Genomic DNA, 230,686 nt, shown 5'->3' with positions numbered 1-230,686 from the left:
TGAAACCGCTATGGCTATGGCTTTAGTTGAAAATTTGCAGCGTGAAGATCTCAATGCCATGGATCAAGCACGTGCGATGCATCGATTGACGAACGAGTTTTCTTTAACACATCAGCAGGTTGCAGACCTCTTGTGTAAATCCAGGACTGCAGTCAGTAATTACCTGCGATTATTGGCCCTATCAACTGGCGTTAAAAAACTTTTAGAGCATGGTGACCTCGATATGGGGCATGCACGCGCCTTATTGATGTTAGATGAAGAGCAGCAAAATCAAGTAGCGCAATTGATTGTTGCAAAAAATTTATCGGTACGTGAAACCGAAAAGTTGGTTGAACGCATTAAATCAGGAAAATTAAAGGACCAGCAAGCTGATCTGGGCCATTCTCATATGTACCACGAGCAGTTAAACCATCTGTCACAACATTTGCAAACTTCAATTAAGCTAAAACCAGGAAAAGCAGGCAAAGGCTCGTTAGTCATTCACTATGACAATGAACATTTTTTGCAAATGATCATTGATCAATTGGGTCGTACGCAGCAATAATTTTCCTCAAATCCATTCAATAACCTAGCCCTCCTAGGTTATTGCAATCTCCGTAAATCGGTGTGGCGTAGCCGGCCAGATTCTCCCGATCAACAGCAAGGGTAACAACCACATAAAGTACTCAGTCATAGCCTATCAGTAGCACCCTATCAATAGAGTGCGCTCGGTAGTTTCGTGATTATGTGTTCAAATTTTAAAAAAGCACTTTATATTAAGCTACACTTATAGATATAAGCTGGTTATATTGCCAGGAGTCTGCAATGTTAATAGAGCCAGTTCAACCTGTTTATGTTCTAATGAAAATTGGCGAAGATGAATTTGTAGGTCAGCTACTGAGTTTGTCTGAAGAAAAATTAGAACTCAAATGTGATGAGTATATTGAAAAAGATAATGAGATTTCCTTTTATGCAAAGCACTTTCGTGGCCAAGCAATTATTGAGGAAATCAAATTTGCTCACTCATTTTTTACCTATCAATTAACGATTCAAGAAATTCAATTCCAGCCTGGTTTGTTGATCAATACTCGTTTATGAACGAATGAGCCTGAATTTCTCTTCTACATGAATGTTCGAGACGTGACGCAGGTACCCCCCCTTTTTTTATACAAAAGAGTTTTCGATAATCAATATTAAGAGTAATTAATCAGTTGTTCTCAATTCGTGTCATTCCCGCACCGGCGGGAATCCATCCATCAAATTAATTCCTTACTTCATTTGCAGTATGGATTCCCGCCTGCGCGGGAATGACACTAAAGAGAAAGAATATGCTCATTTAAAAGACGATAAATTGCGCAAAAAAAGTGACGCCCCCTCAGGGCCAAGTCCGAATTTGCTAAGTTTTAATCTGCTACATTTTAAATTCCGACGGTAAAAAACTTTCTTTGTTTTCATCGTAAACTGCCTTCAATTTATTTATAAATTCATCCTTGGCAGCACGAGCTTCCTCAATACCACGAGCTACTTCAGCGCTAGTAAAAAATGCAATTTGATAACGCTGCTGAAGTTCCTTTTTCGTGTTAGGAACTTGAGGAGCAATAACTACTTTCTTTCCATTGGCAAATTTAATTGAAGAAGCGTTCTGCTCGTTCTCGGCCAATATAGTAACTAAGTCATGTAAGTTATTTATTTTTTTATCATTGACTTCAACGACTCGATGACTTTCACATAAAGCACCGCGACTTAAAGCAAAATTCTCATATCCATCCGTATCTTCAGAGGCAAAAATGTGATGTAACACAACAATTTCATATTGTTCGTCATCTAATGTAGATGCTGTGAAATCATTAAACATGGGAGGCATATTAGAATAGTCGGTAATCGTCCTTTGTCCGGTAGCATAATTCGATTTATAAGTATCCATTAATGCCTGGGTGCATTTTACAAATACAAAGCCTCCATTTTTTCCAGACGGCTGAATGTGATACTTAAGTGGTTTACCGTCCTTAATCCCTAATATATTACGCCCCAATTGCTCATTTAATCTAATCTCAACCTTCAGTGTTTCGAGCTCACTGTCGCTATTTTTTCTTTGAATCAGAAACTCCATATTATCCATGTATTTTTTTCTTTGGATTAAATAAAGAAATGATATGGGATAGCCTAATTCTGCTACTTCCACATGCCCATTCGCCAGGATTGGATGACCATCGATTTCGAGAATAACATCTCCTTCTTGCAATTTATTAAATGCACAAGAATTTTTGGATACCTTTGTTACGTAAATTCCTGTCAGTTCCTCCTCTACAGTGCTAGGCTTCATGCCTACTTGATGTCGTAATGCAGAGTTTTTTAATGATTGCCATTGGAAGGAAACTTGTGGTACTGTGACGTAATCAATGCATTTTGCGTCCTTAAGCTTTCCAAATTTCTTATAATTTTCAATTACTTGTACCACCGTGCATGCAGGAATAAAATAACCTACGTTACTTAAGGACGCGTTTCCTTGGGTTACAATACCAACACAGACCTCCTTATCGTTAACTTGTACTGTAATTGGCCCCCCACTATTCCCTGGATTAATTGGAGCACTCGTCTGAACGGTGATACCGGGCAGATTGGAATAAGCAATCTGCGAAATTTCAGTTCTGGAAATATGGCCTTTGGTAAAAGAAAGTCCTTTACCTCCAGCGGGATAGCCATAAGCATTAACTTCGGTAGATGAGGCTTGAAATTTAGTGTCTACTTCTAAAGGCTCCACTTTTTTTAATATTAAACTAGCTCCTTCCTCAGTATTCGCTTTGAGAATAGCGACATCCATAACTGGGTCTACCCAAACAGCACTGACAGGAATTTCATGAGAGCCCTGATTAAATTTCGCTTTTAAAAAATGAGCATTCGCTACCGCATGAGCATTAGTAACCAGATAAACAGTTCCTTTATGTTTTAATACTGAAACAGTGGCACTTGATTTTGAGGGAGCGCCAGTTGACCAGGCCGTTGTGTAGTTAACGGATTGCTTTTCTGCTTCGAGTTTGAGTGTTGAGTTAGTTAACATAATTACCTTACAAAATATTGAAAGGCAACGATTGTTTATTTAAATCACATAAAAATCAATATATATGCAAACTATTTAATTAATGAGATTTGCTTATGATGCAAAATTGCACCAATAAGCCCGACATTCCCCCATCAGAAAGAGCTTATGACCTGAAAAAATTGCATCATGAAACATCCCTCATATAGTTCGATTTATTTGGGTTATTTATATTATGAAGAAAATCGGCTGCAATAGAGCTCCATGCAAGCAATATGCCTCAAAAAAGAACAAAAAATCATGGACTTCAACCTTAGCGCAACATAGTTGATCAGGGTATATCAATTGGAACTATAAAGTGCATGAAGATAATCCTTCGAAAAGGCTTTGTTCGCTTAAAGAAGTAAAAATTAGCTGCTGATATTGTTACTATCTTACCCAATGGGAAAGTAAAGCTCATGGAAGTACTGTGTTCCTATTAAAGTCGGAGAATTACCTTATTAATTTGAGTACATATGAAGAGGGGCACGAAAATAATGTTAAAGTACCAGCAGCGGAGATCGATGATGCCATATTAAGGATTGCCTATGCTTTCTTGCGCGAGGTTGCAATCGTCCCTTGAAAATACAGCGCAAGCAGCCTCAAGAAAAACAATGGATGGGATGTAAAATACGATACAACAGGGTAGAACACAAGACGCTTTCTATCGGTAGATACCAGGTAAAAGAACCCCTTGCTAATAATCCATAATAACACTATGTTCGGTGACCGCTCAATTTCGTTCACAAGGATAGAGCATGTGGGTTAAACTATAAATTGACAAAGCCTAGTCTTTTTATAAGTAGTTCATTTTTTGAAATTGTCGCCAATACATTTTTCAAAGAGAATGCATGAACATAGTTGATGGTGTTTTATTAGCAGTTTTTGATGAAGACATACAGCGCGATGGAACGATCATTTTGCCTAAGGGACTGACCTCGATTGGCAAAATGGCATTCAAAGGATGCACGCGCTTAACCAACGTCATTCTACCCAAGAGCCTAAAATCGATTGATACAGCGGCATTTGCTGACTGCACGAGTTTAATCGCCGTCACCTTCCCAAAAGGATTAATCTCGATGGGTATCTGTGCATTTTCTAACTGCACGAGTTTGACAACCATCACCCTACCAGAGGGACTAAGCTCGATCAATCAAAATGCATTTGACAGCTGCACGAGCTTAGTCACCGTGAACCTGCCAGCGGGACTAACTTCGATTGAGGAAATGGCATTTTGTGACTGCACCAGCTTAACTACCATCACCTTGCCAGCGGGGCTAACTTCGCTTGCTGAAATGGCATTTAATGGCTGCAGCAGCTTAACCGCAATCACCCTGCCCGCAGAGCTGACTTCGATTGGTGAAGGGGCATTTGAAGAATGCGAAAACATACAGCAGATTGTCGTTAATACGGGCAATCCGGAAGTATATGAACGAATTAAAGCCTTACTCCCCGCTAATTTACAAGAAAAAGTGCTTGATTTTAGCTATTTAAATCCTATAAGACGTATTAAACGCAATTGCTTAGACCGATTAATTAACCGACCTGAAACCAATTATCTCTATCATTTACTTGAGCTGGATAGTGCTTGCGAGTCCCTTTTAAGCACTTTCCCTGCAGAACTAATAGCTGAAATTACGCACTATACACAAAGCCATAACTCGTACTATGCAGCAGCTCAAAAAGAATTAAACGCCTTATCTATTCCAACTTCCTTGACTAAAGAAAATTTACAAGACTATGGCCTCGGATGTGATGCAATCGCGCATAAGTACCTCCAAAAAGCGATGGAGCGTGCAGTCGGTAGTAAAGAAAAAGCTAGGGAGCCTCAGGTACCAGGCTTCTTTGCACGAGGTAAGCCGTATGCTCCCGTATCGAACGATGACGAGGATATGTGTTGTGTGATTAGATAATATAAGTCAGGCTGTATGTCATTACTTCTGAAGTTTGTTTTAAGATGAACTGTGTATGATGCTCTTAGTTCACGAACTGATTTCTCTTATGAACATCAACGGAGGTTGGGCCGAAGGTCAAGGCCCAACCTGGCAAATTTATAACCAATAGACAAAAACAAACAAGAACAACCAGACCACGTCGACAAAGTGCCAATACCAGGCAACACCTTCGAATCCAAAATGACGCTCTGGTGTAAAATGGCCTAACTTGCAACGAACCGCGATGACTATCAGCATAATAGTACCTAAGGTTACGTGCAGACCGTGAAATCCTGTAAGCATAAAAAAGGTCGTTCCATAAATACCAGCAGAAAGCGTTAAATTCATCTTGGTATAGGCTTCATGATATTCATAGCTTTGCAATACCAAAAACAGAATACCTAGCGCTATGGTCAAAACCATTCCAATAAGTACTTGCTTGTGCTTTTCTAATTTTAAGGCCCAATGTGCCCAAGTGATAGTAACCCCTGAGGTTAATAAAATAAGCGTGTTTACAGCGGCTAATCCCCAGGCTCCCATTGCCTCCTCAGCACCCGCATAAACTTTATTATTGGGGTTATCTAATAGAGGCCAAGTGGAATTAAAATCAGGCCATAAGGTAAAATGAGTGATCGGATGTACATCGCCCCCTAACAGTGGAACAACCCAAAATCGGGTATAAAACAAGGCGCCAAAAAAGGCTCCGAAGAAACACACTTCAGAAAAAATAAACCAGCACATGCCCCAACGAAATGAGCGATCAACCTGTTGATCATAGACGCCTTTTGAGTTCTCATAGATTACTTGGCCAAACCAACCAAATAGCATAAAAATCATAATTCCCATGCCAATACTGAATATGTAAGGGCCATACCAATCGTGATGAAGCCAAGATGCCGCACCTACAAGCAGAGTAGTCAGCCCACATGATGCAACCAAAGGCCAATGGCTTGGCTTAGGGACATAATAAGTACCATGTGCTCCCATTATATTTTTATCTCCTGTATCAATAATCTGTTCTAAATGCGCTCTCAATAGATGGTGTGATTAAATCGCATGAACTGTATCAGACCTCACACAACCCAAAGTGCATTAAGCCTTATCGGTTACATCGAATAAAGTATAAGACAATGTAACCGTATTCACTTTTTCGGGTAAATCAGCATCTAAATGAAATAGTAAAGGCATATCCATAGCCTCATGTCCATTTAACGTTTGCCGAGTAAAGCAAAAACATTCTGTTTTTTTCAGATATTTCGCAGCAATGCCAGGGGTAACGCTCGGTATCGCTTGAACGGTCATCTGATGGTCCGTTTTATTTTCTGCATAAAAGGCAAGTTTGGCTATTTCGCCAGGATGTACCTTAATCTTTCGAGTTTTGGGATAAAATGCCCAAGGGACACCACTATTGTTGGTAGCGACAAACTCAACCGTTATTTCTCTTTTTTTATCAATTTTAGCTTTAGTTATATCATAAGCGACTGCCTCGGGATTTGTTTTACCATTAATACCCAGTGACTTACATAAACTGTTGTAAATGGGTACTAATGCAAAGCCAAAGGCAAACATACCTAGCACAAGGCCGGATAAAATTAAAATTAACTTTTGATGGCCTTTTTGTTTTTTCATACAGCGAACCTATAAATCCAACTTCGGTGGAGTTGTAAACGTGTGATACGGGGGTGGAGAAGGCAAGGTCCACTCTAAACCATATGCACCCTCCCACGCCCTGCCAGCTGCAATGTCTTTTTTAGTACCTTTCTTTCTCACAGTAGCAATCACATTATATAAAAAGAGCAGTTGGGTAAAACCAAAGATAAATGCTCCAATTGAAGAGATCATATTAAAATTGGTGAACTGTAACGCATAGTCGGGGATCCTTCGTGGCATACCAGCCAGTCCTAAGAAGTGCATGGGGAAAAATGCTACATTCACTGAAATAACAGATAACCAGAAATGCCATTTGCCTATGCATTCGTTGTACATGTGGCCAGTCCATTTGGGCAACCAATAGTAAGTAGCAGAAAATAAGGCAAAAATTACACCCGGAACCAGGACATAATGGAAATGTGCTACCACGAAATAACTATCTTGATACTGGAAGTCTGCAGGTACCAATGCCAACATCAGACCAGTAAATCCGCCTATAGTAAATAAAAAGACGAACGCTAACGCAAACAACATTGGGGTTTCAAAGGTCATGGAACCTCTGAACATCGTACTGACCCAGTTAAATACTTTAATCCCTGTGGGTACCGCAATAAGCATCGTGGTGTACATGAAGAATAATTCCGCACCCAAGGGTATCCCGGATGTGAACATATGGTGCGCCCAAACAATAAATGACAAGATAGCAATACTGACAGTCGCATACACCATAAAATAATAGCCGAACAATGGCTTACGGCTAAAGGTAGGAATTACTTCGGATATAACCCCAAAAGCGGGTAATACAAGAACATATACTTCGGGATGTCCAAAAAACCAAAATACGTGTTGGAACAGTATGGGATCACCACCACCTGCTGCATTAAAGAAGCTGGTACCAAAATGACGGTCCGCTAACATCATCGTTACCGCGCCAGCCAAAACAGGCATAATTGCAATCAATAAAAAGGCAGTGATTAACCAAGTCCATACGAACATCGGCATTTTCATCAAAGTCATGCCTGGTGCCCGTAAATTGAGTATGGTCGCAATAATATTTATAGAACCCATAATGGACGAAATACCCATCATATGGATTGAAAAAATCATAAAATCGGTACTTGGTGGGGCGTATTTGGTAGATAGAGGTGCATACATCGTCCACCCAAAGTTAGGACCGCCTCCAGCGTGAAACGTTGTGGACAGCAATAAGGTAAACGCAAAAGGTAAAATCCAGAAACTCCAGTTATTTAAACGGGGCAAAGCCATATCTGGAGCACCGATCATCATTGGGATTTGCCAGTTCGCCATTCCAGTAAAGGCGGGCATGACCACCCCAAATAACATGATTAACCCATGAAGTGTTGTCATTTGGTTAAAGAAATTAGGGTCAACAAAGCGATGGCCTGGCTGGAATAATTCTGCACGAATAAGCAACGCCATGCCGCCAGCTATAAAGAAGCTTATCATTGCAAGCCACAAGTACAGCGTACCAATGTCTTTGTGGTTTGTAGTAAACAACCAGCGTTTTATAAATCCTAAGACGCCCTTGCCTTGTTCAGGACCATGATCGTCATGTTTTTCATCGTGTGCTAATGTATAACTACTCATTGCAGACCTCCAGCTTGAACTTTATTAACCATGGTTGGTTGTTGATTAGCTTTTTGACGTTGTGCCGCAACTTCTGCAGCTTGAACAACATCATTAGTGTTATTCTCCCAGGCATTTCGCTCATACGTCACAATAGCAGCAATTTCCTCATCGTTCAGTTGATCTTTATATGGCTGCATCGCTGAACCAGGAACACCGTTAAGGATTGTATCTATATGTCGTGAAATAGGACCGCCTATTGCTATAGAGCTGCCTCTAAGTGCAGGATACATCGGTGGAATACCCCTGCCATCAGGTCTATGGCATGGAGAACAAAACTGTTCGTATTTTTGCTTTCCAAGAGTGAGTAAATCATCTCGGGTCATTGCTTTTTGTGCTGCTGCAGTTGCTTCTTCTTTGTTGTACTGGTCTTGTGATTTTGTTTGAGCAGCAACCCATTTATCAAAATCCTCCTGGCTTACCGCTTCAACAACGATAGGCATAAACCCATGGTTGACACCGCAGAGTTCAGCACATTGGCCTCTGTATGTTCCTGGTTTTTGTATTGTTGCCCATGCTTCGTACATGAACCCGGGTATCGCATCGCGTTTAATGCCTAGTTCAGGAACCCACCATGAATGAACGACATCATTTGAAGTAACTAAAAAGCGAATTTTTTTATTCACTGGCAAAACCATGGGTTTGTCTACTTCTAATAAATACCACTCGCTCTTTTTTTCTTTGTTTTGAATTTGTGCAAAAGGCGTCGATAAGGTACTAAAAAAACTTATTCCTTGATCAAGATACTCATACTGCCATCGCCATTGGTAACCCACTATTTTTACCGTTATTTCTGATTGTCTTGTATCGTCCATACGGATTAACACACGAGTGGCTGGAATCGCAAGTCCAACAAGAATTAAGAAAGGAATAATTGACCAGACAATTTCTAATCGGGGGTTATCATGAAATGATGCGGCCTTATATCCTTTAGATTTCCTATGGTGGATCATGGAATAGATCATCACGCCGAATACCACAACCCCGATGACGGCACAAACTGCCATACAGACCATATGTAAGTAGTACACGTCCCTACTGACAGGCGTTACCCCTTCATGCATATTTACCTGCCAGAAATCCGCAGCTGCGAATATGGGTTGGCTGGCAACCCAGGCACCAAGCATTGTTAATAATCTACAGATCTTTAACCTGTTTAACATCCCCGTTCCTCGTCTTGTCAATAAGCTAGGCTACCTAGCTTCAATTTAGTTTTTATACATTTCAATTAATCCCCCACTTGCGTGGGGGATAGTGCAATCAGTACTACACTACCACAATGAGTAGTTTCCTTCGGTTTTAGATTTACTAACCATATACTTAATTGCCTCAATTACTTCATTGGTAGTGCATTGCTTACAGCCGCCGTTTTTTGGATGGCCTTTGCCATTGACAGTATTTTCTATCAACACATCCATATTTTTTGCGATCAGGGGTTTCCATGCCTCTTTATCACCAATTTTAGGCGCACCATTTTTTCCTTCATTATGGCAAGCCGCACAATTTTCGTTATAAACGGCTTCTCCACTTGCAGGATATTTTTCTGCACCACCTGACTTGAGATTTTCTAACTCCGTACGAGTTAATGACTCATTCAGTAGGTAGTCAACCGCTGAAATGATGTCGTTATCAGAACAAGTGACACAGGCCCCTTTGTACGGCATTGAGTTAAAACCATTGATGGCATGGTGATACAGCCCTGTTAATCCACTTGTTTTTAATCGCGCATACCAACCTGCTGCGTTACCAATTAAAGGTGCACCCATTACACCATCTTGGTGACAAATAACACAGGCCGTGTAATAAACCTGTTTTCCACGATCGAGCGAAGGAGGTTCATGAGAAGGTGGTAGACCTAAAGGCTCTTCACTGGTTACCGTTTTCAGATAGGTAGCAATAGCCATCCTATCTGCATCAGTTAAGTACATCAAACTATTATGATTTACTTCTGCCATAGGTCCAGCTACTGGACCAGCATTATTTATCAACTTATTGTACTTGAACACATCGGTAACTTGTTCATGAGTTGCAGTCTCTAATCCATACTTGGTGATATTGGGTGCCCAATAGCCATTGATAAATCCACCGGTCAAATAATATCTGTTCTTCGGTGCGCCAAATGGATTTAAAGGGGTATGGCACATACTGCAATGTCCTAGGCCATCTACAATATATTTTCCACGATTCCATTCAGGAGAGCGGCCTTTTTCATATTGAAAGCCATGACCTTCAGGGAAGAAGAATAGCAAGTTCCATCCCCACAGCGTAAACCGAGATCCCGGAACATTAAATGGGAAAGGTAATGATTTGTTCGGTAAATTAACTGGAGGCAAGCTCATAAAATAGGCATACAGAGCACGCGCATCCTCATCCGTTATTTTAGAAAAATAAATATAAGGGAATACAGGGAAGTAGTTTCTCCCTTGAGGATCCCGACCTTCTTTGAGGGCGCGAATAAAGTCTTTCTCTGTCCAGTTACCAATCCCAGTTTCTTTATCTGGAGTGATATTAGGGCTATAAAAAGTCCCGAATGGAGTTTCTATAGGCAATCCACCGGCATAGGCAGGTGTCCCTGCTTTTACATTGGTATGACAGGAAATACAATCACCTATCTTTGATAAATACTCCCCGCGCTCAATTAGACTTTGTTGCTCGCCAGTAGCTGGAGCCGTAGGTGGATAAACAGGATAATATCCATCATGAATTTGTAATTTCTGTTGAGCCGGTGCAGCATTTTCTGCATGTAATAATTGCCCCGCCATGCCAAGTACGGCCAAAGTTGCAGTGACAATTAGCTTTCTTAGTAACAAAGAGCCCACGCCCCCTCCTATTTGTTCTTATTTTGTACGCTTCTCTTGCGGAGATAGAGTAATCGACGCATTTTATACTCCACAACGCATAAGTTGCAATGTTATAATTGCTATCTTTGATTATTTTTCTATTGTGATTATGTTTGTTTATCTTGATGGTTTGCTTTTAGGCCTATCTTTAATTATTGCCCTCGGGCCGCAAAACGTCTTTTTGATTAAACAAGGCGCACAAAAGAATCATGCGGTACTTTCCGCTGTCATCTGTTTTATCTGTGATCTCATCTTAATTTGTTCTAGTATTGCGGGCTTGCATCAATTGTTACTTGTTCGTCCTGTTCTACAAATTTGGATGATGCTGTTAGGTACTTTATTTCTCCTTTTTTATTCCGCAAAAGCATTAGCGAATGCATTTTCAAAATCAGCAAAAAATACAGAGAATACCTATCAACCACGCACCAAGACCCAAATTATTCTCCTGGCTTTAGGATTTAGCATACTAAACCCCCATGCTATTATTGATTCACTGGTCATTATCGGTGGCGGCAGCAGCGGGTATCCCAATCAAGAACATATTTTTTTATTTGGCGTCCTCACCTCAAGCTTTCTTTGGTTCAGTTCATTAACATTTACCGCGCGATATTTTTCTGACGTTTTAACTAAAGCCCATGTGTGGAAAGGAATTGAGTTACTGAGTGGTGTATTAATGGCCTTGATAGGGATTAAGCTCGGTACCGATTGTTTGGGCTTAATTTCAGAGATGATTGGAAAATCGATTTCGTAGAAAGGGCCAATCAGTGTGTCGCCAATTGACCCAGTGGAATGACACATAGCAAGTCCAACCTCGCAGCGTGAATATCTCATAACCATTTATTCATGTCAACAGAGCGCTTGAAGCACCAGTCAGGTAGGTCAATCAACAGTTCTTTAGTCATGCACCTCTCTGAGCGACGATTCTGGTCTGCAGGGTAGGCAAATTCGTGCTCGCATCCGCAAAGTAATTAACTCTTGCGTAAGGTTTGCAAAGAGTTCTATTGTTGTTCTAACTCAGTTCCGTTAAACTCAAGCTTTCATAAAATATGAGCAATACATGTTTTACGGCGATACCATCCAAGAGACAAGGCAACTATTTTTTTCCAGTTGGGAAAAATACCAACATAAAAAATTGTTGTCCCCTTTAGAAAATGAGATTGTCCAAGTGATATTAGCCCATCCTGAATATCACAAGATGTTAGAGAATCAAGATAAATTTCAACAACAATCTTATTTTCCTGAATCAGGAGAGCCCAATCCATTTCTGCACATGGGACTTCATCTGGCAATTAGGGAGCAAATAGCTACCGATCGCCCAAGCGGTATTCACCTTATCTATAAGAATTTAGTCAAAAAATATAATGATTCTTTGGTCGTTGAGCATTTGATGATGGAACAATTGGCCGAATGCTTATGGCTTTCACAAAAAAATAATCTCCCCCCCGATGAAACGCATTACTTACACGCGTTAGCGGACCTTTGAATTAGTTCTCTCTGCACCCCTTATCCCGAGTGGGACTACGAAGATCTCTCGGGGTAAAGAACGGTATTAAAAAAGGTTCAACGGTGGCACTGATGAGGTTTGATTGTAACAAATGAACCCTCTCCCTAACCCTCTCCCGCAAACGGGAGAGGGGACTCATCACCAGAGACTGCTAAATCATCTTGTTGTTCCACCTGATACTCAAGAATATCTCCAGGCTGGCAATTTAGGTAAGCACAAATTGCTTCCAATGTTGCTAAGCGTATCGCTTTAGCTTTGCCATTTTTTAAAATAGACAAATTCGCTTCAGTAATTCCTATTGCCTCCGCCAACTCCTTCAGCCTGCATTTGCGTTTTGCCATCATCACATCCAGATTAACAATAATAGACACGAGCACATTCCTTATATTGTTAATTGGGTTTCAGATTTTAGCTGATGTGCTTCTTGAATAATCCAGGAAGCAACCAAAATGATGAATGCGGTAATTAAGGTGGATAAGTTTGCTGAATTTAAGGTAATACTGGCGATACGTTCTCCTTTAGGATTATTAAAGGTGAGAGCCGCTGTCATTAAGGGTTGATAAAATAACTGCACCAATTCACCTAAAATCATATAAATACTTACCTGTTTAATTAATTTGATATTTTCTTCTTCAAACAAATAGCCTTTTTCAAAAAGCCTGAACAATTTAGCCAGCTTATGGCAGATTAAGACCGTAATTGTCAGCGGCATCCACTCAATCGCTAACAAGACACTCCGATGCAACCAAGAAAAATGCGAAGGATCATAGATTTTTTCTGCAGAAATTAAGGAAGACCAGGCCCCAATACGACACATCCAATCGAATTTAAATAAGATTAAGCAGGTGGTCGTGAGTGGGATAAGCCAGCAAAGACTACGAAAGAGCAGATACAGAATATGGCTGGTGTTTTTTATTTTTTTCATGATAAATACCCATTAATCAAAACAGATCAAATAATAACAAATATTTATTGTTTTACAATAAAAATATATTATTTATTGATATTAATTTTCTTTACAATTGGATGTTTACATGAAGCTCTCCAAGCTGCGCTGGCTGATAACAACTGAGGAGAGCCGGTAGATTTTAATAGTTTTTCGACATAGATGTTCTCTTTTGGTCCCTAATTCTCAAATGAAAAATTAGACACCATAGTCTGCAATTTTTCTTGTAAAAGACTTAGATTTTTGGGTACGACAATCAGCTGAAAGTTATCATTTTGGAAGTTAACAGGAACCTTGCTTGCTTGAATGTACTGTGCATTATTGCGTTTTTCCACCGTAAATCGATTTTCTGGTCTTACATCAAAATCAATACAATCCAATTCATCTAGAAGTGCCAGCACCCGAATTGTATCCGGGGCAATCTGACTTAAAGACCAAAACTTGGAGGTGCGTATGTGTGGAAAAGGTCTTGAATAACTGCCTTCACCGCTAACCACAACTAGATCACGAATGTGTTTATCATTTGGAAAATGCTCTTTAATTAGAGTAAGGGCTTGTCCCAATTGCTGTCCCTCTAGATGAACTTGTCCCTTATTGGTGAAATATTTTTCTAAATGCGCTTTATTAACCGCCTTTATAATGATCGCTATTTGATTCGAATCTTCAGTGGACTTTACTTCATAAATTAATCGGCCTCCGAATTGCACAAAGCCTGAGAGCCTTAATAGAGCATTTTTTCCTTTTGTATCTTCTTTATCGAGAAAAATTCTAAGGTCGATTGGAAATTCAGGACTACTGGACTGAAAATATAGGGAAAATCCGTCATTCGTGTCCAAATCGCAAAATTTATTTAGCATACTCTTAATTTCATAAAAATCTTTTTGGCCTTGAGAAGCTACGTAGTCCATGATAGAAAAGTCATCACCATGATTACTTCTTACACAGTTTACCACCCTGTTAACAGGCTCTTGATGATCGGGCTCTTCGAGTATTTGCAAATCATGAATGGGATAAAAAATTTGAGTACCCTTTTGCACTTGAATGTAGTGACAACGGATATCATGTAATCCACTTCTGATGATGACTGAATTGACTTCAGGAAAACGCATATTTTCTGTAGGGAATTGAAAATTACCTTGAGTTACATTAAGAAATTCAGGATAAGCAACTTTGGTAATAATAAATGTAGATTGTCTCCCCTCGTTAACTTTTTCTTCAAAGTGAATTAAATTGTATTTAAGTTGTAACAAGGTTAAACGTCTTCTTATTTCTGATGTCTTAGGGTCTAAGGTAGGTAAAGGCAGGGTTCTTAAATCAGTTAATGCCCCATCCGCGCTATCGCGACTGGTTGATTCGCCTAACTTAAACCCGCCGTCATTAAAATCCAAAAGCTGATTGACTCGTCTTTGAACAGCACTAATGGTTGAAGTACCCTCTTTGTCATTCATGGAAGTAAGCTCAATAATTGCTTTCATAAATTTTACCTGCCCCTTGTTTTGATTTAAAAAATGAAATTTGGCGAAATAGTATCTAGATTATGTTAAAAATAAAACAATTGAATAAAAAAAACTCCCGCGCTCGCGCAAATTACCTCAGGAAGACGTGGATCATATAAGACTGGGTATCCTCTGCAAAATCGGTTAATATGGAGCATTAAATAACAAATCTGTGTTCTCCATATGGCTGATCAAGAAAAAAAAACTCATTTTGGTTACTCGACTGTCGGTTGGGATGAAAAAGAACAGAAGGTCGCTGAGGTTTTCCATTCCGTAGCCAAAAACTATGATGTGATGAATGACTTAATGTCTTTAGGCATCCATCATCTTTGGAAGCGCTATACTGTAGCCTTAAGCCAAGTACAACCCGGACAGTCTGTCTTAGACTTGGCCGGAGGTAGTGGCGATTTAACGCGATTATTATGTAAAAAGGTTGGTGATTCAGGTCGTGTTGTTCTTGCAGATATTAATTCGGCCATGCTGCATGTAGGAAGAAATCGTTTATTAGACGAAGGCTTATATAAAAATATTGATTATGTACAAGGTAATGCCCAATGCCTGCCTTTTGCTGATAATAGCTTTCATTGTATTACCATGGGTTTTGGCTTGAGAAACGTCACCGATAAAGAAGCAGCTCTTCGCTCGATGTATCGTGTATGCAAACCCGGCGGGAAAATCATGATTCTTGAGTTTTCAACGCCCACCTTTCCCGGATTAAAACCGATTTATGACTGGTATTCGTTTAATATTTTACCTAAAATAGGAGAATTTATTGCGAAGGACAAATCCAGTTATCAATACCTTGCTGAATCGATACGCATGCACCCCAATCAAATCAGACTTAAAGAAATGATTGAACATGCAGGATTTGAAGACTGCCACTATGACAATCTCAGCGGCGGCATAGTGGCTTTGCACATTGCCTATAAATATTGAGTGCATTATGTTAAAAAAATACTCCTTAAAGGCTCTCCAAATGGCCATTAATAAAGCAGCCAAATTGGATGAACAGATGCCAGTCAAGCTAAAAGCGCTTGATAACAAAACTCTTGAGATGATAATAAGCCCTTTAAATGTTAATTTTTTTATACTTTTTAAAGACGGTGAAATCATCTTGCTTGACTGTTATGACAAAGAAGCAGACACCATCATTCACAGTAATCCTTTGGGTTTAATTCGCCTAAGTTTATTACCTGCATCGAAAGCACGATCGTTGTTTAACGATAAAATTCGTATGACTGGAGATACCGAATTAGGGCAACAAGTAAAAAAGCTATTTGATGAGATGGATATTGATTGGGAAGGACACCTGGCTCACTTTACCGGAGATGTGGTGGCACATCAAATTGGTGCTTTTGTACGTAAAGGAATCTCCCTAAAAAAGAAAATTGAGGAATCCATGCGACACAATGTGTCCGAATATGTTCAAGAAGAGTTACGCGTGATTCCCACTAAATATGAATTGGAAGATTTTTTTGCTGAGGTCGATGAGTTATCTTTAAGCGTTGAGCGCCTTCAGGCACATGTCAATCAACTAATAAGCCGCTATGAAATCAATTAAAAAGCTCATTCGTCTTATTCACATTAACTATATTCTGGCTAAAAACGGGCTGGATAATGTAGTGGTGTCATTAAGATTGTTTGCACCCCTGCGCTTCATTGTTTATTTAAATCCTTGGAATTGGTTTCGCAAGGAGCATTTAACCCACGGCGCAGCACTTCGTAAGTCTTTGGAGGAGCTTGGGCCTATTTTCATTAAATTTGGCCAAGCACTCTCTACCCGGCCCGATATTTTACCTCCAGATATCGCCCTTGAACTCAGCAAACTACAGGATAAAGTACCTCCTTTTCCCAGCGAGCAAGCAATGGCCATCATTGAGAAAGCCTATGGCTTGTCCCCCTACGAAGTCTTTGCTGAATTTGATTCCATACCCTTGGCATCCGCTTCAATGGCGCAAGTCCATGCAGCAACTTTAAAAACAGGTGAAGACGTCATTGTCAAAGTACTACGGCCTAATATGCGACGCGTTATTGAGCAAGACTTAAGCATTATGCACACCATCGCCAAATGGGCGGATCGCTATTGGCCTGAAATGAGACGTTTAAAGCCTAAGGAAATTGTGACAGAGTTTGAACATACCTTACTCGATGAACTGGATTTATTAAGAGAGGCTGCGAATGCAGCTCAATTAAGAAGAAACTTCGAGAATTCTCCGATTTTATACATCCCTGAAATCTTTTGGGATTATTCTCGTACCAATGTGATGGTACTGGAGCGAATCCATGGTATCCCCGTTTCAGATATTAATAGTTTACAGGCACATGGAATAGATATAAAGAAACTCGCTGAACGTGGCGTAGAAATTTTCTTTACTCAGGTATTCCGTGACTGTTTTTTTCATGCAGACATGCATCCAGGAAATATTTTTGTCTCCTACAAAAATCCCAAAGACCCCCAATATATCTGCATTGACTTCGGCATCATGGGGACCTTGAATGACAATGACAAGCGCTATTTAGCTGAAAATCTCCTCGCGTTTTTCAATCGAGACTACCGACGGGTGGCCGAACTGCATGTTGAATCAGGTTGGGTCGCTCGTACTACGCGTGTTGAAGAATTCGAAAGTGGGATTCGTACTGTATGCGAACCGATTTTTGAACGGCCTTTAAAAGACATTTCATTTGCACAAGTCGTGTTACGCCTTTTTCAGGTTGCAAGGCGTTTCCAAATGGAAGTACAACCCCAACTGGTTTTATTACAAAAAACATTACTGGCCGTAGAAGGACTTGGACGTCAACTCTATCCGGATTTAGATTTGTGGACCACGGCGAAGCCTTTTCTTGAAAAATGGGTGAGAGACCAAATAGGACCCAAAGCATTCCTCACTCAATTAAAGCATAATCTTCCCTTTTTCGCAGAACAATTACCGAATATGCCAAAACTGCTCTTTGATTTTCTAGAGCTTAAAAAAGAAGAACTAATAATAAACAAAGAGCGCGCCAACGCGCAGCCAGAAAATGAAAAGCCCGCAGTACAATGGAATAGCATGGCAATCGGTGCAGGATTTTCTTTCCTTTTAGTTAGCCTGCTCGACTATTTGCATCTTATCCACCACAAGCAGCTTGCTCCTCTTGCTCTAACTGGAGCCATTTTAACGGGTCTGTTTGTACTCATTAACCGTAACGCGAGGAACTAACATGGGATTAAGTGGCATCAGCCCTCTTTCTTTATTATTAATTCTAGTCATTATCGTTGCTCTTTTTGGCACTTCTAAATTAAAAACCATAGGTACCGATCTCGGTGAAGCAATTCGAAATTTTCGCAAAGCGTTGAATGAAGAACAAACACAGGAGTCGTCAAAGGAGGATAATAAATCCTCATGAGCAGTGGTGAACTTCTTGTCATTTTGATTGTTGCCCTCATTGTCTTTGGCCCGAAAAAGCTTCCGATGCTGGCAACCCATTTAGGCTTATTACTCAGAAAATTTAATCAACTTAAAGTACAAGCGGCCACTTTGTGGCAACAGCAACTTCATGCAGTTCAATTAGAAGAAAATCAACGTAAGGCTAAAGAAGCAGATGAGCAATATAAAAAGGAACAATCGTCCTAAATTCAGGAGCACTGCTAAAGCAAGCCAGGTAACCTAACTGACTTTCTACCTCTTAGCCGCGACAAATTTGTAGTAAAACTCTGATTGAAGTGCACGTCGATACGTCAAATGGGGCTTTGGTTAACACGAATGACAGCATTCCTTCCGATCAGTGAAAATAAGAAGGAATGCTATAAATCTCCGTACGGCAAGTCTGAAATTAGCGTTTTTTAAAACCAAAAATACCAGTTCGAAATACGCCTGTTTTACCTACAGCTGTTGAAGGAACTACAGCCTTTGCGGGAGCGGTCAATGCAGCAGGAGCAGTCTTTCCTACAGCTGCTTTATGCAATACAGTGACTTTTCCACCAACAGCGGTACCTCCACCACCAACAATCCCGCGGAATCCCACAAACCCGTAGCGTTGCATTGCTGCAGGATTAGCTACACTCATTGTTTTTACTGTAGCTGGAGTACCTACTTTAGTTACGGGAGCCACAGATGCTGCCTTAGCCGGACCTGTATTGACGCTAGTAACCGGCGTAGCTGTCGTCCCTCCTGAGCCCACTTGAGTTACACCGGATGAGGTTGCTGTTGCAGAACCTACGCTGGTCACCCCTGTCGATGAAGAGGTTGCAGAACCCACATTAGCCAATCCAGTTGAGGTACTTGTTGCAGCACCCACACCACTGACCCCAGTTGCTGTCGCAGCAGAACCGACACTGCTCACTTTTGCGGGTGCTACTGCAGTAGCTGAAGCTGTTGTTGTTGCTATAGCAGAAGACGCAGCCGTGGTTGCGGCATGAACAGAATAACTTGGTAAAATGAGAGCAAAAGAAAACAGACTTCCAAAGCATGCTTTGAACAATTTAGAATACAACATGATGTTTGATACCCCTGCAAAAAATGAAAACATCAGGTAATTGTTGAAACAAATCACCTATAAAAAGTATAGTCATGAGCAACTACATTTCCATGCAATTGGTCTATATTTACACTATTTTTAGTATTTAAACTCAGACTACGCCTGAGCATTGTCCTTCAAAGTCAAAAACAGTGCTCGGGGATTAGGTTAACGAGAAATCGATGCGCTAAACCGCTAAAAAACATTCCCTCTTATCGATTCCAATAAGAGGGAATATGATGCGCGATTCGGATTGTCATCAAAATGGAATTAACGTTTTTTAAAGCCTAAAAATACCCCTCGTGTAGTCTTGTTTACAGCTGGGGCGGTAGCAGCTGGGACGGCAGCAGCCGGAGCGGCTGTCTTCGCGGTGGAAACCCTACGTAGGGTAGTCAGATTGGTACTGCCAGCTCCTTTTCCCGTAACAATGGTGTTAAATCCAGCCATCTTATAGCGTGCCATTGCAGCACTAGTCACTGCTGAAGAATTAGGACGGGATATGGTCGGGGCAACAGCGAATGCCTTTGCTTGCGCTGCTGTTGTGACAGTAAGTGCATAACAAGGCATAACCAGTGCGAATGAAAGAGTCGTTCCTAAACATGCCTTGGAAAATTTTGAATACAACATGATGAACCTCTGCAACAAATGAAAACATCTTGGGTAAATAACAAATTACCTAATTCAAAGTATAGAGCCCGAGGTGGCATTTTCAAACTCTGAGTTCAGGTTTTACACTATTTTTATCATTTACATCCTCCTATAACTCAATGCTTTGAGATAAGTGCTTTAGTTCTCAAAAAAATGAATATTTTGGCTTTATAAGGGTTTGAACCTCTGTATCAATACTCGTAAGGATGCCTATAATAGATTTAGGGATGCTAAGGGTGGTTGGTTGGACTACACCTTCACCCAGGCTATAAATAATGAAACCTATCTCGAAAAGACGAACTCATGGGCCTGCAAAAAGATTTATCCAAAAACACTGCACTTAAATTCATTATCCTTACGGGGATTGTTAGCCTTTTTGCTGATATGACTTATGAGGGATCACGCAGTATCACCGGACCCTACTTGGCACTATTAGGGGCGAATGCAGCTGCTGTTGGATTTGTCTCAGGCTTTGGAGAGTTATTAGGTTATGTGCTGCGCATGGTTTCAGGCTACCTTACCGATCGCACGCACAAGTATTGGACCATTACCATTCTAGGTTACACCTGTAATTTATTAGCGGTTCCTTTGTTAGCACTCGCCGATCAATGGTGGTTTGCCGCTGTTCTCATTATCACCGAACGCATCGGTAAAGGGATTCGTACACCGGCTCGTGATGCTATGCTCGCCCATGCTGGACAGCAAAAAGGACTGGGATGGGCATTTGGCTTACATGAAGCATTGGATCAAACTGGTGCGATGTTAGGCCCTTTGATTCTTGCTCTAGCTCTTTATTTAAAATTAGAATATCGCTACTGCTTTGCCTTACTTTTAATTCCCGCATTATGTGCCTTAGGTACTTTATGGCTCGCACGATGGCTCTATCCACGTCCTCAAGATTTGGAGGTACATCACGATACACTTGCAGTGACGGGCATGAATAGGAACACCGTTTTTTGGTTGTACTTATCAGGAGCCGCGCTTATTGCGGCAGGCTATGCCGATTTTCCTTTAATCGCTTTTCACTTTCAGAAAACCGGGATTTTATCTCCGCTGTGGATTCCAATTTCTTATGCTATAGCAAAAGGCTTTAATATAGTAAGCGCCCCATTGCTGGGCTCACTTTATGATCGTTATGGTTTTATTATTCTGGTGATTATTTCGTTTTTATCTTGTTTTTTTGCGCCTTTAGTATTTTTTGGCAATTCCAGTCTGGCCTTATCAGGGGTTATTTTATGGAGTATTGGCGTATGTGCGCATGAATCGCTGATGCGTGCGATAGTTGCGGGCATAGTGCCTAAGGAAAAACGGGGTTCTGCTTATGGAGTATTCAATACTGGCTTTGGTGTGTTTTGGTTTTTCGGCAGCGTCATCATGGGCGTACTCTACGATAGTTCCATTTCTGCACTGGTTATCTTCTCCATTGCAATCCAATTGTTGGCATTTCCTATTTTAGGGATTGTGATGGTCAAACTAAAAAAATAAACCACCCTATGTTTGTGCTGCCAATTTTTTTAAAGGTTCTCCTGATAAACGAAACTGCAGTAAATCCGTCCGTGGTTTTGCTCCTATGAACTCAAAGAATTCAATGCCTTTTTTATTCCAAGTAACGGTATGTCCTTCCAACCGGCAACATTCTTTCTCAATTGCCAATTGAGCAAGATGCGACAACAACAATGTACCCAAGCCATAGCTCCGATAAAGTTCATCGACAAACAGATCATCGATATAAAGTATCGGTGCGCCTGCCGAGGCCGAGTAGGTGAAAAAATATAAAGCATAGCCCGCAGGTTTTTTCTTATATTCAGCCAATAAGACATAAAAATACCTATTTCGTCCAAAACCATGCGACGCAATTTTCTCTAAAGTCAACTGAACTTCTTCGGGTTGCTTTCGCTCATGTTCAGCCAATTTTTTTACTAAAACCAGGATTTCTTCTTGATCTTTCTTCTTCGCAATTCGAAAAGTAAATTCCATGTCCTACCCCTCCACAACCCCAAATCTTAACCAAAACGATTTACTGGTTGATGACAATAAGGTGCTTTATGATGTTTGGCATAATAATCCTGATGGTATTCTTCTGCCGGCCAAAATGTTTGTACTGGAAAAAGGCGAGTAGCCACCTGATAACCTCTTTTTTGCAGCATTTGCATTAAAGTTTCCGCTTCTTCCAATTGTTCTTGAGTGTAATAGAATACAGCGCTTTGATATTGCTGACCTATATCAGGACCTTGCCCTGTTTTTTGCGTCGGATCATGTATTTCAAAAAAACGTTTTAAAACCTGGTGGTAGTCGGTTTTCTCTTTATCGTAGATAACCCGTACCGCTTCATAATGTCCTGTATTGCCTTGGCAAACTTGCTCATAGCTCGGTTCTGAAGTAACCCCACCGGTATAGCCCACCTCAACACGAAGAACCCCGGGTATTTGCTTTAAAAAATGATCAACCCCCCAAAAACACCCACCAGCCATGATGGCTTCTTCAGTATCCAATACCTTGCTGTCTGCCACAAAATCAATGGAAGCGGAATTAACACAATGACGCAAATTCTTCTGGGTAAAATATTCACCAGTAAAGACATGTCCTAAATGCGCATCACAGCGTGAGCAGAGTATTTCCATACGTCTGCCATCGCGATCAGGAATCTGTTGTACCGCATGGACAATATTGTCGTCAAAACTTGGCCAACCACACCCAGAGCTGAATTGGCTTGAACCACGAAATAAGGCCAAACCACAGCGTCTGCACAAATAGGTACCGCTAGTCATTACAAAATTGTAAGAACCCGTATGCGGATATTCTGTGGCTTTTTCACAAATTACCCTTTTTGCTAAAGGAGTTAAGCTGGCTGTTTTATCTAAATAAGTGTCCATAGACTTTACCTTTGTTGCCCTTGGCAAATTTTATCGGCTAAATAACCCACTGCCCCTGCATAATAGATAGAATTATTATAGTGCAAAATCATCTTATAATTGGGGAAGGTTAAGAAGGTTGGGCCACCCAATGGCTGAACGATACTGCCTTGCAAATTTTGATAGGGCAAGGGTTTGCCATCTTCTGTACGCACCCCCATCGCATTCCATTCGCTCACTGGTTTGACAATGGTTTTACCTTCTAGGGCCATATCAAATTTACGCGGCAACTTGACTTGGACTGCCCATGGCTCCCCCGTTTGCCATCCATTTTGTTTCATGTAATTTGCAATGGACGCAAATACATCGGGTTTGCTCCTCCAAATATCTTTTCGACCGTCTCCATCATAATCAACAGCGTATTTAACCCAACTCGAGGGTAAAAATTGCGGCTGTCCTGAGGCTCCAGCCCATTCCCCTTTGAAATCAGCCAAGCTGACATGGCCCTCATTCAAAATACGTAAGGCAATAAATAACTCTTTACGGAAAAAATCTTTTCTGTTGGAGTCATAGGCAAGGGTCGCCAAGGCTTTCACTACAGGAAAATTCCCCATATAAGTACCATAGCTGGTTTCCATTCCCCAAAAAGACACGATAAAGCATGGATTTACCCCATATTGCTTCGCAACTGCCTCCAATACAGACTGGTTTCTCTTATATTCCTTACGTCCTATCGCAATTCGATACGCATCAACGCGAGTATTGCGATACTTAATAAAAGTAAGTCGATGTTCTGGCTGCGAACGCAAAAGTCCTTTAATTTGATGGCTTGGCTCGTGGATTCCGGCAAAAGCTTGATCAAACGTCGCTGGCGAAACCCCTTGTTGCAATGCTTCAGCTCTGACACCAGCAACCCAATCGTTCCAATTCTGTTGTGCAAAGGCAACATGATGTACTAGAACACAGGCGATAATCGCAAGTCCCCACTTTTTCATAGCCCTTCCCCCTGATTCTTTTTGATTATCTGACTGCCATCTTAATATTTAAGATAGACCATTTCTCTTAAAACCGTAGCCTGTTCCCTTATTTACAGCCTAGTGAAGCGCATGGGACCTTCTATCACCCACCAAGACTCCAGTACGCTTCACTCAGGCCTTATAGCACTCTGGCTCGCAAAGACAAGCGATTATACCGTGAGTATTACAATGCTTCCATAAATGCCGTTAAATCGGCTTTTTCATCTTGGGTTAACTGTAACTGCACGATTAAGTTAAAAAACTCAACCGTATCGGCCATAGTTAACAAACGGCCATCATGTAAGGAGACTCTTTCCTCTCAAATAGACGCAGCCCCTTCACCGTTTTAGATGGGTTATCAATCAAGTCATAACGCTGTTTTAACCGTTCTTGCAGAGGTTCATTAATCGCTTTTTTTTCACCACTCATGCGTTGCAAAATACTATTAAAAGTCTCGTGAATGACTCCAGTTAAATCACTTGAAGGAACTTGGACATTACTTGCAGATGTTGTTTGTGGCGGCGCAGAATGAGCAAATGAAAAAGAAAAGAAGCTGGATGTTAAGACCATCACAACCATCGATTTGTTTAACATATGCAAGTCCATTTAACCATAAAATGAATTTTTCATCATAAGGTAGTTATAAATTCCATGCAATAGAAAGGTGATTGAACTTCATTAGCTATTCAGGTTACTCACTCCGTAAAGAAACTACGGGCTCCAATTTTGCAGCACGTCGTGCGGGATAAAAGCCAAAGAAAATACCAGTGGCTGCCGAGACCAAAAAACCCGCTAGGGGGGGAAGAAGATAGATTGAAAAATTCCAATCACTAAAATAGGCCAAAATACGTGTAAAAACTAAACCCAAAATCACACCAAGAATCCCTCCCAGCAAAGAAAGCATCACTGATTCCACCAGAAATAAAGCCTGAATCTCGCTATTTTTAGCACCAACTGCCTTACGAATACCAATTTCTTTTTTTCGCTCACTGACTGAAACCAACATGACATTCATTACCCCAATTCCTCCTACTAAAAGAGAAATTCCACCAATTACAGCAAGCAATAAAGTAAAAATATGTCCTTGGTTTTCCATACTGGCAATAATTTGTTTGGCACTGCGTGAAAAAACACTTAGTTTCGGTGCAATGGAACCAATAATTTGTTTTATTTCTTCAATCACCTCATCAATAGGGCTGTCCGGTTTCAACTCCAGAACCACATTATTCACTCTCGCATCTTTACTCACCAGACTAATTCCAGCCAATGGAATAATAGCAGCCTGATTGATGTCTTCATTAAAAAATCCATTTTCCTTCCAAGGCTCAGCCACGCCGATAATTGTGTACAAAGATTGTCCGATGCGTAATTGTTTGCCAATGGGATCATCAAAACTGATTTCCTGGATTTGTCGTGCTAAACCTGCACCAATAACACAGTAATGTTCATAGGACTCAACAAAAGAAACAAAATGACCGGCAGCTAATTTGATGTGCACGATTTTTGCCAAATGTTCATTCGCGCCAATAACAGCTCCTTGCATTTGTTTGCCCTGAAAACTCAGGGGTTGATATGCCGTACTATAGGGGGCCATCTCGACAATATAAGGAATTCGCTCTGGCAATTGTTCCCATTGAGCTACGGAGATGGATTCCATGCTTCCCGATTTTTCAGTCGTTTTAGGATAAACAGCTACTGCCAATAAATCGGTACCTAATGCCTTGAATTGCGCTAACGCTTTTTCGGTAGCAAGTTGGCCACAGCTAATTAAAGCAACCACCGCAGCAGTACCCACTAAAATGCCTAAAACTGCTAAAAAAGAGCGTAACTTAGCGGCGGTCAAATTCACTAAAGCTTGCTGACAATGTCCGGCAAAATTCATGATGCAGTCTCCGTGATCACGAAACCATCCACCAGTGTGATTTTTCGCTGACATAATGCGGCAATCTGCTCATCATGGGTGATCATAATGATACTACGCCCCTGGGCATGCAAACTTAAAAATAAATTCATTACTTCATTACCCGTACGTGAATCAAGAGCCCCTGTAGGTTCATCTGCCAAAATCACTTGTGGCTCGCTTACCAAAGCACGCGCAATAGCGACGCGTTGCTGTTGTCCACCGGATAATTGCGTAGGCCGGTGCTGTGCATACTGCTGCATACCTACCCGCTCAAGAGCCACAAGCACTCTTTCCTTAATTTCAGCAGCACCCACACCTCGATAAATTAACGGCAATGCCACATTTTGCATGGCACTAAATCTTGGTAATAAATTGAATTGTTGGAATACAAAACCAATGTTTTGATTTCGTAACTCGGCTAACTCATCATCGGATAAAGCAGCGACATTACGATTTTTTAATAAATAGGTTCCCGCATCTGCCTTATCGAGAAGTCCCATAATATTCATTAACGTCGATTTACCAGAACCGGAAGCACCTACAATCGCCAATAAATCTCCTTCATTTACGGTAAGCGATACTTCTTTTAAAATCGTGGTGCTGATTCCTTCAAGATGATAGGTTTTAACAATATTAGACAGCTTCATTAATGGTTGTTGATTTTTTTTAAGCGTGCTGGCCTCTGGCGATTTTAATGCTGAACTCACGTGTTTCAGAACGCGCCCCTCTTCGCAATTTATAACGACATCACTCATAAACCACCACTTCGCCGGCCTTTAAACCGCTTTCAACAACCACTAAATCCGCCTGTGCGGCACCGGTCGTAATCACGCGCTTTTCTGTAACATTGGGCTTAGTTTGCACGTGAACTACACTTTGGCCTTTCTCCCGCTTTATTGCAGCAATCGGTACTAGAAGTTGTTTCCCATTATCAACACTAATTTCTATGGATGCGCTCATACCCACTTTGATCCAACGTTGCTGCTCAGCAGTCAGGTTTCTCACCTCAACTACTGCAGTAAAAAAAGGTAAGCCATTGTTCGTGGATGCCTGCGCATTCACTACGACCAGTTGCCCTTTTAATTGATATTTACCAAATGCAACCCCAGTTACTATTGCATCCATGCCTGTTTGAATTTGAGTGATATCAATTTCAGGGACATCAATTTCAATACGGATTCCCGATAAATCACCAATCAAACCAATAACTTGACCTGACTTTACGGTAGAGCCAACAGTAACGCGTGCACTTTTATCCTCACCGGCTTTCGGTGGGTACAGGAGTATTCCATCACCAGACGCTTTTAAACGAATCAGATTGTGATTCGCAGCCAAAATGGTTTTTATCTTATCGAAATCAGCCAAACTTAAAGCAGATAAATTTTTTGGACTGTTTTCATCTAATTTTTCCAACATTTCAGTCAGCTTTCGTGTGGATTGCATTAAAGTAACCCGGCCAGTATCTACATTTGATTTTTCACTCATGTAATTATTTTTGGATAATAGACCTGAATCCCATAAGTCCTGAGTCCCAACAAATTTAGCCTTTGCGATGGTATAACTGTCTTTGGCTTTTAAATATTCCGTTAACGTCTCGTTAAATTGTCTTTGTAACTCCGTTGAATTAAGCGTCAAAATCATATCGCCTTTTTTAACCAATTGCCCATAATGAAAATTCATGCTTTCAACCACGGCTTCGATTGGACTGGCAATGGTATTTTCATGCAACGGTTGCACCGTTCCCGTAAAATGTAGGGTCTTATGCAGGGTTTGTTCTTCAACTTTATAGCGGTGTAATGCAACCGTTTTTTTCTTTTCGTGATGACCACATGCGGATAGAAGAAGCCCACTTAATAATAAAATGATTAATTTTGATTTGTATAACCTATTCATCCACCATACCTTAATTCTATGCGCCAATGCTCCAACGTTGTTCCCAAAGTCCTTTGCAGATTTGATATCTGATTGAGATAGGCCATCTTTGCATTAATTAATCCAGACTGTGCTTGGATCAGCTGATTCTGTGTGTTATTCACATCCAATGCACTCGATATCCCCGCTTGCTGTTTTTTCTTCTCCAAGGCATAAGACTGCTCTGCCAATTTCACTTGTTTGAGTGCTAATTGATAACGTTTTGCCAAACTTCTTATATTGTTAATGGTATTGGTTATATTCGTTATTAATGCTCGTTTAGTAGCCAGTAAATTTAAGCGGTCTTTTTCCAAACGTACTTTAGCGTTTATCAGTTGGCTGCGACGACCGATATCATGTAAAGGAACAGTTAGGGTCAAACGCGCTGCTTCGGTGATGTTGTTTCCATTGTAAATACCATTCAATCCACCATTAACGCCAGTGACATCATTCACCACGCCACTTTGCACGTTTCCTGACACATCCAATTGCCATAATTGTTGATTTTTAGCCACCTTATAGGCTCGCTCATCAGCCCGCAATGTCATTTTTTGTGCTAAATAAATGGTATTATGATTTAATGCCTGATCGATGGATTGCTGTAAATTGGGAACTGAGAGTTTATCTAAAGCAACATCGCTGGGAACCGAGATATGCATTTCGGGATCAAGGCCTATAGTCTGCAAAAGATCCTGTGCAGCGGTTTGAAAATCATTTTCAGCCTGTTCTACCATTAAACTTAACGATTCGATTTGGTAGGACTGCTGAATATTGCCTGTTGGTTCTAATTGACCCGCCTTGATTTTTTTTTCATTAATTTCATAAGATTTTTTAGCTTCTTTTAACTGCAATCGTTGATTCTGTAAATTATTACCACTCAAAATCAGCATTCGATAGGCCACAATGACTTGTGTGACTTGATCCGCAACTGACTGTTGTAAGTTTAATTTGTTTAACCACTCATTGTCCTCGGCATCTAAAAGCGCTGCTTCATTTACCGATTTCCCAAAACCACGCAATAAAGGCTGGGTTAAAGAAAAATTCAATACCGGATTGTAATTGTTATTTTCATTGACGTTATTATTGATCGATAAATTGGCTTCTGTGCCGAGTTTCGTTTTCAAATTGAACTCGGGACTGGCTAATAGCGTATGGGTCGTATCCGTACCCACACCATTGAACCTGCTTTTTTGCAGTACTCCAGAGGCACCTAAAGCATATTGCAGTTCAAACTGATTGTGCGCTAAACGTAATTGATAGCGTTGTACGATACGGTCTAACTCAGCATTTTGGATGTTGGGATTGTAGCGTAAGGCCAATAAAATCGCCTCTCTTAGACTCAGCTGATGAACTTTTTTATTTCGGGCTGCTGGTGAAGTGGGTAACTCTATCCAGTTGTGTAACATAAATTCAGGATTTTTGATTGCTGTTTGTAATCGTTCCTCTGCTTGTTTTACTTGTAAATCGTCACTTACTGGAATGGACCAAACATTAAATCCGAAGAGGGAGCAGAGTACCAAAGAGATAACAGCCACCCATGGCGTACGGGTCGCCCCCATTGCCATTAAGTTTAAGAATTTTCCTTCGCCCCATGGGGAGAAGGTACCCATTAAGGCAGGTGAGGGTATTGATTTTAGCCAGCCAACCCTCTCGCCTACCCCCCTCACACGAGCGAGAGAGAACACTCTTAACATAATGGCAAAGAAGGCTGAAGAGAAGAAGCTCAACGAGTTTCGTAACATCATTTATTATTCCAGACTGCGAATCGTTGCATATCCTGCAAACGTAATGCAGTTAATTGGCCACCCCAAAGACATCCTGTATCTATTGCATGAATTTTGGGATTGGGACATTTCCCCATTAAAGCAGCCCAATGTCCAAAAACGATATCTACATCAATTTCTTTTCGATGCGGTACCTCATACCAAGGATAAAGATTTGCGGGTGCTTGAGCAATAGTTCCTTTATAACCCAGCTCGAGCCGTCCTTGTGCATCGCAAAAGCGCATACGCGTAAAATAATTAGTAATCACCCGCAGTCTATCGCTCCCCTTGAGCTCATCTGACCATATATCGGGTTGGTTTCCGTACATATTCGATAAAAAATCACGATAAGATTCACCGGCCAGGCGTTCTTCGAGCTCCTTGGCAAGCTGCATGGCCTGCGGCAAGTCCCACAAAGGACAAATACCCGCATGACACATCATCACCCCAAGCTCTGGCGAATAATATAAAATGGATTGTTTTCTTAACCAATGCCCTAGGCTTTCACCATCAGCAGCATGCATTACCTCCTGCAAGGTATCATCGTGCCCTTTCCATGGCCTACCCCCAAAGAGGGAGGCTAACAAGTGTAAATCATGATTGCCGAGAGTCACGCGGGGCGTAACCGGTAGGGAGCTGACGAAACGTAACACCGCCAAAGATTCAGGACCACGATTTACTAAATCACCAACAAACCACAGCCGATCCCTTTTGTCATCAAAATCAATGTGCTCCAATAACCGTTGCAATGGTTCATAACAACCCTGCACATCCCCAATTGCATAATCAGACACCGTTTTTGGCTCCCGGCTTAAGGCCAAGTCCTTCATTTTCAACGGCTTGCCATTTTCCTGCCGCGTCTAATTTTTGCAATGATTGGGTCAAACCAGTGCTTTGTTGCTGAGTAAACTGACTACCGAATTGTGCTTTATGAATCAATTCTGTTGCAGACATAGACTCTACTTTGCCTGTACTCATTTGCACAACCTTGACGGATTGCGGTAAAGCGAGAGCATACTTAGAAAATACAACCCCCGTTTCCATTTGATTTTTTGTTTCAAAGCGGCTAAGAACCCCACCATCAGCAGCACGATGATGTAAGCCTAAAGATAAAAATCCATTTTGAACCGCTTGCCAGTTTTTATATTCAGGGTGTTCGCGAACGAATAGTTGAAACATTTCTGCACACATCAACATCCCGCCGGGAACCATAAATAATGGGGCTTTGTTAACCATAATTCGGCCACTATCTAAGGCTTTTATCATCCATTGGATAAACTCCATACCCACGGTCTGTTCTTTTTCTAATAAGGTTTCGGGTTGTCCACCAGAGAAAGTACCTGCACGGTATCGACCACCAGTATGAGCAGTACCTCTCACCATAAATTCAAGTAAATAACGCTGGATAGCAATCGCTTCTGCTCGAATTAAGATGGCACCTAAAGTACCGGCAGAACGTTCATCTTCATTTAATAAGGCAAGCCACACTGCAAGAACTTCGGGATTAGACGCTAACCAGGCAAATCCACTCGCAGGCATTAATGTTCTTGCCAACAATAAATTGAGGCGACGTCGAAATTCAATTTCGGGCTCTTTTTCAAATTCGTAAAAGTAATAAACCCCTGTACTGGTCATATTTTCAAGCAGAGGGTTCCATTCTTTTAAAAATTGTCCATTGGCATCATAAAAACTCACACGATAATCAACAAATAACTTGCCTATCCCTTGCAGAATTGCTGCTGAAAACAGTGCATATTGCCAAAGTTTTTGCTCTTCGGAGAGTTGATCAGGCTGCTCCTGTACCATGAACTCCTGAAAGAGGCTCAATGCCGCTTCCGTGCGATTCAGCGCATGATCCACAAGCCCACCTTGTTGTGAATAATAACTATTTGTCGTTTCAGGTAAATTTTGACAATAGTGAACGAGGTTAGTAATCAAGATGCCGCATAAACTGTCATATCGCGCCGTTTCGAGACCCGATAACATTCTCATTCGCTTAAGTAGTGTCTGCCTCTTATCTTCTGACAAAATAAGGTTTGCATTAACAATGCGTGTTAAATCTTTTAAAGATTTACCTTGTGAGGACAAGGAACCTTTACGCTGACGTTGACGATGAAACAAGGCCATCTCCATAATAATTTAATAACTCCAAGATTGAAAAATTAGGTCCATGATGATTAATTTTACACTAATTGGAAATAAATTTCGCTAGTTGAACATATTCCTGAATAGAAATCTGTTCTGGTCTTTTATTTCCATCAATGCCCAAAGTACTCAATTGCTCAACCGTTATAATTCCCTTTAAATTGTTATTTAGTGTTTTTCGGCGCATGGCAAAAGCGCTCGCCACCAATCGCTCCAGCTGCGCCACAGCAACTTGTTCAAAAGGAGAAACACGATGGGGTATAAGGCGGACCACCGCTGAATCGACTTTGGGTTGTGGATCAAATGCTTCTGGGGGTACATCAAACAAATGTTCCACCGCACAATGATACTGCAACATCACCGTTAATCGGCCATAGGCCTTACTGCCCGGTTGTGCTGCCATACGGTCTACAACTTCCTTTTGCAACATAAAATGCATATCTTCTATGTATGAAGCAAAACCTAACAAATGAATTAGTAGTGGAGTTGAAATATTATAGGGTAAATTACCCACCACACGTAATTGAGCGCCAAATTGGCTGTAGTCTAGGGTTAACGCATCTGCAGCAACCAAATGTAATTTCCCCTGCGCAATAGGAAGCTCTGCCAGATATTTTTGTAAATCCGTATCAATTTCGACAGCGGTTAAATGATTTAAACGACGCAACAATGGCTCAGTCAACGCACCCAAGCCTGGACCAATTTCCAGTATATTATCTTCCTCTTGCGGATTGATTGCGCGTACAATATCATCAATAATGTGTCGGTTTTGTAGAAAATTCTGGCCAAACCGCTTACGTGGGCTATGCCTCACCTTAGTTCATCCTATAAATAAAAAACCAATTATAACGTGCATCCTCAATAAAAAGTAGCCTAAAACAAACGAAGTAGAATGCTGGTTTTCCATGACCAGCGCGCAATCGACTTTAAAATCCAAGCCTGAAACTTAGATGACCAAATTAACTCAATAAAGCCGTCCAAAATGAGCCTTTTGGGGTTACTTGGGTATAGCCTAAACTTCACAATTTGGTGTAAAATTCGCCCACTATGAACAAGGCTGGGATCTTTATGGCTTATAGAAAAATGTTAAAATCCAAAATTCATCGTGCTTGTGTCACCGAAGCCGATTTGGACTATGAGGGAAGCATTACTATTTCACCAGAGCTTCTTAAAGCGGCAAACATATTGCCTTATGAGGCAGTTAATGTATGGAATATCACTGCAGGTACTCGATTTGAGACTTATGCGATTACCGGTAAACCTGGCTCGACTGAAATTTGCGTTAATGGAGCAGCAGCACATTTAGTCACTCCGGGGGATTTAATCATTATTGCCTCGTTTACCCAAGTATTGGAAGAGGACTGTGCCAACCTGGTTCCAACTGTAGTTTTTGTTGATCAATTTAATCGTTTAAGAGAAATAAGACCTGAAAAAATTGGCGTGAAAAGCAAAGAGCTTGCGGAAGTTTAAAACGACCTCTTTCTCATGGTAGGGAATATTGCCTTCTTCCCGTCATCTCGGGCAGAGCCAGGGATCTCCTCATGGAGATAAGCAGCTACAGCATTGAAATCCCTTGTTGCACTCAAGATGACGGAATACAGGAAGGAAGTCTCCGAAGGATGGCTGAGGGCATTGATTGGGATCGATGAACCCTCACTTTGGCCCTATTCCACACCAGGATGAGGGGATTCCTTTCACCTTGATGAGAGTGATAAGGTAATGATTCTAACTTAGGCGTAAACAATACTCATGCTCAATCATCTTTTAGAACTGCGCCGTCGTGGATTACAGACCCTGATTTGTTTTGGCGGATTATTTTTTATATTCTTTTTTTGGGCGAATGATTTGTTCCAGGCGCTGGTTAGCCCACTACTGCACTCGCTTTCTGCACAAGAAGGCTTAATTGCCACCCAAGTAACCTCTCCAGTATTTACTCCGTTGAAACTGGCTGCGGATGCGGCACTATTACTGAGTGCTCCCATTGCCTTATTTCAATTTTGGCGGTTTATCAGTCCCGGCCTGTATCCAAGAGAACAAACTACACTGCGCATCGCCTTAAGCTTCAGCCTCTTGCTGTTTCTTGCTGGAGTTTTATTCTGTTTTTATCTGGTGCTGCCATTTATGTTCCATTTTTTTGCCCATGCACTGCCGAAAGGGGTGCGTTACATGCCCGATATGAGTTACGCATTGGATTTTATAACTCGAATGCTCATGACCTTTGGATTTTGCTTTCAAGTGCCGTTAATTTGTTTCGTTTTAGTGCGTTTAAACCTCATTGAGGTAGTGACGCTAAAAAAAATCAGACCTTACGTCATTGTTGGCGCTTTTATTGTAGGGATGTTACTGACTCCCCCCGATGTTTTCTCTCAAATCATGCTCGCGGTTCCACTTTGTCTGCTCTACGAAACCGGGATTATACTGGCCATTTATTTCATTTAAAGCTGTTTTGCATTTATTTTAAACAAATATAGTGCTCACTTAATGACCATGCAATGATTTTGTTTTATAATTCGTGCCCATATTTTAATCATTTAGATGTGAGCGCAAAATGATAGAGAAACTCCAATTAGTCCACCAGTATCAAGAGAAACAAAAGCTAATCGTTGCACAAAAAGAAGAAATTGCCCGGTTGCAACAGAGAAAGTCAGAGATTGAAATACGGATTGAAAAATATAATAAAGATAATCAAACTATCATAACAAAAACGATCCCTGACACTTTAGAAGTCGTACAGATACAGGCAAGCGCTTCAGAGCATCTCGATACCCTAAATAAGGAAGATGTTTTAAAACATCTTCAGGGACAATTTCATATTATCGAGGAGGCCGTAACGAAATATCAAGAAATAGCACATCCGGATAAGACACAGAAATTATTAAATTTTTTGCAAGCCGTGCAAAATCACCTTAATTTAGGTTTTAACGCTTATGATTCTAGCGAACTTGCAAGACTTGCCAATGGATCAGGTCTTCCTAGCCGTAAAAACCCTGCAAATACCGGTTTTAACCTAATGCTGGAAATTTTAGGAGAGGATCCATCGCATTATTTTTTAACTTGGAAAAGTACCGATTATAAAAAATTATCCACTATTGTTCCCCAAAAAATTGAAGCACAAGAATTTGCTCACAACGAAGATAATCGTTATCTAGAATCACTCTCAAATACCTCAAAAACATTGGAACAGCTCAAAAGTAAATTAACTTCCAACTTCGAGGAGCGCGATAAATTAGCCGCTGAAGTCTCTGAGCTGTCTTTGCAAATCACTAAAATAGACACCGTTACCATCAGGGAACTCGAAGAGCAAGCAACAGTACTTGATCAGAAAATTAAAGAAATAGAACAAAATGAAGAGCAGGACAGACAACGAGCCCGAGAGCAACAACAGGAACTAGAACGACAACAACGACTGCAGCAAGAAGAGTTAGTCCGCCAAGAAGAGTTAAAACAACCACGTGTGATTCTTGCCACTGAATTTAAAAGAATGCTTGAAAACTATAAACAGGAGCGTAACCAGAATAAGTATTATCGTGCTAAAGATTATTTTGACGCAACTGATAAGGAGTTTCGCGAACAATTCATAGACGAGTTAGTTAACGAAAATACTGGGTTATTCAAAACCTACGTGGACACCGGAAACAGTGACGCGTTGCTGAAGAAAATTATGACTCAAATTGATGAGTTTCCTGGAGTCAAATTGCAAGCGACGCTGAGTCGAATTGCAGTGAAGCTCATGGATGCAGATGCGAAACCTGAAGCAGTAGACAACCGTTCTACCCAAGTACGCCAAGCGCTTTCCGCTTTGAAAAGGAAAAAAGGTAAAGAGGAACAATATGCCCTAAAAATGCTAGATTTATATGGAAAAATTACAGATATAGAGCGTTATGCAAGAACCTTGCCCGAGCCTCAAAACGGAATAATAGCACGACTTGCTGCTGATCTTACTCAAGATGTGGATCAATTTGTTTATCAAAATAAAGCGGGGCTCCCTAATAAAGTGGCCTACCAACAATTTGAAATGAAGGTTAAAGCACGGTTACACAGCCAAGATGATGTGATGAGTGGACACAGACCATGGTATTTCATTGCCGGCAATTTGTTATTCAGCCTGGCTACATTAGCCAAATTGGTTTGTTCAAAAGTTCTGACTGGAAGAGCAACGCTCTTCTTTGACAAAACGGCAGCTCAAAAAGAAATTGAAGCTCCGGTTGATGAAGCCTTGGAAGATATCCGAACGCTATTTGAGATTTAATTATAATTAGAGTAATCTGCCAGCTTAAATATCATCCCCGCGCAAAGCGGGGATCTATTTTTAAGCAACACAAAGCCCTTTCGGAAATGGAGAACCCCCTCCTCGCAATGAAACCCAAGTTAGAGTACACCGTCATCGATTCCCTGAAACCCACAACGACTATAATAGAAATAAGCATTTTAAATTTGTATTATGCAGCCTAATGTTTTCATTACGATAAAATAAATATGCCTAATGAATCGAGATTGACACAACACCTACACACACAAGCATTATTACGACAAAATGCCGCCTCTCGTTTTCAAAAAATAAATCAACAATACGATGAAGTGGATCCTGGATTAAAAGAAGAATTAAAAAATATAGTCCTTAAAAAGCTCAGTGAAACTAAAAAATTAGCCCTCATATTAGTCGACATTCAAAATGACTTCGTGCTACACGATTTTGCCTTATATGCCCCCGGTGGCGAACATACTTTGTTTCGTAATATGGCATTACTTGATGCAGTTAGTGAACTCATTATCGGTTATCCCAAACTGGGCCATCATCTTGAGATTATTACCACTCAAGATGCACATGTGTTCCAACGGACTCTCGACAACATCGATGCACAAATCATGTTGCAAAGTTATGGGATAGTGCATACGCAAAAAACACTAAGCATCGAACACAATGAATTGCTGCCATTTAATCCGCATAAAGGGCAATATGGACTCCATTGCCTTAATGGCACCATCGGTGCAGCGATTTCTCAGCCCATAGAAGAACGACTAGAAAATCTGAAAGAAAATATCCCGATTTATCGCTTCGCTAAAATCAATTTTTCTGCACCTGTTGCGGGCATGAAACTTAAGGAAGAAGTTGAATTAAGTGATCCTCAATTTTTGAATACGGGGAACCCGATTTATGATGAGTGCGCTTTGTCATTTCTGCAGTTTTTTCACAATCAAGCATACAGCGAGCTCATGCTTACCGGCATATGCGGAAATATTTGTGTACAACAAGCTGCTGAAGGCTTGGCAGCGGCTGGAGAAAAAGTATGCATCCTCGATCCCTGCGTTCACTATCTGATTATTCCAGGCATCAACTCATATGATGAAGTGTGGACAGCGGTTCAGCACGCGTATGCAGAACAAGGCATCCTGACTATTGAATTGCCTCATTTTCGCTCGAATCCAGAGTGATAACGATTAGAAAATGAAGCAAATAAGAACAAATTAAGACCCAAACAAACAATTTGCCGACAAAAAACCAGAAACCCAACAATTTGCTTTTTGATTCATCAGCCATCAATTTTGAGTCTTTATTTTTTCTTTGCCTTTTCTTTACCCTTCAAGCTTATTTCATTTCGTCCGATATATTATTCAAAATGCACAACAAAGAGGCTTAGATGGACAAAATTGCACAATTCAATATTGGAGATTTAGTCATTCATAAACACAGCCGCTACAGAGCGATTGTTGTCGATGTGGACCCCTTATTTCAGGCTTCGGGTCGTTATAATCCACAAGCACATAAACGCGAATTTGCTACGCGCAATCCGTGGTATCGCTTGTTGGTTGATGACAGCAGCCAAATCACTTATGTGGAGGAATGCATGTTGATCGCAGATACCAGCCGAGTGCCTATTAACAATCCGCATATTGGATTTTATTTAAAAGAAAATGGAGGACATTACAGTAATGCACATCCCCCACATTAGATGCTCTTTGCAGCCCTGATTAGCGTAGCGTAATCGGGAAGATCTGGCTCAATTCCCCGGGGAGGGCTTGCGCCTGCCCCAGGCTACTTTTTATGTATTTCTTAAAATTAAAACTAACAGCGCAATAAAACCAATCAATCCAAGCGCCAAAACCCCCATAGTAAAAAAACTTTTATTTAAATTTTCTTTGCTAAATTGTTCAGGGCTTCCTTTTATCGCGCGGTACAGAATAAAAATAATCAATCCGGCACCAATAAGACCTAGGATTTGGTATAAAGTCTCCATAAAATGCTTCCTTATTTTGCTTCAAAACTAAATGCATCTGAGAATAAATGAGCAGGTGAAACCCCGCTATTGACCAATGCATCACGTGTACTGTACACCATATCAAAAGGTCCGCTAATCACTATTTGCCATTTACGAAGATCTTGTGGATGCTTGGCCAGTACTAAGGAGGCTAGAGGCACGCCGTTATCTTCTGATACCGAAGAAAAATAGTTAAAGCGACTCACATGAGCTTGCCAAGCCATTACTTTTTCATCCATGTATAAATCATTTTGCAAACGAGCGCCCCAAAATAACTCAAAAGGCCGAGTATCTGAAGTCGATAATAACTGCTCGATCATCGCTTTTACCGGCGCAAATCCAGTTCCACCCGCGATAAATACTATAGGACGGTTTGGATACAAATGCTCAATGGAACAGGTACCAAAAGGCAAGCGAAGAGTCACCGCCCCCGATTCTTTGATATGGGCAAATAAACGCTGATTGTAGGGATTATCCAAGCTATGTCGAATATGCAGTTCATATTTATGCGATCCTAATGGCGCATTGGCAATAGAATAGCTAAAAGCTTCTTCATTAAAAAGAATTTGTAAATATTGTCCCGCTTGATAATCCACGTAAGTCTCTGGAGTTAAAACCAAGCGCATAATACTGTCTGTCAATGGTGAAATATCTTCTACGAGTGCTTTAATTGTTTTTTCCTTCATCGGTCCAACCCCAAAGACGACCAATAACCATCGACCTTTTTTATGATCTCTTCATCCATCACTATGGGCTCCCCCCATTCTCTTTGAGTTTCTCCAGGCCATTTACTTGTTGCATCCATGCCAATTTTTGAGCCTAAACCTGAAATAGGTGAAGCAAAATCCAGGTAATCAATGGGAGTATTTTCGATCATTACGGTATCTCGTGCAGGATCCATACGGGTCGTCATCGCCCAGATCACATCCTGCCAATTACGCGCATCGATATCATCATCACAGACGATTACAAATTTGGTATACATAAATTGTCTTAAGAATGACCATACCGCCATCATTATTCGCTTCGCATGCCCAGGATATTGCTTCTTGATAGTCACTACGGCTAAACGATAGGAGCATCCTTCAGGCGGCAAATAGAAATCAACAATCTCTGGGAACTGTTTCTGTAACAAGGGAATAAATACTTCATTTAATGCAACGCCTAAAATAGCAGGCTCATCAGGTGGCCGGCCAGTATAAGTACTGTGGTAAATGGGGGAGTCTCTATGGGTTATGCGCTCCACAGTAAACACTGGGAAAGATTGTACTTCATTATAGTAACCGGTGTGATCGCCATAAGGCCCTTCTGGCGCCTCAATCCCAGGCTCTAAATAACCTTCCAGGATAATTTCCGCACTCGCAGGGACATGCAGCTCATTTCCAATGCACTGCGTCAAACGAGTGCGTTGGCCACGTAATAATCCCGCAAAAGCATATTCCGATAAAGTATCAGGAACAGGGGTTACGGCTGCGAGTATTGTTGCAGGATCAGCACCAAGCGTCACTGCAATTGGAAAACGTTCTCCAGGATAAGCTTTTTGCCATGCCTGGTAATCCAGTGCACCTCCTCGATGGGACAACCAACGCATGATCAATTGATTTTTACTCAACAGCTGTTGCCGGTATATCCCCATATTTTCACGCGTTTGATGTGGTCCTTTGGTGGTTACAAGCCCCCAAGTGATTAATGGAGCAGCATCTTTAGGCCAACAGGTTTGAATAGGTAATGAAGTCAGATCGACCTCATCTTTTTCCCAAACATGGTTTTGACATTCGGCACCACTCACATATTTTGGTGCCATATTTAATGCCTGTTTTAACAAAGGGAGCTTATTAAACGCGTCCTTAAATCCTTTAGGCGGATCAGGCTCCTTTAAGGCAGCCAGTAATTTGCCAACTTCCCGCAACGCACTGATACTGTCTTCACCCATTCCCATCGCCACACGCTCAACCGTGCCAAATAAATTAGTTAAAACAGGCATGTTATGGTTTGACGTATTAGTAAAGAGAAGAGCAGGGCCGCCAGAGCGAAGTACTCGATCACTGACTGCCGTCATTTCAAGATAGGGTGATACAGGATAGGTGATGCGTTTTAATAAATCACGTGATTCAAGTTGTGTAATAAAATCTCTTAAATCAGAGTATTTCATTCATAATCCCCTAGTAACCTCGCTGCCATTTCAAGAAATTTCTCCTCTCCCTTTAGGGAGAAGGTGCCCGTCAGGGCGGATGAGGGTATTGTTTAATCGCCCTCACCCCTACCCCTTTCCACGAGTGGGAGAGGGTATTTCTTCTTGACTTATGGCAGATAGTCCTGAAAGGAGCTTAACAATTCCCGGGTTTAGGCGCTTTGGGCCCTCCCCCAGGTTGCATTTTTTATAAGTACTACTCTTGGCGTTTCATTGCATCAAAAAATTCAGCATTGGTTTTATGATTCTTCATACGCTCAAGCAAGAACTCAATCGCATCACATTCATCCATAGACTGCAGAATTTTGCGCAATATCCAAGTGCGCTGTAGATCTTCTGGGCTTAATAACAGATCTTCACGGCGTGTACCTGAACGGTTAATATTAATCGCAGGGAAAACACGACGTTCAGCAATATTACGACTCAAGTGGATCTCCATATTACCGGTTCCCTTGAATTCTTCGTAAATCACTTCATCCATTTTAGAACCTGTGTCTACCAGAGCTGTAGCAATAATAGTCAGACTACCACCTTCTTCAATGTTACGTGCGGCACCATATAAACGCTTAGGTCTTTGCAACGCATTGGCATCAACACCCCCAGTAAGTACTTTACCAGATGAAGGAATCACCGTATTGTACGCTCGCGCCAGACGAGTAATTGAGTCAAGCAAAATAACCACATCACGCTTGTGTTCCACCAGGCGCTTGGCTTTTTCAATAACCATTTCGGCAACTTGAACGTGGCGGTTCGCAGGCTCATCAAACGTACTCGCAACCACTTCTCCCTTAACAGAACGTTGCATTTCAGTTACTTCTTCAGGGCGCTCATCAATCAATAACACGATGAGGTAACATTCAGGATAGTTCTTTTCTATAGAACGTGCGATGTTTTGCAGCATTAGTGTTTTACCTGCTTTGGGTGGGGAAACAATCAAACCACGTTGTCCTCGACCAAAAGGAGCACACAAGTCAACAACTCGCGCCGTCAAATCTTCGGTACTGCCGTTTCCTTGCTCCATGACCAAGCGCTCGGTAGCAAAGAGAGGAGTAAGGTTTTCAAATAAAATTTTTCGTTTGGCACTATCAGGTGAATCGTAATTGATTTCATCAACTTTCAACAAAGCAAAATAACGCTCGCTATCTTTGGGAGGACGAATTTTACCTGAAATCGTATCACCAGAACGTAAACCAAAACGTCTGATTTGGCTGGGAGATACATAAATATCATCAGGGCCTGCCAAATAGGAGCCATCGGCAGAACGCAAGAAACCAAAACCATCAGTCAGGACTTCTAAAACACCATCACCGTGGATGTCTTCACCTTTTAAGGCGTGGGCCTTAAGAATGGCAAAAATAATTTCTTGTTTGCGCATACGGGAAGGATTCTCGACACCAATCTCTTGTGCGATGTTAAAGAGATCGGCAATAGGCAATTGCTTAAGTTCACTAAGATTCATACTTCTCACTTGATTGGTTGATTAATTTCGAATTGGATATCCGGGAAAAATATTATTCAAGAATAGCAGCTAAGGATTCTGCTGCCTATGTGATATATTTAAATTATATCACATATTGCAACAGGCTATCACAGCTTTACTCAAAGATACAACATTTTTTATATAGAAAAATAAAAAATTAAACGTGGCTCTCAACAAAAGCACTTAATTGAGATTTTGAAAGCAAACCCATTTTAACAGCTTCAACCTGACCGTTTTTAAATAAAATCAATGTTGGAATACTCATCACACCAAACTTTGCCGGTGTTTGTGGGTGTTCATCGATATTAATCTTGGCAAAAGTTACTTGCTCACCATGAGTAGCAGCCACTTCTTCCAATATTGGGGTCAATGCACGACATGGACCACACCATTCAGCCCAAAAATCAACTAAAACAGGCTTATTAGCATGGATTACATCCTGTTCAAAACTTGCATCTGATATTGTTTTAATAAGATCACTCATGAGTCAACCTCTGTTGTTTAAAATAAGTTAATCGCCAAACTCACTCTGCATCAAGGAATATATTGATATTGGTAGCATTATGCTTTTAGATTTTCGCATTGAGAGAGACTGACTACAAGTACTATTATAGATCACCGCCTATCGCTTGCAACAGACTTAAGGCAGTAAGCGCCGCGGTTTCTGTGCGTAAAATTCTTGGCCCCAGAGATAAAGGTTGAAATCCATGCTGACACGCCAATTGAACCTCGTGGTCACTTAATCCCCCTTCCGGGCCAATAAGCAAGGCAATCGCAGCAGATCCAATCATATAATCTCGCCATTTTTTATTCTCACCGGGGTGCAAGATCAATTTCAATCCAACTTGAACCTCACGGACATAATGTTCTAAAGTGATGGGGGCATTTACTGCAGGAACTTGATTCCTTCCTGATTGTTCACACGCGGCAATGACTATCGCCTGCCATTGATGGAGTTTTTTTGCCATTCGCTCCTTATCTAATTTGACGACACAACGCTCCGTAATAAGAGGAGTAATACTGGTCACACCGAGTTCGACTGCTTTTTGCATGACGAACTCCATGCGCTCCCCCTTGGAAATTGCTTGAGCCAAATGGATAGCCAATGGGGATTCACGACTCACCTCATTTACCGAACCAATGACTACCGTGACTTGTTTTTTTTTCACAGCAACTATAGTTGCGTCAAATTCGCGATCATCACCAGAAAATAAAGTGATCTTTTCACCAACCTGCATACGCAAAACAACCCCAACGTGTTGACTGGCTTCGGGAGATAATTCTAAATGTTGGCCTGTATGGTAGTTTCCAGATTGATAAATACGTACTGCTCTCATGTGCTGGTGGTTCTCTTATGTAGCCTGGAGGCTTTGTAAGTCCGAATTAGCGCAGGGTAATCTGGGTTTGTATGCAAATATCCCAGATTTTTCTGCCTCTGGTTCCCGGGTTACGGCTACGTCTAACCCAGGCTACGTGTCGGTAATCATGCCAACACTATAACAAAAATTACTTATTTTTGCCCTATGTGTTAGAATTTTTTATTTCACTAGGGTCTAAGGAAATTAAAAACCATGAGCAAAACACGCATAGAATCTGATAGCATGGGTGAAATCGCTGTCCCTGCCGACAAATATTGGGGTGCACAGACTGAACGATCATTACATCACTTTAATATCGGCAAGGACATTATGCCGCGTGAGGTCACTCACGCTTTTGGTATCTTAAAAAAAGCCGCCGCATTGACCAATTTGGACTTAGGCAAGTTACCTAAAGATAAAGCAGATTTAATTATTAAGGCTGCCGATGAGGTGAGTAAGGGAATGCTGGATGAGCATTTTCCTTTGCATGTATGGCAAACGGGCAGTGGCACGCAATCCAATATGAATGCCAATGAGGTCATTTCAAATCGTGCAATTGAACTGGCTGGTGGAACCATGGGTAGTAAATCGCCTATTCATCCTAATGATCATGTGAATATGTCTCAATCTTCCAATGATACATTCCCGACAGCGATGCACATTGCCGCAGCCATTGCTTTTAATAAGAAATTAATTCCCGCAGTGAAAAGTTTGCGTGATGCCTTGGCGGTTAAAATGGCAGCATTCAAAGATATCGTTAAAATTGGCCGAACCCATTTACAAGATGCCGTGCCAATCACTTTAGGGCAGGAGTTTTCTGGTTATGTTGCCCAGCTGGATGCGTGCCTGCAACGTCTTGAAGGGGCATTGCCTGAACTTTACGAATTAGCTGCAGGGGGAACCGCTGTAGGAACTGGTTTAAATACACATCCACAATTTGCCGCAAAAGTTGCCAAACACATTGCCGAGATAACCCAATTGCCTTTTGTTACCGCAGAGAATAAATTTGCTGCGCTCGCCTCACACGAAGCATTAGTTAATGCCCACAGTGCCATGAAAACACTGGCTTGTGCTTTAATGAAAATTGCAAATGACATTCGTTGGTTAGCTTCTGGCCCACGTTGTGGTATTGGGGAATTGATCATTCCAGAAAATGAACCTGGTTCTTCAATCATGCCTGGAAAAGTGAATCCTACCCAATGTGAAGCCATGACTATGGTTTGCGCGCAAGTGCTGGGAAATGACGCAACAGTGGGTATCGCGGACAGCCAAGGTAATTTTGAACTGAATGTATTTAAACCGGTGATCATCTTTAACGTACTGCATTCCCTTAATTTGTTAGCCGATACCTGTCATTCATTTCAAGAATTTTGTGCCGAAGGAATCGAGGCCAATCATCAGGTGATCGACTATTATCTGCATCACTCTTTGATGCTCGTCACGGCACTGAATCAACACATAGGCTATGATAAAGCCGCAAAAATCGCTAAAACAGCACACCAAGACAATTCCTCCTTGCAAGAAGCAGCAGTGAAACTTGGAATTTTAACTGCAGAGCGTTTCGCGGAATTAGTAAGACCCGAAGAAATGATTGCTCCGCAGTAATTCATTAGGGGCTGTTGACCGCACATAAATTCCATCTCATTTTAGCCAAGAGATTCGAATTGTCAGCAGCACCTAGAAAAATCACTTGAAAATCGATGCCAATCTGTTGCATAGTTTGCCCCCCTGTTAATTTGAAGGGGTGATCTCTTTGAAAAAGGGAGAATCTGCGTCATTCAATTAACTTATCTGAAGTAGAAATGGACTTTGCTTTCAAAAATAATGTAAGGATGAAACTAATAAAAACTTATAGGAAAATAAGGTTCAAGTATGAAACATAAAAGAGAAATCCCTGTGGCTCAAAAATTTGCAACAATTAATGCGGATCACAAAAATGCACGAACAACTCATCAGTTAAGCGACAAGGCGTGCAAGAAAAAAGTGAGCTTCTTTGGAGATCGAGCTTCCCGGCAAGCGGTACGAGATGAAATGATTAAAGATGGTCTGGAATTAATGCAAATTCAGACAGAAATGGCTGAAGAACGCCAAGCAAGAGAAGATGAAATAAACAGCACTGTTCCTTTTAGTCAGTTTAGAATGTAAGAGCTGGGCCGTCAGGCCCAACTTATGCAAGCGACTTAAAATCGATATTTCAAACCAACTAAGGTATCATAAAAATTATTGATTTCGCCTGTCGGAAACTCCCAGCGTTGATATCCAATCTGTAAATCAACAACCAGACGGTGTGCTAATATGGGAAATTCATAAAGCAGATTTGCAAAATCATTCTTTAGCACAATAAAATTAACCGTCGTCAAATTGGCCAAGTCAGGGCTATGGCCTATACCCACAGTTAAAGAAACGGAATGATCCTCCGTGCCAAAAAAACGTTTAATCACTCCAGTCATTAACACTGATTTCACATTGGTTTGCGGGACAAAATAGTATGGAGTCACGCTCAACAAATAATTACCTACCGCATAATTTAATCCTGCAATGTAAGTCATAAAAAAAGTAGGTGCGATGTTCGAATAAATTGCGCCACCCGTAAACTGGAGAGAACTCGTCAAACTAATGTTTGCCTGTCCTCCATAGGAGTAATCAGAAAATAAATTGGGTTGATTCGCATAGGTAGCCACCAAATTAAATGAAACATCCCGATTAAGCACCGGTGAAAAATCCAACTCATATTGGGGTGCAGTGAATCCTTGTCGTGCTGCAAAATTAATACGACCACCAAATCGACCGTAGCTCGTATCTCGAGTGTAATACAGTGAAGAATAATCCCAAATTTGATGAAAACCAGTAACGTAGGAGTTATCTGTGGTAAAACCGACTTCATTCACCCCGTAGTCATAACGAGGAATAACTTGCTTTACATCGGATAAATATTGCTTGGAATAGACATTGTTCGGATCTAGGGTGAGAATTTTTTTGTTGGTTGCAATCGCAGGAGCATAGGCGGTAAGGTAAGTCTGGATATCGCTTAATTTCATCAGCAATAAAACGCTGTTTGGATTAAGCCGCAATCCTTGTTTAATAACCCAAAGTGCCGTTAAATCACGCCTCTTAGCTATATAATAATTCGCTAAAAGAAGACGCGCGTCTTCATCACTCGGATTTTTTTTTAGTCGTTCTTGATATAATTTTTTAGCCTCTTCGCTGTCCTCTTGCACTGGAGTTGATGTTGCTGTTGCTAACGCTTTTTTTAAAGGAATTTCTTTCGGATTTGTAGTAGTGCTTTTGTTGATTACTGAAGGAGTAATGATTCCCGTCGGATTCACAGCAAAAATTTGATTAGAGAGTAAAAAAAGGGTTATCCCTAAAGCAGTCGCTATAATTCGATATACTTTTTTCATAGAGTAAAAATCAATCCGTTGAAAGAAACAAACAATAAGTAAGCTAACATCTCGATTAATAGGATTGCAAGGTTTTAAAGGGAATAAACCAGATGGTTACGTCATAACCCGGGTTAGGCAGACGCCATAACCCGGAGACAATCATTATTGCTGGATTACCGGAATTTGTGGGGCAGCATTTCGCTTAGGTCCTGGGGTTGCTTTTTGAGTAGGATCTTTTGAAGCATAAGTTTTTTGGGCTTTGGCCTTATTCCCTGCTGTTTGTTTGCTCTGGGCATTCATTTGCTCATAGTATTGAGCATTGTTATTAGCATGTTCTGAACGTTGCATATCCATGCATGCACACAAGCCTAGAGACAAAGCAATACCAAAACACCACTTAAGTGATTTTAAATTAAACATATTCAGCTCCCTGCTTTGTTAGTTTTAGAAAACTTAATATAAATCAAAAACTTTAAAATCACCACCCAAATCATACAAGAATTTTTTTTTTTGCTTAAAACCCATATAATCAAAAGCAAATTACTCTCCAATAAAGGACTAATATGATTTATCCGAATATTCTTGCCACCATAGGAAAAACTCCCATAGTAAAAATTAATCGTCTTGGCCGTGCGCTTGATTGTGAGTTGTATGCAAAGTGTGAGTTTTTTAATCCTGGTGGTTCTGTTAAGGATCGTATCGGCTATGAAATGATTGTTAATGCAGAGCGAGATGGGCATATTAAGCCAGGTGATACACTGATTGAACCTACCTCAGGGAATACAGGAATAGGTATTGCCCTCGCAGGTGCGGTATTAGGTTACAAAGTCATTATTACTATGCCTGAGAAAATGAGTCAGGAAAAGCAATCCGTTCTTGAGCTCCTGGGAGCCACGATCTACCGTACTCCAACAGAAGCAGCCTATAATGATCCGGAAAGTCATATTTCTTTAGCTAAACGACTGAAAGCGCAAATCCCCAATTCCTATATTCTTGATCAATACGCCAATCCGAATAACCCTAATGCGCACTATCATGGTACCGCCCAGGAAATTATTGATGATTTTGGCAAGGACTTACACATGGTTGTTGCCGGAGTAGGAACTGGAGGCACAATTACTGGTCTTGCGAGACGCCTTAAGGAATATAATCCGGAGATTAAAATTATTGGTGTTGATCCCGAGGGCTCTATTCTTGGTGGTGGAACCGAAATTAAATCCTATGCGGTAGAGGGCATAGGCTATGACTTTTTTCCAGATGTTTTAGATAATGATTTAATTGATAAATATATTAAAACAAATGATCTGAATTCATTTCGAACTGCAAGGGATTTAATCCGTGAAGAGGGGTTATTGGTAGGAGGTTCTTCTGGGGCGGCAATGTGGGCCGCACTGCAAGCTGCGAAATCTTTAAGTAGCGGACAAAAATGCTTGGTTATTTTACCTGACTCCATTCGCAATTACATGTCTAAATTTGCCCATGATGAATGGATGAAACAACAGGGATTTTTATAAACATTAACATTTAATGTGGAAATGGGATCTTAATCCCGGATTACAACTGCGTCTAATCCGGGGTTAAGTTACCTAGTCAAGCCAACAGTAGCGCGCTTTTCTAGTTCATCAAATAAAGTATCCGGATCAACTTGCTTTGTGGTAATCCAGTCGGACAAAGCGTTTGCCAATAGCTTGATTGTTTGTTCCTCCCCTTCCTCAGGGGCATCAGCAATAAGCGGCTTTCTTTTGGACTGCTCCAAAGCGGCCACGGATACGGTATTTTTCGTTTGAGGTAAATACTTGATATAAAGTTCTCTCAATCGCTTGTGTAACTGTTCATGGGTTAATTCTTCATCTCGAGCCGTGCTAAAAATGGCGGTCCGATAGTTATCATAAGAGTGCAACAACTGTTTATTGTCCTCTTCGATTAGGTGAATTATGTCACGCAGAGTCTCCCCCTGCTCCTTTGTATTCTCAACAGGCTCTGGCGGATTAACCGCTAATTGACGAACATAGGCGTACTCTTTCTCATGACCTTTCCTTACAGCTGGGAAATACTGTTCCTGCTTTCCTTCCCCTTGAACTTGAATCACTAAATTCATTTTATGCATTATGCTTCTCCATCATATACTTCTTTTTTTCTCAGTTCCTTTCCGAGTTCTTTAAAAGATAAGGTAATACTAATCCCCAGTGTCTGAGCAAGGGCATTTAAAGCACTTGCTGGTAATTGTACTGTGGGATCACGCAAATAACTTTTGGGAGTTTCCGCACTTAATCCATCAAACACCTCTCGATACATCAAAGGATGTGTATAAAGCTCGTCCACTGCCAATTGCCGCAAAACATAAGCCATACACTCTACTAATTCTGACTTACGAGAACTATTGAGTAACATCCCCATCCGTTCCGGAAGTGTTAAATAAGGTTGGTTGTTAATGTATTTGGGAAAGTGTAGATAAAAACGCTCCAAAATTTTTTTTAAGGTAGCATCATTACCTCTTTGGGAAGTACTTTGTAACGAATCGATCATCGCCACCGCAACAGCATGAAATTGTTCGGTACCCACGTTGATAAAATTGTATTCTGCACGTGGCTTTGGCTCATGATGCACATAAGCTTTGGTACTAAAAAAACCCGCCATAATACTCTCCCACCCCTCAATATATTTTCATTCTAATGAATCAAAATTAAGGAAATATTAACTTACAAAACTCATGAACATAAATTTAAAATGGTGCTCACTTTTATAAAACAAAATTATAGTAATAAAATTATACTTAACAATATAATTCTATACTAGATGCTGTAATTTTACTCGATTAGACAATAATAAGACAGTGATTAATGTTTTTTATACTTTGCGTTTTTATGAAATTTCGGCAAACTACCTAAAGGAAAGTTCCGTACATCCTTGATAATCTTTTTCTATCAAAGCGGCGTACTTCCATAGGAAATGCATTAGAAAACGAAATAAACCAGGTGTATTAACAATGCCTAATTTGGAATGGCACCTAATTCAAGGATTATTTTGAACCACTGGATACCCTATTTTTTTTGCTTACTTCTCGTACTTTTTACCCTGCTCATTCACGTGCGGCTCCGAAGAAGGCAATTCCATGTAATTCGCTGGCAAAAATCATTAAATTTACAAAGACACGCCCAAGTGTTTCATCAACTCTACACCAATGTCAATGGGTTCATGCTCTCACAGAATGCACGTCAAACAAACGATGCAATGGAATATGCCTACGGAGAAATCGAATTTTCATCGTTCATCGCTCTCTTATCCCTAACTAGGCCCGATGAAAATACGGTATTCTATGATTTAGGCTCAGGAACAGGTAAAGCAGTACTGGCCTGTAGTATGGTCTTCCCTGTATGCAAAAGCGTAGGGATTGAATTGTTTCCCGAACTCTATTCTGTAGCATGCAAACAAGCCGAGCAATTAGCACACATAGCCAATTATGCAATACAGGCCAAAAAAATTAAATTTATTTTAGGTGATTTTCTTGAAGTGAATTTAAACGAGGCAACGCTTGTCTTTATCAATTCTACTGCTTTTTTTGGGCCTCTATGGGAAAAGCTCTGCGCTAAGCTTGATCATTTATCGCATCTTAAAACGATCATTACCACCAGCAAGGCATTATCCTCTACCCATTTTACGTTGACAAAACGTACTAAAGTTGAAATGAGTTGGGGGGTTGTTTTTGCCTACATTCACTCTAGAAAAACTACCGCGACTAACTGTCTTGAAAATATTGAATAATTTTTTTCCCGGTCTATACTAATAAAACAAGGGACAATTGTCAGCACCTAATCTGTATTGGTAGCAGACTTTGAAACACGCGACAACACGAGGTGGGTATGATCAAATCGGAACTCATTGAACAAATCGCTGCTCGAATGACGCATCTTACTGAAAAGCAAGTTGCTGATGGTATCAATAAGATATTGGAATTAATGAGTGAGGCACTCATTAAAAACCAAAGAATAGAAATTCGGGGTTTTGGCAGCTTTTCTCTCCATTATAGACCTCCACGCAATGCCCATAATCCCAAAACGGGTGAAAAAGTTGTGACTAAAGCGAAATACAGTCCTCACTTTAAACCAGGAAAAGAATTACGTGAGCGCGTTGATGCCTCACGCGATAAATATAAATTACCTGATGAAGAATAGGTGAATTTGATTCTTGCTCGCTATGGCCTCCAGGTATAGCCCCGGGGAAGGACGCAGACCTTACCCGGGTTTTGCGGGGCGACACCAAACATCATCATCCTGAGGCGTTTAGGATGAGCGATCTCCTGATTTCAGCATCTGGTCATCCTACTCATGTTCCATACTGGAGATCCTGACTATCCTCAGAATAGCGTATCCTTAAGTCCGAGGTAGAGTAACGCCCGTTTGTCCTTGGTATTTGCCGCCACGATCGCGATATGAAACAGCACACACTTCTGTGGCCTCCAAAAATAACATTTGTGCTACGCCTTCATGAGCATAAATCTTGGCAGGCAAGGTAGTAGTATTTGAAAATTCCAAAGTGACGTGTCCCTCCCATTCCGGCTCTAAAGGCGTCACGTTAACGATAATTCCACAACGTGCATACGTTGATTTGCCCAGGCAAATGGTCAAGACATTACGGGGAATTCGAAAATACTCAACCGTCCTCGCCAATGCGAACGAGTTAGGCGGAATGATGCATACATCCGATTGCACATCCACAAAACTGTTTTCATCAAACGCTTTAGGATCCACAATAGCAGAATTAATATTAGTAAAAATTTTAAATTCATTAGCACAACGAACATCGTATCCATAGCTGGACACACCGTAGGAAATAATTCTTCCATTTTCATTTTCACGCACTTGTCCGGGCTGAAATGGAGATATCATTCCATGCTCAAGCGCCATTTTTTCTATCCATCTATCTGATTTGATCGACACAGTAAAAACCTCTTAAATGCTTCAAAATGAGTGTTCTATCATAAAAGCAGAATAAACGAAAGATTGTATTTATATTGCCCCAAAAGATTCATGACTTTCTATTAAATACTTTCTCTTCAATAAAATCGTTTATACTTGATATATAAGTTAAATAATTACTAGATACCAATGGATGAAGAAACCCCTAGTTATAGCCATGCGGCCAGGCAAATTGGCTTCGTAATGAGACATCATTACCTCGATCTCTCAGAAATTAAATTAATTAAAAAACTGATTCAAGACAGTTATAACACTTTCGGTCAATTACATCATAATAAAGTATTTTTGAACTTAGGTTTATGGGACAAACAAATCCATGACGAATATAAAGAACTAAATTTTGATTTTTCTAAAATATCTGAGGTACAAGATATTTATTCACAACTGCTTCTTTATACCCTGATTAGGCCATTAATAAAAGCTCAATTTTTTAATAAAAGATTGCTTGAGATAGGGAGTGGTAATGGTCTTGGTCTTAAAGCAAGTTCTCAATTATTAAAAACTAACTATGCATTAGGTGTCGATTTGGTTAACCGATTGGTAATCAATTCCAATCGACATTTTTATGAGCAAGATAAAGTGAACTATATTCAGTCCGATGCGGAAAATCTGCCTTTAGGAAATGAATGCTTTGATATTGTTACCAATCTTGAAAGCTCTCATCTTTATCCTCGAATTGACGACTTTTTTTCGGAAGTTGAACGCGTCTTGTCTTTAGGTGGTTTTTTTTGTTATGCAGATCATTATTTTAAAATTAAAGATCAATCCAACAAATTAGAACAATTTATTAAAAACAGCGGCAAATTAAAAATAATTCAAAAAACCAATATTACCAAGCAAGTACAGGCGTCTCTTTATCAACGTTTAATTGTCAATGAAGAAGGATTTTATAGGCAAGCCTTGTCTATTGTTGGGGATGACATGGGCAAATTTATGGCCGAACTGCCAACTATTGCTGCGGTCTGTGGATTAATATTTCTTCCATGGTGGAAAATCAGATTTAAAAACCCTGCGCTTAACTACGTTGCAAAATACGCCCGCAAAGAAAAATTCTGGGGTAAAAAGTATTATTTTTATTATCTTATTCAAAAGGTTAAGCGATGAAAATAAAAAAAATACAAGAAGTTGAGTACGAATATGGTCATGAAGAATACATTAAGCATCTCATTTATCGCTCAAAAGAACCCATTTTAATAAAAATAAAAAATTTTACCGACAAGTTTTCTATAGATTATTTTGAAAACCTTCTTGAAGGTATAATAACCTATGATACTTATGAAAATGATAGTTGGAAATCTTATAATAGCGGCGATTATACTACGGTCATGTCCGAAATTAAAAAGAATATGCCGTATCGAATTTTTGGCCAGACTTTTCCGATGCACTCTAAAGCGATAGAACGACATGTACCTCTTTGGCAAAAAATTCCACTTCGGCCAAGATATTTCAATAAGAAGCTAAAAGTTGTTTATTTTTTTGGCGGCAGAGGGGCACATACTGAAATACACTTTGATAGGGAGCATTGTTGTAATCTCCATCTATGCTTAAGTGGCAAAAAACAAGTGTTATTATTCACTCAAGATCAAAGCCACTTTATTTATAAACTTCCTTACGTTGGTGACAGTTTGTTGGAATTTGGCCAGCCATGGGATTTATTATCGAAACAATTTCCTCGATTAAACCAGGCAGAAGGGTATAACATCACGCTCGAACGAGGAGATATGCTGTTTATGCCTAAAAATTGTTGGCATTACACGACCTATCTTGAGGCCTCCGCTGCGGCCACCTATATTTTTTACCCTCGAAAATTCTTTCAGTTTTACGGATATTTTACGGGTTACTTTTTTATGGGGTACAAATCACCGAATGGTTTTAGAATTTGCGATTGGCCATTATTTGAAAAATTTAGTCGCCGTTATGCCCTAGCAGAAGGGAAAAAAAAGTCTTTATTTAAAATAATTGAAATACTCTCATACATAATTCTGCTCCCAACAATCAGTATTCTGACTCTGATTGCCTTTAAATTAAAACCGCGACGAGTTTATTAACCTCCCCAAAAAATATACTGCATTCGAGGCATGTAAGGTGGTTGCCGGGTGAAGCGCCGCTAAACTCAGGCATGACTTTGCGATCACCCAGGCTATAGTCCTAATTTAAGTTATGGTTTTCTTGATGCCATATTGGACAAAATATCACCCAGCTCCATCGGCATTGGGAACACAATTGTTGAGTTGTTATTGCCTGCTATAGCGGCTAATGTCTGCAAATAACGTAACTGCATCGCTTGTGGTTGCTGTGCCAATACTTGTGACGCTTCTAATAATTTTGCGGAGGCTTGCAACTCTCCTTCGGCATGAATCACTTTAGCACGTCGCTCACGTTCTGCTTCCGCCTGTCTGGCAATTGCGCGGACCATACTTTCATCCAAATCAACGCGCTTAATTTCGACATTAGACACCTTAATACCCCAGTTGTCTGTTTGGGCATCCAATATTTTTTGGACGTCACTATTTAATTGCTCACGCTCGGAAAGCATTTCATCCAGTTCATGTTGCCCCAGTACGGACCGGAGTGTCGTTTGTGCCAATTGACTGGTTGCTTCATAATAATTTTCTACCTGGATAATTGCATTTTCTGGTGCCACTACCCGAAAGTATAAGACGGCGTTAACCCTGACAGAAACGTTATCTTTCGATATAACGTCTTGGCTCGGAACATCCATGACAATGGTCCGTAAGTCAACTCGTACTACTTGTTGGATTACCGGAATAATAAGGACTAAACCAGGTCCTTTAACGCGCCAAAAGCGGCCTAGCATAAACACGACACCTCGTTCATATTCTCTAAATACTTTGACCGCTGATATTAAAAGCAGCAGGATCAGCACTAAGACTACCGTTAAAAAAGGTCCCATTTTTACCCTCCTTGATTCGCTGCATCTTCTTCGATTTCCAATACAAGACCCGAAGTTGCAATGACTTTTATTGATTGGTTGCTAGCAATAAATTTTTTTGAACGAACGCTCCAAATTTCTCCATGAATTATTGCTTGTCCTTCCAGATTAATGTCGCCAAGTGTGCGTCCCTTAGCTCCTATTAATACGCCTAAACCATGTTTTACACTTTGCCGTCTGGCTTTTATTGCCATACCGAGCAAAATCACAAAAAGCAGGATATTCACTAACACCATAGCCGCTATTGCAGACCAAGCGATGTGGTACCACGCATTATTGGTATCCAGTAACATGATAGAACCGATAATAAATGCAATTGTCCCGCCGCCGCCTAAAGATCCGTACGCCGGAATGAATGCCTCCGCGATGATAAACCCTACTCCTAATACCATAAGAAAAAAACCCGCATAATTTATCGGTAATAGTTGGAATGCATAAAGTGCAATACACATTGATATCACACCAATTACGCCGGGTAATAAATGTCCTGGATTAACCAATTCAAAAAAAATACCATATATCCCCAGTAACAACAGCAAATATGCCACAGTCGGATCAGTAATGATCGATAAAAATCGGGTACGCCAATCAGGCTCAATTCGCTGAATCTGTGGGTTGCTGGTATTGAGCTTGATGGTTTGATTGTTTTGCATTACTGATACACCATTTAACTGGGTCAGTAAGTCTTGTTCATTCGTTGCAATGAAGTTAATGACCCCTTCTTTTAACGCTTCAGTAGCGGTTAATGTCTCTGCATTCTTAACTGCGTTTTGGGCAAAGTCTGGATTTCTCCCTCTAAGTTGCGCCAATGAGCGTATTGTTGCCACGGCATCATTAGTCATTTTTTTATCCATGGTTGTTTGCTTATTGGACGTCTCACTGCTAAAACCAGTTGCGTCTATATTGACTGGGCTTGCTGCTCCCAATTGTGTTCCTGGTGCCATAGCGGCCAAAGTGCTGGCATAAAGCAAATAGGTTCCTGCACTCGCCGCACGCGCACCATTTGGACTCACATAAGTTACAATGGGAATCTTGGATGATAAAAATTTTTGAATTATCGACCGCATTGCTTCATCAAGCCCGCCGGGAGTATCAAGGGTGATCAGGATTAAATCTGCTTGTTGTGCTGTATCAATAGTACGCACCACATAGTCTACAGTAGCCGGGCCAATTGGCCCTTTAATATTGAGTTCAATCACTTTAGATGCGTACGCAGAGGAATAGATGAATAAAATAGCTAACACAGTGAGCTGGAATATGAAGGTCATGATACCAGAGGCTGCGCGTCTGGACCTTGGCATGTTGTACGATTTACACATGCTCCTTTCCTTTATGAAATATCCCGTATATGATAAAAGATAGCACAGTTTGTGCTCTCTATTGCGGCATGCCTTGCACGCAACACGACTATCCTAAGATTGCTTGTGATGAAATATCGTAGCCTGTATGAGTAGGTTGGGCTTTGGTCCAAAATCCTTTAACGCAATTCGCTAAAGACTTTTTGTTGGGCCAAGGCCCAACCTACAGTACTGCTTACCCTTTTTAGGTGGATAGATTTTTAGAAATAAACTCCAATCTGAGCCGAAACAGTATCCGCCGTGCCACCTGTGCCAAGTGTAGGTGCATTTACAAGTCCTGGAGGTGCTGCACCATTAGCAAATTGATTTTTCCCATAATCTATTTCATGTCGGTATTCGATGCTTTCTACAGTATCTTTCCAAATAGAAATATTAAATACTCCGATAAAACGTTGTTCCGGGAGATTTAAAGCCAGTGCGTCTTTAGTCCATTGATAACCAACCCCTATGGAAGAAGGTCTGTGAAAAGCTCTAAATGTCATATCAATTTCAGTTTGTAATGCCTGCGGTTGCGCACCACGACCATTAAAGCTTAAATCTTGGGCCCTGAATGCTTCGACTGCACCAACCCATTCAGCTGCAAAGTTAAAGCGGTCAAATGCTAAGTTACCGTACACATCAACTGCTTGGGTTTTACGTACTGCTTCATTTCCATTAAGCAAGGAACCAAAACCACCGAAAGTTCCTGGGTTGGCGGCGGTATTTTGCATTCCGGCTGCATCATTAATCGAACTGATGTAGCTTGCGCCCACCTCACCATGAATTTCGTTAAATGCATAGGAATATCCCGCATTCACCCCACCTACACCTGCCCTTCCAGTCGTGGTGTCGCTTCGATAGATGTAAGTCGCAACAAATGGCCCTGTATCTTCTTGTGATTTATAACCGAGGATAAAAGGTCTTGTTTTCGTGCGTGCCATATCCAAAGTTAATGGAGAGCTGATCATCGAGCTGGAATAACGCCCAAAAGGAACATACAACTGCCCTGCAGTAAAATAGAAGGGAGTTCTATCCAGATTACCAATATTCACAAAGCCCATATTTAAGTTAAATGCAGAGTTATTAATTCTTGGGCCAACCTCAGGGGGACTAGCATCATAGGCTATCGCAATATAAGCCTCAACATTTTGGTTTAATGCAGCCGCAACATCCAGCTCACTTGATCCTAGAGTTAAATCAACATTAGTACCTCCAACATAATTACTGTTGATCATGCCTACAGGTTCGGCTTTACCACTAAGCGCAATGATTGGTCTTTCAGGGATTGGATATCCCATGTTTTGATAAGCCCTATATAATCTTCGACGTTGTTGCATCAAGCGAATGTCGCGGTTGATACTCGAAATATTTACAATATAGTCAGAGCCATCAAACGCAGGTCTATCCCCTAAATAGGGTGATGCGACTACGGGCGTTCCTGCAATGTAGGTGACAACACGATTGTCCGCGACTAAGGCTGTTGGGTAAAATCCTATTGATTCTGGATGCTCTACGGGAGTATGCACTGATAAGGTTGATGAATGATATTTTATCATTTGATCTTGATGAGCATTATGATGCTCATGTTTCTTTCCATGCTTTTTAGGAGAAGCAGGTTCTTGTTTCTTTGCCTTTTTATTCGTAGGAGTTGAATGGGTCCGTTTATTTGAAACAAGTTCCTTTTGTAAGGCATTTAATTGAGTTTGAAGTTGTTCTGCTTGTTTTTGCAAACGAGCAATTTGACGCTGCAACTGTTGATCATGTTCCGCATAGAGTGGCGATGACAAACAGACTAGAGCCAATAGGATTTTTTTATACTGCATGCGGTACTCCTGTTCATTATTTTTACTTCCACATCGGATAGGGCAGAAAATTATATCTTGGGAAACAAGGAGTGGCTAGCTTATTTTTCACAAATTTGCCTAAATTTTGCAACTCAATGATTTGTATAAAAAAAACCCATAGCGTATGTATGGGTTTCAATTAGATGATTGTCTTAAATTAGGGAATTGTCGCTATTTTAGGCATTACCAATTAACTTTAGACCAAAATAGGGACCAAAAACGCCATAATCCACTGGACGAACAGGACCAAATAAATTGGGGAATAATTGATCTTGCAGTACGTTAAAGTAATTGACTACCTGATAGCCCGCTTGAATGTTTGCCATCCCTATTGGTGTATTATGTGCATAATTCACCCCAAGTTTGGCTTCTAGGCTTGGAACAACACCCTTTTTACGGAAAAATACTTGTTCTACAATAGCCTCAGTCGGTGAGACGACAAAACCAGCATGATACTTATTGGTTCCAATGAGAATAGATCCTGCACCGTTTGCGGTTAGGCTAAGTGAGTTGGTAATGTAATAGGCGTAATCAATTCCAACAACTGGTCCGATACCTTTGTAATCACTATTGTCAAATTTGGTAAATGGATTACTTCCAATAAAGGGAATTTCCTCGGTTATGTAGTAGTTTTTAGATGTTGATTCAATATTCGCATATTGTAACCCCCCGTAGAACCGCATCTTGTCTCGCATACTGAGATCGGTGTACTGCCCCATAACTACGTTAACTTGGTCTATTCTATTACGACTAATTAATTCAAAAGGAGCCGGAATTTCCGGTAGGCCTATTGCAGGAATAGTAAGAACACCTAAAAATTCTGTTGGATCAATGGATGTACTAAAATGCATCCAGTTAATGGTTATATCATTTCCGGTATTAAAATGATAAGAGCCTTCTAAACGATAGCCCCAATTCCAATCATTTTTTATTTCTTTATTTAGAGGCAATGCACCAAATTCTATGGCTTTGGCAGGACCATAAATTGATCTTAGATAAAGCGCTTGTGCACCAAAGTCCCAGAGATTTGTAATACATGGAACGGTAACATTACTTGGGGTGCATGCTGGACCCATGCTACCTGCAGTAGCTACGCTTGCTACCAATCCTAACATAGATATAGTTGCTTTCTTAAACATGAATACTCCATTAGAAAAAAAAAGCCCATCATTAATGACGGGCTTTTATAAGATCTTAATCAATTAAGAAATTAAACATTTCCTACATACTTCAGACCGAAGTAAGGACCAGCAGCACCGAAGTCAGTTGCAGTAACTGGCAATACAGTTGCATTCAATGCATGGAAGTAGTTAAACCACATGTAACCAGCATCCAGAGTTAAATCACCTTGTGCCATTGCATAAGTGTAGTTAGCACCTAATTTAGCTTCTAATTCTGGAACGATTGCAGTTCTGCTTCCGCTAACATCGAAATCAGCTACCAAAAGACCAGTTGCTGGATCGAATGTATCAAGATCAAATCCATGCTTTGCTGTACCGACTAATATTGCAGTAGCTGCTTTAGCATAAATACCGAAGCCGTTACCGAATACGTAGTTCATGTCAATACCAGTACGTGGACCAAAACCGTTGTATTGAGTGCTACCTTCTAGGCCTACATCAACACCTAATTCTTCTTCATTAACTTCAGGAGCTTCAAAGGCAAATTGGTGCATGCTTCTCTTGATGCTAGCGAATTGGAAACCACCATGGAAACGGATTTTCTTGTTCGCGCTGAAGTCAACGAATTGACCCATTTCACCGTTTACTGCATCCCATCTGTTCTTGTGGCCATAACCAACTAATAAATCTGGGTCAAACTCCGGATTAAACTCGTGGTTATTCCAGCCAGTGTCTAAATGATACCAGGTTAAAGTAATGTCATTACCAGTATTAAAGTGGTAAGAACCTTCAATTTGGAAACCCCAGTCCCATTGTGCAGACAAATCAGTGTCAAGAGAAACACCATTTGGGGTAACATCTAAATCTAAGGAAATGTTGTTATCAGTCATTACTTGTAAAACAAGAGCTTGTCCACCGATATCCCATGCACTGCTTGGGCAAGGAACAGTAACATTACCTGGGGTGCAAACTGGGCCCATGGTACCAGCGAATACTGCACTGCTACCTAAAGCAAGAACAGCTAACGCTGTTTTTTTCAAATTTAACATGCTTATCTCCACTTTTTATTATTATTTCCGTTCGTTACCAATTTTAATATTGAGCAACGGTACGCATATTCGCTCTATACCGAGAGCGTACCTTGCTCAATTATCCAACCGGACTTTCATAAAGTCAACAGTATTGATTAAATTTATTAAAATGATAGCGAATTAAATGTTTCCTATATACTTCAGACCGAAATAAGGACCTGCAGCGCCAAAATCAGTAGCAGTTACAGGCAGAACGGTTGCATTTAACGCATGAAAGTAGTTAAACCACATGTAACCCGCGTCAAGAATCAGGTCGCCTTGTGCCATCGCATAGTCATAGCTAGCACCTAACTTGGCTTCTAATTCTGGAACAATTGCAGTTCTGCTTCCACTAACATCGAAATCAGCTGCTAAAAGGCCAGTTGCGGGGTCGAACACATCAAGGTCAAATCCGTGCTTCGATGTACCGACTAATATTGCAGTAGCTGCTTTAGCATAAATACCAAAGCCGTTACCGAATACGTAGTTCATGTCGATACCGGTGCGTGGACCGAAACCGTTGTATTGAGTGCTACCTTCTAGGCCTACATCAACACCTAATTCTTCTTCATTAACTTCAGGAGCTTCAAAGGCAAATTGGTGCATGCTTCTCTTGATGCTAGCGAATTGGAAACCACCATGGAAACGGATTTTCTTGTTCGCGCTGAAGTCAACGAATTGACCCATTTCACCGTTTACTGCATCCCATCTGTTCTTGTGGCCATAACCAACTAATAAATCTGGGTCAAACTCCGGATTAAACTCGTGGTTATTCCAGCCAGTGTCTAAATGATACCAGGTTAAAGTAATGTCATTACCAGTATTAAAGTGGTAAGAACCTTCAATTTGGAAACCCCAGTCCCATTGTGCAGACAAATCAGTGTCAAGAGAAACACCATTTGGGGTAACATCTAAATCTAAGGAAATGTTGTTATCAGTCATTACTTGTAAAATAAGAGCTTGTCCACCAACGTCCCATCCAGTACTTGGGCATGGAACTGTAACGTTACCTGGGGTACAAACTGGCCCCATGGTACCAGCAAATAGTGAACTGCTGCCCAAAGCTAATATAGCTAAAGTTGTTTTCTTTAAACTTAACATGCTTATGTCTCCGCATAAATTATTATTGTTTCCTATTTCTATTGATAACTCTCTACTAGGAGTTGTCATTAGCATGCCTTCGTCGCTTCAGGTCGATGCATGCAACAGTGTGAGTATTAGCAGTGGAATGAAATAAGTCAAGAAATTTACTAAAAAAAATTAATATTTTTCAATGAGATATGTCTTTTTTGTTCATTGGATATTTTTTTTGAGCAGCATGGTAATTCTTTAAATCGTCATGCTGATTGTAATCAGCTGTAGCGATGACCGGTAAAGGTTGCACAAAAAGTCAAATGCTAAGGATAGTAATATAGAGAATAAATTATAACTTGCAACCATTATTTTAATTAAATGACGTATAAATGGTTTAAACATAATTTTTCACATCTATTTTTTGATGAGCGTGATCTCAACTCTTCGGTTTGCTGCCCGGCCTGCATCCGTATCATTTCTAGCGATAGGATAAAGCTCACCAACCCAAGTCACATGGAGCTTTTCTTTAGGAACACCAAGCTGTAATAGATACTTTTTAACGACCCGTGCCCTGTCTTCGGATATTGCATTGTTATAACCCTTACGCCCATTCGCATCAGCATAACCCACTACTCTTATTTGTTGGATTTGTGGGTCTGCATCCACATATCGGGCAATCCGGCGCAATTGATTTTTATAGGCATCCGTTAACTCTCTATCATCTTCGTTATAATGAAAGACACTTTCTCTTATTTGTTGGTAATCAAACGGCAATAGATTGCCAATACATTCTTGATAACGGGAATAAGGTTTCTGAAACCCAATAGGGGATAAGGCAATTGTGGTGCTCATTCCTGTTTCTGCACGGTAAATGAAATTGGGTTCATAACCTTTTAATAAAAAGGTCAGTAACTTTAACGTTGAGTCCCGTCGTAGATAAATACCGTATTCGCCCGGTTTAACCGTTAATTGCCCTGCTAAAGCGGTCGGTCCAGCCGGTTTCCACATAGGTGATTTTATAATCAGTTTAGCGGGTAAATATCGCTGGACTTCATCCCAAGTTCGTAGAATGAAATGGGGGGATTTTGTAGCATATTGTTCAAAATACGCGATCCCATAATTTGGAATAGTAAGAGATAGGCCACATCGAAGTGGATTACGGCTTACTCGCCATCCCTTTGCCCCTAAGGGATTTGCAAAATGAACTTGTGTCATGGGGTATGCCGTACTTATTGTAAGCATGGCGCTCAACGCAACACATGTTAGAAATTGTCCTTTGTGATCCACAAATGCCATCTTTTATTCATTCCTGCCACTCATTTCATGTTATCCTTAGTTATCGGCAAGAACGCAGGAATCTTTACTATGCAAACATTAATAATTAATCGTCCTGATGATTGGCATGTCCATCTTAGAGATCATGAGATGCTACAACATACTGTGGCAGATAGTGCACAACACTTTGCTCGTGCGTTAATTATGCCGAATCTTAAACCGGCTCTCACTACATTATCTTCCATTGACGCCTATAGAAATCGAATTCTCACTGCCATTCCTAAAGGCACAAATTTTGAACCTTATATGACTTTTTATCTCAATGACTCTGTGAGCGCTGACGAATTGCAGCAAGCAGCTCATATTCCTTATATTCTCGGTGCCAAACTTTATCCAGCCGGAGCAACCACTAATTCTGAAGCAGGTGCAAAATCTCTTAAAGATCTTTATCCCCTTTTTGAAACCTTACAAAATAGCAATTTGGTGCTGCAAATTCATGGGGAAGTAACTCACAGCGATATTTTTGAACGCGAGTCTCTATTCATTGATGAGTATTTAAAACTCATAGTGAATAATTTTCCCAGGTTACGTATTGTTTTTGAGCATATATCGACCCAAGCTGCTGTCGAATTTGTGACTGAAGCCCCAGCAACTGTTGCCGCGACGATTACGCCGCACCACTTATTATACAATCGCAATAAATTGCTCGTTGGCGGAGTCAGACCGCATTATTACTGCTTGCCTATTTTGAAACATGAACAGGATCAAAAAGCGTTACAGAAGGCCGCATGCAGTGGTAATCCAAAGTTTTTTGCCGGCACAGACAGTGCCCCACACAGTGTCAGTGCGAAGGAAACTGCTTGTGGCTGTGCAGGAATTTATTCGGCCCCATTCGCAGTTGCTTTGTATGCACAGGTGTTTGAGGAGCTGAACCAGTTAAAACAACTCAACAACTTTCTCAGTCGTTTCGGTGCCGAATTCTATCAATTACCCCCTAATCAGCAGACTATTGAATTGGTTAAATCGCCACACACGATACCTAACCATCTGCCTTTCGGCTCAAGTCAAGTTGTCCCAATTGCTGCGGGTGAAACCATACCATGGAGTATACATGAACCCGTACGATAGTTTGCCTTGCCTTAATCTAAAAGAACGATTTCGTGGATTTTTACCGGTAGTCGTTGACGTAGAAACTGCCGGCGTCGATCCCTATAAAAATGCATTACTCGAAATGTGTATTGTATTCATTTGTATGGATGAACAAGGTCATTTTCACCGTGGAGAAAGTTACTTCGAGCATATTTTGCCGTTTCCAGGTGCTGAATTAGATCAAAAATCTCTGGAATTCAATCAAATTGATCCTTATCAACCCCTGCGTTTTGCTGTTGATGAGAAAATTGCATTAGAAAATTTATTTCAGCCTATTTTTGCTGCACTTAAAAAAACTCAATGCCAACGCGCTGTGTTAGTTGGCCATAATGCTTGGTTTGATTTGTTATTTATAAAGGAAGCAATAAAAAGAACCGGTGTTAAATCGCCATTCCACTCCTTTACTTGCTTTGATACAGCAACCTTAGGCGGATTCATTTATGGACAAACGGTATTAGCCAAAGCTGCTCAGGCAGCAAAAATTCAATTTAATGCTCAAGAAGCACACTCAGCCATTTATGACGCAGAAAAGACGGCTGATTTATTTTGTCATATGGCCAATATGTGGAAAATGATGCAAGAGACTGCAACGACATCGAGCAAAAAATGATTCGATTTGAAGTGTCGAATTTTTCAACCTGGTATTTATTTGAAGAGGGCTCTTCTCCCCAAAAAGAGAAGATGTCCATAAGGACAGATGGGGTACTTGTTGTTCTTGATGCTTTTTCAATTCCCCCCTCTCTCAGAGTGAGAAGAGGAGGTTCTTGATACTCGAATTATAGGTTTTCAGAATGCTCTGCCAAATAAGCAGCCACACCTTCAGTAGATGCCTTCATCCCGGCTTTACCTTTTTGCCAGCCTGCCGGACACACTTCACCATTTTCTTCAAAGTGCTGTACCGCATCAATGATTCTTATAATTTCATCCATATTACGACCGATAGGCAAATCATTAACGATTTGTGAGCGGACTACGCCATTCGTATCAATAATAAATGCGCCGCGGAATGCCACACCTGCAGCAGGATGTTCAACTCCATAAGATTGGCAAATACTATGGGTAATGTCAGCAGCCATAGTAAAGCGAACAGGACCTATGCCTCCCTTATTAATTGGAGTATTTCTGTATGCGTTATGAGTAAAGTGTGAATCAATAGAAACAGCCACCACTTCCACATTACGGCTTTTGAACTCATCGAGTCGATGATCTAAAGCAATCAATTCAGAAGGACATACAAAAGTAAAATCAAGAGGATAAAAAAATACGAGACCGTACTTACCTTTTAAATGCTCGTGTAAATTAAATTTATCCATAATCTCACCGTTAGGCATAACAGCCGCTACGGTAAAATCAGGGGCTTTTCGTCCCACTAATACACTCATTCTATGATCTCCGTCATTTTAGTTATTATTTATGGTATTCACTCATTCATTATGCCGCAATTGCATCACGCAACATGGTTTCTAATTCACCTTGTTGGAACAGCTCGGCAATAATATCAGAACCACCGATTAACTCTCCCTTCACATAGAGTTGTGGGAAAGTCGGCCAATCAGAATATTGTGGTAATGTTTGGCGAATGTCAGGATTAGCTAGAACATCGACATAGGCAAAATCGACACCACATGACTCAATGCATTGTACCGCACGCGCAGAAAATCCGCATTGTGGCATTTTTGGCGATCCTTTCATATAAAGTAGAATGGCATTTTCTGCTATTTGCTTTTTAATTTTTTCTAAAGTTTCCACTCACACACCTTAAATAATAAAATTAATTACACTCATTATCGCGAAAACCTGTTGGGCCCGCAACCAATAAATTTTTAGCACAATAGATTAACAGATCCTAGGCAAAAAGCCAACTAATGTCCCATTTGATCTAATAATAACCAAAGAAATCCTGATATCAGGTACTCGCTCATGTTCTTTTATAACATCACGCCAGGAGTTACTGTCACCTCACTGCTTTTTTCGTTATTATCGACGATCTTCATTGAATATCATGTCCTTCCTGCTAAACTTACCGGCAAAATAAAATAATAGGAGATTAGGATGACATTTACATTGCCTGAGTTACCATATGCCAAGAATGCGTTAGAACCCCATATTTCCAGTGAAACCCTAGAGTATCATTACGGCAAACATCATCAAGCCTACGTGACCAATTTGAACAAACTTATTCCTGGAACCGAATTTGAATCCATGGACCTGGAAGAGATCATCAAAAAATCAAAAGGCGGAATATTTAATAATGCCGCACAAGTTTGGAATCACACCTTTTATTGGCATTGCCTGAGCCCCAATGGTGGTGGTGAGCCCAAAGGAAAGTTAGCTGAAGCGATCAATAAACATTTTGAATCCTTCAGTAAATTTAAAGAGCAATTCACTCAAACCGCAATCACAACTTTTGGTTCTGGCTGGGCCTGGCTTGTTCAAGATAATACGGGCGCTTTAAAAATAATCAGCACCAGTAATGCAGGCACTCCGATGACTGAAGGTTTAACCGCATTATTGACTTGCGATGTCTGGGAGCATGCTTATTATATTGACTATCGTAATGTGCGTCCGGACTACGTTTCTGCGTTCTGGGCTTTAGTCAATTGGGATTTTGTAGCCGGCAATCTAAAATAAGTTCGTTCTTTTTTACTGAGGGGGTCTTTACCTATACCCAAGCAAAGAAAGTTGTGGCTATAATGGCACCCTCACTATCTCTCTCTTAAATGGGAGAGATCATTTTTGAGTAGTGGACATCCTTCAGTTTTAAGGAAAATATTATGGCTCTAATTACAAGTTACAATCCCATGCCAATCACTTTTACCCATGGAGAAGGCGTTTGGTTGTATGACGAACATGGAAAGAGTTATCTTGATGCCTTAAGCGGGATAGCAGTTTGTGGGTTAGGACACGCCCATCCTGATGTGACAAAAACCATACAGCAACAAGCAGCTAAACTCATTCATACCTCCAATACGTTTCATATCAAACAACAAGAATTACTCGCTGAAAAGCTGACAACCATGACGGGAATGGAGCAAGCTTTTTTTGCTAACTCCGGTGCCGAAGCAAATGAGGCAGCGATTAAATTGACTCGCCTTTTTGGTCATAAAAAAGGCATAGAAACCCCTTCAATTATTGTTATGGAAAGAGCGTTTCATGGTCGCACCATGGCCACTTTAACTGCTTCTGGGAGCCGTAAGGTGCAAGCAGGTTTTGAGCCCTTAGTGCCTGGGTTTATTCGCGCGCCTTTTAATGATTTGGATGCCATTCACACGATTGCCGCAAATAGAGAGGATGTGGTTGCGGTGATGCTTGAACCGATTCAAGGTGAAGGTGGAATTTATGCTGCGGAAGAGAGCTACCTTCGCGCCCTCGCCAAGCTCTGTGATCAACACGACTGGATGCTTATTTTGGATGAAATCCAAACTGGAAATGGCCGTACAGGAAAGCTTTTTACCTACATGCACTACGACATTCAACCTGATGTCCTCACTACTGCCAAAGGTCTAGGTAACGGTGTCCCTATCGGTGCATGTCTGATGAGTAAACGAGCAAAAGACTTATTTAAACCAGGTAATCATGGCTCGACTTTTGGTGGCAATCCTCTGGCTTGTGCTACCGCGTTAACCGTATTGGAAGTTATAGAGCGCGATAAAATTTGTGATAAGGTCGCCAAAAACAGCGCCCTGTTAATGGAACAATTAATCAAAAATCTTGGGGAAAATCCCAGTGTGAAAGGGATTCGCGGTAAAGGCTACATGATAGGCATCGAACTGGACCGACCCGCGATTGACGCTCGTTTACTGGGACTTGCCAATGGCATATTATTTAACGTTACTGCTGATACGGTGGTACGACTTTTACCCCCATTAATCATTAACGAAGCAGAAATAGAGGAATTAGTTAATCGATTAACGCGCACCCTGAATCAATTTCTCAGTAATTAATTGTCCTACTCAGATCCTAAGATCGCGATAAGCGGAGCTCCCATAATCAGAGTTTCCGCTTCTTTTGAACGCTTCGATTAATACACTTCTTGTTTCATGATTTCAAAGAAATCGATTATCGTATCATAAATTTTTCTTAGGGCTTGATTCTTTGCTTTTAAATTCAAACAGGTGTCTTCTTCCATAGCTCCTGCTTGCAACTTGTCACAAATCAAATCAAACATATGAGTATCGATTTTTTCTAACTCTGGAAGTCTTTGGTTTATTTTTTCGAGAAGCATCTCTTTTTTATTTTTTCTTGACTCAAATAACCTTCCCTCCAATCGATTCATTAAATCCAGCAATTCATTTTCTCGACCACTGCACGTAATGCGCATAAACCCGTCATGTTTTGACAAGCCAAAATAAGATAAAGGGGTAATCATCAGGTTATCTTGGAACAACAAATAATAAGCCAATTCCTCATCTGTTTTGACCATCCCGGTTTTCTGCAGAACTCGCGCTGCTTCCTTGGGTAAAGGCAAACCGAACATATCACTAAAATCAGCAAGAACATAAAAAGTAGCTTCTACCTGGTATAAGGGATCGGGCATGGCAGCGCCCATAGCTTTCAAGCGGTCAACGACATAATCGACCTTTTTCTTGTAGAACGTCGCAATGCTCTTTTTTTCCTCAGACCCGAAATGAACCATCGTTTCGGCATAGGCTGCTTGTGCTGAGCGTGGCGCATGAATGAAATAGCTTATGTTTTTATTAAGCATTTCATTCATCAAACTGGATTCAAATACTAAAAGAACTGCCATACGTTCGCCCGCTGCGGAGAGGGCTTTCGTTGCTGACCGTAAAATGATTACCCGTTCTTTCAGATCCGGGGCAATTTTTAAAAAAGAGGGCATTTCTAAAAAGCTCATCTCCGTATAGGCTTCATCAAAAATGATGTACAAATCAGGATAATCGCGCAAAACATCAGCAATTTTTATTAACTCGTCCTCATCAATGATATTTCCTAAAGGATTGGATGGATTGCAAATCAATACAGCTTTGGGCCAGCCATGGTCCATTTCTGCGGCGGTATACGCCTCTTGAATACTCCCCGCCACTGCTTGCGCTGTGAGTTTATATCCAGGCTCATCCATCACATGAATAGGATGTAAACAATGCAACGGATTGTTTGAATAGGCACTATAATACGGGAAAGGGGTAATAATTCGATATCCTGGCACATCCTCAAAATGCGTATTAAAGGTTTCAAATAATACCCGCAGTGCTCCAATTCCACCCACCGTAAATAAAACATTTTCTGCTTTAATTTCTGTCGCGTACCAACGCGACATGATATCAGCCATTAATTTTCGTGGTGCATAGTCTCCGCGAGGATCTCCATAATCAATCGCTATATCTTCATCCACTTCATGAGGCTCTAATCGCCATTTTTTAGTTAAATCATCTAATCGTTGCCAATAGGAAAGATACGAAGCAACAGTCTGTGAGTTAATGGGATAGGTTGGTTTTCCAAGACCGGCAAAGATTAATTTTTTTGTTTCAGATGAACCTTGTGTCTGAATTTCATCTCTTAAAGTATTTGCCCAGAGCGCCAACAGCATCACTTTTTCAATTTTATTAGCACAATGTCCATCAGGAGTTAACATAATGTCACCGAAAATTAAACTTTGCCCATTATAACAGAATACAAATAAAACAGAGCATCAACTTTAAGCACAGCTGAATCAATATGAATTCTATCCATCGCCCATATCGATTTGCGCAAAATCACGGCACCCCGCCCCAATTAACAACAATTAGAAAGTTAGGGAACGATTTATCTATGCTATGCTTAACAATACAAGTTACTTCTATTTCAATTAACTTGATTGACCCAGCTCAAAAATACAGGATAATTCGTGTTTTTTAGAACTGGGTGACCGATAGACGCTAAATTTAAAAATTATTATTAATAATGGAAAAAGATGGCAAAAAAAGAAACCTCCAACTCGACGAATTTAGTAGCCGATTTAGAAAAAACAATCAATACCTTGCAAAAGAAAGTCAATCATTTGGAAGCACAATGTACTCAATTGAAAAAGCTTCTTGATGCCTTGCCTGGCGACATTTATTGGAAAGATTTAAATGGAGTATGGTCGGGAATAAATCAACGTTGTATTGAAAGCCTCCACCATATGAAATTTATCAAGGAGTGCAATGAAAATGAAGTGATTGGTAAAACCGATTATGAGCTATTTAGTAAACAAACGGCTGATCTTTTTCGAGCGAATGATCTGGAAGTAATCGAAAAAAATGTTGAATTGTCCCGAGAAGAAAAAACGATTTTACCCTCTGGCGAAGAAGTCATTTTGCTTTCCACTAAAAGACCTTTGTTAGATAAATCAGGAAAAATTGTTGGCATAGTTGGCAATACCATCGACATCACTTATCTAAAAAAAATCGAAACGGAGCTCATGAAGGCTAAAGACAAGGCAGAAGCAGCGAACCGAGCTAAAGATGAATTCATTCGTCATATGAGTCATGATATTCGTACCCCATTAAGTGGGATTATTGGTATGTCGAGCATTCTGGAGCAAGAGGCTCAAAATACCCAAGAAAAAGAACATGCACGCATGATTAATATCAGTGGAGAGCATCTCTTAGCACTGCTTAACGGAGTACTCGATATTATCGCTGCGGGCAGCCAACAAGAAAATGTAATTCATGAATCGGTATGCAATGTTCATCATCTGATTCGCAGCATCACCGATCTCGAGTTTCCCACCATAACATTGAAAAATTTAAACTTAATAGTGTCGATTGATATCAATACCCCAGAATGGATCGCTACTGATGAGGTAAAGCTTCATCGGATTTTATTAAATCTATTGGGGAATGCGGTTAAATTTACGGAAAAAGGTTTTGTTGAGATTGGTGTCAAGCCAAAGTCGCACAGTCATGGAAAAACATTCCTGGAGTTTTTTGTCAAAGATACCGGACCAGGCATTAAGCCTAAAGATAAAAACAAGATTTTCAAACGCTTTTATCGTGCAACGCCTACCGATCAAGGGATTTACTCAGGTCATGGTGTGGGTTTGCATATAGTGAAACGCTATACTCAATTACTAAAAGGAAAAATACGTGTGGACTCAACCGTCCATACAGGAACTACGTTTACCCTGACCATTCCCGTACATCTTGCGGAAAAACCTGCCAATCAACCTGAACCGCCCCCATCCACCCTCATCATGCAAAAAAATCCTTCAGCAAATGCAGGTCACTCACCTCTTGTATTGCTGATTGAAGATAATGCGATTGCATTAAAAATGTTAGAGAATCTGTTGCAACAATTGGGTATTCGATTTTTATCTGCATCTACAGGGAGCAAAGCGCTGGAGTTATTTCAATCCCATACCTTTGATTGGGTATTAACTGATATTGGTCTGCCTGATACGACGGGGATCCACCTAGCAAAACAATTTCGTGCGCATGAGCAAAGCAATAATCAACCCCCAACCCCGATCATTGGCTTGACCGCCCATGCGGTGTCTGATGTAGAAAATGAGTGTCTGCAAGCAGGGATGAATCGAGTCATTACTAAACCCTTGCGAAGCAACATGGTGGAGGAATTTTTGGCGCGTTACAGCACGATACAAACTAACGAGTTACCGACCACAAAATTGGAATCCATGCTGCCAATTGATGAGTATCCATTATTTGATTTGACACACGGCATAAATAATCTTGGCTCAGAAACGGCACTCAAAAAAATAATGCCTCTATTCATTGAAGAAAATGTCAAAGATTTGATAAAAACGACCCAGGCTTGGGAAAAGCAAGATCTCATTGAAATTCATAAAATTACCCATAAGATAAAAAGCAGTGCCCTTTATTGTGGCACCATCCGCATGCGTCATGCGTGCGAAGCTTTGGAACGACATTTCCAACGCCATCCGCAAACTTACCCTCAAACCCTCTACCAACAATTTCTCCAGGTGCATCAGGAAACCATAACAGCGGTACAAGATTGGATTCAACAATAACCACTTTATCAATGAATTTTAAACCGAGTCATCTGATGTAGCGCTGAGTATTATGCAAGAATTTAAGGTTGCGTTAATACGAAATAATCTATAATTAAATGGGTAACACAAGAGAAGATTATTATGGTTGGCTATTTCCGTCTTAGTAATATTACTTATCCGTTTTTATATAAAAAAGCTAAAGTTGGCATTGAAACCAATGTTTCGCCGTTAGCTCTGACACTAGAACACCGTAATAATGTGATTATTGTACATGACTCAATACCCGTTGAATCACTTAGTACATTTTTTGCATATCTTAAGACACAAGAGGATTTCACTACAAAACATATCTTGTTTGGAGTGGAAGGCCAAGGAGCTACCGAACGCCACATTGTCACCATGCATCTTCCCCCAAATGGAGCACAGCCTAAAGTTTATGACTCCAAATACAGCAATCCTGAGCGTTTTTTTTCGGTTCCTACGCCAAACAATAGTATTGTCAGCATCGTTGGGGCTATATTTCATTCTATAAATCCAGTTGCAGAACGTGGGCAAACAGTGAGCTTAAGCCATTTCGGAATTGACCAATCAGCCACATACTATGGCTTGGGAACGCAATCATTTTTTGATGGCATTACTTGTGGTTATCATACGGGACATCTCATCAAAACTTTAGCCGATTTACTTGAGGATGACCCCGATTTCGATTCAAGTCCTGAAGCACTTTTAGATAAATTAGTCGCTCCGGTAACCACTTCGGCAAAAGAATTGCATGCTCAAGAGGCCCCAATAGTCCCTCAAACCTCCTTTTTCTCCTTTTTGAAAAAGGCCTGGCAGGATACCTTTTTACCTCTTGTCAATGAATATGAACGTAATAACTATCATTTTGGGCACTATTTTATGGGTTGGCCATCACAGGCAAAAGGCTCTAAAATTGCTTATTTTATTACGTTCAAGTTTATTACCAGCCCATTAACTAATTTACTGTCACTTGCACTTGAGTTCCCACTTAATTTGCTCAGTGAAACATGCTCCTTTTTAAAAAACCAGCTCCTCTCTTGGGCGCCAACCAATCCAATCACCCAGGGCATACGCAGTGTTCTGTTGCTTACCGCTATCGGACTACAAGGGCTGTTTAAAGGGGCAAACTATCTGCTTAGAACCATTACCTCGCCGATGGCCAGTTTTAAAGCAGCACATAAAATCCATCCTGCTTTAGGATATCTCAGCGCGTTGGCCTCAGTATGTTTTATTGGCGGAATAATAGCGACTCTCGCCGTATTTGCCCCACCTATCGTCGCAGCCCTTATGCCGGCTATGGGGCCTGGAGCATTATCGATGCTCTCTACTCTCGCCTACCCCTTTGCCCAGTTATTTTCATTAATAGGCGTATCGATTGCCGCGGCTACTGGAGCAACTCTCTCTCTAGCGACAGGAGCCTTGTCTTTAGTTGTCCTACATTCACTCGGTCGCAAAACCATTTATCCTGAGAGGGATCTAGGTGTAACGACCTTTGATGATAGTGATATTCCTGTAACAAGTAATGTAAGTGCCCATATGGGAACAACCGATCCCAGTCCCAATAATAGTCTAGATGATGATGAATTTGTTCCACTAGGAGAGTCTAATTCGAGTGACATGTTAAAAAGCAGTTTCGGAAAACGTATCTCAGAAAAGCCTACCGAGCAACCAAAAATTGTGGCAGGAAGCTCAGACTTCAGGATATGATAGGTTAAAGTCCAAAATTTTTGTAAAAACCATGCTTCCCATGAACACACTTGATACATTAATAGCTGAAGTGGATAATGCACTCCGTACTTTATTTCCTCCAGCACAGAGAATGAGTGCTCGCCCCTCACCCGCAGAACCAATTAACGACACGAAGCTTTCGATACAAGAAAAGAAACACATTGCCGGTCTTATGAGGGTCAATCATGCGGGGGAAGTTTGCGCTCAGGCACTTTATCAAGGCCAGGCTCTTACAGCACAACTAACGCATATAAAACAGCAAATGAACGATGCCGCGGCTGAAGAAACCGATCACTTGGCCTGGTGTGAAAAGCGACTGGTGGAATTGGATTCAAAACCAAGCATCTTAAATCCTTTTTGGTATGGCGGCTCGATGATTTTAGGGGCAGTTGCGGGCTTAGCCGGAGATAAAATCAGCTTAGGTTTTGTTGCAGAAACCGAGCGACAAGTCTCTTCTCATCTTCAACGGCATTTGGATAAATTACCCGAGCACGATAAAAAATCGCATGCGATTCTCAGGCAAATGAAAGAGGATGAAGAACAACATGCAGCAACTGCGTTGAAGGCCGGGGGTATTGAACTTCCCTATCTCGTGAAACAGTTAATGCGTGTTGTTTCTAAATTAATGACTAAAAGCAGTTACTATGTATAATAGTCTGATGAGACGGAGCAAAATCCGCAATTAAGTGGTTGAAATTCTAGAAACTAAACGAGATAGAGCTATGGCGCAAGGAACTATGGGATATGGACTCGGCCATTTTATTCACACTTTTTGTTATCATAATTGCTTATGCCTTTGACTTTATCAATGGCTTCCATGATGCAGCAAATTCCATAGCGACGATTGTTACTACCAAAGTTTTGACCCCTAAACAAGCCGTAATATGGGCTGCTTTTTTCAATTTCATCGCTTTTTTAGTGTTTAATCTGACCGTAGCAAAAACCATCGGTGAGGGACTAATTAATACTGATTACGTCGATGCACATTTTATTTTAGCCGCATTGGTCGGCGCTATCTTTTGGAATCTTGTCACTTGGTATTATGGACTTCCATCAAGCTCAACGCATGCACTCATTGGTGGGCTAGCTGGTGCTGCAATAGCCAAAGGAGGATTTTCATCGCTAAAAATATCCGGATTTGTCAAAGTTGTCGGAGGAATTTTTATTTCGCCGGCGTTTGGATTATGCGTTGCGCTGCTTATGACCTATTTTTTTAATCGATTATTACGTCATAAACAGAAAACTGAACTGAAGCTGTTTAAAGGATTTCAGCTGTGTTCCTCTGCACTACTTAGCTTAACCCATGGGAGTAATGACGGACAAAAAACCATGGGCATCATTTCTATCTTGCTGTTTTCATCAGCATGGATTCAAGGTCCATTTTATGTTCCTTGTTGGGTAGTTATTTCATGCCAGGCAGCCATTAGTCTTGGAACACTAGCAGGAGGATGGCGCATCGTACGGACTATGGGGACCCAAATAACCAAACTGGATACCATGAAGGGCTGTGCTGCTGAAACTGGCGCGGCCGTTTCGCTTTTTATTGCGACACAATGTGGAATTCCCGTCTCCACCACCCATACCGTAACCGGAGCAATTGCTGGAGTAGGTTTAACTAACGGAATCGTTGGCACCCATTGGTCTGTTCTCAAAAGAATTTTCTTTTCCTGGCTTATTACAATTCCTGCAGCAGGAATAATCTCGGCTGCATTGACATTAAGCCACATCTGAGAAGAACTGGTGACTACGCCTCTTTCCTACTTCTGGGAGAGGGGATTTCTTAACTGATGCAACGAGCCGGAATATTCGCCTATTTTTTTCTCAAAGCGCTATGGCTGTAACTAAAGGAAAAATAAATTAGCAAACCAACCACCATCCAAATCACAAAACGGATTAGGGTAATTGAGGGCAAATGAATGATTAAATAAAAACAGGTTGCCATCCCTAAAATAGGCACATAGGGCATCCCGGGAGTCTTGAACGGGCGGTGCATTTCTGGCTTTTTATAGCGTAAAAACAATACCCCGGCACAGACTATAAAAAATGCGAATAACGTACCTACATTCACCAGCTCAGCCAAAATATCCATAGGAATAAAGGCAGCCAGTGATGCCATTAAAACACCACACAATAAAATAATTCGTATGGGAGTATGAGTCGATGGATTGGTTTTGGAAAAAAACTTAGGTAATAAACCATCACGCGTCATTGCTAACATGACGCGTGTTAAACCATAAAATAATACCAACATGACCGTAGTCAATCCTGCTATAGCACCAACACTGATCAGACTGGCTAAGGATTTATAACCTAAAACTAATAAAGCATGACTAATCGGAGATGCAACATTAAGTGTACTGTAGTGCGCAATTCCTGTGAGTAATCCGGAAACGATAATATATAAAATGGTACAAATGAATAATGAACCGATTATTCCTATGGGCAAATCACGCTGGGGGTTGATTGCTTCTTCAGCAGCTGTCGATACCGCGTCAAATCCAATATAGGCAAAAAATATTAATGAGGCACCTTTAATTACGCCCTCCCAGCCAAAAGGTAAAAATGGTGACCAATTGGCCGGGTGGACTTCTCCTGCGGCGATCACAATAAACAGAAGAACCACAAAAAGTTTGATCATGACCATAATATTATTGACTCTGGAGCTTGATTTAACCCCCCAAATTAATAAAGCGGTTAAAGTCGCAATAATCATGCAAGCTAATAAATTAAAGATCCCCCCATCTGCAGGACCATGCAAAAATATTTTGGGGAGATTTATTTTCACCGCCATCAGGAAATCATTTGCATAACTGCTCCAACCGACAGATACTGCGGAAACAGAAATGGCATATTCCAACAACAAGTCCCAACCCACAATCCAGGCCATTAACTCACCAAAACCGGCATAAGCATATCCATAAGCACTGCCACACCCACCTATAGATGCAGCCAGCTCCGCGTAGGATAAAGCTGAAAAGATACAAGCAAACCCAGCCAGTACATAAGAAAAAATAACCGCGGGTCCAGCATCTCTTGCCGCAACAATTCCGGTCAAAATAAAAATACCAGCACCGATAATCGCCCCAATGCCTAAAAGAGTGAGATCAAAAGCTGTTAGACATTGAGTCAGCTGGGATTCCCCCTCCAATGAAGCATTGATCTCTTTTTTACGAAACAAGTCCATGATATGCTCACAATTTTGAAACTCATATTTCTATATAAATAAGCAAGAATGCTGCCAAATCAAAACTAGGAAACCCTGATCAAATTTATATTTGTAGTATAGATCTCGCTTAGGTTTAAATTAAATGAAAAACTTTACCTTACCAATGATCATTATTGGTCTTTTCACCCTGTTTTCTTTTAATACGTACAGTAGTAATTCCTCCATTATGTCTTCTTCATCTGTAACGCAAAAAGAACAAAAAAGCAATAAAGTGGCTTTGACAACCGAAGAGCCCAAAGGGTGTAAATATTGGCTTCCATTATTTAAACCTTTTTGCCATCGGCTACATCAGGTATGGACTGAGGGACATACCGATTTTTATCTTTCTGGTTATGCATGGCATAACCGCTTTACCTATTCAGCCGAACAGATCCGAGAAAAAAAATACAACGAGCTTGCTTGGGGAGGCGGATTTGGCAAAGGATTTTTTGACGAGAAGGGAAACTGGCATGGTCTGTACGCCTTTGCGTTCCTTGACTCTCACCGTAATATAGAACCAACTGCAGGATATGCTTATTTGAAAGTAGCAAATCTGACTAAAGAGTTTAAAGCAGGTTTGGGATTTTCTATTTTAGTTACAGCACGCCCCGATATTCTACACAATATTCCTTTTCCAGGAGCCGTGCCATGGGCTGGGGTATTTTATAAAAAACTGTCCCTAAAAGCCGCCTATGTTCCTGGATCATCAACGAATGGCAATGTTCTTTATATTGTAGGAACATACTCTTTTGATAAATAAAAGAGTTGTGTGTAATCCGTGTTTTGGGTAACCCGCCTTGTCGCAGCATCATCCTTTTTGTGGTACAAAAACTCCAAATGACGATGCGCTATCCGGCTAAGATAGATCTTCATCTTACCAAGAAGTCGAACTGTATTTTTTAAGATAATGTGCTATGTTTTAAGGACTTCCATCAGAAAATTGATAAAATGAAATCCTTTATTGAACAAGCGCAATTTTACGCCGCATATCATCAAAACATTCAGACACGCTACACGCACATGGCCGGAGTTCCGATCATCATCTTGTCGGTAATGATCCTGTTGGGTTTTATAAAAATAATTATGCCGGGGGTTTTTGCTACAAACCTTGCCTGTATCGGTACGGTGATTGCTTTAATTTATTATTTTCGTTTAAATTGGCAATTATCTTTGGCGCTTACGCCAATAATGCTCATCCTGTTATTAATCGCCAATTGGTTTAGCCAAGACGGCCCCACAACATTAGGCGTTTGGTCATTTGTCATTTTTTTTATAGTGGGTTGGGGTTTACAATTTTACGGCCATTATTTGGAGGGCAAGAAACCCGCTTTCATGGATAATTTATGCCAAGCGTTTATTGCTCCTTTATACTTAGTTGCCGAACTCTTTTTTATGGCCGGCCTTATGTCCTCGTTAAAAGCACAAATATACGGTTCTGAAAAAGATACGCTTTAATATGAAGGTTGGAGCCTTGGCCCAACCTAGTCCGTATAAAATTAAAGATATTTTTAGTTTTGACTGTCATCAGAATAGATTGTTTTGCTTTCCAAATGAATCTTACGAAAAAACTGATGAATCAAAGGGGAAAGTATCGTCACCATAATCGCAATAAAAGCCAAACCACTGAATAAGGCGTAACATCCGGCAAAAATCTTTCCAGGAATTGTGACCAAATTGGATGCAGGGCCCATACCCGAAAGAATCATCGAAGCATTCATAAATGAATCAACCCAGGACATCAGCTCCCAATGATGATATCCCAACATCCCTATAAATAGGGCGGCTGCGGTCATCAGCATTCCAAAAAAAGCATTACGCAGCATATGCTGGTATACATTCGCAGGGGTTAGGATATTTTTTTTCTTTTTCCTTTGTTTTTTCATACGTACTCCCTGTACACGAGTCATCCGTTCAAGTCCCGGCAAATTGCGGCATCATTATTTTAAAGCAATAATGAATTTTTTGATTGCGTTTAAAGTCCTGATCTATCGTTTGTGCGCTTATGTCTTGTACTGAATATTTTTCTTTAAGTAAAGGATCCAATTTAAATTGACGGAAGTTAGTAGAAAAATATAGGACACCATCTGGATTTAATAACCGCATGGCGGAGTTTACCAAAGCAACATGATCGCGTTGGATGTCCAAGGTATCCGTCATGCGTTTGGAATTGGAAAAACTGGGGGGATCTAAAAAAATGACATCAAAACGATCGCGAGCGACTTTCAACCATTCCCGGCAATCAAACTGCACAAACTGATGTTTCGATAAATCAATATGGTTGAGCTTGAAGTTGTCCTCAGCCCAGCGTAAATAAGTATTAGAAAGATCGACATTGGTTGTCAATGCACCCGCTAAAGCGGCATGAATACTGGCACTGGCGGTATAACAAAAACAATTGAGAAACCGAGTTCCTGGTTTTAATTTGGCGAAACTTAAGCGCATTAAACGATGATCTAAAAATAATCCGGTATCCAGATAGTCATATAAATTGACTTTTAATTTGGCTTGGCCTTCAGTAACAATCATAGATTGTCGACTTTGCCCTAGCTTTTGGTATTGCTCACTTCCTTTTTGTTGTTTGCGTTGCTTTACTACTAAATGATTAGGTTCCAATTCTAATACTTTGGGGACCACTTGCATCACTTCGAGGCTACGTTTCTCTGCTTTATGGGCAGGAACACTTGCAGGCGCAGCGTATTCCTGGAGCACAGCATAATCATTATATACATCAATTGCGTAGGCGTATTCCGGTAAATCGGCATCATAGATTCGGTAACAGGAAATATGATTTTTTTTCGCCCATTTTTGTAAATGGCGATAATTTTTTTCCAATCGATTAAACAGCATTTGTGCACTTTCAGATAAAGTACTGCTCATGCTCCCTTTAAGCTCATTCGTAGCATGAATATCCAAACAATAAAGCTTGCACTCCAGCGCACCATTATAGAGGGTGTATTGTTTGTTGGCACGTAATCCTAAAGCTTTAGCCAGCATCGGATTAGAAGTCAAAACTGCTGCCTGCCAACCTTGATAATGTTCATGCAAAATTTTGCCGAGCTGCTGATAGAGGGGAACCAAATGGGTCGCCTCACTGAGACGCTCTCCATAAGGAGGGTTACATACCACTAATCCTTTTTTTGCTGATGCCTTAACTTCTTTTAATGCTTGAGTTTTAAACTCAACCAATGGGGCGACCCCAGCGCGTTCGGCATTTGCACGTGCGATAGCAATTACTTTATGGTCCGCATCCGTGCCTAATAAAGTGAATGGCATCGATTTAACCTGCTTCAAGGCATCGACCCGCATCTTTTCCCATAATGACGATTGATGTTGTGCCCAATATTGCAAGGATTGATCTTGGCGCAACAAACCAGGGGCAATCTGTGCCGCCATCATAGCCGCCTCAATAACTAATGTGCCTGCACCACAAAAGGGATCATGTAAGGCATAGCCTTTAGAAGCCAATTCAGGCCATTTAGCGCGCATCAGTAATGCCGCAGCGACATTTTCCTTTAAAGGCGCCGCGCCTGCTTTATGGCGATATCCTCTTTGATGCAAACTGTAGCCCGTAAGATCAAAACTCACCGTAACCACATCATTTTTTAAATAGGCATGAATCAGAATTTGTGGTTTTTCTTTATCCACAGAAGGACGAGAATGATTCAATCGTCGGAAATGATCGACGATTCCATCCTTAACGACCTGAGCACCATACATAGTGTTACGAATATGCTCGGAAGAACCATGAAATTCAATCGCAATGGTTTTATCCTGTGAAAAAACCGTCTGCCAATGAAATTCGGTACACAGTTGATGAAGAGATTGTTCATTACCGGCGTATCCGCTAAAAAGAATTAATTGGATGCGATTGGCTATTCTTGACCAAAGACATAAGGTGTATAAGGTCAATAAATTGGCCTCTCCATAGACGCCTTGAGGGTTAACCCGGGTAACCGAAAGGCCTAAAGCTTTTAATTCCTCTTCTAATAAATACTCAAGCCCACGTGGACAGCTGATAAATAGAGAATATTTCATTCTATGGATGACCTCAAATAGCGGAAAAGTGCTTTGGCAGCGCCTGTATTTTTTTCTTTCTGCTGATCATCAACTGCTTTTTTAATGAGTTGTCTTAAGTGCTGGACGTCTTCAGGTTGATGCGCTTCAATAAACGCGGTTAAGGCTTCTTTACCCTCGTTGATTAAGCGATCACGCCAATACTCCACCTCGTGAAAAGATGCTGTCACTGCGCTGTCTTCCTCAAGCAGCCGCTCATAAGCAGCCAAAATTTCTTCATAATCGGCGGCACGCATCAATTTTCCAATTAATTGCGCTTGTCTTCTTTTGGCACCATGACTTTTAATTGATTTTGCCTCGATAATGGCTTTATATAAATTTTCTGGTAGGGGAAGTAAATCAAGTTTGGTCAAACTTAAGTCGATAAATTTTACACCCATTTTTTGCAAAAAATCGGCTTCTCTTTTTTTCTGTGATTTACTGACTGGTTCATCCATAGCGGGTTCTTTTAATCTCTAAGTGTTCACGCCCTATTCACTGAACGGCTGTTGTGGGCCATCTTTCGCGAGAATCACGCTTCGAAAGCCTCACATACGGAGGTATGCTTGATTCCTCAGGATCATTTTCGCGATATACCTGCGTTCAAATCCAACCGTCCCCCAAGATTCAAGCATACCCTCTGAACGGTCACTTTAATCTTAAAACTAGCTCATCATACTATATACTTCACACCCTCACCAACTGAGAGCATGATTTTACTGATACTTATTCTGCTGCAACAAGGGAAGCAGGACTTGGAGTTTGTACGTACTGTTTGCTGGGTCTGGAACGTAAATAGGTACGTCCCACAGCAAAGAAATTATAAATCAGGATGAATAGTAAAAGGTAATGCAACCAGGTTATGGTTAACTCCATAAAAATGGGGATCGTAATTAGGACACCCAAACAACCAGAAAGACTGAGGATCATGGTTTTCTTAAGAGGAATTTTATTATGTTTTAAGAATACCAATGTAGTTAATGGTTGTTGCATGGCTCCAGCAGTAGTCATAATTGGAAAAGCTACCACAGGTGAAATATTCATTAAAAAGAGGACACCTTGCACCATAACGAACAAACCAACGCCTACCGAAGTTAAAGCGCCGCAGACTACCATTGCTAAAAAGCCTACGATCAATTTCCAGGAATGCAACTCCGTGAGCTCACCACCAACGGGCAATAAACGGAATTGGTGTGAAATCAAAAGCAGAATGATTAAGGCAAAACAGCATATCATCGACAAACGGATTGCTTGTTTGCTTAAATGACTGACTACAAATCCACCCAGCAAGCCACCAACACAGGTCCCCATAACTAAGGTTAGGAGAGTGGTTAAATCCACATTAATTAACCCCATAAAAAACAAGGATTCGATTGTTCCCGGGATTACTTGTGCTCCATTATTGACAGCCGGCATTTCATCATCACGGAATGTGCCCAAAAACTTAGCCAAAGCAACATTAACAGCGAAACTACCAACGCCCAAAGTGTCTGCAATAAAAGCAATCACTCCGCTGACACTTAATTTCAAATATTGCATTAAAGATAAAGGCTCAGCGGGCTGACGAATGAGCTTATAAACCATCACAGCTACGCAAATCAGGCTTAATACCAAAATGCTTAGAGTAATAAAAAGGATGACCATTCGGCTACCAACCTAAATAAATATTGAACTGAGTATTATATACTAATTCCATTGCTCAGCAAATAACACGCAGATCAAAAAAGGTTCTTTATGCGCCGAGTAAAGACACAAATAAGCCGCTTTTGACGCAGTTGTATCATTAGGGCACAGTAGGTTAGGCCTTGGCGCAACCTTCTGCAATAGGATTAATGAACCACACAACTTGCGGTACTTACTCCGACTTGATCAAAAACTGATTGAACCATGGGTTGATCCACACTCAAATCCTTTGCAGCATAAAGCACGCCACAAGCACCCTTAGTAAAGTTGGTCGTTGGAGTCCAATATTTGCTGTTGGCAATAATCATCATCTGATACGCCTTTTTGATCCCTATATTCTTCGCCAATAAGTAGAATGCTTTATTAAATATCCCACTCGCTGTATGCACTATAAAATTTTGTCGCTCTTGAGGGTTGGGAATACGTGATTTTGCGTAAGCAACCAACTCAGGGTAACTAATGGCACAATAGGCGCCATGACTTTGAGCTAAATTTTTATCCAAACAATCAGCAGAACTGCCATCTGAAGAAGGGAAATCCATAAAGCGCAAGGCTTTACCAAACGAGTCGCGTACGATCGTCTCGCCAATCCCCCACGTCACCGTATTGGGCTCCAGATAGAGTTTATTATAAAACTGGGGAAACTTTTCCAAGAGATAAGCACGTGCTGCTTGACCGGCCATATCGGACAAAGATTCATTAAGAGCACCGGACTGATCGTGGTATTCAAGATTTGAATGCTGTTCAGTAAAACCATGTGTGACCTCATGACCGGCGACATCCAAAGAAACCAAAGGATAAAAGTCCTCGCCATCGCCAAAAGACATGAATTGACCGTCCCAAAAAGCATTATCATAATGTTGGCCAAAATGAACGCGCATCACTAACTGCATTGGGGTCCCATTCGTATTTTGCAGTGCGTTGATCCCATACCATTCTTGATACATATCGACAATGGTTTGGCCGAAGTAATAGGCATCATTGGTTGGCGAAAAGGCACCATTTACGTTTTCTTCCATATTGTTGTTGCAGGAATATTGAAAAGGAGTGCTCAAAAGATCGTCCCAGTCCCAAGCCGAACCTAGATTAACCAGTTTTACCTTGGCTGTATCCATAATGCATTGGCTGCCATTTTGGATTACCTCTAAAAAAGGTAGTCCATCTCTTCCATACCAATACTCATGAACTTTTTCATTGCCACCGGGACCACTATCCCTATAATTTTTGATGTTATTCCATTGCTTGGTGATCTCACCGCTTTGTGCATCAACAATAAAAAATGGCCATGCCGGTTTATTATCAGTCTGCGTTGTTTTAAATGAAACCTGATAAACCAGTTTCAATTCATTCTGTTGCTCTGCTCTAATTTGTAACTCGCTCATCTCTTCATAAGTAGGCCTTGGCGAATTAAAACTGAACCAAGATTTTTTAGCTAAATCAATGGCTTGATTTGGGGTCAGCGCAGGTTGTATGTTCAATTGGATGTCGTTGAGTAAATGTCCGCTTACTTGTCCATCTTCTTGAGTAATCATAATTTGTGCCCCGACAACAGGGATTCCGCGATACATTTGCTGATATCGCATAATAGTTTTTGCCCGCTCCTGAGTCTGGTTGACTTGCTGTAGGGTATTTTTTTCTGCACTTGGAGTTGCTGCCTTGCGTGCACTCACATGAGATGGCTTCTTAAGTGAAAATTGAGACAGGCTGCTTAATGGCGCCTGATATAAATCGAGTTCCGTTACAGCAAAAGCATCATATGCGACCAAAACAAGAGTAAAGCCTAGAAGTTTTTTTATCATAAAAATCACTCAAAAAAACCAGAATGACGTCATGATGGCATGAAAGTAAACACTTCGCAAGTCAATTGTGCAATTTTTTCTATGGGTTCTATGGCAAAGAAATCTAATTTTTTCAAAGCACAAACTGCTAAAGGCTTAGAAAACCTTTATCCTAAGCCTCTAATTAAATTTAGAACCAGCAGGGCTAATAACCCTGCTGTTTTAGCTAATTTGCCAAATTACGAGCACAGCGAATACCAAACGCAAAATTCTTCCCATTTTGCAGTTGCTCACTGGGTGGAAAGCCCGTTTGAAATAGTCTGTTCCAGGCAAAAATGCCCACATCAGATGATTCGGTACTACTCCAGTATTGACCAGGGTCAGCTATTCCACCAATACCCTGTAGGAACAATTGATTGAGCATATTCGTGCTGCCTGAAGTGCATAGTGAAGGACCAAAGGGATTAAATGGCCCTAATTCGCACATTGCCGGTAAATGCCAATCTAAATATCCCCCATCGCTAATGCCTCGGCATACGCCGGCGGAGTAGGTATTACCGGTTGAAAAGAAGGTAACCATATTACTGGTGTTGCAAAATCCATCATCTGGACCATCGCAATTCGCCTGTCCCAAACTAAGAACGGCAGGATAAGTGGATGTAGCATTAGGAGAGGGCGAAGTGGGGCTGGAAAAGTCTCCTATCCCCCAAATCGGCGTATCTATCCCACCGGGACTCCAAGTAATGCCAGTCGCGGGTGATACCTGATCACTTAATGCGGCTACAATGCCACCGATACTGGCTGTAGTAGGTGTTGTGTCGTCAATTGAAAAAAGATAACCACTTTGATAGATGCATCCATAACCCAAGATCACAATATTCACAGTTGCTGGAGACCCTGCCACCGGAAAAAATATGATTGAACTCGGTGACGGTGAACTTCCTAAAGTACAACTTGAGGTGGAGGTGGCAACAGCTCCTGGATCAATAGTCATTGAGCACGAGGCTCCAGGAGATAAATTAAGAACACTGGAACAATTGTCTATAGAAACAGTTGCTGATCCAGGTAATGCTGGAATTGGTCCGATCACACCGCTCAGCGTAATGGTTTGATTACTTGTGTTGGTTAAAGTTAATGTCCTTGGAGCGCCTCCACCCAGCCCGGAAAGTGCCAGAGTGGATGGATTAACAACCAGCCCTGAGTTCGGAGTAACAAAATCACTGTAAGCAGCGAGGCCTTTGCCACTGGCATTATTTGCGACCACCGTGAAAGTATAAGTTGTTCCATTAGTAAGACCCGATATCGTAGTCGTTAAAACAGAACTGGCCACTGTTACCGGCGTTTGTGCCGTAGTGCCAACAAATGGGGTAATGGTATAGCTTGTAATGGGGGAATCGCCTGTATTTGTAGGCGCCCCCCATGTCAGTGTCGCTTGTCCATTTCCAGCGACTGAAGTTAAATGAATTGGTGCTCCGGCAACTGCGCCAAGCACCGTAGCCGGTAAACTGATTGTATTCGTGTTGCTCCCCTGGATAGGAATACTTTGTGTCGTTGCTCCTGTTGCATTAAACGTTATCTGGCATGAGGCCCCAGGGGGCAAACTGGAACCGCACGTTGTGGTTTGTACGCTAAGTGGACTTGTTGGAGATGCCGTAACATTACGTGCAGTTGTATTTCCAAAGTTGGTTACCGTCACCAGCTGGCTACCACCGATAGTCGTGGTAAAACTCGCTGGATTGACGCCTAATGTAGGCGCGCACTGAAAAGCCTGAATGTTAAAAAGTGTGGTGCTGGTATTGGTTCCTTTGACAATCACATTGGGCACGGTAAAGGCTACTGGGGCATTCGTAAAAAAAGAAATCGTGCAATTTCCTCCTGGAGGCAAGGTAGTAGGGCAACCATTATTTTGCACCACATAGGTATTAAAATTGGAATCAGTCGATGAGGCAGCAATATTCATCGCATTAATTCGTGACTTATTAGTAATTGTAATCGACCCCGGTTGAGACAAACAGCCTGAATCTTTTTGAGTTATCTGAATCGTACAATTTTGTAATGAGGGCGAACAATTGTTGACAGCATTTTTATTACTGCCATTGACCTGTATGCTCAATGACGCGGTGTTCGTCTCTGGTTGAGGAGGGCTGAGTGAGGCAAACACTGGGGTGGCAACAATTAAAAAACAAAGTACACTTAACTTATTACCAATGGTCATCATCTATCCTTAATGAGTTGCATTATTTATTAAAAAGAATCGGGTTTTATAATGCATGACAAAAAAACCTATTATCACGTTTATTTTTCATAGAATCCAGAAAATATAGAAGCAAAATGCGCTTATTAAAATGAGTTAATTTTGAAAAAGCATTTCTGTTGAATCTTAAAGTGTGGCGTCTTCTTTACTGACTATGAGTTTCTCTTGGTTACACTCAATCACATCGATTCATACTATTGCAAAAAAGATGCTCTCTGTATATGGTTGCATAAAAACGCGTTCCGTTAATTAAGGATGATTTCATGAGTCGCTCAACACTACGAAGCCTATACTTTGTTCTCTGTTTTATTGTTCCGACACAGCTATTATGGGCGCAGGAATCTCCTAAAATAACAGAAAAAGCCTCATTAACCATTCATGTTGGGACTACCGTACAAAATTGTTCTAATTCATTGCAAAATTGTGTGATTCAAATTAGTCAAAACTTACCTCAATGCCTCTCTAAACCTGGCACGATTACGATCACGAACAATTCAAGAATTGTGGCGAAAAATATACACGCCTCCTCTGCCGACAGTAATTTTATTAATTATGTCGTGCAAAACAATGGATGCCCAGCCTCATTGCAACCTGGGCAAAGCTGCAGCATTTCCTTTTTTACCAATACTTCAGTAGCCTTCTTAATTCCTAATGTATTAGTGAAAGGAACCAATACCACATCAACTTTTTTTAATATGAGCGCTTTGGCATGCCCTGGTTCGCAAGCACGGCTAAGTGCCACCCCCACTACAGTCAATTTAGCCCTTGGAGGGGCTTCTCAGAACGTCACCTTGACCAATATTGGCAATGCAAATGCGAGTAATATACAGGCTACATTAGCCTCTCCTAATCTAGGTATTTCCGTAACAAACAATTGTCCTTCGAATCTAGCACCCAATGCCTCATGTCAATTCACCTTCGTCTCGAATTCCAGTTCGGGCACTACCACCGCAACAATCCTTGCCAGCAACGCCTCAAATTCAGTTCCAATAACCATTAATGTCAGTTCAACTCCCTCCACGGTAATCTCAGTTCCTGCGACTGCAATTATTCCCGTTGCCGATTCCGTAGGTGTCAGTATTACGGTCATGAACCTAACCAGCAATCCAGCCTATAATGTGACCGTAAATCTACCCCCGGCGTGGACAACGGTGAGCAGTACCACATGTAGTGTTATCCCAGGAAATGGCTCCTGCAGCTTAACGATAACTTCCAATACATTTACTGGTTATGTTGCTCAGGGTGGGATATTAGTTAACGGGGATAATATTAGCTCTCCTCCGACAATAGCCTTAGCATTTTCTATATTTGATTATTTGATATACTCTGTTCAAGGCCCCAGTATGTATGTAATACAAAATGCTGATTCAGCATCCCTATGGAGTGATGACTCTCCATCGCCACCGTTCCCTATAGCCGGCATCACTGAAACCTCTAAAACCTCGAATAATCCTCCTGATGTATGCAACGGTGCTACTGACGGCTCATGTAATACACAACAAATAGTGAATCATTATGGTCAGTTTGCGACGAATAATGCGGCAGCTTTATGTTATCGCATTCAAAATGACAATACCGGTCCCGTCATGCCAGGAACCTGGTATTTACCTGCAGTTTGTGAGCTTGGAATCTATGAACCCAATTTACCTAATGGCAGCGATGCGGGATGTCCTAGTGGGTTCCCGAATGTTGTTTCCAACCTCTATAGTTTAGGCTTTTTGACTGACTTGTCAGGCCGATATTGGAGCTCTACGGAATCCAATAATGCAACCTCTTCTGCATGGTATCAGGAGTTTTTTGGTAGTCAACAAAGTACCCAAGGCACCGAATTCAGGGAGGACACAAACAATGTTCGTTGTGTTCGAATCATTGCCCCAGCTTAACGTAAGACAATCACTTTAAGGATAAATAGTATGTTTGCTAAACAATATGCTGTGCTTTTTCTAAGTCTCTGTACTTCCTTTTCTGCAGTTCACGCAGGAATAGTAGAGCGCTATGTACAAAAAAGACAAGAAGAAAAAAAACCCCTGGTTGCCGACAAAACCATTCGAGTCGCATACTTTAAGCAGTTGATCGATCATAATGACCCTGCAGTGGGTACTTTTTCACAGCGCTACTACATCGATGAATCCTACGGCCTCACGGATGATTCCCCTGTATTCTTTTATATTTGCGGTGAAGCGGCATGTACCAAACGTGCATTAAATGGGGCAATCAGAAATTACGCACAAAAGTTTCATGCCAAACTGGTTGCCCTGGAACATCGATATTATGGCGAGAGTTTGCCTTTCAATTCACTATCCACTCAAAGCCTACGTTTCTTAACTACGGAAGCAGCGCTAGACGATTTGGCCTATTTTCAACGCCATCTAAAAAATGAAAGAAACTGGAATGGCAAATGGGTCGCGTTTGGGGGCTCTTACCCCGGCTCTTTATCCGCTTATTATCGTTTAAAATTTCCCTATCTGGTGGTAGGTGCTTTGGCCTCGTCAGCACCCGTGATGGCAAAAGAAGATTTCGTTGAATATGATGCCCACGTGACCCAGGTTGCAGGGTCAGATTGCGCCAGTCAAATGCGTGAGGTGGTCAGTGAAGTGGAAGCCAGCTTGAATGATGCAGCACAGTGGGCGCACATGAAATCACTATTTGATGCCTCAGCGGTTGCAGACCCAGTCGACTTTTTATACTTGATTGCTGATACCGGTGCTGCAGCAGTGCAATATGGAATGCGCGATGCATTTTGTTCCAGCTTGGCAACCAGCCCTACACCACTTCAAGGTTATGCAGAGTTCGCTAAAAAATTATATAAAGACATGCATGTCAGTGCGGTGGAAATGACCGCACAAGGCGCCATGAGTGAAAATCCAGGTGATTATAAAGACGGCTTAGGGATGCGCCAATGGTACTACCAATCGTGCAAGGAGTATGGATATTGGCAAAATGCCCACCCAAATCCAGCGCGTTCGACTCGTTCTACATTAATTAATCTGGATTATCATCATAAGGTATGTCAACGATTGTTCGGTTTAACCCAACCAGTGAATACGACAGAACTAAATAACAGTCTTTATTTTCCCTTAATGGATATTCTAACTTCTAATATTTTTTTCACGAATGGAGAAAATGATCCCTGGTCTACGCTGTCTTTGGCAGAAAAAAACGGCAATGCGATTAATCCTAAATTGACTTATCAATTGATTGAAGGAGCGGCTCATTGCGATGATTTGCATAGTCCCACTTCGCTTGATTCAGATTCTTTAAAAAGCGCTCGCAAAACAATGGAGTCGTTGTTAACTGAGTGGCTTAAGTGAATTTGAGCTGGTTGATTATAACCTTCATCCCTAGCCCCTCGCTCGCATGCGGGAGAGGGGTCGGGGGTGAGGGTTCTTCTACTTAGGCTGATGGGACGGATGCTCCTCTTCGCCCTCATCTTTAGCCCCACTCAACCGTGTTCTGGGTATTCGCTCCAAAGCGTTCCATTTATCCAGGGCATCAAGAAAACAAGAGGGGGACAAAGCCTCTACCTCTTCATGAACAGGTAATTGCAATAGAGGAGGAATATCCGTCACTCCCTTACCGTTTAATTCCTCAATCAACTGTACATTTAATTCTTTAACCGTAGCGAGGGTAGATATGCCGACAAATGGAGAACAAATAAGCGTCACGGGGCTTTTGTCCTCTGCACGAAAAAGCTCTTGAGCCGTGTCATCTTGATGCACCAATCCTTGATGAGGTCCCATTAGCTGTGCATCATGCATTTCTCGTTGAATTATTCGAAATTTATTTTCCAATTGCTGTAACCAATCATCGCCTAAATGTTTTTTTAAAAGTTCTTTTGTTGCATCACTCTCAATTAATTTGTCTAGCCTAATCCGATACTCCTCGCTATAAAGAAATTCAGATAAGACAAACGCATCCTTTTGGTACTTTGTATGAAAAAACATAGGCGCACCACCCTTCGTCGCTTTAATCTCAAAAACCATCACATTAGAAGAAAGATCAAGATCATTAGAGAATCCCGATCTCAATGCCCAGTGAGCATCATGATAAAGCTGGGATAAACGAGCGCTATCATTGATGATGCCTGAGGATTCGAATACAGCCAAATCATGAGTGAGTGAGGCTAAATCTGCTAAAGCACCTAATTTGGACAGGGTTATTTTGTCATGATCATCAAAGTGAGTTTTGTGCCAATGCCTTGATTTAAAGGTTAAATTCCTTAGAGTCTTAAGCACAGCAAAACTAATTCCTGTATCGTGCTCTTTCAGTTTCCCTAACTCCAGGATTTTTCTATTGAGCTCCAAATTACCTATCGCTTTTTCTAAAAAAGCAACAACCCTCTCCTTTTCTTTGCCTCCTAACTCGAGCCCCCGACCAGGGTTATCCGGGTGCATTAACTTATTCAGCAAAAATAATGCATCTAAATCTTCGCTGCTAAGTCCTGTTCCTTGAATTATTTCTTCTCGAGTCATAAATCACCTGGTCAAGCATATGAAAAATATCGAAGCATGATTTCTTCGACTAAGTTGTCAACAAAGTTAATAAGTAAGTTAGAAAACAACTCATCATTAACGTTTTCTTGCGCTTGAAAAAGTAAATATTGCTGGGCAATAAAATTTACCATCTCACTAATGCGCTCTGGCTTTGCTAAATAAAAAAAACAATCCGGTAAAGCAATTATAATTTTATTAATTAATTTCTGAGCATCAACATCTGAAATACCTAAGACCAGAGAGATTGCTGAACTGGATCGGTATTTACTGTGCATGTTTGCTTCACAATACTGGTCTACAATCCTATAGATCTCTTTGGCAGATTGCTCTTTTCTTGGGTGCACAGGCTTTACTCCATTAACTTGCCGTTTTTTTATCCAATAATCCAATTTTAGACCAAATTTCAGCAGTTGTTTGCAACTCGTCAGATTGAGCCCAGGCGGTATCATTAAAAGGAGTAGACTTCATCCCATCTGCGGTGAGGGATTCCTCGTTGCACACGGGATAACGGAGATTGAAAACAGGCAGAGTAAAATCAGTTCAGATTAAAAGCGACCACTGCGAAAGTCATCCATCGCTTGTATTATTTCTTCCTGGGTATTCATTACAAAAGGCCCATGACGCGTAATAGGCTCATGAATTCTCGCAGCAGCGATCAAAATACATTGACTTGCAGTATCACTTTTCAAAAGCAAAGTATCCCCAGCACCAAGTTTTGCTAAGGTATCCTGCTGTACTAACTGTTCGCCAATGCGAATGGTTCCTGAAATAACCAGAAGAATCGCTTGATAATCATTGGGGATATGTTGCTCTACGCTCGCCCCTGGTGGCAAGATAATATCGAATAATAAAGGTCGAGTGGCAATCCCGGTAATTGGAGAAATGGTCCCTTGATCCGTCTCGCCTGCAATGACTTTGATCTGACCACCTGAATCATGTGTTTCCACTGGTAATTGCTCGCTTCGCATTTCTTGATAACGAGGAAGTCGCATTTTTTCAGATGCAGGTAAATTTAACCACAATTGAAAACCATGTAATCGACCATTCGCTGAAGGCATTTCAGAATGAATAATTCCTCTTCCAGCGGTCATCCATTGCACATCTCCCGCGCTGATAACTCCTTTATGTCCCTTATTATCTTCATGGGTAATCTTACCATCGAGCAAATAAGTAATTGTTTCAAAACCACGATGAGGATGAGAAGGAAACCCCGCCATATAATCCAAAGGATCCGTGCTATTGAAATAATCAAGTAAGAGAAGAGGCTCAAAATCATTGCTTCTCTCGATGCCTATATAGCGATGTAATTTCACCCCAGCACCTTCACGCACAAGGATACCTTTAATTAATCGCTCGACTTTAATTTCGCTCATGAAAACACTCCATGTTCGCTAATACACCCATTAAATTAATTTACAAATCACTGCTATATAGCATAGCTCAAAAACTATCAGACCGTATTCATATAAATCGTAGGCCAGAATCACTTTTTGTGCATTTAATATACGATTCCATCCTTTAAGCTACATTTAGCCCATACAGCTATCCATAGAATTAAAAATAAACCTTGCAAACCGATTTATTGCATCATACATTCACCAAAATGACCATATTGAATAATATTTAGTTTTTGAGCTGCATTTAATAAAACAAAAGGCGCAAAAAAATAACCATTAGCTCGAGGTGATGTCTATGCCGAAAAAAGATGCACATAGCGATTTAATTGCTGAAATAAGTCAAATAAAGACAACCAAACAACATCAGTGGATTTTGGAGTTAATTCATAAAAAACAATATCACAAAGCTCTTTTGCAGGGGTGCCAAAATTGCAACCCGCAAGATACCATTCTTACGGAGTTATTGGCTGTATTGATAAGAAACCGGGACGCTCTTTGTTTGGATGTCGACATTAAAGAAAACGGCCTAGGCCCTATCGATTATACAATATCGAATCAAAATTATACGCTCCATTTTCTGCTGGAAAAGGCGAACGCCAATGCAAATAAATTTCTAAAACCAGTTTGGATGCAATTCATCGCTAATGCGGTTTATAAAATCGCAAGTCATGAAAATGCGCTCTATAAGAAGGATCGTGAATCGATTGATGCCCTATTTAAGGCACTCCCTTCAAAAAACTCATTCCTTACCGACCAAGAAAATGCTCAATTCGATATAAAACGTCTCATCTGCCTTTTACACATCTTAAGACACCTGCAGCAATATCATAATGATTTAAACGACTCTTCTCTTGTTGATTGCAAACTCAGTCCTTTCGAAAGGGAAGTCCTCTATTATCGACGTATTGATTATATCAGAGAGAGTATTAATCGATTTTCTGTCATTATTAGTAACTTATCGGGATCTTTACGCAGCAGGCACAAGGCACAACTTGAACCTTTAAGCTGGATAATTCTTGAGCAACTTGGTGGTGCAACAGCAAAAACAACCCCGGAAATGGTTTTTCTTTTCGCCTTAGAAAAAACAATAACTGATTTGCGTTTTGATGATGCCGAAAACTCGCTGTTTCAAGAGCATTCAGATAGAGAAGAGCTCGTGGAAGAAGCAATACCCTCCGTATTGAATGAGTTAAATGCTTTAGATCAATTTTTTAAATCACTGCTCACTAAAGAACTTAAACCCGACACCCCCACTGTAGATAAACCGCTGATTTTACCTAATGTAAAAGCAATAACGCGTTACTTTTTGGAAACTAAATACTTAATTGACTTACTCAATCTAGTGAATTATACCGAAGGAGAACTATACGACCAGGAAAAAGTGGATAATGTATTCGGAGCATCCGGCATAAAAGTTTTATTTACGACCCTACCTCCTGAAGTACAATATCGCCGAAGACTCGACCTGTCGACGAAAGCAGGACAACATGCGCTGCTAAAAAGATTTCAGCGCATCGGAGAGTTGTTAACCGGCAAAAAATCTGACTTTACGGAATTTGATGAAACAATTGATTTTCGGGCATTAATCACCCTTCGTGATGGCATCTGTCACCAAGATGAAGGGAATAATAAATTTATTATTGATAATTTGCTAAAAGATAAAGAGAAGCTGGAAACAATAGCTTCAGAGGAAATGTACAGCCTATTTAAAAGAGTGCAAAAGTTTATTGCATCACGTCAAAAAGTTTATGGCGTCTATCAAGAGAATCCCAAGAAATTTTGGGCGAGCGTCCTTAAAGTAGAACAAGAACGTTTTCAACTGGCGCAAGAAAAAGCTAAAAGCAAACAACAAGTTGTTGTTGACGCTCCCGAACGCCGCATACCTCAACAAGAAGAAGATGAGTTTTTTATACTCTTTGAATTACTCAAGTCTGAATTACTCAAACAAATGATTACTCTTCCTAATCCACAAGAAATGATTACAGAATGTCATCAAATTTTTGATGGGACAGCAGAAATACCGAGTAAAAAAAGAATAGGCGAGATGTTACAACCCTTCGCTAAGTTCAAAAAAACTGAATATGAGTCACAATATAAGAGAATGGCACAAATACTCACGAATGCCACGGCAAAACCACGTACTACAGCAGTTGAACGAGAACAAAAAAGATTGCAAGAACAAAATGAAGCAGCGTTACGTAGAGCAGCCAGGGAAAGTATTTTTATTGGACTAGACCATATACGTGAACTGGCCAAACAGCTTATGGCAACTCCAGTTCGAGAACATACCCTTACTCCACTGAAAAGAGTCGATGCAGCCATTGAAGCATTAAACAACATGCAAGAATTTTTATTGGAAACGGGTTACCTGGTTATCGGTCAGCCTCATAAAGATATGAAAAGCTGGGACTTATATCATGCCAGACAGGGACACCCTGATCTGGTCCAATTATTGGCTTCTAACCATCAATTAAGTGATGCTCTAGAATATAATGCCGGACAACTTTTACAGCATCTCGATACAATTAAAGGGTACGCTGAAGCCCATAGATCAAAACCCTTAACCCTAGGTTACGAGGCATTAAGAAATTTGAGAAATTATATAGAACATGGAGATCCGTTAACGGAAACTCAAGATATCAATTTAAACAAAAATTCGCCCCACGCATTTCACCATCAAAAAGTCTTGGCGCCAAAAATTATTGAACTCATTTTTGAATTGTTGCCGGATTTAATGCAGATAAAAGCGGTAATGGAGCGAAATCAGGCTCTGCAGGTCCCCGCTTCTGTCCCGGTGGATCCACTTGCATCAAAAGAAATGGAATCTTCCGTATCCGTAGAAGCAGCATCCGCTAAAAAACCATCCCCCTTGGTCATCAAAAGTATTTTTAACTATTCGGTAGACAAGATAGAAGCAGAAGACCTGCCAGATCAAAATTGTACACCTTAGCCAAGAGAACCCGGATAATCTTAACCTGCAGCGAGTCAGGCTAAGATTATCGGCTGCACATTATCTAAAAAAAGTTATCGCTAGTCCCAGATTATTCAGCTGAAGAGTCACCGCCAACTGCTGGAACACGCTATATCCCACCAAGAATACCTGCTAATTCACTCCGTTTATAGACATCTTTACTGTTACTGGACCAGCTCCCGTTCTAAGACTTCTGTCAATTGAGGCTAAGACCCGTCATCGCATAATATAAGCCAATCCAGATCGGTTATTTTTTAAACAAATCATTTTCTGCTATGCTTACAAAATAGGCAGTTTAATTAAAATTACCACATTACCTTGAAGCGGAATGGAGGAGCCAATCATGTTAAGTAAAGGACAGCGAGTTGTGCGAAGTATAAAACCAAGTCCATGCCGCCATGTGCTTCAAAAGCTGGTTACCAATCGTGGCGGAGTAGGAAAACTTTTTAATGCTGCCCGAGTCCAACCTAAAGCTATGGAGCAAGTGCCCGTTAAAAAAGCAACAATCGATTACTCTGAGCTGTGTACTACCTTACCCCCCAAAATGATTCATCGAGGGATGTCAGGATTTAAAGAGCCACTATGTATTGCGACAGATGGAAGACTGGGTGCGGGGATCTATGCCTCAAGACCTTTTATTTTAAATATCGCTCAATTCATCCATGACCCTAAAAGTAGTGCTTTTCTTTCGACCTCACCCGATCCACACACCGTTAAAGAATATATGATCGGGTTTCAACTTATCAGCGCGAAAGGAGCCATTGCCTCCATGTGTTTACCCTATGTCTATATTCGTCCGCAAACCGCAAGACATATTGATATTGAAACATTTCAATATTATCAAAAACTACTTAATGGACAGCAAGACCCTGGAGAGTTTCGTAGAGTTGAAGATATCTTTGATTTAGCACAGGGAAATAATGAAACCACAGCAATTTTGGGAGCGACCCAAGAGGATGATTGGCGTCCAATATTTGATACGGATGTGCATAGCATGGTCCTTGTACAAGGAGCTGCTGGGCGTTTATTGAAAGGGCTCAATGGGTTTATTAAGGCTGGAGAAATAGAAACGACCACGGTGATAAACCCCGAATACCGCCCAAGAGTTATGTCAATTGAGGTTTCCTCAACGGCCACCGCTGAGGGTGCGATGTTCCCCAAACAATTCGAAAAAATGAATGAACGCGCACTGGCATTAGGACTAATACCCGCTGACCGTAGAATTTTAACGCTCACAGATGCTTCTACGCTGATGGGCTCTGCCAAGTACCGAAAACTCATTGAAGGTTATGAAGCAACTGAAGAAACCATGGTATTGCAACATGTTCCTAATGAAATTGCCATTGGCTCTCCAGAACTCATAGACTATGCAGCATGGATAATTGAATCAAATCCGCATAAAAAAGCTGTTTTTTCACAAGGACTTGATAGTACCGTGCAATTATAAATCTTATTGCAACTGGGATGAAATGAAATAACCCTGTTTAAGTAACGATCCCCTTAGGAAATAGCGAGAATTAGTTGCTCAAACGCACTCCATCGATGCCTCTTTTATCGCTCGCGTAATTCCTGGTTCTCCCTGCTTAAAATGGATTCTACACGTTGATGAATACATATCATTACCACCGATAATGACTTGATCACCTTCAGTGATTACCTCACCATCGGCATTTAAGCGTAAATTCATCGTTGCTTTACGTCCGCAATGGCAGATGGTTTTGAGCTCAACAAGCTCATCCGCCCACGCCAAAAGATATTGGCTTCCCTCAAATAGCTCCCCGCGAAAATCCGTACGCAATCCATAGGTAAGAACGGGGATCCCGAGTTGATCAGTAATTTCCGTTAATTGATAAACTTGGGTACGGGTTAAAAACTGGGCCTCATCAACCAAAACGCAAGCACAGTCGTTTGCTTGGGCGAGGACATGTTGGTATAAATTGTCATCTCGATTAAAAATAAAGGCGTGTTCCGATAAACCAATACGAGAATGAACGGCACCATGTTGATATCGATTATCTATGGATGGCGTAAATAATAGGGTATTCATGCCACGTTCACGGTAGTTGTAACTTGATTGCAAGAGAACCGTGCTTTTCCCTGCATTCATTGCTGCAAAATAAAAATAGAGTTTTGCCATAGGAGCTCAGCCTTTTTGAAAAGGCCCTCATCATACCCAAATTATCCCCTCATGATCTACTCTAGCGCTCTAATTCATAGCGAGCATGATTGTGGAGCTTATAATTGTTGCCTGGATTAGCGACGCGTAAATCAGGCTACGATGAAATTCGTTAATCCGAGCGATTTTGAGCACTTTTTTTGGTATAGTACCAAAAAAATATTTTTTCCTTTGAACACTTACAATAGAATGGAATAGCTTCCGAATACAGCATGAGATAACTATGAACTCAAAAATAAAGAACTTATTTGTCGCATTTATCTTAATGAGCGTCGCATCCCTGAGTCAGGCAGATGTTCTTCTTAAAGATACCCTAGGCAACACCATTCCTTTTTCTTCTCTAAAAGGGAAGTGGGTACTTATTAATTATTGGGCGGGTTGGTGTAAAACCTGCATTGATGAAATTCCTGAATTAAACCGCTTTTATCAAAAACATGAAAAAGACCCCATTGTATTATTCGCCGTGAATTATGATGGCCTACCCATACATAAACAAAAAAAGCTGATTCAAAAATTCAATATTCGGTATCCCTCACTCGCATCCGATCCAGCACTGGCTTTAGGCTTAGGCGACATTATTGGCGTGCCAGTGACCTTCGTGATTAACCCCAAGGGAGAGCTTGTGGATACGCTCTATGGCGGCCAAGATATAAAAACCTTGGATTCAGCAATAAAAGAAGCATAAATTAGTATACCAACCGCTCATCCTGTGGGGAATACGGCGAAGGGTCCTCTGATTAGAGTCCCTTTGTTGCGTATCCAGCTCATGGAAGATCCATCACTCAGTCCGGGATGAGGTATTCTCCACAAACAAACGTTGTTTTTGTTCCTGAGTAATGCGAATTTTCAACAGCCAATCACCGTCTTCATTATGCGATTCGTTTAAAACCGAACCTAATTCATAAAGTTGCGCCCGTAGTTTTGCCTGAGTTGCTTTAAGCACTACGTTTTCAATAAGAACGGCCCCATGCAATTGGGTGCTAATTGCTTCTTTGAGTAAATCGAGTCCCAAATTGGATGCCGCGGAGATCCATACTTTACATTTCCCTTCCTGATAATCTACCTTCGGCAGATACCCTTCTTTTAAATCAATTTTATTAAATACCAGAATGATGGGAATATCATGCACCCCTAACTCATCCAAAACCTGTTGCACCGAAAAAACGTTATCTCGCCAATGAGGATCAGAAATATCGATCACGTGCAGCAATAAATCCGCTTGTTGAGTCTCTTCTAAGGTTGCACGAAAGGCCTCTACTAGTTGATGCGGTAAATCACGAATAAATCCGACGGTATCGGTTAAAATCACGGAGGAAGATCCCGGTAAGTTGAGTTGACGCATCGTAGGATCTAATGTCGCAAACAACTGATCCGCCACATAAATGCTTTCACCGGTTAAGGCATTAAATAAAGTGGATTTACCGGCATTGGTATAACCGACTAAAGATACAGTAAGCAAAGAAGCTTTGCGTCTGGCCTGACGGTTTTGATCCCGGTTGCTGCGGACTTTTTCCAAACGCTTGTTAATGTATTTGATGCGTTCACGCAATAATCGACGGTCGGTTTCCAATTGAGTTTCACCAGGCCCTCGTAAGCCGATACCCCCTTTTTGGCGTTCCAAATGAGTCCAACCACGGATTAAACGCGTTGATAAATGCTGTAATTGAGCCAACTCGACTTGCAATTTTCCTTCAAAAGTTCGTGCACGCTGAGCAAAGATATCAAGAATCAAACCGCTGCGATCCACCACCCGGCATTCAAATAAACGCTCCAGATTTCGCTCTTGTGAAGGGGATAATTCATGATTGACCAGCACCAATTCTGCATCCAGCGCTTTAACCAGCTGCGCAATCTCCTCTGCTTTCCCTTTACCTATATAATACTTGGCATCTGGAGTTGCCCGCGTGCCTAAAACGCAATCCAAAATGTCCGCATTTGCTGAAAGAGCTAACTCTTCAAATTCCTGCAATGCTTTATCCGCATCAATTCCCGGTAGGGCTAATTGCACCAATACTGCCCGCTCACCACCTTGAGGACGTTCAAACACTCAGTTGTTCTCCAAAAAATAGGTTTTATTACTCCAATTGAGGAATAACAATTGAAAGTGGGCCTCTCTATGACCCAAGGCTTTTAGCACATAATGTATTTTTACTTTTCCTCTCTTAAATTATCATTCAGCGACCTGGAGACTCTCAAGCTCGAGTCTACAAAAATAAGCGCCATTAAAAATGGTAGTATTATCTCAAAAGAAGAAAAAAAACACCATTTGATCATAGGCCAAAAAAATTGGCCTACGTACAAACGGTCGAGTTATGGCTCTGTTTAAAAATATTAAAGAACTTTGGGAAGATTAGTATCAGCTGCGTCTAATATCTGTTTTTCTATTTCTTCCTTATCACCCTTACTATCCTGCTTGGGATCTTCTTTTATAAGAGAGTGGTTTAAATTACGAACTTCTTGGCCAGATGCGGTGCGAGTAAAAAAGGTTTTACTCTTAGCGAAACGGCTTATTCCTGTACCAAAAGCAATATTTAAAGCTTCAGCCAAAGTTTCCATAACGGCTATTATCCAAGATCGACGACGCACATCAACAACAGACAACATGCATTGAGAGGCCTGTTCAATCCGGCCCTCAAAATCTTTTTTAGACATGGGTTGATGCAGATTATCGAAGACTGCCTCATATAAGCCTTTTCGATAGCTTTGTTCTTCTTTTTGAAATGCCTTAGCTTTTGCCTTAGCGTTTGCCGGTGCTGTTTCTGCATTCCAGCGCGCTTTTATTTTAGTACAAGTTTCTTCAATTTGAGTAATACTGCTTCTAAATCGCCTACCTTTGGTGTCATCACCTAAATACAAGCTAAAAGCATCTCTTCTATCACGAATATGTGGTTTTCCTGGAACGTAACCAAGCTGCAGCGAACAAAGAGTATCAATCATTTTAGCTTTAGTTTGGACTGAGATGCCTTGCATTTCATTGATTTGAAATAAAACTTTTCGGAAATTTTTTGCCGTAGAGGTATCGATAATCGCCCATTGATAAGCCTCTGTCTTTGCGACATCTAGCTTAAGCGAGAGTAAAATATCCATCGCTTTAAATTTGTCACTGCTCGAATCTAATAAATGTCTCAGTTGCGGTTCAGAGGGACCTACGAACGCATCAACTAAAGCGATTAAATGTTTATTCTCTAATAGGTTGAGAACCTTAGAGCGGGTATCGCCTCTTTCTGAGGTGATGTTCAGAATTTTACTCTTAATGTTCTCAAGCTGTTCAACTAGAGGCTGCTCAGGCTTGAAGTTGTCTACCTCGCCTGTAGCAATTATGCCTTTTTTCACCACTCCTTCAGGAGTTTTAACCGCATAGTGGAATAAATCTTCCACTACTTTAATATAAAGAGTCGTATGTTTTTCCGGTTCATCGCTTTCAGGCATTAATTCGAGATCATAATCCATAGAAGCAATTCTTTTGAACAACTCGCGTCCAATGCTTGCGAAGTTATTTTTAATAAATCGAACATATGTGGACGCAAGTCGAGTGCTCGACGCTATCAGATAGTATTTATCTAAAGCGTTTTGCGAGTGCAAGCTTTCTGCTAGCTCAATTAGGTTTTTATTATGCTCTCTAATAGGAGCAGTTTCTGTAAGTAGTTTAAAATCCCGTTCCGCTAATTTAGCAATCGTCTGAGGAAAGTTTTTGTTTAATGCTTCCCATTGCGCTTTTTCAAGATCGATAGACAGCAGTTTTTTATGAGATGGGTTATAGTAAAAAAAGCCCTCCTTAGTCAGAATATATTGGGGGCTAGTAAAAGTCCCAAGTACATCATTCGTGGGAGTTGCATCGGTTCTTATAAAGCCACAATCCTGCTCCGCACCAATGGGGGGGAGCGCTTCGGCTATTGCGCGAAAGCGCTCCTCTTTTAAAGCCAATGTATAGAATTTATTATCTACTTCACCGAGTGCAGCGAATTTTTTATAAACCCGATTAACTCTAGAGAGTAAGTCTTGAGCTTGAAAATGAGCAGCAAGAAAATCGACCATACTTTCTCTCGCCACAGCACATTTAGGCGTGTCTTGCAAAAACTCTATCACAGACCGGAGGTCCCCAATCTCCAGATCAGGCTTTTTAAATAAAAATTCTATCGCTACGGAAGTAACTTCCGGGGAAGTTTTATTTCGATAAACCCATTTTAACGCATCATCCAAAGTGCTAGCTGGCTTGTTTAAATGTTCTTCAAAATGGGAAAAGGGGACATCGCTATAAGCCATTAACTCCAGCATCCATAATCCTGATGCATAACCCGATAACATTGACTTTAATAATTCGCGGTATTCAGGTACAACACTACACTGATGAAGTAAATCGAGAAATTTTTTGTCTTTCTGGGCAAGCTCTTTAAATGCCTCTGGAGCGCCTAGCACATCGAGATCGAAAGCCAATTGATATAATATCTTTCTTTTTGGCGGATCATAGTCCTTATTTTTCAAAATTTCGTTAAGTTGCTCTGGTAAGGACAACTTTGGATTCAGAATTTTAGCTGCTTGTTCTTGTGACACTTTTATATCTGCCGCAACCAGGACGCTTAATATTTCATTTTCTAATATGGGTTTACATGCTGCTGCACCTTGCCCGGTTATTGTGGCAACTAAAATATCCTTTAGTCCTTCATGTCTTGCAAATTGATTAAAAGCTTTCACCACTTTTAAGTCGTCTGATAATACCGAGTAAGTGCCTAATTGACCCATCTTGTCGAGGTTTATTGCCAACTCAATGCATTGTTCACTTTTCTCGACTTCATCCGCTTTTAAATCAGCAACGATTTTTCTAAACACTGCAGAGCGTAGCACTAATGCATAAGCTTCTGAATTTTTTACATTTAGAGTATCTAGCTTTGCAAAAGCTTCTTGAACGGACGTGATTAAATCCTTATTGTCTAAATTCGCAGATAAAAATGGGAACAATAATTCTGGTTTTATCTTTTCAATTCCTCGGGTTTTATTCAAAAATTCAATCAGCTTTCTGAGAGTACAAAATTGCTGCAAACGAGTTTCGTTAAACTCATTAGGTCTTGGGATAATATCTTCTAAAAATTTAGCGGGATTGTCTGTTAAGACTCTATTTGGATATTTTAATACAAATTGAAACGATAACGACAAGATGTATTGGTTCTTAGGTACATTGCGTGCTGCTACCGCAGCAAATTGAGCAAGTCCTATCAGATCGTCGATAAGTTGTTCTCGCTCATCCCCGCTCTGCAGTAAATCAAAAATCAAATGGGGCGTCTTGCATTTATGGATTAAATGTAGACAATCTATCCCTTGCTCCTTTTGTAAAATGGACTTCAACAACCTAGCGTCTTTATCTGCCAAGTCGTTAAAAAATCTAATGAATCCTTCGGTGTCCGCTTTCAAAACAGACCACAAATCTGATCTTTGTAGCTGGAATAGATTATGGACTAATTCAAAATGTTCCTTTTGAAAGTTCGGATTTTTCTTTAATAATTCGTCATCCAGAATGGATTGCAGATTTTTTGCTAATTGACTCTCTTTGTTCAGGCAATCTTTAATTTCTTCCTTACTTATCTTTAATGCAGTGGGACCCATTGAGTGTAACGCAATAAGATAAGGATTGTTCATCATTGTAGTAGCTGCACTCTCCTCAGCAACAGCACCCTCTTTATCCACAACATCCGGCCCTTTCAAAAGTTGCATCCATTCCGGATCTTCATCAAATGTTACAGGCCAGTGGCCTCTTTTAGAGGTGATTTCCCTAATATCATTCTTTATCGTTTGCAGCTGCTCGCCTAAAGCTAATTGGTGATCAAAGCTCTTTATATCCGTTAGCGCTATTTTATCCTTGATTAGCCCCTCAGATGTCTTGATCATGTAATGGAGTGAATTGCCTACTAATTTTACATAAAGGGTGTACTCAACTATGCCGGATTGGACTTCTGGCCAGAGGGCGATTTTTTCATCCGAGAGCCTGCCAGTGAATAGGTCAGTAAGCAAATCGGCGTGTTCCTTGATTGTTCCGTCTGCATTCAAAATATTATTGAGTATTTCGCCTATACCCGATAACTCAGCAGGCAAATCTGCAACATCTCGCAATCTCTGCAAGTATGCGGGCACTGCGTTCAACTCACCTTCCTCTACAGGTATCGAATCATCAATCATAAACGATTTCGGATCGACTGAACTCAAGAGATACACTTGGCGTTGTTCTTTTGGCAAATGAGTATTTTTAACGACCGTAATCAACCATTGATCGGGTTTATCTTTGCGATAAAAAATGGAGAGAGCTGCTGGTTCTTTTTCTGTGTCAAGGTAAGCCGCACGAGCATCTCCATAAACAGGTAAATTGCTATCATTATCTGGGTCTCCCTGATCGAAAAAAGGAACTACCCCCATTAAAAATCTGAAGGCGCCGCCATCTGGATCACTCTGATAATAATAATCTCTAACTGGATGTGCACCATGCTGCTCCTGAAAATAACGTTGTACTAATTTTTCTTTTATTCCGGGAGTTCGGAACACTTGAACACGCCCATACAGATCCATTTCGAGCTGTTTATTGTCGTCTTTAGGGATAATTTCTAAAACCGATGCGTGTCCCCAAGCTTTATAAACCTCTGAGAAGACGCCTTGAACAAAATATACCTTAGAAACCATAGAAATATCCCCGACCAAAAGTTAATAAACGTGGGTAATTTATGTTTATTATAGAATATAATTTATTAACGCTTCATTAACTGAGTTTTACTGTTCTGCAAATTCTCACTCTAGCCAGGTAATCCAATAGCTGGCAGGTTAAAGCATGGAATATTTTAATCAGTTTGCAAGTAAATGGATCATCCCCGCAAGGCGGGGATGTATTCTTGTATGAGTATTTGCGCTAAAGTGGCTATGGTTTTCTGTTTCTGCAGGAACGACCACCTTCGCCTTTGCTTTAAGGTGAATAACCTCATTTAGCCTTCCTCAGCAGCTTCATGTCCGGAATTTTCTTCTTCAACAGGCATTTTTATGGCACGTGACGGCACCACTGTGGAAATCGCATGCTTGTAAACCATTTGTGTAATTGAATTTTTCAGCATTACCACATACTGATCAAACGAATCCACAATTCCGTGCAATTTAATTCCATTGACCAAAAAAATGGATACGGGCACCTTCTCTTTACGCAATTCATTTAAGAAAGGGTCTTGTAATAAATGAGTTTTAGACATTGCCTACTCCTTATTGTTATTGTATTTTTTAAAGGCAAAACATGCATCTGATCACTTATTCGACATTTTTTCAGAAAACTTTAGATTAATTTCATGACAGTTCGATTTTAATCCGTTACTATAGGGTCTGTTTAAATTTCGCTATCTTGAGTCAAAATGACATGATTTTACACAGTATAGTGGAGTGGCCAACAGACCCCAGGGAGTAGCTCCTTTGTATTATTGTTCAGTACCCTTTCTCATCTTAATTTAAGGAGGATTAAATGGTATTTACTTATAAAGAATTAATTGCCCTAGAAAATCCCTATGAACATTTGAGCGATGGTGATGCACTCGCCGAGAATGCTAAGACCTTTGAGACCTTAAGTCGAAAGGAAAAAATTGCCATAGCAACTAAAATAATCGCCGCCTGCCCGGAAGCAAAATTCAAACAATATGGCCATCACATCAAAGCGTTAGGCGGCCTCATTCAAGAAGAGGGGAATTTCCACTCGGTCATCACTGAAGCATACCAAGTGAGACAACGCATCAACTCCTTACTCGATCCTCGAAATAAATCACCCCATGCTTTGTTTTCAGCTAAAGAATTTAATCCTGCACCTTTCTTTCAATTTAGTGCGCTTGCCAAGCAATTATTAGACTGCAATGAGTCAGAAATTGCAGAACGATTGGCTTTGTGTGTTCCTGAGCAAGAGCGCCATCAAATCGCTTTTAATGTGGGAATCGCTTTCCCTAAGAGTATTCTCAAAGAAAAAATGAATCATGCATTTTTATTGCGTCGCAACATTGAACAATTGTTATTAGGTGATACTCCAGATAAATTTTTTACCAGCCGTGATTATGATGGGGATGGCTGCAGGATGTTCGTCAATATGTTTCGTGTCTTATTAAAAGGCCGGGAAGAATCAATTGCCGGAAAATTGTGTGCGTTAGAATCTGTCAGCCGCTCATCAGTCAAACGCCACCTGGAGTTACTGCATACCGAAGCTTTTGATGAAACGAATCCGTTCAAGTTAATTGTCGATGCTATAAATAAAAAAGAAAGCTCTGAACAAAAGAAAAATGAGTCTCAAGCCAGTAATCGAAATGGGTTATTTAATCATTCGCCAACACCGCCCAAAAAATCACTGTCTATGGAGCAATTTGATTTAAGTAGTGAAGCTGATGATGAGAAAAAACTGTCCCGTGATAGCTCATCTGAAAATAAAGAGGAAGAATATTTTGAAGAATCTCATTTCACTCCGTTTTAAACTCGTCCGCCCTTACAAAGTAAGGGCACTTTATTTTGATCCTTAATTTCAAGAGAGATATTAATGACTCACGAAAAACTCACTGTTGCCTTAGTGCAAGAAAAATGGCATGAAAACCCTAAAGAACATCAAGACAAACTAGCGTCCGGAATCAATGCCGCCGCACAACAAGGAGCGGCCATTGTTTGTTTACAAGAGCTTACCCTGAGCCCTTATTTCTGTACGCGCGCGAATGTAGATCCCAGCCCATTTATGGAAGACATCCATACAGGACCTACGGCTCAATTCGTCAGTCAAATGGCTAAAGCACACAATATTTGCATCACCGCCTCACTATTCGAAAAAGCCGGCTTCAATACCGCTGTGGCTTATAACAATAAAGGCGAGCTGATTGGAATCACTCGCAAACAACACATCCCCAGTGGGGAAAAATACCATGAAAATTTCTACTTTAAACCTGGAGATTCTGATTATCCAGTCCACCAAATTGCTGGACATAAATGGGGTTTACCGACCTGTTATGATCAATGGTTTCCAGAGTTGTCACGCATTTATGGTTTAAAAGGCACCGAAGTTTTAGTATACCCCACTGCCATTGGTGGTGAACCTACGGCACCCGAAGTCAATACACAGCCTATGTGGCAAAAGGTTATGGTTGCCCAAGGGATCATGAGTAATACCTTTATCATTGCCGCCAATAGAATTGGTTGTGAAGACGGATTAGAATTTTATGGTAGCAGCTTCATCAGTACGCCTATGGGTGAAATTTTAGCGCAAGCATCTCGAGATAAACCCGCAGTATTAGTAGCCGAACTCGACTTTGGCCAGCGCGCATTGTGGGGAAGATTATTTCCCTTTGCTCAGCAGCGAGAGCCTTCAACCTACCATGATCTTGTCAAATCACGCTAATGCCTTTGGAAAATCGACTTATGAACATCAGTGCATCACCTGAAGAAAATTTATACAACATCAACAACTGGGGTGAGGGATACTTCAGTATTAATGCTCAAGGGAATATCGAAATAAGCAAAGCACCGGGGAAACCAGGTGTTGAGCTGCAAGCGATTGTTAATGAGGCAAGCAGAGCAGGACTCCATCTTCCCCTGCTCATCCGTTGTTCTGACATCTTACATGACCGTGTACACCGTATCTATGAAGCATTCACGCAAGCCATAGAAGAAAATGAGTATACAGGGCATTACAAGCTGGTTTACCCCATTAAAGTGAACCAAGAACAAAGCGTGGTTCGCGAGCTGTTGAAATCACCCAATCACTCGATCGGCCTGGAGGCGGGTTCGAAACCTGAGCTCATGGCGGTAATTGGCATGTTGGGCAATCAACAACACAGTACGATCGTATGTAACGGTTATAAAGACAGTTATTACATACGCACAGCGCTGATTGCTCAGCAAATGGGACACAAGGTCTTTATTGTCATCGAGAAAATCTCGGAACTGGATATTATTTTAAAGGAATCAGCTCGCTTAAAAGTAAAACCTTCTCTTGGTGTTCGTATCCGCCTAATCAGTAAAAGTGCCGGGAAATGGGAACATACTGGCGGGGTCAAATCCAAGTTTGGCCTTACCGCAAAACAAGTTCTCGAGTTGGTTAATAAATTAAAAGCGCATAATATGCTCGATTGCCTTCAGCTGATGCATTGTCATCTGGGCTCACAAATTGCCAACATTCACGATATTCGCCACTGCATGCAGGAAGTGTCCCGATACTATGTCGAACTGCGTCAATTAAATGCACCCATTGATACCATTGACGTCGGTGGTGGACTCAGTGTGGATTATGAAGGGACTCATTCCAATCACGGCTGCTCCATGAATTACAGCATCCATGAGTATGCTACCCATATTCTCCTTGCCATTCAGTATCTGTGTCAGGAGTCAAATGTCCCCGAACCCAATATTATTTCAGAATCAGGGCGCGCATTAACTGCGCATCATGCCGTGTTAATTTCGGATATTAGTGATATAGAAATTATTAATAAATCGCCCTCACTTCCAGAAATTACTGATGAGGACTCCCATGTGATCCGTGATATCTATGATACGTATCACTCAATTACGGCAAGCTCACCCATTGAGATATATAACTATGCGGAACATTCCTTAAATGAGGCTCATTCTTTGTTCAAGCACGGGGTGATTAGCTTGCAGGAAAAGGCTAAAGTAGAGGCATTTTATACCAATATATGCATGGAGCTGAAAGAACGCCTGAATGTAGAAAACCCCTCTGAAGAAACTTTATTGGCAAAAATTAATGAGGATATGGCCGTTAAAGTCTTCTGTAATATCTCATTTTTCCAATCGATTCCAGATGCTTGGGCTATAGGGCAAATCTTTCCTATCGCCCCAATTTCACAGCTTACCCAAACACCGTATATGCACAGTGTTTTACAAGATTTAACTTGCGATTCAGATGGAACCATTAAAGAATACCTCGGTAGTTCCTGTGTGAACTCAACGCTAATGCTTCCTCCATACGACAACAACAATCCGTATTCACTAGGTTTTTTCTTGGTAGGTGCTTACCAAGAAATATTAGGTAATTTGCATAATTTATTCGGGGATACCAATTCCTTGGATGTCAAACTCTTTGACGACGGGCAATTTGAACTGAATGATTTGGTCAGTGGCGACACCGTAACCAATGTGCTGAACCTCGCTCATTTTGATACCAAAAAATTAGTCCAATCCTATGAGAAACAATTAATTCATGCAGAACTACCTAAAGAAACGACGCTTTTGTATTTAAATGAATTAAGAAGCATTTTTTCTCAATTAACCTATTTAGACGAACATATTCGGAGAAAATAAGATGACACCAAAACAAAGTGGATTTTCTATGCCCGCTGAGTGGCATCCTCATGAGCGGTGTTGGATGGCATGGCCTTGTCATCTTGAAACTTGGTCTAAAATTGGCCTCCCAAAGGCCCGGAGTGCCTACGCACGGGTTGCTCAAGCTATAGCCCAGTATGAACCAGTAACTATGCTGGTCAATCCAGGGGATGAAGAATTAGCCAAAAGCATGTGTGGTAATGGAATTACGTTGTTTACCCTCCCTATTAATGACTCATGGACCCGAGATACCGGACCTACTTTTTTATTAAATCAGCACCAACATTTAGCGGGAGTTGATTGGATACATAATGCTTGGGGTGGTAACTATCAAGATTGTGCGCTGGATAACCAAATTGCAGGAGCAATCATAAAGCAGACTCATGCCCTAGCCTTTTCGGCACCGTTGGTTATGGAAGGTGGTTCATTTCACGTCGATGGAGAAGGAACCATACTCACTTCGCGTGAATGCCTGCTTAATGAAAACCGTAACCCCAAACTCAGCCAACAACAAATTGAAAATTATTTGTATGACTTTCTGGGTGCGCAGAAAATTATATGGTTAAACAAGGGGTTATTAGGGGATGAAACCGATGGTCATATTGATGAAATCGCGTGTTTTATTGCCCCCGGCAAAGTGCTTTGCCTTATTACTCATGATAAGGAAGATCCCAATTATGCAACCTTGCATGAGAACCTGGAAATTCTTAAATCTGCGACTGACGCAAAAGGACGAAAGTTTGAAGTTTATACGGTCGAGCAACCACCAGCCACTTATCTTGATGGCGAGCGATTAACTTTATCCTACATTAATTTTTATTTGGCCAATAAAGGAATCGTCATGCCTGCCTTTGGATACGCACAACACGACCAGGCAGCCTATCAATTATTCTCGCAGTTATATCCAGGCTATCATATTTCACAAATTGATGCGCTGGATGTATTTGCCGGAGGTGGGGGAATCCATTGCATCACGCAACAGGAGCCTAAGAGTCTGTCTAAGACAACACGACCTCCTCTTTGAGACATTTCTTACATTGTGTTGCTCCATCCGCGCAATGACAACAACAGCCAAAAGGCTATACTTAACTCAAAGGGATGACACGGATTCGTCTGACAGGAAGTCAAACTAAGGGACCAGTACATGGGATGTACTTCGCTGCAAGGATGCAGCACACTAAACGCTTAATATATCTTATTTCTCCATAAGAAAAAAATCTCTCTTCACTCCATGGCTGGTACGAAGAGAGATTACTCCATTGTCAGGATGGTGTTGTAGTGCCTTTGATTTGCTCCTCCACATTCCTAGAGCCTTACAACACCGTCCCGTATCAGTTAAGCAGAATAGCTAAAAACGTAGCAATACGGTACCAGATAACCATTTTCTATAGTTTATATGTAGCAGTAATCTCTTCCTCTTCCTCTTCAGTAAACTCCCTGACAAATTTCCCTTTAAAATCACCAAAAACGCCACTAAAATGGCCCTCAAATTTACGTGCGTGAAACAAAGTTCCCGCGATAAGATGGCTCTTCGCTATAAGCTCTTGGGCATTGGGTGCGCTTTTTTTAGTTGGTGTCTCTGCACCATTTATTTCTTCAATTTTTTGGCTTATTACGGCAACAATCTCGTCGGCGGCTGTATCTAAAATAAAGTTCTGCCCGTCTATCCCATCGCTATGCTCATTGGTGACGTAAACGTCGGCTCCCATGGAACTGCTCGCAGTAAATCTTAAGAATCCTGGACCAACGTATTTTCTTTCCTGTTTGATGCTATCGCAACGAATTCGTCCGCGCTCGTTCATGTCGCGATTGATACGGCGCTCGATGATGTCTGAATAATTGTCCGTGGCGACATTCGCGGTAACCACCGGTACATCGGCTGACCAATATTTTTTATAAAAATATTGCGCAAAAATCCCTTCGAGAATAATCACATCGGATGGATCCACCTGCTCTTCATCGATGCGACTGTTCGTTTTGAAATCAAAAATGGGCTTAGTGATCGATTTTCCTTGATGTAACTCGCCAATATGCGTGATTAATAAATCTAAATGGAGCATGTCCGGCGTATCGAAATTAGTATTTTTTCGGTAGTCTTCAAGATTAACATCCTTTGGGCATTCTTTATAATAATCATCCATGTTTAATATTTGCGCGCTTGTTCCTGTTTCTTTTAATTTGTTTAATAGATGACTCGATAAGCCTGTTTTTCCGGAACCAGACGCTCCGCCAATAATTACAAAAATCATATTTGCCTCAAAGATGTGTCAAATTTAGGTTCATAAAGCGTGCGAATTATACATACGTACAGTTGGTTACTCAATCAAAAGTTTTTTTGTTTTTTTTGTATGAAATGTATAAAAAAATTATCCCTTTCAGGCAATTTGATGTTACTGCTGCGCCAATGCGTGTTCGGTAAAAATCCCCAGTCTTTTTGATTCTATGATTTCATGGGGGTATCTGTTCAAGAATGCAACTCTTGATTGAGTTTTGGGCTCAATCAAGAGTTTGGGTTTTATTTATTGAGTGGAGGAATATCGATCAATTGATAATTTGGTAAATCATGAATCAAACTGCCAAGCTCAGGTGAACCTAAACCCGTAACATAGTCATACCCTTCTTGAGCAGTACAATAGTAACCACAGTCTCCGTTAGTTCCAGAGATAATGTCGTTATAATTGTAATGGTATTTTCCGCCATTAGGGCTTGCTGCAGCATACAGTATATTCACAAAATGACCACCAAATACTTTACCATACAGTGAATTGGCAACCGCAACGATTCCCGCCCATTGAGGAGCACCCGCACTAGTACCACCAACTACGGCCCAACCTACACCATCACTGCTTGGAACGGAGTTATAAACTGAAAATCCTGTTTCTGGATCAGCGTTATAGGCTACATCAGGAACTCCTCGCATATTGTTTGATTGAGGGATTGGTAGATTTTTTTGATACTCTGGCCACGCCTCTACTGAGCTAACTCCACCGCCACTTCCTGACCATGCCTCTTCACCTTGATAGTTTCCATAGGAGTCAACATTTAAAGTAGTTCCACCTACAGCCAAGACATATGGGGAGGATGCGGGATAAATGGTTCCTGTACCACTATCACCAGAGGATGCAGTAAAGGTTACTTTTGGATTGTTAAACACCGCATCATAGGAAGTTTGCCCAGCAAACTCACTGCCACCCCAGCTCATGGAAACCACGGTCGCCCCATTTTTTACGGCCACTTGCACCGCTTTAAATAAACTATCCATTTGATCATTTGCCGCTTCAACTAAAATGATTTTTGCTGCCGGCGCTACCGCATGTGCCCATTCAACATCTAGGGCAATTTCTCCAGCCCAACCTGCGTCTGTTCTTGGCTTTTTACCCGTAGCATATATTTTTTTAAAACAACCATTTGCTGTCGTGCATGCAGGCAAACCAAAGTGTTTTGAGAATACTGCTAAATCTGCTTCGATTTTTGGGTCATCGTATGCATCTACAATTGCTATAACCTGACCTTTCCCTTGTGCATTCACCGAATTAAACCCATAAGCAACTCGAATTTGGCTTGGTGTTAATCCAGTGGGCATGAAGTGAGGGGTGTTTGGTTTATAACGAATGGGATGATGTGCTATCCCAGGAGCTTTTGGCAAAGCATAAGCCTGTACGCTCAATAAACCGAATACAACTGGTGTAACTAGAAGTTTAAATGGCAGTCCATTTAATTTTAATTTCATAGCATCTCCTTGTATCGTTAAATCCTTACAGCCATAAAAATCAATATGTTTCTTGAATAAGAAATAACCGCTTTCGAATACTCCATCGCTTATAAAAAAATCCTATCTTTGCAAGGAGCTTCCGGGGCATAGTTCAATACATAGTTTGGAAGGAGCGATGAGTACCAAACCTGACCTTAGCCATTTCCTCTGTCGCGAGAATGATCTGCAATTTTTAATGTAAACTCATTGTGACAGATATCCTGTCATAGGTGCTATCATATGTCCAGAAATGTTTTAACTGATGCATTTGATTGATTTGAAATACTTTTTTAGGTATTGGATGGGTTCATGATTTGAGACGATGAATTTTGTGTGATCATGACTGATTAGGGTCTGTTTCCATTTCTTTAGCTTGGGCACTTAGCACGCTCTCGTTATGCTCGCGATAGCGTGGTTATTTGTCCAAGAGAGTAAAAATGGAAACAAGCCCTTATTGCTTACGCTCGTTTTTATACGTCTATATTTTCGGCTTCTAAAGCATTACTTTCAATGAACTCCCTTCGGGGCTCAACATTGTCACCCATAAGGGTGGTGAAAATAGCATCGGCAGCAACGGCATCTTCTATGCTTACTTGCAGCATACGTCGCACAGCCGGATCCATGGTTGTCTCCCAAAGTTGGTCTGGGTTCATTTCTCCAAGACCTTTATAGCGCTGGATAGCCTGACCTTTTTTCGCTTCCTCCATCAACCAGTTTAGGGCTTGTTCAAAGTGTTCTACAGCGAGCTCCTTTTCACCACGTTTGATGTAAGCGCCTTCTTCCACCAGACTTGCTAATTTAGAACCCAGGCTCACTAACTCCTTATAGTCTTTTGAATTGAAGAATTCTACATTCATAGGAATATAATTCTCCATTCCATGCTGAGTCACTATGATTCTGGGGATAAACTGATTGGTATCAGCTATTGAATGAACCTCTACTTGATATTGTTCTGTCTTGCTTCCAAGCTGCTGCATGCCCAAATGCAATTGCTTGCACCAATTGGCGATTTTTTCTTGCTGACTAAAGTCTTCACTATGCAAAGTGGGCAAATAGGCTACACGTTTCAATATGTCAGATGGATATCGTCTTTTATAGCGTTTGATAATCTTTTCAACACGTCGATACTGCTGCACCAACTCTTCCAAAGCCATAGCGGTAATCGGCGGAATGTCTTTTCCTGGATAGAATGCTGCTCCGTCTAAAGCACTTTGCGTTAAATATTCGAACAACGCTTCATCATCTTTAACATACTGTTCCTGTTTTCCACGCTTTACTTTATACAGTGGAGGTTGAGCAATATAAATATAACCACGCTCTAACAACTCCGGGGTTTGTCTGTAGAAGAAAGTAAGGAGTAAGGTTCTGATGTGCGAACCATCAACGTCAGCATCGGTCATGATGATGATGCGATGGTAACGTACTTTATCTGGATCATATTCATCAGGTCCTATGCCACAACCCAAAGCAGTAATGAGTGTAGCAACCTCTTGTGATGAAAGCATTTTGTCAAAACGTGCTTTCTCAACGTTCAATATCTTTCCTTTGAGCGGTAAAATGGCTTGGAATTTCCTATCTCGCCCTTGTTTTGCCGAACCACCTGCTGAGTCTCCCTCTACTAGATAGAGTTCTGATAAAGCAGGATCCTTTTCTTGGCAATCAGCAAGCTTTCCAGGCAATCCGGCTATATCGAGCGCTCCCTTGCGACGTGTCATTTCTCGGGCGCGTCGGGCTGCCTCTCTTGCACGTGCCGCGTCGATTATTTTGCCGACAATCGCTTTTGCACTGGATGGATTTTCCAGGAGGAAATCATTGAATTTTTCAGAAACACTGGATTCAACCACCGATTTTACTTCTGAAGAAACAAGCTTATCTTTTGTTTGTGAAGAGAATTTTGGATCAGGCACTTTAACAGAAAGCACTGCCGTCAGGCCTTCGCGCGCATCATCTCCCGTTGGTGACACCTTAGCTTTTTTAGCATAACCTTCGTTCTCAATGTAGTTGTTCAGTGTTCTGGTCAAAGCGGCTCTGAAACCCGCCATATGGGTTCCCCCATCGCGCTGCGGAATATTATTTGTAAAGCAATAAAGCGTTTCTTGATAAGAGTCATTCCACTGCATTGAGAGTTCAACAACAATATTATCTTTTTCAGCAGTCATGGAAAAAACTGCGGGCATAATGACGTTTTTATTTTTATTAAGATGTTCCACAAACGCCATTATTCCACCTTCATAGTGGAAAGTATCTTGTCTTTGTGAGCGCTCATCATATAAGTGGATGCAAACCCCGGAGTTTAAATAGGATAATTCCCTTAAGCGTTTGGCCAAAATATCGTAGTGAAATTCAATATTTGAGAATGTTTCAGCACTTGGCTTGAACCAAATTTGGGTCCCAGTGGTCGTTGCATCACCTGTTTCTGCCATCGGTGCATCGGGGACCCCATTACGATAATGTTGCTCATGTATTTTGCCATGCCGACGCACCGTCAGATGTAATTCTTCAGATAAAGCATTAACTACGGACACCCCTACACCATGCAATCCACCAGATACTTTATAGGAATTATCATCAAATTTTCCACCGGCATGAAGTACTGTCATGATCACTTCTGCCGCAGATCGACCTTCTTCTTTGTGAATATCTACTGGTATTCCGCGTCCATCGTCTTTGACGGTAATTGACTCATCGGAATGGATGGTTACAAAAATCTCTTTGCAATGGCCCGCCAGTGCTTCATCGATAGAGTTATCTACAACTTCAAAAACCATGTGGTGCAGACCAGTACCATCATCTGTATCTCCGATGTACATTCCTGGTCGCTTTCTTACTGCATCTAACCCCTTTAGGACTTTAATATTATTTGAATCGTAACTGGCATCAACGCTCATTAGGAGGTCCTCTTAACCTTTCGTGGTGTTCTATTCTGAATACTTTATCATAGCATATTTTGAGCTGCGTTTATATCTCATCGAGTATCTTTACATCGATGAAGATTGGCTCTATCAAATGAAATGTATTAACGAGGAATTACCGACTTTCATTTCTTGGGTTTTCATCCAACTGGGCTTACCCTTTTCATTTGTTCCACGTGAAACAATCGTCACTGATTTAATCTACCGTCGCTAATTGGTACAATTAAATGCTGTTGATCCATGATTATAGGGATCAATAACGAGGGATAGCTTGTAGAGGTGATAACATATTGACCTGCTCTTTTTGCAAGACAAGCCATCAACTGTGTTTGGTGTTGCTCATCCAGTTCAGCTGGGAGATCATCAATTAAATACAAACAATCCTGTGTTAATAAATTGGCTTGGGCTAGGCGCATTGCAAACAAAATTATTTTTTGTTGTCCTCGTGATAAAACTTGTTTGGCTTTATTTTGATTGACCTCAATCAGAATATCGGCTTGATGAGCGCCAAACTGGGTGTAGGCCTTTTGGTTATCACTGGCAAACCCTTCTTGTAATATGTCCACTAAGTCTTTGCCCGTATTTTTTTTATCCCATCCTTTATAGTAGCTCATCGTGCAGTCAAGTGGGCTTAGCTCGTGCAACACCTTGGTAAATGCGCACGACCATTGTGCAAAATAGTCCTCTCGAAGCAAATGGAGTTGATTGGCGAATTGACTTAACAAATTGTCCCAGGGAATAAAATGGTCATAAGGTGCGCGTTGTCGTAAAAGCGCATTACGCTGTTTTAGCACCCTTTTGTACTCTTTCCAAATCGAAAGATAATTATGTTTCACGTGAAACAATCCCCAATCCAATAGGCTACGGCGCACGGAAGGTCCCGCATCGATAATTTGAAAAATATCAGAATAAAAAACCTGGCAGGGTAAAGCATACGCCAATTGACTGGTGGTGGAACAAAATTGGTTGTTTAATTTAATTTGAGTCGGTTGAGAATAAGATTTTTGAATACTTATCGTCTCTTGTTGTTGTGCACGAGCAAACACAGTTAAAGCAGGTTGTTCATAGGAAATAATTGGCGAAATTTCGCGAGAGCGAAATGAATGACCACAACTTAAGAGATAAAGCGCTTCAAGGATGGATGTTTTGCCACTTCCATTGGCCCCGAATAGGAAATTGAATCGGGGACTTAAATCGAGATGAACTGATGAAAGATTACGTAGGTGATGAATTTTTAATTCAGATAAAATCATATTTTCATGGGCATAATGATATATTGGTAATTATCGTCGGCTAAGGACTCAATTAAAATACTGCTGTCTGTATTGGATAAGGATAAACGGATTTGTCCTTCCCCAAAATGAGAGAGCACGTCAAGTAAGTACGTAGCGTTCAAGCCGATTTTTAATTCATCTCCCTGAGTTTCGGCAATTAAAGATTCTACTGCCTCTTCTTGTTCATTATTGTTAGCGATTAAAGTGAGCATACCGGGTTGTAGGTGAAGCATGACCGCTCTCGACTTTTCATGAGCCAAAATAACAATCCGAGACAGCGAACGTTTAAACACAGAACAATCAATGATGATTTGTTTGTCCTGATTTTTAGGAATTGCCTTATTATAAGGAGGGAAGCGTGCTTCTATTAATTTCGATAAAAAAACAAACTGGCGTGACACTAATTTAAAATGCGATTTACCGGCAGCCAATAAAACTTCTTCATCGTCAATGCTATTAAGAAGTCGTAATAACTCTTGAATTCCTTTTTTGGGTAACAATAGTTTTTTTTCACTCGAATTAGAACATTGATGACGGCAAATTGCCATTCTATGCCCATCGGTTGCAACGGCAGAAATAAGATTTGCTTCAAAATCAAGAAATAAGCCATTAAGGAATACGCGTACATCCTGCTGTGCCATGGCAAAATGTGTTGACTGCAACAGTTTGAGTAAAACCAAACGAGGAATGGTTAATTCAACTTCGTTACACTCATCTTCACTAAGTGGATAACTATCAGCGGGTAAGGTCGCCAACTTAAATGAACTTCGTCCTTGCTTAATCGTTAAAAGACCATTATCTACAATCACATTAGGTGTCGCTTCATCATCTAAGGAACGAAAAATATCAATAAATTTTTTAGCAGGCACTGTAATACTGCCAGTTTGTGATCCGGACTGACACGCAACGTGTGCGGAAATTTCGATTTCTAAATCGGTCGCTGTGATATTCAATAGGCCATCTGCCAATTTAAAGTAAAAGTTCGACAAAATAGCTAAGGATTGTTTTTTATCTACAGCACCTGCCACTGTAAGTATTGGGGCAAGTAAGTCTTCTTTTTTTATAGCGAATTCAAACAAGATAGAACTCCATATTCAGCTAACTAACAAACACCTCATCGTCCCCACTCCTAACTCACTGTCATTCGGTTAAAATAAGCTCTGACTCACTACGCTCCACGAACATATCGCGCGACGCAGGCAATTTTCTTAACTTACTCGTAGCAGATTCAGAACTAGGGCATGAAGCAGGATTAAATAAAAACAAACCTATAGACACACACCACCTAAACTAGGATTTAGGCATACCCTGCATGAGTACCGTCTCATTTTATGCATTAGGAAGACAAAATACGCATTAAGTTTTTATAATCTTCAGCAAAATCACTGTCATCCTGAACCAATTCCTTAACCTTTCTGCAGGCATGAATCACCGTTGTGTGGTCACGACCACCAAAATGATCGCCAATTTCAGGCAAACTATGGTTGGTGAGCTCTTTGCTTAAAGCCATAGCCATCTGTCGAGGCCGAGCAATAGAGCGGCTACGTCGCTTTGACAATATATCTGCCACCTTGACCTTATAATATTCAGCCACGGTCTTTTGAATGTTTTCAATCGTAACTAATTTATCCTGAAGGGCCAAAAGGTCACGTAAAGCTTCATGAACAAATTCAATAGTAATTGGTTTGCCTGTAAAATGAGCATTGGCAATAACCCTGCGTAAAGCACCTTCTAGCTCTCTGACATTAGAACGAATCCGTTTTGCAATAAAAAAAGCCACTTCATAAGGCAGCTCAATATTGGACTGCTCGGCCTTGCTAATCAAAATAGCAACGCGAGTTTCAAGCTCGGGCGGCTCAACTGCAACAGTTAATCCCCAACCAAAGCGAGATTTTAATCGTTCTTCCATCCCCTCAATTTCTTTAGGATATCGATCACTCGTTAAAATGATTTGCTGTTGCCCTTCCAATAATGCGTTAAAGGTATGGAAAAATTCCTCTTGCGAGCGGTCTTTACCAGCAAAAAACTGGATATCATCAATAAGCAACGCATTTAAAGAGCGATAAAAGCGTTTAAATTCATTGATTGAATTAGTCTGAATCGCCTTAACCATATCCGCAACAAAACGTTCAGAATGCAAATAAAGAATTTTGGCATCCGGATTATTCTTGAGTATGGCATTACCAATAGCATGCATCAGATGTGTTTTTCCTAAACCCACCCCGCCGTAAATGAACAAGGGATTATATGCATCACCAGGCCGCTCCGCCACCTGCATGGAGGCCGCACGAGCAAGCTGGTTAGAATTACCTTCAACAAAGCTTTCAAAAACAAATTTTTTATTTAAGTGGCTGCTCTTATAATCAACCGCTTTTTTTGGAACAGCCTTAATTTCTGTAGAACTCGTTGGAGCAGATGTTTTAACTTCAGATGAAAATGAACCCGAAGAGCTCGAATCAGAGTCGGTACTGGAAGCCTTGCTCCCAATTTCAATGGAGATGGATTTAATCTCATCTCCACAAAATTGTTTAATTAATTCTTCGATTCGAGAAAAAAAATGTTTTTTTACCCAATCCACAACAAATCGATTCGGAGCAAATAAAATAAAACGTTGCTCATCTGTATGAGCCTGTAAAGGACGCAACCAGGTATTAAATTGTTGAGCAGAATACTCATCTTGTAACAGTCCTAAACATTTTTGCCAAACAGATGCTGACACAACTTAACTCCTCATCAAAGAAGGGTGGTAAAAAGAATATTAAAACTAATTATCCACAGCATTTAAATATGCCACTGAAAGTACCTGGACAGCAAGATAATTAAGCATGAAAATTACTTCGCAGAAGTGGAGAAGTAGAAACTTCTTCAGTTCACTAAGGTGCTGCTGCAGGCAAATTATACTCAGGCTTTAGAATAAAGAAAAGTTATCCACAAAAAAATGTGGATATTTTTCCTGACTCCAGCACCAAAGACTTGAAGTTGCTTGAAAAAATGGGAGATCGCTCAATTACCTTTCGGTGATAAAATAAATACCTGCTCAAGGGATGCCGTTTCAAAATAATAATCACGAACATTATGAAAAATAACGTCAATGTTGATGAACTAAGAAGTCATTTCGAAGAAGGACTATAAAAAGTATGGGCATCATCTTGTGCGTTGCCAGAATACGATTGCTTTAGATTAAAAAAAGAGGAAAAAGTTAATTTAATCTTCTTGTCGCATGCGCGGTTAAAAAATGAATGGGGTAAGATGGGGTGATTGAGATCCATTCCCCTCTTTTCTTCACCCTGCTCCTTTAATGAGGTGAAGGTACTGGATAATCGTGCAGCTAAATCACGTTCAAGGGTTGCCTTGCTTAATTGACTATGCATATTTTTTATTGTTTGATTTAACTCGTTCTTTTTAAAACGCTCACTCGTTTTAGCAAGGGATTCAGAGGCCATTGCAATACCACTGATTAATGCAAAGGCTAAAATTCCCCATCCTAATAAAGGAAAGGCGGCAAAACTTGAAAACAGTCCCATGCCTGTCAATACCCCTGAAACCCCGGCGCTACACCCTGTAATAGAACCAAAAGTACCTACAAAAGTAAAAAAAGGAGGAACCAATTTTTGAGCTAAGGGCACCGGAGTTAGGGATATTTTATGTACAAGGTGTTCTAAGATAATTTTATTATTAGGAATAGTTTGCTTTAATTGATATTCCTCATTGAGAAGCGACAGAATAAGGTATAAAGGGGAACGCGCATCCATATGGGCAATTTTATTGAGATCCATGATGAGGATTCGTGCGAATAGGTCATGAACATCCGTTTTCTCTTTTTCATGCAGCGCATACCGATAAATGCTATTGAGATACTCCTGGATATCAGTTAATAATTTTTGTTGATTTTTATCTAATTGCTCTTGAAATCTTCCTTCTTCATTTTTCATTTCTTGATATGAAAAATAGAAAATAGGAATGCCAACAGCAAAAAACAAAGAAATTGAAATAATCCCCAAAGTTAAAGAAAAAAGGCTGGCAACCGCCCCACCGAATACAGTAAAAACGATTCCAAACAATGGCCATGCGACACCGGCTCCCGATCCAACACCATTTAAAACGGATTTAAAAAATTTCATGAAGAAATCCTAATCACTGAGAATCATGAGGTTACCCCAAACAGCGCAAATGATTCATACCATCTTTTCTAAAGAACATTATCAAGTCCCCAACTCTTTACCGAAGCAATAATAAACAGGTAGCTTTTGATGCTCTTCAATCTATTGGCAAATCCTACTGTTTTGTGAGCGAAATACTGCTGGAATCGTGCTTATCCCGACTTACTTGTTCCTTGTTGGGATTCTGATCGCTCATCGTTTCAAGAGATACCCTCTCTTTGAACAGATTATAAAAACTTTTTAAAACCAGGGCGCGCTTAACCGTCACATCATTATCAGCACGCATGGGGGCAATGGAAGGAACTTTTTGCAAAAAGGAATAGCGAACCCGGGCTTCCATATCCCCTTTTAAATCTTTTTCCCAGCATGGGTTGGCCGTAATTTGTCGGTCGCAGCCCAATACCACTAAACTCGATTTTTTAAGAATTTCACCAGGATTTAAAATATAGTTTCGCATCGTGTGAGATAGTTTTTTTACTAACTCCGGTTGGTTGTGCCAAAAAGTAGCAGTGAGTAGAGGGGAGTTTGCGCCATGCGCAAGCGTGACTCGAGGAACATGATAGCTGCTGGTACAAATCACTAGATTTGGCGGACGAGATAAATTGTGGGTTTTACAAAAATGGCTCCAGTGCGTATCAAGAAATCGACTCAACCCAAGAACTTGCCCAAGAGTATTGTCAAACGGAATCGCATCAATAATAAATAACGCGGCAGGATACCCATTGAACTCTCCTTTTGCTTTCAATAGGGTTCTCAACTCCTCATTTTGTCGCTGAACACCATTGAAATAAATATAAACAGGCTTAGCGATACCGTTTTTAAGATTGTTTTGGGTACATCGTTTTGCGATGTTAATTCCATATTCCATTCGACGTACTGTGTCGGTTTTATCGTATTCGTTTTCACATAAAGCAAACTTATCAGCTGCTACTTCTAAATAGCTACCAAAAAATCCACTTCGCCCGGAAAGAATCACCACCATATCCGTATCTTGCAAGGATACATGGTGTGCATCAATCGCTTCTGCAAGCGCATATTCCGTTGTAAGCTCATTGGGATCAATGGGAAATTCTTTTGTTGAGGCAGTAGGTTTTCCTAGGGCGCCCAGAATCGCTTTGGTTGATAGTGTCATTGGCTTATTTTTAGTCTGTTTTTATAGATGAAACGTACCAGAATAGATGAAATTATATCGAATAACAACCATATTACTGGAGCAAGCAACCAGGTTCACTCTTTAAATTTTCTTCTTGTTCCTGAACGCTGCGAACACCCAATGAAGGCATAATAATAAAATTTCATGCCAGGGATTTACTCTGATTTTTGGACTTTCTTTGGCCAAGTAAAGTAAAAAGTGGTGCCCTTGCCTAATTCTGAATACACCCTAATTTTTCCACCATTCAATTCAATGATCTTTTTTACAATGGTTAAACCCACGCCTGTACTTTCAAATTCATCACGCCCTTTTAAAGTTTGAAATATGGTAAAAATTTTTTCATGGTATTTCGATTCAATGCCAGGGCCATCATCCTTAATAGAAAATTCATAAAAATCATCAATTTCTTTCGCATCAATTTCAATGTTACCATTTTTTTTATGATGATGTTTCATGCTGTTATCAATTAAATTAGAAAAAATTTGACTTAATTGAATTTCATCAGCATGGACTGTTGGAAGATGTTCCGCATAGTGAATCGTAAAACTCTTAGCGGGATCTAGGGTTTCAATTATCCCTTTTATAAGATTCTTCGTATTGACTGTTTGTATTTTCTTTTCTGTGTATTCAACACGTGAATACCCCAAAACGCCTGATATTAAATTGGACATGCGTTTCACACGACTGCGTAATAAAGTAAAATTCTTCCTACCTTGCTCATCTAATTTATTTCCGCTATCTTCCTCAATCCAAGTAGAAAGCATTTCTATCGCTCGCAGAGGTGCTTTTAAATCATGTGACACAATGTAGGCGAATTGCTCTAATTCATTATTAATTTTAATCAATTGCTCTTCTAAGCGTTTCTGCTGGGTAATATTGTGTGATATGTTGAGATAACCAATTGGTTTGCCTTCATCATCCTTGCGCATCGTCATTACAACCGAGGCCATAAAATGAGAACCGTCTTTTCGAACGCGTTCGATAAACTCTTCAGCCTCACTTTCTGTGTTAACTTTTTCTAAAAAACGTTGATATTGCCCTGATTTAATATATTCAGGTGTATGGAGTATTTCAATATTTGCTTTACCTACAACTTCTTCTGCTGTATATCCATAATTATAAAACGCACCCTTGTTCCAAATTAAAATATCACCGGTCAAGTTGGTGGCTATGATCGAATATTCGTGCGAACTTTCTAAAACATTGTGTAATAAATTTTTAGATGATCGCTCGATTTCAGTCACAGCTTTCTGATCTTGCCAAGATCGAGTCCGCATTTCCAATTTTTTTATAATTACTTTTTCTTTATTTAATGCATCCTCTAAGCTCTTTATAAACTCTAAAGCTCTTTTGTCATAAAAATAAGCCAAACATAAAATAATAAACAACAAACCCAAAATGGAAATGATGTCCAAAAGTGCCGAGTGCGCAATCGGTAATGAAGGAGTTGAGGAAGCAAAGAATTCTAAAACATAGATCAGGATTACCGCGATGCTGCATACACAAGCCGAAAAGATCCCTGATTTAATACCACCAAAAAAGAATGCCGTTATGGGCGGTAAAGCGAGCCAAAAGGTTGCCGGTGCAGATATTCCCCCAGTAGTATATCCCAACCAAAATAAAGTGAGCGCCAAACTACCGACAATGAGCTCACGGGTCCAAAATACCGACCCTGAATTCTTTAATATAAATGCGGCACCTACAATGCAAACCCCTTCGAGTAAAATCACCAAAGCAGCGGCCTCTGCGCCAAAAAAATAATAAAAAAATGCAAAAAGAGGCGCAGAGACAGCGGCAATCATGACGCCACCAAGAATATTTTTGGCGCGAAAATAATCTTCACGACGTGCTTTAATCTTTTCTGGAATAAAATAATTAGATAATTGGGTAAACATGGTAAGCACTTAGAGCAATTGATTATTCCCTTAGTTCAATACTAGTACATTTCCAATGATAATGAACTAAGGGTATCCCTTGCCGCATTAAAATATAAATGGGTTTTGTAAGGTTAATTCCATAGAAAAATCAGTATTTAAACCTAAGAAAAGTAAAATTTGTGTTTCATTACACAACAACTTAAAATAGTTAAAACTTGGAATTATTATTGATTATTAATGAAATTTTTAAAAATTAGCTTTTATATCGCGTTAATTTGTAGTTCAACAATTGTATACTCTGAAAACATCACGATTACTGATTATCAACGAACCTATATACCGGTTTATACGAAAGATGGGACTCTATCGATTGCTCTTCGTACGTTCAAACGAAATAACATTCCTTCATTTTTAATCGTTAATACCAATAACTTAGATACCCGTGTGGTACCAATCACCGAAATTTCCCTGACTGATGGGAAAAATACGAACCGCCTTGGTGATTATGCCCAGTGGCAGATTGCAAGTACCAATTATTATCAATTACTACAAAAATACACCTCGAAACCGTATGTCATGGAAAATTATGGTTTAACCCATGCTAGAAGTGCTGTTTCAGGCAACATATTAACTGTAGATATGTGTCAATCTTCTGTACCCTTTGAAAAAGAGTTTTTTGATCAATTAGCGAGTTTATCTCATAAAAAACCCATTCCTGTGGCGGTATCGATGTCTGGATTGTGGTTATTAATGCATCAAAACGAGTTTCAATACCTATTGGATCTACAAGCAAAAAAACAATTGATAATTACTTGGGTCAATCACTCCTTTAGTCATCCTTATTACGATGATTTGCCCTACACCAATAACTTTCTTTTATCCGAGATGATTAATGAAGAGAGTGAAATTCTATTAACGGAAAAATATCTTTTAGAAGAAAATCAGGTGCCTTCCATTTTCTTTAGATTCCCTGGTCTTATTGCCAATAAAAAATTAATTATGAAGATGAAGAAATTTGGCTTAATCCCATTAGGCGCTGATGCTTGGATAGCAAAAAACCAGCCTATTACTCCAGGAGCTATAATACTTGTGCATGGTAATGGTAATGAACATCAAGGAATTACCGAATTAACCCCCAAACTAAAACAATTAGAATTCGTGCCCATTAACTCCAGTGTCTAACAGCTTATTAAAGTAGGATCATAGGTTATAAAGAATGAACTATCAAATAGATCAAGTACAACCACATGTTGCGGAACAGTTATGTAGGGAAATTACTATCGATTTACCTGAATGGTTTGGTCTGCCTGAATGCAATGAATACTATGTAAATGGAGTAAAAAAGCACATTAACTTTGCAGTAAAAGTAAATAAGCGGTATGTAGGACTACTTAGTTTAGAATTTCCATATCCAAGAAATGGTTCTATTTTTTGGATGGGAATTTTTCGTCAATACCATGGACAGGGTCTTGGATATGCATTAATGCGGGAAGCAATTCGATATGCAGTAGCTCAATCAGCACTTACAATCACTGTTGAAACCTTATCTCCAGATCAACGTGATGCAAATTATCTAAATACCTACAGATTCTATGAGCGTCAGGGATTCCAACCACTTTTTAATTTAAAGCCTGCTGGATATCAATGGAATATGGTTTATATGTCCTTAATTTTGGATAAGACAATGCAAGAAAATAAACTCGAGCCCTTGCATCCATTTCTGCTACCTGCCTCCATCAAGGATTATCCAACCATTCAAAATATGGCCCGTTTTTATGTTTACGATATGTCACGATATTGTGGATTTATCTCCGATGATTGGGCTTGTCCACAGGACGGTCTTTATGAAAGTTTCGATTTTAAAATTTATTTTGAGGACCCCAGTCGGAAAGCTTTTCTTGTCCTCGTAGAAAAAGAACTTGCTGGTTTTGTCCTACTGAATCAAATCGGCATTTCATCAACTACTCAATGGAACATGGGGGAGTTCTTTATTTTGGCAAAATTTCAAGGTAAAGGTGTCGCTGCTCAAATCGCCGAGGAACTTTGGAAAACTCATCCTGGGCAATGGGAGGTAAGCGTCATTCCTGAAAATGCTCTTGCTTTGAGGTTTTGGTGTAAAACCATTGCCAATTTCACCAATAATAATTATTTAAAAGAATTAAAAAGTGTTAGTTATCATCCAGAACATCGTTCTCGCTATATTTTAACTTTTAATTCCAGAGCGACAGATTAGAGCTTAAAAGAGTCTGATTAGCTCATCAGAGCTAATTTTTATTTAATTTTACACTCCGTTATGGATACCTAATCGAATCGATAATCGGGGCAACGGCAACAACAAGTTCGAGAATACCGGATTGTTTTAGTTACCAAATAAACGGTACAAGCCGTGTGGTCACTTTTTTCTGATACTCCGTATATCCTGGCAAATCCCGTGCAAGTATTTTTTCTTCATTTAGGATACGAGCAACGAGAATGGACAAAAGGACGGGGACCCAAAGCAGCGTCCACCAAGAACCAAGCGCAAGCGGCGTGCCGATGAAAAGAAAGATGGCACCAAGATACATTGGGTGACGGACGACCCCGTATAGACCAGTGGTTATCACTTTTTGCCCCTCTTCAACACGAATGTTGGCAGCAGCATAAGTATTCACTTTCGAGACAAGATAAAAAATGTAGAATGAGAAAGCAACCAGCACGTTCCCGATGATCGAGACGTACCTGGGTACCAGCGACCAACCGAAGCGCACATCGAGTGGCGGCAAAACAATAAGCACGGTAGAGGTCACAAAAAGTAACGACATAATGATTTTTTGAGCCGGTTCCTTCTCATAGGCTATGCCCGCTTCGGTACGGCGCTTGAGAAGCGCGGGATCATGTTTTGCCAGATATACGCTGTATGCGGCAGACGCAATGATGAATACCGCCATATAAACCCAACCTTGCCAATAGTTCAGGGTACCTGCAGGAATAAAAAGAAGCGCGAGCATCACCAGCGTCCCTAAAATTGAAGATCGAAGCAGTTGTTTGTAAAGAGAGTCCATATCTCCTTCTTTTCTTGGAGTTATCGTTCAAATCTAAAACTTGGTGTTCATCTTACCCTTGACCTTTATCTTAAACAACTCTAGGGCAAACTTAGAATTTGATGGCTTGTGGGAGCACGCTGGTTTTGCGGTGCTCAAGATCACCGCTGCGTCACCAAATTTTATTTTTAACAATGCATATCCCCAGGATAATCAGACAAAAAAATGGTTTTTCCTGTTTATATTTCTTTATACGGCGATAAAACTTGGGGCTTTTAATTAAATGCCCATGCAACGCATGAATGGCTAAATCGAGGGCATTTGTTAACGTAAAAGGATTTAGAAAAAATACCTGCTCCCCACGTTCTGCCCCTGGGTTTATTCGTTTAAAAAAAGACTCTGCTGCAGTAGGAGGTTTTTGCTTTACATGGAACTCTTTTTTAATTTTATTTGCTAAATTGGTAGCAATTAGATTTCCCTGTTCCACTCGGTAACTGTCTACTCCTATTTTATGTAGGGCTTTGATCATCAGTTGAGTGATGTCCTCAGGCGTTTCTTCATCAGGATTAGGCCATGAGGGTTTATGCTTTAAAGAATAGACTAAAGAACCCGAGCTTGAGGCCAAACCGGAGCAGTATTTGCGTTTGAATGGATATTTTAAAAATAAACGAAAAATATATTTGGATGAAGCATGAGAAATACACCCTTCATGTGCACAGGTTGGATCGACTACTACATTGCCAAAATAAATAATCGATGTTTTTTTAAAATTAATGATCTGTACCCCTATGGTAGCAACCAGATGATGGCTTTTTTTATGGTAATAGAACAGTAGATAATCGCGAGGGAGCAGATAATCTAAAATAGTTTGCGCGTCGAGATGAATTTGCTGTTGATGCAATGCAACCAATTCTTGTTTTTGTGAATCAGTTAAATGTCTGGGTTTGATCGTTTTTACATACAAATTCTTCACGTTGCCCCCAAAACTCATTCTCTTTTAGAAAAAAGCATGTTGCGCTCTTAATCTGTTCTGTAGTTAATGCTTGAAATGAGGATTTGGAGATTTTTAAATTATTATTCAGTTACACCGTTAATCCCATACAACGCATTGCTAATACATCTCTTTAAACACTAAACCTTGAGTTGATTACAAAAGCCATATTGTTTAAATTTAGACCATGCCAAAAGAATTTCCAGAAGATTTAATCGATTCAACAGGGAATCAAGGCATGATTATTTTTAACCGTTACCAATTCATTACTCTTTATGTCCTATACTAAATAATAGTTTGGACTTGCATGGCCTAGCGAGTGAGTCAGCTATCTGGAAGAAAAAAATATGGATCAGAACATACCCGATTCTTTTTTCGAACAACTTCAAGGTACGGGAACTATCATTAAAGAACCAGATCTTGCCTTTTATAAAAAAAACACCTTAGGTATTAACGCGGAGATTGATGCCGTATTCCAACCCGAGTGCAAGGAAGATGTGCAAAAACTGGTTTTGTTAGCCAATAAATTCCAAATCTCATTATATCCAATTAGTACAGGCCGTAATTGGGGATTGGGGAGTGCCATACCAAAACATAACAAATCAGTGGTTGTAGACTTATCCAAAATGAAGCAAGTGATTCATTTTGAAGAAAAAACAGGAATAATCACCATTCAGCCCGGAGTAACTCAAGGCGACTTACGTGTCTTTCTTGATAATAAAAAGGCTCGATTCATGAGCTCCATTACCGGAGCCGGACCGAATACCAGCATTATAGGTAATATCTTGGATAAAGGTGTGGGGGTTTTAGGGTCGGCTATTCATACCATTCGTTCTATTGAATGCGTACTGCCTGATGGCTCCCTTTATAACGATGGGATAAATGGGCTTTGTAAAAAACAACTCACCCCATCGATCAGAATTGGTGTTGGTCCTCTCTTAGAAGGGTTATTTATTCAAAGCGATTTGGCTATAGTCACCGCGATGACTATAGCGTTGTATCACCAACCCAAATACATCACCACCTTTTACATCAGTGCTCCTGATAAAACAGCCTTGACTAAGACCATTGATATTTATCATCAGTATAATGCCCTAAATGGCCACAGCAATATACTCAGTGGGAGATGGAGCAAGGCTTTACTCCCTTCGAAACAAATGGGTGGATATTCTTATTCGTGCATCATAGCGAGTATGGACGCCTCGTTGCACCAAGCCAGAAAGAAAATGTTAAAAAAGCTCATACGAAACGCGGGCTTAAAAGGTTACTCCATTGGTGATAACAACATTTTGCGTTTAAAAAAAGTGTTTCATCATCCTTTTATGCAGCAGCATTTTAGTCGAATTGCCTCATTAGTAGATTTATTGGACATGTCATTGAGTTATTCTAAAGGATATCCCAATGAACATAATTTAAAAGAACAATACCAACTCCTGCAAATTGATATTCCTCAAGACAGGTATTTAGAATTAGCAGAAGATGGTGTTGGCTTTATATGGTATATAGTCCTCTTCGCAGCTACATCAGAAAACTTACTTTCTTTTCATGAGATCGTCTATAAGTCAGCGGAGCTGCACCAAGTTACTGATAACCGATTTCACGTCCTTCCCTACAAATCCGATGTGTTAGTAGGATTAGCGCGTGTCGCATTCAATCTTTCTGATCCTACTGGCAAAGACAAGGCGCATGCTTTTTATCGGGATCTTTTAGAACGAGGGATAGAGCAAGGGTTTGTTCCCCATCGCGTACCTTTCCATGTGATCAATTCCCTTGTTAATTTAGAGAGCCCTTATTGGTCTTTGATCAAAAAAATTAAAGAGGCGATAGATCCTCATCATATTATTGCCCCAGATAAATATTGGACAAAATAAATTGCTTCCTGTTACTTTTTAATCTCTATAAAGGAAGCCATCAAAGTATATTTTCATCAATAAATAATTATTTATCGTGCAAAAAAAGATAAGTTATTCGCAAACATTCTCTTAATAAATGTTAAAAATCAAAGCACATTGACGCAAATTACCTATGAATAAATACGATCGAATAACGGGAATAAGATGCTAATAAAGCAATGAATAAAGCAAAACATAAAAATACATACAAATAGATCACAGGCTTAAAAAGAGCTTACAAACAAACTTATCTATTAATTAACTTATTGATTTTTAATAAAATAAAAAAGTTATCAACAAGAAATATAAGACATAATAATAAAAAAAAATTTAAAAAATAAATTTAATGAAGTTATTAACAGCAAGCCGAATTCAAATTAAAAAAATAAAAGATACAAAAAATAATCAAATGCTAAAATTGACAGTAGAAAAAAAGTTCTCTATCATTGCCAGCCTCATAATTTATTAGCAGGTTCATCATGAAACGTACCTTTCAACCCAGTAATTTAAAACGTAAACGTGATCATGGTTTTCGTGAGCGTATGGCTACTCGTGCAGGTAGATTAGTAATTAAACGTCGTCGTGCTAAAGGCCGTAAGCGTTTGACTGCATAAGTGTTTGTATTTAAAAAAACACAACGATTATTAACTAAAAAAGATTATAATCATGTGTTTGAACAAGCAAAAAAAATAGTAACATCCGAATTTATCATTCTCTTTAGAGAGAATAATTTAGGTTATGCACGACTTGGGCTGGCGTTATCAAAAAAAGCGATAGCAAAAGCTCATGATCGAAATCGTATCAAACGGCTGTTAAGAGAGAGCTTTCGACAAGAAGAACTACCTGCAGTCGATGTGGTTTTTTTAGCAAGACAAGGCGTAGCAAAACAAACAAGTGCAAGTATAAACGCTAGAATGGGCAAAACATGGAAAAAATTAATCTCATGTTACGAAAAATAGTTTGTTTTCCCATCAAACTATATCAATATTTGATTAGCCCCTTGTTAAAGCCAAGTTGCCGATATTACCCAAGTTGTTCACAATATGCGGAAAGCGCTATCCAACAATGTGGCATAACCAAAGGTTTATGGATGGCTTTAAAAAGAGTATTACGGTGCCACCCTTGGTCACGCGGTGGTTACGATCCAGTACTCCCCAACAACGAGAATCATTGATGGATATACGACGTATTGTTTTATATATGGCGCTTGCGCTAGTTAGTTTATCACTTTGGAATGCCTGGCAAATAGATTATCCTCCTGCTAAGCCTACGCCAACAGAAAATGCGATGAGTCAGGAGAATAGTGGCCAGCCATTGTTACCTCAAGTAGCTCCCTCTAACACCAATACATCAACTCCAACGACTCCAGTTGTTGAACAAGCTAATAACAGCAATGCCCCATCAGTTCGTGTGAAAACAGACGTTTTAGATGTAAGTATTGATCTGCAGCATGGGGATGTAGTTTCTGGAAAGCTCCTCGATTATCCTCAAAGTGTGGATGAAAAGAATAAGCCATTTCTTCTGTTACAAAATCAACCTGGCGAGCGTTATGTGGCGAACAGCAGTCTTTTTGTTCCTGCAGGACAGAATGTTCAAGCACTTAATTTTAATTTTACCACCCCACAGCAACACTACGAATTGGCTCCCGATCAGAAGCAGTTAGTAGTGACACTTAGTGGAAAAAATGATCAAGGACTCGAAGTAAAAAAAGAACTCATTTTTACAAAAGGCAGCTACCTCATTGAGGTAAATTACAAGATTGTTAATAACAGCAGCACGGATTGGACTGGGTATTTGAATACGCAGCTGTTACGTAGTTCACCCAAAGAAGACAAATCAAGTGTATTTCATGTTGGCTCATATACAGGCGCCTCCTATTCAGAACCAGGAAAACATCGTTATCAAAAAGTAAGCTTTAGTGACATGAATAAAACAAACCTGGATGTGGACAGTAAAGGTGGCTGGATTGCCATGCAGCAACACTATTTTTTAACCGCGTGGATTCCAACTACGGATACGAATAATAAATTTTATACACGAGCGGTAAATAATGATTATACCATTGGTGCTGTAAGCAACCCGATTACACTGAAACCTGAAGAGCAAAAAACGGTCAGTGCTAAATTATATTTAGGCCCAGAAATTACCAGTGTCCTAGAAAAGATTGCTCCATCGCTTGATCTTACCGTGGATTATGGAATTTTATGGTTTTTATCATCGCTATTATTCTCGTTGATGAAAGCGATCTATAATGTTGTAGGCAACTGGGGTTGGTCTATCGTTTTAGTGACCGTATTAATCAAGCTAGCCTTTTATCGTTTGTCTGCTGCGAGCTATAAATCAATGGCTGGAATGCGTAAGTTACAGCCTAAATTACAAGCCTTGCGCGAGCGATATGGTGATGACAAAGCAAAAATCAGCCAGGCTACCATGGAGTTATACAAACAGGAAAAAGTAAATCCTTTGGGCGGCTGTTTACCTATCGTGATTCAAATTCCAGTCTTTATTGCTCTGTATTGGGTTTTACTGGAAAGTGTTGAGTTAAGACAAGCACCCTTTATTTTCTGGATTAAAGATTTGGCTTCAGCTGATCCCTATCATGTATTGCCATTAATTATGGGGGCTACGATGCTGATTCAACAAAAATTAAATCCAGCGCCTCCAGATCCAATGCAAGCTAAAGTCATGATGTTTTTACCGGTATTATTTACAGGCTTGTTTTGGAATTTTCCAGCCGGTTTGGTATTGTATTGGATTGTGAATAATGCTCTATCTATATTGCAGCAATGGTACATTACCCGTAAATATTCTGATGAAAAACCTGCAAAAAAACTGGTTCCAGCTAAATAAATGTCTGCAGAAACTATAGTAGCTATCGCTACCCCACCCGGAAGAGGTGGGGTAGGAATTATCCGATTATCAGGACCAGAAGCATATCCCATTGCTGTATTACTTAATGGCAATAAGGCCTTAAAACCCCGCTTGGCAACTTTTTGCTCCTTTTACTCAGTTACCGAAACCAATAAATCAGGCTCATTAGATTCTTTAATTGATCAAGGGATTATGATTTATTTTAAAGCACCTCATTCGTTTACTGGTGAGGACGTTGTTGAAATCCAAGCCCATGGTTCTCCCGTTGTGCTTGATATGCTGACCAAAGTATGTATTCAACTTGGGGCTCGATTGGCGCGGCCAGGAGAGTTTTCTGAGCGCGCGTTTTTAAATGATAAAATTGATTTAGCTCAAGCAGAAGCAATCGCTGATCTAATCCAAGCCAGTTCACAAACTGCCGCGCGAATGGCTTTAAAGTCATTACAAGGTGAGTTTTCAAATAAAATTAATCAATTAAACGAAAAAATTATTCATTTACGCCTGTATGTAGAAGCGGCAATTGACTTCCCAGAAGAGGAAATAGATTTTCTTAATGACGGTAAAGTAGCCCTTTTATTACAAAATATTTTAACCGAATTAGAAGAGATACGAGCTCAAGCCAATCAAGGGGTAATTCTGCGTGAGGGGTTATCCGTCGTAATTGCTGGAAGGCCTAATGCGGGAAAATCCACTTTAATTAATTGCTTAGCTGGGCGTGATATAGCCATAGTTACCGAAATTGCAGGCACTACTCGTGATGTTATGCGTGAACATATTTTACTGGATGATATTCCCCTACACATCATCGATACCGCGGGGTTACGTGAATCGCATGATGTCGTTGAGAAAGAGGGAATTAAACGCGCATGGCAAGAACTAAAGAAAGCAGATTGTGTGTTACTTGTTGTTGATGTGAATGATTTAGAGCAGCATCATCATATAACCAAAGAAATTAAAACCGCGTTACCTCCAGAAGTTCCCGTTATTACCGTATTCAATAAAATTGATACCCTGGGACATACTACGCAAATACACGATCATACCGTCTATATCTCTGCAAAATCAGGAGAAGGAATGGATGGTTTGAAACAATTGATAAAACAGGTTGTAGGTTATCAACCGAATGAGGGACACTTTCTTGCCAGAAGACGCCATCTGCACGCATTAGATGAAGCCAAAAAAATATTGTCTACTGGCCAACAACAACTGCTCGAGCATCGAGCTGGTGAATTGTTAGCTGAGGATTTACGTCAAGCACATCAAAGTTTATGTGAGATCACTGGGGAATTCACTTCTGATGATTTATTAGGGTATATCTTTTCCAGTTTCTGCATTGGTAAGTAACGGTTTGCGGTGGAACCCAAGCGTGCACAAAGACGGAACTGCTTAGCCCGTGAGTAAGGTGAGTTCTGTTTATTATTTGTGCTATTCTTATAGGTAGAGCTTTATAAACGAGGTATTCATTATGGCTCAGATAGCCGAAGGAGTAGCCAAGCAGATAGCAGAGGATTCTTTAGACATAGTAAACGATGCCGCACAGATGTTACAAAATAAAAACGATAACCAGTCTAATGATGACTCAAGCATGAGTATGGACTCCCCTTCAGGAACTAATTCAGATCTTATGCAGATTGCTTCATCTTTGCTACCTGATAATGTGAATGATATTGTGCAATCTGTAAGTGGCGGGCAAAATCAATCACAAGAAGATAAAGGAGAAAATCTTCTTGACGAAGGCATGAATATGGGAATGTCATTCATAGAGGGAAATAAGTAAGCTGATTGGATTAAATCCATAGACCAAACGATTTAATCGTGTTTTATGAGCGGTCGTTGTTCCAATGAACGCTGATGAAATAGCCATAATGTTATTGCGCTGGAGATTTATTCCTTCTGGTGATGCCACAATTGAATTGATTTTGATCCTCCATTGGCAACCAAGCCATTGTCTCAATAAAAAATTTTAAAAAATTTTTTTCTTAATATTCTCGCAGACTTAGGTGGAATTTTAGTGCAGTAGCGTGAGGATGGGATTTACAGCGTGTTTTCTTCTGTCTATGATAATTGTACGTAAATCAAAAAAAGAACCATTTATGTCACCACGAGGCGGAAAAAGAGCAGGGGCAGGGCGTCCCAAGGGTGAGCCGACCAAAGCAGTTCGTCTTCCCCTATCCCAGCTTGTTGAGTTAGAGCAACTAAAAAATCGCGCGGCGTACCAATTGCCGGTATTTGCAAGCAAAATACAAGCAGGTTTTCCATCACCTGCCGATGATTATATTGAAGGGTATCTCGATTTAAATACCAAATTCATCAAGCATCCAGCCTCCACCTTTGTCTTGCAAGCCACTGGGGAGTCCATGGTCAATGCGGGTATTTTTTCAGGGGATTGGCTTTTAGTCGATAGAAGCATAGAACCGTCCGATGGCCGTATTGTGATTGCGGCGGTCAATGGTGAACTGACCGTAAAGCACCTGTCGAAAAAGGCAGGCAAGGTCCAATTACTCCCCGCCAATCCCAAATTTAAACCCATTGATATTACGGAAGAGGATGAAATGGTGATTTGGGGGGTGGTGACTTTAGTATTGCATGAGCTTGTCTAACATGTTTGCACTAGTGGATTGCAATAATTTTTACGCCAGCTGTGAGCGCTTGTTTCGCCCTGATTTAAAGGATGTTCCGATCGTGGTGTTATCCAATAATGATGGATGTTGCATCGCGCGTTCGAATGAGGCCAAAGCATTAGGTATAGCCATGGGCGAGCCTTATTTTAAAATTAAAGGTTTGTGCAAACAGCATGGGGTGAAAGCCTTTTCCTCGAATTACACCCTGTATGGCAACATCAGTCACCGCGTGATGTGTACCATTGAAGAAAGCTGGCCGCATGTGGAAATTTACTCCATTGATGAGGCATTTCTTGATTTAAGTAGCTTACCCTTAGCCAACCATGATTCCTTTTGCGAACAATTACAAAAGAAAATTTTAAAACATACAGGGATACCTACTTCGATTGGTATAGGGCCCACTAAAACCTTGGCTAAGGTAGCTAATCATTTGTGTAAAAAGGTTTTTAAAATTCCCATATTTAATATTACCTCGAACCGTGAATCCTTATTGCAGCAGATTTCGGTAGGAGACATCTGGGGTGTAGGGCGGCAATGGGAAAACAAATTAATCGCGCGTGGCATTCATACTGCCTATGATTTGGCAACGACCAATCCTCACCTTTTGAAGAAGAGTTTTAATGTGGTGCTGATGCGAACGGCAATGGAACTGCAAGGAGTTGCCTGTGGTGGCTTAGATGAGGTCGAGGCCAAACAAAATATTATGTCTTCTAAGAGTTTTGGACAAATGCAAACACAATGGGCTTCAATCGCGGAATCAGTCAGTAGCCATTGTGCCCGCGCGGTGGAAAAAATGCGTCATCAACATTTGGTGGCACAACGCATCGGTGTTTTTCTCCATACCAATCGGTTTCGAGAGGATTTAGCACAACACGTTCAATCCATCGAGTTTCGTTTTATTAATCCCACCGATGATTTGCGTTTAATTACTAAAATCGCCAAACGATGTCTGCAACGTATTTTTAAAAGTGGATATTACTACAAAAAAGCGGGTGTATGTCTTCTGGACTTAATTCCTAAAAACCCACGACAGCTGGATCTGTTTCACCAACCATGTGAGGAGCAAATACAGGACGCGGAACAATGGATGAGCGTGTTTGAGCAAATCAACCAAAAGTTTGGACGAAGCACCATTCGACTCGCTGCTGAAGGCTATTCGAAGCCCTGGGCGATGCGAGCAGAACTTAAATCACCTGCTTACACCACTCGATGGTCTGATGTTCCTCTGGTTCGGGTGTATTAAAAGAGGACATCATGAACGAGCTAAAGGATAGAAATCCAATAAGAAAAATCATTCATATCGATATGGATTGCTTTTATGCTGCGATTGAAATGCGTGATTTTCCAGAGCTTGCTAATCAACCCATCGCGGTAGGAGGGGCTGCTGACCGCAGAGGGGTTATTGCAACGTGCAATTATGCAGCCCGTGCATTCGGGGTACGCTCTGCCATGTCCACAGCCCAGGCACTGAAATTATGTCGTCACCTTATTTTGCGACCGGTGCGCATGGAAGTTTATCGAAATGAAAGCCAACATATTCGAGATTTATTTGCAGAATACACTGACCTTATTGAACCTTTATCTTTGGATGAAGCCTATCTTGATGTGACGGACTCACCCAATTGTAAAGGAAGTGCGACTTGGATCGCTCAAGAGTTACGGGAGCGAATTTATCAGACACGGCAATTGACTGCGAGTGCAGGCATTGCACCGAACAAGAGTTTGGCAAAAATTGCCAGTGACTGGCATAAACCAAATGGGCAAAAGGTGATTAAACCAGAGGAAGTGGCTGCCTTTATGATTGATTTGCCTGTACGCAAATTATTTGGTGTAGGCCCTAAAATGGAGGAGAAACTCAAGTCATTAAATATTCAAACCTGTGGTGATTTACAACATCATTCAATAGACTATTTAGTGAATGAGTTTGGCGTGATGGGGCAGAGGCTTTATGATTTAGCGCGGGGTGTGGATGAGCGGCCCGTTAATCCTGAGCGTATTCGTAAATCGATTAGTGTCGAAGAAACTTATTTACACGATTTGCCAGATGTGGATGCCTGTTTGGCTGCTTTACCCGAGTTAACGGTGCGCCTTGAAGCGCGAATCCAGCGAGCGGGAGAAATTCTTGGAATACATACTCTTTTTGTTAAATTAAAATTCAATGATTTTCAGCAAACCACAGTGGAGCGCGTGCATGACCGTCTCGATTTGGCTATTTTAAGCCAACTGATGCAGGAAGGTTTTTTGAGAAAGCGTATGCCGGTACGATTGTTAGGCATAGGAGTCAAATTGAAGCAACAAAGAGTCATTGAGGGGATTCAACTGGAATTAAATTTGGATGAGACGCTCTTTGAAAAGTAACTCGTAATTTCTCTCCTGTTTGAAAAGAAATCATCGATTATAATTCATTAAGCCTTAATGATTGTTTGATGATCCAAAAATCGCTCCAGGGATCTTTTTCTAATTGCTTTAAACGGGAAGGCAAGGTTTTAATAGTGAAATTATTATCTGCTTTATTATCACTTAACTCATCCCATGAAAGAGGGGTTGCGACAGGACCATGAATTTTTGCTCGAGTAGAATAAGGTGCTATGGCTGTTGCTGCACGTTGATTACGTAAGTAATCTACAAAAATTTTGCCATTACGTTTTGATTTCGTCATTTTACTGATGTAACGTCGAGGGTTTAATTTCTCTAAAAATTGAACAAAGATGTGAGTAAATAGCTTTACATCCTCCCATTCGTATTCAGGTAAAATTGGAATAACCAGGTGTAATCCTTTGCCGCCAGTACTTTTTACAAATGATTTTAATTGATATTGGTTTAAATGGTAGCGAACATCGAATGCTGCAGTAACGACCTCAGCCCAAGTCACATCTGGAGCAGGATCTAAATCAATAACAATAATATCTGGCTGTTCTAGATGATTAATGGTACTTCCCCAGGGGTGAATTTCTAAAACGTCCATTTGCACGAGACTTAATAACCCCTCTTGGTTATTTAAATAAATGAAGGGTTCATGACCCTCGTCTGTAGGATCTTCAAGGGGATGAAGGGCTTTTTTAGTTGCTTTATTATAATGGCGTTGATAAAAACATTTATTGTACTCTGAAGGGCAACGGACTAAGGTTAATGGCCTTAGCGTCAAGTAAGGAAGAATGTAATCACTGACTGCTTCATAATAAGTCAACAGATCGTATTTGCTTATATTATCTTCAGGATAAAGAATTTTATTCGGATTGGTCATTTTAAATTGAGAATGGTTCTTGGTGGTTCGTGCCGCGGGCTCTTTTTTTACCCTTCTTAAAGGAAGCTCAAGCTCACGCATGACTTCCGTGGCTTTTTTATCCAATCGCATCCCTTTAAAACTAGGATGGCGTAAAAGACCTTCTTTTGTCCATTCCGTAAATTCTACTTCACAGACCAAAAGGGGTTTGAGCCAATGGGCTTGAGTAGAACCGGGAGGTTTGCTATTAAATGGATTAATTGGTGCTCTATTTTGGCGTAGAAGTTTATTGATTTCATTCAGTGATTGAGTATTAAATCCTGTCCCCACATTTCCTGTATAATCCAATGTTCCCTTTTTATTATATACCCCAAGTAACAGTGAACCAAAATGCGCACGTCCTCCTTTAGGTAAAGTGTAACCACCAATTACAAACTCTTGTCGTTTAATGCATTTAATTTTTAACCAATCTTTGCTTCGTTTAGAACGATAGACTGCATCTACACGCTTAGAAATAATTCCTTCTAAGCCATGGTTACAAGAGTATTCATAGAGCGCTTTGCCTTCTGTAATGATATGGTCACTGTAATGAAGGAGCGGTACATCGGCAGCAAGAACATTTTTTAAAATTGATTTTCGCTCAATTAAGGTTAGTCCACGTAAATCGTAACCATCAAAGTACAGTAGGTCGAAAAGGAAATAAATCAAAGGGGCTTTCTCTTTATTTTTAATCGAGCTTTGTAATAATTGAAAATCCGAACGTCCCTCAGCATCAAGGACGACTACTTCCCCGTCAAGAATGAGTTGAGCAAAAGGAAGTTGATTTATTGCTTCGGCAATCGGCTGTAACTCATGGGTCCAATCTTTGTTATTGCGCGATTTAAGAATGACTTCTGCACCATTTTTAAAGGATAAAATTCGATAACCATCCAGTTTAATTTCATGAGCCCACTGGTTACCTTCAGGGGGCTCGTCAACTAAAGTTGCAAGTTGTGGTGCAATAAAATCAGGAAAATTGGTTTTTCTCAGATTTTCAGGTAAGGAAATAGTGGGGTTAATTTTTGCTTTTTTTTTCGTCCTCAGGGGCTTAATCGCTTTAGCCCCTGAATTTTGCCAAACATGGGTATAATGTGTAGCAATTTCCTCCATGGAATAGTTTGATTGAACACTTTTTGTTAGAGTCTGGGTTATATCATCGTCTCGCTCTTCTTTGCTGTATTGATCTTCGTATTTAATCAAAAACCAATGTTTTTCATCTTTAAACCGAATTAAGTCCCAGCGGCCATTTAATCTTTTAGCATGAAGATTAAAACGCAAATGTCCTTTTTCATAGGCTGTATCAGGATTGTCATCGAGTGGCTCCCAAGTTCCTTTATCCCATAGCATCACCGTTCCTCCACCATACTCTCCTTTAGGAATAATGCCTTCAAACGAGCCATATTCAATGGGATGGTCTTCGACGTGCATGGCGAGACGTTTGACCTTTGGATCAAGGCTTGGTCCTTTGGGGATGGCCCAACTTTTTAGGACACCATTCAGTTCAAGACGAAAATCATAATGGAGATGGCTTGCAGCATGCTTTTGAATGACAAACAGACGCGAACGCTCTTTGATAACCTTGCCTTTCGGTTCGGGAGTTTTAGTAAAATCTCGTTTTTTATGATATTGACTAAGTCCCATAACACGATTCCTTATTTTGTAGCACTCCTTCTACTTGGAGAAGGTTTGGTCGATTTTTTCTTTTTCATGCTTTCTTTCAAGAGTGAAACAAAATCAACTACAGCATCATGGCTTCGAGCCGCGTGAGACACTTTTTTACCTTTTTGGGTTATGTCCTTAATTTGTGCATCCAGCCATTTTTGCATCGTTTCGCGATACTCATTATGATATTTTTCTGGCTGCCAAGTGGTACTCATATTAGTAATTAAATCGACTGCCATCTTTATTTCTTTATCCGAAATTTTGTACGTTTTTATATTTTCTTTAGGAACATTAAGCTCTTCTTCCGAACGGAGTTCGTCTTTAAAATGAATAAGATATAAAAGGAGGGTATGGTCATGTGGAAGAATGATACTCAAATATTCTTTGGTGCGTAATATAGTTTTGGCCACCCCTACTTTGTTGGTTTTTTTTAAAGCCTCACGGAGAAGTACATAGGCTTTTTTATTTTTTCCCTCAGGAATTAAATAATAGGGTTTTGTAAAAAAGAGAGTATCAATATCTTTCATGTCGACAAATTCTTCGATATCAATGGTTTTAAAGAGCTCAGGACTCGCTTTTTCAAACGCTTCTTCATTGACGATAATGTAATTACCTTGATCGTATTCATAACCTTTTACAATGTCATTCCAGGGCACTTCCTTGCCCGTTTCTTCGTCTACTCGCTGATAACGTACGCGGCTTTTTGTTTTGGAATTTAATAGATGAAAGTGTATTTCATTTTTTTCTTCTGTAGAGACCAATGAAATTGGAATTGAAACCAATCCAAAAGAAATATCACCTTTCCAAATGGAACGCACCATCCTTAACTCCCTGATTGATTCTCAAAAGTACATTTAGGAACAATAAATATTGTTTAATTATAGGACACAACGAGGTTTTATTGGAAAAAAAGAAAGGAATAGGCTCGCTCAATTGATGCCTTCTTGTCTGATTATATTATCGTTTTTTTATTAAAAATTATTTGTAATTGCGCGGCAGTAAGAGGAGCCATCTATCAGTAAAATGGCCATTTTAACTCCATCAAGTGAAACCGTAGTTTTATGTTAATTTTGTGTTTTTTTAATGAGTTTGCTTCCCCACTTAAAAAGTGGAGTTAATCCGTTATAACATAACTGTTTCGAATCAGAGAGGAGAGTTTAGCTGAATTAGACTCTAAAATAAGTGCATCTAATCGAACATTGAAGGACCTTTGCAAGAGGCACTCCTCCTAAATTATTCCTTGTTCATGAGAATATTTAAATTTGACAAATAGTCACCTATTATTAAGCTTATGTATAGACGCATGGCAAATTGCAATTCGTCCAGGATAGCTAAAGGGAGATTAGTGATGAATGATTTCAATGACAATGCCAAAGAAATTAAAAGAAAAGCGAGTGAACTTTTAAAAACTGCTAAAGAAAAAGCCGGAAATGCTTATCATGAAACCAAACCTAAAGCAGATGAATTAGCAGCACAAATCGGTAATACTGCTGTCGATTTGTATCAATCTGGGAAGCAAGAAATAAACAAGGTGGAAAAATACCTTGAAGATTCTATAGCATGTACTGCCCATTCTATCCAAAGAAAACCGCTTGCCTCTGTGCTTATCGCAGCCGGAATTGGTTATCTTTTTGCCAAAATTTTCAAATAGAATGAAAGAGAAAAAATACCTATCTCTTTTTTTGGTTTGGGTATTCCCAAGATAACTCCTATCAACTTTTTGCATTTAATAGGGCAGGTACGGTGCTTGGTAACAATGAAAGAAAGATAAAGACATCAAAATTAAAAAGTAATTCATTACCCCGGATAGGGGCGAAATAACAGAAGGTCAATGCACCCTATAAAAAAATCAAACAGCAAGATAGGAATACTAGCCAAATAAGTGAGTTGCTCCTACGCCGATAAGATTATTAAACCCTTGAAATTTTCCTGTTATGCGCTGATAAAATGTCATATCCAGTGTGGTTTTCGTGTTAAAGAGAAATATAATTCCTCCTCCACCAGCGACGCCTAATGATTCATGCGAACTGGTTTTTGATTGCCCGACAAACTCTAAATAGGTGCTTATATTTTTTAAACTATAACTGACTGAAAAAATTGGATTGATACTTTGAAACTGCTGTCCACCTTGAATTAAAGGATCACTGAAAGTACTGATACCCATTTGAAGCTGCCAAGAAAGCTCATTGGTCAGTTTATTAGAAATCATTCCATTAAGAGTAGCTTCTGAATGGGGACTGCCGAAGTTTTCATTTCCACTAGGAGGTGAAAATAATCCCTCTCCGGAAATAATCCAATTTTTGTTGTAATAAAACCTATACTTTATCCCCATCCAAAGGGGGGGTTGTCCCAGCAAATGGAACTATTGTTTGATGAATATAATTAGAGGGTGTAATCACTAATTCAGAGTTATTGGATAAGCCGACTCGCGCACTGAGCTCAGGACCATTTCTTTGTGTTCCTCTGCCTATGAGTTTTTGATTTTGAAATCCTCCCTCAATGAGCAAGGTGTTTTTAGGGACGGTACAGGAACTATCAGAGAAAGAAGGTCTATTGATAATCGATAAAAGCATGTTGTCACCCTTGCAAGGATCTTCGTCTGCATAAACAACAAAAGGGAAAAGAAATAAACTAAAAAATAAATTGAACTTCTTGCTCATCTTGGGTGATATTCTCTAGTGGCTATTCTTGATAGGAATAACTCTAGATTATCTAAATATGAGAAGCTAGCCAAATTAAAATTAAAATACTTCATGCTACTCCCAATAAACAAAAAAGAATTATATTTAATTTTATCGGCCACAAATGATAAACAATTGGCTCCTTAAATAGGGAAAGAATAATACTTATCAAAGAGTGAGCGCTTAATTATTGCTCATGGTGGTTGTTAGCGCCTCTCTTGAACTGTAAAAGATTAATTTATTTCATCAAAAAAGAAGTCTCTATGAATTACTACTCATCATTTCTTTACTTTGCTGAAACATTTTTACTGTTTTGAAACATTGTGATAAAAAAAGAAACAAAAAGATCTTGTCAAATGAAAAATCCAGTGGTACCGTATCCTAGAAATAAAACTCCCTGTATATTTTTTGTGAGGTTGCGATGGCTTTTTCAAAACAAAATGAGGCGTTTACTAACGATAAGATCCAGTTTTTCACGCAACTTCATAGGAATGAGATAAACAGCCTTGATGATATTAGCAAACGGGCTGCTAAGACCAGTTATTCCTTTATATTAGACAATCAAAAATCTCTTGAAGCTGAATTCAACCTATTATTCAACGTACTGCAAAAGCAACGCAATGAAGATGACCTTAAGAACATTGCATTTTGGAAGTATTGTTACTATTGCTGCACCCTTTTAGAAGCTTTTCATCAAGCATATTCACAACACAGCAAAGTCGAAAAATATAAAGAGATCAAAAAGAACATCTTAGACCGCCTCTTAAAAAAGACTAAGGAAGACGCTAAAAAGGAAAAGACGTTTCTCGAATCTTTGCGAAAGAGCTTTAGTGATAGTTTTGATAATTTAAGGAAGGCACCAGCACATTTATCACAAATCCGTGATTATGTGGCTTATTTAAATCTGTGCCGTGTGTATTGGGTTTTTTGCCGTTTAACGCTCACAAAGGGCTTTACTCTGGCAAAAGAGCTGCAAATTCTTGAAAAGCTGGATGCAATTCTGGGGACGCATACGGATGCTGATAAAATAATTGACTTTATTAAAGCACCTAATGGCGTATTGAATTATTTGAGCGTGGGTTTGTTTTTAATCCGTTTTGCAATCGATTTTGGTTATTTAGTGCAACACACTTGGTTTCCAACAGAGGGAGAAAAAAAGGATAAAACGACAGCTCTTGAGCGGTTTAAATTTGAATTGCAAAAACGTCATTGTAACTTTGCGAATGACTTGGTATGGGCCACAGTAAACTTTATTACTAATTTTAACCATATTACCAACATCCCAGATCCTACAGCCGGGATAATTACAGCTGTCTTTTTAGGCTTTGACGTGCTCATGACTTTGCACAAATACAATTTGGCCCAAAGGGAGTACTCACTCAAGAAGAGTGAACTCAAGAGCCAATTGGATGAGTACACCTTAAATCCAGGAAAGTACCCAGGGATGGATTTAGAGCGGCATAAAGCAATACTTGAACTTGAACTTTCAGAGTTGGAAATTAACTGGCAAACAAAACAAGCAACTTTTTATTTTAATGCGGCTGCAGCTGCTTTATTGATGGCGGGATTTTCAGTCTCGCTGATGTTTACAGGACCAGGAATCGCTGTTGCTTGCTTTTTTGTTTGTACTCTTGCCGTCGCTATGTATCTTTCCTCTGATTCATATTCGAAACTCAAGGAGAAAAGTTTACGTTTGGATGAGGCTAAAAATGGAACAGAGCTTCAATTAGCACTTAAAGAATACGAAGCGGCGCGCAATGATTTTATTTTTACGATGATCAAAAATACCGTAATGCCTACGCTGTTAATTGCTACTTTTGCGGTATGCTGGCCTGCAGCTATCGTTTTAACGGCGCTCTATCTCGGTTATGAACTTTACCATGCTTATGATCAGCATCACAGTACGAAAGCGCCATTAGCTTTGGATGGACCTGTTATCGATAGTTCGAGTGATGAAAGTACAATCAAAACAGATGAGGTAGGGGAGTATGAGGATGAGGTTGATATAAGCTGCTGTGCTTTTAACTAAGTTTACCAAGTGGGCTGATTATCAGCAGGGCCCCACATCATCCCAAGTGGAACAGGGATGATGTGGTTGCAATCTACATGGATTTATTTTTTATCGCCAAAGCTTTTTCATACAACTCGTTTTTACTGCCATTACTCAACTTACACGCTATGGCCACGGCTTGTTTCAGCGGCAATTCGCTGAGCAACACGTCCAGGAGTTTTTCCTGATTATCCGGTTCAGCAACAGCTGGGCGCGGAGGGATGAGCACAACAAATTCACCTTTTACATGCGCAGGTTCGGCTAAAAGCCAGCTTTTGATTTCCTTGATAGTTCCTGAAATAAAGCGTTCAAACGTTTTGGTTAATTCTTTGGCAAGTACCATCTCGCATGGTTCACCAAAAATGTCACCCAAATCATCGATGCATTCAAGAATCCGATGGGTTGACTCATAAAAAATCAGCGTATGGGGTTCTGTCTTCAACGATGCTAATTTAGTTCTCCGTGCCTGTTGTTTTGCCGGGAGAAATCCTAAAAAAAGAAAAGAATCACAAGGGATGCCAGCAGCACACAGTGCGGTAATTAATGCACAAGCCCCAGGAACAGGAACAACCTGAATGTGATGTTGTCTTGCCAGTTTAACCAATAAAAAACCGGGATCACTAATTAATGGAGTACCGGCATCACTGATTAAGGCGACCGACTTTCCTAGTAAAAGTTCATCAATAATGTGTTTGCTTTTGTCATTTTCATTATGCGCATGCAGCGACTCAAGACTGTTTTTTATTCCTAAAGAGCTGAGTAATTGTAGGGAGTGACGCGTGTCCTCCGCTAAAATAAAATCAACGGATTTAAGCACCTCTAATGCTCTAAACGTAATGTCCTCACGGTTTCCTATCGGAGTTGCAACGATATAGAGAGTTCCTCTGCCTGTTGCTAGTGAGTTAGTCATAGTTTATCCTCTTGCGTTATTGCTTATTCAATGTCTAAGAATATGTTTATTAAAACAATAAAAATTCGCACATTTTTTTTACTGACATCAACCCTTTTTCTTTGTGAGTGCACCACCGCAGTTAATCCCCCACCAATGGCAACGCCGATCCCAGTAACGACTCCCAAAGTGGAGAACAAAAAAATAGCGAATCCTTATTCCAAACCTACCTCAAGTTACCTCACACAGGCCAAAAATCAAGAAGGCAGTGAAAAGCAACAATCATTAATCCGTGCGGCAGGACGTTTGATTTCAGAAGGCCAATGGCGACAAGGTGCTGCCATTTTAGCACAGACTTCGGACTTAACACCGGCCGCTATGAATGAAAAAAATCTTTTACTGGCGCAAATTGATCTCATTCGGGATCGCCCGCAAATGGCATTAAGTAAATTAACCCGTATTACCGAAGGCGATGCCTTTGCACCATACCAAAAGATTCAATTTCATGAGCTATTGGCACAAGCTTACCGTGGCACAAACAACCTGTTGGAATCGATTAATGAACGTATAAAACTTGAATCGTTGTTAACTGATGAAGAGAGCCAAGCCACTAATCGTCGTACCTTATGGTTAACTTTAACTCATGTGTCCCCTGTGGATTTAAATTCTTGGACTGCCAAGGCATCCGATCAATCTGTTTTACAAGGCTGGCTGCAGCTTGCATTGATTTCGCGTAAATATCGTGATGATCCCAAGTCTTTAATGACTGCTTTAGAACAGTGGCAATCTCATTTTAGCTCGCATCCGGCAAATCATATTTTACCGAATCCATTGGATTCAATTGCCAGTAAAATGCATACCCCACCCAAACATGTCGCACTATTACTCCCCCTAAGCGGTGCGTTACAGGGGCCAGGAACTGCAGTACGCGATGGATTTATGGCCGCCTATCAAAAAAATAACAGCAACACCTCCATGCAGGTGAAAACCTATGATACCAGTAAAGGAGATGTTGCTGCTTTATACAAAGATGCGATTAGTGATGGCGCTGATTATGTTGTGGGTCCGTTAACAAAATCACAAGTCGCAGTAGTAGCTGCATTAGAACATCCTGTTCCTACCCTATTATTAAATGATGCGGATACGAGCATCCAGGAAAATTCTTATTCATTTGGACTTTCACCTGTAAATGAGGCAGTCCAGGTCGCGATCAGAGCCAAAAACAAGGGGTATAGCCGGGCATTGATTATTGCACCTGGAAATGATTGGGGTAAAGAGGTGACCAAAGCGTTTTCACAACAATGGCAAAAGAGTGGTGGTCGTGTTGTTGATACTTTTTCATATGGTTCAAATGATGATTTGAATAAAAAAATGAAGGACTTTCTGCAAATCAGCAACAGTCAGCAACGCGAGAAAAAAATAAGGGAGTTACTCGGGCAAAAAATTCAACCTGTTATTAGTAGGAGACAAGATTTTGATATGATATTTCTATTGGCCTACCCGTCAAAAGCACGTCAAATTATGCCGTTACTCAATTATTATTTTGCGGGAGATGTTCCAGTTTATGCAACTGCCAGCGTCTATGGCGGCCAGGCTAACCCCTTGAAAGATAAAGACCTTGATGGGATTATTTTCTGTGATATTCCCTGGGTTTTCGGACATCAGGCAGGTACACGCAATTGGCCAGAACAATTTAATAGTTATAATCGTTTGTATGCTTTAGGAATAGACAGTTATACTTTGGCTACCCAATTGAATCAATTGATGTTATTCCCCGCGGATCAATCACGGCATGGCGATGGTATTTTATATCTCAAACCATCACAACACGTTGCCCGTGTATTGGAGTGGGGACAATTCAAACAAGGACTAGTCCATTCGTTGGGTGAGACAGTGTAATTGATAACACAAGAGAAAGGACGCATTGCGGAGCAGAACGCTTTAGCCTATTTAAAAACACAAGGACTTAAATTAATTACGCAAAATTACAGGTGTCGGCTGGGCGAAATTGATTTAATTATGCGTGACAAGGAAACGCTGGTTTTTATTGAGGTCCGTTCGCGAATTTCCGCCCAGTTTGGTGGGGGGATTGCGAGCGTTACTTATGCAAAAAGACAAAAAATAATCAAGACAGCCACCCTCTATATGCTAGAGCATCAAAAATTTGAACAATTTGCTCTTCGTTTTGATGTGATCAGCCTTGATGGAAAATCAGGGACCATAAATTGGATAAAGGATGCATTTGGGGCGGACTATTAATTAAGCTCGCTGCGGTTTGCTGCTGAATTGGATGTAGGTTGGTTAATCCAACCAAAACCCCCATAATGCATTAAAAGAAATGCTGGGCCCAAGGCCCAACCGGCATCTGAGTGAAAGCTGATTAGGGATGACACTTCTGGTGGTTCTTCCTAGCGGTTACAATTTTTTAATGAAGTAGAGGTTTAATATGATGGTACAAATGGAAGAACGAGTAAGGCATTTATTTGGTATAAACATAGAAACCAAAATAGCGCTTGCTGATTCTTTATCTGATTTGATTGCCAGGGCTGGTCAACGTTTAGTGAATTGTTTGCTTGCAGATGGAAAAATATTATTGTGTGGCAACGGGGGCTCAAGTGCCAACTGCATGCATTTTGCCAGTGCAATGTTGAATCAATTTGAAGTTGAGAGGCCTTCTCTGCCCGTAATCAACTTAAGTACAGATGCAACCAGTTTAAGTTCTTCTGCCAATGACAATCATTACAGTCAAATTTTTGCCCGACAAATTCAAGCGCTTGGGCAAGAAAATGATGTCTTGCTCATGTTAACTACATCAGGCAATTCAGACAGTATGCTGTATGCCCTCCACGCTGCCAATGAGCGAGGCATGGATGCTGTTGCTTTGAGCGGACGTGATGGCGGTGTGCTCGCAAACCATTTAGGCCCTGAGGATATCGAGCTGCGCGTTGCGTCGGATAATTCAGCACGAATTAGAGAAATGCATCTGTTCATCTTGCATTGCTTTTGTGATTTAATTGACCAATCATTATTTGGTCAAGTCATGGGATAAAAAAATGAGATTTAAATTAAGATCGATTGCATTTCTTTTAGTGGCTACCCTGTTAACAGGTTGTGTTGCAGCAGTAGTAACTGGTGCTGTGGCCGGAATGGTTTATGACCGGCGTGGGGTTATCACTATGGAAGCCGACGCACGACTATTTCATGTGATTCATAAAGCCATTGTAACAAACCGTCAGTTTAGTGATTCACGAGTTCTGGTGACCAGTTTTAATCGTGTGGTATTGCTTGTTGGGCAAACACCTACCTCCTCTTTGCGAGATTTGGCTGAAAAAATTGCTCGAGGAACCCCCGGAGTACATCGCGTATATAATGAATTATCGGTTGGATATCCTATACCACTTACTGCTCGTTCCAATGACAGTTTGATTACCAGCCAAGTTCGCACCAGATTGTTGGCTAAAAAGGGTCTAGAGTCAGGCTCTATCCGGGTTGTGACTGAAAATCGAGTCGTGTACCTCATGGGTATCGTTAACGATCAACAAGCAGCGCTTGCCGTAGATGCGGCACGACGAGTTAATGGCGTGAACAAAGTAGTCAAAATTTTTCAATACATTCATTAAAATAAAATGCTAAAACAAGGATGTTTTGCTGTATTACTAATCGTCGTTCTATTCTGTTTGTCTGGCTGCATAGGCAGCATATGGACAGGCGCCACTATGGTTTACGATAGACACGATGTGTATAAAAAATTGGATGATTACAATTTATTCCTTAAAGTGAATAATGCAATCACGGTTGATAATGCATTTAAAAATAATAATTGTGTCATTGATATCGCAATTTTCAATGGAGATGTCTTAGTGGCGGGCCATGTTCCTACCGCTGAAATGCAAGCCGAGTTACAACGACGATTGGCTACAGTAAAGGGTTATCGACGTTTGTTTAATCAGGTCAGGGTCAGTTCTGCGGGATCAAATTCAATGCAAGACAGTTGGATCACCGCAAAGATTCGCAGCCAAATTTTCTCTGATGGCTCTATTGATCCTAATGCGTTTAAGGTCGTGACTTCTGATCGGGTTGTCTATTTAATGGGAGATGTGCATCAAGAGCAAGCCGAGAAAGTCATTAATATGGCAAGACAAACCAGTGATGTTGCGCGTGTGGTAAAAATTCTTAAATATTATACTTATCAAAATAATCCGGTTGCATAATCCTAAAAAAGCAGTTGGATGCAAAAGAGACATACATCCTACTGCTTTTTTAGGATGCATGTATTAATGGAAATGTCCCTTGTCAGGTCGTTTACGTATTTTCCTCAATTTAAATTGCCGTAACAATCCCGTAGAACCATTTAATCCTTCTTCATTTAAGCCATTACTTTGATTACAAGGGTGAGATCTACAGTGTTGTCGATATTCTAAATGATGTTTATTATGTTTATGATGTAACCCATCGCTATAACGAGCGAGCATTTTTTGTTGCAGACCGGCTGCAGTATGTTGGATCTTATCAGGCATGTTCTTTCCTTTTGCGAGGTTAATAACACTACTTATTACCTGAGTTGCGATAATAAGTTCCACACTCTAATTATAGACGCTAAAATCTGTTGTTTGCGGCGTTCGACCGGATATAACCACACGTTTAAGGGAGTACAGCATGAATTATTTACATACGATGGTGCGAATTTCTAATTTGCAAGAATCACTTGACTTCTATTGCAATAAACTGGGTTTAGTTGAAGTCAAGCGTACAGACTATGAGAAAGGCCGATATACATTAATATTTCTGGCATCCCCTAATGATCTCGAACACGCCCAGCAGGCAAATACACCCATGCTTGAGCTGACATTCAATTGGGATCCAGAAGATTACCAAGAAGGACGTAATTTTGGCCATATAGCGTATCGAGTAGAGGATATCTATGCTACCTGTCAGCGATTAAAAAATGCGGGGGTAGTTATTAACAGGCCACCACGAGATGGGCGTATGGCGTTCATTCGTTCGCCGGATAATATCTCTATCGAATTGCTGCAAAAAGGGGAGCCCTTACCTATCCAAGAGCCCTGGGCGTCCGCACCCAACATAGGTCACTGGTGATAAACAATCATGCATGTATAAAATATGGCATTGCTTATTCAAACTGATTGATTTATAATTCGCGCGGTGAAACGTAGGTGAATATGTGAACAAACAACTGAGTAAACGTGGTATTGTACGGCTATGGTGTGTACAATCAGGCGTTACACTAGTTTTTGCAGCTTTATGCGCACTAGTATATGGTGCAAATGCAGCGAGCTCAGCTTTGCTTGGTGGCATAGTGTGTATTGTTCCCAATGCATACTTTGCAAGCAAACTGTTTAAGTATCAAGGTGCACGTTCAGCCAAGCTGATCGTAAATAGTTTCTACAAGGGCGAAGCCTTAAAGATAATTATATCCATATTCCTATTCACCGCGGTGTTTTTACTGGTTAAGGTTACGCCGCTCGCGTTTTTTGTATCCTACATCATGATACAGATGACGCATTGGTTTGCCCCGTTGATTATTGTAAATAAACAGAATAGGCCTGAAAGTGACTGAAATGGTATCTAGCACAAACTACATCAAGCATCATTTAACGTACCTTACATATAACGTTAGTGATATGAAATTGGGTTCGGGTGGTTTCTGGACATTGAATCTTGACACACTGTTTTTCTCCATTGTTTTAGGGGTTTTTGTGTGTGCGCTCATGTATTTTGGTGCGCGGAAAGTCACAACAGGCGTCCCCGGCAAGTTACAGAATTTTGCCGAGATTATGCTCCAGTTTGCAGATAATCAGGTCAAAGACTGCTTTCATGGTAAAAATAATTTAATTGGCCCACTCGCACTAACCATATTTTTATGGGTTTTCCTCATGAATTTTATGGATATATTACCGGTAGACATTTTGCCAGCAATTGCACAGACCGGTGGTATTCATTACCTTAAAGTAGTACCAACCAACGATTTGAATTTAACCTTTGGTTTGTCAATTTCGGTATTTATTCTTATCATTTTTTACAGTATTAAGATTAAAGGGGTTAAAAAGTTCATAAAAGAGCTTACCTTACAGCCTTTCAATCATCCAGGATTTATACCTTTTAACCTGTTGCTGGAAGTAGTTGGTCTTGTTGCTAAGCCCATCTCATTGGCACTGCGGTTATTTGGAAACTTATATGCAGGCGAATTGATATTCATATTAATCGCCCTGTTAACCTTAAATGCTGCAACATCATCAACACTGGGTACTGCGACCTTGGGCACAGCACAATTTATTTTGGCGCTGGCTTGGTCAATATTCCATATATTGGTAATTACATTGCAAGCATTTATTTTCATGGTGCTAACGATTGTTTACTTGAGTTTGGCACACGAAGATCATTAACCGATTTAATTTTCATCCATTGTAAAGGGGATAAATATGCAAGCCGCTAGTTTAATAGCACAAGTTCAAAGTATGACCGTAGTTGCGGTTGCCTTGTTAATTGGTTTGGGTGCATTGGGCACAGCGATAGGATTTGGTTTGCTTGGTGGCAAATTCCTTGAAGGCTCAGCGCGTCAACCAGAAATGGTTCCAATGTTACAAGTTAAAATGTTCATCGTTGCTGGTTTGTTAGACGCCGTAACCATGATTGGAGTGGGTATCGCATTGTTCTTTACTTTCGCAAACCCTTTCCTAAGCAACCTGGGTTCTTGATAACACAAAATCAGGGCGCAAAGCGCCCTAATTGTTACAGGAGATTAAACGGTGGAAATTAATTTAACACTAATTGTACAAATGCTGGTTTTCGCAGCTTTTGTTTTGTTTACTATGAAATTAGTATGGCCTCCCTTGGCAAAAGCTATGGAAGAGCGACAAGACAAGATTGCTGATGGCTTAGCTGCTGCTGAACGTGGTCGCAAAGAATTAGAATTAGCACAACATCGCGTTAAAGATGAGTTAAAGCAAGCTAAAGTTCAATCAGCTGACATTATTGAAAAAGCAAATAAGCGTGCTGCGCAAATAATTGAAGAAGCAAAAGAAACGGCAAAACATGAAGCGCAAATGCAGGTGAAGTTGGCACAAGAGCAATTACAGCAACAAATCAATCATGCAAAAGATGAGTTGCGCAAACAAGTTGCACACTTAGCCATAACAGGCGCTGAGAAAATTTTAAAGCGTGAAATAGATGCTAAGGCAAATACTGCATTGTTAGATAACTTGATAGAAGAGATTTAAAATGTCTGATAGTACCACCATAGCCAGACCCTATGCTAAAGCAATTTTTGAATATGCGTTAGGGGAAAAAAAATTAGCGGAGTGGTCAGCACATTTGAGAAATCTTGCGCAAGCTGTGTTGACGCCAGAAGCTGAATACTTTATTGCTAATCCTGCAACAACTGTAGAACAGCATATGGAGTTGTTGCACGCAGCAATTGGTGCAAAATCAAATGAAAACAAGCCATTAGGTAATTTAATTACGTTACTGGCTACCAACAAAAGATTGATGTTGCTACCCGATATTTATGCACTCTATGAAGCACATCGCGCAGAGCAAGAAAAAACTCTGGATGTTGATGTCAGCAGTTTCTCTGATTTATCTAGTGCACAACAACAACGATTAATCGAATCTTTAAGTCAGCGCTTGCAGCGTAAGGTCTCGTTAAAAATCAATATTGATCCTTCCTTGCTTGGTGGAGCAATAATTCGAGCGGGCGATTTAGTTATAGATGGTTCAGTTCGTGGCAAGCTTAATAAGCTAAACACTGAACTGGCTGCATAATTTAGAGGATAGTTTCCATGTCAGAACAAGTAGCATTAAATCCTTCTGAAATCAGTGAATTAATCAGAAAGAAAATAGAACACTTTAGTGTAGTATCTGAAGCACGAAATGAAGGTACTATTGTTAGTTTAAAAGACGGTGTTGTGAGCTTACATGGCCTTGAAGATGTAATGGCTGGGGAAATGATTGAATTCCCAGGCGGGGTGTATGGTCTTGCTCTTAACCTTGAAAGAGATTCAGTGGGCGCGGTTGTTCTTGGTGAATATTCTTCTTTAGCTGAAGGTCAAAAAGGTAAATGTACTGGGCGTATTCTCGAAGTTCCAGTAGGTAAAGGACTTTTAGGCCGTGTTGTTGATGCATTAGGTAATCCGATTGATGGTAAAGGACCAATCGATGCTGCAGGCATGTCCCCCATTGAAAAAGTAGCTCCTGGCGTTATTGCACGTAAATCAGTAGATCAGCCTGTTCAAACTGGATTAAAAGCAATTGACGCGATGATTCCTGTCGGACGTGGTCAGCGTGAGCTTATCATCGGCGACCGCCAAACAGGAAAAACAGCGATTGCTATTGATGCGATTATCAACCAGAAAGGTACCGGCGTTAAGTGTATTTATGTTGCCGTTGGCCAAAAAGCTTCTTCTGTTGCTGCTATAGTTCGTAAACTTGAAGAGCACGGTGCTTTAGAGCATACCATCGTTGTCGTCGCAGGTGCTTCTGATTCTGCCGCATTGCAATTTATTGCTCCCTACGCGGGATGTACTATGGGCGAATACTTCATGGAGCATGGTGAGGATGCATTGATTGTTTATGACGACCTCACAAAACAAGCTTGGGCATATCGACAAATCTCCTTATTATTACGCAGACCACCAGGCCGCGAAGCTTATCCTGGGGATATTTTCTATTTGCATTCACGCTTATTAGAAAGAGCTGCACGAATCAATGCTGATGAAGTAGAGAAGCTGACTAAGGGCGCAGTAAAAGGCAAAACAGGTTCATTAACTGCATTACCAATTATTGAAACCCAAGCTGGTGACGTATCTGCATTCGTACCAACTAACGTTATTTCCATCACAGACGGTCAGATATTCCTCGATGTGGATTTGTTTAACTCAGGGGTTCGACCTGCAATTAACTCAGGTTTATCCGTATCGCGTGTGGGCGGTGCTGCACAAACCAAAATCATGAAGAAATTAGGTGGCGGTACGCGTTTGGCACTCGCGCAATTTCGTGAGCTGGAGGCTTTCTCCCAATTTGCTTCCGATCTTGATGATGCGACCCGTAAGCAATTAGAACGCGGACAGCGAATTACTGAGCTGATGAAGCAAAAGCAATACTCTCCATTATCTGTTGCTGAGATGGGTACAGCATTGTTTGTCGTTGAAAAAGGTTATTTAGATGATGTGCCTGTGAACGAAGTTGCGGCATTTGAAGCGTCATTACATGATTATATGCGCAGCTCGCATCCTGATCTGTTACAACTGATCAATGAAGCAGGTGCTTACGATAATGACATTGAAGCAAAATTGAAAAAAGCTGTAGAAGACTTTAAGCGTACAGCAAGTTGGTAAGTCAATTTAAGGCGAAATGATATTATGGCTGGAGCAAAAGAAATCCGTTCGAAAATTTCGAGTATTAACAAAACTCGAAAGATTACTCGTGCGATGGAGATGGTGGCAGCAAGTAAGATGCGTAAAACTCAAGAGAGAATGCGCGCATCTAAGCCGTATGCCAGTAAAATCTACAGCGTAGTAAAGCACATTGCGCGCGCGCACTCAGAATACAGACATCCGTTTATGACCCATCGCGAGATTAATCGTATTGGTCTTATCGTTGTTACTACCGATCGGGGTTTATGTGGTGGTTTAAACGTAAACCTGTTACGTGAAACAGTTCGTACTATTCGTAACTGGAAGGAACAAGGTAAAGAGGTTGATCTGGCAGTTATCGGCCGTAAAGGGCAAGCTTTTTTTAAGCGTGTTGGCAGTAATGTTCTTGGTTCTGTTGATCATCTTGGTGATACGCCAAGCATTAATGACGTTATTGGCATTGTAAAAGTGATGCTTGATGCGTTTAACAACGGCACCATCGATGCACTGCATGTGGTTTACAACGAATTTGTTAACACCATGACGCAAAAACCAGTGGTGAAACAATTACTCCCATTGCCAAAATCAGAAGAAGACACCACGACAATGGGCCATCATTGGGATTATATTTATGAACCTGATGCTAAGGAATTGCTGGATAATCTTTTAGAACGTTATATCGAATTGCAGATTTACCAAGCAGTTGTTGAAAACATTGCTTGTGAACAAGCGGCTAAAATGATTGCAATGAAAAATGCAACCGATAATGCCGGTGATTTGATTAAAGAATTTCAATTGGCTTATAACAAAGCACGACAAGCTGCAATTACGCAAGAATTGGCAGAAATTGTCGGTGGCGCAGCCGCTTTATAAGAGGGTATAAAATGAGCTTAGGAACTGTAGTAGAAATTATTGGCGCGGTTGTGGATGTGGAGTTCCCCCGTGAGAATGTCCCTAAAATCAATGATGCATTAAAACTTGTTGATGGTGATTTGGTTTTTGAAGTACAGCAACAACTTGGTGATGGTGTAGTTCGTACTATTGCTATGGGAACAACTGAAGGACTTAAACGTGGTTTGCGCGCTGAAAATACAGGCAATCCTATTCAAGTACCTGTTGGCAAGAAAACCTTGGGCCGAATTATGGATGTCCTTGGTCGCCCAGTTGATGACGCGGGCCCAATCGGCGCCGAAGAGCATTGGTCTATTCACCGCAAGCCACCAAGTTACGAAGAGCAAGCAGGCAGTCAAGAATTGCTTGAGACAGGTATTAAAGTAATTGACTTACTTTGTCCTTTTGCTAAAGGTGGAAAGGTAGGTCTGTTCGGTGGTGCGGGTGTAGGTAAAACCGTTAACATGATGGAACTCATTCGCAACATTGCAATTGAGCACAGTGGTTACTCAGTATTTGCTGGTGTGGGCGAGCGTACTCGTGAAGGAAACGACTTCTATCATGAAATGAAAGATTCCAATGTATTGGATAAAGTATCATTAGTTTATGGTCAGATGAATGAGCCACCAGGTAACCGTTTACGTGTTGCATTAACTGGTTTGACCATGGCTGAGAAATTCCGTGATGAAGGTCGCGACGTGTTACTGTTTGTCGACAACATCTATCGTTATACCCTAGCGGGGGTTGAAGTATCTGCTCTGTTAGGCCGTATGCCATCAGCGGTGGGATATCAACCAACACTGGCTGAAGAAATGGGGATGTTGCAAGAACGTATTACTTCAACTAAAACAGGCTCTATTACTTCAATTCAGGCGGTATATGTACCTGCTGACGACTTAACTGACCCATCACCTGCAACGACGTTTGCTCACTTGGATGCAACAGTTGTATTGTCACGACAAATTGCTGAATTGGGTATTTATCCTGCAGTAGATCCTTTAGATTCAACTTCTCGACAATTGGATCCACTCATTGTCGGACAGGAACATTACGATACGGCTCGACGTGTTCAACAAACACTGCAACGCTATAAAGAATTAAAAGATATTATTGCGATTCTTGGTATGGATGAATTATCTGAAGAAGATAAGCGTGTTGTTACCCGTGCTCGTAAGATTCAAAGATTCTTGTCACAACCATTCTTCGTTGCTGAAGTCTTTACTGGTTCTCCAGGAAAATACGTATCCCTAAAAGATACAATTAAAGGCTTCCAAGGTATTCTCGCCGGTGAATATGATGATTTACCTGAGCAAGCATTTTATATGGTTGGTAGCATTGAGGAAGCAGTTGCTAAAGCTAAGACCTTATGAGGTAGGCAAATATGACTAGAACAACGCACTTAGATATTGTTAGTGCTGAACATGAAATATTCTCCGGTGTGGTCGAAATGGTTGTTGCAACCGGAGAGTTAGGTGAAGTAGGCATTACAGCAGGTCATGCGCCTTTGCTTACCGTTCTCAAACCAGGTGAAGTACGGGTTACCTTGCCTGGTGGCCACCAGGAAATTTACTACGTTCAAGGTGGAATGCTGGAAATTCAGCCTAACAGTGTTACTGTTCTTGCTGATGTGATTGAGCGTGCCGATCACCTTGATGAATCCGCTGCACTTGCTGCAAAAGCCCAAGCTGAAGCAGCAATGGCCAACAAAGGTGGTGAAATGGATTATTCAGTTGCTGCTGCAGAATTAGCACGCGCTGTTGCCCAAATTCGTGCAATTCAAAAAGTAAGAAAGACCATCAAGTAACAATTCTCTGTTCAAGAGATACTCCTTTATTTGGTAACCTGGGTAAAGCACAACGAAACCTGGGTTACTGTTCTCCAGCTGACTCTGCCAAACATTCAAATGCTGCCGTGGTCAAGGGAATCTAATTCTTTAATGAATTACAAATTAACTGTTCCGTACGATTGACATTTTAAAGTGTATTTAGGATAGGACGGTGGCATAATACCTACAATTATTTCGCTTGTAATGGTAGCCATTTAAGTGGTCCAACTGCTCTGCCTTTAGAAAATATATATGGGTACATTGCATTTTGTGCTACACCGCTACCGAGCAGTGGCACTGGATTCGATGCCTATACAGCACTGCAGTATAGCTACAAAAACCATTCAAGCTATGCACAGGATTTTAATTCCTATACTTCGCTAATACATCAAGCGCTGCAAATGAACGTTTATGCGTATTCTGTAGATAATGCCGTAGGTTTTATCAGTACTTCCGGCAATGGACTGGTAATCACAGTTGGTGGCGCGACAGGGTTAGCCAATTCTCAACAATACAATCCGCAACAGGTGATAACTGGAAGTCCAGGCACGCCAGCAGCTGGCAGTCCATTTCCTGTCTCTAGCCATTATGGCGTATGTTCACAAACGGCGTCATCTAGCCTGGGCAGCGGGAGCTCATTTAAATTCCAACTTCCAAGCACCTCTTTTCCTTGTGTCCTCACTCTAGAAGATTCGCTTAAAAGTCTTTACCATTTCACCCTGAAGGCTCCTGCACCATTAACATCAACCGCTGCAGATATGCGTTGTGCAGCAGAAGATCAGCCTTAGTGGAGTAGTGTAGTGGTTACCTCGGCACAAGGCATAAGTAGCGCACCACCTTATCCGTAGTGTGTTTATGAAGGACGGCGACAAAAAGTCGTCGTCCCTCATTTCGGAACAAACCCATATTCTATGCTCACAAGAGAGTGGAGATCACGTCATATTAATAACTAGTAGAAGATCGGTTCTATTCATATGTTTTGCCATTATTCTCTGGCTTTTCGATATCTGAAAATAAAACGACCTGATTTCTTCCATGTGCTTTGGCGAAATATAACGCCTTGTCTGCTGACTCGATTAATGCTTCCGCATTGCGTCCATGCATCGGATATACGGCAATACCAATAGAAATGGTTATAGGACCCACATGCTGCGCGCCATATTTTATCTGCAGTCGGGAAACATTATGTCTAATGCTTTCAGCACGATTTTTGATCATTTCAGCACCGATGCCATAAAAAACAATAATAAATTCTTCGCCACCATAACGGGCTGCTATATCTCCGACCCGGATATCATCTTGTAACAGTTTTCCTAATTCTTTTAAGACTGCATCGCCGGCATCGTGTCCATAAGAGTCATTTATTTTTTTGAAGTGATCTAGATCCAGCATCAAGATTGATAGTGGGGTTCGAGTTCGCTCTGATTGATGAATCTGTTTTAAAAGAAAATCCTCTAGATAGCGACGATTATATAAACCAGTTAAAGGATCGCGCATCGATTGATAGCGGAGATTTTCTCTTAAGCGTACATTAGCAAATGCTAGGGCAGTTAATTCGCAGAATGCATTGATTATCAGGTGCTGATTTTCAGTAAATGACACTGGAGTTTCTTGAGTGATTTCTAAATACAATAAACCGTAAATATCATTCTGAGCCATGAGCGGAACGCAAAGATAGGTTACGTTCAACTCTTTGGTCATGTGCACATGATTGCAAATTAATTCATTATGTAATGGGCGTACATGATGCATTCTTCCTAAGCGGATTGCCCAACATGCATCAGGAGAAAAAATATTATCTTGAGGGGTGGGTGAACCCCATGATGTGGCCATTTCCAGATAGTTTCTTGAGGGATGCATGATATATAAATAACCACTCGCAAAACTCAACATCCGTTGGCAATATTTTGTCATGACATGACCTAATTCTTCTTGCGAACTGCATGTAAGCATAATATCACTCAATTCAACAAGCAGGGTGATTTGCTCATTTTTCTCTTGCAGTGCTTGCATGCCCGCGTGGAGTTGTTCATAGGACTTTTTAAGTTCGGTTTGTTCTTCAACTTGTTTCGTAATATTCCGAATGATATACACTGCGCCACTGATTTCATTATGTTCGTTTTTAATCAAGCTGGAGGTAATTTCATAGAAATTACGTTGCTTTTGTACTTCAAATTCAATATTGCGAACAAACTCTCCACCTTTTAACGATTCTTTCCACACCTCCACCAATTTACTTTTCGAACTGGCAACATCATCTAGAGCAACTTCAACATTCATGCCGATGGCTATAGGTTTACCAAATAAACGCTTGAATTCACGTTGGTATGCTTCATTAAAGATCAGATAGCAATGATTATTATCAACTGCAGCGATCATATCGGATGCACTTTCCAAGATACTTCTTAACTGAGTACCCACATTTTTCCTTTCCCGTTCCGCAGTAAAACTGCGAGCAAGTTCCTTATTCGTGAGGATGAAGGCTAAGATTAAGCCCCCAATACTGATAATACTGCCAAAGATAATGATAAAGTTTGCGAGTTTCGCATTATCAAGAACGATTGCATTGCGTTCATTTAATAATACTAATTCAACGGCTTTTATTTCGTGCGCTATGTCTTTAATTTGATTTGAAAGATCGATCTCTTGACGAAAGAAGTCCATACCTTCTTGCGAATAGAGTTTATTACTCATTTTTGATTGAATGCTTTGATTTAATTGACTAAGCCTTTGATTGGTTAAATCAAAAAAGCGTGTGACTCGCTCGGTTTGAGACAGGTTATCTTTTGCTAAATCAAATAAGCTATCAAAATTAGGCTTAAGTTCGGATTTTATTTTATCGATTTTTGTGATGAATTGCTTATCACCCGAGATAAGATAGCCTCTTTGCAACGAATTAAGATGGACGACGGAAAATAATATTTGTTCTGTGGCCTGAATGACTTGATAAGTATGCGTCACCAAACGGTTGGCTGCCATCAGCTTATTGAGTTGGCGATAAGAGAAAATACTAATAATCAATACGAGCGAGAGCGCGGGTATGAAAATAAAATACATCAAAAATTTACTGGATTTATAGTCTTTGTCTGTATTTATGCTCTCATCCATAAGTAGCCATTAATTATGCTTTCATTGATTCAATTATATATCATTATCCATGTAATTCTTGGCACTAGGAAATAGATGGATGCACTTTAGGTATTATTTACAATGGCTTAGCATTTTATTCCATCATCATGCACAAAGTTATCCACAGGAGGAAATTGCTTCAAAAAATAACATTTTTTTGAAATCATATATTTTTCAATAAGTTACAAAAAATACTATAATAAGCACTATAGACAGAGCAAAGTTATTCACAATATAGATGCAGTTTCTATATATGCGATAAGCGAACTTTGCTAAAATTGCTTTGCAATAAAGCCTTGCGATGTTTAAATAGTAATTATTATTTTCATGAATAAAAAAACAATGAATGAAGTTACAGAACGAAAAGCATTAACTGAGTTTACGGAAAAAGCGTACCTTGATTATTCAATGTACGTCATTTTAGATAGAGCCTTACCCCATATCGCAGATGGTCTAAAGCCAGTGCAGCGACGCATTATTTATGCAATGTCGGAGCTTGGTTTAAAGGCAACTGCCAAATATAAGAAATCAGCACGTACCGTTGGGGATGTACTGGGTAAGTTCCATCCACATGGCGACAGTGCATGTTACGAAGCCATGGTACTCATGGCGCAACCCTTCTCTTACCGTTATCCTTTTGTTGATGGCCAAGGAAACTGGGGTTCTCCGGATGATCCCAAATCTTTTGCTGCCATGCGATATACCGAGGCTCGATTATCTCCTTATGCAGAAGTACTTCTTTCAGAGTTATTGCAAGGTACCGTTGATTGGGTGGACAATTTTGATGGAACGCTGCAGGAACCCGCGTTATTGCCGGCACGCTTGCCTAATATATTATTAAATGGCGCCACCGGGATCGCAGTGGGCATGGCGTCCGATATTCTGCCCCATAACTTAACGGAAGTAGCTAATGCGTGTGTGCATTTATTGGATAATCCTCAAGCCGATTTAGCAGCGATTGCGCAACACATAAAAGGGCCAGATTTTCCGACAGAAGCTGAAATAATAACCCCACCTGAAGCAATTGCTACGCTGTATGAAACAGGTAATGGTTCAATCAAAATGCGGGCTGTTTACAGTCAGGAAAAACAAAATATAGTGATCACCGCCTTGCCTTATCAGGTATCGGGTGCCAAGGTAGTGGAGCAAATCGCTTTACAGATGCAACAGAAAAAATTGCCAATGGTAGAGGATTTGCGCGATGAGTCCGATCATGAGCATCCTACTCGTTTAGTCATTATTCCCCGTTCAAACCGAGTTGATGTAGACGGTTTAATGTCGCATTTATTTGCCACTACCGATTTGGAACGAAGTTATCGTGTTAATTTCAACATGATAGGACTTGATGGCAGACCCAAAGTTAAAAATTTATTGGATATTCTTACCGAGTGGTTGTCTTATCGATTAACGGTAGTGAAGCGACGTTTGGAATATCGTTTGGTCAAAGTACTGGATCGAATTCATGTACTTGAAGGGTTACTGATTGCCTATTTGAACATTGATGAAGTGATTGCAATTATCCGTGAACACGAACACCCGAAACAAGGCTTAATGGCTCGTTTTAATCTCAGTGACCGTCAAGCGGAAGCGATTTTAGAAATGAAATTGCGTCATTTGGCGAAACTCGAAGAAATCAAGATACGTGGTGAGTTGGATGAGCTATGCGCTGAACGAGATAATCTGCAAAACATTCTTGCATCAGAGCAACGTTTAAAAGCTCTAGTCAAAGAGGAAATTATAAGAGATAGAGATGAGTTTGGTGATGCGCGTCGCTCCCCCATCATCGTTCGCCAGGAATCACAAGCATTGAAAGAAGAGGATATTCTACCCAATGAGCCTATTACGGTCGTGCTTTCCAAAAAAGGCTGGGTAAGGGCCGCTAAAGGATATGATGTCATAGGCAGTGAGCTCAGTTATAAAGCGGGGGATGAGTTCAAAGCCCAAGCTATGGCGCGCTCAAATCAGCAAATACTCTTTTTTGATAGTGAAGGTAAGGTGTACTCCTTACCTGGCCATGTCTTACCCTCTGCTCGCGGACAAGGCGAGCCCCTGACCGGGAAGCTGAATCCGGCTGAAGGTGCATTGTTTGAAGCGGTAGTTGGCGGTGAACCAGAACAATTGGTGTTATTAGCGTGTGACGCGGGATATGGTTTTATTGCAAAAATCGCCGATTTGTATGTAAAAAATCGCAATGGAAAGGCGTGCATTAGATTGCCTGAAGCCAGTCTCATTTTACCACCGCGAATACTACCGAAACACGATGAATTATTTGTTGCCTGCGCTACAAGTGTAGGCCGATTACTCATTTTTTCTGCCAAAGAAGTCCCTGAGTTATCTCGCGGAAAGGGCAATAAATTAATTAGCATTCCTGCAGCTAAAGCGGCCTCGCGCGAAGAATATGTGATTGATTTGCAAGTGCTCTCTGCCGATGATTCGCTCACCGTCCATGCCGGTAAACGCCATTTTACTTTGAAAGGGGCTGATTTAGAGCATTATAAAGGGGAGCGGGGGCGTCGAGGTAATCGATTACCGCGTGGCTTACAGAATGTGACGCAATTACAAGTCATTACCGCCGAATAAGCTCTTAAAGACAGGCTGCCATCAGTTTGTTGCTAATAAGCATCCAGTAAGGTTGGGCCTGGGCCCAACAGTGCCTTAAATACCCTGAAATAGGTAGCTCTTGTTGGCCAAGGCGCAGCCTACAGCAAATTGAGCAAAGCGTATCAATGAGAAAACGTCCTCGTTTCATCCAATATTTAAACCAATGATCTATTAAATAATTTAGAGTAGTGATAAAGTTCTGAGTAGTAATAATGGCTAATCATTTCCAATAATGGAAAATAGTTTAGATAGGGAAATCTTGGCGCTTATGTTAAAAATTTTTACCTTTGTTGCTTGTTTGCTACTGAGCGCCTGTTTTATGGTGGGCCCTAATTATAAAGAGCCGAAAAAACCGGTTGCTGCACATTGGCCAATAAGGGATGCCTCCGTAAAAGAAGCACCATTTAAAACAATAAAATGGTGGCAAGTTTTTCATGATCCAGTACTTACTTCATTAATTAATCAAGGTTATCACAATAATCTGTCAGTACAAATTGCTGGCGTAAGGGTTTTGCAAACTCGGGCACTATTGGCTCAGTCAGTTGGTCTGTTGTATCCGCAACAACAGGCTGCAACCGGTAACTTCACTTACTACGAAATTGGTGGCGGTGAGCTGCAAACGATTTTACCTTCAACCTTTGAAACCGCTTCGCTCGGTTTTACTGCGAATTGGGAAATAGATTTTTGGGGTAAATATCGCCGGGCTATCCAGGCTAATGATGCGACATTTTTATCTTCTCTAGCTGCTTATGATAATGCGCTGGTCACTCTTACTGCCGACGTTGCCAGCACCTACATCCAAATCCGTACTTATGAAGCGCAAATCAAGGTAACAAAAGCCAACATCGTGGTGCAGCGGGAAGGTCTAAAAATAGCCAAGGCTCGGTATAATGCAGGACAAACTAACCTGATTGATGTGGAGCAAGCGCAGACAGAGCTTTCACAGACCGAAGCGTCTCTGCCGCCATTGGTAAATAGTTTAGAGCAACAAAGGAATGCAATGGCGCTTTTATTAGGGACGGTGCCTAACGGAGTTGATGGACAACTTAGGAAAAGTAAAGGGATTCCTAAAGCACCTTCAACGATAGCGGTTGGAATTCCTAAAGAAACATTAGCGCGTCGACCGGACATTCATCAAGCACGTTTGGATGCGATAGCACAATCGGCCAAAATCGGCGCAACTAAAGCCAATCTTTTTCCATCTTTTTCTTTAAATGGGACGTTTGTTTTTTCTTCAAACAATATCGGGTCAAACTCCCTTGCCGATCTCTTTAATTGGTCAAATCGCTCTATAACTGCCGGACCAACGCTGACATGGCCAATACTTAATTACGGCCAAATCACCAACGCGGTACGGGCACAAGATGCCGTATTCCAGCAATCCGTATTAAATTATGTCAATCTGGTTCTAAAGGCACAGCAAGAAGTGCAAAATAATATTACCGCCTACATTGAAGCCAAAAAAGCGGAGCGCTCCTTAACGCAAGCAAACGCTGCTGCAATCAAAACGTTGAAACTCGCAATAATTCGTTACATTAACGGCGAAACAGATTTTACACCGGTGCTTAATGCCGAGCAGCAACAATTAAGTGTGCAGACTTCGTTGGTGAATGCGCAAGCGAATATTCCCCAGGCATTAGTCGCTCTTTATCGTGCACTTGGCGGTGGTTGGGAAATCCGCGGTACTCATGATGTGGTACCACAACAAATTAAAGCGGAAATGGCAGCACGAACCAACTGGGGTACTTTGCTCAAACAACAAAATCACGAAGCACCTCGAACTAAGAAAGAAAGGATAAAAGAACTTTATTTGCCTAAGTGGTAGAGGAGTTTACCCAGGTGGTAGAGCAATTTGCCTAAGTGGTAGAAACACTTACCTGGATGGAGGAAAAAAATATCCCCTCTCCCATTGTCGGGAGAGAGGCGGAGGTGAGGGGCATTGGCCATACTCAATACCTTCATCCGTCCTGACGCCTGCTCCCTCTGGAGAGGAAGGGATATTTTCTTTTAATCGCAGTAAGGTCGAAGTGAGGGGCCGATGAAACAATAGTTTCTTTATCCCTTGCAGTACGACACCATTCTTTCTTAAATGGAGAAAGGAAATTTGGGAATAAATAAAATGGTATCAGGTATGAACTATAAAGATTCTAAATCGGTCAAAATGGCAGGGATAGCTGTTGCTGTTTTACTTCTCATCTATTTGATGGTGCATTTTTTTGGCAAAAGTAATGTTCCAACGATCCCGCCGCCGCCAGTAGTTGTGCAAAAACCAATACCGGCAGAAATGGCCGAATATGTGACCCAAACAGGAAATACGGTAGCTTATAATTCAGTTAATCTGGTCGCTCGTGTTGAAGGCTATCTTGATTCCATAGAGTTTGTTGATGGAACATTTGTTAAAAAAGGAAAAGAGCTTTTTGTCATTCAACCCGAGCCGTATTTTGAAAAACTTAGGGCTGCTAAGGCAACTGTTGCCGCCACAAAGGCCTCGCTGGTGTACAATAAATCAGAGTACGCACGCCAACAGCGTATGTATAAAGAACACGCTACCTCGCTCAATGAAGTCGAAAAATGGTATGCCAAAACGTTAGAAATTGCTGCCGAATTGGATAAAGCAGAAGCCGAAGAAATCAATGCGGCCATTAATTACGGTTATACCCATATTTCAGCCCCATTTGATGGCCGAATTGGTCGACATTTGGTTGATGTTGGTAATCTTGTAGGCCACGGCGAAGCCACGAATTTAGCTACCATAGAGCAGATTGATCCTATCTATGTTTACTTTAATCTAAATGAAATTGATTTAATCAAATTGCGTGCTGCTGCGCGTGCGAGTGGATTTAAACCAAAAGATATTAACAAAATTCCGGTTGACGTGAGCTTACAAGGCGATACAACCTTCAAGTACAAGGCAACACTTGATTTTGTGAATACAGGCCTTAATGCATCTACGGGAACAATGGAGCTGCGTGCCCTTTTGCAAAATAAAGATTATATTTTTGTACCAGGACTCTTTGTGCAGGTACGTGTAGCGATATCCAAACCCAAAAAGCAATTAACAGTGCCTGATTCCGCGATTCTTTACGATCAAATCGGCGCTTATGTCTTAACTGTCGATACGAACCATCTCGTCGTATTGAAGCGAGTCACTTTAGGTAGTGTAGAGAATGGAATGCGTGGGATCGCTACGGGACTTGATGCTCAAGACCAGGTAATTATCGATGGCCTGCAATATGCGACTCCTGGAAATAAAGTGGAGCCTCGGCAACAGGCTGTACCAACGAAAGATGATCAAGACCAAGAACATAAAGAAGCCAAGCATTAATTGAGGTATGTGTCGTTCCACGGCCGCTAAGTTAAGAACCCCTTCTCTCGCTCGTGGGAGAGGGGCAGGGGTGAGCGTTTCGTAGCCCAATTAAACCTTTATCCGCCCTGACGGGCACCTCTTTCCCAAGGGGCGACGGAAAAGTATTTAGCTTAATGGCCGTGGTGCATGGTTCAGGGATTGTTACAAAAAGTGAGAAGACGGCAGAATGATTTCAAAATTTTTTATTGAGCGGCCTATATTGGCAAACGTTATTGCGCTACTCATAGTGCTGCTGGGATTGGTAGCCATTATTGCACTACCTGTCTCTCAATATCCTGCTATTGTGCCCCCCACCATTCAGGTGACCACCACCTATCCTGGCGCTGATGCGAAAACACTCATCAAAACCGTCGCTTTGCCCATTGAACAGCAAGTGAATGGGGTGGAAAACATGTTGTATATGCAATCTACCAGCACCGATAGTGGGGCTTATACGCTTATTGTTACCTTTTCTATCGGTACGGATCTTAATTTTGCACAAGTATTGGTACAAAATCGGGTGCAAGCGGCTATGGCACAATTACCCGAGTCAGTGCAAAAACAAGGAGTGGTGGTACAGCAGAAATCGACTGCGATTTTGCAATTTATTACCCTAACCTCCAAAAATGGTGAGTACGATGGATTGTTCCTTGATAACTACGCTGCAATTAACATGCAAGATGAGTTGTCGCGCTTGCCTGGCGTAGGTAATGTGATTATTTTTGGAACGGGTACTTATGCAATGCGCGTTTGGCTGGATCCTAGAAAAATGTTGGCCTACTCCCTCAATCCCAGTGATGTCTTGCAGGCCATTAGCCATCAAAACCAAGAGGTTTCTTCTGGACAAATTGCCGCACCACCCGCGGTAGGGAAACAACCTTATCAATTTACCGTGAATGTACCAGGACAACTTGCTGATGTCAGTGAATTTGAAAACATCATTGTGAAAACAGTTGCCCAAACACCAAATCAAAGCGCTAATGCAAGCAGTAGCGCGCAAATCGTACGCATTCGTGACGTGGGTCGTGTGGAGTTAGGCTCAAATAGCTACAGCCAACTCGCAAAATTGAATAATAAACCGACGGCGGCAATTGGTATTTATCAATTGCCAGGGGCCAACGCCCTGCAAGTCGCCAATGAGGTGCGTAATGCCGTAGCCAAAATGGCAAAAAAATTTCCTGCAGGGATGGAGTATTCGATTCCATTTGACACCACCATTTTCGTAAAAGCATCTGTTGACGAGGTGTACAAAACCCTATTCGAAGCAGGTATCTTGGTTTTAGTCGTAATTCTGCTGTTCTTACAAAACGCCCGCGCTACTTTGGTACCTACTACCACCGTGCCTGTGACCATCATAGGTGCATTTTTTGCCATGTTCATACTCCATTATTCCATCAACTTATTAACCTTATTTGCCTTGGTTTTAGCCATCGGAATTGTGGTTGATGACGCGATTGTGATTGTCGAAGGCGTAACCCAGCATATCGAGCGTGGCACCTCGCCCAAACAATCAGCAATTAATGCAATGACGGAGTTAATGGGACCAATTATTGGAATTACGCTGGTATTAATGGCAGTATTTGTGCCTGCGGGGTTCATGCCAGGATTAACTGGCGCGATGTATGCCCAGTTTGCACTGGTTATTGCGGCTACCGCATTTATCAGCGCGATTAACGCCATGACTTTAAAACCCACTCAATGTGCTTTGTGGCTTAAACCCGTTGACACCCAGAAAGAGAAAAACTTTATTTTCCGTTTATTCGATAAATATTATTATCCTATAGAAAATAACTACATTGGCTTTATCGACCGACTTGTTCATAAAAATAAAACCGTATGCCTTATTGGTATAGCCCTTGTCGTCTTGGCGATTATCGGTCTGAGCCGGGTCCCTACAGGATTTATACCCATGGAAGACCAAGGTTATGCGATGATGAACGTCCAATTACCTGATGGGGCCAGTTTAGGGCGAACAGAGGCATTGTTACATGATTTAAGTGATCAAGTCTCTAAAATTGGTGGTATAGAAAACGTCATCACCATTGATGGAATTTCGCTTTTGGATAATAGTGCTCCCCTTGCCAATGGCGGCGTTCTTTATGTGATGTTTAAAGATTGGAGTGTGCGCGGTAAAGACGAAGATTTGCTTTCCCTTTACAAAAAAATGAATGCGATTGCAGAGAAAACTTTGGGCGCTAAAGTGCTGGTGATGATCCCGCCACCGATTCAAGGGTTAGGGACTTCGGGCGGTTTTCAAATGCAACTTGAATTACAAGATGGATCATTTGATTATCGCAAATTACAAAGCGCGACGGACCAGTTGATTCTCTATGCAAGCCAACAACCGGAATTGCAACGGTTGAGGACTTCGTTTCGTGCTTCAGCACCGCAGCTTGCGGCGCCCATCAATCGAGTTAAAGCAGAAACTTTGGGCGTTACTGTGGGGGATGCAACCGAAACCTTGCAAACCTACCTTGGCTCCTCCTACGTAAACCTTTTTTCAAAATTCGGGCAGGTATTTCAGGTCTATGTCCAAGCAGATGCCGATTCACGGATGACCGTTGGCGATGTGCGTAATTTTTATGTTAGAAATAAATCAGGTGAAATGGTGCCCTTGGGTACACTGACCGATATGTCACCTACTGTTGGGCCACCCATTATTTCTCTTTATAATTTATATCCTTCCAGTAATATTTATGGCATGGCCGCGCAAGGGTACAGTTCGGGTCAAGCCATGCAGGCGATGGAGCGGGTTGCTAAAGAGGTATTACCCGCAGGGATATCTTACGAATGGACGAGTACTGCCTATCAGGAAAAGATTGCGGGAAATATGAGTTATTATATTTTTATCTTGTCGCTTGTTTTGGTGTATATGATTTTGGCGGGCCAATATGAAAATTGGATTGCCCCGGCAGCGATTTTGTTAAGCGTGCCTCTAGCCTTGATTGGAACCGTCTTTGCCCTATCCGCTTTGGGACTTTCCAATAATATGTACACCCAAATCGGGATATTACTGCTGATTGCATTAGCGGCGAAGAATGCCATTTTGATTGTTGAGGTGGCACGAGAAGAACATGAGCTGCATAATAAGTCCATCATGGAAGCCGCGGTAATTGGCGCGAAAACCCGTTTTCGTCCTATTTTGATGACCTCTTTTGCATTTATCCTCGGGGTGATGCCCTTGGTATTCGCTACCGGCGCCGGTGCCAATGCCCGGCGCTCGATTGGTATCGCCGTGTGCAGCGGGATGTTGGCCTCAACCTGCCTGGCGGTGGTCTTTGTACCTGCATTCTTTGTCATGCTGGTGACTTGGCAAGAAAAAAGAAAAGCGAAGAAGAATGCCAATACCGCAAATTTGAAAGAAGCTGGGCTTTAGGTATTTCAAATGTCTTTGGAATAAATGTTTTCCTCATTTTATATTGTAGCCTGGGTTCCGCTGCGCTGCACCCAGGCTACGTTTTTACATTCTATTTTACATGAATAGCGGTGTAATTTGGACCTCCATCTTATTAATCAATTGTTAAGATAAAATGTCTATAGCCATGATCGTTCAAAATGCTTGCATTTCTGAATTAAGAGGAACTTAGACAATAGGTAATTTGAGGCATATTCGCGCTAACTAGAGCACTTTCCTTCGTAATAATTTGTTAATAAATTTATGCTATAGTTTATACAAGATGAAATTTAATTAGACGAAAAGTCATGCCATTAACTAAAGCACAAGCAAAGAAACTTCATGATGCTACCAAGGATCTTGATTTTGTTGAAACTAGCAGAACATGGGATGATGCAATCACCAGGAAGCCAGAATGGGTGCAATCTATTCAAGGAGAGTCGCCACATGATGGATTACAAACAAAATTAAGAGACTTGCGACTGGAAAGTCTTAATCGTAAGACGAAAGTGGTTGATTTTGAGAATGAAAAGGTTCGTGTTTACCCTCGTTCAGATAAAAATATCGAGAGTGATGTTGATGATATCTTTGCTCGCGGTCTAGATTCAGCTCGGGCAGTGACAGAAATTTTAAAATATGATAAGCCTTCTATTGAGGCAATGCTCGGGGCTCGAGATCCTGCTTTGCAAGATTTGACTGAGTTACTCAATAAATTCCAGAGCAATATGAAGGTTCATCGTGATAATGAAGATCAAGCAGAAGGAATGGAAAACGCGCGAAAAGAGTTGGCTCGTTTTAATGGCGCTCTAGTAGATCTGTTAGTTAAACGTAATGTTGTAGGAAAGAAAAAGGAAGCGATTGAGGCCATTAACTTTGTTCGTGATTTTCTCTGGAAAAAAGATATTTCTATGCCAATATGCGTCATCGATAAGAAAGGTATGGCACAAGAGGATGAGGTACAAGTGTTACGCTATGCCAAGCCAATGGAATTTGGTGCGGCAGAATTCAAACGCACTGATTCTGAGACCGAGGAAGCGATTAACTTTTGGGATGGTACGCAACCTTGGAAACAAAAACTAACAACAGCAGTTGGCGGTGGGAAATGGTTCGAGCAATTTCTGACTGAGAATTTGCAGCAATTGAAGAAACAATCTTCTACACCCATGTCTCGTTATACACCAAACCCTGCTAATGCTTTTGATTGCACTGATATCATTATTGATAAGGATGGTAATGTGAGCCATCTCAGTTCTCATGAACGTGTAGCTGTAACCGAGCCTTTAGGTGTTGGTGATACCAAGAGTCGTCAAGAGGTTACGGATTGGAACCATTTGCAATTAGTCACTAAAGCGCGGTTAGAATCAGGATTAAATAGTTTCATGGAAAAATGGGGGACAATTATAGGTGATGATCCTATTCCATACACTATTTTGCACCAAACGCTAATTGGTGATGAAGTTACTTTTTCCCCTGATCAATCCAAAGCAAAAGCCTCAAAAATGCAAGCATCGGTTATTGATTCTAAAACAGAGGCAAATGCTGCAGTCCGCAGGATGCTAGAAAACAGTACTATTTTAAGGAACAAGGAGACTGGTGAGATCAAATTCATATCGAATAAGTTTGCAGAGTATGACGAAATTTCTGATGATTGGCAAAAAGTTAATATTGATTTATTAGAAACCAACAATGGTATCAATATGTGGAGTGCACGCACCCGCGTCAGAAATAATGACTATAACGATGCCCGTCAGCTTATTGGCAATGCCGTTAATATGTTTGCTAAAGTCCGGGAGAAATATCCTGGCGCGAATAATGACTTAACTCATGTCATAGATTTTTTAAATTCTCGCGATCATTCGTTGGTTACCCCCTTTAAATTTCGTGGCGAAAAAGTTAAAAATGCTCTTAAGGGGCTCACAAACGAGTTAAGAGACGATAATGGGTCATTTAAGGGGTTGCCAAAAGATGTCAGGGAAAATATCGCCTTAAGTGCACAGGCTGCAGTCGAATTAAAGTGCACGGTTCATGAAACCTGGTTAGGTTCAGCCCGTCGTAATATTGCCAATTTCACTCGCGACTATGTACGTCAAGTTCCTATTTTAGGCCATGTGATCGATTGGGTTGTACGCGGTACTATGACAGTAGCTGCAGTGGGATTAAAGGCTGTTGCTGGTCTCATTACGCTGCCCTTTAGTCTGCCACAGTGGATTAAACATCGGGATGATCGACGGGAAATGTATAAGAGTACTTATGAAGGCATTTTGGCTGAAAGCTTAGGAAGCTTAAGAGGTGGCTGCATGAGTTCGGCCGATAGAGCATTGGAGCAAGCTGAGCAACGTGTAATGATGAAAAAGCAATTTGCACAAGAAGGAAAAATCATCAGTTATAACGATTCTCCAACGGAAAAAGCTCGAGTTTATAGTGAGTATGGAAGTACTCGGACTAAACATGCCTCTGCGGAAAATGCGACAGGAACGCCTGGAACCAGTGATGACGAGGTGCGCGGCACATTCCTTAACGCTCGCTCCGGTGTTCTTTCTCATGTTGCAGAAACGCCAGAAGAACAGCGATTGGCAAAAGATTTGTCCAGTTTACGTAAGGGCGCATATGGTAAAGTTACTTTTGCAGAATATATAAGTAACCCAGCTGTTGGCGTGAAAGCAACTAAAGTTGCGAAAGTGGAAGCGCCTCCTCTGAGAAGAACTAGTAGTGTTGTCGTAGATAAAAAGGTATCATCCGAGGCTGATAAAAATGGTGTTGCTCAACCACCTAGCTCTCGAGAAGAATCGTTTAGTAATAGTCTATAATTACCTATTGAATCAAATAAGATTAGTAATTGTAGCCTGAGTGCTGCGCAGCGAAATCGGGGTTATGGCTTTCGCCTTCACCCAGGCTAGGATTAAATATAAATCCGGGCGAAGACGGAGCAGTAATTCGGGACCTTCAATCATTTATTTTTCTAGTAAAAAATTCCCTTTATCCCCTCTACAAAGCGCTTTAATTTTTTCTATTATTTCCGCGGATAATTGCGTTAACGGTAACGTACTCAATGCCGCGCTTTGATACAAGCGCTTAATTTCAGGGTTTTCTATAGCCTGCAAATGCAGGGCCAGGGTTTGCACATCGCCTCTTGCCAGGGGGCCGGTGAGTGATTCGGCAATGTGTGGGGTTTGCAATAAGTTATTTAAATTCCCTTGCATTAAGTTGATCATCATCTGCCGGCTTTGCTGGGGATTAATTCCTGCGTGCAGAAATAATTCCTCACTACAGGCTGCTAAGGTAATTAAATAATTGGCGGCCATGCATGCTGCCGCATGATAGGCAACTTTGGCGTCAGGTTCGATGGCGATAAGATTCGCGCCCAACGGCGTAAACGCGTGTATTAACCAGTCACAGACTTCGGCATCGCCTTCGAGCACACAATCCACATGCTGAAACGCCGCCGCATCAAGGTAATTGCTTTTAAATGCTTTAAGAGGATGAAAACTGGCGACCAAACACCCCTGTTGCTTTAAGGGCTGCAGTAAAGCAGAATTTTGAACCCCGCTGCAATGAATAACCATAGACTGCGGTTTTAAAACAGGATGTTGCACCAGAGTGTCGACAACATGGCTCATGGCATCATCATTACAGCAGATCCAGGTTATCTCCGCTGCAGGTAAATGCTCTATGTTAGCAATTGCTTGTCCGCAACCAAGCTCTTGGCAGACTTTTTGCGCGCTGTCTAAACTGCGATTACAAATCGAAAATGAGCTAATGAGTTGAGCCTCAAATAAAGCCAAGGCTAAATTTTTACCTAATCGACCTGCGCCTATGATATTGCATTTCATATTCTTTCTTGCCTAATAACACTTTTCTACCTACGCAATGCCTATAAAGGGCGGTGCATAGAATTTCTCAAAAAATTTTTATGATGAGCAATAATCTGCTTTTTCTTGCTCTGGAATGCTGCGAACTGAATTTTCGGTATTAATAATGCAATTTTTGCAAAAAAGCATCACCATCAGTTGAATTATTGGTTATAATACTCTCAATTTGTCATATTGAGAAATGAATTATGCCTTACTGGGTACAGGGAACTGCACAGCAAATTTTTCATGCATTTGGACAGGATACGCTCATCGCAGAACAAAAAAATGACACAAAAACCATTTTGCGGGATGTTCCTGCCGTTCATTTTTTGGGTAGCTTACAGCAAGCAATAAGACATTTTAAAATCTGGACTACCCAGGCTCTGGGAAAATTTTATTTACAAGGAGATATGACGGCAGGTAATTTAGCATTTTTATTTGGGCCTGATCCGCTAAAAAAGGTAGGGGAATCTTCGGAGGTCTCTCATGCGAATTTAGTACGTCAGAACTTTGCCTACATTAACGATGCTGGAGAGACTTGTGGGCTTTTGGTAATGTATCGCAAGGATGACCCCAAGCAATGGGTAATGGCCCTGGAAAAAAATAGCCACGCAGCTCCAAAAGATAGAGCAATTTTCTATTTATCAAGTTTTGATTTAACCCCGTCGATTAAAGTCCCTCATTCTGGATTGACCATTTCTTTAGTGCCCTCTCTAGAACCCCTATTACTGCAAATTGGTTCAGCTTTGCCAAATTTTTTATTACAAAATGCACTTAATGGGGATAACACGATTAATTTACGTTTTCAACGCATTGCGCTGTTGATGCGAAAATTACAAGTAGAGCAAGAAACCGTAGCACTGCGCGGTGGACCCATACCCTTTTCAGAGCTTAATTTACCCGCACTATTTGCAGATAATCCAGCCCTGGACAAGATTCTGCACTATAAAATACAAGACGAGCTTTCTTTGTCTGCTGACGTACTTAAAGATCTGTTGTCGGAATCCAGTCCATTATGCAAGGAAATTCAGGCTCTTCAATTAAAGGAAATTCAGGCGCATCAACTAACTGATAATGAGCGCATTAATAAGAGCCTAATAAAAACCCTTATCGTTTTTTATGAAAAAGGACTGCTTGAAGAAAACCGGAAATTACTCGCTAATTTTGATCTGATAGAAAAATTCAGCGCATTCATGTGGAATGAAACGCAAATTAAGTTACTCCCTTTCTTACTCGAACAAAACTATACGGATGAAGAAATTCGTCGTATTTTAGCAAAGGAAGAGTATTACCAGGCTTTAAACAAACTCATTGATCTGGAGCCAGCTCTGGCTATAGAGGCCAAAGAATTTTTTGATTATCCGACAAAACTTGAGGAATTAACGCTTATTCATTCTTTCCGTGATGAAGACTGTAAGATGCTTTGTTTGATTTTTTGGGTCAAAGGCGCTTTATCTAAGGATGGATATCAGCGAATCGCTAATGAAGCGCAGGACTGTCCTCTAATGGCCTCGAGTTTAGTGGCTTTAGATCAAACAAAAACGATTGATATTGAGCGACTCGAGCAACGTGCTTCAAATCCTCACCTTTATTTACAGGATTCGATTAGGCATCATTTTAATGACGAGCTAAAAGAATGTGCTGATCTTGAATCGAAATTATATAAGTTAACTTCTCAAGAATTACACGCTGCAAACATGGCATTGCTGCAATTAAAAAAATCAGGTGATAGTACTCCTCAAGAATATCAGTTGGTATTAGAAAAAGATGCTCGAGGTCAGGCTTTACGCCTGTTTTTGCCGCAGTTGGTGAATATCAAGGATGAAGCGCATAAGAAGACATTGATCACAGTTCTTTATAGCGGTGTGATTCATGGAGTCCAAACGCAAGGGAATCAAATACTGCAACTGGCCGACCCCCAGCAAAGGGCTTTAGCGGAAGATTTACGCGAGCGATTTATGTGCGTTACGTTAATGCAGAAATTAAAGATGCTCAAAGTGATGGTTGAGTTCGCAGCACAAGAGGATGAAGAAGCCAAGCGTTTTCGACAAGTACTTTTGCGCGTGGAAGCGCAATGCAAAGTAATTTCTGAGCGTTTGGCAGGCTCTGACACGTATCAACAAATGCGTAAAGACTGGGAAAAAGCACAAGAAGCGTATCGAAGAAAGTTATATACCTTGGCTTACGAGGCGCTTATGGATCCCGAGATTGAGGTGCGTGAGCGATTAAGGGGTGCTGAAAAAGAGATTCTTGATATCGTTGATCCCCAAATGGAGCCGGGGAATTATAAAATGATAATTGATGCGTTAATTGTTCTTGCTAACCTTGTGATTACGGTCTTGACCGCTTTTAGTGCTAACGCAGTTAAATATAAAATGACTGGAAACCTCTGGTTTTTCAATCAAACGACCTCAGGAGAGGAAATACGCGCACTGGATAAGGAAGTTCTAAAGCTTGTAGAACCAGAAAAAACAGACGAAAATAGTATTTGGTCAATCATATCAAGTGTTCCAATGTGTTAAATCCAATGTAGCCCTTAAACGCTACAACCCTTAGCCCAGGAACTCATCTCCCTCCTGGGCTTACCCAATGAAAAAAAAGAGAAATTCTCTTTTACACACCTTTCTGACATAAAGAGTGCTGACAGGGTTGGTGTTTGCTTTTTACTGTTTAGTTTCCTTGTTATCTGCTTGAAAATTATTCTTGAACTTATTGATTATTTCTGCCTAATATGAACTATTCTAAAAGGACGACTGTGATTTAATGGATTAAAATATGGGAATTCCAAAAAAGGCACTGAGGCATAGTCAACTCACGTATTCAGAAAAAACAGCGATATCCGATAGCTCTCATCAAACCTTTAAGGTTACCTTTGAAGAAGATGGAGTGGTCAAAAAAGCGTTTTTTAAAAAATTAGAACCTAAAAATCACTATCCTGAATTATTAGCTAAAATAAGCGTCGCAACCTCATCATTAAAAAGATCATTTCAAGGAAAAAGATCCGCGGAAGAGCGGTTGGTATTCGAGGAGTACGACCTTGAATTAATGCCCGATCGCCATGAGACGATTAAAGACAACACCCTTTATATTAAATTTGAGAAAGACGCATTCCAATATTTAGTTAAGACTCCTGAAGGCCTAATAAAAAAAGATACAATAGCCGTAAAGGACATCCCCAATTATAATCCCGAACAGCCGTTAAGCGAACAGCTGCGCGCGATAAAGAGCACTATTTTAGAAATCACCTCAAAGAGAGGCCACACTCAAGACAAATTGATCGGTACGCTTTCTATTGGTATTGAGGATTTTAAACCGTTTCACTTTGCCAGCCAGGGCATTCCTGTTAATAGTACGTTGAAGGAACAAGTTGCCCCCAGTGTTAAAACCCTGATTGAACATAACATCATGGAACTTTTACTGGGACGATGGTTTCTTGATGATGATGATTCTCATCCCCATAACCTCAGTTTAGCTGGTGATATCGATTTCGATATGTTTTTCTATTGGTTCACCATTTACATGAAAGTACCACGAGCGGTGATTGGCGTTCCGAAAACGCACGTCACTTTAACGGTGCGTGATTATGAGGCTTTTCCTAATGTTCAGGAATCCATGCCTTATCATTGGCCGCCCTACCAACATCCAGGACAAGTTACCATTCCGGTAATTGTCCCAGGGGTCCAGGAACAAGCGCTTAAAAAGCTACCTAAAGCGTATGCAGACCCTACCGAATTCGCCCGTTTGGCTCAGAACTCCCTTGCCCAAGAACAGAAATTGGCTGCAGCGCTAAAAGCCTTATTGACCTTTCAACCGGAGTTACAACGCAAACGCTTAACAGAGCTTTTTGGTGATTTACCTTTAAATTACACCTCCTTAGATGAAACGGATCCCAGCTTACGAGCAAAATATGAAGAGTTATTTCCTCAATTTTGTAATGCAGATACGGACAAAAAGTCATTTGTTGATTTTATGATGGCTTTGTATCAGGAGCATTACGATAACTTATACCGAGTGGTCGTCTTTTATATGGGATGCTTGGATAATGGTTATGGGCTACCGCTGCCTCCTACTTATTTGGCGCTTTATCAAAAACCTTCGTTTTACCGCAACGTTGCGGAGTGGATCAAAAAAGAAAATGAGACAACCTATGCAAAGGAAGAGCAGTTTAAATTTGATCCTGACGAGTTACAAAAACGCTATCATCAGGTTTGGCGCGATGCATTTGCTCCAACAATCAAAGAGCTGATCCACAGTGCATACCGACTAACCAACTCCTTACTTAAAGAAACGACAAATCCTCCGCATGTACAAATTTCCAAACTGGATAGCAAAAAAGCTACAGATGATACGATAACCAGTGCCTGGGAGTTATTTGGAAACCTCCCTCAACTCGATGCTGAAACAATCGCGGCAAAAATTAGTGTTGATAGAGACAGTAAATTACGCGATGCCGTATTATCTATGGTTGCTTTTGTTAATGAGTTCCGAACAGTTATCGAAACCTATTATGAAAAAGAACGTAAGGATCTCACAGAAGAGGATAACCTTGAGTTTTCAGATAAGCTGGGCTTACTGTATAAAACACATAATTTAAAAATTTGCCAAGCCTTGGCAAATACTACAACCCATGCCGCTGGATTTAATAATATCGCTGAGAGTCTTAAATTGATCGCTGAACAGGTCAATTTCCAGTTGCATTTAACAAAGACAGACGAACTCATGGAAAAAGCATTACTTGCGGTGAAGAGAGAGATTTTGCCTTTTACGCATGAAGATGTGAAAAATCAATATTATGATTCGTTGTTTCTTTGGGCTAAATCCATCAAGCCTGAAGATTTAGAGCGTTATATAACCGATATTGTTGATAAAAAATATGCCCCTTACATCGAAACCTTTTCTTTTCGCAAAAGAACAGAATCCGTCAAAAGGTATTTAAAGACCAGTTCTGCTGAGAGTGGGGATCAACGTTTGGCGTATATTTTAAGTTCAGGTACAAAACAAGATGGGGAATTGAATACCTTGCTTATCAATGGTCTCACTCCGTTTATGCTTGAAAAATACCCCATACCAAGTATTGATCAAGCAATAAGAGATAAAAGTTTTGAAAAAGGGATTGTCGATTTTACCCGTGATGTCGTGTATTTTGCCAAGAAAGACAAACGCTTTACTCATCCTTACAGTGATCGCGGAATCTCGATGTTGTTTAAAGGCATGTATGAATGGGTAGATACTCTAACCGAACGATCATTTAAAAGCTTAATCGAATCATCATTAAAAAAATATGAAGGGTCATCATGGGGAAGCATTTGGGGGGCATCCAGAAGACCCGAAGTAGAGGGTTATTTACAGGGAAATTCTCATTCAAAAGCGCTCGCCTTAATTTTTATGAACGGGCAAGATTCCTCAGCACTAAACGACTGTTTGTTTACCAAAATCATCGAGACGATTAAAAAAGAAACAACTAAGTTTCCAGAGCTATTACAAGATCCAAAATATCAAATAATCGCACAATTTGCTTTGGATGAGCATAAAAAATTTTATCTGGGTGATGTGAAAAATCATTATGAAACAATTACTGCGACCCAGCGCCAACTGCAACTCACGGAAGGTTGTTCTTATTAAGCGTGTTGTACTTCTAATGTTCGCAACTAAGTTTGTGAGCATTAGCAGTATAGGTTATGATCCTTTTTTCTAAAACGTTGCAAGAGCTTTATATGTCCTTTGATTTACTAAAAACATTGCCTCAATATCTGATTCCTCAACATGGGCTCACGACTTTAGCTGGATGCTTGGCGGACGTGAAACATCACAAGGTAAAGAATTACATCATTCAACGCTTTATCAATAAATACCAAGTTAATATGAGTGAAGCTTTAATCGAAGATCCTACTGCGTACGCTTGTTTTAATGATTTTTTTATTCGTTATTTAAAAGCAGAAAGCAGGCCATTGGCCCAAGCGGACATTATTTCGCCGGTAGATGGCTGTGTTAGTGAAATAGGATCTATAGAGCAAGGTCAACTCATACAGGCAAAAGGGCATTATTATTCAGTAGAAGATCTTTTAATGTGTCCTAAAGATCTGGCGGCGCAATTTATTAATGGACGTTTCGCTACCTTGTATTTATCACCTAAAGATTATCATCGTGTCCACATGCCTATTGATGCCGAGCTCATTTCCATGAGTTATATGCCTGGTGCTTTATTTTCAGTCCAACCCTCGACGGTTCGAGTTGTACCCCGATTATTTGCTCGTAATGAACGATTGGCTGTCTTTTTTTCTACTAAAATAGGCCCCATGGTGATGGTGATGGTCGGAGCGACTATAGTTGGGGCGATAGGAACCAGTTGGCATGGGGAAATCAAACGCAGCAAAAACCGTGTTGATTTTGAATACCAACACGAAAAGCGCAAGCAAATGGCTAAAGGGGCGGAAATGGGGTATTTTAAATTAGGTTCCACAGTGGTTTTGCTGTTTGCAAATGGTAATCAAATGAATTGGAATAAAGAATTAAAAGCAGGAAGTGTCATACGCTTTGGTCAGGCGTTAGGGGAAATTATCTAACATCTATGGAAAAATTCTGAGTATAATCGTACCCTGGGTTAGCGCTACGAACCCAGGGTACAGGCTATATCAATTCCGCTTAATTTAACACAAATGCAGTGCCCAAGTTTTTATGGACCGCATTTTGATAAACAACAGAGGCGACACTTACGTCCTGAATCGAAAGCCCTACTGATTTGAAAACCGTGATTTGGTTTTTGTAATTCGGTTGTTTAAGCATTAACCAATTACCAATCTCAATAATATCCTCTTGCTTTATCTGATTTTGTTGGACTGCACTGATAATTTCGCCTGCCTCCGCCATCACCGCACTTAATTGATCGACGATCACGACGCTGTGTTTGAGCACATTATCACTGATTTCTCTCATCTTGGGGGTGTGGGAGCCGATGGCATTAATATGTACATGAGGTTGTAGGTCCTGCAAGTGAATTAAGGGTTCAGTACTGGCAGTGGCAGTGCAGATAATGTCCGCGTCTTTAACCGCAGAGGATAGATGATCATAGACATTAATCGTGTATTGGTTTGCAAATTTTGTTGCGAATTGTTCTGCACTTTTAATATTTCTTGACCAGACTGAGACCTGTTTTATATCACGTACCGTTGCTACAGCCTGAAGCTGGGTCTCTGCTTGCACTCCTGATCCAATGATTGCTGCATGACTTGCGTGCTCTGCCGCAAAATATTGGGTTGCTAATCCAGAAACTGCTCCGGTTCTCAATGCAGTGAGGTACCCTGCATCCATTAATGCCTGAGGCTCACCAGTACTGGCATCAAGCAACATAATAAAACCGGTAATTGAGGGTTTATTGCGTGCGCTATTTTTGGGAAAAATGGAGGCCACTTTCAAACCTAAAGCTTTATCTTGGGCCAAATAAGCTGGCATGGTTAAAGTCAGCGCCTCTTCTTCTTCAATCGTCATCCCTGTTCTTAATGGCAATTTAACCTGTTGTTTTGCGAGTTGAATAAACGCATTTTCCATTGCCATAATTGCTTGACTCATGGTGATACTTTGTTTTACTTCTTCCAGGGATAACAAGCGAAGACTCATAAATTTAACCTCCAAATTCTTTAGTTAAAGCAGATAATAAAGTGGGGTATTTGAAATCATATTGATACTCTGACAAACGTTGTGGGGCCACGGTTTGTCCTGACAATAATAATTCTTCACCCATTTGTCCGAATAAAAGCGTTACAACCCAGGCAGGCATTCGCAAAAAAGCAGGTTTTTCGAGCACCTGGGCGAATGTTTTGGTAAATGTTTTTTGTGATACACACTCTGGGGCAACTAAATTCACTGGGCCGGTAATTTCTGGATGAGCGATTAAAAACATAATAGCCTCAACCAGATCAGTACTGTCAATCCATGCTAAAGGTTGCTCACCAGAACCCAGTACAGCGCCCAGACCATATTTTGCAGGTAATTCCAATTTTTTTAACATCCCAGCGCCACGCTTTAAAACCACACCAAAACGCATTAGGGTTACCGGCATCCCCAATTCAAAACCCCTTTTGGCGGTTTGTTCCCACTGGGTAACGAGCTGAGTCGAAAAACTGGTTTCAGGCGAATCAATAGGGGGGGTCGTTTCCGTAAACGTAAGATTGTTTGCTGCTTGTTTTTTCTGTAATCCATAAATGCCTACTGCGCTTGCATTATATAAATGAGGCTTTTTTGCTTCGGCTTTAATTCCCCATAGCACTAATTGGCTGGTTGTCTCAATGCGGCTTGAGAGCAATCTTTCTTTTGTTTTGTCAGTCCAACGATCATCCGCAATATTTTCACCAGCTAAATTAATAATTACATCGAATTCATTCGGATTTAACAGATCAAGTTCATCCCAGGAAATTGCGTGTACCGTGTTTGCAAAGGTTTGTTTAATTTTTTCTTCATCTCGCCCAATGACATACACATTATGCCCTGATTGAATCAACTCAGGTACTAAAATTTGACCAACTAATCCTGTTCCACCTCCGATAATAATTTTCATGCACAACCTCCTTTTTACGTTGGTCTATAATAACTGAAGCAAATTAACTTACCAACACACATCATAGCCGAAATGTAGTTTGGTTGCTTGCACTCAGGTAACCCTCTTTGTATTTAAGCCAAGTTAGGCCTTGGCCCAAGCTTTCTTCACTTCATAAGTGGTTCATTTAAAAATTTTTATGCGGAATCATGCTTAAGATAAGGTGTTGCGCAGCCAGGGTGACTGGAAGTTCCCGTGATTGGGATCGAATAGAAATGGATTTATAATCGATTTAATGGTACCGAGAAGAGGACTCGAACCTCCACGGAGTTGCCCCCACTAGCACCTGAAGCTAGCGTGTCTACCAATTCCACCACCTCGGCATTGTGGCGCTAAGTTACTCATATTTTGTGGATCTGTCAATGGCTTTTTCAGATTAATCTTGCACAAAATGTTTCAACTAGCTGGAATAGGGAACTCCTGCTTTTAAGATACGCTCTCTTACGCCTTGCCACGCGCCTATTGCCGGAGGAAGCTCGATCGCAATGACTTGGGCATCGGATGTGTCTGCTTTTCTTAATTGATAATAGAGATCAAATGCTACTTGCTCAGGATGTTCTTGCAATCGATGAAAATGCTCTGTAAGGATTCCTAGGGGCTTTTTGCTGGCAATAACGTAGATTTTATCTGGATTTTTTTGGCAAAAATGAGTCAGTGCTTCATTGTCGTTAAAATAATATAACAACTTTTGCGGTTGGTAATGACTGTCTAATTTTCCAGGAACTCGCAGCGTATTTTCATGGTCCAGTGAGGGTATTGTAATGACTTCGGCGATGGTTTTTTCATCAATAAGTCCATGACGTAAAATTTGATAGTTCGCTGCATGAGTTGCATCGATAATGGTGGATTCAATACCTACAGTGCAACGACCTCCATCCAATATGGTTAATTCTTGATTGGGGAATGATTCACTCACATGCTGTGCCGTTGTGGGGCTGACTTTCCCAAAAGGGTTTGCGGAGGGAGCAACCAGCGGGATCCCTAATTTGATTAATAGTTCCTGGGCTATAGGGTGGGCTGGGCATCTGATGGCTACTGTAGCCTGACCTCCCGTAATCAATGGAGTAATTTGCTCTGCTTTGCGACGTAAAACAAGAGTTAAAGGACCTGGCCAGAATTTTTTAATGAGTTGTTGGGCATAGACTGGTATGTCTTTGACCCATTGATTGAGATCCCAATCGTGGGCAACGTGAACGATTAAAGGATGGTTTAATGGTCTGTTCTTCATTGCAAAAACAGCTCTAATGGCTTGCTCGTTATTAATGGGAGCGGCTAATCCATAGACCGTTTCTGTAGGTATGGCAACAGGTTTTCCTGCAAGCAAATCGCGAATAGCATCATCGATGTGGGTTGTAATTATAGGCATATACAGACCATAAATTAAAAAGCCTATTATTTTTACACAAATTGAAAGAGAAATCAGCTGTTTTGCCTTTTCAATTTCTCCCACATACAATAGATTCTATTGGCCTAAAATATCAATGATTAGGAATAGTGCTTGTGCTACTTCATCTAATAGAAAGAACTGTGGATGGTTATTTTGCGCTCCGTCCCCGCGAGAAACCGTCATTGGAGATGGTTAAATCCACACGTTTGATTGCACACAGGGGAGCACACAATCACGCACAGGGTCTCATTGAAAATACGCTAGCGGCATTTGATTTGGCGAAAGAATTGGGGTGCTGGGGGATTGAGCTTGATGTACACGCCACTGCGGATAAAGTACTCGTGGTGAATCATGATCCTACTTTAAAGCGTCTATGGGGACATGATCGAGCAATCGCTCGGCTGAGCTTTAATGAATTACGAACACTCAGCCCAGAAGTGCCTACACTCAATGAAGTTGTTGCCCGATATGGACAGAGCATGCATTTACTGATCGAATTAAAAGCACCGTTTCAAGATGAAGACGCTTTAGTTCGTGCATTGAATGGATTATCTGCTGGAGAACATTATCACTTGCTCACTTTAAATTCGGCAGTTTTTAGCTCCTTATCGCAATTTCCAAAAAATGCACTGTTATTGGTAGCAGGGCATAATAATGTGCGTCAATTTTGCAATATCAGTTTACGCGAGCATTATGGGGGCGTTTTAGGCCATTATCTTTTAATGAATAATCAGGTTGTTAAAAGACTCAAAGCCGCCAAACAAATTGTTGGTGTGGGCATGATCGATTCCAAGTTCAGCATGTATCGGGAATTAAATCGAGGAATCAATTGGCTTTTCACCAATCGAGCGAGTGCAATGAATTTTTATTTGCGCCATCTTTAGGAGGATGTTTGCATCCACCTCATCTCCGGGGGGGGGGGCAGCAAGCGCTTCATCAGACATTGTGTTTCGCGGGGCGAACCCGAGTAGCGCGAGGGATGACCTCGCAGCGATAAAATTCTGCATCTCAATAAATTATTGACCGGTTGATTTAGATATGTTCTGATAGAAATTAAGACAGCTTGGGTGTCGATATTTTGACTTGTCATGATGAAAAATTATGCTCAAGTCATTTTTTTTATTGTAAAAAAGGATGTAGGTTATGCGTTGGGCGGATAGATTATGGTCGGCAACCAGTTGGGCATTTGATACTACAGTTCATGCAGTAGCAGATACAATGAGTGTATGTGGCACTTTGGCATGTACTCTGGGGGGAGCAGCGTATGCTGTCTCTAATATGCTTAATTTAGAAGAAGTCAGTGCGTCCTATTATGGTGCAGTGAATGCTACGGGTAATTTTACTTTAGGAGTCAACCTTACAAACATAAATTATAGTCTTAGTGAATCATTTCCTTTGACGTACAGTAATAATATAAATAATGGTACCGCTTATAATGTAACCGATTACATCAGTTCAGGCGTGGTGCAAACTGCCAGTACTATTTGCATGGCATCAGGGATTGCCTTAAAAACTTTAGGCGCAACGATTAATCAGTGGCAGGAAAATAGGGAAGAACAGCGTTATTATGCGCGCAATCATGGATTGCAAATTGCCAAGCCGCAGTGGAAAGAGTATGGTTATGTCAGTGCAGAAGCTTTTGCTGGTGCACTATCTATGGCGATGCTCAGTACTACGGTTGCCACCACGGCACTTGATTTTTCAAGCAGAACGGTTCCTAAGATCACCTATCCTCCCTCGGGCGAACGCTATGTGGCTGGTGCCTATTATAATGGTCCAACCATATCAATGCCTTTTAATATCAACATCGATTTGGGAACCAGTAGTTTCAACATTCCACTGTATTTTGAGACGATGAATGTTTTGCTAAACAAAACGGTTGAGGTGGCTGCAAAGGCTACCTATGGCGGTGGTTTTTTCTTTAAACCAAACCATAATACCCCCAACCCTCCTTTGGCGGTTACAGAGGCAGTTTCTTCAATCACCGGGGCGGGCGCTTATCTGGCAGGCAATTTTTTTGCCAGTAAAGCCAAACATCTTCATGCTGAGCGAATACAAAAAGCAGAAGCAAGTGTTTATACATTAGTTAATAATTAAGGTTAGCCCGAAGTGCGAGACCTTTTGTCATCGAGCCCAGCGAGGGATCCCCTGCGTCGTGGAGATCGCCTCACTGCATCAGGATGAAGGAACTAGCGTTCAACAATCGCTGCAACGCCCATTCCTCCCGCAGTGCACACACTGATAAGGATACGTCCTTGTCCTTGATTGGCCAGGATTTTGGCGGCCGCACCCACCAAACGTCCACCCGTAGCAGCAAAGGGATGGCCAAGGGCAAGACTCCCTCCTTTTACGTTCATTTTTTGTGTGTCGATACTTCCTAGAGGCTTCTTGAGATGTAACAATTTTTGACAATATTCAGCAGATTCCCACGCTTTTAACGTACATAATACTTGACCAGCAAAGGCTTCATGAATTTCATAATAATCGAAATCTTGCAAACTCAGTCGATTTCTTGCCAATAAACGAGCGACAGCAATCGTTGGTGCCATCAATAACCCTGCTCCATGCACAAAATCTATTGCCGCCACTTCGCAGTCCACAAAATAAGCGAGAGGTTCTAGTTGATGACTTTTGGCCCACTCAGGAGAGCCTAATAATACAACAGAGGCACCGTCAGTGAGTGGTGTTGAGTTTCCTGCAGTTAAACTGCCTTGATCTGATTGATCAAAAGCAGGTTTTAAGGAAGCCAATTTTTCCAAAGAAGGATCCTTACGGGTAATGGTATCTCGCTTTAGAGAAGCAAAGGGTGCTATTAGATCGTCATAAAACCCTTCATTGTAGGCTTGCGTCGCATTTTGATGTGAGCGAAAAGCCAATTCATCTTGAGCCTGACGGGTAATTTGCCATTCTTTAACCATTAATTCACAATGATCGCCCATAGACAAGCCAGTGCGTGGTTCGCGGACTTCCGGTAATAAAGGTTTTAACATGCCCAAGCGAAATTCTTTGAGCAGTCTAAGTTTTTCCTTCAACCCCTTAGCCTGTTGAAATTTAATTAAAAAATGAGTTAGTTTTCTTTGGCCAATTAGGGGAATATCGGAATTGGTGTCTGACCCGCCTGCTATTCCTGCAGCGATTTGGCCATTAGCAATTTTTAACGCAATTAAATTGACTGCTTCTAAACCCGTACCACAAGCACGTTGTATGGTTAATCCGGGAGTTTCTGGAGACAAGTCACTACCTAAAACAGTTTCGCGTGCCAGATTCCAGTCAAAAGGATGATTCATAATTGCTCCTGCAATAAAATCACCCAATAATTCACCTTGAATTTTAGTTTTACTAATAAGATCAGCTAATGCTGCTCCTAACATATCCTGATTGGATTTTCCTAAATAGTTCGTTTGTGATTTGACAAAGGGAATGCGGGAACTATTGAGAATAGCCACTTTATCTTTGAAGCTCATGGGTAATTCCTTTTCGCTGCTCATGATTTTTAAGAATAGACTAAAATGATGCCTCCGCGCTACATAATTCAATACGGGTTATCGTTTGTTTATTTCAAGGAAGGCTTTTTATCCTATTGATTAGCCAGACTGGTTTTACGCGAAGGAAAAAACTACACTATAATATCAGTTCAGAGCTAATAACAAGGAGGTTTCGCATGTATACCTTGTATTCATTTGGAACACCCAATGGGATTAAACCGACGATTATGCTGCATGAGTTGTCCCAATCCTATGTGATTAAAACCATTGATATTTCTAAAGGGGAACAGTTTAATCCGGAGTTTTTAAAAATTTCCCCGAATAATAAAATTCCGGTTTTATATGACTCGCAAACCGATTTTTATTTGTTTGAGAGCGTGGCTATATTGCAATATCTTGCAGAAAAACATCATCAATTTTTACCCGATTCACTGCACAATAAGTACGCTGTTATCGAATGGTGCCTTTTTCAAGCAGCTCATATAGGTCCCATGTTTGGTCAATTGGGGCATTTTCATCGTATGGATGAAAAAATTCCGTATGCACTCAAACGTTATGCGGATGAAAGTGAGCGTTTGTTAGGGGTTATGGAAAAACAACTGACTCAATTTTCTTATATTGCTGGCAAGGAATACACCATTGCTGATATGGCCATTTGGCCCTGGATTTACTGTTTTCAAGTTTTTTATCAACAGACTATTGATGTGCAGCGTTTTGCTCATTTACTTAAATGGTATCAACGGATCAGTGAGCGTACCGCGGTGAAAGCGGCCCTAGCGGCATATGATTTGACTTTGGAAGGGAGAAAAAAATAGGTCAGTGAGAACCCTCACCCCGGCCCCTCTCCCACTGAGGAGAGGGGATTGTTCTTGGTCATTTTATTATTAGTTAAACACCTGTGTTGGTTGCATTGCCATATCTAACCCCTTGCCAGTTTCTTGTTTCTCTGCATAAAACCCATTCTTAACCAATAACTGACTCACAGGTATTGTTGGGGTTAGTTGATCAGTAGGCGGAGTGCCCTGATTTGAAGGAGGAGTACTTAGTGTTTTAAGCGTGTCTATATGTTTTTCTTGTATCACAAGAAGTTCTTGATAACGGGCATTCGATTTTTCAAGCTCTTGTTGCACCAGCACCAGTTTCCTCTCGGCATCGCAGATGCGTGTCACTATGGTATCAAAGCTCGTTTCTTTATTAGTTAGAAATAAATCGAGTCTTTCCTGGAAAGCCTGGCGTTGTTCTTCCTTGCCGATGGCGGCCGCCGTTAATTCTGATATGGTAGCATGCAACGTGTCGATCATTATTTGCGCTTTATCAAGATCCGCTCCGAGTGCTTCTCTCACCTTATGCACTTCCAGAACTTTTTGCTTTAACTCCTCTTGACTGGCCTTGTATCCTTCAGTGATGCGGTCTAATTTTTCCTGATTTTTTTGCATTAAGTCGGTTTGTTGTTCCACTCCCTTCTTAAGGGCTCCAGAAACTTCTACTAATCCGCTTTGAGTTTCGCCTAATGCCTCATTAATTTTAACGGTGGCCATGACTTGTTTGTCAATCAAATCAATGCGCTTGCTTAGCGCCTCAATATTTTCTGTGAGCCGTACATTTTCATTGGCAAATTTTTGAATCTCTACTGCTAATTGTTGACGGATAATATCCAGGGCATTAATGGTTAATTGCAGGAGGTCGGCTAAGCCTAATATACCTTGTTGCAAACTTTCAATAGCACTGGTACTGCATTTATGATGATCGTCAAGGATGATCCCCCCTGCTGTATAGGTAACCGCAGTGACCCCACAAAGCGCCAAAAGAAAACCAATGTGTGCGACGATGCCCATAATTAGGGTGGGGACCGTTAATGCGACTCCACCAATAATTTTTTGCCAAAGCGGTAACTCACCCCAGTATTCCGCAGCTCGCGAGAACATACTCGGATTTTTTTCCATGCTTTTGATGGTATCTTGTAGACTTTTTTTGATTTGCTCAAATATTTCTTTGGTAATCGTAATTTTTACAAGTTTGTCTTGATCGGTATCGTGAAGATTTTTTAACTTGTCTTTTATTTCTTTAGATGCTGTTTCTTCTATTGCAAGTATTGTTGATTCTTTATGGTGCTCAGGCTCTTGAACGGTATCAAGCTCCCTTTCTTCTGCATCAAGCTCCCTTTCTTCTACTGTATCCAGATCAATAAGTTGCCGAGTTTCTTCTTCGTTGGTAGCCATGTGAATTCCTTTCTGTTGAATAATCTTCCTGTAACTACTATTTTTAACCAGAATATCTTAAAAAAACAAGAAAAATTTATTCCCTAGAGTTAATGATCAGCTGACGCCGCAATTAAGTGATGATCATCTCAATAAAAAAATTGATGTATCTTTAATAAAAGTTGGGCTTGGGAGCCCAACTTAATAAAGAACATGTTACATTATCTGAGCTCTATATTCAGAACTTTCTTCGGAAGAGGCAGCACACTCAGCAATTTTGGCAGCAGCAGTTGCGCCGGTACGGGTAAGAAGATACAGCAATGCTATAGGAGCTATAACAGCGGTTGCTATGGATGCAGCAACAGCAATAGCAGTACAAGCAGCCGCAATAATTCCATATTTTGCAGCAGTCGTGAGGTTATCTTTTGCAGTTTCTATGGCCTCTTCTTTGCCTGCACGCAGACTATGTAATCCAAAACCTGCAGCAATAACCAATTTTGCAAGTGCAATAAGTGCAGTGACTGCGGCAGCAAGGGCTGCAACTCCAGCAACAACAGCAAATACTACAGGCGCTGTAATTGGTGCTGTAACTGTAGTCGCGACTTCTGATTTAGTACTCAGTCCAAGTTGCTCTACTAATGCTTTTTTCTTTCCAAACGGAGTAAAAAATCCAGGTACAGTTTTTTGTACAAATCCATAACCATGTTGTAGCTGCTCTTTAACTTTATTTATTGCACTTTGCTTTTCTTCCGAATTTCCTAACAATAAATCCAATACGTCCTTTTCACCGCCAAGGGATACTCGTTTACGGTAAGTATGGGTGTGGTAAACTGAATGCGGTTCTTGACGCAATTCTTTTTCCTCTTCCTCATAATAGGGCTCCTGGTAATCGCGCTGTTCTGATTTTCTTGAACTACTTTTTGGTTCTCTAGCAAATTTAGATTCCATAAATAAACCCCTTGAGTTTGATTAAAATCGGGTCATGCTATTTAAAAAAAGAATACAAGTCAAGTTGAGTTTATTTGGTTTTTTGATTATTTTACTCACACTTAACTCAAAAGATGATTTTTATGACCTATCGTATTGGCCAACGCTGGATAAGCAACACCGAAACCCAACTTGGTTTGGGTATTATTATTGATTTGAATGGTCGGCAGGTGCGCGTGAGCTTCCCCGCTGCAGACGAAGAGCGTATTTATTCCACCGACAGTGCTCCCTTAAGTCGTATTATTTATAAAGTGGGAGAAGAAGTCACTACCGCAAACCAACAGAAAATACAGATTACTCAGGTGGAAGAGCGTCAAGGATTGTTATTTTATACGGGAGAAGATGAGGCGGGCAATGAACTGCAAATTAGCGAGCTTTCCTTAGATTGTTTTATCAAATTAAACACTCCAGAACAAAGATTATTTAGTGGTTTGTTGGATAAGTTAAGCACCTTTAAATTAAGAATAGATACCCTGCATCATCTCAGTAGATTGCAACAATCTCCTGTTAGGGGGTTATTGGGGTCACGAACCAGTCATCTAAAACACCAGGTTTATATTGCCAATGAGGTGGCACAACGCTATGCACCGCGGGTGTTGTTGGCTGATGAAGTCGGGTTGGGTAAAACTATAGAAGCCGGTATGATTCTTCATTATCAATTAGGTACGGGTCGCGCCAGCCGAGTATTGATAGTGGTTCCCCAAACGTTGATTCATCAATGGCTTGTCGAAATGATTCGCCGATTTAATTTATATTTTTCGATCATTGATGCGGAGCGTTATGAACTTTTATATGAGCTAGATGAAGAAGAAGGAATGCATATTGGTACAACCCAAGAGAATCTTTTTGAAAACGAACAATTGGTTTTGTGCAGCCTGGATTTTCTGATGGAAAATGAACAAGCACGCCAGCAAGCGCTGAGCAGCCAATGGGATTTGCTTGTTGTTGATGAGGCACATCATTTACATTGGTCAGAGGAAGAAAAAAGTCCTGAGTATGAATGCATTGAGGCATTGGCACAACAAAGTAAAGGCTTATTGCTGTTGACTGCAACACCAGAACAAGCGGGAATTGCCAGTCATTTTGCCCGCTTGAGATTGCTTGATCCATCACGATTTTATGATTTTTCTACCTTCAAAAAGGAAGAGGAAGGATATCAGCACATCAACATGCTGGTGCAGCAGTTGATGACTTATGGGGAACAGGCGACGGATGTTTTGCCAGTGCCGCTTAAGTCGCAATTGGAAAGTTATTTGGGGGATATAACCGGTTTGAGAGTAAGTCAGCTCATAAAAGATTTGTTGGATCGGCATGGGACAGGACGAGTCCTATTTCGCAATACGCGGGCTGCGATTCAAGGATTTCCTGACCGTCAAGTGCAGGCCTATCCTTTGGAATGTCCTCCGATTTATTCCACAATGGATGAACAAAAAGGTCAACGTAAGCTTTATCCTGAACAACTTTTAGATAAGGGAATATGGCTGGAAAATGACCCACGAGTGAAGTGGCTTACGAATAAAATTAATGAATTACATCCCCACAAAGTTCTTGTTATTTGTGCTAAGGCCAATACAGCAATTGCTTTAGACCAGTATTTAAAATTAAAAGCAGGTCTTCGCAGCACTTCGTTCCATGAGGGATTATCAATTATTGAACGGGATCGTGCTGCAGCTTATTTTGCTGAACTGGAAAACGGGGCTCAGACGCTGATTTGTTCTGAAATAGGCAGTGAGGGCCGAAACTTTCAATTTGCGCATCACCTCGTATTGTTTGATTTACCTTTAAATCCAGATTTATTAGAGCAACGCATTGGACGGCTCGATCGAATTGGCCAGCGACATACCATTGAAATCCATGTCCCTTATCTCATAAATACGGTGCAAGAGAAATTATTTCGTTGGTATCAAGAGGGAATTAACTTATTTACCAAGAGCTGCTCGGTGGGTTTTACCCTTTATGAAGAATTTGAAGATCGGCTATTGGCAATTCTCAATACAGTAGACACGCCATCACACGAATTGGAGCAGTTGATTGCGGAAACGAAAACTCGTGCCGAGCAAATGAATCAAGCACTTCACGAAGGCCGCGATCGGTTGTTGGAACTAAATTCCTGTAATACCGCCCAAGCAGAGGCATTGATTGCTGCTATTGAGGCAGAAGAAAATTGTTTGGAGCTCGAAAATTATATGGCTCAAGTATTTCAGGAATACGGTATTGATCATGAGTACCATTCTGAAAATACGGAAATAGTACGTCCTACAGATCATATGAAAACAAGTCATTTTCCAGGATTAAAAGAAGATGGCGTTACGGTCACCTATTCTCGTTCTAAAGCGCTTGTGCGAGAAGATGTTGAGTTTCTGAGCTGGGAGCATCCCATGGTCAGCGAATGTATGGAAATGACTTTGGATTCCGAGTTGGGAAATGCCACTTTAGCTACGATTTCCATAAAAAGTATTCAACCTGGGACTTTGTTTTTGGAATCCTTTTTTACAGCAAATTGTGCTGCACCTAAAAAATTGCAATTGGATCGCTTTCTGCCTCTTACCCCTATTCGGGTGCTGATGGATGTGTCTGGAAAGAATCTGTCGAAAATATTGGATTATAAACAATTAAATCAACTGTGTGAGCCGGTAAAACGTCATTTAGGCTATCCAATTATTCAGCAAATCCAAACGGATCTTGAAAGCATCTTGGCACAAAGTAAAAAAGTTGCTGAAGCCCAACTTCAGGAGCTCATAGAACAGGCAACGGTACAGATGAAACAAAGTGTCACTCACGAAATCAATCGGCTTGAAGCATTAAAACGTCTCAACCCTTCGATACGTGAGGATGAAATTGCTTATTATAAAAAGCAGCTTCTCGAAAGTGAGGGATACATACACAGTACCGCTTTAAAGTTGCAAGCACTGCGTGTTGTGATTAATAAAGCCTGAAAAACCTTCAAACAGACAGCCTCAACTATTTGAAAGGATCCGGTTCAGTTATTATCCGGATCCTTTAGTGCACCTATGCCGATTGCATGTGTAACCCTTCGTAAGCTTGCTGCAATGCAGATAATTTATTGCGACTATCCGTATGAAAAAAACCAAAATGTTCTGCTATGAATTTAGGGAGGGGATCTCGGTGTTTATCAATGAAGGCCCTGTTTTCATGAGTGTTTAATGCATCCTGAATTTTTTGGATGAACATAGTCGACTGTTCTGTTCGCACGTGTTGGGGAAGCATCAAAAACTCAAGGGTTGTGTGATATAAAGAGAGCACTAACGTGTAGGTTTTATGGGCTTTATCTACCCGTTCGTCGTCTGTTGATTTCTCGTGTAACATCGCCATGGATTTAATTTTCAAGATCCTTAAGGAAGAACTGATTTTTAGATATTGGGCTCGGTTCAAATCGGAGGGCTGCTCTTTTTGAATCGTAGCAATCTGCCGTCTTATGCGCTGATCCAGATCATTTAAAACCTTTTCTTTTGGGTTGATGTCTAATGATTTATCTTGAGCGATGGTTTCTTTTAATAATGACTTCGCTGGAGCAAGGACTTTGATAGGCGTGTCGGCAATTTTATTTTTAGCGTCGAAAGATGGATTGTTCGGTTGAGCAATGGCTTGTGGTAGGGCATACATTTTTTCAAAAAACTGAGCGACGGCAAGCATCTCATAAACCGCTGTCTTAGTTGCTGATTCTGATGGTTCAGAGTGCCGATTTTTATACTCTTTAACTTGGGTGCCACGCTTCAATAGCATGTGTTCTACTGACTCGAGAACCATGATGATTTCTTTGGGAAATAATCCTTGATTTGCAAGGCGCATGGTATTTTTGTTGGCCTTCGAGATCGCGACCAACGATTCTTTGACGTGCTTCAGGTCGGCTTCAACAACCCTACATAAATTGTCGAGCACAGTAAAAATTTCAGTAAAATGCTGTGGATCATTAATATAAATTGCTCCCAATTGTTCTATGCTGTGCAATAAGTGAGAGCAAAATGCTTGTAAGGAAATAATGGCGTGAATTAAGTGGGCAAAGTGTGCCATGATGACCGTTCGCTCCAGCAACTCGTGCTCCTCATTAACCACCACAAATTCAGGATTTTTTTCAGGCCCCACTCTTTTGGTGTTAATAAAATTCGGTGAGTCACTAAATACCCGCACGATGGCCTTTAATTCTTTGTCTAAGCGTGCCTTATCTTTTGATGTTTTGCTGCTCTGCTGCTGAATGGTTTGTGCCCAATCGGTGAACGCAAAAAGATCAGCGGCTGATATGACTTTCTTTTCTTTCAAAATGGAACATGGCCTTAGGGATTTTAGATAATATGCAGCCAAACCGATGATCCACTCTTTAAATACTGATTCCGGTAAATTGATTTCATGAAATTTACTAAGTACCGCCCCCCATACTTCGGATTTAATATACTCTCTACGGACCATATTATTTTCCAGCTCATCAAGGGCTACTGTATCTGCTAAATCCTTCTCTTTCTCGGGCACCACCATTTTTACTAAGAGTCGCAACAATCGATTACTGTCATCAAGACAGGTTTCTCTGAGCTCATTGACTAATTCACGTAATGAGAGTGATTCTTTATGTTTGTCCAAGTGTTGTTTGGCATCCAATAAGTAGGTATATACTGGTTGCAAACGTTTAAAATGCTGGCTATTTTCCCTACCTTCTCTAGATGCATAATCATCAATAAAGTCAGTCAGGGCGCTAAGATATGCAGAATCAAAATCATACCCTTCGAAGCTTAAGCATCTGTTTTGTAAGATATTGAGTAAATAAGAAAGAACTCCTGCGGTAGTATCATTATGATTATCACGACTTAAATAATACTCTTTTAATTTTAAGATCGCATGGAGAATAGATTGCCTGTATGACGATAACTCAGGGGGGACTTGTGGGAGTTTTCTGCCTATTTCCTTAATATCATCCTCGGTATAGTGCAGGGAATCTACTGATTTGATGTCATTTTCAAGGGTAAATTTGAAAATGGGAGGGAAGCCTTGAATGACGCCATAACCAGGGACTTCAATTTTTTCCAAGAAATGTTTATGGCGTCGATTGATGTCTTCAATTTCATCTCTATGTTTTTTTTCTTCATAGTGCTCCCATTTTTTATGAGCAATTGCAATGACTGCTCCTGTACCTACGATCCCAAGGGCTACTAAACCTGCGATGGCTTCAGGTTGTGAAAGGCTAAGAGCGCTGATACTGCTTAATCCATTTAATGCACTGGTTAGGGGCATAATTTTATCCTCACTAAAAATGTTAAGGCGCGCTGTCTTTAAATCAGGTCAATAGCAAAAAGCGAACTACAAAAATTAAAAGGTCGCTTTGTATCCCCATGCAATTTGCACGCCAGGGAGTTTTCTTGTGAGTTCAAATGTGTAGAATGAATGGAATACGACTTTAATTGAGTGCTCTCTAAGATCATCATTTTATGGAATATTATTCAGTTCTGTATCTCTTGATTTTATTTGTAGTCTCAGCTTTGGTGCATCACTTTTATCAGAATGGCATCTGTTGCCAGACCGCTGCCGGTAGCATTGTCATGGCTATTGGGATTGCCACTTTTGATGTGTTGCCACAATTTCAATGGGTAACCCCTTTGGTTAAACGACTCATCATCCTGGAATTGTTAGTTATCGGGCTTTATTTAATATGCTTTTTTGTAAAATGTTCTATGGCTGGACAATTTAATTTGTTTACTACTCGCGCCATAAATCAATTGGGTATCGGGACGTGGGTAGCCGGTTCCTCAGTGTTAACACTCTTATTTTTGCAAGAATTTCCCTCCTGGGATTTGGTTATTTGGTTGTGTGCCTTTTGCGCATTATTTTTTTGGCCGATTTATCTTGTTATTTCATTAATCAATTTACAGCGTATTTTTTTTAAAAAAATAAAAATACATACGGGAAATATTTTACTCCTTACGGTGAGTACGCAAGCATTAGCATTACTTACCCATTCTTTGTTTGCGTCGGTAATGCCGATTTTAATAAGCCAGGTATTGATTATTTTGGGTTATTTGTTCTATGTCGTTGGGATCATCATTGTCGGAAAGTATTTGCTTGCATGCTCAAAAAAACGTTTGCTCTTAGGTTGGAGTAACGGAAACAGTATCATTCATGGTGCCCTGTCCATCTCGGGCTTGGCCATTACCGCGACTCAAGCTCTTGATGATAAGGTCATTCTTAATACTTGGATTCTTGCAACCAGTTTATTATGTCTTGTTGAGGGAATGAGTCTACTGAAAATGTACCATCGAATAATAATTGCAGGTTTTATTCAGGGCATTTTTGTTTATAATCTTTCTCAATGGACCCGAATTTTTACTTTAGGGATGTATTATTCATTTTCTTTTGCTTTATACACACAAAATTTAGTTGGCAATTTTATAGTACAGACAGTGTTAATGTATGGAAAATATATTGTATTAATACTCTTGGTGTTTGAGGTATTTATTTTTTTACAGGATAAGTTGAGTGATCGAAAGCAATAAAAATTACTCAGCTTAAAGTTTTTGAATGGTGTAGTACGAAGGGATGAGTCTACTCATGAATCAGCAAATTAAAAAAATTGCAACAGACCTCTTGCAATCAGCGGGTATTACACCCAATGGAAATGAACCTTGGGATATTCAAATCAATAATGAAGAATTTTACCAGCGTATTTTTAATGAGGGCTCTTTAGCACTGGGCGAGACCTACATGGATGGATGGTGGGATTGTAAAAGCCTCGACCAATTCTTTACCCGTATTCTGCGGGCGCGACTGTATGAAAAAGTCAAAGCTGACAAATGGTTATGGCCAAAATTAATTTGGCTCAAATTGATTAACCATCAATCTAAAAAGCGAGCCCTTGAAGTAGGTCGAAGGCACTATGATTTAGGCAATGAATTATTTAAATCCATGCTGGATAGCCGTATGAATTACACCTGCGGTTATTGGAAAAATGCCAATGATCTCGATGCCGCACAATTGAATAAATTGGAATTAAGTTGCCAGAAATTAAAACTCGAACCGGGGATGCGGGTATTGGACATAGGCTGTGGTTTTGGTGCTTTTGCCAAATATGCGGTGGAGCATTATGGCGTTAGTGTGGTGGGGATCACGATATCCAAAGAACAGTATGACTATGCCAAACAAAATTGTTCTGGGTTGCCTATTGAACTCCGCTTTCAGGATTATCGGGACCTTGATGAACAATTTGATCGAGTGGTTTCTTTAGGGATGTTTGAACATGTAGGGTATCGAAATTATCGTGTATACATGCAAAAGGTTCGTGATTGTCTTCAAGATAATGGTTTGTTTTTGTTGCATACCATTGGCGGAAACGAAACGACCAAATCCAGTGATCCCTGGATTAATAAATATATATTTCCTAATGGTATGATTCCGTCTATGGAGCAAATCAGTAACGCTTCAGAAGGATTATTTGTTATGGAAAACTGGGCGAACTTTGGGGCTTATTATGACAACACCCTAATGGCCTGGCATGACCGCTTCGAACAAAATTGGGAGCGTTTAAAGGAACAGTATGACCAACGTTTTTATCGTATGTGGCGCTATTATTTATTAGCATGTGCCGGTTCTTTTCGTGCTCGTACCAACCAGTTATGGCAAATTGTCTTTTCCAAAGAAGGCCTTCCAGGAGGGTATCAAGAGCCTTTATTTACAGGCATTAAAAACAAAGAATCTGGAAATAAAAAAAACGTTTCGAATTTTGAATTGTCATGAAAGATAAAGAGGGATACTGGTCGTATCCCTCAAGCTTATTTAATTAGTGCTTCTTGGCAAATGCCATGCGCAAATGACTGTTGATGGTTTCAATGGCACTACGACATGCTGGAGTATCAAAAAGATCATTGAGCATCACGAAATCATGGATGGTGCCGTGATGGCGGATTCCGGTGACGGGAACACCCGCTGCATTAAGCTTATGCTCATATGCCTCACCCTCATCCCGCAATACGTCACATTCACCATTAATTACCAGTGCTGGAGGTAACCCTCTGAGTTGATCCACAGTGGCTTGCAAAGGACATGCGGTGATTTCTTTTCGTTTTGCTTTATCGGGTAAATAATTGTCCCAAAACCACTCCATGGCTTTTTTGGTTAACCAGGGACCATCTGCAAATTCTTTGTAGGAGTCATTTTCAAAGTTGGCATCAGTTACTGGATAAATGAGCACTTGATAATCAATTTTAGGACCGCCACGTTGTTTGGCAAGAATGGTCATCACTGCGGCCATGTTTCCTCCGACACTATCACCCGCAACGGCTAAACGAGAAGTATCCAGGTTGAGTTCTTTGCCATGCTCTGCAATGTATTTCAACGCCGAATAATCTTCTTCAATTTGAGTTGGGTATTGTGCTTCTGGAGCTAAAGAATAATTGACAAATACAACGGCAGCATGAGCACCCACTGAAAGCTCACGAACAAGACGTCCATGAGTTTGCCAATCCCCAAAAACCCAACCTGCACCATGATAGAACATGACTACGGGTAGTTTTTCTTTTGAGCCTTTAGGACGAATAATACGAATGCCTACTTTCCCTTTGGCATGTTGAATAAAACGATCTTCAATATCTACCTCTGGTTCTTTTATAGAAGGAGCTTCTTGCAATTTATCAAAAATCGCTCTTCCTTCTTGTACAGGAAGATCATAAATGGGCTTACCACCGGCTTTCTTGATTTTTTCAACGAAAGCCCAGGTTTTTGGTTCTATACGCTTACTCAGATCCATTTTTTCTGTCCTCATGGTTGAAGTTTAAACACAATTTCATTTTTTTCTTGTATGAATAATATGAAGCCAAGGCTGTCACTTTTATTAACAGGACAGAATAAGTATAGACAATTTAGAGATTTTTGTTTTTTCTCAATAAAAAAGCTAAAAAAAATGAAACGAGTAGTGATTATTAATTCGGTAAAAAACGGATAGAATCTCAGTGATACAATAACTTCTAGCCTGAGCATAGGCGATTAACCGGTTTCGGTTTTTCGGACTTACACCCAAGCTAAAACATCAGTTAAATCTTCATTATTCATTTCCTACTGGAAAAGATCGCTGTTCAGGATTTCGATAATCAGGGAAAGAGCAGTGCATGTGTGCAATCTTCCATATTCCCTCCTCTTTTTCGATGGTTAGGGTACCGCGTAAATGTTCGAATAGATGCTCGCTGCCTTCGATGGTAATGCGTGCATTACATATTGCGGCAGCCCAAAGGGCATCATCAGGGGTTGGAACAAAACGAATTATTTCTATTTTACCCTGCTCTGATTGGCTCCAGTCCCTTCTAAATTGAGCTTCTATTTCCTTTAAGCCGATACGATATTCATCCAGTGCCGATCCCCAAACATTCGAATTTTGAGTAAAAAGACTGAGTAACAAAGGTAAATTACGCTGTTCGTATCCATCACAAAATTGTTTAAAGAGTTGCTCTGCAGGTTTTATTTCTGGACGTTTCATAAGTTATTCTCCTGAATCAATTTTTGACGGAGTATAGAAAACGATAAAAAAGTTGTCTGTCCGTTATGAACACGGACAACGGTAAAACCCTACAGTGCCGAACATAGAGACAACATCCGCTCCATTTCCCATTTGGATAAATATCCTGTGCGTTGTTTGATACGCAGCAAATAGGTATCTACAGTTCGAGGCGAAAGCTCAAGAAATTGAGCGATTTGTTTGTGGGTTGCTCCTTGTAGTAATAATCTGAGACAGGTTAATTCTTGTACCGTGAGGTAGGTGGTTCCACTTTTTCCAATCACAGGGATTCGGCCTTGAGTGAGGCAAATATCTTGGTAATTCACATCACGATAGGCTTCCGGTAAAGCGACTGGGTTTTTATTCAGTTCTTGGATTAACTCTTTGTTCTGAAGATCAAAATCAAAAATAAACTGCTCAATTGCTTTGAGTTTATTGAGATAAAAAGAGCCCGCATTTTCTTGTTCATAGGGTAAGGCAACCGCAATCATATCGTAATAATTTTTGCTGCGGCGGACTAAGGTCAGCCCATTGTGCATATTAAATTTTTCGCGGGCAATTTGCACTGGCGTACTCGGCAATTCTTCATCCCAAAGAAACCAGTATGAGTGAGATTTTTCATGATCGTTTTCAAACGATGAGAACACAACCGGTTCATTTTCAATGTGTTGGAAGTATTCAAAGAGACCGGTATTGTTCGTTAAACAATTAATTGAGCCATCCGCAAAACATCGTAAATATTGAAAATAATTAAATCCAAATGCGTCCAATAAATTTTTACTGACTTCCTGAATTTTATTTTTTAACAAAAAAATGGGATGGTTTAAGTCAATTTTTAATGACATTTTAAATAAAGCAACCTGAATTAAATAAACAAGCTGAAAGGTATTTTGTCAGTAATTTTATTATTGATCAAACTGAATCGCATTGTTTCATTTCTTTAGATTTGATATAAAGTTTAAAAAAAGCGTGTGGATTTTTAATTTCAGAATAAAGGAGATTATGATGTTGAAGCAAAAAGAGAACTCAGGTAAACCACAGGAAAAAAGACTTATCCCTCCAGGTCTTAAACGCCAATTATCAGTAGCCTATATTGCTCCAAACGGTCAACTTACCTCAGATGATCCCGATTCTTATCAAGGACAAGAACGCTTGCAATATCAAGACGCCTTAATAAGGCAACGACCTGAAACAGGTTATGCCGATGGAATTATAGCAAGAAGAGAAAAACAATGGGGGCGTTTTTTTTCCCCAAAAAAGGAAGAGGAACAGGTGGAATATACTGCACCGACCCCTCCCTAAACATTTATCGCCCAATACCTCTCCTAGAGAGGTATCCAAGCGATAGTTTTGAGTCAAAATCGCCATAGAGGGCCAAGCATAAAAAATGGATGCACAAACGCCACAATCCCCACCCGAATTATTCCATGAACTTATTCTCCCGAATGGGTTTTTTCCAAATAACCCTCGTTTTCCGTTGTTAGTCTACAGACAGACATTTGCAATCGCCAATCAGTCAGTGCATGCCATACAAAAAGTGTTACAGCGAAATCACTGGGGACAATCATGGGTTGGTTCGATTTACGACTACCATCATTATCACAGTACAACGCATGAAGTATTGGTTATGATTGAAGGAGCCGGTACCGTTCAATTTGGAGGGGATGAGGGCACGATTTATGAAGTGAGTCAGGGGGATGTCGTAATTATTCCTGCGGGAGTAGCACATAAAAGTGTGCATTTATCCCCAGGCTTTAAATGTATTGGCGCATATCCCGGCAATATCGATTCTGATATGAAGTATGGTATGGCAGAGGAACACCCCCAGGTCGACGAGCAGATAAAGCGCGTTAGATTACCCCCAAGTGATCCCGTGTTTGGAGAATCTGGCTTATTATTTAATTATTGGAAATAGAATTCTAAAACAAGGAGTTAAAAGTATTTTTTTTTTGCTTTTAAGGTCTATATTAAATAAGTAGGAACCCATAATTTAATTATTAAATTATTCGCATTTTATGGAGTTTGTCATGTCTGTCGCCTCAATAAGAAAAGTTTATAATGTTTACGCTTCATTCTACGATTTTTTGTTTGGTTCGATTTTTAACCCAGGTCGTTCTTTGTGTACCGATGTAGTCAACAAAGCAGCAAGGCAAAACGCTACCGTGCTTGAAATTGGTATTGGGACGGGTTTGTCTTTACCGCTGTATCGTGCCGATTTACACATTACGGGAATCGATATTTCTGAAAAAATGTTGGAAAAAGCAGAGGAGCAGGTGGTAAAAAATAACCTCGAAGAGCGAGTGCAGTTAAAGATAATGGATGCGGCCCATTTAGAGTTTCCTGATAACAGTTTTGATTTTATAGTGGCCATGTATGTGGCCTCAGTAGTTCCTGATGTGAATGCTTTTTTGCGCGAATTAACACGCGTTGCCAAGCCTACGGCAGAGATTATCTTTGTCAATCATTTTGCTTCTGAACATTCTGTAATTCGTTTTTTTGAGCGAATATTTGCGCGTGTTAATGAGCTTGTTGGTTTTAAATCCGATTTTTCAGTCCAATCTCTTCTTGATTACAAGCCATTAATCCTGTTGGATTCTCGAAAGACCAATTTGTTTGGTTATTGGAAATTATTGCGTTGTAAAATACAGAAAGAAAAATGAAAGCCAATCCCTCTCCCTGCGGTGAGAGAGGGGTGAAGGGCCAATTGCCGGCAATCAATACCCTCATCCACCCTGCGGGCACCTTCTCCCCATGGGGAGAAGGGAGCTAATCTTTTATTTCTGACTGGATGAACGTGCGCAGTACTTTCGCTATGCGTCCTTGATGACGCGCCATGGGATACCATCCAGGACATTGGGTTAAGCGATAAAAACTTAAGCAATATTTAATTGGATTTAAACGTTTTGCCAATGCGAATGCCTCCAATAATCGCTCTTGAGGTTCAAAAGCCTGCCAATGATTCAAATAGCTATCACGTAATATGCCATAGAGTTCACTGTGTTCGCTGATCTGATGCTGGTGCATCATGTCCATCAAAAATGAAATGAGAGAGAAAAATGGGTGGGAAATAACGCTTTCACCCCAATCAATAATTGTGAGATGCTGCACTTGATGCAGAATATTATTCTCGTGAAAATCACTGTGTTCTATGGTTTCAGGAATTGCATATTCGCTTAATTGCTGGCAAAGCGCTACTACTTTTGGGTGCAAAGCGATAAGTTGCTGCCATTCATTTATAAGCAAACCATCCTCTTTTAAAAAAGCAGACTCCGCCAAAAATTTTAAATATAAACCCGGTAAATTAGTCAGGCGCCAATCAGGAACCCCTAGCGCCAGTAAGGAGTCGATTTGACTAATAAGACCTATTTGCATGGTTGCATAACATTGAAGCGCTTCTTTGGCGAGTTCAAGTGGATAGTTTATTGCCATACTTTCTCGAAGTGTCGTCCCCCTGTCGCTCATCAAAAAGCAACCTAAACCGAAATTAGCACTCAGTACTTCAGGTACTAAAGCCGGAAAAAAACTTCGAAGGTATAATAATAAATTAGGCTCAATCGCAAATACCTCCGGTATTTGTTTTAAATAAAAAAATCCTTTGCTCGTCGTAATTTGATGCACCTTGGCCCAGGAAGCATGGTGCATTTGTTTCAACGATCCTTGGATGGAATAGCCCTGTTGATTTAGGTAATTTAGTGCCCAAAGAAACGCTGGATTACTTTCTACATTCATAGATAACCGTCTCGTCATTTTTATCTGGGGATGCAGATCTATCAAATGCTTTAAGCATGCGAATTGCTCTAAAACCCGTTTCATGCAATAAATCCAGTAACAGGGATGGATCATCATAAAGCCGAATTTTATATTCCTCGATTTCTGTTTTTATCAGTTGATTGGCTTCAACTAACTCATATTTGCCAATTGAATAGCAAATTGATTCTTGGAGTAGAGCCAGTTGACTGAGCAAAATGATTTGTCCATCGGCTCGATGCCAACGTGAACCACGCCAAATGCCTAATTCTTTGGGAACGGCATTGAAGGTTTCTGTTTCAAAGATCAAGCAACCATTTTCTTTTAAATGATCGTACATCACGTGTAACGCGTGCTTCACCGTAGCCAAATCAATAATTAGACCAAACGAACCACTAGGAATAAAGATTAAACTGTATTGTTTTGCTTGCTGGAGTCTCTCAAGGTATCCATGCCAGATATTGGGATTTAGATGTTGCGCCCTTGCTTTAGCATGTAGCGCATCCAGCATCGATTGGCTTGCATCGAACCCTTCGACATCAAATCCTTCGCTGAGCATCGGCAGCAGAAAGCGACCAGTGCCACACATAGGCTCCAAAATAGGACCATTTGCTTCTTGTGCATAACTTAGATAAAAATCCCAAGCATCCTTAGGGGGGAGAGGCTTGCTCAAATCATAGACTTGAGTACATAAGCTTAAATAAGTATCCAATGATTTATGCGGCATAGACAAAAAACCTTGCAAGGCAAATAAAGTGCGTTGATAAATTTTATACTTTTAATTGACTTTCGCCTATTCTCGAATGCAACGAATTTTTTTCTTATTTTCTATTGCACTAAGGCCATATTAATTGAGAAATTATCATTTAGACTTCCCAGGGTATTGAGTCAAAAGCCATGAAGAGGATAAAGGATATCCCTGTTTTTCTTTTTTTTATTGCTATTATCTAAAAGCATTTATCTTATTTGAGAGGGGCAATTGTGCCGCGAAAGACATTAATTTTTTTACCTGGGGTTTTATCGGACCAGCGCGTTTGGTCCTATCAAACCAATCATTTGCAGGATCTTGTGCGCTGTCAAAGCATCGCATTAGTGAGAAGTAGCACTGAAGAATTAATCCAAGAGATTTTAAATCAAGTGGAAGGTGATTTTTTCTTGGCGGGACATTCAATGGGGGGATGGCTGGCATTGGAGCTTGCCAGGAGAGTCCCTGAACGCATTTTAAAACTATGTTTGTTAAATACATCGGCACAACCCGATTCCCAGGAAAAACATCAAAAAAGAATTTCGATGATTAAAAAGTCTGAACAAGGAGAATTTGAGACAGTCGCTGCCGCACTTGCAGATGATTATGTTGCTGATGCGCGAGTCAAAAAAAATGTTTATTCCATGTTTTTAAGTGTTGGCCAACACACTTTCATTGCACAACAAAAGATCCTTTTAGCGCGCCAAGATTGTCGTTCCTTTCTCTCCTCTTTGACCATGCCTACCCTGGTGATTCATGCTCGCCAAGATAAAAATTTTTCTTTGACGACCCATCAGGAACTGTGCGATCACCTTCCCAATGCTAAATTAGCGATTATTGAAGACTCGGGACATATGTCGCCTATGGAATCCCCCCAAGCGGTAACTACTTTATTACGTTTTTGGCTTGATTACTTTTGATGGAGTTAATCTTCATAGTCGTTCAGATCAAATGCTTCTTGCAGATTTTCCAATTGTTCTTCAACGATGGTTAATTTTTCAAAACTTGCGATATGGAATAAAGCTTGTCCCGAATGCACCAGAGGTAACATATTTTCACCAATAATAATGCCGGAAATAGGCGACTTTAATCGGTATTCTTCCGTACTGGTTGGATTGGCAATGACCGCAATCGTTTGTCCTTTAGCTACCCGATTTCCCGATTTTTTGATGTGTCTTAGAATGCCGCTTATTGGGGCTCTAATCCAATAACTGTTTCTGGATACCGTGGGGGTGCATTTTTTTACCCGGAATTTTCCTGGTTGGATCATCCCTAATGCGCCCATAACACTTAAAATCCCATTAATTCCAGTTCTGATGGAAAGCTCATCAAACCGCAAAGACTCTCCCCCTTCATAAACAAAGATGGGGATACCCTGTTCATTGGCATATTCGCGCATTGAACCATCTCTAAAAGTTGAGTGCAGGATTACAGGAACATTAAACGCCAGGGCCAATTCTTCAATACCTGGCATATCTAGGTTTGCTCTAATCTGAGGCAAATTAAAACGATGGTTCGAGCCCGTATGCAGGTCAATCGCATGGGTAGATTGGGATAAAATTTGTTTGCTGATGATTTCTGCAAGAATGGCTGCCAGTGAGCCATTGGAGTTGCCAGGAAATGATCGATTTAAGTCTCTTCGATCCATCAGGTAGCGCTTTTGGTACAAGAACCCATATACATTTACAATAGGAATCGCAATGATGTTCCCCTTGATCCTTTTTAGTCCCTTTTTTTTCAAGAAGCGCCTGATGATCTCAACACCGTTGATTTCATCACCATGTATTGCGGCAGTAATGCATAATGAAGGACCTTCCTCCACACCATTAATGACATGTATTGGTAAACTGATGGGTGTCCAGTCATATAACTTGGGCATGGGTAATAAAACGGTTTTCCTTTCTCCAGGTTTGATTTTTACATCACCAATAATCACGGGTGCTTTGTTACTCATTCCCTTTACTTCCTTAAATAGGACTTATATAACAAGTGTAGCTTGAATTAAGAAAGATAGAATAAAAGGGGCTTCCGCTTCATCGCATCACAAAATTTTCTTGATATGGTCTAAAAAGACCAATGGATCAAGCAAATTACATAAGCGGAGTAGGCATTTTATGAGGATCACCTTGATCGATTTTGGGCTCTTGAGGCTCATACATTCTTATCCCTGCTGAAGAGTTGTAGAGCATGGTTGGTAAATTAGGCATTGAGCTTGCAAGAGTGCGTTCCTTTTTTGTAGAAGTCACATGTCTTAATGTAATCGCATCTGCTTTCTTGACAACGGTTGGTGTTGAGGCGGAGTCAGTGGGTTGATCAAGGTGACAATCGTATATACTGCCGATGAGTGCTCCAACTAAAGGAGGGATGATGAGCGCTAATCCTAAAGTAAATTTTGCAAGTAAGATAGTGATAATGATCCCCACTGAAATACCTGCAAGGGTACAGTCGTGTCCATCGCTCAATTTCCTCATCAAAGGTTCCAAAAATCCTGGAGAATTCCCTCGTGTTGGTTTGGTTTTGGCGGTGATTTTTAAAGCAGGTGATTTATAGACTGGCTCGGGTTGGCCCATGGATTTGTTGCTTAATTTCTCGAGCTTTGGCTCAGACTTTGTTCTCAGTTTTCTGAATGTTTCTTTTCGATACTCATACAACTGGGTCAAAATTCCTGTCGTACTTTCATGGTGTTTTGTATCTCTTGGCGGGAGCGTCATGCGTCCAGGATCGGGATTTGCTTGGGATATTTTCGGTTGTATAAAACCAATTCGTGCATTTTGTCTTTTAAGTTTTCTTAATGGCTCCTCCTTTACCTCATGAATTTGTGATGTCTGCAAGAGAATATTTTCTGCATCTTTAATTTTTTTGATGTTATTCTCGCGAAGTAGAGGCATCAACTGATAACTGTCATCAACCCATGTTTTGAAGTGATTGAAGGAAGCCCAATTTTTACTGGATAAAGTGGTTTTGTCAGGAGCTTTCGAAAGTAAATGACGCCAACGTGCGAAAAATTCAGTTGCGACCGCACAAATTTGCAAAAATTCACGTTTGGTAATGATGCCTTGCTCATATTTGCTTTTTCCATCCACAACCTGTTGCAATGTCATTTTGACTTTCGCAAGGTGTCTTGGGTAATCTAAACCGTGCCACTTTATTTGGACATCATGCCATTTAGTTTTGATGGGTTTGAAGGGATCTGTGACTTCAACGGACTTATATCTAGCAGCTTTTTCGTGAGTGGTGTAGCCCGGGCCAATATGACGGATAGAGCTGTATATTCCTATTGCACGGTCACTCCTATCAATGACACCAGGACGAATTCCCGCTTTATAAAGCAATGGTTCAATCTGCTCCAAAAGATTGTTGTAGTCTTGTTCCTTGTCTTCTTCGATGTAAATGGTAATTTGCATCCCATGGAGTACCCGTACTATATCCTGAATCGCTTGATTTTTATCGTCTAGCGTCAGGTTACGTTGACTTAAAAAGTCTTCGCTAACTTTTTTCATCTCTTCCAGCATAATTTGCGCGGGCGCTAATCGAGTTGTTTTAAAACAGGGAACTTGTCGCGCGAGTAGTATAGGGCAAATAATATCCCATGCCTTTGCAAGGTCATAAGGATGAATGCTTAGATGAATCTTCCAATGGGATTCTTGATACGCTTCACTACGAGCAGTATCCGATACAAAATGTGCAAAGAGGACCGAATCGGCAATTTTTTTGGGGAGAATGTCCGCTCCGGTTGCATCGCGTTCATTGAGCGCACTCCAGGGCATGGTGGTGCCACCAATATGTGCTTTATGATGACCGAGTATTATCGTTTTTGATTCCAAACAAATTTCGTTTAATTCAGAATAGGGCATGATTAAAACAGTGGCAGCTTGTTCCTTGAATTGCCCAATATAATGTCTTTAGCAATCTTCTACAATCTTTTTTGTTCATTTGAGCAAATTATTAACCATTAGATGTGAGGGGCTAATCTGTATCGTTTGAGCAGCAGCAAAATAAGCTGATTTTTGCAATCTCAAAGTTTCACGAGGGGCGAATGCATCTCTCCAAGTTTCATGCCTGTGAGGCATTGGTCAAATACGGTATAATTATCATGTGGACCGGTGTTAATGATAGGAAACACGATATGGTCGAAAAAATGGGCACGTTTTTCAATTTCCTCGGCGTATATTTGGGCCACTACTGATGGATCATTTTTAAATGCCCCACAACCCCAGGCTCCTAAAATCACGTGTTTTTTGTTTTCAATGATTAATGTGTCTAATTGGGCCGCAATGCGTCTCCTCAAGTCAGTGGTGTATTGTTGCAAAGCCTTGGGAGCCAAGTCGTGTGGTTCAATGGAAAATTCTGGAGCTGCTGATCTTAATTCATAAAAGGGGAAAATCGAGGCGGGATGAAGAAAGGAATAACTCAGGCCGCTGTCTGCAGCGAGTTTACTGGCCCCTTCGTCATCAAAACCAGAGGTTACGGGGACTACTTCTGGCCCTCTGAAACATATTCTGAGCTGGCGATCAAATAATACTTTATAGGCTACAACATCTGCATGGCTGTTGTGTTGCTTTAAGACTTCATATTCTTTATCCGTCATTTTGATCTTGGCTTCTAATAATTTTTTTGCCGTATTAGTGTAGCGAAACATCATAGTCTCTTTATCTAGATAAATTATTTTGTCCAGTAAGGATTGAGCACAGGTGCTTCGATGCCACATATTTTCTTCTTGAGCACTGCCACCTTCCAAAGCAGCCCCTCCAGGGAACTCAGGATTAGCCATATTCAGTACAGAATAAGCGACGCCATGTCTTTTGGTCACTTCAAGTGTTGCAAGCCCCCAATCTTTAGGAACGACTTCAACTGATTTGGGAGGAGATACTTTTTTTTGTTCCCATTGACTTAAGTTAAATTGTGCTTGTGTATGTAGTTCTTTGAGTTTTTCCTTATCAATGATGCACTCTAATGTTTTGCCCATACTTTTATGCCGCCATCTTTCCCCAGTTAGGCTGCCGCGGACCAGGCTGGGTGCGTGTGCGGCATGCACCTCTTTGATTAGAGCTGGGGCTTTGGGTATTCTTCTAAACAGCGTTCTTGATAGCATGTTACAATCCTTAATTTCGGGTACTCATTTTTTTTGCTTGGTTGGCTCTCTTTTTAAAAACTTAAATGCAGATGGTTTTTTACCATGAGATATCCTTTTTAAGTATAGAATACAGACAGATGAACGGATTGCTTGAGCGCTCATGCTTTGAGAAAGACGTTTAAAATGCAGTAAGTCTTCTAAAACTTCCGCTAACTGGTTTAACTGATCGATAACCGCGAATCACACGTCGGCCAGGTTAGCTCCACTTGCATCATCCGTAATCGGGAAATTGCTGCCAAAATTGGTTAACCCTCTTTAAGCACGAATTGACTCAGATAAAATTGCAAACGATTTGAGAATTTGCTCTGGTGTATGTGTCGCAGTGATAAAAAAGCGTAAGCGAGCGGAATTTTCAGGAACTGCGGGATAAATAATCGGCTTCACATTTACTCCACGGTTAAAACATTGCCTTGAGGTCTGGATGCATTTTTGTGAGTCACCCAAAATAATGGGTAAAATGGGGGTATGCTCATTTAATCCTATATTAAATCCATAGTCCAAGGCGGTTTTTCGCGCTAATCGGCTTAAATCATTTAGCCGGTTAATTCGTTCAGGCTCTTTTGCCATCGTTCTTATAGATGATAACGCAGCGGCTGTATTTGCGGGGGGCAGCCCTACTGAAAATACAAATCCTGGACAGGTATATTTTAAGTACTCTATCAGTTCCTTGGTCCCGGCTATATATCCACCGCAGCTTGCAAAAGCTTTGCTTAAAGTTCCCATCCATATTTCTACATCCTTGGGATTAATGCCATAGTGCTCAGAAATACCTCTACCGTTTTTCCCAAGAACGCCCATGGAATGAGCCTCGTCTATCATCAGCCAAGCAGCATGGCGGTTTTTTACCTGTATAAAATGATGAAGCGGGGCGATATCACCATCCATACTGTAAATACCCTCAATAACAATTAATACCCTTTTATAAAAACCTCGATCTTTAGTTAAAATAGTATCAACCGCCTGCCAATCGTTGTGAGGGAACGCAATGCGGGTGGCTTTAGAATAAACCGCACCGAGTACCAGACTGTTATGGGCAAGCTCATCATGTAAAATCAAGTCATCAGGTCCATAGAGATGGGCAATAGTCATCACGTTGGTAGCATGGCCGCTCGTAAAAACTAGTGCATCTTCAACACCGAGCAGTTTTGCTAATTCATTCTCTAGCTCCTGATGAATTATCTTTTGTCCTGATACGAGTCGACTTGCAGAAACAGAGGTTCCATATTTTCTGATTGCATCACAACTTGCGGAGATAATCTCTGGATGAGAAGCCAAGCCTAGGTAATTATAAGAGGTAAAATTAATGTATTCTTTTCCATTGATGATGCAGGTATTTTCAGAGATTCCTTGTTGGGCATCAAAAAAAATATTATCCCCTAACTGCGCTTGCATGTTTTTTAGATGAAGGTACGGAGGATATGTTTTAAATTCAGTATAATTTGCTTCAGTTGTTTCTATTTTCTTTTGTTGCGTTTCTGAAAAACCATGCCGCTTACTTAGATCAGGCTTTAATTGCTGTTCCTTAATACACTCCAATAGATAGCTCGCAAGCTCTTGGATATTCTCGAAATTAATGATTAACTCATTATCAATGGGCATCTGAAAGTCATCTTCAATATTTGCAATGAAGTGTTGAATATGTAAAGAATCAAAACCAAAACGTGTTAATGGAGCGCTTATATCAATATTCTCCTGAGGCTGGTTTAGAATGGTTGCTACATTTCTTTGTAAATAATCCTCAATCTCACGAATACTTAACTGATCTTTACTCATCATCGTTCCCACTTTCAGATTGCCAAACATAAAAAGCATTGAGTTCATTGTCAGCCACTAATTTTTTAATGATGTTTCTTCTTAGCTTGCCACTCGTAGTCTTAGGAATTTTCTTGGGGGGTAACAACGCAATGAAGTGAGGGGTTAGGCCAAAACTAGAACTAATGTTTGCTTTTATTTTATTTACAATGTCTTCAAGCTCTTGGTCGGAATAAAGTTGCTTCACTTCGGCAACCAGTGCGAGTTGTTCGGAATCACTGACATTTATTGAAAATGCTGCAATACAGCCTGTTCTTAAACGAGAATCGGATGTAGCAAGAAATAGTTCAATATCATAAGGATAATGATTTTTTCCGTTGATTATGATGAGCTCTTTTATTCTTCCGGTGATGTATAAATTATCATTATATAAAAATCCCAAATCTCCAGTTCTAAGATATTTCATGGCATCCGAATGTTCTAAATCAGCATGAAATGTATCCCTAGTCGCCTCATCGTTTTCCCAATAGCCAGTGGTAACACTAGGCCCACGCAACCAAATTTCTCCGATTTCGCCTTCTGCACACTTTCTAAAAGGGGCTTTAGAGGCGATCATTATAGGCACCATCGGTTTACCACATCCCACTAAAACAGCATGCCTATTATTTTCAACAGGATCCGTTAATACTACTTTATTTTGATGTAAAGACTCGACATCTACACTTAATAGTTGCGGCTGGTCATTCCCATTTTTGTGACCACTGACAAATACAGTGGATTCTGCCAAACCGTAAATTGGATAAAATGATTTTTTTTGGAAGCCGTATTTACTAAATTTGTTATGGAAATTAGTTAAAGTTCTATGGTGAATGTATTCCGCTCCATTGTATGCGACTCGCCATGAATGTAATTGCAAGTTGTTTCCAATTATCTGTTCATCAATTCTTTTTTCACAAAGTTCATACGCAAAATTGGGTCCACCACTGATATGTGCCTCAAAATCAGAAATTGCCTTGAGCCATAGATAGGGATGCCTAAGGAATGTAATGGGAGACATCATAAAAATGCGAAAGTCTGCATATACTGGGAATAACAAATTACCTATCAGTCCCATATCATGATAGGGAGGCAGCCAGGAAACCATACGTTCATTGCTGGTTTTACCGATAGTTTCATAGACTAAGCTCAAGTTATCCAACAGGTTTCCATGTCGTACGATGACGCCCTTAGGCATGGCCGTTGAGCCCGATGTATATTGCAAGTAGCACACATCTGAGCTTTTAAGTAATACAGGCTTATATAAATTTGCCATATCCACTGATGCTTTATTGATATCCAGCCAGCGAAAATGGTGAAAATCCCATTCCATTAAATGATTCACTTGGGTTGAGAATTTAGTAACAAATTTCTGAATTAAGGGGATGGAGGCAAGATTTTTTATGAATCCCAGCTTTTTTATTTTTTGTATGATTTCTGTATTTGATAAAATAATAGCGGGCTGCGAGTTATTAATAATTGCCTGTAATTTTTCAACAGTACTTTTATCGAAAGGGGGATAAGCAGGTACAGCAAGTACTCCCGCAAAAAAGCACGCCCAAAAAGTCACTATATAATCCATTCCTGGTGAAAAAATCAACAAGGCGCGGTCTCCTGGTTTGACGTATTGTTGAATTAATGCCGCTAAGGAGTGGATTTTTTGTTGCAGTTCGCCGTAGGTGAGTAATTCACTGTTTTCGAACAATCCAGTCGAAGAGAAGTAATACAATGGAGCTGATGGGTTCATAAGACAGCGGTCTGTGAACAGCTCAACCATACTTTCAATTTTTTTCTTTGAGTTCATCCGAATAGCCAAATAGTTTTCAAATACAAATTACAATACAAAGTATCGGTATCTTAGTTTGCTCATATTTTATGAGTTTAGTCGTTTTTTTTGATTGCTCAAGAAATGAACAGACTTTTTTATGAATCGACGTAGGCCAGGATTAAAACTGGCCTACATTGATAAGAGAGAGAGCATAGCGATTTAAATCAAACATACATTGAATTGCGGATTTCTTCGAACCGGGCACTCTCTTGTTCTTGCATTTTTTCAGCAGCTTCTCTCTCCGATTCCTCTTGTTGTTGTTGCGCTTTTAATTTGCTAAGTTCAATCATATTTTGCACTTTTAATTCCTGTAAAATTGCAGCTAATAAAAAGTCAGTAGGAGTCTGTAAGCTTATCTCTTGAATGGGCGGTTGAACTTCTTGTGGGGTTTGAGTTTTCTGTGAGGTTGATAATGGGGCTCTTTGTTTTTGATTAAAGAAAAGTGGTGATTTTTGATGAGCATCAGGTTGTTTTCTTTTATTATTTCCATTTACATGCGGAACATTTGTGGCTTTTTTACCCATGGTGATCTCCTTTTCCTATGAGTCCCTATCAGGTTAATATAAATCTTAATTAAAATGCAATTATTTTTTTCAAAATCATTAAATTTTGACGCTTATGGGTTATTTTGCGCATCTTGGCTAATTATTTTATTTTTGGTTTCGTTTTTGTTTAGGGTAAGTCACTGTCGCGGGTTGGGCATTGATTCCACAAGCCAGCATGAACGCTGAGCCGGTTTAGCCCCAAGTTTTTTGGGGCTCAGCTGGAGCAATGCATCAAACGATACACCTGGCATTTAGTCTAATTTCAAAGTCGATACTGCAGAATGAGTCTCTCCAAGTTTCATGCCATTTAGATGTTGCTCAAATATGGCAAAATTATTATGCGACCCCGTGTTAATTATAGGGAATACAATATGGTTGAAGAAATGGGCACGTTTTTCAATTTCTTCCCCATAAATCTTTGCCACCATAGAAGGGTCATTTTTAAATGCGCCACAACCCCAAGCACCCAAAATTGCATTCGGTTGCCCTTCAATAATTAAAGTATCTAATTGGGCTGCGATGCGTCTTCGCAAATCCGCTGCATATTGTGCGCGGGCTTCTTGCGTAAGCGCGTGAGGTTCGATGGCAAATTCAGGGGCTGCTGATCTTAATTCGAAAAATGGGAAGATCTCTGATGGCTGCAGAAAAGAATAACTCAGGTCGCTGTCTGCAACCCGAGTTGCTGATGTAAAATCACTCGAATCAGTAGGAAGAGTTATTTCTGGCCCCCTGAAACATATCCTAGGTATTCGGCTAAAGAGTACTTTATGTCCTGAGGAATCCGTTTTCCCTACTTGTTTTTTTAGGACTTCACGTTCTTCATCAGTCATTTTAATCTTGGCTTCTAACAATTTGCTGGCGGTATCATGGTAGCGAAAAGTCATCGTGTCTTTATCGACGTATATTATTTTATCCAGTAAGGATTGAGCACAGGTACTCCGATGCCACATATTTTCTTCTTGGGCACTTCCGCCTTCCAGGGAAGCCCCCCCTGGGAATACTGGACTGGCCATATTGAGTACAGAATACGGTTTACCATGCTTCCTGGTGGCTTCAAGTGTTGCCAGCCCCCAATCTTTATGGATTACTTCAACCGATTTGGGTGACGCTAATTTATTTCGTGCCCATTGAGCTAAATTGAATTGAGCCTGTTTGTGGAGTTCCTGGAGTTTATTGGAATCCTCGATGGTATCCAATGTTTTTCCCATGCTTCTATGACGCCATCTACTACCGGTATAAGAGCCGGTGAGGATATGGGGTTTATGAGCGGCATATACATCTCGAATTGCAGAGGGAGCTTTCGAAGATGTGGGTCTAAATAGAGCAAACCTCGCCATCATTTTTCTATCCTTAATTTCTGGTACTTACATTCTATTTTGGTGTTCTGCTTTTAAAACACGCTGGCGCAGTTTTTATTAAGAGTTCACTTCCAGATAGAATAAAGTAAGGTCAAATTCCATAAGCACACAACAGCTTTGAGTGGTATACGATTGAATTTCCATAATCTAAATAGCACTCTTGATTTTTGTTTTTATTGATAATTTTTTTGAACATGCAACAAGATGTTTAGCTCTCCAATAGCATTATTCTAAGCAATTGTATCCTTCCTTTTTACTTCTTGATTCAACATTGAGTAAGTTGAGTCAAAATGAGTAAACCAGAATGTTCAAAAAAAGTCAACTGTGTTTTTTTACCCTAGATAGAAGCATATTAAATGAGCAGCGGTAGCCGCCAAAAGCTTGATTTCACCGTTTCCGCAACAGGAGTTTTTAGAGTTCTTGTTAAATCATACACTTATTTACTAAGTATTATATTTGCTTATCCCTCCGTTGACTTGATAGGGGAGGCGTTGCGCGTCGGAGTAATTTTGATTTTGTTTTTAGTAGAATAAATTTTTGTTATTTCTGCGCCAATAAAGAAAATTTGAGCTGCATAATAAACCCAAATTAGAAGGATTATTAAAGAACCTGCCGCACCAAAGATCGAAGCAACATGGGCGTGATGTAAATAAAAACCAATTAATACTTTTCCTAAAATAAAGAGTAAGGAGGTACTTAAGGCACCTACCCACACATTATTCCATTGAAGTTTGACGTCGGGTAAGTGTTTAAACATCAGTGCAAAGACTAGGGTGGCGATTATGAAAGAAAAGAAGTAACTCATTATTAATTCAGAAAAAATATTAATACCTATAAAATAGTGAAGTCGACTGCTTAAGGCGGCAAGTAAGGTAGTTATCACCAAAGAAATTAACAGCAGCAGCGCTGAAATCAACACCATAGTAAAGGATAGAAATCTACTTTTGATGAAAGCAAATCTTTTTTTATGGGGATTTGATTTAACTCCCCAAATAATATTTAAACCGGCCTGCACTTCACTAAAAATACCCGAAGCGCTGAATAGTAAGATAAGAATACTCACGATTTGTACGTTTAAGAAAGTAGTGGGTAGGGTCAAATTTTTAATGATTCCTTGAACTTCTAAAGCAACATCTTCTCCTACTAAAATAGTGATTTGAGACACTATTTGGCTGCGAGCCGCCTCTTCCCCAAATAATGCGCCTACTATCGTAATACTAATTAGTAAAATTGGGGCGAGGGAAAACAAGGTATAATAGGCAAGGGCAGCGGCAAGACTTGCTACGCGATCTTCTTGCCAATTCGTATAGACTTCCTTAATCCACGCCAAGGCTTTGATCATGAGCAATTACTCAAAGAATATTTTAGGGATTACTTAATTTATCGTATTCCTACTTAAAAAGAATCAGTTTTTTTCCGACTTCCTATTAATGCATGCAGCTGGTGATTAAAAAAATCTAAGAGCAACAGCAATTCTCGTTTTTTTTACGAAACTAAATCTGGCATCACTTCTCTTATCCCCAGGAATCAATCAATGTTCTTCGATGTCTCTGCACGCTAGTACAGAACCACCCATGGGTGTTGCCTTGACACAATTACTATAAATTATTGGTCTATAATTGTAGTATGTTGGTCTTGTGTCATAACTTATGAAAATTGATCAAGAGTCCGTAAATGCCCTGTGTGGCGAGAGTAGCGAAGTAGTGGTATTTGGCTTTGGCAAATATGACTATGAAGAAGTCTATAAAGGCATCAATGCAAATAATAAAATCAAAGCCTTTAATTATGACGATTACGATTTGAAGCACAAAGAGCTGCACAATAATATTCCCTATTCGATGTACCGTGTTTATAAGTTAATTCTAAATGATTTAGTCGTTGAAAATTATAAAAGGAAAAAAGAAGGAAAACCCATAGTTCCTTTAATTTTTGTTATTGGTAACAGTGATGAAAGTTGTGAACCACGGCAAATTGCCAAAAGAGAAGAAGACCCTTATGAGAAGTGGGTTACTCTAACCGAGTTACGCAGGGTCTATAAACTCACAACGGAATTTGGCGCTGAATTTTCTCAAGTTGCTCGGGATACAGTTAAATTTGTAAGCCTTGATACTCAGTCTAATCCAACCAAATTAAAGCCTGTTTCCCCTTTTTGGGAAAGCAAGGACTGGCAGCACGATTGGGAGCAACGAAAAGAAGAAACCCAGCTAAGACACAATCGCTTGATAAAAAACAGCATGTGGCGGTCCAACCTACAAGGAAAGATTCAAGAAATAGATAAACTCAATCCTGATGAAGAAAATAAAGAAGGAAAAAAACTATAAGTCTCACCTCGAATCTTCATCCAAAACAGTTGCACCTCTTGTATCTTTTTTTTTATTGAATTAAAACATATTCAACAATCTTGTTCATTCTATCAAAGGGAAAATCATGTCATTAGGACTATCAATAGATTATTTAACCGGTGCGGTAAAGGTAACTAAAAATCATTTGAATAGCGATGATTTGATTTTGCGTGAGCGTCGTACGGTAAGACAAATGTTTTTTCAGCCTTATGAGTCAAAAGAAGAGTATATTTATTGTGCGCGTCACACCTTTTTACCCATGGCACAGATTATTTGGGCCATATTAGATCCCATTGTAACAGTCGCTGTACCTGCTATTGTGAGCAGTGTGTTAATCCTATTTGGGGCATTATGGGGAATCAATAAGTTGTGTGGTAATGAAGATGGCGCAGCGTTCTTTTTTAATGCAGCAGAATATATTTTCAAAGATTTTTGCCAGTTCCTCATCGATCTTGTCGTTTGCCCGTTATCTGCGATTATCATGTCCACCCGAGGCATTTCAACTGGATTGCACGCTGTTGGAATTCTTGGGGGCGATAGAGATGAAGTGATTGAGGAGGCTCCCTCTTTAGCCGTAAGCTGAGGGATGGGTTATGCCGCAGTAAGCGACTATAATTTTTTGGAAGCTTCAAGGACAGAGAGTTAGAGTACTCCTTGTTGACAATATGATCGTTCTGTTGTGAATTGATGATAGCAAAACTGATATAAACCGAACGTAATAAAAGGGGCGGAAAATACGTCAATGCTATAATGGATATGTCCAAGCAGTACGGTTAATGAAAAAAATACGGTGGCGCATAAACAAATGATACGCAGTAACATGTGCCGCCAAAAGATCATCAGCATCAAGCAAGGCCCGCCTACGTGACCGGAAAAAAATAAATCTCCATCAAATAAGATATAAGAAGCCAAATGAGGAGGAATACTTAATAAATTCTCAGGCGGTCCTAAATGCGTCATGCAAATGAAGACACTACGTACCAAGATAAAAACAGCGGCTGTTTTGGTCACGAACGGCAACCATTGTGGTTGCATCAGTAAATAGATAACGAAAACCAACCAAAAAATAAGTGCCGCATGGATGTGTAAAACATTCACATCCCATAGAGGCAAGTGATCCAGGAATAAATCTGATACCGAGGATCCTGCCATCCGTGTAGCATATAACCCAGCATAATGGATGACAACAAAACTGGTAATCAATAATATCCCCCCGGTCATTAAGTAATACAAATAATGACGGTCTTGGCATAAGGTGCGATATTGCAGAAAGACATTTCTCATGAGCGGCTCACTTGACGATACAAGGCTTCATACTGCTCGAGGCTATGCTCTATATCATGTTGGAGTGCAAGTTGACGGCTAGCCCGTCCCATGGTCTGGCATTGTGCCCGATTCGATAACATGTTCATCAGCAATTGCGAAAGACCTTCCACATCATTTTCTGCAAAAAGATAGCCATTGACCCCTGGTTCTACCAGCTCTGGCAGCGCCATGGCACGGGCTGCCAGAATAGGGAGTCCAGAGGCAATTGCCTCGAGTGTGACAATGCTTTGCAATTCTGCCGTGCTCGCAATCACAAAGCAATCGGCTAACCCATAAATGAAAGGATACTCGGCATCAGATAGATAACCTGTAAACGTCACATGCTGCGTCAAACCTAATTGTGCGACGTGTTGCTTTAAGTACGACTCGTAAGCCCCGGTTCCTGTTAATACAAAATGAGCATCCACGCGGTTTCGTGCCTTGGCAAATGCGGTTATCACCATGGGTAAATTTTTTTCCTGATCCAAACGACCACAGTATAATAAAATAGGTTTGTTGGGTAGGCAAAAGCGATGACGTAACGGGCCTGCTTCTTGATGGGGACGAAATACATTAAGATTGACACCGCATGAAATAGCATGCACAGGGAATCGGTTATCCAGCGTTTCCAGTAACGCTGCAGCGGTTTTTGTTGGCGTTGTTACTGCATCAACCTGCCGCAGCATCTCTAAAATGGGGCGCCAGCATCGGCGTGCAAACCAAGGTTTCAGGGATGAGGGCAAATGGGTATAGTGGAAAAAATTTTCAGGCATAAAGTGATTCGTGGCTACCATCGGGAGCTGCAGCTTTTTTCCAAGACGAAAACAGATGCCACCTAAAAAAAATCTTCCCTGCAGGTGAATAACATCCGGCTGAAAGGTCCGTATCGCCTGTTCAATTCCTTTGCGAATGAACACGGGCCAACACACGCGAAATTGTCGATAGATCCACACAGGCCAGGAACGTACGCGATATAAATGAACTCCCTGATAGGTTGTATATCCTTGTCGCACACTTCGCGATGGGCAAATCACCAGGACCTCATGGCCCCGTTGCTGTAGCTGCAGGGCGAGACGATGTGTGAAATATGCGCCCCCATTTAAATCAGGGGGATAACTATCAAGCACCGTAATAACGCGCATTGTTCACTTTTTTGAAAAATAAAGCGCATCATACCAGAACGGATAATCATGTTCAAATCATGTTGTATTCATATGAGTCATTCTGATGGTATTTTAGATTCCATCATTCACTAATCTCAAATTTTTAGCCGATATTTTCTCACAATCGGTTCATGCTAAGGAGGTTGATAGCTAACTTGGTTTAAAGGAAACACTCACCTGTGGGGTCAGGGCCTGACCCCATCAATACCCGCTGACCCCATCAATACCCGCTGATCCCATCAATTCACTTCACTCCTCAATGCAGAAACAATAATGAGCGAATTGTTTGTAGATTGTAAATAAATACATTGATGAACCTGTTTCATTAAAAATTGAATTTGGATAAATAAACTTTGCATTTTTTTCGGATGATTCATCGCGTTAAATTTTGTCTGATTGATAGCTATTTGTGCTCAATGATCAATTAATTGATCTAAACAAGTGCTTTGTGTTATAATTTTATACAATTGGGTAGGTGATTAATTTGCCTGTGCTGTTGGAGTTATATGATGCCCTCATCCAAAGATAAAAATCCTGATATAAATAAAAAATTCAAAGCGATAAAAGATAAAATCCAGACAGAGGTAGAAGATAAATTACGTCGAGAAGAAGCAAGAGATAAGTTACGTAAAGATATAGAAGGATTAATTGCAGCTCAATATACTTTGTCTCCCCAACAGTTTGCTGAAGAGGAAATTGCTGTAAAGCAAGCCATTGAAAAACTAGTTCTTGTACTCAGTCAACCCCCACATCAAAGATCCCTTTTAGCTGAAATTCCAATGGACTCAATTGAAAATATGACTAAAAGAGGCCATCTAACAGTTATCGCGAAACAACTGGATGAAAATTTTCTCATTGGCATTGAAAAAATTTTAAAAAATTCGGATTTTGAAATGACAGCCAATGGAGAAACCATTGCTTTATCTGATTTATACAATCAATGCAAAACAGAATTAACTAAAAATGGAAAAGAGCCAAATTTTGAGGATGTACTGCTTAGGATGTATTCCAAGGAGTCTCCCTTCTATAAGAAATTGAACGCTATTGTCGGGGCCTATAATGATCCATCGAGCACTTCCGACGAAGAAAGAAAAATGGCTTTTTTACTTAATATTGCCATTCATAAGGCAGGTCTTATGAAAAGGGAATTTGAAGTCCATAAAACGCCAGATTTGTTGTACCGCGGTCAAAGCTTTGGGAGCCCTATATTTCAACAAAAATTTGCACGTGTGCAGGATTTACAAAAAAAGGGACAACTTGCTTCCTTAGCCCCTGAGCAACTGGTTGAAATTAATATTGTAGATATTATCGCAAAAAAGAATGTAAGCATGACTTCTAACATAGATATAGCCAAGGGTTTTGCTGGTAATGGAGGAGTTGTTTTGCATGTCTGTAATCCCGAACAACTTGCTGATTATTATGCGGTGGCCAATGTATCCGCTCTTCCGAACGAAGCTGAGTTTATGTCAAGAATACCTGATGACGTGGCCATGATTCCTATCGAGATAATTGAAACACAGGGTATTTATCATATTCAAGTCATGTGCATTCACTCTCAAAACACACAACTCTATCAATCCACTCGCCTTCATGACCTTAGAAACTACTTAAAAAACTTTGTTGATAAAGAAATCAATGAACCGCTTTATGGATTTTTTAATTCTTCCATGAAAAATCAAATTAATAGCGATAATTTTAATTCTTTTGGCGTATCCTCCCAGTATTTATATTCAAGAGAGTATACACAACAACAAAAAAAATTAATGAAGGAGTTAATGAGCGCTATAGAGGAATCAGAAAAGCATCCGCTCGACGACATTGCCAAGCAAAACGAATTTTTGGAAAAGACAATAAAAATACTTAAAAACCTATATGAAACTAATCCTACAGCTAATCAGAAGCAAGAGTTAGACACCATCAATGCAATGTTCCAGGACTTTAGTGCAGCCGCCACCAATCTTAGTGTGACCCACAAGATGGGTTCTCCAAACGAGATTATCGCCAGTGAGCAGAAAAAAATGGATAAAAATTTACAGGGTAAACGGTTATGGCTTGCTGGAATGACTAGTGAAGCAGAGAGAAAGCTGATTGAACCATTAAGAAAGGATCTGGACGCCTTACTTCTTGTTAATGCCTCTTTAGCGGAAAAGAAGAAGGCGGCAAATAATATTCTCGATGTGCTCAAAGCGAATCCCGGTATTGGTGCCTACTTCAAAGTATTGGAAGAAAGTATAAAGAATGTGATTAAATCTGCGGAAAAGATTGAAAAGCAAGAGCAAATTCTAATCCGGGATGCCTCTAGTGTTGTACCGTTAGAAGGTGTTTTGCGAAAATCATTTTAAATAATGAGTAGGACACACACTTGCACACCTGTCGGGTCAGGCCTTGAATTTTGCCAAAACCCAGACTGGAATTGGCTCCCCGGACAGGACTTGAACCTGTGACCTAATGATTAACAGTCATCCGCTCTACCGACTGAGCTACCGGGGAATAGGGTCGGAATCTTAAAACGATTCTGATTGAGGGTCAAGTAGATTTAATAAATAATTTTTTAAAATTTGCTTTATTTGCCGCTTTTTTGAGTGGCAGGAATACATTCTAGATTTTCCTTTGAGTAAAAGTCCCCCTCCTATTTTTGGCAGAGGGGTAGGAGTGAGGGAATCATGTTGCACTTGAATCCCTTCATCTGCCCTAACGGGCACCTTCTCCCCCTTGGGGAGAAAGCGTTTATCTAGCTGCAAAAACGTTGTAAACGGTTAAGGGCGTCTTGCAGGATTTCCATGCTGGTTGCAAAGGATAAACGGATGCAGCCTTCATTGCCAAAAGCAGAACCGGGTACTAACGCCACGCCTTCCTTAGCAAGTAATTCTTCAGAGAACTCCAGATCATTCTTATAACCACGTTGTTTTATGATGGCTTGTACGCTTGGGAAAATATAAAAAGTACCATCCGCTGGAATCACATCTATTCCAGGTATTTCTTGCAATCTGGACGCGACAAAATCATGTCTTTGGCGAAAGGCTTTAACCATTTCGACGACACTTTCATTGCTGCCTGATAGGGCGGCTACAGCGGCTCTTTGGGCTATAGAGCAAGGATTTGAGGTTGATTGGGACTGGATGGTTTTCATCGCATTCATTAATGGCAGCGGGCCTGCTGCATAACCGATGCGCCATCCGGTCATGGCATACGCTTTGGATACACCATTTAAGACGATAGTCCGGTCATATAATTCGGGGCAGGCGTTAAGAATGTTCGCAAAAGGTTGGCTCCAAAGAATATGTTCGTACATGTCGTCGGTCGCAATAATAATTTGCGGATGTTTTTGTAAGACCTCGGCTAAAGCCTTCAATTCATCCAATGTGTAGGCTACTCCGGATGGATTGGATGGGCTATTTAAGAAGATTAGCCTTGTTTTGGGAGTGATGGCTTTATCGAGTTGCTGCGCATTGATTTTGTAACGTTGTGCCGGGGTTGTAGTAATAATCACAGGGGTTGCTTCCGCCAATAACACCATGTCAGGATAAGAGACCCAGTATGGCGCTGGGATAATGACTTCATCACCAGGATTAAGTAGCGCTTGGCACAGATTGTAACAGCTTTGTTTGCCGCCAACGGAAACTAAAATTTGATTGAGCTGATAATCAAGGCCATTATCTTTTTTAAATTTATTTTTAACTGCTTCTTTGAGTTCAGGTATCCCGTCAACTGCAGTATACTTGGTGTACCCTTGCTTAATCGCAGCAATAGCGGCTTCTTTAATGTAATCGGGTGTGTCAAAATCGGGTTCACCGGTACCTAAATTAATAACATCATGCCCTTGAGCACGCATTTGGGTGGCCTTTGCTGCTACGGCCAAAGTAGGTGAAGGCTTAACTTTTTGCACGCGTTTTGCTAATGCGATATCCATTTGTTGCTCCTGTGCGATATACTAATAAGATATGAAAGATTTATTTAAACTATATGCTGATTATAAGCCCGCTGGTGACCAGCCGACCGCCATAGCCTCATTAATTGAAGGCTTGGAATCTGGTTTATCCAAACAAACCCTTTTGGGGGTTACTGGCTCGGGCAAGACCTTTACTATAGCACATGTTATTCAAACCATGCGCCGGCCTGCCCTGATTATGGCTCCCAACAAAACGCTTGCGGCTCAGCTTTATGGCGAATTTAAAGCATATTTCCCCGACAACGCGGTCGAATATTTTGTTTCCTACTATGATTATTATCAGCCAGAAGCTTATGTACCCGCGTCAGATACCTTTATTGAAAAAGATTCATCCATCAATGAGCACATAGAACAGATGCGTTTGTCTGCAACCAAAGCCTTAATTGAACGTAAAGATGCGATCATCGTCGCAACCGTATCTGCAATTTATGGTTTGGGTGATCCTGATTCCTACTTGCGTATGGTATTACATCTTTCCCGTGGAGAACAATCCGATCAGCGTAAAATTCTAAGACGACTTGCTGAAATGCAGTACACTCGCAGCAACTTGTCCCTAGAACGTGGTCAGTTTCGCGTGCATGGGGATATTATTGATATTTTTCCAGCCGATTCAGAACGCGATGCGGTACGCATCGAATTATTTGATGATGAGGTTGAAAACATTGCTCAGTTTGACCCGCTTACTGGTGAAATTTTGCAACGCTTCCCCCGGATTACTATTTTCCCTAAAACCCATTATGTGACTCCTCGTGATCGTATTTTGCAAACTGTAGATTCGGTCAAAGAAGAGTTACAAGAGCGTCTCGCTGAATTTAAAGAGCAAAATAAACTCGTTGAAGCCCAACGTTTGGAACAGCGCACTTTTTTTGATCTGGAAATGATGCTGGAATTGGGGTATTGCTCGGGTATTGAAAATTATTCCCGCTATTTATCAGGGCGTGAGGCGGGTGAACCACCGCCCACTTTATTTGATTATTTGCCTAAAGAAGCCCTGCTGATTATCGATGAGTCCCACGTTACTGTACCCCAAATCGGGGGTATGTACCGAGGTGATCGTTCTCGCAAAGAGACATTGGTACAGTATGGTTTTAGACTTCCTTCGGCCCTGGATAATCGACCGTTACGTTTTGAAGAGTTTGAAGCACGCTCACCACAAACGATTTATATTTCAGCTACTCCAGGCTCTTACGAACAAGAACATTCGGATAATGTTGCAGAACAAGTAGTGCGTCCCACGGGGCTTATCGATCCTGAAGTCGAAATTCGGCCGGTGCGCACTCAAGTTGATGATTTAATGTCAGAAATTCGTCAAGTGATCCAACAAAATGGACGCGTTTTAGTGACCACTTTAACGAAACGCATGGCGGAGGATTTAACCGATTATTTGAATGAGCATGGCGTTAAAGTACGTTATTTGCATTCAGATATCGATACGGTGGAGCGAGTGGAGATCATTCGTGATTTGCGCTTAGGTGTATTTGATGTTTTGGTAGGGATCAATTTATTACGTGAAGGGTTGGATATGCCCGAAGTCGCCTTGGTTGCAATTCTTGATGCTGATAAAGAAGGTTTTTTACGCTCTGATCGCTCTCTGATTCAGACCATAGGGCGAGCTGCGCGTAACGTGAAGGGACGTGCCATTCTTTATGCTGATAAAATCACAGGCTCCATGCAAAGAGCGCTTGATGAAACCAACAGAAGACGCGAAAAGCAAAAGGCATATAATGAAGCGCATGGCATTACCCCCAAAGGGATTAGTAAATCCATAACAGACATTATGGAGGGCGCTTATCAAGGAAAACGCACCACCGCTGTTGCAGAACCGAGCCCAGAATATTTGCACTGGTCAACTCAAGAATTAGTGAAACACATCAATACCTTGGAAAAACAAATGTATTTGCATGCCAAAAACATGGAGTTTGAAGCAGCAGCCAAGATTAGAGATGAGTATCTTTTATTGAAAGAGCAATTGATGAAGTAACGCCATCAGTCACTCGATACCCAACACGACTATTTACCAAGATTAGTACCTCGGGTGACGAACATTTTGCATTTGCTCAGAGGGTTGCATCTCGAAAGAAAGGAGCCCGACAGACATGGATTATGAACCCTGAGGTTCAAGTGGGTAGCGAATGAATCGGTTCAGGCTTCCCACTTCATGGTGGGCTTGCACAACGCCGATTTCAGGATGCTTCCCATGCTGTTAGCATTGGTTCTAAAATCTCTCGCTATCGGGTTAAGCTGATTATACCATGGCCATCTCGATGAAAGTCAAGAATGGCCTGGTGCAGACTTAAAAATTATGGGGGCGTTCACCTTCCTGATCTTCATTTTCCTTTTTATTTTTAGAGGCCTGCATTAACTCACGAAATCTCTGACTGCTGTTTTGAATGGACTCTTTTAATGAGGTGTGTATTCGTTCAAAAAGAGGGGTAACTGCATGTTGCATTTTTTCTACAATAGAAGAGAGTTTACGTTCGGCTTTGTCTTCATAGCGGGCTACTGCATTTTTTAGATGATCTAACTTGCTTAGTATCCGATTTTTTAAGTCGTGAAAGGCTTCCTCTATTTTCCGTGTTTGTTCACTTCTCTTGGGAGGCACTACTATCCCTAAGTGAATTAATTTTTTTAACTTGGATTTAGAAAATAAGGCGCTGGCTTCAGGAAGTGCACCTCGAGTCTCACACTTCTGTGACGCTTTATCTTGAGCTGTTTCTATCTCTCTTTTTGTTTTTGTGGCTAATTCCTCGCGGTGTGCTTCCATCTCTAGGGATAGGGTGCTGTCAGGTTCAGCGGCTTTGGTTGCCGCAGCTTTAACACAGTTTGAAATTATTCTTTCCATGCCGGGTAATTTATCACAGCCCCTTACGATTTTTCCTTTGCTATCTAAAATAAATGGATTCACATCATCTGTAGAAAAGGTAATATCAGTCACTGTGAAATTCAAAGGAACGTAAGTATTTTCACGCTCACAACGCCCTCTAATCGCAGCAAAATTCTTTGCATCGTTCTGCAATTCACCGAGTTTTTCTAAAACCTGCTGCGCATGAGTTGATAATCCCTCTTTTGTTTTGGCCAAACGAAAGATCGGCGTTTGTTGTAATGCTCCAAAAATGGGGAGTGCGGCATCATAATGTTTTTGCGCCATCAGTTTTTCAGTGATTAACAGATAACGCTCCATTGCCAGGGTTCGTTCATCGATTGATTCTCTTGACAGGATGTCTTTGAGTACGAAATCAGCTATTTTATCATAGCGCTGAAAAAGAGTTTTTTTACGTGTATCGTCTACGAGCATCTTTCGCCGTGCTGCTTCGATATAATAATCCAGTGGCATGGTTTTCATCTGTTCGATTGCACTGATTTGTTCCGCGGCTTCTTTTCTGACTTGCTCAATCAATGGTTCATTTTCAGGAAGCTCTTGATGTTTAAGTTGCTCTATTTTGTTGTCTCGCTCCGATTCAATGGCTTTGATGGTCAGTTTTTTCGCCTTTTGGTATCCGTCTTTCTCTGCGGCCTGAAATACCTGTTCTTCAAAAATACGACGTTCAGCTAGGACGTAATAATTGGGTGGTATTTCTTCCATCTGTTGAATTGCATTGATTTCTACGGAGGTTTCCTTGTTCACTTGTTCCGTGAGTTGATTTTGTTCTGCCTCAGAGATAGCCTTTTGTTTTATCTCCCTTATTTTTGTGAATGCTTCAGTCTGAGCGACTTTGATAGCCATCTCCTTGGCCAATTGAAGACGGTCCTCTTGGGCATTAATCGCGGCAATCTCCTTTTCGGTCGCCTGGTTGACTTGCTCAATCATCTGCTCTTGTTCATCTACAGGCGTTTGTTTTTTTATCTGCTCTATCTCTTGAGCTGCTTTAGCCTTAGAGAGATTGATGGCTAGTTCCTTAACGAGGTAAAGGCAGTCCTTTTGTTCTTTAATTACGGTGATCTTCTTTGCGGTTTCCTGATTAATCGCAGCCAATTTCTGGGTGGCTTCCTCATTGGCTTTTTCAATCAAGTCTTTCTGGGCCTCTTCTGGCGACCCTTGTTTTTTTATTGCCTCTATGTTCTCTTTCAGTTCCCCTCTTATTTCCTCTCGTGCTTGAGCCGCTTCCGACTCAACCCTTTTGATGGCCATTTCCTGGGCTTTTTTACTGCCAGTTTTCGCAGCCTCAAGGCCTTCTTCCCGAAAATACTGATTTAAGTTAAGTACATTGATAACGCTTTTAGCGTAGTCTTTTGAGCCTTCTGCGGCGATAGCGGCAAAGGTATCTGCCATTTTGTTCATCATGTAGCGATTAATATGCTTCATGGCTCTCAATTCCTGGCTTTTTAACGATTCAGCCTCAATCAACAACGCATCAAAGCTTTCTTGGAAGGTCGCAAAACCGTGGTGATCGATCAACTTTTGACATTGCATCTGTAAATCACCAATTTTTGTGGGTCGGAATTCAGCAATAACGGTGCGTAGGGCGGTATGAAGATCTAACTCAAAGAGCTTTTCCACTGCAAGTGGTGGCGTGTCATTCTTGCCCTCTTGAAGTTCGCTTAATTCAGCCAGATCATCCTCTAGACCATCCAAAACGGATTTATCTTCTTGAGAGAGGCTATCAAAAGAATGTTCCAGTTCCTCCATTAATCGATCAAATTCTCGAAGAAGTTCTTCCATTTTGTCTCGGGGCAAATCTAATGCGTCATAAGCCATTTTTAACACCTTAATTTGTGAAGCGACCTGTATCCAAAGTATAGATAAAATAGAGCTTGTTTGCCTTTAAACTGCCTAGTAAGTAAATAAAATGAACTATGGTAAAATATCAGTCTTAGGAAATTGATTTCTATGGATTAAGCCATCACTCAGCAGTTCAGAATGAGCCATTTGATTACCCTGGATTTTTCGTTTACCATGCACCCGCAATTCTTTTTTAAAATTTTGTTCAAATTGAAGAGCACGCGACACTTCAATTGATGTTCACTCAATCCATTTGTCGATGTTCTCCTGCAACGAGGATTCGAGACGAATACGCTAGTGTTCTAGCGACTATTTTGAGTTAATAAGGGGTAATTATGGTAGCAACTGCTTCAAACATGCTTCCATTAGGAAGTAAGGCGCCTGATTTTACTTTAGTAGATACACGCAATGATCAATTGGTTTCCCTTGGACAGATTAAATCACCCATTGCAACAGTGATTATGTTTTTGTGTAATCATTGTCCTTATGTGAAACATATTCAGACAAAAATAGTTGAATTAGCCGAAACTTATCAGAAAAAAGGGATTCAATTTGTTGCAATCAGTTCTAACGATGCCGAAAAATATCCTGCTGATGGCCCAGAACAAATGCGAGTGGAAGCGGAAAACTTTCATTATTCTTTCCCTTATTTGTATGATGAATCACAAGAAGTGGCCAAAGCCTATAAGGCAGCGTGTACCCCTGATTTTTATATTTTTGATAAAGACATGCTTTGTGTCTATCGCGGCTGTTTGGATGAATCAACACCGGGAAATAACAAACCGGTAACTGGCTCGCATTTACAAAATGCCCTGGATAGTCTCCTTGCCGGTAAACCAGTGAGTCCAGAACAAAAGCCAAGTTTGGGATGCAATATTAAATGGAAGTGACGCATTGCTTGGATGGTCTTAGTCTGAAAATCTCATTATCTTCAAGTCATTTATACCGATGGCTGTAGAAGATGGGATTGCTTGCGGCCAGGAGTACTCGTTGACAGTATCCTGGTTGCATGCGCTAGACAAGCCATGTTATGGCTTTTAAACTTAAAATTTATCCGGATCGGCCATTTCCCAATGAGATTTATAACTCTGGGGAATATCGGAGCCTAATAGTTGTCCTGGTGTAAGATAATCGTATATTTCATTAAATGTTTTAACTTCTTGCACGCTGACCCGCCTCATGATGTGGATGGGTTTTAAATCGCTGGGATTATCTAAACCGAGCGCGCCAACCATTTCTAAAAAGCTTTTCATGGTGTTTTTATGAAAGTTGGCTACATGATGTTTTTTCTGATCGACAACAAGGCCATATTGCAAGCGTTTATTTTGCGTGGCTACTCCTGTGGGGCAAGTATTCGCATTACATTGTTTTGTTTGTAAGCAACCGGTAGCCATCATCATTGCGCGTGCAGAATTACACATATCAGCACCCAATGCGATATTAGTCAGAATATCAAATCCGTTCGCAATCTTACCACTACAGATAACACGAATTTTATCCCTTACATTAATCCCTACTAAGGCATTGTGCACAAAGACTAACCCTGCTTCCAACGGTGTGCCTATAAAATTAATGTATTCCTCAGGCGCAGCCCCAGTGCCTCCTTCAGCACCATCAACAGTAATAAAATCAGGCAGGATATTGGTTTTTAACATGGCTTTACAAATGGCAAGAAATTGATCTCTTCGGCCCAGACATAATTTAAAGCCAATGGGTTTGCCATGCGATAAATCGCGTAATTTTTTTATGAAATAAAGTAACTCTACCGGAGTGGTAAACGCAGAATGAGCGATAGGAGAGAGTACATCCTGACCCATAGGGACTTTTCTTACTCTTGCAATTTCCTCTGTTAACTTGGCAGCAGGCAAGATGCCTCCATGAGAGGGTTTGGCTCCTTGCGAGAGTTTAATTTCGATCATTTTTACTTCGTTACGATTGGCTTCAGCGGCGAACTCTTTTTCGTCAAAATTCCCTTGTGCATCACGACAACCAAAATAGGCAGTTCCAAATTGAAATACCAGGTCGCCACCCTGTAAATGATAAGCGCTTAACCCTCCTTCACCGGTGGCTTGGTAAAAACCACCAATCTGGGCTCCTTTGTTCATGGCCATAATTGCTTTGCCAGACAGTGCTCCAAAGCTCATGCTGGAAATATTAAA

The 230,686-nt window shown here is 40.7% G+C and carries 196 protein-coding genes, 2 tRNA genes and 1 other RNA gene (2 of these 199 running past the window's edge); 95 read left to right on the top strand and 104 right to left on the bottom strand.

The genetic code is table 11. The annotated features are described in order from the left end of the window. Both OQJ13_RS09420 and OQJ13_RS09415 read left to right on the top strand, forming a co-directional pair. Positions 1-544 carry the 3' portion of a ParB/RepB/Spo0J family partition protein gene (locus OQJ13_RS09420; protein ID WP_265710599.1) on the top strand. 332 nt of this gene lie to the left of the window's left edge, so the window shows 544 of its 876 coding nt (coding positions 333-876); the start codon falls outside the window, past its left edge; its stop codon occupies positions 542-544. Positions 545-804: 260 nt separating this feature from the next. Further along, positions 805-1,077 (top strand): hypothetical protein, encoded by a 273-nt coding sequence (locus tag OQJ13_RS09415; RefSeq protein ID WP_265710598.1) that lies wholly within the window; start codon positions 805-807, stop codon positions 1,075-1,077. Positions 1,078-1,390: 313 nt separating this feature from the next. On the opposite strand, the gene OQJ13_RS09410 is transcribed toward OQJ13_RS09415, so the two are convergent. After that, on the bottom strand, positions 1,391-3,037 hold the full coding sequence (locus tag OQJ13_RS09410; RefSeq protein WP_265710597.1) for a S1C family serine protease: 1,647 nt from the start codon (positions 3,035-3,037) through the stop codon (positions 1,391-1,393). A gap of 869 nt (positions 3,038-3,906) precedes the next feature. Here OQJ13_RS09410 and OQJ13_RS09405 point away from each other — a divergent pair. Then, on the top strand, positions 3,907-4,968 hold the full coding sequence (locus OQJ13_RS09405) for a leucine-rich repeat domain-containing protein (protein WP_265710596.1): 1,062 nt from the start codon (positions 3,907-3,909) through the stop codon (positions 4,966-4,968). A 138-nt stretch (positions 4,969-5,106) separates the two neighbouring features. On the opposite strand, the gene OQJ13_RS09400 is transcribed toward OQJ13_RS09405, so the two are convergent. From OQJ13_RS09400 to OQJ13_RS09380, 5 genes are all read right to left on the bottom strand, one after another. Next, positions 5,107-5,976, bottom strand: coding sequence for a cytochrome c oxidase subunit 3 (locus tag OQJ13_RS09400; protein ID WP_265710595.1), 870 nt, complete (start codon positions 5,974-5,976; stop codon positions 5,107-5,109). Between the two features lie 105 nt (positions 5,977-6,081). Then, entirely contained in the window at positions 6,082-6,618 is a 537-nt protein-coding gene (locus tag OQJ13_RS09395; RefSeq protein WP_265710594.1) for a cytochrome c oxidase assembly protein, read from the bottom strand. A 9-nt stretch (positions 6,619-6,627) separates the two neighbouring features. After that, positions 6,628-8,247 carry a cytochrome c oxidase subunit I gene (gene ctaD, locus OQJ13_RS09390; RefSeq protein ID WP_265703610.1) on the bottom strand — a complete coding sequence of 540 codons (1,620 nt, stop codon included), beginning with the start codon at positions 8,245-8,247 and terminating at the stop codon, positions 6,628-6,630. Then, the gene (gene coxB, locus OQJ13_RS09385; protein ID WP_265710593.1) at positions 8,244-9,449 is read right to left on the bottom strand and encodes a cytochrome c oxidase subunit II; all 1,206 of its coding nucleotides are present in this window, start codon (positions 9,447-9,449) and stop codon (positions 8,244-8,246) included. The genes ctaD and coxB overlap by 4 nt, the downstream gene beginning before the upstream one ends. 108 nt (positions 9,450-9,557) lie before the next feature. Next, the gene (locus OQJ13_RS09380) at positions 9,558-11,105 is read right to left on the bottom strand and encodes a c-type cytochrome (RefSeq protein ID WP_265710592.1); all 1,548 of its coding nucleotides are present in this window, start codon (positions 11,103-11,105) and stop codon (positions 9,558-9,560) included. Between the two features lie 130 nt (positions 11,106-11,235). On the opposite strand from OQJ13_RS09380, the gene OQJ13_RS09375 reads away from it, so the two are divergent. After that, complete coding sequence (locus tag OQJ13_RS09375) at positions 11,236-11,877, top strand: LysE/ArgO family amino acid transporter (protein ID WP_265710591.1); 642 nt, start codon at positions 11,236-11,238, stop codon at positions 11,875-11,877. Between the two features lie 306 nt (positions 11,878-12,183). Next, the gene (locus OQJ13_RS09370) at positions 12,184-12,609 is read left to right on the top strand and encodes a DUF1841 family protein (protein ID WP_265710590.1); all 426 of its coding nucleotides are present in this window, start codon (positions 12,184-12,186) and stop codon (positions 12,607-12,609) included. 125 nt (positions 12,610-12,734) lie between these two features. On the opposite strand, the gene OQJ13_RS09365 is transcribed toward OQJ13_RS09370, so the two are convergent. The 3 genes from OQJ13_RS09365 to OQJ13_RS09355 all read right to left on the bottom strand — a co-directional run bounded on the left by OQJ13_RS09365 (position 12,735) and on the right by OQJ13_RS09355 (position 15,051). Further along, on the bottom strand, positions 12,735-13,001 hold the full coding sequence (locus tag OQJ13_RS09365; RefSeq protein ID WP_416209908.1) for a helix-turn-helix domain-containing protein: 267 nt from the start codon (positions 12,999-13,001) through the stop codon (positions 12,735-12,737). Between the two features lie 11 nt (positions 13,002-13,012). Continuing rightward, the gene (locus OQJ13_RS09360; protein WP_265710589.1) at positions 13,013-13,555 is read right to left on the bottom strand and encodes a DUF2975 domain-containing protein; all 543 of its coding nucleotides are present in this window, start codon (positions 13,553-13,555) and stop codon (positions 13,013-13,015) included. A gap of 200 nt (positions 13,556-13,755) precedes the next feature. Beyond that, the gene (locus OQJ13_RS09355; RefSeq protein WP_265710588.1) at positions 13,756-15,051 is read right to left on the bottom strand and encodes a hypothetical protein; all 1,296 of its coding nucleotides are present in this window, start codon (positions 15,049-15,051) and stop codon (positions 13,756-13,758) included. A gap of 204 nt (positions 15,052-15,255) precedes the next feature. On the opposite strand from OQJ13_RS09355, the gene ubiE reads away from it, so the two are divergent. The 5 genes from ubiE to OQJ13_RS09330 are packed head-to-tail and all read left to right on the top strand — an operon-like array spanning position 15,256 to position 18,683. Further along, complete coding sequence (ubiE, locus tag OQJ13_RS09350) at positions 15,256-16,008, top strand: bifunctional demethylmenaquinone methyltransferase/2-methoxy-6-polyprenyl-1,4-benzoquinol methylase UbiE (RefSeq protein WP_265710587.1); 753 nt, start codon at positions 15,256-15,258, stop codon at positions 16,006-16,008. 7 nt (positions 16,009-16,015) lie between these two features. Then, entirely contained in the window at positions 16,016-16,633 is a 618-nt protein-coding gene (locus tag OQJ13_RS09345) for a ubiquinone biosynthesis accessory factor UbiJ (RefSeq protein WP_265710586.1), read from the top strand. After that, the gene (gene ubiB / locus OQJ13_RS09340) at positions 16,620-18,269 is read left to right on the top strand and encodes a ubiquinone biosynthesis regulatory protein kinase UbiB (RefSeq protein WP_265710585.1); all 1,650 of its coding nucleotides are present in this window, start codon (positions 16,620-16,622) and stop codon (positions 18,267-18,269) included. The genes OQJ13_RS09345 and ubiB overlap by 14 nt, the downstream gene beginning before the upstream one ends. Before the next feature lies 1 nt (position 18,270). Continuing rightward, the gene (gene tatA / locus OQJ13_RS09335) at positions 18,271-18,456 is read left to right on the top strand and encodes a twin-arginine translocase TatA/TatE family subunit (protein ID WP_265710584.1); all 186 of its coding nucleotides are present in this window, start codon (positions 18,271-18,273) and stop codon (positions 18,454-18,456) included. Next, positions 18,453-18,683: a Sec-independent protein translocase subunit TatA/TatB gene (locus tag OQJ13_RS09330; RefSeq protein WP_265710583.1), complete on the top strand. Its 231-nt coding sequence runs from the start codon at positions 18,453-18,455 to the stop codon at positions 18,681-18,683. Before tatA ends, OQJ13_RS09330 begins: the two co-directional genes overlap by 4 nt. Before the next feature lie 199 nt (positions 18,684-18,882). Here OQJ13_RS09330 and OQJ13_RS09325 read toward each other — a convergent pair whose 3' ends face one another. Together OQJ13_RS09325 and OQJ13_RS09320 are read right to left on the bottom strand one after the other, a co-directional pair. Beyond that, a complete protein-coding gene (locus OQJ13_RS09325) occupies positions 18,883-19,545 on the bottom strand; it encodes a hypothetical protein (RefSeq protein WP_265710582.1) in 663 nt (220 codons plus the stop codon). A 291-nt stretch (positions 19,546-19,836) separates the two neighbouring features. Next, a complete protein-coding gene (locus tag OQJ13_RS09320; RefSeq protein WP_265710581.1) occupies positions 19,837-20,193 on the bottom strand; it encodes a hypothetical protein in 357 nt (118 codons plus the stop codon). 324 nt (positions 20,194-20,517) lie between these two features. On the opposite strand from OQJ13_RS09320, the gene OQJ13_RS09315 reads away from it, so the two are divergent. Then, on the top strand, positions 20,518-21,699 hold the full coding sequence (locus OQJ13_RS09315; protein ID WP_265710580.1) for an MFS transporter: 1,182 nt from the start codon (positions 20,518-20,520) through the stop codon (positions 21,697-21,699). Positions 21,700-21,705: 6 nt separating this feature from the next. On the opposite strand, the gene OQJ13_RS09310 is transcribed toward OQJ13_RS09315, so the two are convergent. The 11 genes from OQJ13_RS09310 to rsmA form a co-directional block, all read right to left on the bottom strand. Further along, positions 21,706-22,191 (bottom strand): GNAT family N-acetyltransferase, encoded by a 486-nt coding sequence (locus OQJ13_RS09310; protein WP_265710579.1) that lies wholly within the window; start codon positions 22,189-22,191, stop codon positions 21,706-21,708. 26 nt (positions 22,192-22,217) lie between these two features. Further along, complete coding sequence (locus OQJ13_RS09305; RefSeq protein WP_265710578.1) at positions 22,218-23,087, bottom strand: bifunctional methionine sulfoxide reductase B/A protein; 870 nt, start codon at positions 23,085-23,087, stop codon at positions 22,218-22,220. A gap of 5 nt (positions 23,088-23,092) precedes the next feature. Next, positions 23,093-24,061 (bottom strand): lytic murein transglycosylase, encoded by a 969-nt coding sequence (locus OQJ13_RS09300; RefSeq protein ID WP_265710577.1) that lies wholly within the window; start codon positions 24,059-24,061, stop codon positions 23,093-23,095. Between the two features lie 303 nt (positions 24,062-24,364). Beyond that, positions 24,365-24,676, bottom strand: coding sequence for a hypothetical protein (locus tag OQJ13_RS09295; protein ID WP_265710576.1), 312 nt, complete (start codon positions 24,674-24,676; stop codon positions 24,365-24,367). A 97-nt stretch (positions 24,677-24,773) separates the two neighbouring features. Next, positions 24,774-25,964, bottom strand: a complete 1,191-nt coding sequence (locus OQJ13_RS09290) for an ABC transporter permease (protein ID WP_265711918.1) — start codon at positions 25,962-25,964, stop codon at positions 24,774-24,776. After that, entirely contained in the window at positions 25,961-26,632 is a 672-nt protein-coding gene (locus OQJ13_RS09285) for an ABC transporter ATP-binding protein (protein ID WP_265711917.1), read from the bottom strand. Before OQJ13_RS09285 ends, OQJ13_RS09290 begins: the two co-directional genes overlap by 4 nt. Before the next feature lie 100 nt (positions 26,633-26,732). Then, a complete protein-coding gene (locus tag OQJ13_RS09280) occupies positions 26,733-27,878 on the bottom strand; it encodes an efflux RND transporter periplasmic adaptor subunit (RefSeq protein ID WP_265710575.1) in 1,146 nt (381 codons plus the stop codon). Further along, on the bottom strand, positions 27,875-29,461 hold the full coding sequence (locus tag OQJ13_RS09275; RefSeq protein ID WP_265711916.1) for a TolC family protein: 1,587 nt from the start codon (positions 29,459-29,461) through the stop codon (positions 27,875-27,877). Before OQJ13_RS09275 ends, OQJ13_RS09280 begins: the two co-directional genes overlap by 4 nt. A 176-nt stretch (positions 29,462-29,637) precedes the next feature. Beyond that, on the bottom strand, positions 29,638-30,453 hold the full coding sequence (locus OQJ13_RS09270) for a symmetrical bis(5'-nucleosyl)-tetraphosphatase (RefSeq protein ID WP_265710574.1): 816 nt from the start codon (positions 30,451-30,453) through the stop codon (positions 29,638-29,640). After that, positions 30,446-31,792, bottom strand: coding sequence for a conjugal transfer nickase/helicase domain-containing protein (locus tag OQJ13_RS09265; RefSeq protein WP_265710573.1), 1,347 nt, complete (start codon positions 31,790-31,792; stop codon positions 30,446-30,448). The genes OQJ13_RS09270 and OQJ13_RS09265 overlap by 8 nt, the downstream gene beginning before the upstream one ends. Before the next feature lie 55 nt (positions 31,793-31,847). Further along, positions 31,848-32,618, bottom strand: coding sequence for a 16S rRNA (adenine(1518)-N(6)/adenine(1519)-N(6))-dimethyltransferase RsmA (rsmA, locus tag OQJ13_RS09260; RefSeq protein ID WP_265710572.1), 771 nt, complete (start codon positions 32,616-32,618; stop codon positions 31,848-31,850). Positions 32,619-32,872: 254 nt separating this feature from the next. Between rsmA and panD the strand changes: the two genes are divergently transcribed. From panD to hspQ, 5 genes are all read left to right on the top strand, one after another. After that, a complete protein-coding gene (gene panD, locus OQJ13_RS09255; RefSeq protein ID WP_265710571.1) occupies positions 32,873-33,274 on the top strand; it encodes an aspartate 1-decarboxylase in 402 nt (133 codons plus the stop codon). 279 nt (positions 33,275-33,553) lie between these two features. After that, on the top strand, positions 33,554-34,243 hold the full coding sequence (tatC, locus tag OQJ13_RS09250; protein WP_265710570.1) for a twin-arginine translocase subunit TatC: 690 nt from the start codon (positions 33,554-33,556) through the stop codon (positions 34,241-34,243). 109 nt (positions 34,244-34,352) lie between these two features. Next, a complete protein-coding gene (locus OQJ13_RS09245; protein WP_265710569.1) occupies positions 34,353-36,053 on the top strand; it encodes a hypothetical protein in 1,701 nt (566 codons plus the stop codon). Between the two features lie 227 nt (positions 36,054-36,280). Then, positions 36,281-37,237, top strand: coding sequence for an isochorismatase (locus OQJ13_RS09240; RefSeq protein ID WP_265710568.1), 957 nt, complete (start codon positions 36,281-36,283; stop codon positions 37,235-37,237). 206 nt (positions 37,238-37,443) lie between these two features. Beyond that, a complete protein-coding gene (gene hspQ, locus OQJ13_RS09235; protein ID WP_028382395.1) occupies positions 37,444-37,755 on the top strand; it encodes a heat shock protein HspQ in 312 nt (103 codons plus the stop codon). A 90-nt stretch (positions 37,756-37,845) separates the two neighbouring features. On the opposite strand, the gene OQJ13_RS09230 is transcribed toward hspQ, so the two are convergent. From OQJ13_RS09230 to OQJ13_RS09205, 6 genes are all read right to left on the bottom strand, one after another. After that, a complete protein-coding gene (locus OQJ13_RS09230) occupies positions 37,846-38,040 on the bottom strand; it encodes a hypothetical protein (protein ID WP_265710567.1) in 195 nt (64 codons plus the stop codon). 11 nt (positions 38,041-38,051) lie between these two features. After that, positions 38,052-38,747 (bottom strand): NAD(P)H-flavin reductase, encoded by a 696-nt coding sequence (locus OQJ13_RS09225; RefSeq protein ID WP_265710566.1) that lies wholly within the window; start codon positions 38,745-38,747, stop codon positions 38,052-38,054. Next, a complete protein-coding gene (ubiD, locus tag OQJ13_RS09220) occupies positions 38,744-40,213 on the bottom strand; it encodes a 4-hydroxy-3-polyprenylbenzoate decarboxylase (RefSeq protein ID WP_265710565.1) in 1,470 nt (489 codons plus the stop codon). Before ubiD ends, OQJ13_RS09225 begins: the two co-directional genes overlap by 4 nt. A gap of 235 nt (positions 40,214-40,448) precedes the next feature. After that, positions 40,449-41,711: a transcription termination factor Rho gene (gene rho, locus OQJ13_RS09215; RefSeq protein ID WP_010652211.1), complete on the bottom strand. Its 1,263-nt coding sequence runs from the start codon at positions 41,709-41,711 to the stop codon at positions 40,449-40,451. 178 nt (positions 41,712-41,889) lie between these two features. Then, on the bottom strand, positions 41,890-42,216 hold the full coding sequence (gene trxA, locus OQJ13_RS09210; RefSeq protein WP_028382391.1) for a thioredoxin: 327 nt from the start codon (positions 42,214-42,216) through the stop codon (positions 41,890-41,892). Between the two features lie 124 nt (positions 42,217-42,340). Next, entirely contained in the window at positions 42,341-43,069 is a 729-nt protein-coding gene (locus tag OQJ13_RS09205) for a 16S rRNA (uracil(1498)-N(3))-methyltransferase (RefSeq protein ID WP_265710564.1), read from the bottom strand. A gap of 234 nt (positions 43,070-43,303) precedes the next feature. On the opposite strand from OQJ13_RS09205, the gene fumC reads away from it, so the two are divergent. Next, positions 43,304-44,695: a class II fumarate hydratase gene (gene fumC / locus OQJ13_RS09200; RefSeq protein ID WP_265710563.1), complete on the top strand. Its 1,392-nt coding sequence runs from the start codon at positions 43,304-43,306 to the stop codon at positions 44,693-44,695. Between the two features lie 267 nt (positions 44,696-44,962). Continuing rightward, positions 44,963-45,235, top strand: coding sequence for a hypothetical protein (locus OQJ13_RS09195; protein WP_265710562.1), 273 nt, complete (start codon positions 44,963-44,965; stop codon positions 45,233-45,235). 35 nt (positions 45,236-45,270) lie between these two features. Here the strand turns inward: OQJ13_RS09195 and OQJ13_RS09190 are convergent, their stop codons facing one another. Both OQJ13_RS09190 and OQJ13_RS09185 read right to left on the bottom strand, forming a co-directional pair. Continuing rightward, a complete protein-coding gene (locus OQJ13_RS09190; RefSeq protein WP_265710561.1) occupies positions 45,271-46,491 on the bottom strand; it encodes a YaiO family outer membrane beta-barrel protein in 1,221 nt (406 codons plus the stop codon). 144 nt (positions 46,492-46,635) lie between these two features. Continuing rightward, a complete protein-coding gene (locus OQJ13_RS09185; protein ID WP_265710560.1) occupies positions 46,636-46,893 on the bottom strand; it encodes a hypothetical protein in 258 nt (85 codons plus the stop codon). Positions 46,894-47,036: 143 nt separating this feature from the next. Between OQJ13_RS09185 and OQJ13_RS09180 the strand changes: the two genes are divergently transcribed. Beyond that, the gene (locus tag OQJ13_RS09180) at positions 47,037-47,987 is read left to right on the top strand and encodes a pyridoxal-phosphate dependent enzyme (RefSeq protein ID WP_265710559.1); all 951 of its coding nucleotides are present in this window, start codon (positions 47,037-47,039) and stop codon (positions 47,985-47,987) included. Between the two features lie 68 nt (positions 47,988-48,055). On the opposite strand, the gene OQJ13_RS09175 is transcribed toward OQJ13_RS09180, so the two are convergent. Together OQJ13_RS09175 and OQJ13_RS09170 are read right to left on the bottom strand one after the other, a co-directional pair. Beyond that, positions 48,056-48,580, bottom strand: a complete 525-nt coding sequence (locus OQJ13_RS09175) for a hypothetical protein (protein ID WP_265710558.1) — start codon at positions 48,578-48,580, stop codon at positions 48,056-48,058. Beyond that, complete coding sequence (locus tag OQJ13_RS09170; protein ID WP_265710557.1) at positions 48,580-49,110, bottom strand: transposase; 531 nt, start codon at positions 49,108-49,110, stop codon at positions 48,580-48,582. Before OQJ13_RS09170 ends, OQJ13_RS09175 begins: the two co-directional genes overlap by 1 nt. 363 nt (positions 49,111-49,473) lie before the next feature. On the opposite strand from OQJ13_RS09170, the gene OQJ13_RS09165 reads away from it, so the two are divergent. Then, positions 49,474-50,235, top strand: coding sequence for a methyltransferase (locus OQJ13_RS09165; RefSeq protein ID WP_416209907.1), 762 nt, complete (start codon positions 49,474-49,476; stop codon positions 50,233-50,235). A 98-nt stretch (positions 50,236-50,333) separates the two neighbouring features. Further along, complete coding sequence (locus OQJ13_RS09160) at positions 50,334-50,645, top strand: integration host factor subunit beta (protein WP_028382383.1); 312 nt, start codon at positions 50,334-50,336, stop codon at positions 50,643-50,645. Between the two features lie 198 nt (positions 50,646-50,843). On the opposite strand, the gene dcd is transcribed toward OQJ13_RS09160, so the two are convergent. Next, entirely contained in the window at positions 50,844-51,410 is a 567-nt protein-coding gene (gene dcd, locus OQJ13_RS09155) for a dCTP deaminase (RefSeq protein WP_028382382.1), read from the bottom strand. A gap of 168 nt (positions 51,411-51,578) precedes the next feature. On the opposite strand from dcd, the gene OQJ13_RS09150 reads away from it, so the two are divergent. Both OQJ13_RS09150 and OQJ13_RS09145 read left to right on the top strand, forming a co-directional pair. After that, positions 51,579-52,553 carry a class I SAM-dependent methyltransferase gene (locus OQJ13_RS09150; protein WP_265710555.1) on the top strand — a complete coding sequence of 325 codons (975 nt, stop codon included), beginning with the start codon at positions 51,579-51,581 and terminating at the stop codon, positions 52,551-52,553. Then, positions 52,550-53,497 (top strand): cupin-like domain-containing protein, encoded by a 948-nt coding sequence (locus OQJ13_RS09145; protein WP_265710554.1) that lies wholly within the window; start codon positions 52,550-52,552, stop codon positions 53,495-53,497. Before OQJ13_RS09150 ends, OQJ13_RS09145 begins: the two co-directional genes overlap by 4 nt. A gap of 110 nt (positions 53,498-53,607) precedes the next feature. Here OQJ13_RS09145 and OQJ13_RS09140 read toward each other — a convergent pair whose 3' ends face one another. The 7 genes from OQJ13_RS09140 to OQJ13_RS09110 form a co-directional block, all read right to left on the bottom strand. Further along, on the bottom strand, positions 53,608-54,363 hold the full coding sequence (locus tag OQJ13_RS09140) for a slipin family protein (RefSeq protein ID WP_265710553.1): 756 nt from the start codon (positions 54,361-54,363) through the stop codon (positions 53,608-53,610). A 2-nt stretch (positions 54,364-54,365) separates the two neighbouring features. Continuing rightward, the gene (locus tag OQJ13_RS09135) at positions 54,366-55,670 is read right to left on the bottom strand and encodes an NfeD family protein (RefSeq protein ID WP_265711915.1); all 1,305 of its coding nucleotides are present in this window, start codon (positions 55,668-55,670) and stop codon (positions 54,366-54,368) included. Positions 55,671-55,960: 290 nt separating this feature from the next. After that, entirely contained in the window at positions 55,961-57,562 is a 1,602-nt protein-coding gene (locus OQJ13_RS09130; RefSeq protein ID WP_265710552.1) for an LbtU family siderophore porin, read from the bottom strand. 197 nt (positions 57,563-57,759) lie between these two features. Continuing rightward, complete coding sequence (locus OQJ13_RS09125; RefSeq protein ID WP_265710551.1) at positions 57,760-58,722, bottom strand: Lpg1974 family pore-forming outer membrane protein; 963 nt, start codon at positions 58,720-58,722, stop codon at positions 57,760-57,762. 71 nt (positions 58,723-58,793) lie between these two features. Further along, entirely contained in the window at positions 58,794-59,753 is a 960-nt protein-coding gene (locus OQJ13_RS09120; protein WP_265710550.1) for an Lpg1974 family pore-forming outer membrane protein, read from the bottom strand. Positions 59,754-59,915: 162 nt separating this feature from the next. Then, on the bottom strand, positions 59,916-60,875 hold the full coding sequence (locus OQJ13_RS09115; RefSeq protein WP_265711914.1) for an Lpg1974 family pore-forming outer membrane protein: 960 nt from the start codon (positions 60,873-60,875) through the stop codon (positions 59,916-59,918). A gap of 387 nt (positions 60,876-61,262) precedes the next feature. Continuing rightward, positions 61,263-62,144 (bottom strand): flagellar protein MotY, encoded by an 882-nt coding sequence (locus OQJ13_RS09110; protein WP_265710549.1) that lies wholly within the window; start codon positions 62,142-62,144, stop codon positions 61,263-61,265. A 69-nt stretch (positions 62,145-62,213) separates the two neighbouring features. Between OQJ13_RS09110 and pyrC the strand changes: the two genes are divergently transcribed. Further along, positions 62,214-63,251, top strand: coding sequence for a dihydroorotase (gene pyrC / locus OQJ13_RS09105; protein WP_265710548.1), 1,038 nt, complete (start codon positions 62,214-62,216; stop codon positions 63,249-63,251). Then, a complete protein-coding gene (gene rnt / locus OQJ13_RS09100; protein ID WP_265710547.1) occupies positions 63,235-63,882 on the top strand; it encodes a ribonuclease T in 648 nt (215 codons plus the stop codon). The genes pyrC and rnt overlap by 17 nt, the downstream gene beginning before the upstream one ends. Positions 63,883-64,048: 166 nt before the next feature. On the opposite strand, the gene OQJ13_RS09095 is transcribed toward rnt, so the two are convergent. Further along, positions 64,049-64,654: a peroxiredoxin gene (locus tag OQJ13_RS09095; protein ID WP_265710546.1), complete on the bottom strand. Its 606-nt coding sequence runs from the start codon at positions 64,652-64,654 to the stop codon at positions 64,049-64,051. Positions 64,655-64,703: 49 nt separating this feature from the next. Beyond that, positions 64,704-65,021 carry a Grx4 family monothiol glutaredoxin gene (gene grxD / locus OQJ13_RS09090; RefSeq protein WP_416209906.1) on the bottom strand — a complete coding sequence of 106 codons (318 nt, stop codon included), beginning with the start codon at positions 65,019-65,021 and terminating at the stop codon, positions 64,704-64,706. A gap of 303 nt (positions 65,022-65,324) precedes the next feature. On the opposite strand from grxD, the gene sodB reads away from it, so the two are divergent. Continuing rightward, positions 65,325-65,903, top strand: coding sequence for a superoxide dismutase [Fe] (sodB, locus tag OQJ13_RS09085; protein WP_265710545.1), 579 nt, complete (start codon positions 65,325-65,327; stop codon positions 65,901-65,903). A gap of 143 nt (positions 65,904-66,046) precedes the next feature. Further along, entirely contained in the window at positions 66,047-67,216 is a 1,170-nt protein-coding gene (locus tag OQJ13_RS09080; protein ID WP_265710544.1) for an aspartate aminotransferase family protein, read from the top strand. 77 nt (positions 67,217-67,293) lie between these two features. Here OQJ13_RS09080 and OQJ13_RS09075 read toward each other — a convergent pair whose 3' ends face one another. Further along, positions 67,294-68,865, bottom strand: a complete 1,572-nt coding sequence (locus OQJ13_RS09075; protein WP_265710543.1) for a pyridoxal phosphate-dependent aminotransferase — start codon at positions 68,863-68,865, stop codon at positions 67,294-67,296. A 318-nt stretch (positions 68,866-69,183) separates the two neighbouring features. Here OQJ13_RS09075 and OQJ13_RS09070 point away from each other — a divergent pair, with 318 nt between their 5' ends. The 4 genes from OQJ13_RS09070 to OQJ13_RS09055 all read left to right on the top strand — a co-directional run bounded on the left by OQJ13_RS09070 (position 69,184) and on the right by OQJ13_RS09055 (position 74,703). Beyond that, positions 69,184-71,241 carry an ATP-binding protein gene (locus OQJ13_RS09070; RefSeq protein ID WP_265710542.1) on the top strand — a complete coding sequence of 686 codons (2,058 nt, stop codon included), beginning with the start codon at positions 69,184-69,186 and terminating at the stop codon, positions 71,239-71,241. Positions 71,242-71,364: 123 nt separating this feature from the next. Next, positions 71,365-72,951: a hypothetical protein gene (locus OQJ13_RS09065; RefSeq protein WP_265710541.1), complete on the top strand. Its 1,587-nt coding sequence runs from the start codon at positions 71,365-71,367 to the stop codon at positions 72,949-72,951. 31 nt (positions 72,952-72,982) lie between these two features. Next, positions 72,983-73,624, top strand: a complete 642-nt coding sequence (gene coq7, locus OQJ13_RS09060; protein WP_265710540.1) for a 2-polyprenyl-3-methyl-6-methoxy-1,4-benzoquinone monooxygenase — start codon at positions 72,983-72,985, stop codon at positions 73,622-73,624. Positions 73,625-73,716: 92 nt separating this feature from the next. Continuing rightward, on the top strand, positions 73,717-74,703 hold the full coding sequence (locus tag OQJ13_RS09055; RefSeq protein WP_265710539.1) for an inorganic phosphate transporter: 987 nt from the start codon (positions 73,717-73,719) through the stop codon (positions 74,701-74,703). Positions 74,704-74,782: 79 nt separating this feature from the next. Here the strand turns inward: OQJ13_RS09055 and OQJ13_RS09050 are convergent, their stop codons facing one another. After that, positions 74,783-76,156: an amino acid permease gene (locus OQJ13_RS09050; protein WP_265710538.1), complete on the bottom strand. Its 1,374-nt coding sequence runs from the start codon at positions 76,154-76,156 to the stop codon at positions 74,783-74,785. 124 nt (positions 76,157-76,280) lie between these two features. On the opposite strand from OQJ13_RS09050, the gene pagP reads away from it, so the two are divergent. Beyond that, on the top strand, positions 76,281-76,937 hold the full coding sequence (gene pagP / locus OQJ13_RS09045) for a lipid IV(A) palmitoyltransferase PagP (RefSeq protein ID WP_265710537.1): 657 nt from the start codon (positions 76,281-76,283) through the stop codon (positions 76,935-76,937). A 188-nt stretch (positions 76,938-77,125) separates the two neighbouring features. Then, positions 77,126-77,632, top strand: coding sequence for a DUF962 domain-containing protein (locus OQJ13_RS09040; RefSeq protein ID WP_265710536.1), 507 nt, complete (start codon positions 77,126-77,128; stop codon positions 77,630-77,632). Between the two features lie 53 nt (positions 77,633-77,685). Here the strand turns inward: OQJ13_RS09040 and OQJ13_RS09035 are convergent, their stop codons facing one another. From OQJ13_RS09035 to OQJ13_RS09010, 6 genes are all read right to left on the bottom strand, one after another. Beyond that, entirely contained in the window at positions 77,686-78,060 is a 375-nt protein-coding gene (locus OQJ13_RS09035; RefSeq protein WP_265710535.1) for a hypothetical protein, read from the bottom strand. Positions 78,061-78,088: 28 nt separating this feature from the next. Beyond that, entirely contained in the window at positions 78,089-80,212 is a 2,124-nt protein-coding gene (gene rlmKL, locus OQJ13_RS09030; RefSeq protein ID WP_265710534.1) for a bifunctional 23S rRNA (guanine(2069)-N(7))-methyltransferase RlmK/23S rRNA (guanine(2445)-N(2))-methyltransferase RlmL, read from the bottom strand. Beyond that, positions 80,209-80,688 carry a ribosome biogenesis factor YjgA gene (yjgA, locus tag OQJ13_RS09025; RefSeq protein ID WP_265710533.1) on the bottom strand — a complete coding sequence of 160 codons (480 nt, stop codon included), beginning with the start codon at positions 80,686-80,688 and terminating at the stop codon, positions 80,209-80,211. The genes rlmKL and yjgA overlap by 4 nt, the downstream gene beginning before the upstream one ends. A 268-nt stretch (positions 80,689-80,956) precedes the next feature. Further along, the gene (locus OQJ13_RS09020) at positions 80,957-81,874 is read right to left on the bottom strand and encodes a sulfite exporter TauE/SafE family protein (protein ID WP_265710532.1); all 918 of its coding nucleotides are present in this window, start codon (positions 81,872-81,874) and stop codon (positions 80,957-80,959) included. Positions 81,875-82,059: 185 nt separating this feature from the next. Further along, positions 82,060-83,712 carry a M4 family metallopeptidase gene (locus OQJ13_RS09015; RefSeq protein WP_265710531.1) on the bottom strand — a complete coding sequence of 551 codons (1,653 nt, stop codon included), beginning with the start codon at positions 83,710-83,712 and terminating at the stop codon, positions 82,060-82,062. Positions 83,713-83,917: 205 nt separating this feature from the next. Then, positions 83,918-85,909 (bottom strand): fibronectin type III domain-containing protein, encoded by a 1,992-nt coding sequence (locus tag OQJ13_RS09010; protein WP_265710530.1) that lies wholly within the window; start codon positions 85,907-85,909, stop codon positions 83,918-83,920. A gap of 299 nt (positions 85,910-86,208) precedes the next feature. On the opposite strand from OQJ13_RS09010, the gene OQJ13_RS09005 reads away from it, so the two are divergent. Further along, positions 86,209-87,828, top strand: coding sequence for a hypothetical protein (locus OQJ13_RS09005; protein ID WP_265710529.1), 1,620 nt, complete (start codon positions 86,209-86,211; stop codon positions 87,826-87,828). Between the two features lie 30 nt (positions 87,829-87,858). Continuing rightward, positions 87,859-89,256: a S28 family serine protease gene (locus tag OQJ13_RS09000; RefSeq protein WP_265710528.1), complete on the top strand. Its 1,398-nt coding sequence runs from the start codon at positions 87,859-87,861 to the stop codon at positions 89,254-89,256. Between the two features lie 78 nt (positions 89,257-89,334). Here the strand turns inward: OQJ13_RS09000 and OQJ13_RS08995 are convergent, their stop codons facing one another. From OQJ13_RS08995 to OQJ13_RS08985, 3 genes are all read right to left on the bottom strand, one after another. Continuing rightward, complete coding sequence (locus OQJ13_RS08995; protein WP_265710527.1) at positions 89,335-90,417, bottom strand: hypothetical protein; 1,083 nt, start codon at positions 90,415-90,417, stop codon at positions 89,335-89,337. Positions 90,418-90,428: 11 nt separating this feature from the next. Further along, positions 90,429-90,782 (bottom strand): hypothetical protein, encoded by a 354-nt coding sequence (locus OQJ13_RS08990; RefSeq protein ID WP_265710526.1) that lies wholly within the window; start codon positions 90,780-90,782, stop codon positions 90,429-90,431. Between the two features lie 201 nt (positions 90,783-90,983). Continuing rightward, positions 90,984-91,811 carry a pirin family protein gene (locus tag OQJ13_RS08985; protein ID WP_265710525.1) on the bottom strand — a complete coding sequence of 276 codons (828 nt, stop codon included), beginning with the start codon at positions 91,809-91,811 and terminating at the stop codon, positions 90,984-90,986. Positions 91,812-92,130: 319 nt separating this feature from the next. Between OQJ13_RS08985 and OQJ13_RS08980 the strand changes: the two genes are divergently transcribed. Continuing rightward, on the top strand, positions 92,131-94,785 hold the full coding sequence (locus OQJ13_RS08980) for a hypothetical protein (protein WP_265710524.1): 2,655 nt from the start codon (positions 92,131-92,133) through the stop codon (positions 94,783-94,785). Between the two features lie 364 nt (positions 94,786-95,149). Then, positions 95,150-96,253 carry a hypothetical protein gene (locus OQJ13_RS08975; protein ID WP_265710523.1) on the top strand — a complete coding sequence of 368 codons (1,104 nt, stop codon included), beginning with the start codon at positions 95,150-95,152 and terminating at the stop codon, positions 96,251-96,253. A gap of 78 nt (positions 96,254-96,331) precedes the next feature. On the opposite strand, the gene OQJ13_RS08970 is transcribed toward OQJ13_RS08975, so the two are convergent. Then, positions 96,332-96,943 (bottom strand): thymidine kinase, encoded by a 612-nt coding sequence (locus OQJ13_RS08970; RefSeq protein WP_265710522.1) that lies wholly within the window; start codon positions 96,941-96,943, stop codon positions 96,332-96,334. Between the two features lie 262 nt (positions 96,944-97,205). Between OQJ13_RS08970 and OQJ13_RS08965 the strand changes: the two genes are divergently transcribed. Continuing rightward, positions 97,206-97,667, top strand: coding sequence for a TlpA disulfide reductase family protein (locus OQJ13_RS08965; RefSeq protein ID WP_265710521.1), 462 nt, complete (start codon positions 97,206-97,208; stop codon positions 97,665-97,667). A gap of 93 nt (positions 97,668-97,760) precedes the next feature. On the opposite strand, the gene hflX is transcribed toward OQJ13_RS08965, so the two are convergent. The 3 genes from hflX to hfq form a co-directional block, all read right to left on the bottom strand. Beyond that, positions 97,761-99,029 (bottom strand): ribosome rescue GTPase HflX, encoded by a 1,269-nt coding sequence (hflX, locus tag OQJ13_RS08960; protein ID WP_265710520.1) that lies wholly within the window; start codon positions 99,027-99,029, stop codon positions 97,761-97,763. Positions 99,030-99,313: 284 nt separating this feature from the next. Continuing rightward, positions 99,314-103,645, bottom strand: coding sequence for a hypothetical protein (locus OQJ13_RS08955; RefSeq protein WP_265710519.1), 4,332 nt, complete (start codon positions 103,643-103,645; stop codon positions 99,314-99,316). A 296-nt stretch (positions 103,646-103,941) separates the two neighbouring features. Further along, the gene (gene hfq / locus OQJ13_RS08950) at positions 103,942-104,199 is read right to left on the bottom strand and encodes an RNA chaperone Hfq (RefSeq protein WP_265710518.1); all 258 of its coding nucleotides are present in this window, start codon (positions 104,197-104,199) and stop codon (positions 103,942-103,944) included. 263 nt (positions 104,200-104,462) lie between these two features. Here hfq and OQJ13_RS08945 point away from each other — a divergent pair, with 263 nt between their 5' ends. The 4 genes from OQJ13_RS08945 (at position 104,463) to OQJ13_RS08930 (ending at position 109,322) form a co-directional block, all read left to right on the top strand. Further along, a complete protein-coding gene (locus tag OQJ13_RS08945; protein ID WP_265710517.1) occupies positions 104,463-105,449 on the top strand; it encodes a lpg0008 family Dot/Icm T4SS effector in 987 nt (328 codons plus the stop codon). A 63-nt stretch (positions 105,450-105,512) separates the two neighbouring features. Then, complete coding sequence (locus OQJ13_RS08940; RefSeq protein WP_028381429.1) at positions 105,513-106,358, top strand: carbon-nitrogen hydrolase; 846 nt, start codon at positions 105,513-105,515, stop codon at positions 106,356-106,358. A 20-nt stretch (positions 106,359-106,378) separates the two neighbouring features. Next, positions 106,379-108,277: a biosynthetic arginine decarboxylase gene (gene speA / locus OQJ13_RS08935; RefSeq protein ID WP_265710516.1), complete on the top strand. Its 1,899-nt coding sequence runs from the start codon at positions 106,379-106,381 to the stop codon at positions 108,275-108,277. Position 108,278: 1 nt separating this feature from the next. After that, on the top strand, positions 108,279-109,322 hold the full coding sequence (locus tag OQJ13_RS08930) for an agmatine deiminase family protein (protein WP_265710515.1): 1,044 nt from the start codon (positions 108,279-108,281) through the stop codon (positions 109,320-109,322). A 361-nt stretch (positions 109,323-109,683) separates the two neighbouring features. On the opposite strand, the gene OQJ13_RS08925 is transcribed toward OQJ13_RS08930, so the two are convergent. The 9 genes from OQJ13_RS08925 to OQJ13_RS08885 all read right to left on the bottom strand — a co-directional run bounded on the left by OQJ13_RS08925 (position 109,684) and on the right by OQJ13_RS08885 (position 123,443). Beyond that, on the bottom strand, positions 109,684-110,547 hold the full coding sequence (locus OQJ13_RS08925; protein ID WP_265710514.1) for a uridine kinase family protein: 864 nt from the start codon (positions 110,545-110,547) through the stop codon (positions 109,684-109,686). 266 nt (positions 110,548-110,813) lie between these two features. After that, positions 110,814-112,028 carry a S53 family peptidase gene (locus OQJ13_RS08920; protein WP_265710513.1) on the bottom strand — a complete coding sequence of 405 codons (1,215 nt, stop codon included), beginning with the start codon at positions 112,026-112,028 and terminating at the stop codon, positions 110,814-110,816. Positions 112,029-112,519: 491 nt separating this feature from the next. Next, positions 112,520-114,937: a DNA topoisomerase (ATP-hydrolyzing) subunit B gene (gyrB, locus tag OQJ13_RS08915; RefSeq protein WP_265710512.1), complete on the bottom strand. Its 2,418-nt coding sequence runs from the start codon at positions 114,935-114,937 to the stop codon at positions 112,520-112,522. A gap of 212 nt (positions 114,938-115,149) precedes the next feature. Beyond that, positions 115,150-116,214, bottom strand: coding sequence for a DNA replication/repair protein RecF (gene recF, locus OQJ13_RS08910; protein ID WP_265710511.1), 1,065 nt, complete (start codon positions 116,212-116,214; stop codon positions 115,150-115,152). Next, on the bottom strand, positions 116,211-117,314 hold the full coding sequence (gene dnaN, locus OQJ13_RS08905) for a DNA polymerase III subunit beta (protein WP_265710510.1): 1,104 nt from the start codon (positions 117,312-117,314) through the stop codon (positions 116,211-116,213). Before dnaN ends, recF begins: the two co-directional genes overlap by 4 nt. Positions 117,315-117,571: 257 nt before the next feature. Further along, positions 117,572-118,954, bottom strand: a complete 1,383-nt coding sequence (gene dnaA, locus OQJ13_RS08900; RefSeq protein WP_265710509.1) for a chromosomal replication initiator protein DnaA — start codon at positions 118,952-118,954, stop codon at positions 117,572-117,574. A 391-nt stretch (positions 118,955-119,345) separates the two neighbouring features. Next, positions 119,346-120,356, bottom strand: a complete 1,011-nt coding sequence (locus OQJ13_RS08895) for a hypothetical protein (RefSeq protein ID WP_265710508.1) — start codon at positions 120,354-120,356, stop codon at positions 119,346-119,348. 154 nt (positions 120,357-120,510) lie between these two features. Beyond that, a complete protein-coding gene (locus OQJ13_RS08890) occupies positions 120,511-121,527 on the bottom strand; it encodes a hypothetical protein (RefSeq protein ID WP_265710507.1) in 1,017 nt (338 codons plus the stop codon). A 176-nt stretch (positions 121,528-121,703) separates the two neighbouring features. Next, complete coding sequence (locus tag OQJ13_RS08885; protein WP_265710506.1) at positions 121,704-123,443, bottom strand: sensor histidine kinase; 1,740 nt, start codon at positions 123,441-123,443, stop codon at positions 121,704-121,706. 219 nt (positions 123,444-123,662) lie between these two features. Here OQJ13_RS08885 and OQJ13_RS08880 point away from each other — a divergent pair, with 219 nt between their 5' ends. Further along, positions 123,663-124,607 carry a hypothetical protein gene (locus tag OQJ13_RS08880; RefSeq protein ID WP_265710505.1) on the top strand — a complete coding sequence of 315 codons (945 nt, stop codon included), beginning with the start codon at positions 123,663-123,665 and terminating at the stop codon, positions 124,605-124,607. A 34-nt stretch (positions 124,608-124,641) separates the two neighbouring features. After that, complete coding sequence (locus OQJ13_RS08875) at positions 124,642-125,658, top strand: GNAT family N-acetyltransferase (RefSeq protein ID WP_265710504.1); 1,017 nt, start codon at positions 124,642-124,644, stop codon at positions 125,656-125,658. 130 nt (positions 125,659-125,788) lie between these two features. Here OQJ13_RS08875 and OQJ13_RS08870 read toward each other — a convergent pair whose 3' ends face one another. Together OQJ13_RS08870 and OQJ13_RS08865 are read right to left on the bottom strand one after the other, a co-directional pair. After that, positions 125,789-126,466, bottom strand: a complete 678-nt coding sequence (locus OQJ13_RS08870; protein WP_265710503.1) for a methyltransferase family protein — start codon at positions 126,464-126,466, stop codon at positions 125,789-125,791. 151 nt (positions 126,467-126,617) lie between these two features. After that, a complete protein-coding gene (locus tag OQJ13_RS08865; protein ID WP_265710502.1) occupies positions 126,618-127,418 on the bottom strand; it encodes a hypothetical protein in 801 nt (266 codons plus the stop codon). Positions 127,419-127,783: 365 nt separating this feature from the next. Between OQJ13_RS08865 and OQJ13_RS08860 the strand changes: the two genes are divergently transcribed. The 10 genes from OQJ13_RS08860 (at position 127,784) to dinB (ending at position 137,178) form a co-directional block, all read left to right on the top strand. Continuing rightward, positions 127,784-129,307, top strand: coding sequence for an FAD-binding oxidoreductase (locus OQJ13_RS08860; protein ID WP_265710501.1), 1,524 nt, complete (start codon positions 127,784-127,786; stop codon positions 129,305-129,307). 500 nt (positions 129,308-129,807) lie between these two features. After that, entirely contained in the window at positions 129,808-129,942 is a 135-nt protein-coding gene (rpmH, locus tag OQJ13_RS08855; RefSeq protein WP_019232681.1) for a 50S ribosomal protein L34, read from the top strand. Beyond that, complete coding sequence (gene rnpA / locus OQJ13_RS08850; protein ID WP_265710500.1) at positions 129,943-130,287, top strand: ribonuclease P protein component; 345 nt, start codon at positions 129,943-129,945, stop codon at positions 130,285-130,287. It abuts the gene before it with no gap. Continuing rightward, complete coding sequence (gene yidD, locus OQJ13_RS08845; protein WP_081776887.1) at positions 130,254-130,502, top strand: membrane protein insertion efficiency factor YidD; 249 nt, start codon at positions 130,254-130,256, stop codon at positions 130,500-130,502. Before rnpA ends, yidD begins: the two co-directional genes overlap by 34 nt. Next, entirely contained in the window at positions 130,502-132,178 is a 1,677-nt protein-coding gene (gene yidC / locus OQJ13_RS08840; RefSeq protein ID WP_265710499.1) for a membrane protein insertase YidC, read from the top strand. Before yidD ends, yidC begins: the two co-directional genes overlap by 1 nt. Further along, on the top strand, positions 132,179-133,543 hold the full coding sequence (gene mnmE, locus OQJ13_RS08835) for a tRNA uridine-5-carboxymethylaminomethyl(34) synthesis GTPase MnmE (protein WP_265710498.1): 1,365 nt from the start codon (positions 132,179-132,181) through the stop codon (positions 133,541-133,543). It abuts the gene before it with no gap. Positions 133,544-133,664: 121 nt separating this feature from the next. Next, positions 133,665-133,976, top strand: coding sequence for a hypothetical protein (locus OQJ13_RS08830; protein WP_265710497.1), 312 nt, complete (start codon positions 133,665-133,667; stop codon positions 133,974-133,976). Between the two features lie 316 nt (positions 133,977-134,292). Then, positions 134,293-134,799: a LexA family protein gene (locus OQJ13_RS08825; protein WP_265710496.1), complete on the top strand. Its 507-nt coding sequence runs from the start codon at positions 134,293-134,295 to the stop codon at positions 134,797-134,799. Beyond that, the gene (locus tag OQJ13_RS08820; RefSeq protein WP_265710495.1) at positions 134,786-136,063 is read left to right on the top strand and encodes a Y-family DNA polymerase; all 1,278 of its coding nucleotides are present in this window, start codon (positions 134,786-134,788) and stop codon (positions 136,061-136,063) included. The genes OQJ13_RS08825 and OQJ13_RS08820 overlap by 14 nt, the downstream gene beginning before the upstream one ends. Before the next feature lie 11 nt (positions 136,064-136,074). Further along, positions 136,075-137,178 carry a DNA polymerase IV gene (gene dinB / locus OQJ13_RS08815; protein WP_265710494.1) on the top strand — a complete coding sequence of 368 codons (1,104 nt, stop codon included), beginning with the start codon at positions 136,075-136,077 and terminating at the stop codon, positions 137,176-137,178. A gap of 37 nt (positions 137,179-137,215) precedes the next feature. Here dinB and ligD read toward each other — a convergent pair whose 3' ends face one another. Further along, entirely contained in the window at positions 137,216-139,723 is a 2,508-nt protein-coding gene (gene ligD / locus OQJ13_RS08810) for a DNA ligase D (protein WP_265710493.1), read from the bottom strand. An 11-nt stretch (positions 139,724-139,734) separates the two neighbouring features. Then, entirely contained in the window at positions 139,735-140,565 is an 831-nt protein-coding gene (locus OQJ13_RS08805) for a Ku protein (protein ID WP_265710492.1), read from the bottom strand. A 527-nt stretch (positions 140,566-141,092) separates the two neighbouring features. Between OQJ13_RS08805 and OQJ13_RS08800 the strand changes: the two genes are divergently transcribed. Beyond that, entirely contained in the window at positions 141,093-141,395 is a 303-nt protein-coding gene (locus OQJ13_RS08800; protein ID WP_265710491.1) for a hypothetical protein, read from the top strand. 219 nt (positions 141,396-141,614) lie between these two features. Here the strand turns inward: OQJ13_RS08800 and OQJ13_RS08795 are convergent, their stop codons facing one another. Together OQJ13_RS08795 and OQJ13_RS08790 are read right to left on the bottom strand one after the other, a co-directional pair. Continuing rightward, positions 141,615-142,076: a transporter gene (locus OQJ13_RS08795; RefSeq protein ID WP_265710490.1), complete on the bottom strand. Its 462-nt coding sequence runs from the start codon at positions 142,074-142,076 to the stop codon at positions 141,615-141,617. Continuing rightward, positions 142,060-142,404, bottom strand: coding sequence for a hypothetical protein (locus OQJ13_RS08790; protein WP_265710489.1), 345 nt, complete (start codon positions 142,402-142,404; stop codon positions 142,060-142,062). Before OQJ13_RS08790 ends, OQJ13_RS08795 begins: the two co-directional genes overlap by 17 nt. Before the next feature lie 442 nt (positions 142,405-142,846). Here OQJ13_RS08790 and OQJ13_RS08785 point away from each other — a divergent pair, with 442 nt between their 5' ends. After that, complete coding sequence (locus OQJ13_RS08785; protein ID WP_265710488.1) at positions 142,847-144,454, top strand: hypothetical protein; 1,608 nt, start codon at positions 142,847-142,849, stop codon at positions 144,452-144,454. Between the two features lie 73 nt (positions 144,455-144,527). Here the strand turns inward: OQJ13_RS08785 and rsmI are convergent, their stop codons facing one another. Then, positions 144,528-145,385 (bottom strand): 16S rRNA (cytidine(1402)-2'-O)-methyltransferase, encoded by an 858-nt coding sequence (gene rsmI, locus OQJ13_RS08780; protein ID WP_265710487.1) that lies wholly within the window; start codon positions 145,383-145,385, stop codon positions 144,528-144,530. Between the two features lie 30 nt (positions 145,386-145,415). Here rsmI and OQJ13_RS08775 point away from each other — a divergent pair, with 30 nt between their 5' ends. The 5 genes from OQJ13_RS08775 to OQJ13_RS08755 all read left to right on the top strand — a co-directional run bounded on the left by OQJ13_RS08775 (position 145,416) and on the right by OQJ13_RS08755 (position 149,575). Next, complete coding sequence (locus OQJ13_RS08775) at positions 145,416-147,263, top strand: penicillin-binding protein activator (protein ID WP_265710486.1); 1,848 nt, start codon at positions 145,416-145,418, stop codon at positions 147,261-147,263. A 3-nt stretch (positions 147,264-147,266) separates the two neighbouring features. Then, entirely contained in the window at positions 147,267-147,623 is a 357-nt protein-coding gene (locus tag OQJ13_RS08770) for a YraN family protein (RefSeq protein WP_265711913.1), read from the top strand. Positions 147,624-147,813: 190 nt separating this feature from the next. Then, positions 147,814-148,413 carry a D-sedoheptulose-7-phosphate isomerase gene (locus tag OQJ13_RS08765; protein WP_265711912.1) on the top strand — a complete coding sequence of 200 codons (600 nt, stop codon included), beginning with the start codon at positions 147,814-147,816 and terminating at the stop codon, positions 148,411-148,413. 4 nt (positions 148,414-148,417) lie between these two features. Next, positions 148,418-148,984, top strand: a complete 567-nt coding sequence (locus OQJ13_RS08760) for a BON domain-containing protein (protein WP_265710485.1) — start codon at positions 148,418-148,420, stop codon at positions 148,982-148,984. 6 nt (positions 148,985-148,990) lie between these two features. Continuing rightward, positions 148,991-149,575 (top strand): BON domain-containing protein, encoded by a 585-nt coding sequence (locus tag OQJ13_RS08755; protein WP_265710484.1) that lies wholly within the window; start codon positions 148,991-148,993, stop codon positions 149,573-149,575. A 63-nt stretch (positions 149,576-149,638) separates the two neighbouring features. On the opposite strand, the gene OQJ13_RS08750 is transcribed toward OQJ13_RS08755, so the two are convergent. Next, positions 149,639-149,881 (bottom strand): hypothetical protein, encoded by a 243-nt coding sequence (locus tag OQJ13_RS08750; protein WP_265710483.1) that lies wholly within the window; start codon positions 149,879-149,881, stop codon positions 149,639-149,641. Between the two features lie 139 nt (positions 149,882-150,020). Here OQJ13_RS08750 and OQJ13_RS08745 point away from each other — a divergent pair, with 139 nt between their 5' ends. The 11 genes from OQJ13_RS08745 to OQJ13_RS08695 all read left to right on the top strand — a co-directional run bounded on the left by OQJ13_RS08745 (position 150,021) and on the right by OQJ13_RS08695 (position 158,239). Continuing rightward, positions 150,021-150,461 carry a VOC family protein gene (locus tag OQJ13_RS08745; protein ID WP_265710482.1) on the top strand — a complete coding sequence of 147 codons (441 nt, stop codon included), beginning with the start codon at positions 150,021-150,023 and terminating at the stop codon, positions 150,459-150,461. A gap of 85 nt (positions 150,462-150,546) precedes the next feature. Next, positions 150,547-150,942 (top strand): F0F1 ATP synthase subunit I, encoded by a 396-nt coding sequence (locus OQJ13_RS08740; protein WP_265710481.1) that lies wholly within the window; start codon positions 150,547-150,549, stop codon positions 150,940-150,942. 1 nt (position 150,943) lies between these two features. Beyond that, complete coding sequence (gene atpB / locus OQJ13_RS08735) at positions 150,944-151,768, top strand: F0F1 ATP synthase subunit A (protein WP_265710480.1); 825 nt, start codon at positions 150,944-150,946, stop codon at positions 151,766-151,768. A gap of 36 nt (positions 151,769-151,804) precedes the next feature. Then, positions 151,805-152,080 carry a F0F1 ATP synthase subunit C gene (gene atpE / locus OQJ13_RS08730; protein ID WP_006869493.1) on the top strand — a complete coding sequence of 92 codons (276 nt, stop codon included), beginning with the start codon at positions 151,805-151,807 and terminating at the stop codon, positions 152,078-152,080. Between the two features lie 51 nt (positions 152,081-152,131). Next, the gene (locus tag OQJ13_RS08725) at positions 152,132-152,602 is read left to right on the top strand and encodes a F0F1 ATP synthase subunit B (protein ID WP_028381464.1); all 471 of its coding nucleotides are present in this window, start codon (positions 152,132-152,134) and stop codon (positions 152,600-152,602) included. A 1-nt stretch (position 152,603) separates the two neighbouring features. Continuing rightward, the gene (locus OQJ13_RS08720) at positions 152,604-153,146 is read left to right on the top strand and encodes a F0F1 ATP synthase subunit delta (RefSeq protein ID WP_265710479.1); all 543 of its coding nucleotides are present in this window, start codon (positions 152,604-152,606) and stop codon (positions 153,144-153,146) included. A gap of 17 nt (positions 153,147-153,163) precedes the next feature. Beyond that, the gene (atpA, locus tag OQJ13_RS08715) at positions 153,164-154,717 is read left to right on the top strand and encodes a F0F1 ATP synthase subunit alpha (protein WP_058388161.1); all 1,554 of its coding nucleotides are present in this window, start codon (positions 153,164-153,166) and stop codon (positions 154,715-154,717) included. A 24-nt stretch (positions 154,718-154,741) separates the two neighbouring features. Beyond that, positions 154,742-155,608 (top strand): F0F1 ATP synthase subunit gamma, encoded by an 867-nt coding sequence (gene atpG / locus OQJ13_RS08710; protein WP_265710478.1) that lies wholly within the window; start codon positions 154,742-154,744, stop codon positions 155,606-155,608. Positions 155,609-155,619: 11 nt separating this feature from the next. Beyond that, on the top strand, positions 155,620-156,996 hold the full coding sequence (gene atpD, locus OQJ13_RS08705; RefSeq protein ID WP_028381468.1) for a F0F1 ATP synthase subunit beta: 1,377 nt from the start codon (positions 155,620-155,622) through the stop codon (positions 156,994-156,996). A gap of 11 nt (positions 156,997-157,007) precedes the next feature. Further along, positions 157,008-157,430, top strand: coding sequence for a F0F1 ATP synthase subunit epsilon (locus OQJ13_RS08700; protein WP_028381469.1), 423 nt, complete (start codon positions 157,008-157,010; stop codon positions 157,428-157,430). A 422-nt stretch (positions 157,431-157,852) separates the two neighbouring features. After that, complete coding sequence (locus OQJ13_RS08695) at positions 157,853-158,239, top strand: hypothetical protein (protein WP_265710477.1); 387 nt, start codon at positions 157,853-157,855, stop codon at positions 158,237-158,239. Between the two features lie 178 nt (positions 158,240-158,417). Here the strand turns inward: OQJ13_RS08695 and OQJ13_RS08690 are convergent, their stop codons facing one another. Then, positions 158,418-160,559 (bottom strand): diguanylate cyclase, encoded by a 2,142-nt coding sequence (locus tag OQJ13_RS08690; RefSeq protein ID WP_265710476.1) that lies wholly within the window; start codon positions 160,557-160,559, stop codon positions 158,418-158,420. Between the two features lie 348 nt (positions 160,560-160,907). On the opposite strand from OQJ13_RS08690, the gene parC reads away from it, so the two are divergent. From parC to OQJ13_RS08665, 5 genes are all read left to right on the top strand, one after another. Further along, the gene (parC, locus tag OQJ13_RS08685) at positions 160,908-163,160 is read left to right on the top strand and encodes a DNA topoisomerase IV subunit A (protein WP_265710475.1); all 2,253 of its coding nucleotides are present in this window, start codon (positions 160,908-160,910) and stop codon (positions 163,158-163,160) included. Positions 163,161-163,449: 289 nt separating this feature from the next. Then, entirely contained in the window at positions 163,450-165,006 is a 1,557-nt protein-coding gene (locus OQJ13_RS08680; RefSeq protein WP_265710474.1) for an efflux transporter outer membrane subunit, read from the top strand. A 306-nt stretch (positions 165,007-165,312) separates the two neighbouring features. Further along, on the top strand, positions 165,313-166,506 hold the full coding sequence (locus tag OQJ13_RS08675) for an efflux RND transporter periplasmic adaptor subunit (protein WP_265710473.1): 1,194 nt from the start codon (positions 165,313-165,315) through the stop codon (positions 166,504-166,506). Between the two features lie 208 nt (positions 166,507-166,714). Then, positions 166,715-169,903, top strand: a complete 3,189-nt coding sequence (locus OQJ13_RS08670) for an efflux RND transporter permease subunit (RefSeq protein WP_265710472.1) — start codon at positions 166,715-166,717, stop codon at positions 169,901-169,903. Between the two features lie 326 nt (positions 169,904-170,229). Beyond that, positions 170,230-172,728 carry a hypothetical protein gene (locus OQJ13_RS08665; protein WP_265710471.1) on the top strand — a complete coding sequence of 833 codons (2,499 nt, stop codon included), beginning with the start codon at positions 170,230-170,232 and terminating at the stop codon, positions 172,726-172,728. Between the two features lie 144 nt (positions 172,729-172,872). On the opposite strand, the gene OQJ13_RS08660 is transcribed toward OQJ13_RS08665, so the two are convergent. After that, on the bottom strand, positions 172,873-173,751 hold the full coding sequence (locus tag OQJ13_RS08660) for a Rossmann-like and DUF2520 domain-containing protein (protein ID WP_265710470.1): 879 nt from the start codon (positions 173,749-173,751) through the stop codon (positions 172,873-172,875). 227 nt (positions 173,752-173,978) lie between these two features. Here OQJ13_RS08660 and OQJ13_RS08655 point away from each other — a divergent pair, with 227 nt between their 5' ends. The 3 genes from OQJ13_RS08655 (at position 173,979) to asd (ending at position 180,335) form a co-directional block, all read left to right on the top strand. Further along, a complete protein-coding gene (locus tag OQJ13_RS08655; protein ID WP_265710469.1) occupies positions 173,979-176,294 on the top strand; it encodes a hypothetical protein in 2,316 nt (771 codons plus the stop codon). A 253-nt stretch (positions 176,295-176,547) separates the two neighbouring features. Beyond that, positions 176,548-179,394 (top strand): hypothetical protein, encoded by a 2,847-nt coding sequence (locus tag OQJ13_RS08650; RefSeq protein ID WP_265710468.1) that lies wholly within the window; start codon positions 176,548-176,550, stop codon positions 179,392-179,394. Between the two features lie 92 nt (positions 179,395-179,486). Next, on the top strand, positions 179,487-180,335 hold the full coding sequence (asd, locus tag OQJ13_RS08645; RefSeq protein WP_265711911.1) for an archaetidylserine decarboxylase: 849 nt from the start codon (positions 179,487-179,489) through the stop codon (positions 180,333-180,335). A gap of 79 nt (positions 180,336-180,414) precedes the next feature. Here the strand turns inward: asd and OQJ13_RS08640 are convergent, their stop codons facing one another. The 4 genes from OQJ13_RS08640 to OQJ13_RS08625 form a co-directional block, all read right to left on the bottom strand. Further along, on the bottom strand, positions 180,415-181,386 hold the full coding sequence (locus OQJ13_RS08640) for an ornithine cyclodeaminase family protein (RefSeq protein WP_265710467.1): 972 nt from the start codon (positions 181,384-181,386) through the stop codon (positions 180,415-180,417). Positions 181,387-181,390: 4 nt separating this feature from the next. Further along, positions 181,391-182,323 (bottom strand): TIGR01777 family oxidoreductase, encoded by a 933-nt coding sequence (locus tag OQJ13_RS08635; protein ID WP_265710466.1) that lies wholly within the window; start codon positions 182,321-182,323, stop codon positions 181,391-181,393. A 275-nt stretch (positions 182,324-182,598) separates the two neighbouring features. After that, positions 182,599-182,685: transfer RNA gene (locus tag OQJ13_RS08630), tRNA-Leu, on the bottom strand. Positions 182,686-182,762: 77 nt separating this feature from the next. After that, positions 182,763-183,728: an L-threonylcarbamoyladenylate synthase gene (locus tag OQJ13_RS08625; protein WP_265710465.1), complete on the bottom strand. Its 966-nt coding sequence runs from the start codon at positions 183,726-183,728 to the stop codon at positions 182,763-182,765. Between the two features lie 134 nt (positions 183,729-183,862). Between OQJ13_RS08625 and OQJ13_RS08620 the strand changes: the two genes are divergently transcribed. Both OQJ13_RS08620 and OQJ13_RS08615 read left to right on the top strand, forming a co-directional pair. Continuing rightward, the gene (locus OQJ13_RS08620; protein WP_265710464.1) at positions 183,863-184,633 is read left to right on the top strand and encodes a glycerophosphodiester phosphodiesterase; all 771 of its coding nucleotides are present in this window, start codon (positions 183,863-183,865) and stop codon (positions 184,631-184,633) included. A 259-nt stretch (positions 184,634-184,892) separates the two neighbouring features. Continuing rightward, complete coding sequence (locus OQJ13_RS08615; protein ID WP_265710463.1) at positions 184,893-185,846, top strand: hypothetical protein; 954 nt, start codon at positions 184,893-184,895, stop codon at positions 185,844-185,846. A gap of 92 nt (positions 185,847-185,938) precedes the next feature. Here the strand turns inward: OQJ13_RS08615 and OQJ13_RS08610 are convergent, their stop codons facing one another. After that, positions 185,939-187,213 (bottom strand): acetyl-CoA C-acetyltransferase, encoded by a 1,275-nt coding sequence (locus tag OQJ13_RS08610; RefSeq protein ID WP_265710462.1) that lies wholly within the window; start codon positions 187,211-187,213, stop codon positions 185,939-185,941. 197 nt (positions 187,214-187,410) lie between these two features. Between OQJ13_RS08610 and OQJ13_RS08605 the strand changes: the two genes are divergently transcribed. Continuing rightward, a complete protein-coding gene (locus OQJ13_RS08605; RefSeq protein ID WP_265710461.1) occupies positions 187,411-188,049 on the top strand; it encodes a glutathione S-transferase family protein in 639 nt (212 codons plus the stop codon). Between the two features lie 69 nt (positions 188,050-188,118). On the opposite strand, the gene OQJ13_RS08600 is transcribed toward OQJ13_RS08605, so the two are convergent. Beyond that, positions 188,119-189,453, bottom strand: coding sequence for a LegC2/C7 family Dot/Icm T4SS effector (locus OQJ13_RS08600; RefSeq protein ID WP_265710460.1), 1,335 nt, complete (start codon positions 189,451-189,453; stop codon positions 188,119-188,121). 195 nt (positions 189,454-189,648) lie between these two features. Then, complete coding sequence (locus tag OQJ13_RS08595) at positions 189,649-190,380, bottom strand: hypothetical protein (RefSeq protein ID WP_265710459.1); 732 nt, start codon at positions 190,378-190,380, stop codon at positions 189,649-189,651. Positions 190,381-190,502: 122 nt separating this feature from the next. Between OQJ13_RS08595 and rapA the strand changes: the two genes are divergently transcribed. Beyond that, positions 190,503-193,355 (top strand): RNA polymerase-associated protein RapA, encoded by a 2,853-nt coding sequence (gene rapA / locus OQJ13_RS08590; protein WP_265710458.1) that lies wholly within the window; start codon positions 190,503-190,505, stop codon positions 193,353-193,355. Positions 193,356-193,428: 73 nt separating this feature from the next. Here the strand turns inward: rapA and OQJ13_RS08585 are convergent, their stop codons facing one another. Continuing rightward, positions 193,429-195,660 (bottom strand): hypothetical protein, encoded by a 2,232-nt coding sequence (locus OQJ13_RS08585; protein ID WP_265710457.1) that lies wholly within the window; start codon positions 195,658-195,660, stop codon positions 193,429-193,431. 194 nt (positions 195,661-195,854) lie between these two features. On the opposite strand from OQJ13_RS08585, the gene OQJ13_RS08580 reads away from it, so the two are divergent. Both OQJ13_RS08580 and cfa read left to right on the top strand, forming a co-directional pair. Further along, the gene (locus OQJ13_RS08580; protein ID WP_265710456.1) at positions 195,855-196,916 is read left to right on the top strand and encodes a hypothetical protein; all 1,062 of its coding nucleotides are present in this window, start codon (positions 195,855-195,857) and stop codon (positions 196,914-196,916) included. A 55-nt stretch (positions 196,917-196,971) separates the two neighbouring features. Then, positions 196,972-198,153 carry a cyclopropane fatty acyl phospholipid synthase gene (gene cfa, locus OQJ13_RS08575; RefSeq protein ID WP_265710455.1) on the top strand — a complete coding sequence of 394 codons (1,182 nt, stop codon included), beginning with the start codon at positions 196,972-196,974 and terminating at the stop codon, positions 198,151-198,153. A gap of 43 nt (positions 198,154-198,196) precedes the next feature. Here cfa and OQJ13_RS08570 read toward each other — a convergent pair whose 3' ends face one another. From OQJ13_RS08570 to OQJ13_RS08560, 3 genes are all read right to left on the bottom strand, one after another. Next, positions 198,197-199,162 carry an alpha/beta hydrolase gene (locus OQJ13_RS08570; RefSeq protein WP_028381493.1) on the bottom strand — a complete coding sequence of 322 codons (966 nt, stop codon included), beginning with the start codon at positions 199,160-199,162 and terminating at the stop codon, positions 198,197-198,199. Positions 199,163-199,456: 294 nt separating this feature from the next. Continuing rightward, positions 199,457-199,885: a nuclear transport factor 2 family protein gene (locus OQJ13_RS08565; protein ID WP_265710454.1), complete on the bottom strand. Its 429-nt coding sequence runs from the start codon at positions 199,883-199,885 to the stop codon at positions 199,457-199,459. Between the two features lie 89 nt (positions 199,886-199,974). Continuing rightward, complete coding sequence (locus OQJ13_RS08560; RefSeq protein ID WP_265710453.1) at positions 199,975-200,748, bottom strand: helix-turn-helix transcriptional regulator; 774 nt, start codon at positions 200,746-200,748, stop codon at positions 199,975-199,977. A gap of 157 nt (positions 200,749-200,905) precedes the next feature. On the opposite strand from OQJ13_RS08560, the gene OQJ13_RS08555 reads away from it, so the two are divergent. From OQJ13_RS08555 to OQJ13_RS08545, 3 genes are all read left to right on the top strand, one after another. Further along, a complete protein-coding gene (locus tag OQJ13_RS08555; protein ID WP_265710452.1) occupies positions 200,906-201,205 on the top strand; it encodes a hypothetical protein in 300 nt (99 codons plus the stop codon). Between the two features lie 85 nt (positions 201,206-201,290). Next, a complete protein-coding gene (locus tag OQJ13_RS08550) occupies positions 201,291-201,818 on the top strand; it encodes a cupin domain-containing protein (RefSeq protein ID WP_265710451.1) in 528 nt (175 codons plus the stop codon). A gap of 112 nt (positions 201,819-201,930) precedes the next feature. Next, entirely contained in the window at positions 201,931-202,563 is a 633-nt protein-coding gene (locus OQJ13_RS08545; protein WP_265710450.1) for a class I SAM-dependent methyltransferase, read from the top strand. A gap of 106 nt (positions 202,564-202,669) precedes the next feature. Here the strand turns inward: OQJ13_RS08545 and OQJ13_RS08540 are convergent, their stop codons facing one another. Together OQJ13_RS08540 and OQJ13_RS08535 are read right to left on the bottom strand one after the other, a co-directional pair. Continuing rightward, complete coding sequence (locus tag OQJ13_RS08540; RefSeq protein WP_265710449.1) at positions 202,670-203,632, bottom strand: phosphotransferase; 963 nt, start codon at positions 203,630-203,632, stop codon at positions 202,670-202,672. Then, positions 203,616-204,377, bottom strand: coding sequence for a class I SAM-dependent methyltransferase (locus OQJ13_RS08535; RefSeq protein WP_265710448.1), 762 nt, complete (start codon positions 204,375-204,377; stop codon positions 203,616-203,618). Before OQJ13_RS08535 ends, OQJ13_RS08540 begins: the two co-directional genes overlap by 17 nt. A 254-nt stretch (positions 204,378-204,631) precedes the next feature. Between OQJ13_RS08535 and OQJ13_RS08530 the strand changes: the two genes are divergently transcribed. Beyond that, entirely contained in the window at positions 204,632-205,315 is a 684-nt protein-coding gene (locus OQJ13_RS08530; protein ID WP_265710447.1) for an alpha/beta fold hydrolase, read from the top strand. 5 nt (positions 205,316-205,320) lie between these two features. Here OQJ13_RS08530 and OQJ13_RS08525 read toward each other — a convergent pair whose 3' ends face one another. The 8 genes from OQJ13_RS08525 to OQJ13_RS08490 all read right to left on the bottom strand — a co-directional run bounded on the left by OQJ13_RS08525 (position 205,321) and on the right by OQJ13_RS08490 (position 216,390). Next, complete coding sequence (locus OQJ13_RS08525; protein WP_265710446.1) at positions 205,321-206,349, bottom strand: succinylglutamate desuccinylase/aspartoacylase family protein; 1,029 nt, start codon at positions 206,347-206,349, stop codon at positions 205,321-205,323. A gap of 136 nt (positions 206,350-206,485) precedes the next feature. Then, positions 206,486-208,249, bottom strand: a complete 1,764-nt coding sequence (locus tag OQJ13_RS08520) for a hypothetical protein (RefSeq protein ID WP_265710445.1) — start codon at positions 208,247-208,249, stop codon at positions 206,486-206,488. Positions 208,250-208,410: 161 nt separating this feature from the next. After that, on the bottom strand, positions 208,411-209,487 hold the full coding sequence (locus OQJ13_RS08515) for a poly(ADP-ribose) glycohydrolase domain-containing protein (protein WP_265710444.1): 1,077 nt from the start codon (positions 209,485-209,487) through the stop codon (positions 208,411-208,413). A gap of 297 nt (positions 209,488-209,784) precedes the next feature. After that, positions 209,785-211,305 carry an aminotransferase class I/II-fold pyridoxal phosphate-dependent enzyme gene (locus OQJ13_RS08510; protein WP_265710443.1) on the bottom strand — a complete coding sequence of 507 codons (1,521 nt, stop codon included), beginning with the start codon at positions 211,303-211,305 and terminating at the stop codon, positions 209,785-209,787. Then, positions 211,295-213,121 (bottom strand): fatty acyl-AMP ligase, encoded by a 1,827-nt coding sequence (locus tag OQJ13_RS08505; RefSeq protein ID WP_265710442.1) that lies wholly within the window; start codon positions 213,119-213,121, stop codon positions 211,295-211,297. The genes OQJ13_RS08510 and OQJ13_RS08505 overlap by 11 nt, the downstream gene beginning before the upstream one ends. Before the next feature lie 188 nt (positions 213,122-213,309). Then, positions 213,310-213,669, bottom strand: a complete 360-nt coding sequence (locus OQJ13_RS08500; protein ID WP_265710441.1) for a hypothetical protein — start codon at positions 213,667-213,669, stop codon at positions 213,310-213,312. A gap of 272 nt (positions 213,670-213,941) precedes the next feature. Further along, positions 213,942-215,030, bottom strand: a complete 1,089-nt coding sequence (locus tag OQJ13_RS08495) for a poly(ADP-ribose) glycohydrolase domain-containing protein (protein ID WP_265710440.1) — start codon at positions 215,028-215,030, stop codon at positions 213,942-213,944. A 478-nt stretch (positions 215,031-215,508) separates the two neighbouring features. Then, a complete protein-coding gene (locus OQJ13_RS08490) occupies positions 215,509-216,390 on the bottom strand; it encodes a YihY/virulence factor BrkB family protein (RefSeq protein ID WP_265710439.1) in 882 nt (293 codons plus the stop codon). A 307-nt stretch (positions 216,391-216,697) separates the two neighbouring features. Between OQJ13_RS08490 and OQJ13_RS08485 the strand changes: the two genes are divergently transcribed. Further along, the gene (locus OQJ13_RS08485) at positions 216,698-217,369 is read left to right on the top strand and encodes a hypothetical protein (RefSeq protein ID WP_265710438.1); all 672 of its coding nucleotides are present in this window, start codon (positions 216,698-216,700) and stop codon (positions 217,367-217,369) included. Between the two features lie 106 nt (positions 217,370-217,475). Continuing rightward, complete coding sequence (locus OQJ13_RS08480) at positions 217,476-217,973, top strand: hypothetical protein (protein ID WP_265710437.1); 498 nt, start codon at positions 217,476-217,478, stop codon at positions 217,971-217,973. A gap of 59 nt (positions 217,974-218,032) precedes the next feature. Here the strand turns inward: OQJ13_RS08480 and OQJ13_RS08475 are convergent, their stop codons facing one another. Both OQJ13_RS08475 and OQJ13_RS08470 read right to left on the bottom strand, forming a co-directional pair. After that, positions 218,033-218,674, bottom strand: a complete 642-nt coding sequence (locus OQJ13_RS08475; RefSeq protein ID WP_265710436.1) for a phosphatase PAP2-related protein — start codon at positions 218,672-218,674, stop codon at positions 218,033-218,035. Next, positions 218,671-219,837 (bottom strand): glycosyltransferase family 4 protein, encoded by a 1,167-nt coding sequence (locus OQJ13_RS08470; protein WP_265710435.1) that lies wholly within the window; start codon positions 219,835-219,837, stop codon positions 218,671-218,673. The genes OQJ13_RS08475 and OQJ13_RS08470 overlap by 4 nt, the downstream gene beginning before the upstream one ends. A gap of 527 nt (positions 219,838-220,364) precedes the next feature. Here OQJ13_RS08470 and OQJ13_RS08465 point away from each other — a divergent pair. Further along, entirely contained in the window at positions 220,365-222,200 is a 1,836-nt protein-coding gene (locus OQJ13_RS08465; protein ID WP_265710434.1) for a hypothetical protein, read from the top strand. 72 nt (positions 222,201-222,272) lie between these two features. Here OQJ13_RS08465 and OQJ13_RS08460 read toward each other — a convergent pair. After that, positions 222,273-222,348 (bottom strand) — tRNA-Asn (locus tag OQJ13_RS08460). Between the two features lie 241 nt (positions 222,349-222,589). Continuing rightward, positions 222,590-223,768 (bottom strand): pyridoxal phosphate-dependent aminotransferase, encoded by a 1,179-nt coding sequence (locus OQJ13_RS08455; protein ID WP_265710433.1) that lies wholly within the window; start codon positions 223,766-223,768, stop codon positions 222,590-222,592. A gap of 31 nt (positions 223,769-223,799) precedes the next feature. On the opposite strand from OQJ13_RS08455, the gene uvrB reads away from it, so the two are divergent. After that, entirely contained in the window at positions 223,800-225,788 is a 1,989-nt protein-coding gene (uvrB, locus tag OQJ13_RS08450) for an excinuclease ABC subunit UvrB (protein WP_265710432.1), read from the top strand. A gap of 99 nt (positions 225,789-225,887) precedes the next feature. Here uvrB and ssrS read toward each other — a convergent pair. Then, positions 225,888-226,048: non-coding RNA, 6S RNA (ssrS, locus tag OQJ13_RS08445), on the bottom strand. Positions 226,049-226,100: 52 nt separating this feature from the next. Further along, positions 226,101-228,503 (bottom strand): RasGEF domain-containing protein, encoded by a 2,403-nt coding sequence (locus OQJ13_RS08440; RefSeq protein WP_265710431.1) that lies wholly within the window; start codon positions 228,501-228,503, stop codon positions 226,101-226,103. Positions 228,504-228,862: 359 nt separating this feature from the next. Between OQJ13_RS08440 and OQJ13_RS08435 the strand changes: the two genes are divergently transcribed. Next, positions 228,863-229,417 carry a thioredoxin family protein gene (locus OQJ13_RS08435; protein WP_265710430.1) on the top strand — a complete coding sequence of 185 codons (555 nt, stop codon included), beginning with the start codon at positions 228,863-228,865 and terminating at the stop codon, positions 229,415-229,417. A 153-nt stretch (positions 229,418-229,570) separates the two neighbouring features. On the opposite strand, the gene OQJ13_RS08430 is transcribed toward OQJ13_RS08435, so the two are convergent. Next, positions 229,571-230,686, bottom strand: partial view of an FMN-binding glutamate synthase family protein gene (locus tag OQJ13_RS08430; RefSeq protein ID WP_265710429.1) — the 3' portion only. Its footprint extends 456 nt past the window's final position; the window shows 1,116 of its 1,572 coding nt (coding positions 457-1,572); the start codon falls outside the window, past its right edge — the gene reads right to left on this strand; the stop codon is at positions 229,571-229,573.

The sequence above is a fragment of the Legionella sp. PATHC035 genome, assembly GCF_026191115.1.
In the GTDB taxonomy this organism is placed as follows: domain Bacteria; phylum Pseudomonadota; class Gammaproteobacteria; order Legionellales; family Legionellaceae; genus Legionella.
Note: the sequence above shows the minus strand (reverse complement) of the source record. Positions and strands in the feature narration are given on the sequence as shown.

Excerpts from the sequence above, each read along its gene's own strand:
- OQJ13_RS09415 (WP_265710598.1), top strand. The coding sequence starts at position 805 with ATGTTAATAGAGCCAGTTCAACCTGTTTATGTTCTAATGAAAATTGGC.
- OQJ13_RS09410 (WP_265710597.1), bottom strand. The coding sequence starts at position 3,037 with ATGTTAACTAACTCAACACTCAAACTCGAAGCAGAAAAGCAATCCGTT.
- OQJ13_RS09405 (WP_265710596.1), top strand. The coding sequence starts at position 3,907 with ATGAACATAGTTGATGGTGTTTTATTAGCAGTTTTTGATGAAGACATA.
- OQJ13_RS09400 (WP_265710595.1), bottom strand. The coding sequence starts at position 5,976 with ATGGGAGCACATGGTACTTATTATGTCCCTAAGCCAAGCCATTGGCCT.
- OQJ13_RS09395 (WP_265710594.1), bottom strand. The coding sequence starts at position 6,618 with ATGAAAAAACAAAAAGGCCATCAAAAGTTAATTTTAATTTTATCCGGC.
- ctaD (WP_265703610.1), bottom strand. The coding sequence starts at position 8,247 with ATGAGTAGTTATACATTAGCACACGATGAAAAACATGACGATCATGGT.
- coxB (WP_265710593.1), bottom strand. The coding sequence starts at position 9,449 with ATGTTAAACAGGTTAAAGATCTGTAGATTATTAACAATGCTTGGTGCC.
- OQJ13_RS09375 (WP_265710591.1), top strand. The coding sequence starts at position 11,236 with ATGTTTGTTTATCTTGATGGTTTGCTTTTAGGCCTATCTTTAATTATT.
- OQJ13_RS09370 (WP_265710590.1), top strand. The coding sequence starts at position 12,184 with ATGTTTTACGGCGATACCATCCAAGAGACAAGGCAACTATTTTTTTCC.
- OQJ13_RS09360 (WP_265710589.1), bottom strand. The coding sequence starts at position 13,555 with ATGAAAAAAATAAAAAACACCAGCCATATTCTGTATCTGCTCTTTCGT.
- OQJ13_RS09355 (WP_265710588.1), bottom strand. The coding sequence starts at position 15,051 with ATGAAAGCAATTATTGAGCTTACTTCCATGAATGACAAAGAGGGTACT.
- ubiE (WP_265710587.1), top strand. The coding sequence starts at position 15,256 with ATGGCTGATCAAGAAAAAAAAACTCATTTTGGTTACTCGACTGTCGGT.
- OQJ13_RS09345 (WP_265710586.1), top strand. The coding sequence starts at position 16,016 with ATGTTAAAAAAATACTCCTTAAAGGCTCTCCAAATGGCCATTAATAAA.
- ubiB (WP_265710585.1), top strand. The coding sequence starts at position 16,620 with ATGAAATCAATTAAAAAGCTCATTCGTCTTATTCACATTAACTATATT.
- tatA (WP_265710584.1), top strand. The coding sequence starts at position 18,271 with ATGGGATTAAGTGGCATCAGCCCTCTTTCTTTATTATTAATTCTAGTC.
- OQJ13_RS09330 (WP_265710583.1), top strand. The coding sequence starts at position 18,453 with ATGAGCAGTGGTGAACTTCTTGTCATTTTGATTGTTGCCCTCATTGTC.
- OQJ13_RS09325 (WP_265710582.1), bottom strand. The coding sequence starts at position 19,545 with ATGTTGTATTCTAAATTGTTCAAAGCATGCTTTGGAAGTCTGTTTTCT.
- OQJ13_RS09320 (WP_265710581.1), bottom strand. The coding sequence starts at position 20,193 with ATGTTGTATTCAAAATTTTCCAAGGCATGTTTAGGAACGACTCTTTCA.
- OQJ13_RS09315 (WP_265710580.1), top strand. The coding sequence starts at position 20,518 with ATGGGCCTGCAAAAAGATTTATCCAAAAACACTGCACTTAAATTCATT.
- OQJ13_RS09310 (WP_265710579.1), bottom strand. The coding sequence starts at position 22,191 with ATGGAATTTACTTTTCGAATTGCGAAGAAGAAAGATCAAGAAGAAATC.
- OQJ13_RS09305 (WP_265710578.1), bottom strand. The coding sequence starts at position 23,087 with ATGGACACTTATTTAGATAAAACAGCCAGCTTAACTCCTTTAGCAAAA.
- OQJ13_RS09300 (WP_265710577.1), bottom strand. The coding sequence starts at position 24,061 with ATGAAAAAGTGGGGACTTGCGATTATCGCCTGTGTTCTAGTACATCAT.
- OQJ13_RS09295 (WP_265710576.1), bottom strand. The coding sequence starts at position 24,676 with ATGTTAAACAAATCGATGGTTGTGATGGTCTTAACATCCAGCTTCTTT.
- OQJ13_RS09290 (WP_265711918.1), bottom strand. The coding sequence starts at position 25,964 with ATGAATTTTGCCGGACATTGTCAGCAAGCTTTAGTGAATTTGACCGCC.
- OQJ13_RS09285 (WP_265711917.1), bottom strand. The coding sequence starts at position 26,632 with ATGAAGCTGTCTAATATTGTTAAAACCTATCATCTTGAAGGAATCAGC.
- OQJ13_RS09280 (WP_265710575.1), bottom strand. The coding sequence starts at position 27,878 with ATGAATAGGTTATACAAATCAAAATTAATCATTTTATTATTAAGTGGG.
- OQJ13_RS09275 (WP_265711916.1), bottom strand. The coding sequence starts at position 29,461 with ATGGCAATGGGGGCGACCCGTACGCCATGGGTGGCTGTTATCTCTTTG.
- OQJ13_RS09265 (WP_265710573.1), bottom strand. The coding sequence starts at position 31,792 with ATGGAGATGGCCTTGTTTCATCGTCAACGTCAGCGTAAAGGTTCCTTG.
- panD (WP_265710571.1), top strand. The coding sequence starts at position 32,873 with ATGGCTTATAGAAAAATGTTAAAATCCAAAATTCATCGTGCTTGTGTC.
- tatC (WP_265710570.1), top strand. The coding sequence starts at position 33,554 with ATGCTCAATCATCTTTTAGAACTGCGCCGTCGTGGATTACAGACCCTG.
- OQJ13_RS09245 (WP_265710569.1), top strand. The coding sequence starts at position 34,353 with ATGATAGAGAAACTCCAATTAGTCCACCAGTATCAAGAGAAACAAAAG.
- OQJ13_RS09240 (WP_265710568.1), top strand. The coding sequence starts at position 36,281 with ATGCCTAATGAATCGAGATTGACACAACACCTACACACACAAGCATTA.
- hspQ (WP_028382395.1), top strand. The coding sequence starts at position 37,444 with ATGGACAAAATTGCACAATTCAATATTGGAGATTTAGTCATTCATAAA.
- OQJ13_RS09230 (WP_265710567.1), bottom strand. The coding sequence starts at position 38,040 with ATGGAGACTTTATACCAAATCCTAGGTCTTATTGGTGCCGGATTGATT.
- OQJ13_RS09225 (WP_265710566.1), bottom strand. The coding sequence starts at position 38,747 with ATGAAGGAAAAAACAATTAAAGCACTCGTAGAAGATATTTCACCATTG.
- ubiD (WP_265710565.1), bottom strand. The coding sequence starts at position 40,213 with ATGAAATACTCTGATTTAAGAGATTTTATTACACAACTTGAATCACGT.
- rho (WP_010652211.1), bottom strand. The coding sequence starts at position 41,711 with ATGAATCTTAGTGAACTTAAGCAATTGCCTATTGCCGATCTCTTTAAC.
- trxA (WP_028382391.1), bottom strand. The coding sequence starts at position 42,216 with ATGAGTGATCTTATTAAAACAATATCAGATGCAAGTTTTGAACAGGAT.
- OQJ13_RS09205 (WP_265710564.1), bottom strand. The coding sequence starts at position 43,069 with ATGAGAGCAGTACGTATTTATCAATCTGGAAACTACCATACAGGCCAA.
- fumC (WP_265710563.1), top strand. The coding sequence starts at position 43,304 with ATGAGCAAAACACGCATAGAATCTGATAGCATGGGTGAAATCGCTGTC.
- OQJ13_RS09195 (WP_265710562.1), top strand. The coding sequence starts at position 44,963 with ATGAAACATAAAAGAGAAATCCCTGTGGCTCAAAAATTTGCAACAATT.
- OQJ13_RS09190 (WP_265710561.1), bottom strand. The coding sequence starts at position 46,491 with ATGAAAAAAGTATATCGAATTATAGCGACTGCTTTAGGGATAACCCTT.
- OQJ13_RS09185 (WP_265710560.1), bottom strand. The coding sequence starts at position 46,893 with ATGTTTAATTTAAAATCACTTAAGTGGTGTTTTGGTATTGCTTTGTCT.
- OQJ13_RS09180 (WP_265710559.1), top strand. The coding sequence starts at position 47,037 with ATGATTTATCCGAATATTCTTGCCACCATAGGAAAAACTCCCATAGTA.
- OQJ13_RS09175 (WP_265710558.1), bottom strand. The coding sequence starts at position 48,580 with ATGCATAAAATGAATTTAGTGATTCAAGTTCAAGGGGAAGGAAAGCAG.
- OQJ13_RS09170 (WP_265710557.1), bottom strand. The coding sequence starts at position 49,110 with ATGGCGGGTTTTTTTAGTACCAAAGCTTATGTGCATCATGAGCCAAAG.
- OQJ13_RS09165 (WP_416209907.1), top strand. The coding sequence starts at position 49,474 with ATGGCACCTAATTCAAGGATTATTTTGAACCACTGGATACCCTATTTT.
- OQJ13_RS09160 (WP_028382383.1), top strand. The coding sequence starts at position 50,334 with ATGATCAAATCGGAACTCATTGAACAAATCGCTGCTCGAATGACGCAT.
- OQJ13_RS09150 (WP_265710555.1), top strand. The coding sequence starts at position 51,579 with ATGGATGAAGAAACCCCTAGTTATAGCCATGCGGCCAGGCAAATTGGC.
- OQJ13_RS09145 (WP_265710554.1), top strand. The coding sequence starts at position 52,550 with ATGAAAATAAAAAAAATACAAGAAGTTGAGTACGAATATGGTCATGAA.
- OQJ13_RS09140 (WP_265710553.1), bottom strand. The coding sequence starts at position 54,363 with ATGGGACCTTTTTTAACGGTAGTCTTAGTGCTGATCCTGCTGCTTTTA.
- OQJ13_RS09135 (WP_265711915.1), bottom strand. The coding sequence starts at position 55,670 with ATGACCTTCATATTCCAGCTCACTGTGTTAGCTATTTTATTCATCTAT.
- OQJ13_RS09130 (WP_265710552.1), bottom strand. The coding sequence starts at position 57,562 with ATGCAGTATAAAAAAATCCTATTGGCTCTAGTCTGTTTGTCATCGCCA.
- OQJ13_RS09125 (WP_265710551.1), bottom strand. The coding sequence starts at position 58,722 with ATGTTTAAGAAAGCAACTATATCTATGTTAGGATTGGTAGCAAGCGTA.
- OQJ13_RS09120 (WP_265710550.1), bottom strand. The coding sequence starts at position 59,753 with ATGTTAAATTTGAAAAAAACAGCGTTAGCTGTTCTTGCTTTAGGTAGC.
- OQJ13_RS09115 (WP_265711914.1), bottom strand. The coding sequence starts at position 60,875 with ATGTTAAGTTTAAAGAAAACAACTTTAGCTATATTAGCTTTGGGCAGC.
- OQJ13_RS09110 (WP_265710549.1), bottom strand. The coding sequence starts at position 62,144 with ATGGCATTTGTGGATCACAAAGGACAATTTCTAACATGTGTTGCGTTG.
- pyrC (WP_265710548.1), top strand. The coding sequence starts at position 62,214 with ATGCAAACATTAATAATTAATCGTCCTGATGATTGGCATGTCCATCTT.
- rnt (WP_265710547.1), top strand. The coding sequence starts at position 63,235 with ATGAACCCGTACGATAGTTTGCCTTGCCTTAATCTAAAAGAACGATTT.
- OQJ13_RS09095 (WP_265710546.1), bottom strand. The coding sequence starts at position 64,654 with ATGAGTGTATTAGTGGGACGAAAAGCCCCTGATTTTACCGTAGCGGCT.
- sodB (WP_265710545.1), top strand. The coding sequence starts at position 65,325 with ATGACATTTACATTGCCTGAGTTACCATATGCCAAGAATGCGTTAGAA.
- OQJ13_RS09080 (WP_265710544.1), top strand. The coding sequence starts at position 66,047 with ATGGCTCTAATTACAAGTTACAATCCCATGCCAATCACTTTTACCCAT.
- OQJ13_RS09075 (WP_265710543.1), bottom strand. The coding sequence starts at position 68,865 with ATGTTAACTCCTGATGGACATTGTGCTAATAAAATTGAAAAAGTGATG.
- OQJ13_RS09070 (WP_265710542.1), top strand. The coding sequence starts at position 69,184 with ATGGCAAAAAAAGAAACCTCCAACTCGACGAATTTAGTAGCCGATTTA.
- OQJ13_RS09065 (WP_265710541.1), top strand. The coding sequence starts at position 71,365 with ATGGTTGGCTATTTCCGTCTTAGTAATATTACTTATCCGTTTTTATAT.
- coq7 (WP_265710540.1), top strand. The coding sequence starts at position 72,983 with ATGCTTCCCATGAACACACTTGATACATTAATAGCTGAAGTGGATAAT.
- OQJ13_RS09055 (WP_265710539.1), top strand. The coding sequence starts at position 73,717 with ATGGACTCGGCCATTTTATTCACACTTTTTGTTATCATAATTGCTTAT.
- OQJ13_RS09050 (WP_265710538.1), bottom strand. The coding sequence starts at position 76,156 with ATGGACTTGTTTCGTAAAAAAGAGATCAATGCTTCATTGGAGGGGGAA.
- pagP (WP_265710537.1), top strand. The coding sequence starts at position 76,281 with ATGAAAAACTTTACCTTACCAATGATCATTATTGGTCTTTTCACCCTG.
- OQJ13_RS09040 (WP_265710536.1), top strand. The coding sequence starts at position 77,126 with ATGAAATCCTTTATTGAACAAGCGCAATTTTACGCCGCATATCATCAA.
- OQJ13_RS09035 (WP_265710535.1), bottom strand. The coding sequence starts at position 78,060 with ATGAAAAAACAAAGGAAAAAGAAAAAAAATATCCTAACCCCTGCGAAT.
- rlmKL (WP_265710534.1), bottom strand. The coding sequence starts at position 80,212 with ATGAAATATTCTCTATTTATCAGCTGTCCACGTGGGCTTGAGTATTTA.
- yjgA (WP_265710533.1), bottom strand. The coding sequence starts at position 80,688 with ATGGATGAACCAGTCAGTAAATCACAGAAAAAAAGAGAAGCCGATTTT.
- OQJ13_RS09020 (WP_265710532.1), bottom strand. The coding sequence starts at position 81,874 with ATGGTCATCCTTTTTATTACTCTAAGCATTTTGGTATTAAGCCTGATT.
- OQJ13_RS09015 (WP_265710531.1), bottom strand. The coding sequence starts at position 83,712 with ATGATAAAAAAACTTCTAGGCTTTACTCTTGTTTTGGTCGCATATGAT.
- OQJ13_RS09010 (WP_265710530.1), bottom strand. The coding sequence starts at position 85,909 with ATGATGACCATTGGTAATAAGTTAAGTGTACTTTGTTTTTTAATTGTT.
- OQJ13_RS09005 (WP_265710529.1), top strand. The coding sequence starts at position 86,209 with ATGAGTCGCTCAACACTACGAAGCCTATACTTTGTTCTCTGTTTTATT.
- OQJ13_RS09000 (WP_265710528.1), top strand. The coding sequence starts at position 87,859 with ATGTTTGCTAAACAATATGCTGTGCTTTTTCTAAGTCTCTGTACTTCC.
- OQJ13_RS08995 (WP_265710527.1), bottom strand. The coding sequence starts at position 90,417 with ATGACTCGAGAAGAAATAATTCAAGGAACAGGACTTAGCAGCGAAGAT.
- OQJ13_RS08985 (WP_265710525.1), bottom strand. The coding sequence starts at position 91,811 with ATGAGCGAAATTAAAGTCGAGCGATTAATTAAAGGTATCCTTGTGCGT.
- OQJ13_RS08980 (WP_265710524.1), top strand. The coding sequence starts at position 92,131 with ATGCCGAAAAAAGATGCACATAGCGATTTAATTGCTGAAATAAGTCAA.
- OQJ13_RS08975 (WP_265710523.1), top strand. The coding sequence starts at position 95,150 with ATGTTAAGTAAAGGACAGCGAGTTGTGCGAAGTATAAAACCAAGTCCA.
- OQJ13_RS08970 (WP_265710522.1), bottom strand. The coding sequence starts at position 96,943 with ATGGCAAAACTCTATTTTTATTTTGCAGCAATGAATGCAGGGAAAAGC.
- OQJ13_RS08965 (WP_265710521.1), top strand. The coding sequence starts at position 97,206 with ATGAACTCAAAAATAAAGAACTTATTTGTCGCATTTATCTTAATGAGC.
- OQJ13_RS08955 (WP_265710519.1), bottom strand. The coding sequence starts at position 103,645 with ATGGTTTCTAAGGTATATTTTGTTCAAGGCGTCTTCTCAGAGGTTTAT.
- hfq (WP_265710518.1), bottom strand. The coding sequence starts at position 104,199 with ATGTCTAAAACTCATTTATTACAAGACCCTTTCTTAAATGAATTGCGT.
- OQJ13_RS08945 (WP_265710517.1), top strand. The coding sequence starts at position 104,463 with ATGGTATTTACTTATAAAGAATTAATTGCCCTAGAAAATCCCTATGAA.
- OQJ13_RS08940 (WP_028381429.1), top strand. The coding sequence starts at position 105,513 with ATGACTCACGAAAAACTCACTGTTGCCTTAGTGCAAGAAAAATGGCAT.
- speA (WP_265710516.1), top strand. The coding sequence starts at position 106,379 with ATGAACATCAGTGCATCACCTGAAGAAAATTTATACAACATCAACAAC.
- OQJ13_RS08930 (WP_265710515.1), top strand. The coding sequence starts at position 108,279 with ATGACACCAAAACAAAGTGGATTTTCTATGCCCGCTGAGTGGCATCCT.
- OQJ13_RS08925 (WP_265710514.1), bottom strand. The coding sequence starts at position 110,547 with ATGATTTTTGTAATTATTGGCGGAGCGTCTGGTTCCGGAAAAACAGGC.
- OQJ13_RS08920 (WP_265710513.1), bottom strand. The coding sequence starts at position 112,028 with ATGAAATTAAAATTAAATGGACTGCCATTTAAACTTCTAGTTACACCA.
- gyrB (WP_265710512.1), bottom strand. The coding sequence starts at position 114,937 with ATGAGCGTTGATGCCAGTTACGATTCAAATAATATTAAAGTCCTAAAG.
- recF (WP_265710511.1), bottom strand. The coding sequence starts at position 116,214 with ATGATTTTATCTGAATTAAAAATTCATCACCTACGTAATCTTTCATCA.
- OQJ13_RS08895 (WP_265710508.1), bottom strand. The coding sequence starts at position 120,356 with ATGAAATTTTTTAAATCCGTTTTAAATGGTGTTGGATCGGGAGCCGGT.
- OQJ13_RS08890 (WP_265710507.1), bottom strand. The coding sequence starts at position 121,527 with ATGACACTATCAACCAAAGCGATTCTGGGCGCCCTAGGAAAACCTACT.
- OQJ13_RS08885 (WP_265710506.1), bottom strand. The coding sequence starts at position 123,443 with ATGTTTACCCAATTATCTAATTATTTTATTCCAGAAAAGATTAAAGCA.
- OQJ13_RS08880 (WP_265710505.1), top strand. The coding sequence starts at position 123,663 with ATGAAATTTTTAAAAATTAGCTTTTATATCGCGTTAATTTGTAGTTCA.
- OQJ13_RS08875 (WP_265710504.1), top strand. The coding sequence starts at position 124,642 with ATGAACTATCAAATAGATCAAGTACAACCACATGTTGCGGAACAGTTA.
- OQJ13_RS08870 (WP_265710503.1), bottom strand. The coding sequence starts at position 126,466 with ATGGACTCTCTTTACAAACAACTGCTTCGATCTTCAATTTTAGGGACG.
- OQJ13_RS08860 (WP_265710501.1), top strand. The coding sequence starts at position 127,784 with ATGGATCAGAACATACCCGATTCTTTTTTCGAACAACTTCAAGGTACG.
- rpmH (WP_019232681.1), top strand. The coding sequence starts at position 129,808 with ATGAAACGTACCTTTCAACCCAGTAATTTAAAACGTAAACGTGATCAT.
- yidD (WP_081776887.1), top strand. The coding sequence starts at position 130,254 with ATGGAAAAAATTAATCTCATGTTACGAAAAATAGTTTGTTTTCCCATC.
- yidC (WP_265710499.1), top strand. The coding sequence starts at position 130,502 with ATGGATATACGACGTATTGTTTTATATATGGCGCTTGCGCTAGTTAGT.
- mnmE (WP_265710498.1), top strand. The coding sequence starts at position 132,179 with ATGTCTGCAGAAACTATAGTAGCTATCGCTACCCCACCCGGAAGAGGT.
- OQJ13_RS08830 (WP_265710497.1), top strand. The coding sequence starts at position 133,665 with ATGGCTCAGATAGCCGAAGGAGTAGCCAAGCAGATAGCAGAGGATTCT.
- OQJ13_RS08825 (WP_265710496.1), top strand. The coding sequence starts at position 134,293 with ATGTCACCACGAGGCGGAAAAAGAGCAGGGGCAGGGCGTCCCAAGGGT.
- OQJ13_RS08820 (WP_265710495.1), top strand. The coding sequence starts at position 134,786 with ATGAGCTTGTCTAACATGTTTGCACTAGTGGATTGCAATAATTTTTAC.
- dinB (WP_265710494.1), top strand. The coding sequence starts at position 136,075 with ATGAACGAGCTAAAGGATAGAAATCCAATAAGAAAAATCATTCATATC.
- ligD (WP_265710493.1), bottom strand. The coding sequence starts at position 139,723 with ATGGGACTTAGTCAATATCATAAAAAACGAGATTTTACTAAAACTCCC.
- OQJ13_RS08805 (WP_265710492.1), bottom strand. The coding sequence starts at position 140,565 with ATGGTGCGTTCCATTTGGAAAGGTGATATTTCTTTTGGATTGGTTTCA.
- OQJ13_RS08800 (WP_265710491.1), top strand. The coding sequence starts at position 141,093 with ATGAATGATTTCAATGACAATGCCAAAGAAATTAAAAGAAAAGCGAGT.
- OQJ13_RS08795 (WP_265710490.1), bottom strand. The coding sequence starts at position 142,076 with ATGGGGATAAAGTATAGGTTTTATTACAACAAAAATTGGATTATTTCC.
- OQJ13_RS08790 (WP_265710489.1), bottom strand. The coding sequence starts at position 142,404 with ATGAGCAAGAAGTTCAATTTATTTTTTAGTTTATTTCTTTTCCCTTTT.
- OQJ13_RS08785 (WP_265710488.1), top strand. The coding sequence starts at position 142,847 with ATGGCTTTTTCAAAACAAAATGAGGCGTTTACTAACGATAAGATCCAG.
- rsmI (WP_265710487.1), bottom strand. The coding sequence starts at position 145,385 with ATGACTAACTCACTAGCAACAGGCAGAGGAACTCTCTATATCGTTGCA.
- OQJ13_RS08775 (WP_265710486.1), top strand. The coding sequence starts at position 145,416 with ATGTCTAAGAATATGTTTATTAAAACAATAAAAATTCGCACATTTTTT.
- OQJ13_RS08765 (WP_265711912.1), top strand. The coding sequence starts at position 147,814 with ATGGTACAAATGGAAGAACGAGTAAGGCATTTATTTGGTATAAACATA.
- OQJ13_RS08760 (WP_265710485.1), top strand. The coding sequence starts at position 148,418 with ATGAGATTTAAATTAAGATCGATTGCATTTCTTTTAGTGGCTACCCTG.
- OQJ13_RS08755 (WP_265710484.1), top strand. The coding sequence starts at position 148,991 with ATGCTAAAACAAGGATGTTTTGCTGTATTACTAATCGTCGTTCTATTC.
- OQJ13_RS08750 (WP_265710483.1), bottom strand. The coding sequence starts at position 149,881 with ATGCCTGATAAGATCCAACATACTGCAGCCGGTCTGCAACAAAAAATG.
- OQJ13_RS08745 (WP_265710482.1), top strand. The coding sequence starts at position 150,021 with ATGAATTATTTACATACGATGGTGCGAATTTCTAATTTGCAAGAATCA.
- atpB (WP_265710480.1), top strand. The coding sequence starts at position 150,944 with ATGGTATCTAGCACAAACTACATCAAGCATCATTTAACGTACCTTACA.
- atpE (WP_006869493.1), top strand. The coding sequence starts at position 151,805 with ATGCAAGCCGCTAGTTTAATAGCACAAGTTCAAAGTATGACCGTAGTT.
- OQJ13_RS08720 (WP_265710479.1), top strand. The coding sequence starts at position 152,604 with ATGTCTGATAGTACCACCATAGCCAGACCCTATGCTAAAGCAATTTTT.
- atpA (WP_058388161.1), top strand. The coding sequence starts at position 153,164 with ATGTCAGAACAAGTAGCATTAAATCCTTCTGAAATCAGTGAATTAATC.
- atpG (WP_265710478.1), top strand. The coding sequence starts at position 154,742 with ATGGCTGGAGCAAAAGAAATCCGTTCGAAAATTTCGAGTATTAACAAA.
- atpD (WP_028381468.1), top strand. The coding sequence starts at position 155,620 with ATGAGCTTAGGAACTGTAGTAGAAATTATTGGCGCGGTTGTGGATGTG.
- OQJ13_RS08700 (WP_028381469.1), top strand. The coding sequence starts at position 157,008 with ATGACTAGAACAACGCACTTAGATATTGTTAGTGCTGAACATGAAATA.
- OQJ13_RS08695 (WP_265710477.1), top strand. The coding sequence starts at position 157,853 with ATGAACGTTTATGCGTATTCTGTAGATAATGCCGTAGGTTTTATCAGT.
- OQJ13_RS08690 (WP_265710476.1), bottom strand. The coding sequence starts at position 160,559 with ATGGATGAGAGCATAAATACAGACAAAGACTATAAATCCAGTAAATTT.
- parC (WP_265710475.1), top strand. The coding sequence starts at position 160,908 with ATGAATAAAAAAACAATGAATGAAGTTACAGAACGAAAAGCATTAACT.
- OQJ13_RS08680 (WP_265710474.1), top strand. The coding sequence starts at position 163,450 with ATGTTAAAAATTTTTACCTTTGTTGCTTGTTTGCTACTGAGCGCCTGT.
- OQJ13_RS08675 (WP_265710473.1), top strand. The coding sequence starts at position 165,313 with ATGAACTATAAAGATTCTAAATCGGTCAAAATGGCAGGGATAGCTGTT.
- OQJ13_RS08670 (WP_265710472.1), top strand. The coding sequence starts at position 166,715 with ATGATTTCAAAATTTTTTATTGAGCGGCCTATATTGGCAAACGTTATT.
- OQJ13_RS08665 (WP_265710471.1), top strand. The coding sequence starts at position 170,230 with ATGCCATTAACTAAAGCACAAGCAAAGAAACTTCATGATGCTACCAAG.
- OQJ13_RS08660 (WP_265710470.1), bottom strand. The coding sequence starts at position 173,751 with ATGAAATGCAATATCATAGGCGCAGGTCGATTAGGTAAAAATTTAGCC.
- OQJ13_RS08655 (WP_265710469.1), top strand. The coding sequence starts at position 173,979 with ATGCCTTACTGGGTACAGGGAACTGCACAGCAAATTTTTCATGCATTT.
- OQJ13_RS08650 (WP_265710468.1), top strand. The coding sequence starts at position 176,548 with ATGGGAATTCCAAAAAAGGCACTGAGGCATAGTCAACTCACGTATTCA.
- asd (WP_265711911.1), top strand. The coding sequence starts at position 179,487 with ATGTCCTTTGATTTACTAAAAACATTGCCTCAATATCTGATTCCTCAA.
- OQJ13_RS08640 (WP_265710467.1), bottom strand. The coding sequence starts at position 181,386 with ATGAGTCTTCGCTTGTTATCCCTGGAAGAAGTAAAACAAAGTATCACC.
- OQJ13_RS08635 (WP_265710466.1), bottom strand. The coding sequence starts at position 182,323 with ATGAAAATTATTATCGGAGGTGGAACAGGATTAGTTGGTCAAATTTTA.
- OQJ13_RS08625 (WP_265710465.1), bottom strand. The coding sequence starts at position 183,728 with ATGCCTATAATTACAACCCACATCGATGATGCTATTCGCGATTTGCTT.
- OQJ13_RS08615 (WP_265710463.1), top strand. The coding sequence starts at position 184,893 with ATGCGTTGGGCGGATAGATTATGGTCGGCAACCAGTTGGGCATTTGAT.
- OQJ13_RS08610 (WP_265710462.1), bottom strand. The coding sequence starts at position 187,213 with ATGAGCTTCAAAGATAAAGTGGCTATTCTCAATAGTTCCCGCATTCCC.
- OQJ13_RS08605 (WP_265710461.1), top strand. The coding sequence starts at position 187,411 with ATGTATACCTTGTATTCATTTGGAACACCCAATGGGATTAAACCGACG.
- OQJ13_RS08600 (WP_265710460.1), bottom strand. The coding sequence starts at position 189,453 with ATGGCTACCAACGAAGAAGAAACTCGGCAACTTATTGATCTGGATACA.
- OQJ13_RS08595 (WP_265710459.1), bottom strand. The coding sequence starts at position 190,380 with ATGGAATCTAAATTTGCTAGAGAACCAAAAAGTAGTTCAAGAAAATCA.
- rapA (WP_265710458.1), top strand. The coding sequence starts at position 190,503 with ATGACCTATCGTATTGGCCAACGCTGGATAAGCAACACCGAAACCCAA.
- OQJ13_RS08585 (WP_265710457.1), bottom strand. The coding sequence starts at position 195,660 with ATGCCCCTAACCAGTGCATTAAATGGATTAAGCAGTATCAGCGCTCTT.
- OQJ13_RS08580 (WP_265710456.1), top strand. The coding sequence starts at position 195,855 with ATGGAATATTATTCAGTTCTGTATCTCTTGATTTTATTTGTAGTCTCA.
- cfa (WP_265710455.1), top strand. The coding sequence starts at position 196,972 with ATGAATCAGCAAATTAAAAAAATTGCAACAGACCTCTTGCAATCAGCG.
- OQJ13_RS08570 (WP_028381493.1), bottom strand. The coding sequence starts at position 199,162 with ATGGATCTGAGTAAGCGTATAGAACCAAAAACCTGGGCTTTCGTTGAA.
- OQJ13_RS08565 (WP_265710454.1), bottom strand. The coding sequence starts at position 199,885 with ATGAAACGTCCAGAAATAAAACCTGCAGAGCAACTCTTTAAACAATTT.
- OQJ13_RS08560 (WP_265710453.1), bottom strand. The coding sequence starts at position 200,748 with ATGTCATTAAAAATTGACTTAAACCATCCCATTTTTTTGTTAAAAAAT.
- OQJ13_RS08555 (WP_265710452.1), top strand. The coding sequence starts at position 200,906 with ATGATGTTGAAGCAAAAAGAGAACTCAGGTAAACCACAGGAAAAAAGA.
- OQJ13_RS08550 (WP_265710451.1), top strand. The coding sequence starts at position 201,291 with ATGGATGCACAAACGCCACAATCCCCACCCGAATTATTCCATGAACTT.
- OQJ13_RS08545 (WP_265710450.1), top strand. The coding sequence starts at position 201,931 with ATGTCTGTCGCCTCAATAAGAAAAGTTTATAATGTTTACGCTTCATTC.
- OQJ13_RS08540 (WP_265710449.1), bottom strand. The coding sequence starts at position 203,632 with ATGAATGTAGAAAGTAATCCAGCGTTTCTTTGGGCACTAAATTACCTA.
- OQJ13_RS08535 (WP_265710448.1), bottom strand. The coding sequence starts at position 204,377 with ATGCCGCATAAATCATTGGATACTTATTTAAGCTTATGTACTCAAGTC.
- OQJ13_RS08525 (WP_265710446.1), bottom strand. The coding sequence starts at position 206,349 with ATGAGTAACAAAGCACCCGTGATTATTGGTGATGTAAAAATCAAACCT.
- OQJ13_RS08520 (WP_265710445.1), bottom strand. The coding sequence starts at position 208,249 with ATGCCCTATTCTGAATTAAACGAAATTTGTTTGGAATCAAAAACGATA.
- OQJ13_RS08515 (WP_265710444.1), bottom strand. The coding sequence starts at position 209,487 with ATGCTATCAAGAACGCTGTTTAGAAGAATACCCAAAGCCCCAGCTCTA.
- OQJ13_RS08510 (WP_265710443.1), bottom strand. The coding sequence starts at position 211,305 with ATGATGAGTAAAGATCAGTTAAGTATTCGTGAGATTGAGGATTATTTA.
- OQJ13_RS08505 (WP_265710442.1), bottom strand. The coding sequence starts at position 213,121 with ATGAACTCAAAGAAAAAAATTGAAAGTATGGTTGAGCTGTTCACAGAC.
- OQJ13_RS08500 (WP_265710441.1), bottom strand. The coding sequence starts at position 213,669 with ATGGGTAAAAAAGCCACAAATGTTCCGCATGTAAATGGAAATAATAAA.
- OQJ13_RS08495 (WP_265710440.1), bottom strand. The coding sequence starts at position 215,030 with ATGATGGCGAGGTTTGCTCTATTTAGACCCACATCTTCGAAAGCTCCC.
- OQJ13_RS08490 (WP_265710439.1), bottom strand. The coding sequence starts at position 216,390 with ATGATCAAAGCCTTGGCGTGGATTAAGGAAGTCTATACGAATTGGCAA.
- OQJ13_RS08485 (WP_265710438.1), top strand. The coding sequence starts at position 216,698 with ATGAAAATTGATCAAGAGTCCGTAAATGCCCTGTGTGGCGAGAGTAGC.
- OQJ13_RS08480 (WP_265710437.1), top strand. The coding sequence starts at position 217,476 with ATGTCATTAGGACTATCAATAGATTATTTAACCGGTGCGGTAAAGGTA.
- OQJ13_RS08475 (WP_265710436.1), bottom strand. The coding sequence starts at position 218,674 with ATGAGAAATGTCTTTCTGCAATATCGCACCTTATGCCAAGACCGTCAT.
- OQJ13_RS08470 (WP_265710435.1), bottom strand. The coding sequence starts at position 219,837 with ATGCGCGTTATTACGGTGCTTGATAGTTATCCCCCTGATTTAAATGGG.
- OQJ13_RS08465 (WP_265710434.1), top strand. The coding sequence starts at position 220,365 with ATGATGCCCTCATCCAAAGATAAAAATCCTGATATAAATAAAAAATTC.
- OQJ13_RS08455 (WP_265710433.1), bottom strand. The coding sequence starts at position 223,768 with ATGGATATCGCATTAGCAAAACGCGTGCAAAAAGTTAAGCCTTCACCT.
- uvrB (WP_265710432.1), top strand. The coding sequence starts at position 223,800 with ATGAAAGATTTATTTAAACTATATGCTGATTATAAGCCCGCTGGTGAC.
- OQJ13_RS08440 (WP_265710431.1), bottom strand. The coding sequence starts at position 228,503 with ATGGCTTATGACGCATTAGATTTGCCCCGAGACAAAATGGAAGAACTT.
- OQJ13_RS08435 (WP_265710430.1), top strand. The coding sequence starts at position 228,863 with ATGGTAGCAACTGCTTCAAACATGCTTCCATTAGGAAGTAAGGCGCCT.